Here is a 218,947-nt window from a genome sequence, read left to right on the forward strand (position 1 = left end):
CTGCCGCCGCAGGGTTTTGCGACGCCTTCGGGCACCGTCCCCTTCGCGCCCGACGTGTTTCGCGAGCGCCGCCGCCGGGTGATGGAGGCGTTGAAGGACGGCGTCGCCGTCGTCCATGGCGCGGGGCCGGTGGAAAGCGGCGCGGCGGTGGCGCCGCCCTTCGTGCAGGATGGCGATTTCGCCTGGCTGACCGGCATTGTCGACGAGCCGGGCGCAGTCTTGGTCATGGCGCCCGCCGAGCGCACGGTCAGGGAATGGCTGCTGCTGCCGTCCCGCGACGTGGAGTCGGAGCGGTGGGAGGTAGAGCGCCTGCCGCTGGGCACCGAACTGGAGCGGCGCACGGGCTTTTCGCGGGTGGCGCGCACCGGCGGCCTGGGGAGCCTGGTCACCACCCTGGCCGAGCGGTCCAAGACGCTGCATTTCCTGGGGCCGATCGTCAGCGCGTCCGCGCCCGTGCCCAAGGCGCTGGAGCTTTACGGCAAGGTGATGCAGCGGGTGCCGGGCGTATCGTTGAAGGACGACAGCGGCCTTCTGCCCTCGCTGCGCATCGTCAAGGAGGCGCGCGAACTGGAGTTGATGCGCAAGGCGATGGCGGCGACGGCGCGGGGCCATCTTGCGGCGATGAAGCAGGTGCGCCCCGGCATGACCGAAAGGCAGCTGAAGGCGATATTGGAGGATGGCTTCCGCGCCGGGGGCGGCGAGGGGCTGGCCTATGACAGCATCGTCGCCACCGGGCGCAACGCGGCGTCGCTGCACTATACGGGCGGCGGCGGGGTGATCGGGGAGAAGGATCTGATCCTGATCGACGCGGCGGCCTCCGTCGGGGGCTATGCCTGCGACGTGACGCGCACCTTTCCGGCCAGCGGCAGGTTCACCGACGAGCAGCGCGCATCCTATGAACTGGTGTTGGCTGCCCAAGCGGCGGCTGTCGCGAAGCTCAAGGCCGGGGTCTATTATGAGGATCTGGTCGAAGCGGCGAAGGACGTGTTCCGCAAGGCGGGGCGAGTGGACGACTTCACCCATGGGTTGGGGCATCTGGTCGGGCTCGACGTCCATGATGCGGGCGACATGTCGAAGCCGCTGCCGGCGGGCGCGGTGATCACGGTGGAGCCGGGGCTTTACGTCCAGTCCGCCAATTACGGCATCCGGATCGAGGATCTGTACCTGATCACGCCGACAGGATCGCAGCGGTTGAGCGAGGGCGTGCCGCGAACGGTGGAGGAGGTCGAGGCAGCGATGGGGCGTTAGGCTTGCCTTTGGAAAGCGCCGGGCTCCTGCGAAGGCAGGAGCCTATGCCGCGTGGACAGATTCGGAATGTCGGGAAATGGCCATAACCCGACCTTGTTGCATCCTAATCCCCTTTCCGCTAAAGGCGCCGCAAGCAATCGGGCGGTTCGCCGCCTGATACCCTGACAGATCCATGGCGCCCAAACAGGGACACCGGATGGACGCTGGCCGGCGAGGTTTCGCCCGCCGGCGATTTTGTCGTTTGGCGGGGTAGCGCAGTTTTCCGGGCCTTTTCGGTCCAAATGAGGTGATGATGTTCGATTCGCTCAGCGATCGTCTTGGTGGGGTATTCGACAAGCTGCGTGGGCGCGGTGCGCTGACGGAGGACGATGTCCGCGCCGCGATGCGCGAGGTGCGAATCGCGCTGCTGGAGGCCGATGTCGCGCTTCCCGTCGTCCGCCAGTTCGTGGAGCAGGCGACCGAGCGGGCCGTCGGCAGCGACGTGCTGCGCTCGGTCACGCCGGGGCAGATGGTCGTCAAGATCGTCTCCGACACGCTGACCGAGACGCTGGGCGCGGAAACCAGCGACCTGCTGATCGACGTGACCCCGCCCGCCGTCATCATGATGGTCGGCCTGCAGGGGTCGGGCAAGACCACCTCCACCGCGAAGATCGCCAGGCGGTTGAAGGAAAAAGAGCGCAAGAAGGTGCTGATGGCGTCGCTCGACGTCCAGCGCCCCGCCGCGCAGGAGCAGTTGGCGGTGCTGGGCACCCAGACCGATGTGGCGACGCTGCCCATCGTGCCGGGGCAGCAGCCGGTCGACATCGCCAGGCGGGCGTTGCAGGCGGCGAAGCTGCAGGGCTTCGACGTGGTGATGCTGGACACCGCCGGTCGCCTGCATGTCGACCAGGCGCTGATGGACGAGATGAAGGCGGTCGCCGAAGTCTCCAACCCGGCGGAAATCCTGCTGGTGGTCGACTCGCTGACCGGCCAGGACGCGGTGAATGTCGCGACCAGCTTTACGGCGCAGGTGCCGCTGACCGGCGTGGTGCTGACCCGCATGGACGGCGATGCCCGTGGCGGCGCGGCGCTGTCGATGCGGGCCGTCACCGGGCGTCCGATCAAGTTCGCGGGCACCGGCGAGAAGCTGGACGCCATCGAGCCTTTCCATCCGGCGCGGGTGGCGCAGCGCATATTGGGCATGGGCGATGTCGTCTCGCTGGTCGAGAAAGCGGCCGAGACCATCGACGCCGAGGAAGCGGACAAGCTGGCCAAGAAGATGGCCAAGGGTCAGTTCGACATGAACGACCTGCGCGCCCAGTTGAACCAGATGCGCCGCATGGGCGGGCTTGGCGCGCTGGCGGGCATGCTGCCGGGCCTCAAGAAGGCGCAGGCGGCGATGGCCAACAGCGGCGCCAACGACAAGACGCTGATCCATCTGGACGCGATGATCGGCTCCATGACCCCCAAGGAGCGGGAGAAGCCCGCCCTGATCAACGCCAAGCGCAAGATCCGCATCGCCAAGGGCAGCGGCACCACGGTGCAGGAAGTCAATCGCCTCCTGAAAATGCATCAGGAAATGGAAACGGCGATGAAGAAGATCCGCAAGATGGGCGGCCTCAAAGGGCTGGCCAAGATGTTCACCGGCGGCGGGCTGGACGGGATGCTCGGCGGGGGCGGCGCGCCGCCGCAGGGCCTGCCGGGGCTGGGGGGCAATATGCCGAACCTGCCGCCGGGCTTTCAGAATTTCCTCAAGAAATAAGCATTTTCAACAGATCAGAAGTACAGAAAGGTAAGGTCTTTATCCATGGCAACGTCCATTCGTCTTTCGCGCGGCGGTTCCAAGAAGCGTCCCTATTATCGCATCGTCGTGGCCGACAGCCGCGCCCCGCGTGACGGCAAGTTCATCGAGCGCATCGGCAGCTACAACCCTGTCCTGCCCAAGGGCGACGAGAAGCGCGTCGTTCTGGACGTCGAGCGGGCGAAGCACTGGGTCGCCGCGGGCGCGCAGCCGACCGACCGCGTGGCCCGCTTCCTGGACGCGGCGGGCGTGAAGGAGCGCGCCGCCCGCAACAACCCGAAGAAGGCAGAGCCGGGCCAGAAGGCCAAGGAACGCGCCGAAGACCGCGCCGCCAAGGCCGCGGAAGCCGCTGAGGCCGCCGAAGCCGCGAAGGCCGCCGCCGCCGAGGCCGCTGCCGCTCCGGCCGAAGAGCCGGCTGCTGAAGAAGCCGCTCCGGCCGAGGAAGCCGCCGCCGAGCAGGCCGAAGGCTGAACCCTTTGACCGACAAGCCCGTCACTCTCGCCGTCATCATCGGCGCGCATGGGGTGACGGGCGAGGTCCGCCTGAAGCTGTTTGGGGAGGGGGCGGAAACGCTCAAATCCTATGGCGGCTTCGATGCGGCGGGGCGCACATTGACGTTGAAGTCGGTGCGCCCCGGCCCCAATGGCGCGGTCGCGCGCTTTGCCGAGGTCGGCGATCGTTCCGCTGCGGAGGCGCTGCGGGGGACCGAGCTGACGGTGCCCCGGTCCGCCTTGCCTCCCCTGGGGGAGGGCGAATATTATCATGCCGACCTGATCGACCTGCCCTGCTTCTCCAGCGAGGGAGAGGGGCTGGGCCATGTCGTGGCGGTCGAGAATTTCGGCGCGGGCGACATCATCGAGGTGGAGCGGCCCAACGGCAAGCGCTTCATGGCGCCGATGCATGCGGTGACCATCGCGGATGGGCGGGCGGTCGTCGAGGCGGCCTTCGCCGTTTGATTTTTCGGTTGGCCTGCTCCTGCCTTCGCAGGAGCATGTTGCGTGTAGATGAGAGACCGTTGGAGGGCGAACCATGCCGAAAATCCTTGCCGCCCTCTACCTGCTCCTGATGGTCGCCGCTGGCTGGCGGCTGTTCGCCATGTCCTGGTCGCGCGCGCTCAAGATCGCGGCGGCCGCGGCGCTGGTCATTCCCATTCCCATGCTGTTCCTGCTGCCCGCGCTGATGCAGCCGGACCGCCCCTTCGCCGGCCTGCTGCGCGGCATCGGCATCGCGTTGATGCTGGGCGGCGCGGCGTCGATGCTGGGCGGCGTGGCGGGGGCGTGGCTCAAGGCGCGCAGGGCGTGAGCTTCCAGGCCCAGCTATTGACCCTCTATCCGGAGATGTTTCCGGGGCCTTTGGGCGTGTCGCTGGCCGGGCGGGCGCTGGCGGAGGGGAAATGGGCCTGCGATCCGATCCACATCCGCGACTTCGCCACGGACAGGCATCGCACGGTGGACGATACGCCTGCGGGCGGCGGCGCGGGCATGGTGCTGCGCGCCGACATATTGGCGCTTGCCATCGACCATGCGCTGGCAAAGCGCCCGGACCTGCCCGTCATCGCCATGACGCCGCGGGGCGCGCCGGTCACGCAGGGGCGGATTCGCGAACTCGCCGCCGGTCCGGGAGCGACCATCCTCTGCGGCCGGTTCGAGGGGTTCGACGAGCGGATTTTCGAGGCGCGGCCCGTCGAGCAGGTCAGCATGGGGGACATCATCCTTTCCGGCGGGGAAATGGGCGCGCTGATGCTGCTGGATGCTTGCATCCGCCTGCTTCCTGGGGTAATGGGCGCCGCTTCCAGTGGGGATGAGGAGAGCTTCGAAAGCGGCCTGCTCGAATATCCGCACTATACCCGGCCCGTTATATGGGAAGGGCGGATGATCCCTGAAGTGTTGCGATCGGGGGATCATGCGAAGATCGCCGCCTGGCGGAAACAAAGGGCGGAAGAGGACACACGGCTAAGGCGGCCGGACCTTTGGGAACGCCATATCGGCGTTCGGGACCAGTCGCCCTCTGGTGCGCAACGCGAGAAGTAGGACTTAGAAGTCATGAACCTGATCCAGCAGATCGAGGCCGAGAATATCGCGGCCCTGGCCAAGGACATCCCGGAATTCCGCCCCGGCGACACGCTGCGCGTCGGCGTGAAGGTCATCGAAGGCGACCGCAGCCGCGTCCAGAATTACGAAGGCGTCTGCATCGCCCGCTCGAACAAGGGCATGGGCAGCAACTTCACCGTGCGCAAGATCAGCTTCGGCGAGGGCGTGGAGCGCGTCTTCCCGCTTTATTCGCCGAACATCGATTCGATCACCGTCGTCCGCAAGGGCGTGGTGCGTCGCGCCAAGCTCTATTATCTGCGCGGCCGCACCGGCAAGCGCGCTCGCATCGCCGAGCGCCGCGACGTGCGCAGCGAGGATTGATCCTCCCGATAAGCTGTCCTTGACAGTTGTAAAAAAGAGACAGGCGGCGTCCGTGAGGGCGTCGCCTTTTTCTTTGTGTTTCAATGGTTTGAGCAAATTTTTTTGCTTTTTCCGGGCTACGGAAGCGTGCCTTTTCATATCGCTGCGGAAATTAAATTTCCGCCATGGCGGCTTTGCGTGACCGCTCCGTTTCAAAAGATTGCCCGTCATTCCGGATTTCGATCCAGTGGGGTTCGATAAGGATTGATTGCGCAACAGAGTCTTTGAAAAATATATGCAAAATAAAGATAAAGAAAAATAATCATGAATGGAGAGGCCTCTTCATAATAGAATTAAGGGGCTGTCATATGAAGAATTTTGGATTTTCTTCCTGCGCCGCGATTTCCGTGGCTTTGTTATATTCTTCACCTTCCTATGCACAGAATAGCGACCCGCAAGGAGCATCGGCTGCCGACGGCGCGGCGATCATCGTTACCGGCACCCGCCGGACCGACCGCACCGTGGCGGAATCCAGTACCCCCATCGACGTCTATTCCGGCCAGGAACTGCAGAAGCAGGGCACGGCCGACATGAACCAGGTGATCCAGAATCTGGTGCCCTCCTTCTCCGTCGCGCGCTATGCCATCGGCGACGGTTCGTCCTTCGTTCGCCCGCCCAATCTTCGCGGCCTTGCGCCCGACCAGACGCTGGTGCTGGTGAACGGCAAGCGCATGCACCGTTCCGCCCTGGTCCAGATCGGCGCCAACGCCCAGTCGGCGGGCGCGCATTCCGCCGACCTCGCGCAGGTGCCGGCGATTGCCGTGCGGGCGGTGGAAGTGCTGCGTGACGGCGCGTCGGCCCAATATGGTTCCGATGCGATCGCGGGCGTCATCAACATGACCCTGCGCGACGATGTGGGCCTGTCGGGCTATGCGCGCTACGGCCAATATTATCGCGGCGACGGCGAGGATTATCAGGTGGCGCTGAACGCCGGGCTGAAGCTGGGCGACAGCGGGGTCATCAATATCAGCGGCGAATATGTGAACGCCGGAAAGACCAGCCGCGGCGTGACCCGGCCGGGCGCGCTGGAGCTTTCGCAGGAGCAGCCCGGCCTGCCGGTGCCGGAACTGGCGCAGCGCTACGGCAATCCGGCCATGGAATCCTACCGCTTCTTCGTCAACGGCCATATCGACACGGGCACGGACAGCGAAATCTACTTCTTCGGCAATTATGGCCACAGCTTCCAGGAGGAAAGCTTCAACTACCGCCAGTCGGTCAATTCGACCAATTTCGGCAAGAACGGCATATTCAACGATTATTTCACCGATTTCGACAATACGCGGCCGGGCATCCAGACCGGAGCGGCGGGCGGCAATGTCTATGCGCCGAACGGTTACCAGGTCACGACGCGCGACTACACGCAGGTATCCACCTGCTCCGATCCGCTGGTGCAGAATTGGAGCTGCATCTATCCGGGCGGTTTCACCCCGATCTTCTTCGGCAAGATCGACGACATCTCCGGCGCGGTCGGTTACAAGGGCACGCTGGGCTTCGGGCTGAACTACGACCTGTCGGGCAGCTATGGCCAGTCCACGCTGAAATATACGATGAACGGGACGATGAACCCGTCGCTGGGCATCACGTCGCCGACGGAATTCTATCTGGGCAAGTTGCAGCAGCGCGAGACGCTGTTCAACGCGGACTTCAGCTATCCGTGGGAAGTCGGCTTCGCCAGCCCGATCACCATCGCGTTCGGCGCGCAATATTTCCGCGAATCCTATGAGCTGGGCCTGGGCGACCCGGCTTCCTACGCCATCGGGCCTTATACCGGCAATCTGGTGTTCCATCAGGACGGGACGCCGGTGCTGAACGCGGACGGCAGCCAGCTTTCGGTGGCACTGCCGGTGGGCGCGAATGGCTTTCCCGGCTATGGTCCCGCCATCGCCGGAGAAAGCAGCCGCAATTCCAAGGGCATCTATATCGATATCGAAGGCGACGTGACCGACCAATTGTCGTTCGGCATTGCCGGCCGTTACGAGCATCTGTCCGATTTCGGCAACTCGACCACGGGCAAATTCTCCGCCCGCTATGCGATCGTGCCGGACATCGTCGCGCTGCGCGGCACTGTGGCGACGGGGTTCCGCGCACCGACGCCGGGTCAGGTCAATACCAGCAGCATCGCCACCGGCTTCAACCCCGGCAATCCCAATGCGATCGAATCGATGACGCTGCCGGTCACCAGCCCGGTCGCGGCCTTCCTGGGCGCGAAGGAACTGAAGCCTGAGGAATCGGTCAGCTTCTCGGGCGGCGCGGTGTTCACGCCGGCGCCGGGCTTCACCCTGTCGGTCGACTATTACAACATCAAGGTGAAGGACCGTATCGGCACGTCGGGCACTTTCGAGATTTCCGACGCGCAGCGGCCCACATTGCGGGATCTGGGGCTGGCCAACTATGCCACGGTCAACGAGGTGCAGTTCCTGACCAACGCCTTCGACACCCGCACCCAGGGCATCGATGTCGTCGGCAGCTACCGCATGCCCATCGGCGGCATCGGGATATTGAATTCGACCCTGGCCTTCAACTGGAACAAGACGAAGGTCATCGACCGCGATCCGACCATCGTTTCGGACGTCCGCGTCGCCCAGTTGGAAAAGACGCTGCCCAAGACGCGTCTGATCCTGACCGAAAACTGGACCGCGGGGCCGCTGTCGATCCTGGGTCGCATGAACTGGTACGGCAAATATACGCAGACCGATGACGGCCCCGTGTCGCAGACCTTCGGCAGCGAGTTCGTTTTCGACGTGGAGGTCAGCTATGAAATCAACAAGAATGTCACGCTGACCGCGGGCGCGCAAAATATCTTCAGCAACTATCCCGACAAATTCTCCAACACCAAGGGCACTTTGGGCCCCGTCTATGCGTCGACCGGCGGTCGTTTCACCGGCGACATCTATCCTGACGTTTCGCCCTTCGGTTTCAACGGGGGCTTCTGGTATGGCAAGGTCGGCTTCAAATTCTGAAGCCGCTCGTCGCTGAACAAATGGCGGCCGGTCCCTCGCGGGATCGGCCGCAATCTTTGCAGGACCAACCCATGTCCCTGACATGCCGCATCGCCACCCCGGCCGACGAACCGGCCCTGCTGGAACTGATGACCCTGGCCATCGACCGCCTGCAATCCGGCTTCCTGACGCCGGAGCAGGTGAAGGCCAGTCATGGCTTCATGGGGCTGGACAGCCGGTTGATCGCGGACGGCACTTATTTCGTGATCGAGGATCGGGGGGAGATTGCCGGTTGCGGCGGGTGGAGCCGGCGCGCCACGGCCTATGGCGGCGACCATAGCGCGGGGCGGGACGACCGGCTGCTCGATCCGGCGACGGAGGCCGCCAGGGTGCGGGCCATGTACACCCATCCCGATCATGTGCGGAAGGGCGTGGGCATGATGATCCTCTCGCTCTGCGAAGCGGCGGCGCGGGCGGAGGGCTTTGCGGCGCTGGAGCTTTCCGCCACCATGGCGGGGGTGCCGCTCTATCGCAGCTTCGGTTTTTCGGATGTGCGGGCGTTTGAGGACAGCGGCGTGCCGCTGATCCTGATGCGCAAGCCTATTTCCGACTCGTGAACCACAAGCCGATCAGGCTGAGCGCCGCCGCCGCCGACATGTAGAGGCCGACCAGTTCCACGCCCTGCACCTGGATCAGCCAGGTCGCGACGATGGGCGCCATCGCGCCGCCGATGATCCCGCCCAGGTTGAAGGCGAAGGATGCGCCGGTATAGCGCAACTGCACCGGGAAGAGATGCGGCAGATAGGCGCCCAGCGGGCCGTAGACGAAGCCCATCAGGAGCAGGGCGAGGCTGAGGATCAGGAAGATCGGCAGCAACTGCCCGGTGCCCATGGCGGGGCCGAAGATGACGCCCATCGCCACCGTGCCGATGCAGCCCGCGACCAGCACGCGGGTGGGGCTGCTCCTGTCCGCCCACCAGCCGGCGATGACGATGCTGAGCGCCATGAACAGGATCGCGCCCAACTGGATGGCGAGGAAGGTCTCGCGGTCGATCTTGAGCGTCGTGGTGCCGTAGCCGAGCGCGAAGGCGGTCGCGATATAATAGACGGCGAAGCAGGCGGCGCAGGCGAAGGTGCCCGCGACCGCCGCGCCCAGATGGCTCTGCAGCAGCGTGGCGAGCGGCACGGCGGGCGGCGGCGCTTCGGCGCGGGCGGCGGCGAATTCCGGCGTTTCGGTGAGCTTCAGGCGAATCCACAGGCCCAGCAGCACCAGCACCGCGCTGCCCAGGAAGGGCAGGCGCCAGCCCCAGCCGAAGAAATCATCGTCGGTGAGGAAGGTGCCCAGGATCAGGAACAGCCCGTTGGCGGCGAGGAAGCCGACCGGGGCGCCCAGTTGCGGGAACATGCCGAAACGGGCGCGCCAACCCGGCGGGGCGTTCTCCACCGCCAGCAGCGCCGCGCCGCCCCATTCGCCGCCCAGCCCAAGGCCCTGGCCGAAGCGCAGCAGGCAGAGGATCAGCGGCGCCCACCAGCCGATGCTTTGATAGGTGGGCAGGAAGCCGATGGCGAGCGTCGACCCGCCCATCAGCATCAGCGACGTCACCAGCGTCGCCTTCCGCCCGATGCGGTCGCCATAATGGCCGAACACCGCCGCGCCGAGCGGCCGGGCGAAGAAGGCGAGGGCCAGGCTGCCATAGGCCGCCAGCAACTGCGCGGAGGGGGAGGAGGCGGGGAAGAAGAGCGGGCCGAAGACCAGGCTGGCGGCGGTGGCGTAGATATAGAAGTCGTAGAATTCGACCGCCGTGCCGATCAGGCTGGCCGCCAGCACCCGCTTGTGCCGCAGCATAGCGCCGATCCCGCCAATCTCCTCCGAAGTCGCTTCCGCCACCCGCACCGCCCCCGTCGCCATCATTTCGCTCTTTTCTGGTTCAGCAATTCATAGGCCATGACCGCGCAGGCCACCGCCGCGTTCAGGCTGTCCGCCTTGCCCAGCATCGGCATCTTCACCAGCAGGTCGCATTCCGCCTCATAGCTTTCGGGCAGGCCCTGCGCCTCATTGCCGACGAGCAGGAAGCTGGGGCTTTGGTAGCGCGGTTCCTGATAGTCGTGCGTGGCCTTCAGGCTGGTGCCGATCAGTTCGCCCGGTCCTTCGCGCAGCCAGTGCATGAATTCGCCCCAGCGCGCCTGGGTGATGGACTGGGTGAAAAGGGCGCCCATGCTGGCCCGCACGGATTCGACGGAGAAAGGGTCGACGCAATCGTCGATCAGGATCAGCCCGCCCGCGCCCACGGCGTCGCCAGTGCGCAATATGGTGCCCAGATTGCCGGGATCGCGCAGCGACTGGGCGACGATCCAGATGTCGGACTTGCCGCGGTCGAGCTTCGCCAGCGGGGTCAGCCGGTCGCGATAGACGCCGACCACGGCCTGCGGATTGTCCTTGCCGCTGATCTTCGCGAGGATGTCGGGCGTGGTTTCGATGACGTCGCCGCCCGCCGCCTCCATCGCCGCGATCAGCTCGGCGGCCAGGGGATGGGTGGAGCCGGCGTGGAACAGCATTTCCGGCAGCACGCCTTCCTCCCGCGCTTCGGTCAGGATGCGCAGCCCTTCGGCCAGGAAGAGGCCCTCCGCCTTGCGGAATTTCTTTTCGCGCAGGGAGCGGACGCGCTTCACCAGCGGGTTGGAAAATCCGGTGATCTCTCGCGCCACGATCCTGTCTCTAGCCCTTTTCGAAGGTTCGCCGAAACGGCCTCTCTATAGGGGGAGCGCGGAAAAGGGTAGGGGGCTTGGCCGTTCAGAAAACCGCCGCCACCAACTGCGCGAACGCGTCGGCGCGGTGGCTCATGCCATGTTTTTTTTCCGGGTCCATCTCGCCGAAGCTGATGTCGTGGCCATGCGGCTGGAAGATCGGATCATAGCCGAAACCCCGGTCCCCGCGCGGCGGCCAGATGATGGTGCCGTCGACGCGGCCCTCGAACGCCTCCACATGGCCGTCGGGCCAGGCGAGGGCAAGCGCGCAGATGAAATGCGCGCCGTGGCCCGCTTCCGGCCCCTTTGCCTGGATATTGTCCCAGACCAGCCGCATGGCGATGCCGAAATCCTTGGTCGGGCCGGCCCAGCGGGCGGAGAAGATGCCCGGATCGCCGTTCAGCGCCTCCACGCACAGGCCGCTGTCGTCGGCCAGCGCGGGAAGGCCGGAAAGGTCGGCCGCTTGCATCGCCTTCAACTCCGCATTGGCGATGAAGGTCGTGCCGGTCTCCTCCGGCTCGGGCAGGTCCAGCGCGGCTGCGGACACCGTCTCTATGCCATAGGGCGCCAGCAATTCGCCGATTTCCCGCACCTTGCCGGGATTGTGGCTGGCGATCACCAGTCGTCCCGGACCCAGCTTGCGGATCGCCTGTTCCTGCCCGAAATCGTCACTCATCCTGTCGTCCCATATCGTCGCCCGCGCTGAAACGAGCGGAAGGAAGGATTATCTCCCGGTCGCCTTGTCCTGCGCCGCGAAAATCTGCGCGCAGCCGATGCGGGCGAGGCGCAGCAGGCGCAGCAGTTCCTCCTCGTCATAGGTCGCGCCCTCGGCGGTCGCCTGCACCTCCGCGAACTTGCCGTCGCCCGTCAGGATCAGATTGGCGTCCGCCTCGGCATTGCTGTCCTCGGCATAGTCGAGGTCCAGCACCGGCGTGCCGTTATAGATGCCGCAGCTTATCGCCGCGACCTTCTGCACGATGGGGTCTTCGGCCAACGCGCCAGACGCCAGCAGCCCGTCGATGGCGATGCGCAGCGCCACCCAGCTTCCCGAAATGGCGGCCGTGCGGGTGCCGCCATCGGCCTGGATCACGTCGCAGTCGACGACGATCTGCCGCTCGCCCAGTTTCTGGAGGTCGACCACGGCGCGCAGCGAGCGGCCGATCAGGCGCTGGATTTCCTGGGTGCGGCCCGACTGCTTGCCCTTCGCGGCCTCCCGGCTGCCGCGGGTGTGGGTGGCGCGGGGCAGCATGCCATATTCCGCCGTGACCCAGCCCGATCCCTTGCCGCGCAGGAAGGGCGGCACCTTTTCCTCGATGGAGGCGGTGCACAGCACGCGCGTGTCGCCGAAGCTGACCAGGCAACTGCCCTCGGCATGGATGGTGAAGCCGGGTTCCATGGTGATGTCGCGCATCTGGTCGGGCGCGCGGCCGGAAGGACGCATAAATATTCTACTCCGAAGCGTTGTGTCGAGCGGGCTTAGCGTCGGGCGGCCCATCATGCCAGTGGCGATGCAGCCGAAAGATGCTAGAGAGCGGCTATGCGGACGAAAGCATTATCGATCTTGGCGGCCCTCGCCCTGTTGGGCGGCTGCGCCATGGAACAGGCGGAGCTGGAAAAGCCGACCCTGGCCGGCGACACGATCAGGTTTTCCGCCGGTCCCTGCTTCGGCGCGTGCCCCAGCTACAGCCTGCGCGTGACGCCGGACGGGTCCGGCCTGATCGAGCCGCAGCGCTTCACCGCCATTCCCGGCCCGACCCGCTTCACCGTGACGCCGGCGCAATATCGCCGCTTCCGCGCCGCGCTGGCGCAGTTCCGGCCCGCGCAGGGGACGGTCCGGCGAATCGGCCAGGGGGAAAATTGCGTCCGCTTCGCCACCGACATGCCCGGCTATGTGATCGAATGGACCCGCGGAGAGGCGCCGCCCACCCGGCTGGAGTTCCAGTCGGGCTGCATGGATGCGGGCTATGGCAAGCTGCGCGCCGCCATAGCGTCGATCCCCAGGATGCTCGATGTTGCCGCCATGGTGAAGCCGACGGCGGCGAAGGGCCGGTGACGGACGGGCTTGAGCCGCAACCGATGCTTGCCTAGATAAAGGCCATGGCGGTCACCCCGATCACCGAACTGAACGAACGCGCGCGTGACGTTTTCCGTCTGGTGGTCGAGAGCTATCTCGGCACCGGGCTGCCCGTGGGTTCGCGCACGATCAGCAAGATGGCGTCGCTCAGCCTGTCGCCCGCCTCCATCCGCAATGTGATGCAGGATCTGGAGGAACTGGGCCTGCTCGCCGCGCCGCATACCTCCGCCGGCCGGATGCCGACCGAAACGGGCCTGCGGCTGTTCGTCGACGGCATGATGCAGGCGGCGGAACCATCGGTCGAGGAACGGCGCGCGATCGAGGCCGGGATCAGCGAAGGCGGTCCGATCGAGGAGGCGCTGTCGGCCGCGACCGCCGCCCTGTCCGGGCTTTCGGCCTGCGCCGGGATCGTGATGGTGCCCAAGCGGGAGCCGGTGCTGCGGCAGTTCGGCTTCGTGCCGCTGAACGAGCGGCAGGCGCTGGCGGTGCTGGTGGGGCAGGACGGTTCCATCGAAAATCGCGTCGTCGACCTTCCCGTCGGCGTCACGCCGATGATGCTGAACGAGGCCGCCAACTTCATGTCGGCGCGCTTCGGCGGCATGACGCTGGCGCAGGCGGGCGACGCCCTGCGGCGCGAGGTGGAGGGAGACCGCAGCGCGCTTCAGGGCGCGGCGCGGGAATTGGTGGCGCGGGGCATCGCCCTCTGGTCGCAGGATGCCGACGACCGCCCGGTGTTGATCGTGCGCGGCCAGGCGCACCTGCTGGACGACGGCACCGCCGCCGACCTGGAGCGGGTGCGGCAATTGCTGGAACAGCTTGAAGGCAAGCAGGAGATTTCCCGGCTGCTGGAAAGCGCGCTGGCGGGCAGCGCGACCAAAATCTTCATCGGTTCGGAAAACAAGCTCTTTTCCCTGTCCGGTTCTTCGGTCATAGCCGCGCCTTACCGGAGCGGTGACGGCCGGGTGGTGGGCGTGGTCGGAGTAATCGGCCCGACGCGCTTGAACTATGCGCGGGTGATCCCCATGGTGGACTTCACCGCACAGACGCTGTCGAGATTGATGAGATGAGCGAAGACAAGCAGAATATCGAGAATACCGAGGTCGTGGACGAACTGCCCGAGGATACCGCGCCGGCAGGCGACGCGGCGGCGGAGCGGATCGCGAGCCTTGAAAACGAACTGGCCACCGCCAGGCAGGACGTGCTCTACGCCCATGCCGAAACGCAGAATGTGCGGCGGCGGCTGGAAAAGGAACTGGCCGACGCGCGCGCCTATGCCGCGACGGCCTTTGCCCGCGACATGCTGTCGGTGGCGGACAATCTGGGCCGCGCGCTCCAGGCGATCCCCGCCGACCTGCGCGAGGACGAGAAGTTCAAGGGCCTGGTCGCCGGGCTGGAAGCCACCGGGCGGGAACTGGAGGCTGTGTTCGGCCGCAACGGCATCGAGAAGCTGGTGTCGGTCGGCCAGCCGCTCGATCCCAACAAGCATCAGGCGATGATGGAAGTGCCCTCCGCCGATGCCGAGCCGGGGACGGTGCTGGTGGAGATGCAGGCGGGCTATACGATCAAGGATCGGTTGCTGCGTCCCGCGCTGGTGAGCGTGGCGAAGAAGCCCGACTGATCGGTCGCGCCTGGGGGTGGCCCGATGGTCGTCCTGAGTGGCGTGGACAATTCGGAACGTCGGGAAATTGGCTAATCCAGGACATTCCCCCTCCCGCAAGCGGGAGGGGTTAGGGGTGGGCGCGAGCGGAGCGAGCTTCCGGGTTAGCCGTTGAAAGCCGCCGCTGATGTCGCGCCAGCCCACCCCCTGGCCCCCTCCCGCCTGCGGGAGGGGGAATAACGGCTCCCCGCCCCAAAACAATCAGTTCGGCGAGTCTTGAATTTCTCCGCGCTGCCTGGACGCTCACGAGCCACTCGTTTCGCTTGAGCGCCAGCGCATCGAGCGGCAGGAGGACGCCGATGGCGAGCGCTTAAGGCAGGCGGCGGCGGATCATCCGGACCGCTTCGCCTTCGGGAGAGCGGCGGGCGGTTCCGTCCCGTCGGCCGCCCGCCTTTCAGGCCACTTGCCGTCCGAAGTCGGAGGATGCGGCGCGCAGGCTGGACAGCTTGCCCTCCACGCTCATGAAGCCGCGTTCCAACTGGTCGATTTCAGAAGCCACCACTTCGGTATCCTGGCGGATCGCGCTGATGGTCGAGGACATGGAGTCGGCGGCAAGGGCGGTTTCGTCGACCGCCGCGGTGATCATCGTCACCGTCTGCGCCTGCGCGTCCATGGCGTGGCGGATGCGTTCGGCGCTGGCCTGAACCTCTCCCACCGTGTCGCGGATGCGCTCGTTGGTCTCCACCGACTGGCGGGTCGAGGCCTGGATGTCGGCGATCTTGCCCGCGATTTCGTCCGTGGCGCGGGCGGTCTGGTTGGCCAGGCTCTTGACCTCCTGCGCCACCACCGCGAAGCCGCGCCCGGCATCGCCGGCGCGGGCAGCCTCGATCGTGGCGTTGAGCGCGAGCAGGTTGGTCTGCCCGGCAATGTCGCGGATCAGGCCCAGGATCGATTCGATCGATTTCGCATGGTCCGACAAGGTAGTGGACATGGCGACGGCATCGCCCGACTGGCGGGCGGCGCGCTGGGCGACGCCGGCGGCGCTCTCCACCTCCGTCCGGGCATCCTCTATGGCGCGGATCAGCCCGGCGGAGGTGCGGGCGGCTTCGCGCATGGCAAGGGCGGATTGTTCGGCGGCTGCGGCGACTTCCGACGCCTTGCCCAGCATGCCGCGGGTCGCGGCCGACGCGTCCTTCGCCTGCTCGCGCAGCGATTCGCCCAGTTGCGACGCGCCGTCAATCTCTCCCATGATCCGCTGTTCGAACATGGTGCCGAAGCGCTGGCGTTCGTTGCGCTGCGCCTCCGCCTCGTCGCCGGCGACGACATTGGCTATCAGCCCGGCATCGACCATGCTGACCTGCATCATGACATGCACCAGTTGACGGCGGCTCGCGTCATCCTCCGCGCGTTGCCAGATAAGGTCGACCAGCTTTTCATTGGCGATGGCGACCGGCATCAGCACCGCGCGCAGCGGAGAGCCGTGCTTGCGCGCATGGCGCACGCAGGAAATAGAGGAGAAAGCCCATTCCCCCGATTCGTAATAGCCCAGTTTCTGGCGCACATATTCATGCGCCTCCGTCTCGATCTTGGCGAGCGTGGCGGGGCTGAGCTTCTGCCGCAGCCCGGTCTGTTCGAGATAGGCGTCGAAGAAGGTGCGCGCCGCCATGCCGGCCTGATCGCCCAGCAGATCGCGAATCTGGCGCAGGCCGCGCGCCAACTCGCCATGAGGATCGACCTCGCTTATCATGGCGAGCAGGGCGTTCTTGGGCGTGGCGGCGGAATTCATGTGCGGCAAAACCCCCGAATTGGTCTGATTGTCCCGACGGGCTATAGGGCCATTTGGTTAATCACTTCTTAGGGCTGACCCATATTCCGCGCTGGAGGAACGGCCATGTCCCGCATGAAGCGGCGCAAGGCCGGCATTCACGTCCCTGAACGATGAAATTCATTATCGCTTGTGGAACGATCCGCGATCACGCGGTCAGGGCGGCTTGCCCTATCGACATATCGCTCCTAAGGGGACGGGACTCGAGGGACAACATCAGGGATGTAGGGAAGATATGGCGCGAACCACGAGCCGGCCGCTCTCGCCGCATTTGACGATCTGGAAATGGGGGCCAGCCATGGCCGTCTCCATCATGCACCGCGTGACCGGCAACGGTCTGGCGACGGCAGGGGCCTTGGGCCTGGTCTGGTGGCTGATGGCCGCCGCCATGGGGCCGGAGGCCTATGCGACCTTCGTCGCATGCGCGACATCGCCCATCGGCTATCTGGTGATGGCGGGGCTTAGCTGGTTCTTCTTCCAGCATCTCTGCTCCGGATTGCGCCATTTCGTGCTCGACATGGGCGCGGGCTATGAACTGAAGAGCAACAAGAGCTGGTCGCTGCTGACCTTCGCCCTGTCGACGCTCCTCACCATCGGCTTCTGGGCCGCCATCTGCACGGGGAAATTCTGATGGGAACCGGAACTGGAATCGGCCGCGTCCGCGGTCTTGGATCGGCCAGGCACGGCGCGCATCACTGGCTGGCGCAGCGCTATACCGCCATCGGCAACCTGCTGCTGGTGCTGTGGCTGCTGTTCAGCCTGATTGCCCTGCCGGGCCTCGATTATCAGAGCGTCGTGGGCTGGATCGCCAATCCGCTGGTGGCGGTGCCGCTGATGCTGATGATCGTCAGCATCTTCTGGCACCTGCGCCTGGGGATGCAGGTGATGCTGGAGGATTATGTCCATGACAAGGGGCTGGCCTTCCTCTCCATGCTGTTGCTGAACTTCTATGCCTTTGGCGGCGCGGCCGCGGGCGTCTTCGCGATCGCCAAGATCGCCTTCACGGGGATCGTCAAATAATGAGCGAAGCCTACAAGATCATCGACCACACCTATGACACGGTCGTCGTGGGCGCCGGCGGCTCCGGCCTGCGCGCCACCATGGGCAGCGCGGAGGCGGGCCTGAAGACCGCCTGCATCACCAAGCTGTTCCCGACCCGCAGCCACACCGTGGCGGCGCAGGGCGGCATCGCGGCTTCGCTGGGCAACAATTCGCCCGACCACTGGACCTGGCACATGTACGACACCGTCAAGGGGTCGGACTGGCTGGGCGACCAGGACGCGATCGAATATATGGTGCGCGAGGCGCCGGCCGCCGTGATCGAGCTGGAACATGCGGGCGTGCCGTTCAGCCGCAACGACAACGGCACCATCTACCAGCGTCCGTTCGGCGGCCACATGCAGAATATGGGCGCCGGCCCGCCGGTGCAGCGCACCTGCGCCGCCGCCGACCGCACCGGCCACGCCATGCTGCATGCCCTGTACCAGCAGAGCCTGAAATATGATGCGGACTTCTACATCGAATATTTCGCCATCGACCTCATCATGGAAGACGGCCCGAACGGCAAGGAATGCCGCGGCGTCATCGCCATCTGCATGGAGGATGGCTCGATCCACCGCTTCCGCAGCCATGCCGTGGTGCTGGCGACGGGCGGCTATGGCCGCGCCTATTTCTCCGCCACCTCGGCACATAGCTGCACCGGCGACGGCGGCGGCATGGTGCTGCGCGCCGGGCTGCCGCTCCAGGACCTGGAGTTCGTGCAGTTCCACCCGACCGGCATCTACGGCGCGGGCGTGCTCATCACCGAGGGCGCGCGCGGCGAGGGCGGTTATCTGACCAATTCCGAGGGCGAGCGCTTCATGGAGCGTTATGCCCCCTCGGCCAAGGACCTGGCGTCGCGCGACGTCGTGTCCCGCTCCATGGCGATGGAAATGCGCGAAGGGCGCGGCGTGGGTCCGAACAAGGACCATATCTACCTGCACCTCGACCATATCGATCCCAAGGTGCTGGCGGAGCGCCTGCCGGGCATCACCGAGAGCGGCAAGATCTTCGCGGGCGTCGACCTGACCCGCCAGCCGCTGCCGGTGACGCCGACCGTCCACTATAATATGGGCGGCATCCCCTGCAATTATCATGGGCAGGTGGTGACCAAGGTCGGCGACGATCCGGAAGTGGTGGTGCCGGGCCTCTATGCGGTCGGCGAAGCGGCCTGCGTGTCGGTCCATGGCGCGAACCGCCTGGGTTCCAACTCGCTGATCGACCTTGTCGTGTTCGGCCGCGCCACCGGCCTGCACCTTAAGGAAACGCTGAAGCCGAACGCCAGCCATCGTCCGCTGCCCAAGGATGCGGCCGACCTGGCGCTGGGTCGCCTGGATCACTATCGCAACGCCAAGGGCGGATCGCCGACGGCGAAGATCCGGCTGGAAATGCAGCACACCATGCAGAAGCATGCCGCCGTGTTCCGCGACAGCGCGTTGCTGGCCGAGGGCGTCACCAAGATGGCGCAGGTCAACCAGAGCCTGGCCGATGTCGGCGTGTCGGATCGCTCGCTGATCTGGAACACCGACCTCATCGAGACGCTGGAACTGGACAATCTGATGTCCCAGGCGGTCTGCACCATGGTCAGCGCGGAAAACCGCAAGGAAAGCCGCGGCGCCCACGCGCATGAGGACTTCCCGAACCGCGACGACAATGAGTGGATGAAGCACACCGTAAGCTGGTTCGACGGCTGGGGCGGAAAGGGCGGCAAGGTGACGCTCGATTACCGTCCGGTGCACGACTATACGCTCACGGACGAGGCGGAATATATCAAGCCCAAGGCGCGCGTTTACTAAGGCCGCTTGGACAATTCGGGATGGCGGGGAATGGCCAGTGGCGGTCATTACCCCACCGTCACCCCGGACTTGATCCGGGGTCCCGCTTTTCTTGTAAAGCAGCGCCTCGACCAAGGCAGCGGGACCCCGGGTCAAGCCCGGGGTGACGAATAGGGGAATGACGGCTCCCCCCCCACTCAGTCTGGCGAGGCTTGAATTTGTCCACGCTGTTTAAGGGCAGGTTTCGATCGCTTCGAAATCGCTCCGCGAAGCGCGGTCTGGCCGAAACGGGAGAGGGCGGGCTGCGAGGCTCGCCTTTTTTCTTGAGGGCGGTATCGCGTCAGGCGATTGGCCGCTCGCGGCGGGCATCTTCTACTGGGGACGGGCGCATCGCCGCCCATGCTTATCCCGTCGCATTCGGTTTGCGCCTCATGCCGCGTGGAATGCGCCGTGCCGCGCGACCGCGACGCGGTTGCGGCCGGAGCGTTTGGCTTCGTAGAGCGCCATGTCCGCCACCGCCAGCCAGCTTTCGCCGGTCGGCCAGTCGCCGCGCAGTTCCGCCACGCCGAAGCTGACCGTCACGCACAGCGGCGGCGGGCCGGGGATTTCGGCCGCGGCAATCGCCTCGCAGAAACGTTGCGCCGCGCTGGCGGCGTCTTCCTCGGCGGTTTCGGGCAGCAATATGCCGAATTCCTCGCCGCCCAGCCGCCCCAGCGAATCGCTGGGCCGTTGCAGGCTGGTGCAGAGCCGGGCGATGCCCCGGATCACCTGGTCGCCCGCCGGATGGCCATGGGTGTCGTTGATCCGCTTGAAATGATCGATGTCGAACAGCAGCAGGCTGACGGGCCGCTGATGCCGTTCGAACAGGGCGATGGCGCGGTTCATTTCGATGAGGAAGGCGCGGCGGGTCAGCGCGCCGGTCAGATGATCGCGTTCGGCGATGCGGCGCAGTTCCAACTGTTCGACCACCAGAGCGGCCAGATTCTTGAGGATGGCGATCTGGCCGGGGTCGAATTCCCGCGGTACGGTGTCGATGGCGCAGAGCGAGCCGATATTATAGCCGTCCGGCGTTTCCAGCGGGATGCCCGCATAGCTGCGGATATTGGGATCGCCCATGACGAGCGGATTGTCGCGGAAGCGGGCATCCTCCTGCGCGTCGGTGACGACCATCGGCGCCCGCTGGCGGATGGTGTGGTCGCAAAAGGCGATGTCGCGGGAGGTTTCGCCGGCATCCAGACCGGCCCGCGACTTGAACCATTGCCGTCCGGTGTCGACCAGCGAGATGGCGGAAATCGGCACGCCCAAAATGCTGCGGACCAGATCGGTGATGCGGTCGAAGGAGGGTTCCCTTGGCGTGTCCAGAACGTCGTAGCGTTCCAGCGCGGCCATGCGCGCCGGTTCGTCGGTCAGCTTGGGATCGAGCATTGCCAATGCACCTCAATGGCCGGCGCAGCCGATCCTGCGGCCCGCGACTCTCGTTGAACCTTTATCTCACGATAATGGCTTGGCGATGTTTAACAAAGACTTGGCGGGCACGACCCGCCTCATTCCTCGCCGAACTTGTCCTCGACCAGCGTCACCAGCTTGCCCAGCGAATCGGCCGCCTCCGGGCCGGTGGCGCTGATCGTGATGCTGTCGCCCATCGCCGCGCCCAGCATCATCAGCCCCATGATGGAGGTTCCGGTGACTTCGCTGCCGTCCTTGCGCACGGTGATCTGCGCGGGCAGGCCGCTGGCCAGGGTCACGAATTTCGCGCTGGCGCGGGCGTGCAGGCCCCGCCGGTTGCGGATCCTGACTTCCTGGCTGATTTCGCTCATGTGGTGCTGCCCAACAGTTCCGATGCGACGCTGATATATTTCTGGCCCGCCTCCCGCGCCGCCGCCACGGCCTGGCGCACGTCCATGACCTTGCGCGCGCTTTCCAGGCGGATCAGCATGGGCAGGTTGATGCCCGCGATCACCTCTATCTCGCCCGCCTTCAGCAGGGAGATGGCCAGGTTCGACGGGGTGCCGCCGAACAGGTCGGTCAGCAGGATCACGCCCGACCCGTCATTGACGCGCGCGACCGCGTCCGCAATGTCGGCGCGGCGCATCTCCATGTCGTCCTCCGGCCCGATGCAGATGGTCTCGATCTGCTGCTGCGGACCGACCACATGTTCCATCGCGACGACGAATTCCGTCGCCAGCGCCCCATGGGTGACGAGTACCAGTCCAATCATCTTGCTTACGTGGCCCACCTGTTCTTCATGGATTACGCTTTCGGGCCTCCCGGTGCGCGCTTCTCCAGGGCGTCCTGGGGCGCTGATTCCATATTGCGGTGCGAGACCGTGGGCGAAAAGCCCGCATCTTGCAAGTCTCTGGCGATGCGTTCGGCGACATGGACCGACCGATGGCGGCCCCCGGTGCAGCCGAACGCCACGGTAATGTAGCTTTTTCCGCCCTCCGCATAGCGGGGCAGCAGCAGCGTCAGCAATTGTTCGATCCGCTGGACGGCCTCTTCATAGGCGGGGTCCGCCATGACATAGGCGGCGACGTCGGGGTCGAGGCCGGTCTTGGGCCGCAGATCCTCCTCCCAATGCGGGTTGCGCAGGAAGCGCATGTCGAACACCAGGTCGGCGTTCAGCGGCACGCCCCGCGAATAGCCGAAGGACATGATCGTCAGCACAGGGTCCGACAGCCCATCGCGGGAGAAGCGGTTGCGGATTTCCTGCTGCAAGCCGTTGCTCGTCAGGCTGCTGGTGTCGATCACCTGATTGGCCCAGCGGCGCAGCGGTTCGGTCAGTTCGCGTTCGCGGGCGATGCCGTGGCGGGCGGGGCGGTCGGTCGCCAGCGGGTGGCGGCGGCGCGTCTCGGCGAAGCGGCGCTCCAGCTCGGCGCCGGAGCAGTCGAGGAACAGCGTCTCGACATCATGGCCGTGGCGGGAGCGCAGCGCCTTGATCCGCTGGACGATGGCGGCGGCGTCGAAGCCCCTGGTCCGCGCATCGATGCCCAGCGCCAGCGGACGGTCCGTCCCCTCCTCATGCCCCTCCGGCAGGGGGGTGTCGAGCAGCCGGTCGAGCAGCACCAGCGGCAAATTGTCGACCACTTCCCAGCCCATGTCCTCCAGCGTCTTGAGCGCGGTGGTCTTGCCCGCGCCCGACAGGCCGGAAACGAGCAGGATGGTCTTCGGCGTTTCGAAACTCACGATGGGCTCGCGCTCTTCAGGCCCATGTTCCTGACTGCGAGTTCCACCTTGATCGGGGCGGACGCCTCGAACGGGGCGAGGCGGACGACGGGGATGTCGACGCCCGCGATCGATCGTTGCGCGGTTTGCGGCGGCATGCGCTCCACCGCGTCGCTCAGGTCGACGGCCAGGGCGACGGGGGCATTGTCCGCATGGGGCATGTCGACCAGGCCCAGGCCGCGCACCTCCATCATCCCGGCGATCCGGTCGGGGGCGCGGGCGAACAGGCGGCCTTCGATTTCCAGCAGGCGGGTATAATCGTCGCTGACCAGCACCGCGCCCCGGTCGATCAGGCGCAGCGCCAGGTCGGACTTGCCCATGCCGCTGGGGCCGCAGAGCAGCACGGCCCGGCCGTCAATCGCCACGCTGGTCGCATGCAGGGTTTCGCAAGAGGGTGTCGACGCCATATCGCCTTATCGCTTTGACGTCATATTAGCCCGTCTTGGCGCTGGGGGAAATCGAATTAACCGAGGGGTTCTCATTATGGGGCGGTTGGTAATCCTCCCTGCGCGAAGCGGGGGGAGGGGGACCAGCCGCAGGCTGGTGGAGGGGAATGGGGCACGACCGACGTATTTCCCCTCCACCACGCTTCGCGCGGTCCCCCTCCCCATCTTTCGATGGGGAGGATTTGGAGAGGTTCGCTTTTTACCGCTGCCTTATTCCGAAACAATCCCCGGATCGCGTTCCACCGCCATGGGCAGGCGCATGATGAAGCAGGCGCCGCTTTGCGCGTCCTGGCGGTCGGCGATGCTGATCTTGCCCTGGTGCCCCTCGACGATGGAGCGGGCGATGGCGAGGCCCAGGCCGCTATGCTTGCCGAACGCCTCGCTTTCCGGGCGGACGCTGTGGAAGCGGCGGAAGACATGTTCGCGTTCGGATTGCGGGACGCCGGGGCCTTCGTCCTCCACGCTGACCAGCACCTCATTGTCCGCCACCGTCGCGACGATCTGGACCAGCCCGCCGTCGGGGGAGAAGGAGATCGCATTGTCGATGAGGTTGTCGAGCACGCGGACGATCCGCTGTTCCTCGCCCAGCACCACGGCAACGTTCCGGCGCGGGCGGGCGAAGGCCAGGCGGACGCCGCGGGGCACGCCGCGGGCTTCGCGGGCGACCACCATCCGCTCGATCAGCAGGCCCAGGTCGATAGGCTCGAACCGGGTGCGCGACAATTGGGCGTCGATGCGGGACGCTTCGGCAATGTCCGTGACCAGGCGGTCGAGCCGCCGCACGTCGTCCTGCGCGATGGCCATCAACTGGGCACGCAGTTCCGGCTTGTCCACCCGGTCCAGCGCGTCCAGCGCGGAACGCAGCGAGGCGATGGGGTTCTTGAGTTCATGGCTGACGTCGGCGGCGAAGGCGTCCGTCGCGTCGATCCGCTGGCGCAGCGCATGGCTCATGTCGGACAGGGCGCGGGCCAGCATGCCGATCTCGTCGCGCCGGTCGGGCAGGCGGGGCACGGTGACTTCGCGGGCGCGGCCCAGCCGCACGCGCACTGCGGCGCGGGCGAGGCGCTGGAGCGGCTGCACGATGGTTCGCGCCAGGAACAGCGAGAGCAGCACCGACGCCAGCACCGCCGCCGCCAGCACCATGCCCAGGCGGAAGCGTTCGGCCCGGACGATGCGGGTGATGTCGCGGGCATTTTCGGTCGCCAGCAGGCCGGTGCCGTCCTTCACGTTGACGGCGGCGGAGATCATGAAGGTGCGGTCGGGCGCATAGCGGTTCGCCGCCTGGGTCCGGCCGCTTTTCCGCGCCACCACCATTTCGGGCCAGGCCTGCGCCCGGTCGACCGCCGGCTCCTCGAAATTGGGCGGCCGGTCGGCGGAGACGATGCGGTCGATCACCTTGTCGAGGAAGCGGGCGACATGGCGCTGCCATCCCTCCTCGGCGGGCAGGCGCAGGCGATAGCGCGGGGCGTTCATGGCGAAGCTGTCGGCGATCAGCCGCCCCTCGGCATCATAGCGGCGGACGCGGTCGCCGGTCTGCCGGGCATAGGCGGCGATCAGCGCATCCTGCCGGTCCGCCGGCGCATTTTCCAGGCCAATGGCCAGCAGCTTCAATTCGCGGGCCGACTGTTGCAGCCGGTCGTCGACGATGCGGGTGCGGTAGCTGTCCAGGTAGAAGAAGCCGCCCGCCAGCAGCGCCAGCGCGAACACGTTGACCGCCAGGATGCGGGGGGTCAGGCTGATCCGGCCGGACCAGCTCCACCCCGCGCCCGCGTCATGCTTCTTCGGAGAAACGATAGCCGGCGCCATAGAGGGTGTCGATTGCGTTGAATTCGGGGTCGACTTCGCGGAACTTGCGGCGAAGGCGCTTGATGTGGCTGTCGATGGTGCGGTCGTCGACATAGACGTCGTCCTGATAGGCCGCGTCCATCAACTGGTTGCGGTTCTTGACCACGCCAGGGCGGGTGGCGAGCGTTTCCAGGATCAGGAATTCGGTGACGGTCAGCGTCACGTCCAGGCCCATCCATTTGACGCGGTGGCGGGCCGGGTCCATCTCCAGCCGTCCGCGCACTATGGGTTCGGCGACCGGCTCGTCGGGCGCGGCATCCGCCTTGCTGACCTCCGCCCGGCGCAGGATGGCCCGGATGCGCGCGATCAGCAGCCGCTGGGAAAAGGGCTTGCTGATATAATCGTCCGCCCCCATGGCCAGGCCCAGCGCCTCGTCCAGCTCATCGGCCTTGGACGTCAGGAAGATGACCGGCATATGGCTTTTTTCCCGCAGCCGCCGCAGCAGTTCCAGCCCATCCATGCGCGGCATCTTGATGTCGAACACGGCAAGGTCGGCGGGATTTTCGATCAGCGCCTTCAGCGCCGCCTCCGGGTCGGAATAGAGGCGCGTCAGAAACCCCTCCGTCTGCAATGCGATGGAGACGGAGGTCAGTATATTCTTGTCATCGTCCACCAGAGCGATGGTTGCGGTCATGCTGTGTCCCGAAAAATCGTCGGCAATGGGAATGCCCCTGCGTTAGACGAAGGCGGCTGCCCCCGCAAGGAAGGTCCGGCGGCGGGTTATGCGGTGTAGCCGTGGGAATTCGGGATAAACGCAGCAGTTGCGGAGTTTTCCGGGGTTTGACGCGCCTTATGCAAAGGCTTATGCCCGATGCGTCTGCAGCAGACGGTGCCAGCGGCCTGAAGATCGCGGCGTCGGGAGGCGGACCGGCCGTAAGCATATAATATGGCGGCCGGAGATAATGATATTCAGGAGTAAAGGCGTGCAGGCCAAATCCCCTTTCACCCTCGATCAGCAGGGTATTTCCACCAGCGCTGATCAATATTGGAATCTGGGCACCGCGCCGCTGGTCGAAGCCGCGCTTGCCAATGGCGAAGGCATTTTGGCCAAGGACGGCCCGCTGGTCGTCAAGACCGGCAAGCATACCGGCCGGTCGGCGAGCGACAAGTTCATCGTCCGGGACGCGGAAACCGAATCCACCGTCTGGTGGGGCAAGACCAACGTGCCCATGACGCCGGAGCATTTCGCGACGCTGAAGGCCGATTTCTTCGCCGCGCTGGGGCAGAAGGACAAGCTCTACATCGCCGACCTGTTCGGCGGATCGCAGCCCGAACATCGCGTCAACGTGCGCGTCATCAACGAATTCGCCTGGCACAACCTGTTCATCCGCACGCTGCTGGTCCGTCCGGGCGCGGAGGAGTTGGCCGGCTTCACCCCCGAATATACGATCATCGACCTGCCGACCTTCCAGGCCGATCCGGCCCGCCACGGCAGCCGCAGCGAAACCGTCATCGCGGTCAACTTCACCGAGAAGCTGATCCTGATCGGCGGCACGCGCTATGCCGGCGAAATGAAGAAATCCGTCTTCGGCATCCTCAACTATCTGCTGCCCACCCGCGGCGTGATGCCGATGCACTGTTCGGCCAATATCGGCCCCGATGGCGACACCGCCGTCTTCTTCGGCCTGTCGGGCACGGGCAAGACCACCCTGTCGGCCGACGCCAGCCGCACCCTGATCGGCGATGACGAGCATGGCTGGTCGGACACGGCGGTCTTCAATTTCGAGGGCGGCTGCTACGCCAAGATGATCAACCTGTCGGCCGAGGCCGAGCCTGAGATCTTCGCCACCACCAAGCGGTTCGGCACGGTGCTGGAAAATGTCGTGATCGACGAGGAAACCCGCGAGATCGACCTGGACGACAACAGCCTGGCCGAAAACAGCCGCGGTTCCTACCCCATCGACTTCATCCCGAATGCGTCGGAGAAGAATCTGGGGCCGGTGCCGAAGAACATCATCTTCCTGACCGCCGATGCCTATGGCGTTCTGCCGCCGATCGCGCGGCTGACGCCGGAACAGGCCATGTATCACTTCCTTTCGGGCTATACGGCGCGGGTCGCCGGGACCGAGATCGGCGTGACGGAGCCGACGGCCACCTTCTCGACCTGCTTCGGCGCGCCCTTCATGCCGCGCCATCCCTCCGTCTACGGCAATCTGCTGAAGGAACGGATCAACAAGGGCGGCGTGACCTGCTGGCTGGTCAACACCGGCTGGACCGGCGGCAAATATGGCGTCGGCAAGCGGATGCCGATCAAGGTGACCCGCGCCCTGCTGAACGCCGCGCTGGACGGCAGCCTCAACAATGCCGAATTCCGCGTCGATCCGAATTTCGGTTTCCAGGTGCCGGTCGCGGTGCCGGGCGTGGATTCGACCATCCTCGATCCGCGCGCGACCTGGGACGACAAGGCGGCCTATGACGAAACCGCCGGCAAGCTGGTCAAGCAGTTCGTCGACAATTTCGCCCAGTTCGAGGACCATGTCGACGCATCGGTGCGCGAGGCGGCCCTGACCGCCGCCTGACGCCAAGGCAATCCGCGAGGAAAGGGGGCCGGAGGAGCGATCCTCCGGCCTCTTTCGCTTCCTGTCGGCGGGGCGGGATGCTATCCTGCATCAAATCATTGGCGGGATATGTCCTATGTTTGACGATTTGCTGAGAAATCTGGGCGGCCTGGAAGCGGTCGCCGCGAAGATCGGCCTTCAGCCCGAACAGATGCAGGCGCTGATGAGCGAGATCGGCGGCAAGATCGCGGCGGGCGAGACCGACGTCGCCGCGCTGGCAACCACGGCGGCCGAACATGGCGTGTCGGCGGACAAGTTGCAGGAACTGTTCGCGCAGTTCGGCGGGCCTGAGGCCATATTGTCCAGGATCGGCGGCCTGTTCGACAGGGACGGCGACGGCAATCCGCTCAATGAACTGGGCGGGCTGGCGAAGGGATTGTTCGGCTGATCTCTGTCATCCCAGCGAAAGCTGGGATCTCAGGCAATAGGGCACGACCTGGCCCCACGAGATCCCAGCTCTCGCTGGGATGACCTGTTTGGCAGGAATAGCCGGGCATACCCCCGATGGGGTATGCTTTTGGATAGGGAAGCGGTTATGAACTTGCGCGGGGACGGGCGTGTCGGCGCTCCGGAGCAAGGGAAATCATCATGGTGGGGGTCATGCTGCGCGGCAGCGCCGTCATTGCGGCGATCTTGAGCGGCAATGCGCAGGGGCACAGCTCATTCGGGCCAAGCGAATGGATGCAGGACGGCGCCTGCATGCCCGCCTATCGGGCCTTGCATGCGTCCCGGCCGCGCAATCTGCCCTGCTGCGTTCCGGCGCGCCGGGCGGCGCCGCTCCCTTGCCCCCGGTCCTGATAGGGCGCGGATGATCGCCAGCTTTCGCGCCGACAAGTTTTTTTCGCCTTGCCTTGGAACGTCCCAGGGGGCATTCGCGCTGCATAGCTTATTGCGAAGCCCACGCAACTGACGCTCCTACCAGGCGACAGTCGCCCTGGATTTGGCAGGGGAAAAGGTTTTGAACGACGTGACGATCGAAAAGCCGGTGCTGGAACCGACCGGCGCGCTATCCGTGGAAACCGTGCTGTCGGTGCGGCATTGGAACGAACATCTTTTCAGCTTCCGCATCACGCGGCCGGCCAGCTTCCGCTTCCGGTCGGGCGAGTTCGTGATGATCGGGTTGCAGGGCGACAATGGCAAGCCGCTGCTGCGCGCCTATTCGGTCGCCAGCCCCGCCTGGGACGAGGAACTGGAGTTCCTGTCGATCAAGGTGCAGGACGGGCCGCTGACGTCGAAGCTGCAACTGATCCAGCCGGGCGACCAGATCTATCTGGGCCGCAAGCCCACCGGCACGCTGGTGACGGACGCGCTGCTGCCGGGCAAGCGGCTGTTCATGCTGTCGACCGGCACGGGGCTGGCGCCCTTCCTCAGCCTGGCGCGCGATCCGGATGTCTACGAGTTCTACGAGCAGGTCGTGGTGGTGCATTCGGTCCGCCGGGTGAGCGACCTCGCCTTCCAGGACGAATTGTCGGGCAAGCTGGCGGACGATCCGCTGGTGGCGGAACAGGCGGCTAGCCAGTTCCATTATGTGCCGACCGTGACCCGCGAGCCGTTCCGCAACAATGTCCGCATCGACAAGTTGGTCGAAAGCGGCGCGCTGTTCGAGGGCATTCCGGGCGAAGCGAGGTTCAACCCGGAAACCGACCGGATCATGATGTGCGGCAGCATGGAGATGATCAAGCAGTTCGGCGCCTATTTCGAGGAACAGGGCTTTGCCGAGGGTTCCAACGCCGCGCCGGGCGCCTATGTGATCGAGCGCGCCTTCGTAGGCTGATCGGCCGAGGGATCGAAGGGACAAGCGCCAACAGGTGACGCCGTCCTTGAAGACCATCAGGGCCAGGGTGGTGCGCTGACGGGGGCCGAACCGCCGGTGCAGCATTTGCCCGCAGTCGGTCCGGACGGCGGCATCGACGCTCCAGTCGCCGCAAAGGCGAGCGCGGCAAGACCGTGGCGCGCCCGCAAGTCTGGAGCAGGCAGCGGATTCCGGAGCAGCCGCGCCGTCGGATCGCAATCAGCGGGAGGGGGGGAGGAGCGATTTCAGCGCGCTTCGCAACCGATCCGGCCTGAAGGGCTTTACCAGGCGCGGCACATTCGCGAAGCGGGCGGGGATAGTCCAGTCGTCATAGCCGGTGGCGAAGGCGAAGGGGATGCGCTGCGCCGCCAGCGCGTCGGCGACAGGGAACGCCATGTCGCCGCACAGGTTGACGTCCAGCACGGCAAGGTCGATCCGCGTTCCCGACTCGATCAGCGACAGCGCGTCCGCGACGCGGGGCACCGGGCCAAGGATCACGGCATTGTCCTGCGTCAGCGCCTCGGCAAGGTCGGTGGCGATGAGATATTCATCCTCCGCGATCAATATGCGGCAATCCTGCAACGCAGCTTCCGTCATCTTCCACCGCCTTCATCCCGCAGCGGGACATGGCCCGGCAATCCCCTGCGCCGCAGCTTGTGCCTTCTTGCCCATGATCTTCCCTGTTGCGCCATCATGGTAACGCGCCCGCAGGGGAATCGGCCCTAAAATAAGTCGCTCGCCCTGAACTTTTTTCCGGACGGCTTCATTGCTCCCCTGGAGAAGCGAAGCCTGCCCGACAGGGACATCAATGTGGCCGCGGCATTGGCTAGGGTGTGTGGGGATTCAGTTCAGGGGGCGGCGAAAATAGTGGATTTCGAGAACCTCGAAACGAGGCAGGTGACTCGTTTCGACGCAGCGTACTTCAGTACGTGAGCACCGGAAGCGGAGAAAGCCGCTATTTGCAGCCCGCCATGGGCTGAATCCCCACACACCCTAGGCGAGTGGATGCCCGAATGGCCGTGCCGTCCATGGCGACAAGGCCGAAATCGACGAACCGCCGGACTCCGAAACGGTCAATCGTCGGTTTCCGCGACGCCGTTGCGATTGTCGTCCTCGCCGACGGAGCGGCCGCCCAGATGGCCGGTGCCGTGATAGCCGATCTCCGTCTGGCCGCCATGGCCCATGCGGCTGCCGAAGTCGTTTTTCGACTTCCTGCGTCCATGCGGATAGGGCGCGCCGGCGCTTTGCCCGCCCGGACTGGCGGCCGACATGTCAAGATCGCTGACGCCGTCGGGATGGGATCGCTTGCCGCCATCCTGCGGCTGCATGCTCCTGTCCTCGCCTTCGTCGTCATCGGCAGGCGCCATGTCCGCGCCGCCCGCCTCCACGAAGGCGGTGCCGGATATGTCCTCAACCTCCGCCCGCACGCCTTTGATGTGGCGGCGCCTCTGCGCCTTGCCGGCAGGCTCGTCGGCGGCGCGCTCGCCGCGCCAGCCCTGTTCGGGCGGGGCGGCATCGTCCTTTATGGGCGATCCTTGCCCTTGCAGAAATGCGTTGCGGTCGTTCATCGCGATTCTTCCCGAAAATATCTTCTCTCCGTCACCAACGTCCCGCGTCGCGGGGCGATCCGCATGGCGGGCTAAACTGGATCAGTTTCCGGCGGCCTTTCCCCTGTTCCGGCGGACGCCGATTCCGAGGGCGAGTTTTCGGAAGAACCCGGCGGGAATATCCTGGATCGGTTGGCTGTAAACTGAATTATCGCTCCATCGCGGATCGCGGAACGCTTGCCGCCGGCGCGGCTTAACTGCCCTTGTTCGATGTGGGAGCAGTAATGGCCAGGGCGAATAGAAGCATCGGGGCAAGGGTTCGACTGCTCGTCGGCGCGGCCATCGAGACGGCGGGGATCGCCGCGCTGTGCATCCTGGCCCATGCCTGGCTGACCGGCGCGTCGCTTCGCCCGGAGGCTGTCATGGCCGCGATGCTGGGCGCGGGCGCCATCGTCCTGATCGCAGGGAGCGTGATCGCCTGCGTCGTTCCCATCCTGCACGGCGATTTCAAGCAAGGTCAGCCGCGAATTCGCGGCAGTCGTTTTTCATCCGGCAATGGAGCCTGAGGAGATCATTCCATGTTCATGCATAACAAGCGGCTTCAATATACGGTGAGGGTTTCCGAGACCAATCCCGCGCTCGCCTCCCTGCTGCTGGAACAATTTGGCGGGCCGGACGGAGAACTGGCGGCGGCCATGCGCTATTTCACCCAGGGACTGGCCGAGGACGATCCGGGGCGTAAGGACATGCTGCTGGACATCGCGACCGAGGAACTCAGCCACCTGGAAGTCATCGGGTCGATCGTCGCCATGCTGAACAAGGGCGCGAAGTCGGCCCTGACCGAAGCGTCGATGGAGGAGGCGGAACTCTACATGTCGCTGAACGCAGGCGGGAACAGCCATACCCAGTCGATCCTCTATGGCGGCGGGCCGTCGCTCACCAACAGTTCGGGCGTTCCATGGACCGCCGCCTATGTCGACAGCCGCGGCGATCCCACCTGCGACCTGCGGTCCAACATCGCCGCCGAAAGCCGGGCCAAGATCATCTACGAACGGCTGATCAACATCACCGACGATCCGGGCGTCAAGGATGCGCTGGGCTTCCTGATGACGCGGGAGGTTTCGCACCAAAAGAGCTTCGAAAAGGCGCTCTATTCGATCAAGGACAATTTCCCCGCCGGCAAGCTGCCCGGCCTTGCCCCCTATGCCAGCCTCTATGTCAACGCGTCCCAGGGCGAAGGCGATGCGGTCGGCCCCTGGAACACGGGCGAGCAGTGGGAGCGGATCGACGATATTGAAGGCAGGTTGCCTCTCGATGGCGGCGACGGCCAGGCGTCGGTCGCGCTCCCCGAGCAGGAGATGCAGGATTTCGCGGCGATGACCGAACGCCTGAAGTCCGATCCCAACGCCAATCCGGTGACCGGCGCCGATCTGGGCGGCGGGCCGGGCGCGGGCAAGCTGAGCGACGAGGATCTGGGCGGGGCGAGCGACATGGAGGACGCCCGGTCGCAGGCCGCCGCGAAACGCCCCTTTCCGTCGGGCGAAGAATGAGATGGTAGGGGACGCCTTGCGACGGAGCGCGGGAGAGCAGGCCAGCCGTTGAGCATCGACCTGTCGCCGGTTCTGGCCGGCACGACGGCCAGCCTGCTCGCGGGCGCGGCGACCGGACTGGGCGGATTGCCCCTGCTGGGCATTGGCCGGTCGGCGCTGCGTTACCAGGGCGCGATGCTGGGGTTCGCGGCGGGCGTGATGCTCGCCGCGTCCTTCTTTTCGCTGATCGTGCCCGCTGTCGGCATATTGGATCGGCAGGGCGTCGGTTCCTGGCCCGCGGCAGGGACGGTTGCCGTCGCGGTGCTGGTAGGCGGGCTGCTGCTGCTGGCCCTCAGCCGTTTCTCCCTGGAGCGGTTCACCACTGCCGAGGGCTTGGACCGGATCGGCCATCGCATCTGGCTGCTGGTGGCGGCGATCACGCTCCACAACGCGCCGGAGGGGCTGGCGGTCGGCGTCAGCTTCGCGCGGGATGCAGGGGGAGAGGGCTATGCCACGGCGCTGGGCATCGGCATTCAGAACATACCCGAAGGCTTTGCCGTGGGGAGCGCGCTGGCGTTGCGCTACCCGCCGATATGGGCCTTTGCCGGGGCGCTGGCCTCAGGGTTGGTGGAGCCTGTCTTCGGGGCCTTGGGCGCGGCGCTGGTGCATCGCTACGCCATGCTGCTGCCCATCGCCCTGTGCCTGGCGGCAGGCGCGATGATCAGCGTCGTGATGGACCAGATCGCGCCGGAACTGGGCGAGGACGGGCAGTCGGCGCAGGCGAGCCTGCTGGTCGGCCTTGCGGTCATGACCTGCCTTGACATTGCGCTGGGTTGAAGGCGGTCGGCGCGGCGCCGGGCTCGCGGAGTGAAAAGCGCGGCCGCGCTAACATAGGGTTGCGACACCGGAGTCCTCCTTCGGCCCGCCGGGCGTTGTCGCAGCGACAGCCCTGTAGAAGGAGAACCCCATGCCTTGTTCCAGCATGCCGCGTCCCGCATCCACTGCCCTGATCCTGATTGCGGCCTCCGCCCTGCTTTGCGCTTGCAGCCCCGCCGCGCAGAATGAAAATGGCAGGGTGCCGGGCGGGACCAACCAGCAGGAGGCGATCAATGCCGCCGGCGACATGGGCGGCGCGAACGCGATGCCGGGCATCGGCGCTCCCGGCGCGGGCGGCAACGGGACGCAGCCATGAGCGGCGGCGGCGCGTTCCGGCCCGGCCTGCCCGCCTTCCTGGCCCTGCTGGTCCTTTCCGGCTGCAACCAGACCGACGGCGCGTCGGAGCAGGGGCCGGCCAATGGCAGCGCCACGGTGGCCAAGCATTATGAAGGGCCGAAGCCCGAAGGCGTTTCCCGCCCCGACGAGGCGGTCACCACCACCTTCTACATCCCGCAGGCGGCGATCGGCGACATGTATGAGATGGAGGCGGGCAAGATCGCCATGGTGCGCGCCCGCGCGCCCGAAGTGAAGGCATTTGCGCGGATGATGGTCGCCGACCACCAGCGAAGCAGCGATCGGCTCCGGCGCTTCGTCGCCGACAATCCGGTCAACATCGCCATTCCGCGGAATATCGATGCGCGTCGCCGGGCGATGCTGGGCCAGCTCAACGGCGCGGGGGACCGGGAATTCGACAGCGTCTATGTCGGCCAGCAGGCCGCGGCGCATCTGGAGGCGTTCAACCTGCAAAGCAGCTATGCCAGGCGGGGCGATTATCCGGCGCTCAGGAAGATGGCGGGAGAGATGGTTCCCGTGATTGCGGCGCACCGCAAGCAGGCGGAGGCGCTGGACGCCAGATTCGGTCCGACCGCCCGGTCGGTTCCGGCCGGGCAATGATGCGCGGATGCCATCGAAGGGTCGATCGGACCCACGGTCGAGCGCCTGCTCCAGCGTTATTGAGCGGCGCTATGCGGCGAGGCGGCTCAGCTTGAACCGGATTTCCATCGTCAGGCCGGCATCCTTCCACGACCGGATGAGGGTGCCGCCCGTGCCCTTGAGCGACGCCTGTTCCAGCGCCGTTCCGAAGCCTTCGCGATCCGGCGTCCGGTCCAGGCGGGGGCCGCCGCATTCCGCCCAATGGATGATCGCATCGTCATCCTGAACGCTGACGGTGACGTCCAGCCGTCCGTCCGGGGTCGAGAGCGCGCCATATTTGGCGGCATTGGTCGCCAATTCGTGCAGCAGCAGCGCGACCGAGGTGAACGCGCCGCCGCCGACGGGCAGGTCCGTGCCCTTCACGAATATGCGCTTGCGCTCATCCGCCAGTTCGTGGGGAGCGACGATGGCCTCCAGCAGCGAGAACAGGGTGGTGGAGCTTTCCGTCGTCCCTTCATTGTCCAAGTCGGGCAAGGTGAGCTGGTGCGCGGCGGCGAGGGCCATCAGCCGCGCCGTCAGGTCGCTTGTCAGTTCCCCGACATCATGCGCGCCGCGCGCGCTCAGCGCCACCAGCCCTGTGGCCAGGGCGAAAAGATTTTTGACGCGGTGACGCATCTCCTTGAGCAACAGCATCTGTTGCGCGGCGGCGCGTTTCTGGGCGGTGATGTCGCGGGCGATCTTGGAGGCGCCCAATATCTGCCCCGCCGCGTTGCGGACGGGGGACACGGTCAGGGATATTTCGATGAGCGTGCCGTCCTTGCGGCGGCGGACCGTCTCGAAATGATCGATCCGCTCGCCGGCGCGCAGGCGCGCGAGGATATGCTCCTCCTCATGCAGGCGGTCTTCGGGAATGACGATCGTCACCGGCTTGCCGATCGCTTCCTCGGCGGAATAGCCGAACAGGCGGGACGCGCCCCGGTTCCAGGTGGTGATGACCCCGTCCAGCGTCTTGCTGAGAATGGCGTCGTCGGAATTTTCCACAATGGCGGCCAGCCAGGCTCCGGCGTCGATTTCCGATGTCCTGTCCGACCTGCCTGCCTCAATCGCTATATCCGGTAGATCCGACAATCCTGCTTCCTTGCGTCCGCCCTGTCGGGCGCTAGAAGGCTGCATGGAAAGCCAGCCTCGATGGGCCGCTTATAATGGCCGTTCATTGCTGTGCACTTAACCAGATTAAGCATCCGGTCGTGGTCGCGCCGGCTTTTTCCCGGCCGTCAACGCACCTGTCGCTCCGGAACGGACGGGGCCTGGTGACAAGCCATGCCCTCCGGCTCCATGGTGGTGGGGGAGCCGAGCGAATGGGCAGGCGGATCGTCGGATTTGCGCGGATCGCCGGGGGACACCGGCAACATCTTCCCGGTCTTCCGGTCCAGTGCGCGGGCCACGATGATGTCCGCCACCGTCGCGCCCATGACGAAGGCGATCGGCGCCCAAAGCGGCCGGCGCCGGCTGGCGAGCGCGAGCGCCGCAAGGTCCAGCGCATCGCCGGCCACGCGGTTCCAGACCCGCGTGGAATGCGCCGGCGCTGCCAGGATGCCGGCGCCGGACAGCAGTTCGCGTGCGCCGAACAGCCTTATCGTGACGCGGGCGGCGGCATGGTCATGGCCCAGCCGCCTGGCGATGGCGCGCGGCCGGGCGACTTCCGCCAATCCCAGTCCTATGGAGAAAAGACCCAGCCCAAGGCTCCAATGCTTCGGTTCCATCTGCAACCAGCCTCCTGGGCAGGAGAACGGCGGGTCGCGAAGGCGGGTTCCCGATGGCGCCGGATGCCTTCTAATGCATGTTAGGGCGGATGTCCTATGTTCCGGCGCGCAATGGCGGAGTTCTGACGGAAAATATCATCGACCTGAATGAAAACTGATGAACTGGCGGAGGATGCGACAGTCGGCATCCGCTTCATCCAAGTGGAACACAGCCGCCTCATGGTTCGTTCTCGCGTCCTCAAGAAACGAATACAGGAGAGTATATGCGTGAGATCAGTCTTTCCATGCGTGCTTTCGCTGCCGCATCGGCCCTGTTCCTGGCGAGCACGCCCGCAATGGCCGGCGACGAGGAGCGCGCTCTTGCCGCGATTGCGCAGGCCCAGGGTAAAATCGACGCGGCGGGCAAGCTGAAGGCCGGCGACTTCGATCCGGCGGTGCTGGCGAAGGCGCAGGCGTCCCTGCGTCTGGCGCAGGAGCAGCTCAAGAGCGGCAAGGAGCAAGCCGCCATCCGGGCGGCGGTCGAGGCGCAGCAATTTGCCGATACCGCGATCGGCGAAAGCCGCCTGCGCGCCGAAGCCGATGCGCGGATGCAGGCGTCGACGGCCGCGGTCGCGCAGCAGGACGCCGCGGCGGCCAATGCGCGCGCCGAGGCCGCCGAGCGCGCCGCCGTTTCCGCGGCGGCAGACGCGCGTGCCGCCCGCGCCGCCGCGGCGGTGCCCGTGCCCGCTACCACCACGGTGACCACCGAAACCGTCAAGACCGCCCCCGTCACGGCGCGCAAGGCGGCCCCGGTCAAGCGCAAGGTGGTGCGGCGGACGACAAGCCCGGTCCGCGCTTCCGTGGTGGAGAAGACGACCACGACCGTCACCCAGCGCTGAACGGCCAATGGCGCACATGGCGGCTTTCCGAACGGGAGCCGCCATGTTTCGCGCATGACGACCGATCGGGTCGGAACAATCGCGGGCGGCGCGACTTATCAGGCTGACTTTACGCAGCGAGGCCGATCATGTTGTGGACCATCCTTGTCATCCTCCTCATCCTGTGGGCATTGGGCGCGTTCGTCATGCCGGTCGGCGGTGCGTTGATCCATCTGCTGCTGGTGCTGGCGTTGGTTGTGCTGATCTATCAGCTTGTGGCGGGCCGACGGGTTCCCTGATCGTTAAGTTCAGCACGTCCTGAGTAATGTCGGCATTTATCGCGGCAGTCGTTGCGGCGGGCGCATGAAGAGTTGATCCGGATCAGTATGTTTTTTCAGGAACGCACCCGCGATCCGGGATTTTTAGCCATGATGAATGAGAGGTTTTATCGTGGCGACATTATGGGAATATCACGGATCACAATTTTTGCAGCAGCGTTTTCAGGAGGAACTTTCCTACTGGAATCGCGAGCGGCTGTCGCCGGCATTTCCGTCGGACATGACGGCGGACAGGTTCGACCGTGACCGGCGCATGCTCCGGCTGGAGCATGGCTTCATCGAGGAACTGCGGGCCGAGGTCCGCGAGAAGGCGGCGCGGGCGCCGACCGATCCCGACGGGTTCATCGCCTGGTTCGAAGGGCTGAAGGAAAGCGGGCCGGGCCAGCACGATCCGCTTTTTCCGTGGCTGGCGCAGGAAGCGAGCCGGGACGAAATCCGGTGGTTCCTCTCGCAGGAGGCGGCCGGGGAAGCAGGGTTCGACGATCTGGTCGCGCTGACCCAGGTGAAGCTGCCGCCCCGCGCCAAGCTGGAACTGGCGCGCAATTATTGGGACGAGATGGGCCGGGGCAACGCCAAGGGCATGCATGGTCCGATGCTGAGCCAGTTGGTCGACATACTGGACCTCGACATCGGCATCGATAGCACCGCGTGGCAGAGCCTGGCCCTCGCCAATGCGATGACGGCTATGGCGACCTCGCGCTGCCACGCATGGCACAGCGTGGGCGCGCTGGGGGTGATCGAGCTGACCGCGCCGGGCCGCTCCGCGCATGTCGCCCAAGGCCTGCGCCGCATCGGGCTGAGCGGCGGCGAAAGGCGCTATTTCGATCTGCACGCCGTGCTGGACGTCAAGCATAGCCGCGACTGGAACGATGAGGCCATAGCGCCGCTGGTTGCCGAAGACCCCCGGCGGGCCACCGCCATGGCGGAAGGCGCGCTGATCCGCCTGCGATGCGGGCAGCGTTGCTTCGAGCATTATCGCGCCCATTTCGGGCTGGGATGAGGCGCGATGGCGGCGAACCCCAAAATCCTGCTGGTGGAGGATGATCCGGCGATAGCCGGCATCATCGCGGAGTTGCTGGAGGAGGCGGATTACGAAGTGGACGGTCCCCATGCCAGCCTGGCCGACGGCATGGCGGCGGTCGCTGCGGACTTCCCGGCGGGTGCGGTGCTCGACGTGCGGGTGGGGGATGGGGACGTCGGCCTGCTGGCCGACGATCTGGACCGATATGACATCCCTTATCTGTTCTGCACCGGAGCCTTCGCGCATCCCGCGCTGGATGCCCATCCCGGCGCGCCGCTGGTGCCCAAATGGGCCTTGTCCCGACAGTTGATCGATGCCCTGCGCCGGATCGTGCATTAGAAAGAGGATACCCCCATGAGCGCGCCAGATGGAAAGGGCGATACGGCCGAAACCCTGTCGCCGATCATTTCCGAAGATATTGAGAAGGCCGCCGCCGCATTGCTGAAAAACTGCTGTTCCGCGGAACTGACCCTGGCGACGGCGGAAAGCTGCACCGGCGGGTTGCTTGCGTCGCTGCTGACCGATGTGGAGGGCGCAAGCCATGCCTTCGAGCGCGGCTTCGTCGTCTATAGCGAGGATGCCAAATGCGAATTGCTCGGCATCCGCAGCGAGCGGATCGAGGCCTGCGGCGCGGTCAGCCGGGAGGTGGCGGTGGCGATGGCCGAAGGCGCCATCGAACGGTCCCATGCGGACATCGCCCTTGCCGTAACCGGCTATGCCGGCGCGGCGCCGCCGGGGGAGGAGGCGGGCCTGGTCCATTTCGCCTGCGGCAGGCGCGGTGGATCGACGGCGCATCGGGAGGAACATTTCGGCGATATAGGGCGAGGGCCGGTGCGGATCGGCGCGATCCGGGTCGCGCTGGAGATGATGAGGCAGGCCCTTGAGCAAGGTTGAGGATTTCGCGTCGATCCATAGCCACGGCCTGGTCCGCATCGCGGCGGCGACGCCCAGGGGCAGCGTCGGCGATGTGGGAGCCAATGCGCGGGAGATCCGCGCGCTGGCGCAGCAGGCGGCGGACGGCGCGGCCGACCTGGTCCTGTTTCCCGAACTGTGCCTCTCCTCCTATGCGATCGACGACCTGCACTTGCAGGAGGCGCTGCTCGACCGGGTGGAGCGGGAAGCGGCGGCGCTGATCGAGGGGAGCGCAGGCTGGCCGGTGCTGCTGGTCGGCGCGCCGCTTCGCCGCGGTGGGCGGCTCTACAATTGCGCGCTGGTCATCGCGGACGGGCGGCTGCTGGGCGTGGTGCCGAAAAGCTATCTGCCCAATTACCGGGAATATTATGAAAAGCGCTGGTTCGCGCCCGGCGCCGGTCTTTCCGGGCTGGAGATCGATGTCGGCCGCCATGTCGCGCCGTTCGGCACGGACCTGCTGTTCGCGGCCGACGGCTATCCCGACTTCATCTTCCATGTCGAGATCTGCGAGGATTTCTGGGCGCCGCTGCCGCCCTCCACCATGGGGGCGATGGCGGGTGCGCTGATCCTGTGCAATCTTTCGGCATCCAACATCACCATCGGCAAGGCGCGCGACCGGCATCTGCTCTCCGCCTCCCAATCGGTGCGCTGCCAGGCGGCCTATGCCTATTCGGCGGCGGGCGCGGGCGAGAGCACCACCGACATGGCCTGGGACGGGCAGGCCATGGTGCATGAACTGGGCGAACTGCTGGCGGAATCGGAGCGGTTCGGGGATGCGGCCGAGCTGCTTTACGCCGATGTCGATGTGCAACGCCTGCGGCTGGAGCGGATGCGCAACGGCACCTTCAACGACAGCGCCGTCGTTGCGGGCCATCCGGAAACCCGCTTCCGCACCGTCCGTTTTCCCTTTCGGCGCAGTGGCGGGGACGTGGGCCTGCATCGGTCGCTCACCCGCTTTCCCTTCGTCCCCGCCGATCCGGCGCAGCTTGCGGCGGATTGCTACGAGGCTTTCAATATCCAGGTCGAGGGGTTGGTCACGCGCTTTCGGGCCACGGCGGGCAAGCATTTCGTCATCGGCGTGTCGGGCGGGCTGGATTCCACCCACGCGCTGATCGTCGCCGCCAAGGCCTGCGACCGGCTGGGCCTGCCGCGCTCCGCCATATTGGGCTATACCATGCCGGGCTTCGCCACGGGCGAACTGACCAAGGGCAATGCCTGGGCGCTGATGAACGCGTTGGGCGTCGCGGGGGAGGAGATCGACATCCGTCCCGCCGCGCGCCAGATGCTGGGCGACATGGGCCATCCCTTCGCGCTGGGAGAGCCGGTCTATGACGTGACCTTCGAAAATGTGCAGGCGGGGCTGCGCACCGACTATCTGTTCCGGTTGGCCAATCGCCATGGCGGCTTCGTGGTGGGCACGGGCGACCTCAGCGAACTGGCGCTGGGCTGGTGCACCTATGGCGTGGGCGACCAGATGAGCCATTATGCGGTCAACAGCGCCATTCCCAAGACGCTGATCCAGTTCCTGATCCGCTGGTGCATCGCGACCGGCCAGTTCGACGCGGCGACCGCCCGGATATTGGACGCGATAGTGCATACCGAAATCTCGCCCGAACTGGTGCCGGCGGGGGAGGACGGCGCCTTGCAGAGCACGGAGGATCGGGTCGGCCCCTATGCGCTCAACGATTTCTTCCTGCATCACATCGCGCGCCTGGGCCTGCCGCCGTCGAAGGTCGCCTTTCTGGCATGGCACGCCTGGCGGGACGCCGGGAAGGGCGCGTGGCCGGCCGATTATCCGGAGAGCGCCAAATGCGCCTATGACCTGCCGACGATCCGCCATTGGCTGGAGAATTTCCTCCACCGCTTCTTCGCGATCAGCCAGTTCAAGCGGTCCGCGCTGCCCAATGGGCCGAAAGTCTCCTCCGGCGGCGCGCTGTCCCCCCGCGGCGACTGGCGGGCGCCGTCGGACGGGACTGCGACTGTCTGGATCGACGAATTGGCCCATGCCCTGGATGGCGATGAAAATAGAGCCTGATCCACGTCGAAGTCTTCACTCGGCGCGGTGACCACATGTTGGAACAATAGTCTGAACACGGATTTTATGATCGATGCCGATATTTCACATTCACCTGTTCAATGACGATAATGTGATCGACGAGGCCGGCCAGCAATTCGCCGACGTGGCGGAGGCGCGGGCCGAAGCCGTCCGCAGCGGGCGCGAAATCATCGCGGAACATGTCATTCACGGCCGGCCGATCGACCTGGATCATCACCTGGTCCTGCAGGACGATCAGGGCCGAAGGTTGGAAACGATATATTTCCGCGATGTCGTGACGTTCGATGGCTGACCTGCGAGGATTCCGCGGGGCGCCCCTGTCGCGCATCATCGCCTTGCGGCCCCTGCGTCCCATGATGTGGAGCATCGGCTGATGCCGCATCCAGCCTTGCAACTGTTCCTCAACCGCCTTCTGCTTCGCTCCGCGCTGGCGGAGGAGGAACGGCAGGCGATCCTGTCCATGCGCGTCCATCCGGCGCAGGTGTCGCCCAATGTCGACATCGTCCCTCCCGGCCGTCTGGTGACCTATTCCTGCCTGGTGGCGGAGGGGCTTGCAGGGCGGTTCGGGCAGTTGCCGAGCGGCCTGCGCCAGATCACGGCGATGTATATTCCCGGCGACATGTGCGACCTGCATTCCGCGATGCTGCCGCGGGTGGAATGGGCGTTGCAGGCCCTGTCGGCGCCGCTTGCCTATCTGAAGATCCCGCATGAGGAATTGCTGCGGGTATCGCGAACCTATCCCCGCGTGGCGGAGGCCTTTTGGCGCGACTGCGTGGTCGACGCCTCCATCATCGCGCAATGGGTGGTCAGCCTGGGCAGGCGGGACGCGACGGCGCGCACCGCGCATCTGCTGTGCGAAATGGCGTTGCGCCTGGAATGCGCGGGTCAGGGCTCTAGGGAGGCCTTCGAACTCAAGGCGACGCAGGCGCACATCGCCGACGCGCTGGGCATCACGCCGGTGCACATGAACCGCGTCGTCCGCGGGCTGAGGCTGCAGGGCGTCCTGTCCTGGACCGGGCGCACCATCCGCGTGCTGGACTGGGACGGCCTCGTCCGCATCGCGAGCTTCGACAGCGGTTATCTGGAAATCCCTCGGGAATAGCTCACAGCAGCCAGCTTGCCGCCAGCGACAGGGCGCAGAGGAAGGTGACGCCGGTCGTCGTCCAGCCCAGCAGGTTGGTCCAGCGGCCATTGGTGCGCGCGCCGACCACGGCCGGGCGGTTGGTGAGCAGCATCATGAGCAGCAGCAGCGGCGGCACGGAAAAGCCCTGGACGATGCCCGACCAGACCAGCGCCTTCATCGGGTTGAAGCCCAGGAAGTTCATCGCCACAGCCAGCACCGTCACCGCCGCGATGATGGCATAGAACAGCCTGTTGTCCTGCGGCGCGTCATGCAGGCTGCCCGCGCGGCCCAGCCCCTGCACCACGTCATAGGCCGCGCCCGTGGTCATCACCGGCACCGCCAGGAAACCCACCCCTACCACGCCGGCGGCGAAGAGGAATTTCGCGGCCTGACCGGCGATGGGCTCCAGCGCGGCGGCGGCGTCGGCGGCGGTCTCGATCTCCGTCCGTCCGGCGGCGTGGAGGGTGATGCCGGTCGCGAGCAGGATGAAATAGAGGATGAGGTTGGAAAAGATCATGCCGGTCAGCACGTCGCGGCTCGTCCGCTTCATCTCCGACGCGGTCGCGCCCTTGCGCTGCCAGGGCCGGCGGCGGCCCAGGGCGATCTGCTCCTCCACCTCCTGATTGGATTGCCAGGTGTAGATATAGGCGGAAAGCGAGGTGCCTATGCAGGCGACGATCAGCGACAGCGATTGCGCATCGATCCTGAGCGCGGGGATGAAGGTGGCGCGCAGCACCGCGACCGGATCGGGCCGGGCCATGACCGCCGCCGCCACATAGGCGAGGAGGATGAGCGCCAGCCAGCGGAACACGCGCCGGATGAGCATGTAGGAACCGAAATATTGCAGCGCGAAGATGATCGCCGCCGCGCCCACCACGATCAGCGGCACCGGGATGGGCACCAGCAGGTTGAGCGCCGCGCCGATGCCGCCCAGGTCCGCCGCCGCCTCTATGATGTTGCCGGCGAAGGCGAGCGTCACCAGCGGCAGCAGCAGCCAGCGCGGGAACTGATCGCGGATGCAGGCGAACAGGCCGTTGCCATAGACCTGCCCGATCTTCGCCGACAGATAGACGACGACATACATCATCGGCAGCAGGACCGGCGCGATCCACAGAAAGGCAAGGCCGTAGCGCGCCCCAGCGCTGGCGTAGGTGCCGATCGCGGAGGGATCGTCGTCGGCGGCGCCCGTCACGATGCCGGCGGCGAGCATCTTCATGACGCCCCGGCGCGGCCTGTCCATCGGCATGCCGGTTTTCAGCGGTTCACGGGAATGGGCAGTCAATTTCCACCTCGAACGGGCAAAGCCGTGGTTCAACACGGCAGGCACGGCAGGAGGTGCATGGCCGTTAATCCATGATAGCGGGCCGGTTTCCAATATGCGCCGATGCCGGATTTTCGATCACATGGGTTAGCGGATCGGCGGGGTGGCGCCGCCGGCCCGGAACGCGCTCCGCCGGAGGGGAATTGGGGCGGCATGGCGGATCAAATGGCAGATTGGGCGGCTGCGATGCGGGCGGGGGACCATGCCGCTGCCTGGGCGATTTCGGAACGGGAACTCCAGCGCCGCGACCCCGCCCGCCGGGACGATCAGGCGCTGCCCTATCATCAGCGCTGGGTATGGGACGGGCGGCCCTATGACGGCAGGCATTGCCTGGTGCGCTGCTATCATGGGTTGGGCGACAGCATCCAGTTCGCCCGCTTCCTGCCGATACTCGCGGCGCGCGCGGCGTCGCTGACGGTGGAGATGCAGCCGCGCCTGATCGACATCATCGCCGGACCGGGCGGCGTCGTCCGCTTTCTCCCCTTTCTGGACGCCCATCCGATGCCGCCGTCCGAATGCGACCTGGAGATCACCGAACTGGACTTCGCGCTTCGGCTGACCCCAGCCGATGCGCCGATGCCCTATCTCGCGCCGGAAAGGGGCGTGCTGCCGCATGGTTGCGTCGGGCTTTGCCATGGCGCTGGGTCGTGGGACGCGGCGCGTTCCATACCGCCGCACCTGCTGGCGCCGATCTGCGCCATGGCGCCCTGCATCAGCCTGATGCCCGAACCGACGACGCTGCCCGTGCTGAACCCGGACGGATGCCCCTTCGACATGAAGGCGACGGCGGCGCTGGTCGCCGCGACGGAGCTTGTCATAACCGTGGACACGATGATCGCGCATCTGGCCGGCGCCATGGGCAAGCCGACCTGGCTGCTGCTGAAGTCCGATCCCGACTGGCGCTGGCCGGTGGGCGCGCGCGGCACGCCCTGGTATCCGTCCATGCGCATTTATGCCCAGCAGAGCGCCGGGGACTGGGAAACGCCATTGGCCGAACTGGCGCGCGACCTTGCCGCCCATCCGGCGATCACAGCGGAAAGGTAGCTGAACATGGGAGACATGCCGACCCCGTCCGTGCCCGTGTCCTGGGGGGAGTTGCTGGACAAGATGACGATCCTGCAGATCAAGCAGGAGCGGATCGCCACGCCCGCGGCGCGGGACAATGTGGGCAGGGAATATCGGTTGCTGAGCGCCATTGGCGGGCAGGCCCTGCGGGATGGGGCCGTGGGCGGACTGGTCGAAAGCCTGAAGCGGGTGAACGAGGCGCTTTGGGAAATCGAGGACGCGATCCGGGGGGAGGAGGCGGCGGCGCGGTTCGGCGCGTCCTTCATCGACCTTGCCCGGTCGGTCTACCGGATGAACGACCGGCGCGCCGCGATCAAGCGGGAGATCAACCGCCTGCTGCAATCCGAACTGGTGGAGGAAAAAAGCTATGCCGCCTGCGCGGGGGATTGAGATGCGGCGGCTGGGCGTCCTGACATTCCACCGTTGTATCAACTACGGTTCCTATTGGCAGGCGCGCTGCCTGGTCGAGGGATTGCGCGGCATGGGCGTCGAGGCCGAATTGCTGGACCATGACTCGTCGCGCGTCACCCGGGCCGAGCTTCGCTGCGCGCTCAGCCCTACCCTGCCGCAGCGGACGCCGCGCAGCGATTTTCCGGCCTATGCGCGCAAGACCCGGAAATTTCGCGAGGCGTTCGGGCGATTGCCCCTGTCGCGCCGGTTTCCCATCGATCGGCCGGAAGAGATGGGGGATTATGACGCCGTCATCGTCGGCAGCGACGAGGTGTGGAACCTGCGTCATCCTTGGTATGGGGGCTGTCCGGCCTTTTACGGAACGGGGGTTCGCGGAACGCTGATCTCCTATGCGGCCAGTTTCGGCAACCAGAATGCGTCGGATGGACTGTCCGACCATTGGGCCAGCCAGATCGGCAACTTCGCCTCTATTTCCGTGCGCGACGAAAACAGTCGTCGGATGATCAGAACCGCGCTGGGGCATGATCCCGACGTCGTGCTGGACCCTTGCCTGCAATTTCCCGGACCGGCAGCGCGCAGGGGCGCGTCGGGCGAAGGCTATGTGGCGCTTTACGGTCATAATTTCCCGGAGTGGTTCTGTCTTTCCGTCCGCCACTGGGCAAGGGCGCGCGGGCTCCCGATCCGCAGCATAGGCTATCGCAACGACTGGGCGGACGAGCAATGGCTGGAGGCAGGGCCGCTGGAATTTGCCGAGCTGATGGCGGGCGCGGACGCGGTCGTCACCAATTTCTTCCACGGCTGCGTCTTCGCCCTGCTGAATGGGCGTCCTTTCGTCACGGCGCCCTCCGCCTACCGCATGAACAAGGTGCGCGACCTGATGCAGGGGCTGGGCGCGGAACGGCACATGATCCTGCCGGAGGATGATGACCGGACCGTCGCCCGCCGCCTCGACGAACTGCCCGCGCCGGCGGTGCGGCAGCGCATCGATCGATTGCGGGCGCGGTCGAGCGATTTCCTGCGCCGGGCGCTGGCGATGGCGTCATGAGCGCTGCCGCGGTCAGCCCCCGCGACATGGTTTCGTCGGGCCTCTGCATCGGCTGCGGCGGTTGCGTCGCGCAGGCCCGACCGGGACAGGCCCGGCTGGAATGGAACAAGGACGGGCATCTCAACCCGGTCGGCGACCGGGACTGGTATCGGCGGCCCAGCGAAGGCCTTTCGGCATGCTGCCCTTTCTCTCCGCGCGCCATGGATGAGGATGAGATCGCCCGGCGGCGCTTTCCGGCGGCAGCGGCGCAGGATGATCATATCGGCCGTTTCGATGCCGCCTATGTCGGCCATGCCGCCGAAGCAGGTTATCGCGAGAGGGGCAGTTCCGGCGGCATGGTAAGCTGGGTCGCGGGCGAACTGTTGCGGCGGGGGATGGTGGACGGCGTGGCGCATGTGACGCGGGCCGATCCCGCAACCGAGGGGCGTCTGTTCCGCTATCGCATAGCGCGCGATCTTCCCGCTTTATGGGAGGGAGCGCAGTCGCGCTACTATCCCGTCGACATGGCCGAAGTGCTGCGCGAGATCCGGGAGGTGCCGGGCCGCTATGCCATCGTCGGCATTCCCTGCTTCATCAAGGCGGTGCATCTCGCCTGCGCCGCCGATCCGTTGCTGCGGGCGCGCATTGTCTTCACCTTGGGCCTGGTGTGCGGGCATATGAAGAGCCGTCATATGGTGGCCAGCTTCGCCCGGCAGATGGGTCTGCGCCCGGCGTCGGTCCGGCAGATCGACTATCGGGTGAAGGACGCGGCGCGGCCGGCCAACTGGTACAGGGCGCGGCTTGCCGACCACGCCGGCGAGCAGCGGATGCAGGATTGGTGGCACCTGGTGGATGGGGACTGGGGGGCGGGATTCTTCCAGAACCGCGCCTGCGACTTTTGCGACGATGTGGTGGCGGAGACCGCCGACATCGCTTTTGGCGATGCCTGGGTGGAACCCTATTCCTCCGACGGGCGGGGCACCAATGTCGTGGTGGTGCGATCGTCCGCGCTGCATGCGATGCTGCGCGAAGGGATCGATGCGGGAAGGCTGGCCTTGCAGCCCGTCGCCGCCGGTTTCGTGCGGGAAACGCAGGCGGCGGGCTTCCGCCAGCGGCGGGAAGGGCTGGCCTATCGGCTTTGCTGGCGGAAGGCGGGCGTCCGGCCGCGCAAGCGCGTGCGGCCGGGCAGCGCGGGCCTGCCGTGGCGGCGCAGGATGATCTATCGGCTGCGCCACGCGATCAGCAGGGGCAGCGGCAGGGTGTTCCGGCTGGCCGAGGCTGTGGGCAGGCCCGGCCTGTTCCTGCTCTGGGCGCGGGCCATGCTGAAGCTCTACCACGGCCTTGCTTATTCGCGGGGATGGCTGGGGAGGGTGTTGGACCGTTTCGCGTGACCCTTGGCAGCAATGGTCAGCGGGCGCCCGTTGCGCCCTTACCCCTTGTCGCGTTCCACGAATTTGTTGAACCGGCTTTCCTTCCCGTCCTTCGTCTTGTCCTGATAGAGGAAGGCGAGCTTGTTCTCATCGAAGATGCGGAAGAATTCATCCCACTCGATTTCGTCCAGCGCGTCGTCCTCCTCGCGAAAGTCGATGCGCAGCAGGCCGCCGCCCTTTCCATTGTCCTCGGTCGCCTTGACGATTGTGGGGCGGCCGCCGCGATCCTCCACCCATTTGCGGATGGTGTCATGGTCGGTGGTCGTGTCCGATGCGCTCATGATGCATTCCTTTCCTTATCTTGTCGCGGCGGCATAGATGCCGTCCATGATGTCGGCCACATGCGCCAGTTCTTCGCATCCCGGATCGAAGCGGGGGGAGCGGGCCAGCTTTTCGGCCCATTCCCCCGCCATCCGGCCGCCCCATGGATCGCCGGGCTCGGACAGCGCCTCCCGCGCCGTGCCGCGGAACAGCTCTGCCCGGAAGTCGTAGAAGGAGCCGCCGATGTTGCGGAAGGCGGCGCCCGCCTTGTCGCCGTAGAAATCGGCGGCGATCACCGCATCCTGCCCCGCATGGAGGTTCCAGGAGCAGGCGATCCGGACCATGCGCCCGTCCGCCAGATGCAGCGTCGCCATGCCGAGATCCTCGACCTGCCGGCCGCGATCCTCCAGCGGGCGTCCTTTCGCGAAGAGGGCGGCCTCTATCCGCTCCACCTCAGGGAAGTCGAGCACCCAGAGCGCCAGGTCGATCAGATGCACGCCAAGGTCCATCATGCAGCCGCCGCCCGACAGTAAGGGATCGTGGAACCACGGCTTGTCCGGGCCATAGGCGTTGTGGAAGATGAGGTCGACGGCATGGACATGGCCCAGTTGGCCGGCGCGGACATGATCCCGCAGGGCGCGCATTCCTGCGGTGCCGCGATAGGACAGGTCGACGCCCAGCAGCCGGTCGGCGGCGCGGGCGGCATCGATCACTGCGCGGACCTCCGCCCCGGTGCGGCCCAGCGGCTTCTGGCAGAAGACCGGCACGCCCCGCTCCAGCGCACGGATCGACTGTTCTGAGTGGAGCGCGCTGGGGGTGGCGATGACGATGCCGTCGAGCGGCTGTTCCAGCAAGGCGTCGAGCGAGTCTAGCCGCACCGCGTCGGGAGCGAGCAGGGCTGCCTCCGCACCGTTGCCGGGCAGGGCGTCGGCAATGGCGGCGGCCTCTATCCCGCCGGTCGCCAGCATAGCCTCCATCCGGTTGCGGCCGATCCAGCCCACGCCCAGAAAGCCGATGCGCGGGCGGGTGAGGAGGGCGGGGGCAGGAGCGATGGCGGCACTCATGGGACGATGATCGCTTTTACGAAGCCGTCCGGCTTGTCCCGCGTGGCGTCCAGCGCCTCGCCCAGCCGGTCGAGCGGATAGCGGTGGGTGATGAGCGGCGCGGGATCGATGCGGCCGGAGGCGACGGCCGCGACCGCTTCCCTCATCCCCTCAACATAGGCCGCCGGATCGCGCTCATGCGCGTTGATGACGTCGATGCCGCGCCAGTTCCACAGCCACATGTTCACCTGGCGCGGCCCGTCCTGATGATAGCCCGCGACGATCAGCTTGCCGCGTTCGGCGGTGAGTTCGCCCGCCAGGTCGAGCGGCCATTGCTTGCCCACCGCCTCTATCGTCCGTTCGCAGAAGCGTCCTTCGGTGAGCGCGCCGACCCGATCGATGATCGCCTGATGATCGTCCATCGCGATCGTCTCCGCCGCGCCGTGATCGCGGGCGAGGTCGAGCGAGGAGGGGCGCCGCGAAATGGCGATGACGCGGGCTCCGGCCTCCGTCGCCAGCCGAGTGAGCAGCGCCCCCAGAAAGCCGATGCCGATGATCGCGACGGTATGGCCCAGCTGGATGTCGGCGCGGCGGAAGATGTTGAACGCGCACCCCAGGGGCTCGCCGGGGAAGGGCAGCCCGTCCAGTTCGGGCGGCAGCCGCACGATGGCGCTTTCGTCCGCGAGGTCATGGTCGGCATAGCTGGCATAGGAAAGCGCGGCCACGCGGTCCCCGACAGTTACCGAGGTCACGTCCTTCCCGATGGCATCGACAATGCCCCAGCCCTCATGGCCGAGCGCGCCCGGCTCCAGCGGGAAGCCTTGCCATTCCGGTCCCGCCCAGGGGGTGAGGTTGGAGGCGCAGACGCCGCATCCCTCCAGCCTTATGCGGACCTGGCCGGGGCCGGGCCGCGGCAGCGGAACCTGGTCGATCCGCACCGCGCCGGGGCCGGCGACAATCGCCGCGCGCATCGTCGCCGCCTTTTCGGCCGTTTCGGGCTCCGCCATCAGCAATGCGCTCATTCCGCCGCCAGCGCGATCGCGCCCTCCCCACGAATGAAGGCCTCCAGCGCTTCATGCGCCCGGTCATCTGTCATCTGCATCGGCGGATGCTTGCAGAAATAGGCGGCCGCGGGATGGATGGGACCGCCCAGACCGCGATCCAGCGCGATCTTGGCGCAACGGATCATGTCGATGGCGACGCCCGCCGAATTGGGGCTGTCCTCCACCGACAGGCGCAGTTCCAGGTTCATCGGCACGCCGCCGAAGAGTTGCCCTTCCATGCGCAGGAAACAAACCTTGTTGTCATTTTGCCAGGCGACATAATCGGACGGTCCGATATGGATATTCTCATCCTCCAGCCGGGTTTCCGCGACCGACTGCACGGCTTCGGTCTTGGAAATCTTCTTCGACTTCAGTCGCGAACGGTTCGACATGTTAAGGAAGTCGGTATTGCCGCCGGTGTTGAGCTGATAGGTGCGGTCCAGCTTCACGCCCCGCTTGGCGAACAGATCGGTGAGTACCCGATGGACGATGGTCGCGCCCAATTGCGCCTTGATGTCGTCCCCGATGATCGGCACGCCGGCCCGCTCGAACCGTTCCGCCCAATCCGGGTCGCTGGCGATGAAGACCGGGATGTTGTTGACGAAGGCGACGCCCGCTTCCAGCGCGCATTGCGCGTAGAATTCCGTCGCCTGCTGCGATCCCACGGGCAGATAGTTGAGCAGCACGTCCACCTTCGCCTCGCGCAGCCGCTTTACCACCTGCGCGCGGTCGGGCTCGGCGGCGTCGGCAGGCAGGAAGGTGCGCTCGTCGGGATGGTCGGCCATGTGGTCCGCGCAGCCGTCCAGCAGGCGGCCCATCTCCACCTTCACCCCGCTTGGGCGGATGTCGCCGCAGAAGGTCTGGGTGCAATTGGGCCTGGCGAAGATCGCTTCGGCGATGTCGCGGCCGACCTTTCGCCGGTCGATGTCCCAGGCGGCGGCCAACCGGATGTCGCAGGGGCGATAGCCGCCCAGTTCCCAATGCATCAGGCCGCTATGGTCGTTGCTTTCGGCGCGATAGTGCGACAGGCCCTGCACCAGCGAACTGGCGCAATTGCCGACGCCGACGATGCCGATGTTGATGGCTTGCATGATGCGTCTCCGTCAGGCGGTGCGGGCGACCGGCTGGGCGGCCGATGCCGGGGCGTAGCGGTCGATCATCCAGGCGCAGAAATCGGCGAAGGCCTGCGGATCGTGGACCGCGCTGCTGTGATGGGGGGCGATGCCCAGATGTTCGGGCGTGAAGCAGAAGGTGACGGTGACGTCGAAATCGCCGAGCGCCTCCATCTGCCGATCGAACCAGTCGACCGCATTGGGACGGAAGCTGTCGGCCCAGCTCAGGCCGGTGCGCAACTGCTTCACCCCCAGCCGCTTCATCCAGCCGACGGCATCGTCCAGGCGCGGATCATTGAAATGGAACCATTGCATCAGCCCCATCTCGCCAGCGACCCTGGCATAGTCGTCCAGCGCAGGCTTGGGCGTGCCGTCGGCGCGGATCAGGCCCATGTAGAAATGGCGGTAATAGCTCGATCCTTCCGCCTCGCGATGGCGCGTGGTCGCGCCCCATTCCTGCGGCAGGTCGTAGAGGCTGTACCAGTAGATGCGCGGCACCCGCCCGATCAGCAGTTCGGCGGTGCGGTTGAGGCCGAAGACCTGAACTTCCTCCGCGCCGAAGGAGCCAACGCCGACCTCCGTCACCCAAACCGGCTTGTCGGGCGCCACCGCCTCGATCTCCACGATCCTGGCCGGCCAGTCGTTGAGCGGCCAGAGGTTCCAGTCGAGCGGGAAGCCGTGCACCGCCACGACATCCACCGCGTCCAGCGCGCCATGGTCGCGCATCCGGTTCACCCAATGCGGATCGATGGGCGACATGCCGCCCAGCACGCGGGTCACGGCCGGATTGGCGTCGGCAATGGCGGCGCCCGCGCGGATCACCATGTCGGCATAGAGCGACCAGTCGGGGTCGACCTCCGGGTCCCAATGCGACTTGTTGTTGGGTTCGTTCCAGATCATCGCGGCTTCGATCATGCGCCGGGTTCCTCCTCTGGTCCTTTGGCTGGATAGACGGCCGGCTTGCCCATCAGCTCCCCGAAGGGGACCGGGACGGCGCGGCAGAGATAGACCTCCTCCTCCGGCTCGGCCTCTATGGTGAAGCCGGCGGCGCGCAGCAGCGCCTGCGCGCCGGCCTTGTTCGGCGCCCACCAGTTGGTCCAGTCATGCGCGAATTTCCGTTCGATGAAGTGCAGGCGCGGATAGGCCGGATTGTCGAAGAAGCCGGGCGGGCGGTTGGTGCCGGGGACGTGGAAAGAGTGATCCTCCGGCACCAGCAGCACGTCGGACGAACCCTGCTGCATGGTCTGGAACAGCAGCATGTCGCCCGCCACATGTTCGCGGATCAGGTCGAGCGCGAGCAGGGGGTGCCGCAGATGGTAGAGCACGCCCATGAAGATCACGAGGTCGAAGCGGCGGCCGAGCTTTCCGACATCATAGACGGACAGGTTGCGGAACTCGATACCGTCATGGCCCAGCGCTTCGGCGGCGAAACGGGCCTGGGCAAGATAGCGGTCGTCGGAATCGATGCCGAGGACTTCCGCCGCGCCGCGGCGTTTCATCTCGATCGAATAGAAGCCGGCGTTGCAGCCGATGTCGAGCACCGATTTTCCCGACAGGTCTTCGGGAATGGCGTCCGCAAAGCGCGCGAACTTGAAGGCGGGATAATCGCCCAGGAAATGGTCCGGCGCGGTTTCCATGCCGCCGATGCGAAGATTGTGGAACCATGGGCCCAATTCCTCGATCTGGCGGCGCAACGCGTCGGTCTTGCGGTCGGCTGCGAGATTCACTGTCTTCATGCGGGCACCTCGTTCAATCGGGTCACGCTGCCGCCGGCCGACCCCAGCAGGATCGTGCTGATCGAACCGGGATCGACTTCGAACCTCAGCAGATTGTCGAGGCTGAGGCCGAGATAATGCGCGATCGTCCCGCGGATGATGTCGCAATGGGTGACGCAGAGGATGGTGGCCCCCGTGTTTTCCCGCGCGACCGTTTCCAGATGCCGGACGGTCCGGGCGACTGCGCCGCCCATCGTCTCTCCGCCCGGCGTCGCGCTGGTGGAGCGGCTGCGGTTCCAGTCGCGCCAGCGCGGGTCTTGCTCCAGTTCCGGAAAGGATCGTCCGTTCCAGGAGCCGAAATCGACCTCGTCCAGATCGGGGGCGATGACGACCTCCAGCCCCAGGGCTTGGGCGATGATCGACGCGGTTTCCACCGTGCGCCGGCGCGGGCTGGCATGGATGGCGTCTATGGCGTGCAGGCCACGCCATGCCGCGACGCCGGCTGCCTGCACGCGGCCGCGCGCGGTGAGGGGCGACATGCCCGCCCGCCCACTCAGCAGCCGTCCATATTCGCCATGCATCCCATGCCGGATCAGGTGAAAGCAGGTAAGCGGCGGTTCGCGGGAGGAAGACAGCATCAACATAGATGCTGCTTAACAGGATCGGGAGAAGGAAAGTTCCATAGCCGTAATTCTCAAAAAGGTAAATGGAAACATCGTGAATAACCTGTATGTCATCTGTATAACATGGATTATTCTCATGGGTTTGTACTGAGTGGATATTAAAGGATTTACCGAAATATTACCGGAACCTGGCGGTAGAAGAAGATGTTGATGGTCCCGTTGCCACGGTTGCGGGAAATGGAACGTTCCCGCAGCCAATCCTTGGCAAATCATCATCAATGAGGGGAGCGGCCGTGGAAAAGATACTTGTCACGGGTGGCGCCGGCTTCATCGGCCGGACGGTTTGCCGGGAATTGCTGGCACGCGGCCATGCCGTTCGCGTGCTGGACAGCATGATCGAGCAGGTTCATGGAGACATCGAGCGGCCGGCCGATCTCGATCCGGAGGTTGAGCTGATCCGCGCCGATGTGCGCAACGGCCATGCGGTGGATCGCGCCTTGCAGGGCGTCGACGCCGTCATCCACCTCGCCGCGGAAGTCGGCGTGGGCCAGTCCATGTATGAAGTGGAGCGCTATACCTCGGTCAACGACGTCGGCACCGCCGTCCTCTTCGAACGGCTGATCGACCGTCCGGTGCGGCGCGTGGTGACGGCCTCCTCGATGAGCATCTATGGCGAGGGGTTGTATCGCGACGAGGACGGCCGGATCGTCCAGGACGCGGAGCGCGGGTCGATCCGCGACAATCAGAAGGTCTGGGACCCGGTCGACCGACAGGGCCGCCCGCTCACCCCCATCGCCACGCCGGAATGGAAGCAGCCCAATCTCGCCTCCATCTACGCGCTCAACAAATATGTGCAGGAACGCACGACCCATATCATGACCGCGCCCTATGGCATGGAGGGCGTCTGTCTGCGCCTGTTCAACGTCTATGGGCCGGGGCAGGCGCTTTCCAACCCCTATACCGGCGTGCTGGCGATCTTCGCGTCCCGCCTGCTGAACGGGCAGAAGCCGATGATCTTCGAGGATGGCGGGCAGCGCCGCGACTTCGTGCATGTCGGCGACGTGGCGCGTGCCTTTGCCGACGCGCTGGAACTGCCGCAGGCGGCGGGCGGCACCTTCAACATCGGTTCCGGGCAGGACCGTTCCGTCACGGAGGTGGCGCAGTCGCTTGCGCTGGCGATGGGCCGGAACGATGGGGAACCCGAAATTGTCGGCAAGGCGCGGACCGGCGACATCCGCCATTGCTTCTGCGACACCGGCAAGGCGGAAGAGGTGCTGGGCTTCAGGGCGCGGCAGGACTTCCAGCAGGGCCTTGCCGTGCTGGCCGAATGGGTGGCGCGGCAGACCGCCGACGACCGCGTCAACCAGGCGCGGGCGGAGCTGGAAGCGCGGGGGCTGGTCGCGTGAAGCGCGCCGACGGAAGGCCCGTGCTGGTCACGGGCGGGGCCGGTTTCATCGGCTGCAACATCGCCGACCGGCTGGCGGGGGAGGGCGAGCAGGTCGTCGTCTATGACTCGCTGGCCCGGCCCGGCGTCGAGCGCAACCTTGCCTGGCTGGAGCAGCGCCACGGCGCCGCGATCACGCCGGTCATCGCCGATGTGCGGGACGATGCGGCGGTGGACCGGGCGGTCGCCGGCGCGAAGGCGGTCTTCCACATGGCCGCGCAGGTCGCCGTCACCACCAGCTTCACCGATCCGCGCGCCGATTTCGAGGTGAACGCGCTCGGCACGCTCAACGTGCTGGAGGCTGCGCGCCGCCGCTCCACGCCGCCGCCCGTGATCTTCGCCTCCACCAACAAGGTCTATGGCGGGCTGGAGGACCTGGACTTCCCGTTGATCGACGGCGCCTATCAGCCTGCCTCGGAGCATCTGCGCGCCAACGGCATAGACGAGAGCCGCCCGCTCGATTTCCATACGCCCTATGGCTGCTCCAAGGGGGCGGCGGACCAATATGTGCTGGACTATGCCCGCAGTTTCGGCCTGCCCGCCGCAGTGCTGCGCATGAGCTGCATCTACGGCCAGCGGCAGATGGGGACGGAGGATCAGGGCTGGGTCGCGCATTTCCTGATCAGCGCCCTGGAAGGGCAGCCGATCACCCTTTATGGCGACGGTCATCAGGTGCGCGACATATTGGACGTGCAGGATGCGGTGGACGCCTATCTGGCGGTCTGGCGGCAGATCGGACGGGTGGGCGGCCGCGCCTTCAACCTGGGCGGCGGGCCGGACAATGCCGTCAGCCTGCGGCAGATCCTGGCCTTTATCGGCGTCCATCTGGGCAAGTCCATCGTGCCCGACTTCGCGCCCTGGCGGGCGGGCGACCAGCGCTATTTCGTCGCGGACACCGGCGCGGCGCGCACGGCGCTGAACCTGAAGGCGCGCAAGCCCTGGCGGCAGGGCGTGGCCGATCTGGCCCGCTGGCTGATGGAGGAGCGGGCGGAGAGCGCCGGGCCCAGGCTGATGACCGCGAGCGCGCTGTGAGGGGCGGCGGGCATCTGCTGCTGTCCGCCGACGCGGTGGGCGGCGTCTGGCAATATTCGACCGACCTCATCCGCGCGCTCCAGCCCCATGGCTATGAGGTGACGCTGGCCGTCATGGGGCCTGCGCTGAGCGAGGCGCAGCGGGCGGAGGCCGCGGCCATGGCCAATTGCCATCTGGTGGAAACCGGCCTTGAACTCGAATGGCTGGCGGCGGAAGCGGCGCCCATCGTGCAGGCCGAAGCGCGGCTGGCGGAAATGGCGGGCGACCTGCGCGCCGACGCGGTGCAACTGCATACGCCGGCGCTGGCCAGTGCCGGCCGTTATCCCTGCCCGGCGATCGCGCTGCTGCACAGTTGCGTCGCGACCTGGTGGGAAGCGGTGCGCGGCGGTCCCATGCCGGAGGATTTCAACTGGCGCGCGGCGCTGGTTGCGGGCGGCCTTCGGCAGGCGACCCGCGTCATCGCGCCCAGCATGGCTTTTGCGCAGGCGGCGCGCCGCCGCTATGGCGTGCTCCCCATGGCGGTCCATAATGGCCGGTCCTTTCCGGTGAAGCCGCAGGCGATGCAGGACCATGTGTTCACGGCCGGTCGCCTCTGGGACGAGGGCAAGAATGTCCGGGTGCTGGATGAGGCGGCGGCCCGCATCGCCGCGCCGTTCAAGGCCGCCGGGCCGCTTGAGGGGCCGCAGGGAGGGGCGATCGGTCTGCGTTCGCTGGTGCCGCTCGGTCCGCTCGACAGCATGGCGCTGGCCCGGCATCTGGCCAGCCGGCCGGTCTTCGCTTCGGCGGCGCTTTACGAACCCTTCGGCCTTGCGGTGCTGGAGGCGGCGCTGGCCGGTTGCGCGCTGGTGCTGTCCGATATTCCGACTTTCCGGGAGCTATGGGATGGCGCCGCCATCTTCGTCGATCCTCGCGACGCGCAGGGCTTCGCCTGGGCGATAGAGGCATTGCTGGGCGACAACGCCACCCGCATGGAAATGGGCCAGCGCGCCCAGACGCGGGCGGGCGCCTACACCCCCGCCGCCACGGCCGCGCACATGGCCGCCCATTATCGCGCCGTCCAGCGGAAGGTGGCCGCATGAAGATCCTCTATTTCACCCATTCGCTGCTGTCCTGCTGGAACCACGGCAATGCCCATTTCCTGCGGGGCGTGCTGCGCGAACTCGCCGTCATGGGCCATGAGGTGCTGGCGCTGGAGCCGGAGGGCAATTGGAGCCTCGCCAACCTGCTGTCCGACCATGGGGAGGAGGGTCTCGCCGCCTATCGTCAGGCCTATCCCGAACTCCGTGCCCAAGGCTATGGCATGAAGGACGATCTGGTCGCGCTGGTCGACGGCGCCGACCTCGTCATCGTCCATGAATGGAACGAGCCTTCGCTGGTCGGGGCGCTCGGCCTGATCCGGGCGGGGCGGAGCGATTTCACGCTGCTGTTCCACGACACCCATCATCGCGCCGTGTCCGATCCCGACGCGATCCGGGCGTTCGACCTGTCGGGCTATGACGGCGTGCTGGCGTTCGGCGAGGCCCTGTCGGAGGTCTATCGAAGCTGGGGTTGGGGCGAGCGCGTCTGGACCTGGCATGAAGCCGCCGACACAAGGCATTTCCGCCCCTTGCCCGGTGAGAAGAGCGGCCTCGTCTGGATCGGCAACTGGGGCGATGGGGAGCGTGCCGCCGAACTGGAGGATTACCTCTTCCGCCCGGCGCGGCAGGCGAAGCTTCCGCTCGACATCTATGGCGTGCGCTATCCTCAGGAGGCGCTGGCGACGCTGGAACGCTACGGCGTCGCCTATCATGGCTGGGCGCCCAATGCCGCCGCGCCGGCTATCTTCGCCCGCCACCTTGCCACCGTCCATGTGCCGCGCCGCTATTATACGCAGCTTCTGCCCGGCATTCCGACCATTCGTGTGTTCGAGGCGCTGGCCTGCGGCATTCCGCTGCTGTCGGCCCCTTGGGACGACAGCGAAGGACTGTTCCGGCCCGGCGAGGATTTCCTCTTCGCCCGGACCGGCGACGAGATGAAGGGCCATATGCGCGCCATCAGCGAGGATGCGGACCTTCGCGCCAGCCTCGTCCGCAACGGATTGGAGACGATCCGCAGCCGCCATAGCTGCGCCCATCGCGCGCGGCAGCTGATGGACATCATGACGTCGCTCGACGCGCAGCCGATCAGGAGCGTTGCATGAAGATCGCCTTTTACGGTTCCAGCCTGCTCTCCTCCTACTGGAACGGCGCCGCCACCTATTATCGCGGGATATTGGAGCAGCTTGCCCGGCATGGCCATCACATCACATTCTATGAACCGGATGCCTTCGACCGGCAGCAGCATCGTGACATCGACCCGCCCGACTGGGCGCGCGTGGTGGTCTATCCCGCGACGCCGGACGCGCTGAAGGGCGTGATGGACGAGGCCGCCGAGGCCGATGTCGTCGTGAAGGCCAGCGGCGTCGGCGTGTTCGACGACGAGCTGCTGGACGGCGTCATGCGCCGCGGCCGGCCCCATGCGCTGCGCATCTTCTGGGATGTGGACGCCGCCGCGACGCTGGACGAGATGCGCGCCGATCCGGACCATGCCGTGCGCCGCGCCTTGCCCGGACTCGACATGGTGCTGACCTATGGCGGCGGCGATCCGGTGGTGAACGCCTATCGCGGCTTCGGCGCGGTCGAGTGCGTTCCCGTCTACAATGCGCTCGATCCGCAGAGCCACCATCCCGTGCCGCCCGATCCGCGCTTCACCGCCGATCTCGCCTTCCTTGGCAACCGCCTGCCCGACCGGGAGGCGCGGGTGGAGGAATTCTTCCTGAAACCCGCCGCCTTGTTGCCCGGCCGGCAATTCCTGATCGGCGGCAATGGCTGGGACAGCAAGGCGATGCCCGGCAATGTCCGCCATCGCGGCCATGTCTACACCGCCGAGCACAACGCCTTCAATTGCAGCCCGCTGGCCGTGCTGAATGTCGCCCGCGACAGCATGGCGCATATCGGCTTTTCCCCCGCGACCCGCGTGTTCGAGGCGGCGGGAGCAGGGGCCTGCCTCATCACCGATGCGTGGGAGGGGATAGAGATGTTCCTGACCCCGGACGAGGAGGTGCTGGTCGCCCGCGACGGGCAGGATGTGGCGGATCATCTGGCGGCGCTGACGCCGGAGCGGGCGCGGGCGATCGGGCAGGCGGCGCTCGCCCGTGTCCGGGCCGAACACAGCTATGAACTGCGCGGGCGCCAGGTCGACGAAATCCTGCGCGACCGATCCGGGCGGCGCGCCGCCAGGCAGCATCAGATGGAGGGAGCATGAAACTCGTCGTCCTCGGACTCAGCCTGTCTTCATCCTGGGGCAATGGCCATGCGACGACCTTCCGCGCCCTGCTCTCCGCCTTTGCCGGGCGCGGGCATGAGATACTCTTCCTGGAGAGGGACGTCCCCTGGTATGCCGGCCAGCGCGACCTCATCGACCCCGCCTTCTGCCGGCTGGAATTCTACGACAGCGTGGAAGCGCTGGAAGATTGGCGGCATGAGATCGAGACGGCGGACGCGGTCATGGTCGGCTCCTATGTGCCCGACGGCATCGCGGTCGGCCATCATGTGCAGCGCACGGCGCGCGGGGTCACGGCCTTCTACGACATCGATACGCCCGTCACGCTGGCGGCGTTGCGGGAGGGGCGCTGCGACTATCTGTCGGCGGAACTGATCGCGGGCTATGACTGCTATTGCTCCTTCACCGGCGGCCCGACGCTCGACCTGCTGGAGTGGCATTATCGTTCCCCCATGGCGCGGGCGCTCTATTGCTCGGTGGATGCGTCGGCCTATCGGCCGATGGACGTGCCGAAGAAATGGGATCTCTCCTATCTCGGCACCTACAGCCCGGATCGCCAGCCCACCTTGGAGAAGCTGCTGATCGAACCGGCGCGGCTGCTGCCCGACAGGCGTTTCGTCGTCGCCGGGCCGCAATATCCCGACGACATCGACTGGCCCGCCAATGTGGAGCGGATCGAGCATCTCGCCCCGCGCGACCACGCCGCCTTCTATTCCGCCTCGCGCTACACGCTGAACGTCACGCGCGCCGACATGATCGAGGCGGGCTGGTCCCCCTCCGTCCGGCTGTTCGAGGCGGCGGCCTGCGGCACGCCGATCATCTCCGACGTCTGGCCGGGACTCAACGAACTGCTGGAGCCCAATCGCGAAATCATCTTCGCCTGGAATCCGGAGCAGGTGATCGTCGCCCTGCATGAGGATCGCGCCGATATGGGCGAGGCCGCCCGCCGCCGCATTCTGAACCAGCATATATCGCGCAACCGCGCCGCCGAGCTGGAAAACTGGCTGCAAGAGGCCGCCCGGATGCGCACGCGGGACATGGCGGCCGCCGAATGAAGAACGACAGGACAGAAAAGGACGGAGGGTCGATGAACGGAAAGCGTGAAACAGCCCTGGTGGCCGGAGGAGCCGGCTTCATCGGGTCGCATCTGTGCCGGACGCTGCTGGATCAAGGGCATGAGGTCATCTGCCTCGACAACCTCCAGACCTCGCGGGAGGTCAACCTGCGGATGCTGGAGGGGCATCGCGCCTTCACCTTCGTGCGCGGCGACATCGTCGATCCCCTGCCCGATGCGGTCACGCGCCGGCGCGACATCAGCCGCATCTACAATCTCGCCTGCGCGGCTTCGCCGCCGCAATATCAGGCCGATCCCGAACATACGATGCTGACCAGCGTGGTCGGAACCGATCGCCTGCTGCGGCTGGCGGAGCAGGTCGGCGCGCGCTTCCTGCTCACCTCCACCAGCGAGGTCTATGGCGATCCGGAGGCGCATCCCCAGCGGGAGGATTATCGCGGCTGGGTGAACTGTACCGGCCCCCGCGCCTGCTATGACGAGGGCAAGCGCGCGGCGGAGGCCATGGCCTTCGACTTCGCCCGGCTGGGCCGCGCCGATGTCCGGGTGGCGCGGATCTTCAACACCTATGGCCCGAACATGCATCCCGACGATGGCCGCGTGATCTCCAACCTCGTCTGCCAGGCGTTGTCGGGCGACGCCATCACCATCTATGGCGACGGATCGCAGACGCGCAGCTTCTGCTTCGTGTCGGACATGGTCGACGGGCTGATCCGATTGATGGAGGCGCCCTTGTCCGACATGGCGCCCGTCAATCTGGGCAATCCGGAGGAATACAGCATCCTGCAACTGCTGGACCAGGTGGTGGCGGCCACCGGCACGCGGTCGCAGGTCGTCTTCCAGCCGCTGCCGGTGGACGATCCGCGCCGGCGCAGGCCGGACATCCGCCGGGCGAGCCAGTTGCTTGGTTGGGAACCCCGCGTTCCCCTGAGCGAGGGGCTGGCGATCACCTGCGCCTTTTTTGAGAAGGAACTTTATGACCGCGCGCCGGGATTCGCATGCGCGTCCTTCGTCGAAGGGGCGGGCATCGCGGCGGAATGAAGCCGGGCGTCAGGCGCTGCCCTGGCGGCGCCAGGCGAGCGAGGCGACGATTTCCCTGGGGGCGATGGGCTTTTGCAGCCGCAGGGCATCGTTGAGATCGGACGGTATGACTTCCTCGTCATAGCCGGTCAGGAACAGGAACGGCACGCCCCGTTCCTTCAGCAGCCGGGCGAGGCGAAAGGAAGGGCCGTTCCCCAGATTGATGTCCAGCACGGCGGCGGAGGGCCTCCCCAGCCGGATCGCGTCCATGGCCTTCTCCTCGGTCGGGAAAGGGCCCAATATTCCAGCTCCCGCGTCGCGCAGCGCGTCCGCAGTGTCGAAGGCAAGATAATAGTCGTCCTCGACGATCAGCACCGTCTGGGCCGCGAGAGCGGTATCGTCCATCCGTTCGTCCTCAGTTGCCGCCGGCTTCGGCGGGGCTGGCCTGATGCGATTCGTCGGCGCCCGTCCCGGCGGTGTTGAAGAAACCGCCCGCCAGCAGGATGGCGAAGGCGATCACGACCAACGCCAGGCTGATGCTCAGGACATAGCGGGTGACATGGGTGGAAGCCCCGCTCCGCGCCTCCTGCCGCGAGACATGGGTGACGACGCGGCCGTCTTCCTCTTCCTTGTGCATCGCAATCTCTCCTTTCCTTGGGGAGAGAACAGGCACGCGGACAGGCTGGTTCCCGGCAAGGCGCGGTTCGTGCCGATCTTTTGCTCAGCGCCTGCGGTGAAGGAACTCCGCTATGGCATTGACATGATGGCCGACCCGCTCGACCGCTTGCTCCAGCCGGGCCCGCGACGTGCCGAAACGCTGCTGCCAGTAGCGCGCATCCCCCTCCCGATCCAGCGAGACATGCTTGAGGTCCGCTGGAGCGGCGGGGGCGGAGAGGGTGCGGACGTCGGTCATCGGCCCGCGTTCAAGAGATCGATATGATGTTTCACCACGGACACGATCTTCGCCGCCGCATCCTTGAGCGAACGATTGGAGCCATTGGCGGCATAATCCTGGTGCAGTTGCAGCGCCTGGGCGTGGGCCGCCTTCTGCTGCTGCCAGTAGAGGGTGTCGCGGGCAACGCCCCTTGCCTGCTTCAGCGCCGCGACCTTCGCCTGCTGGTCGGGCGTCAGGCCGGGGGGCGGCGCCTTGACGCCGGAGGCCGCCGCCGCGCTCTTAAGCATGGCGGCGCTCTTGCCGTGATCCCCGATCATCATGGTGGCGAAGCTCTTGACCCTGGCGTCGCTGGTCGTTTCCAGCACGATCTTGCTGGACGTCTGCTCGAACAGGTCGCCCGCGCCTGCCTTGCCCAGATAGGCGGCGGGCGTTTCCGCAGCGGCGGCAGGCGTGGCGAGCGCGATCAGCGGCATCAGAAAGAGCATTCTGGACATGGATCGTTCCTCCTGCCGATCCAGCGATTTCGCCGGCTTTGCGGTTCCGCGACCTGACGCCGGCACGATAACCTGGATTAGGCGGACGGTAATTTTAGACGAGCGCCGGGGGATGCTTCACGTTCATCGACTCTTATCCTCGTTCCATCCCAATTATTTCCATCAAGCAAACATAAGTGAATCCGGCATGAACCAGAACCGCTATGGTGGGGTCAGGTTCAATCGACATTGATCCAGGGGGGCTTAACAGGGAGTAGTCCATGTTAAGCCAGGTTGCCGAAGGCGAAAACCAGGTTCATTTCCGAATGCATCAGTTCCTGGCGCGGGAGAATGAGAAGCCCGACGCCATGCTGTATGTTCAGGAAGGGTGGGCGTGCCGTTACCGGCTGTTGTCGGACGGCCGCCGCCAGATCACCGCGCTGTACCTGCCGGGGGATTATTGCGACCCGCAATGGGCGCTGGGCGGCGTGTCGTCCCAGCCGGTGGTGGCGATCACCAATGTGAGGGCGCTGCGGTTGCCCTGCCGCATACCGTCGCACGCCGGTTTCGACGGGCGGCACGGCTTCTGGCAGGCGCTGTCCGGCACGATCGAGCGGCAGGCCAACTGGCTCGTCACCCTGGGGCGCAAGACGGCGCTGGAGCGGGTGGCGCACCTGCTGCTGGAACTGTTCGAACGCATGCGGCAGGCGGGCCTTGCCTATGGCCAGCAATGCGCCATGCCGCTGACGCAGATGGAAATCGCCGACATGACCGGGCTGACCCCGGTTCATGTGAACCGGACGCTGCAATCCATGCGCGCGCGCGGTCTGGTGGAACTGCAATCCAAATGGCTGCGGATACCGGAGCTTCCGGCCCTGCGCGAAGTCGCCGCCCTGACGGGTCACGACATGGCGGGATGATGGGAAAGCGCCGGCAGAGGCGGGTGCCGAAGAACAGGGACGACATCGGGGCAGGAAGGGATCGCCCGCCGCCATGCTGTGGAGGATGAGGCAGAATCGTCCTGCTTGGCCTTCGATGCCGCAAAACGGGAAGGACCGCCGATATGCATGAACCGGAACGGCCCAGCGACCGGCGCCTCGGGCGGGCGGCGATCTGGGTGGTGGGGATCGTCCTGCTGGTGATCGCCCTCGTCTTCATCGGGCGCAATTTCTGGCACCATGACGTGCTGAAGGAAGACCAGCAGACGGGCGAGAACCGCGCCGACGACCATGAGGGCCTGACGCCGAACGAAAAGCGGTGAAACCGGCCACACATCCTAGTCGCTGGGGTGGAGCAGCCTCTTGGTCATGGGCAGGCTGATGTGCACCTTGAACGCGTCGGGCGTCCAGTCGATGGTGCCCGAACCATCCAGTTCGAACGGGATCGTCTTCGTCAGCAGCTCCGTGCCGAAGCCGGAACGGCGGACCGCCGGGGGGGCATCACTGCTCTTTTCCTCCCACAGGATGCGCAGCATCGGCACGGCCTGTTCGCGATCGCTCCACCAGCGGACCCAGACCTGGCCCCCATCCGATCCCAGCGCGCCATATTTGATGGAATTATTGCCCAATTCGTGAAAGGCGAGAGCCAATGTCGTCGCGGCCGAGGTGCGCAGCCGGATGTCCGGCCCCTCCAGAAAAGCCTGTTCCCCGGCCCTGACGGCGAACGCCGCCAATTCGTCCATGACCAGATCGTGCAGTTCAAGGCCGTGCCGTTCCGCCAGGGCCAGATTGGATTCGATCCGGGCGATTGCGTCCAGCCGCCCCAGGAAATGGCTGGTGAGATGGTCGATGGAATCGCTGGTGGCGGCCGTCCGCCGAAAGATGGAGCGGACGGAAGCGATCAGGTTTCGCAGCCGATGCTGCACGTTGCGCAGCAGATATTGCCGCGCCGCTGCTTCCATGGCGTCGACATTGCTGAACTGGACGACGCAGATGCGATAGTCGGGCGTCGCCACCAGCACGGCGGCGAACAGCCGCGCCTCGCATTTTCCGTCGTCCCAGCTCAGTCGCGCCGCGGACTCGCCCGATGCCGGGACGACCAGCCGCCCGCCGATCAGCCGCTCCGGCCGGATGCCCAGCAGTTCCGTCAACGCCGCATTGGCGCGCAATATGGCGTCGTCCGGCCCGACCTGGACCTGGGGCAGGGGGCATGCATCGAAGAGGGCGAGAAAGTCGCTCCAGCCGTCGGTCGGGGATGGTGTCGTCACGATGTCTCTTGCGCCGCCGGATGCAGATAGTACGGGTCGAAGGCGCAGACGCGCTCCAGCGCTGCCAGGTCCGGCACGACGAGATGGCGCCGGTGCAATTCTATCAGCCGTTGACGACGCATTTCCTGCAATATCCTGTTGGTGTGCACCATCGTCAATCCCGTTGCGTCCGCCAATTCAAGCTGCGTGACGGGAAAGTGGAAGCCGCCGCCGCTGACGAGGCCGACCGTCAGCAGCCGGTGATAGAGTTCGCAGAACAGGTGGCTGAACCGCTCCAGCGCGGTGCGGCGGCCCAGATTGACGCACCATTCGCGCTGGATGGAGGCGGTGATCAGGGCGTTGATCCACATCGCCCTCGTGACTTCGGGATGGCTGAGCGCGATCTCCTCGAACTGGTTGCGACCGACTTCTGCCACCTTGATCGGCGTGAGCGCGGTGACGCCATGGTCGGCGCGATGCAGCAGGAAACAGAAGGGATCGCACAGGTCGCCGGGCAGCAGCAGGCTGACGATCTGGCGGCGGCCGTCCTCCAGCATCTTGTACCGGGCGGCCCATCCCTCCAGCAGGAGGAAGATGGAGGTCAGCCGGTCACCCTGGGCGAACAGGTCCGTGCCGGTGCGCAGCGGCGGGAGCGTGCGGCATGCCAGGGCGTTGATCATGTCCCGGTCGGGCCGGCCAAGTGGCCAGTGCGCCGCCAGGTTGAGGGTAGTGATGCTATCCTTCATCGCGGCATGCGGGATATCGAGCGATGACATGGCGCGTTTTCACCTATGTTGTTTTTCGTCGCTCATTCCCGTGCGACGGCTGGCGGGAGAGGAGAGATGAATGACGAAAGGGGCGGCCCCCGGCACGGTTCGCGTGCTGGTGGTGGAGGAGGATTATTTTCTCTCGAGCGATCTTGGCGCCTTGCTGGTCGAGGAGGGGTTTTCGGTGATGGGGCCGCATGGCAGCCTGTTCGGCGCGCTCAAGGCGATTGCGGCGCAACTGCCCGACATCGCCCTGTTCGACGTCAATCTTCGGGGGGAGATGAGCTATCCCCTGATCGACGAACTGACCGCGAGGTCCGTGCCGGTGATCATCGTGACCGGCTGTGACGAGCAGAGCCTGCCGACGAACTGCCAGCGATGCAGGCGCGTCGCCAAGCCCTATTGCCGCGGCGACATATTGGAGGCGATCGATGCGGTTCTGGCCGGGACCGGCCATCGGCTCTGACATCGGAGCTCTCCCATTCCTTGCGAACCGATCATGTGCCCGGCCGTTCCAACGCCCCGCCTGCGCGACGATGGCGGCGGATCGGCCGGCGCCCGGACGGTCGAGGGATAGGGCGGGCGGCATGGCAGGGCAACCAGCGGCAGGACGAGCCGTTCCCCAGCAATGCTGATCTGGGTTAATCGCCGCCTGCTTTCCCGGTGGACGGGCATCGGGCGCGTCACTGATCGGGACGGGCCTCAACCCCGGCCGCGAATCGAAAATTCCGACATCATCTGGATGAGCGCCTCCAGCCCCTCGTCCCCCTTTTCCAACGCGTCGTTCAGGGCGCGTTCGATGATGTCCGAAACGAATTGGGATGGGCCGGCATAGGCGAGGGACCAGGTGAGGAAATGACGATGCGGGGTTTCGCCCGATGCGATCGTGCGAATTTCGCCATGTCGCGGATCGCGCAATATGCTTGCCTTCAGTTCTTCGATGGCAGACGGCGCGCCCTCCAGATATTGGGCGAAGCGGTTGCCCGTGAACAGGAGCGCGCCGGTCACGTCCAGCGAACGATTGCGCGGGATGGAGATATCGACGATTTCTTGTATGTGTTTTTCAACGTGGGTTGCATCGAACTGGCTGGTGCTAATATAGGACCATCGAGTGAACATGCCGCAATGATGCCATTTGTCTGAGGAAAGTAAAGGCGGGGCTTGCGGTGGCGTGGAAAAGTCGGGTAAAAATGACCCGGCAAATATAGACATGCACGGTTAATGGAACTGTTCCGGCCGACACCGTAAAAATACTTATTGCCGCGATAATCGGCCTACAAGTTCAACCGTTTAAGGGATTCCACGAATCTGGGGGAACCTGTATGACCGAGCCGCTGGAAAAGGCGTCCGACGACAAGGACGCGATGATGGAGAAACGCCGGCATCCGCGGCAGACCGTCTTCAAGACGGCGCTGCTCTATCCGGTCGTCGAGGAAGCGAACCTGTCGGTCGAGAATGTGTCGCATGCGGGGCTGAGCGGGCGATGCGCCCTGTCGCTGGGCCTGCATCAGCAGGTTCATGTGAGTTTCGACGACGCCAGCTTCCGCACGGCGGAAGTGCGCTGGATCAACGGTTCCCAATGCGGTCTCCTGCTGGAGGAGACGTTGCCCTGGATTCCGGGCGAGGAACCCGACCCGAACGCCGCGCCCAACCGATATCAGCCGCGCAGCCAGCGTCTGGCGGTCAATTTCTCCGCGACCCTGGTGACATCGACGCCCGTGCTGATCGGGACGATCCGCAATCTTTCCGCAGAGGGAATGATGATCGAGGTGGGCGGGCTAAGCGAAGGCACGCGGCTGCTTGTGAAAACCCGTGGTCTGGATATACGAATGGGGCGGGTGCAATGGTCGAGCGGCGGAATGATTGGGGTCTTCTTCGAAACCCGCCGGGCGACGACGAACTGACAAAAAAAAGGATCGGAGGCGAAACCATCGGCGGTTTCGCGCGTTTGCGCGGAATTGGTGGTTTAGGCGAATGGCTATGAACCCAGGATGCCCAGTCTATATCGTGGACCACGACAGCCGGATGCGCCAGGATCTGGTGCGCATCCTGCGTCGCGAGGGATTCGCGCCCGTCCCCTTTTCCTGCGGTGCGGATTTCATCGAGGCGCTGGATTTCCTGGCTCCCGGCATCGCGTTGATGGAACTGCATCTGGCCGACATGGCCGGGGCGGCGCTTCAGCAGGAACTTTCCTCGCGGCGGGTGGACATTCCCCTGGTCGTCATGACCGCGTCCCGCCACATTCCCACGGCCGTCGACGTCATCAAGCGCGGCGCGGTCGACTGCCTGGAAAAGCCCTTTGCCGACGGCCTGCTGCTCAAGGTGCTCGCCAACGCCTGGCCCATGCTGGAGCGGAACATCGAGATCCAGCGGCGCCGGGAAACCGCAGCGGCCTATTTCGGCAGCCTCACCAAGAGGGAGCTGGATGTCGTGCGGGCGCTCAGCGCCAGCGGCAGCAACCGGGACGTGGCCGATGAGCTGCGGATCAGCGTCAGGACGGTGGAGATGCATCGCGCCAGCATCATGAAGAAGTTTGGCGTCAGGAAATTTTCGGAAATCATCCGGTTTCTGCCGGATGCAGGATTATCGTAATCGTACAGGTGCCCGGTTTTTCCATCTGCTTCAGTCAATGGATTGGCAATGATGACATGGGATGTTCGCCGCCCGTTATTCGGGCACGGCATTGTCAGGAGAAAATGGACCGATCTCAGACAGACATCTGACAGTGCAACAGCGCCTTCGTTCAAACCATGGTTAATGGTGGAAGAACCAGTAAGGGGCGGAAGTCATATCGCAGACGATCCGGAATTCTTCAAATCGCGGGAAGAATGCAGAAGGATCATCGGGCAATATCAGAAAGTCCAGAATGTCGCGAGTTTCGAGGAAGAGGAAGGCAGCATAGACTGCCTGTGCTGATCGCATCCGTTCCGTCGCCTTCATCGTCGATGCGCATCATCCGGGTGGATCGGCGATCCGCGCGACCATGCCGGAGGCGGGCGGGAACATCAGCTTCTCGACGCCCCCGGTCGACAGCAGCGGCCGCCATTTTTCCTGCGATGTCCACGCCGCCGCCCGGTTGCCGAGATTGAAGGCGCAGAGCAGCCGCTCATTCCCATGCGTCCGTTCGAACAGCAGCAATTCGTCCGCCCCCTCCAGGAATTGGATCGCCCCCGCCCGCAGAGCCGGCGATCCGTTGCGCAGCGCAAGCACCCGGCGCGTCCAGTGCAGCAGCGAATCCGGCCGCGCCTCCTGCACGTCGACGGCCAGGGCGCGATGCGATTCCCCGACCGGCAGCCAGGGCTTGACCTCCGAAAAGCCGAGATAGGGCGCGTCCGACCGCCAGGGCATCGGCGTCCGCGCGCCATCGCGGGACAGGGTCAGCGGCCAATTGGCGATGGCTTCTGGATCCTGGAGATCCTCGAACGCGATGTCGACCTGCGGCAGCCCCAGTTCCTCGCCATAATAAAGGAAGATGTTGCCGCGCAGGCAGGCCAGCAGCAGCATCTTCATCCGGCAATAGGCGTCCGGGTCGATCGCCCCGGCCCAGCGCGACACGGCGCGGGGCGCATCGTGATTTTCGAACGCCCAGCTTGGCCAGCCCGCATCGGTCCGGGCCGGCCATTTGGCGAGCGCGGTCCTGAGGAAATCGGCGGTCAGTTCGGGCGCATAGAGAAAGTCGAAGCCATAGGCCGTATTCAGCCTGCGATGGCCCTGGGTAAACGCCTTCATCTCGACATCGCTGTTTTCGCCGCCGACTTCGGCCACGGTGAAGCGGTCTTCATATTCATCGAAGACCTGCCGGACCTTTTCCAGGAAAAGGGGGATGTCGGGATGGCTCTGGCTGTATTTCCTGATCTGGAAGTCGAAGGGGCGGGTGCGGACCTTGCCGTCTTCGGGCGCGGGCGGGTTGTCGCGCAGCAGCGGGTCGTGCATCGAATGGTTGATCGCGTCGATGCGGAAGCCGTCCACGCCGCGGTCCAGCCAGAAGCGTATGATGTCGAACACGCTTTGCTGCACCTGCGGATGATGCAGGTGCAATTGCGGCTGTTCCCGCAGGAACTGGTGCATGTAATATTGGCCGCGCCGCGCGTCCCAGGTCCAGGCCGGGCCGCCGAAAACCGACTGCCAGTTGTTGGGCGGCGACCCGTCCGGCTTGGGGTCGGCCCAGACATACCAGTCCGCCTTGGCATTGTCGCGGCTGGAGCGGCTTTCGGCGAACCAGCCATGTTCATCGGACGTGTGCGCCCAGACCTGGTCGATGACGACGCGCAGGCCGAGTTCATGCGCCCTGGCCACCAGGGCGTCGAAATCCGCCAGTGTGCCGAAGATCGGGTCGACATCGCAATAATCCGACACGTCATAGCCGAAGTCGCGCATCGGGCTCCTGAAAAAGGGCGAAAGCCAGATCGCGTCCACCCCGAGCGACGCGACATAGGGCAGATGCGCGGTGATGCCGGGAAGGTCGCCTATCCCGTCGCCGTTGGAGTCGGCGAAGCTGCGCGGATAGATCTGGTAGATGGCGGCGCCGCGCCACCAGGGCAGGTTCGAATCCGTCATGGGGCAGGGACACTCCGCACATTGCTGGCATAGGATGTCCTTCTGACGGGATCGGGGGGCTTTTCATAGGGGCCTTGATCGCCGGGTCGGAAGAGGGAAAGCCCGACCCTTACCGCGAAGCAACCGCCTTGGGCTGGGGCAAGGGCGGTGCTCCCGTCCCCAGGGTCGCCAGATATTTGATCACCGCGGCCCGATCCTCCGGCTTGCGCAGTCCGGCGAAGCTCATCTTCGTCCCCGGCATGTCCCGCCCCGGCGAGGCGAGGAAGGCGAAGAGTCTTTCATAGCTCCAATCGCCCTCTTGCGCCCGCATGGCGGGGGAATAGGCGAAGCCCGCATGGCTGGCCATCGCTCTGCCGACCACGCCCCACAGATTCGGCCCGATCCCGTTGGGGCCGCCTTGGCCAAGGTCATGGCAGCTCATGCATTGCTGCGCCTTCCGCTTCCCCGCACCGGCGTCCGCACTGGCAAGCAGGGCGCCGAGGTCAGGGGGTGGAGCGACCGCGCCGCCGCCGCCGTCCGTCCCGGGCGCCGGCGCCTTGCCCCGCATGTCGCGATGATAGGCGATGACGCGGCTGCCTTCCCCCGGTTCGCTGAAGCTGGCGGGCCAATCGCGCTGGATGGCCGCCATGTCGACGCGCGGCGGCATGTCGTCCATCCTGTAGGCAAGCTGTCCCGGCCTTTCCCGCGTGTAGAGCCGGTCGCTGAACCACCCCGCGCCCAGCAGCGTCGCGGCCGCCCCGGCGACGCACAGCCCCACCGCCAATCCGCGCATCCGGCCCATGGCTCAGCCCCCTCCGCCCATGAAGATGGCGCGGGTCCAGAAGGCATAGTTCGCCTCTATGGTCATGATCCGCACCAGCACCAGCAGCACCAGCGGCGGCACCAGGATCGCGTAGATCAGCGACAGCCGCTCCCAGGCCAGATGCATGAAGATCGACAGGATCAGCCCCGCCTTGAGCAGCATGAAGAGGATGATCAGCGTCCAGCGGACGATGCCCTGCATATGGAGGTAGTCGACCATGTAGGACATGGCGCTCAGCAGGAAGAGGTATCCCCAGACCTTGAGGTAGAGCCCTATCGGATGATGCTGCCCCTCATGGGCGGCCGATGGATGTTCCATGATCCCCCTCCCGTCACCAGAGATAGAAAAAGGCGAAGATGAAGACCCAGACGAGGTCGACGAAATGCCAGTACAACCCGGCGATCTCGACCGCGCTGTAATCGCCGGTGCGGTCATAATGGCCGCGCGCGACCTTATAGGCGATGATCAGCAGCAGGATGACGCCGCAGGTCACATGAAGCCCGTGGAAGCCGGTGATCATGAAGAAGCTGGCGCCGAATTGCGGCGCGCCCATCGGGTTGCTCCAGGGGCGCACGCCTTCCTCGATCAGCTTGGTCCATTCGAAGGCCTGCATCGACACGAAGGTCGTCCCGAACAGCGCCGTCAGCAGCATCAGCGCCGCCGTCTTCCGTCGGTCGCGGCGGTATCCGAAATTGACGGCCATCGCCATGGTGCCGCTGGAACTGATCAGCACGAAGGTCATGATCGCGATCAGGATCAGTGGAATGCTCTGCCCGCCGATGGTGAGCGCGAACACCTCCGCCGTGTTGGGCCAGGGCAGCACGGCGGATGCGCGCACGGTCATGTAGCCGGTCAGGAAGCAGGAGAAGATGAAGGTGTCGCTGAGCAGGAATATCCACATCATCGCCTTGCCCCAATGGGTCTGGCGGAAGACTTCCTGGTCGGCGGACCAGTCGGCCGCGATCTCCCGCAAGGTGGGGGCGATGACTTCCCTATCCCTGATGCCTTGGGCCATGGCGCTAATCCTCAGGTCGACAGCAGCAAAGCGGCGAGAACCAGCCAGATCGCCAGCAGGAAATGCCAGTAGAGGGCGCACAGGGCGATATTGCGCATGTTCGCCCTCGCCAGCGCCCGCCCGGCGGCGACGAGGCCGCCGACGACGTGCAGGCCGTGAAGCGCCGTCAGCAGGTAGAAAAAGGCATTGGCCGGGTTGGAGGACAGGCCGTAACCCGCCGTCCGATAATGCCACCACAGCATGAGTTGCCCGGCGAGAAAGAGCAGGCTGAGGGCCGTTCCGGTCAATGCTGCGCGAACCTGCCGCCTCTGCCGCGCCACTTCCCAGGCGATGCTGCTGGCGATCAGAACCGCCGTGTTGATCCAGAGCAGCGGCGGATCGGGCATCGGCTGCCAGTCGTCGGCATGGCCCATCGCCTCATGCAGCCCCATGCGCATCAGATAGACCGCCACGAGCAGCGAGAACATCACCAGCGCCACGCCGAAATAGGCGACCATGCCGACCGCCGCCGCCGAGGGGCGTTCCCGCTCGACGGGATCGCCCGGCTCCCAGCTCTTTTCGGTGAGGCGCGTGATGATGCTCATCCGCCCAATTCCGTTCTGGGCTCCGTCTGGGGGATGAAGTCGCGTTCCGCCCCCGGCACGCTGTAGTCATAGGCCCAGCGATGGACCACCGGCAGATGCGTTCCCCAATTGCCATGGGCGGGCGGCGTGTCGGGGGTCAGCCATTCCAGGCTGGCCGCGCCCCAGGGATTGGGATCGGCGCGGGGGCCGCGGAACAGGCTCCAGATCATGTTGAAGAAGAACAGGCCCTGCGCCGCGAACACCACCAGCGCGGCGATGCTGATCCATTGATTGGCGAGGTGCACCGATTGCGGGATGAAGGCCGTATCGCCCAGCGCATAATATCGGCGCGGCACGCCCAATATGCCCAGATAATGCATCGGCAGGAAGATCGCGTAGACGCCAAGGAAGGTGATCCAGAAGTGGAGTTTCCCCAATGTCTCGTTCCACATCCGCCCGGTGATCTTGGGATACCAGTGATAGATGGCGCCGAAGATCACCAGCACCGGAGACACGCCCATGACCATATGGAAATGCGCGACGACGAAGAAGGTGTCGGACAGCGGCACGTCGACGCTGACATTGCCCAGGAACAGCCCCGACAGCCCGCCGTGGATGAAGGTGAAGATGAAGGCGATGGCGAACAGCATCGGCACGCGCATATGGATGTCGCCGCGCCACAGCGTCAGCAGCCAGTTATAGACCTTGATCGCGGTGGGAATGGCGATGATCAAGGTCGACGTCGCGAAGAAGAACCCGAAATAGGGGTTCATGCCGCTCACATACATATGATGCGCCCAGACCAGGAAGCTGAGCGCGCCGATGATGACGATCGCCCAGACCATCATGCGGTATCCGAAGATGTTGCGCCGGGCATGGACGCTGATCAGGTCCGACACGATGCCGAAGGCGGGCAGGGCGACAATATAGACTTCCGGATGGCCGAAGAACCAGAAGAGATGCTGGAACAGGAGGGGGCTTCCCCCCTGCGTGTCGGTGATCGCGCCCATGGACTGCATCGTCGGCATGAAGAAGCTGGTGCCGGCGAAATGGTCGAACAGCATCATGATCGCCGCGACGAACAGGGCCGGAAAGGCGAGCAGGCCCATCACCGACGCGGTGAAGATGCCCCAGACCGACAGCGGCATGCGCATCAGCGTCATGCCCCGCGTCCGCGCCTGGAGCACCGTCGTCACATAATTGAGGCCCCCCATGGTGAAGGCCGCGACGAAGATGGCGAGGCTGACCAGCATGGTCGCTATGCCCCATTGGTGGCCGGGCGTCCCTTCGGTGATCGCTTGCGGCGGGTAGAGCGTCCAGCCCGCTCCCGTAGGTCCGCCGGGCACGAAGAATCCGGCCACCAGCACGACCACCGACAGCAGGTAGAACCAGTAGCTCAGCATGTTGACGAAGGGGAACACCATGTCCCGCGCCCCGATCATCAGCGGGATCAGGTAATTGCCGAAACCGCCCAGCAGCAGCGCCGTCAGCAGGTAGACGACCATGATCATGCCGTGCATCGACACGAATTGCAGGTAATTGTCGGGCTGGATCGCCGGGAACACCCCCGGAAACCCCAGTTGCAGCCGCATCAGCGCCGACAGCACCAACGCCACCAGTCCGATGGCGATGGCGGTCACGCTATATTGGATGGCGATGACCTTGTGATCCTGGCTCCAGACATATTTCGTGATCCAGCCATGCGGATGATGCAGCGGGCGCAGGTCGTCGGCCAGGGTCGTAGCCATCAGCGAATGCTCCAGGAGGCAGGGACGATGCAGGCATTGGCCTTGATCAGCAGGATCGACATGGCGGCGGGGGGCGTCTCCGCCAATATCTGGCCGAAGCTGCTCTGCTGCGCCTGCCATTGCGCGAAGGCCTGGGGCGTTTCCACCACCACCTTGCCGCGCATCGCATGATGGCCGGTGCCGCACAGTTCGGCGCAGAGGATGTCGAACGTGCCCGTCTTCGTCGGGGTCAGCCAGAAATAAGTGACGATGCCGGGCACGAGGTCCATCTTGGCCCGGAATTCCGGCACGTAGAAATCGTGCAGCACGTCCTTGGACCGCAGCACGATCTTCACCGGCTTGCCGACCGGCAGGTGCAGGTCGCCGCTTTCGACCAATATGTCGTCGCGTCCGAACGGATCGAGCGGGTCCAGGCCGAGGGCATTGTCCGGCGTGATATATTTGACCCCCGCCGCGCCCAGCACGCCGTCCGGCCCCGGATAGCGGAACGACCATTGCCATTGCTGCCCCACCGCCTCGATGACGGTGGCCTCTTTCGGCACCGACACATATTTGCCCCAGGCGACGAGGCCCGGCGCCAGCATCCCCGCGATGCCGATGGCGGTCCAGAAGGTCAGCCGCTTTTCGAGCGTGCTGTTTTCCGGTTCATAATGCGCCCGGTGGCCGGGGCGGTGGCGATATTTGGCGAGTGCCCAGGCAAGAAAAAGGTTGAGCCCGACAAAGGCCGCCCCGCATATCCAGAGCGTCACGTCCAGCGCGGAATCGATCGATCCCCAATTGGATGCGATGGGCGTGCTCCACCAGGGACTGAACAGGTGAAAGGCGACCGAGCCGACCACGAGCATGGCGATGGCTACCGCAACCGGCACAAGCCCTCTCCCACATTGGCAGGCGCTCGCAGCCTTTCAATCCGGCATTTCGAGTCGCCTCGGTAACACCCGCTTCGGCAACTTACAGAAAAAAGGCTGATGGGGGAAGCGGTTGGGAAATGGATGGGTGCGGGCGTCGCTTGCGCCTTTTCCGGTTTGGGCCTTCACGCCCGATTGACAGCGTCCGCCATTGCGACGAAAAGAACAAATAGGGAACATATATGGCTGAGTCGGTGAAGACCCTCGCCGCCCTCAGGCGGCATATCGCATCGCTGGAGGGCGTTCCAGCCGCGCAGACCCATGCGCGGGTGGAAACCGGCCATGCGCCGCTCGACCATGCGCTGGACGGCGGTCTGGCGCGGGGCCGTGTGCATGAATTCTTCGCCGCGGCGGATGAAGCGGCGGCGGGGGCCGGCCTGGCCCTGATTTTAGCGCGGCTGGCGGCGGGGGAAGCGCCCCTGCTCTGGCTGCGCACGGCGGCGGCGGGCCGGGCCGGAGGCATGCCTTATGGTCCTGGACTGGCGGCATTTGGCATCGATCCCGCCCGGCTGCTGATCGGCGTGATGGCCGATGAGGCCATGCTGCTGCGGGCGGCGGTCGATGCGCTGCGCTGCCCCGCGCTGGGCGCGCTGCTGGCGGAATTGCGCGGTCCGGCGCCCTTGCTGGACCTGACCGCCAGCCGGCGGCTGGCGCTGGCGGCGGAGTCGTCCGGCGTCACGGCCTTCCTGTTGCGGGTAAGCGGCGATCCGGTGCCGAGCGCGGCGGACACGCGCTGGCGCGTGGCGGCGGCGCCATCGCCGCCCTTGCCGGGGAATGGGCCGGGCAGGAGCGCCTTCGACCTCAGCCTGCTGCGGCGGCGGGCGGGGCGGGATGGGCTTTGCTGGCGGCTGGCCTGGGACAATGGCCGGGGCATGTTTGAAGAAAGGGAAGGTGGGCGCGATGAACGCCATGGCCTTGGACAGGATGGCGGCGGACGGGACGGCGGAGGACGCGATGGGCAAGCGCCGCTATCTGGCGCTGTGGTTCCCGTTCCTGCCGATCGACCGGCTGCGCATCGCGCGGCCTGACCTCTGGGCGCAGGGCGAAGGACCGGCCGTCGTCGTCGAGCAGGTGCGCGGCGCGATGCGGCTGGCGACGCTCGACGCCGATGCCTTGGCCCTGGGCCTGACGCCCGGCATGACGCTGGCCGATGCGCGTGCGCGGGAGCCCGAACTGCGCGTGTTCGATGCCGATCCCCATGGCGACCAGGACTGGCTGGAGCGGCTCTGCGACGGTTGCGCCCGCTATACGCCGGTCGCTGCGCTGGATTCGCCCTTCGGCCTGATGCTCGACATTAGCGGCTGCGCGCATCTCTGGGGCGGGGAGGACATGCTGGCGCGAGAGGCGACGGAGCGGCTGGAGCGCCATGGCATGCGGGTGCGCCATGCCCTTGCCGGAACGGCGGAAGGCGCGCATGCGCTGTGCCGTTTTCCGGTCGGCGCTGCGGCGGACGAGGATGCGGCGCTGCGCCGCCTGCCGGTGGAGGCGTTGCGGCTGGAGGATGAAAGCGCGGTGGCGCTGCGCCGGGCGGGGTTGCGGACGGTGGGCGATCTGGCGGCGCGGCCGGCGGCGGTCCTGGCGTCGCGCTTCGGCGAGGAGGCGGTGGACGCGTTGAATAACCTGCTGGGGCTGGGGCGGCGGCCGCTCGCGCCCCGGCGGTCGCGCCCGGCGATCCGGATCGAGCGGCGCTTTGCCGAGCCGATGGGCAGCACCGCCTTTGCCCTCCGGACGCTGGAGGAGATGGCGGCCGAGGCGGGGGAGCGGCTCAGCGAACGCGGGCAGGGCGGGCGGCGGTTCGAGGCGCTGTTCTTCCGCAGCGACGGCCTCGCCTTTCCCTTGCGGGTGGAAACCAGCCTGCCGGTGCGGGACGCGCCCGCGATCATGCGGCTGGTGCAGGAACGGATCGATGCGCTGTCCGATCCGCTGGACCCCGGTTTCGGCTTCGACATGCTGCGCCTTGCCGTGCAGCGGGCGGAGCCGATGGCGCCGACGCAACTGGCGCTGGAAGGGGGAGAGGCGCGTCGCGAGGAAAGCGTCGCGGCCCTGGTCGACCGGCTGTCGATCCGGGCAGGCCGGGCGCGCATCCAGCGGCTTCACCCGAAGGACAGCCATGTCCCCGAACAGGCCCAGCTTGCCCTGCCCGCCGTGGAAAGCCGCGCCCCCATGAACTGGCCGCAGGAGGGGGAGGAGGGGGAGCCGCCCATGCGCCCGCTGCATCTGTTCGATCCGCCCCAGCCGATCGACGTGGTGGCCGAGGTGCCCGATGGTCCGCCGCATCGCTTCCGCTGGCGCAAGGCATTGCATGAAGTAACGCGCTATGAAGGCCCCGAACGCATCGCGCCCCCATGGTGGACGGCCAGGGACGGCGCTCTGGAGGGGGAAAGCGTGGGGCTGACCCGCGACTATTATCGGGTCGAGGATGCGCGGGGGCGGCGCTACTGGATATTCCGCAACGGGCTTTACGGCGCCGAAGCGGAACACCCCGGCTGGTACATCCATGGCCTGTTCGCATGAAGCGCCACGGCAAGGGCCCCGACCCGTCCAGGCCCAAATCCATCGACCGGCGCGAACTCAACGCGCTGGAGAAGGCGCGCCGGAAGCCCCGTGGCGAACCTTCGCCGACCGGATTGCCCAAGGCGCCGCCCTTTGCCGAACTGGTGGCGGCGACCAATTTCTCCTTCCTGCGCGGGGCATCCCATCCGCAGGACATGGTGGCGCGCGCCATCGCCCTGGGGCTTGAGGGGCTGGGCATAGCCGACCGCAACAGCGTCGCCGGGGTGGTCCGCGCCCATGTGGCGCGCAAGCGCTGGCCCGAACGGATGCGCGCCGCCTTGCTGGAGGCGCGCAAGGAAGCGGGACAGCCGCTGGAACTCAGCGAAGAGGAGGAGCGCGCCTGCCGGACCGACCTGCGGCTGGTCGTCGGCGCCAGGCTGGTCTTCGTGGACGGCACGCCGGACATCGTCGCCTATCCGGCGACCCGGCGGGGTTGGGGCGAGCTCACCAAATTGCTGACCCTCGGCAATCTCCGTTCGGTGAAGGGCGACTGCATCCTTCGCTATGAGGATCTGACCGCCTATCTGGACGATCTGCTGCTGATCGTGATGCCTGGCTCCACCGCCACCCAACAGACCGCGCATCGCAAGCCGGTGGACTATGAACATGACGACCGGCCGTCGCAGGAAGCGATCAGGCAGGGCCATCTCAGCCTCGTGCCGCCGCCGGCTCCGTCCGACCTGGAAGCTCTGCTGGTCCGATTGTCGCATCTTGCGCCGCGCCGGGTCTGGCTGGCGGCGGCATTGCGGCGGGATGGGCGGGATGCGCGGCGGCTGGCGCAGTTCAAGGGGCTTTCGGCGATAACGGGCGTGCCCTTGCTGGCGACCATGGACGCGCTCTATGCCAGCCCGGCGCAGCGTCCCCTTCAGGACGTGCTGGGCTGCATTCGCGAAGGCACCACCATCGCCAGGGCAGGACGCCTGCTGGAGGCGAATGCGGAAAGGCATGTCCATGACCCTGCCGAAATCGCCCATCTGTTCCGCGATTGCCCGGAAGCGGTGGCGGAAAGCGGAGATTTCCTGAGCCGGGTGCATTTCACGCTCGACCAGCTTTCCTATGAATATCCCCATGAACCCGTGCCGGAAGGATGGACGGCGCAGCAATGGCTGGAGGAACTGACCTGGTCCGCCGCCCATGTCCGCTATGGCGCGCGCCTTCCCCTGAAAGTGCGCCAGACGCTGCAAGAAGAATTCAGTCTCATCGCCAAGCGCAACTATGCCTATTATTTCCTGACCGTGCACGACATCGTCGCCTTTGCCCGGACGAAGGGAATCCTTTGCCAGGGGCGCGGATCGGCGGCGAACAGCATGGTCTGCTTCCTGCTGGGGGTGACGTCCATCGACCCGTTCAGGCATGACCTGCTCTTTTCCCGCTTCGTATCCGAAGATCGCAACGAACCGCCCGACATCGACGTCGATTTCGAACATGAGCGGCGCGAGGAGGTGATGCAATATATCTACGAACGCTATGGCCGCCATCGCGCCGGGATCGCCGCGACCGTCATCCATTACCGTTCGCGCAGCGCCGTGCGGGAAGTGGCGAAGGTGCTGGGTCTTGGCGAGGATGTGTCGGCCCGCCTCTCCAGCACGGTCTGGGGCAGCTATTCGAGCGACATGAACGACGTCCGGATCGTGGAGGCGGGCTTCGCGCTCGACAATCCGCAGATCGCGCAGTTGAAGGCGGTTGTCGACCAGTTGCTGTCAGAGCCCTTTCCGCGCCACCTTTCGCAGCATGTGGGGGGCTTCGTGCTGACGCAGAACCGGCTGGATGAGACGGTGCCGCTGCATCATGCGGCGATGGAGGATCGCAGCTTCATCGAATGGGACAAGGACGACATCGACGCCCTTGGCCTGATGAAGGTCGACGTGCTGGCGCTGGGGATGTTGAGCTGCATCCGCCGGGCGTTCGACCTGATGCGGGAACAGGGGCTGGGCGACCATCAGTTGACGGTCGATATGGAGGCGCAGGACGAAGCCGTCTACGACATGCTGTGCAAGGGCGACAGCATCGGCGTGTTCCAGGTGGAAAGCAGGGCGCAGATCAACATGCTGCCGCGCCTGAAACCCCGTTCGATCTATGACCTGACCGTGCAGGTGGCGATCGTTCGTCCTGGACCGATCGAGGGCAATATGGTCCATCCCTATCTGCGGCGACGATGCGGGGACGAGAAGGTCGAATATCCCCGGCCATCCCCGCATCATGGGCCGGCCGACGAACTGCAGAAATTGCTGGGCGAAACTTATGGCGTGCCGCTGTTCCAGGAACAGGCGATGAAGCTCGCCATCACGGCGGCAGGCTTCGAGCCGGCGGAGGCCGACGCCCTGCGCCGCGCCATGGCGACATTCCGCAATGTCGGCACGATCCATCATTTCCGCGAGAAGATGATCAGGGGCATGGTGGAGCGCGGCTATGAGGCGGAGTTCGCCGAACGATGCTTCAAGCAGATCGAGGGTTTCGGCAGCTACGGCTTTCCCGAAAGCCATGCATTGTCCTTCGCGCGGCTGGTCTATGTGTCGGCCTGGATCAAATGCCACCAGCCTGCCGTGTTCGCCTGCGCGCTCCTCAATTCGCAGCCCATGGGTTTCTATGCCCCGGCCCAGATCGTGCGCGATGCGCGGGAGCATGGCGTCACCGTGCATGATGTCGATGTGAATATGAGCGGGTGGGACAATGCGCTGGAACCGCTGCTGCGGTCGCGGGACGGCGGGCGGGGCGAGGGAGAGGGGCGAGCCCTGGCGTTGCGCCTGGGACTGCGGCAGGTGGAGGGTTTTCGCGAGGATTGGGCGAAGCGACTGGTCGCGGCGCGGAAGGAAGGGCTGTTTTCCACCATGGAGGATCTGGCGCGGCGGGCGGGATTGCCGGCGCGGGCCTTGCGATTGCTGGCGGATGCCGATGCCTGCCGCTCGCTGGGGAAGGACCGGCGGACCGCCCTGTGGGAAGCGCGGCGGACGCCTTCGGACGAATTGCCCCTGTTCGCCGCCGCCAAGGCCCGGGAATTGGGGGAGGAGCCGGATGCGATGCTGCCCGCCATGGCTTTGTCCGAGCATGTCGAGGCCGATTATCTGGTGACGCGCCTGTCGCTCAAGGGACATCCGATGCAATTCCTGCGCCCGGTCTTCGCGGCGGAAGGCGTGCTGAGCTGCGCCCAGATTTCGGCGGCGAGGAACGGGACGCTGGTGAAGACGGCGGGCGTGGTGCTGGTGCGGCAGCGGCCGGGCAAGGGCAATGCGGTCTTCATCACCATCGAGGATGAGACGGGGATCACCAATATCCTTTTGTGGGCGCGGTTGTTCGAAATGCAGCGGCGCCCGGTCATGGCGTCGCGGCTGATGCTGGTCGAAGGGGAAGTGCAGCGCAGCAAGGAAGGCGTCGTCCACCTGATGGCATCCCGCGTGCATGACAGGACGGCGGAATTGTCGCGGCTTTCGCAAACGGATGTGCAGGAACCTTCCCGCATGCGTCCTCGGCATGCCTCCGGGCATCCGCGCAATGTGCGGATATTGCCGCAATCGCGGGATTTTCATTGATGCGGGAGGAAGTTTGCGGCTGCCTTTTGAGGAGTTACTTACGGATGTGAATAATGGTTGGGGGATTTTTCAAATATATATGATAATATTCATGTAACATTTATAAATTCTCTCATATTATTTTTGGCATAGATACAAAATCTGCGAATTAAATTTCCATATACAATTATACCGAAGGATATATACTATAAAATATACCTAATTTATGTTAGGAAATCATGATTCATTAACCCGCATTATTTAAAATCCCGCCTGTGTTCTGGAGCGATGATCCGCGCAGAAAGGGAATGGGAATGTTCGGCAGAGCGGTGGGGCGATTGCTGCGGGACAGGACTGGGAATGTCCTGATGATGGCGGCTGCCTCCATGCCCCTATTAGTGGGCGCGGCGGGGCTGGCGACCGATACGGTGCAATGGACCCTCTGGAAACGGCAGATCCAGCGGCAGGCGGACAGCGCCGCGCTGGCGGGAGCTTATGCGGTGGCGCAGGGCTTCAACGCGTCCGACAGCGCGACAGCGGACATCAGCCGCATGGCGCTCGTCGCCCTGACGCAGACTCCGACGATCGAAAATGCGCCTACCAGCGGTCCATTCGCCGGCAATGCCCAGGCGGTGAGGGTGGTGCTGCAAACCTCCGCGGAACTGCCCTTTTCGAAGATATTGGGGGTGAAGGCGCCGGTTATTTATGGCGAGGCGACCGCTGCGGTAGTGGGCAGCGGCGATTATTGCGTCGTGTCGCTGGAAAAGACGAGTACGGTCGGCATCACGCTCCAGGGCAATGCCACGGTCAATCTGGGCTGCGGCATAGTTACCAATTCGCGGGCATCCAACGCGGTCTATGCAGGCGGCAGCAGCACGGTGGCGGCGACTCCGGTGGCGGCGGTGGGCGGCCTTACGTCCAGTTCCAACTATGTCTCGCCGACCACGCTGCTGCCCTACAGCATTCCGGTGCAGGATCCCTATGCTGGGCTACCTACTCCCAACGTTTCCGGCTGTTCGGCCAAGGTCAGCGTCAACCCACAACAAAGCGTAGTGAGTCCACCATTGCAACCTGGCTGCTACAAGGGCTTCGACATCAAGGGCACGCTAACCATGGCACCCGGCGTCTATTATGTCGACGGTGGCACTTTCGATGTGGGCTCGCAGGCGGTGATCAACGGTACCGATGTCACCATCATCCTGACCAGCAGCAACGCAGCCAGCAATCCCAGTTCCATCGCGACCGTCAGCATCAACGGGGGCGCGACGCTCAACCTGAAGGCGCCGACGGACACCGCCAACCCCTATCATGGCGTCCTGTTCTATCAGGACCGGCGCGCGCTGGATTCGGGAACCAACACGATCAACGGCAATGCGAGTTCGGTCTTGCAAGGCGCTTTCTATTTTCCGGGCCAGGCAATGTCGTTCAGCGGCACGTCGGGCATGACCACCGACTGCGTGAAGATGGTGGGCAAGCGCGTCACCTTCATCGGCAACAGCAATATCGTCAATCAATGCAAAGATACGGGAGTCGACAAATTCACGGCAACGCTGGTGAAGCTAGTGGGATGATGAAGCGGCTGCTCTCCGACCGATACGGCAACAGCACGGTCGAACTGGCGATCATCATGCCTGTCCTGGTGTTGCTGACCTGCATGGCGGGCGACGTCGCCATGGCGTTCAAGGCGAAGATCGGGCTCCAGCGCGCGGCGGAGCGCACGGCGCAATTGGCGGCCGCGGGCGGCTACACCAACGACACCACCGACACTTCGAAGGCCTATAATAATCTGGCCGCCGACGCGGCGGCCGCTGCCGGCGTTCCGACCGGCAACGTTACCGTCACGCCCACGCTGCTCTGCAATGCCACCGTGCAGACCGCCAGTCCCGAAGTTCCATGCCCCGACGGTCAGCAGACGAAGCGCTATGTCGCGATCGCCATTTCAGGCACCTATACGCCGATGTTCGCCAAGCTCATGCCCAACAGCCTGTGGTCGTCCCAGGGGATCGCACTCACCGGCTCGGCCTCGGTGAGGCTGCAATGATCCGGCTGGCGCGGGACCAGCGCGGCGCGGCGGCGATCGAATTCGTCCTCGCCGTGCCGCCGTTCATCATGCTGTTGATGGGCGCGCTGCAACTGGGCATCATCGCCTGCGCGCGCACCGGCCTGCAACACGCGGTGGACGAAGGCGCGCGCTATGCCAGCATCTTCCCCAGGCCCACCGACGAAGAGATCATCGCCAAGGTGAGGAGCCGTGAATTCGGCCTCGATCCCGCCTATACCAATGATCCGACGGTCGTCCAAGGCACGCAATATGGCGTTTCCTACAGGGAAATCACCATGACCTATTCGCGGCCATTGAACTTTATCGTCTACCAGACCCCGGCCATATCGATCAGCTATACCCGGCGAGCCTATTAGGCCGCAAACTCGTAAATGGCGCACCTCGAACGCGCCATTTACGAGTTTACGGCCTAACGCCTCAACTGGCCCCGGATACCGGACGGGCCGTCGCACCCTGCTTCTGCTTGCGGAGGGGGCTGTGCAGGGGAAGCCTTCCCGCTCCCCATCGCAGATCGTCCGCCATTCGCATGAAACTGCCGCGCTTCTTTTCCTCTTCCGCCTGCGACATGGCCATCGACCTTGGAACCGTGAACACGGTCATCTATGTGCGCGACCGGGGCATCGTCCTCAACGAGCCCTCCGTCATCGCGATCGAGACCCGGGACGGCATTCGCAAGGTCAAGGTGGTCGGCAACGAAGCCAAGCTGATGATGGGAAAGACGCCCGCCGGCATCCAGGCGATCCGGCCGTTGCGCGACGGCGTGATCGCGGACATCGACGTGGCCGAGCAGATGATCAAGCATTTCATCGACAAGGCGCTGAACGGCGCTAACCGCTTCGGCCGCCGCCATGAAGTGGTGATCTGCGTGCCGACAGGCTCCACCATGGTGGAACGGCGCGCCCTGCGCGACGCCGCCTCCAACGCGGGGGCCTATCGGGTCCAGCTTATAGAGGAGCCCATGGCCGCCGCGATCGGCGCAGGTCTGCCCGTCACGGAGCCGCGCGGGGCAATGGTGGTCGACATCGGCGGCGGGACGACGGAGGTCGCCGTCCTGTCCCTGCGCGGCATCGCCTACAGCAGTTCGGCGCGGGTCGGCGGCGACAGGCTGGATGACGCCATCGCTTCCCATATCCGTCGCACGCATAATCTGATGATCGGCGAAGCGACGTCGGAACGGGTGAAATGCGAAATAGGCGCCGCGACCTCGCCCGATGGCGAAGGCCGTCGCATGACAGTGAAGGGCCGGGATCTGGTGAACGGCCGCCCTGCCGAAATGTCGATCAGCGAGGCGGAGATCGTGGATGCGCTGTCCGAGCCTGTCGGCCAGATCAAGATGGCGGTGATGACCGCGCTGGAACAGACGGCGCCGGAACTGTCCGCGGACATCATCGAGGAGGGGATCACCCTGACGGGCGGCGGCGCGCTGCTCCGGCGGCTGGACGAAGCGTTGTCCGACGCGACGGGACTGCCCGTCACGGTCGCGGACAAGCCGCTGATCTGCGTGGCCATGGGTGCGGGCCGGGCGCTGGAAGACCGCGCTTATGACGGCGTGCTGACCATTTCCTGACAACCGCCTGCCGCTGGTGGGCGGGAGTTGGCGCGGATTCCCGCCACTCCTCCATTCGTCACCCCGGGCTTGACCCGGAGTCCCGCTGCCTTGGACGAAGCGCGCACTCAGAAAGAAAGCGGGACCCCGGGTCAAGCCCGGGGTGACGAAAATCAATGATGGGAAGTGGCCCACTCCTCCAGGCCGCCCGTGCTCAGCGATTCTACCCTTCCCGCCCATAGGCGACCACGGTTTCCACCTCCGCCTTGTCGCCCAGCACGACGCCGACGCGCTGGTGCAGTCCGGTTGCCTTGACCTCCATGATCCGCTGATAGCCGTTGCTGGCGGCGCCGCCGGCCTGCTCCACCAGGAAGGACATGGGGTTCGCCTCATACATCAGCCGCAGCCGCGCCTTGTCGGCATAGCGGTGATCGGCGGGATAGAGGAAGATGCCGCCCCGTTTCAGGATGCGATGCACGTCGGCCACCATCGAAGCGGTCCAGCGCATGTTGTAATCCTTGCCCAGCGGCCCCTCCGTGCCCTGGATGCGTTCCTCTATGTAGCGCGCGATGCCGGGCGACCATTGCCGCCGCCGGGCCATGTTGATGGCGAATTCGGCATTGCCCTGCGGCATTTCCATCGGCCCGTCGGTCATCCGCCACGATCCGATTTCGCGGTCCAGCGTGAATTCGTAGACGCCCGTCCCGATGGTCAACACCAGCAGCGTCTGCGGCCCGTAGATCGCATAGCCCGCCGCGACCTGCTGCGTGCCGGGCTGGAGGAAATCCTGCTCCGTCACCTCGCGGCCCGAACATTCCTCCGGCGCCTTGAGCACGGAGAAGATCGTGCCCACGCTCAGGTCGACATCGATATTGCTGGAACCGTCGATCGGATCGAACAGCAGCAGATATTCGCCCTTGGGATAGCGATTGGGGATGCGATGGATCGTCTCCATCTCCTCCGAAGCCATGGCGGCCAGGTGCCCGCCCCATTCATTGGCGTCCAGCAGCAGTTCGTTGGCGATGACGTCCAGCTTCTTCTGCACCTCCCCCTGCACATTCTCGCTGCCCAGGCTGCCCAGCACTTCGCCCAGCGCGCCCTTGGACACGCTGTGGCTGATCGTCTTGCAGGTGCGCGCGACGGTTTCGATCAGCAGGCGCAATTGCGGCGGGATGGCATTGGCCTGGCGCTGCTGCTCGATCAGGAAGCGGGTGAGGGTGACGGATTGCATAGGCGGTTTACTCGCTCAAGAGAATATGGCGCGCGGAACGCACGCCATGCGTGGGACCGCAAATGCCGTAGCGGCCGGAAAGCCATCGGAAAAGCGCCAATTCATAACGCCCCTGTGACGAAGGACGACCCGTTCGCGCTTCGGGACTGACCGCTATTCAATGGCAAAATGTCCATCCGTCCTAGACCCGCTTGGCGATGGCGCCCGCCGCCCATCCCATCCCGACCGCCAGCATCATCGCGACCAGGCCATAGGCGAAGGGCCATTGTTCGGCCGCGACGGCCATGAAGCGTTCGAACCCCGATTTGCGGACGGTGATGTCGCGCACGGCGGCGGCCACCACGCGGCCATCCTGCACGAGGAAGGTTTCCGCCGTATAATCGCCCACGATCACGCGCGCCGAAAGCGGCAGCCGGGCGCGATAGAGCACGCCGTCGGTGATTTCGACCGTTCCGGGCCGCTCGACATAGAGCCCGGCGCGTTCCCTGAGGTCGATCAACCCCTTCTGGAACCGATCCAGTTCCGCGCTGTCGTTGAGCGAGGAGGGCGAAAGCTGGAGCTTGTCCACGCCCATCTCGTAGATCGCGGCCGTCCGCTCATCGACCACCTTGTCGACCGGCCGGGACGATGCGATGGCGTAGAAGCTGGGGGCCGAGCGGAAGCGCGCGCTGTCGGCATTGACCCAGATGCCGGCAACCTTCCGCTTTTCGCGCATCGTGATCGACTGGTCCGGCCCCTTCAGCACGACCATGATGTCCGGCGGCTTGCTGGGCCGCCGCCCGTCGGGATAGACGATCGCGCCGAACAGCAGCAGGTCTGCGCCGGTGAAGCTATATTGTATTTCCACGTCCCGCTGGGACACGTCGGGCACCAGCATCGGTTCGTCCGCCGCGGTCAGCAGCAGCAGGGCCGGGGGCAGCGCCAGAAGCGCCCGCCGCCTCACCGGATCTCCACAGTATAGATTTCGTCGGGACGGAACCCCAGGCCCAGCGCCATCCGCGCCGCGACCAGCAGAACGATCGCGGCCAGCAGGATGCGCAGATATTCGGGCCGGATCGTCATGGAGATGCGCGTCCCCAACTGTGCCCCGGTGACGCTGCCGATCAGCAGCAGCAGCGCCAGCACCAGGTCGACCGCATGGGTCGTCATGGCGTGCATCATCGTCGTCGCCATGGTCACGAACAATATCTGGAACAGCGACGTGCCGACCACCGACTGGGTCGTCATGCCCAGCAGATAGAGCATCGCCGGGACCAGGATGAACCCGCCGCCCACGCCGAGCAGCATGGTGAGGATGCCTGTCGCCATGCCCAGCAGCAGCGGCGCCAGCGGAGAGATGTAGAGCCCCGACCGATAGAAGCGCCACCGCATCGGCATGGCGGCGACCAGCGGATGATGCCGCCTCTTGCGCGCCTGGATCTTCCTGCCGGTCTTGAGCGCGACCAGAGCCTGTATGGACTCCTTCGCCATCAGTAATCCGATGCCGCCCAGCATCAGCACGTAGAGAATGCCGATCACCGTGTCGATCTGCCCTATGACTTGCAACATGCGGAAGATCAGCACGCCCAGGCCCGCGCCCACCACGCCGCCGGCGATCAGCACGCCGCCCATGCGGAAGTCGACCGTGCCGCGCGCCATATGGGTGAAGACGCCGGACACGCTGGCGCCCGTCACCTGGCTGGCCGCCGAAGCCGCCGCGACGGTCGGCGGGATGCCGTAGAAGATCAGCAGAGGCGTCGTCAGAAATCCGCCGCCGACCCCGAACATGCCGGAAAGCAGGCCCACCACGCCGCCCAGGGCAATGATGACCAGCGCATTCACCGACAGGTTGGCGATGGGCAGATAGAGATCCATGCGGTTCCTGGGTTAAGCCCAATATGCGGAGAGATAAAGGCGCAGCCGCTTAAAAATCAGCCCCCAACGTGACGGCGAGGCCGGAAGGCGGCGCTGCCCGGCCTGCAACGCGTTCCCGCCATTCGATGCTCAACCTTGCCGCGGCGGGTTTAAGCGGCAGGCGCATTTGAAGCTCCGGGCCGATGTCCAGCCGCTCGACCTGCGGTTGCGCGCCGCCGGAGAGGCTGCTGCCGATCCGCACGGGCGAATGGCCGAGCGGCGACAGCAGCGACATCTTGCCGTCGACGAACAGGTCGCGAGAGCGGAAACCGACCATGCCGCCCTGCGCATAGGCTTCGGCTTCCAGAAAGCGAGCGAGCGGCGTCGGCCCGAAACCGCCCACGGCCAGCACGGCATTGGCGTTGCGCCCGCCCTTGCCCAGCGCGATCCGTCTCTCAGCCGCGAAGCTGATCGCAATGCTGCGTGCCGGCTGCCATGCCAAGCCCAACGCCGCTTCGGGAGAAGCCGGATCGTTGAGCGCGGCGCTGGCTCGCGCATAAGCGGTCGCCCGGCTCGACGCCTGCGGGGTCAGATCGAAATCAAGGCGGACGCCCGATTGCGATCCGCCGAGCCTGCCGCCCGTCACCGCATCGGCGCGGGTCGCGCTTCCGTCGCGCCAGAACAGCCAGGCGCTGCCATGCCAACGCGCAACGCCTGCCGATGGAGGGGAAGCAGGAGGCAGGGCAGGCGCAGGGTTGATCGGTGCAGCGGTTTCACCGGCCTTGCCCATCTCCCATGCCGTCGAGGCTTCCTCTTTGGCGGCCAGGGCGGGGGAGTTCGCCCCCATCTTCCTGCCCGGCCGCGATAATGCCATGAAGCGCCTGGGCCGCGCGAGGGGCGCGGCGCCCGGCCCTGGGCGCGGCGTATCCCGCCAAAGCGGCAGGCCAAATCTTCTCGCCTTTACCGCTCCATTTTTCGAATAGGCGGCAGGATGGAAAGTCTCCTCATCGATCATTCCTGTCGCCGCATCGGGAAGGTCGCCCTCCGAACCGGCCAGGCGGATCGCGATCCAGCCCGTCATGACCAGGACGAAGAAGCGGAACGGGCGCCCCGTGGCGGCCTCGTTCATGCCGGAGAATCCAGGTCGGGAAAGCGGTGCTGCGTCTTGTCCCAGGTCAGCGGCCTGCCGACCAGCGACCGAAGATACAGGAACACCGCGCGACGGGCGGCCATCATCGCAATGATGTTCGCGATCAGCGTGCGCGGTATCGCCCCCAGCCCGAAGGCCCAGCCATAGGCGAGGCCCGCGAAAATCGCGCGCATCGCCATGCGCCAGATCATGAAGCCGAAGTTGATCCACAACAGCGCTTCGACCGTGGGCGTGGGATTGGGCACTGGAAAGGCGGTGAACAGGCTTCCGACCAACAGCACGCCCCAGAGCAGCAGCGCCAGATAGGCGGTGAACAGGATGAAGGCGGAAAGGGCGGCCGTGCGGTCCCGCATGCGCATCCACCATTCGGCGGGGCCGCCGTGCCAGCCCATGCGGTCCCACCCGGCAAGCGAAATGCCCACCATCCAGCGCGCCTTCTGTCTGACGGCGCCCTTCAGATTGTCGGGGAAATATTCCTTTGTCGCGACAAGTTGGCCGTCCCTGTCGCGCATGCGGACGAATATGCCGCGCCCGCCCATATTGCCGATGCGCAGCCCGACCTCATAATCCTCGGTCAGCGATTCCGGATCGAACGGTCCGCCGGTGGCGGGATTCACGAGCCGCTCCAATATCTGCCGCTCGAACGCGCAGGCGACCCCGGCCGAGGGCATGGACGCGCCCATGGCTTCGCGCACGGTCAGGAACTTGCCATGACTCTCTGAGAATTCGTCGCAGTAATGATTGGCTATGGCCCTCGACCACCAACCGCCATGGCCGCGCAGCGGCAGGACCGGGAGCTGGACGAGCTGGAATCGGTCCGTCATCAGATCGAACAGCAGGATCTCGTCGCGGTGGACGACATCTTCCGCATCGTGCAGCGCGATCGCCTTGAAGCGGACCCCCGTGCGTTCCTCCTCCCGCAGCATGGCGCGCCAGGCTACGTTCAGGCAATCGGCCTTCGTCGTCGGTCCGTCCCGTTCGTTGATGCACAGGATCAGCCGATCGTTCCCCGCGGCCAGGGGCGCGAGGATGTCCAACGTCGCCCGGTCATTGGGATAGACGCCGACGAAGATCCGATAATCCTGATCGCCCCACTGGCCCAGCGCATTGTCCAGCATCGGGCCGATCACATCGGCCTCCTGCCAGGCGGGTATGAAGATGGCGATGCGGCCTGGCCGCGGCGAAACCGGAAGGGTCGCGGTCGTCATTCGTCGGTGGCGCGAATAGATAATCAACTTGCGCCACAGCCTTCGACACAGGAAGACCATGTCTATGATGAAATCATCGATTCCGCCGATCGCCAGTCCCACCACCGCGAACAGCAGGATTTCATGATGAACCCTCGCCAGAACAGCGAAGATCGCTTCCCCCACGGAATGTAACTCCCTATCTCCGCTGATCACCATATGGCAGCAAAGATTTGATTCTCAAATATTAATTCATTGCCATATCGAAACTATATTGAGTCCCGACGTCGCAGGAGCAAGCATGATCAACCGTCCATCCTCGGCATTGCGCGATTTCCTGAGGAGCGAAGCGGGCAGCGGCGTCCTGCTGATGGCGGCCGCTTCCATGGCCATGCTGTTCGCCAATCTGCCCGGCGCGGCGGGGCACTTCCATCACGCCTTCGTCCATGCCGGGATCGGGCCGGAACTGAAGCCCGGCCTGGGCCGCATGACCGTCCACCTGTGGGTCAATGACGGGCTGATGGCGATCTTCTTCCTGCTGGTGGGGCTGGAGATCAAGCGCGAACTGGTCGACGGAGGCCTTTCGACATGGGAACGCAGGCGGTTGCCGTTCATCGCGGCGGCGGCGGGCATGGTCGTGCCGGCCTGCGTCTATCTCGCCATCGCCGGGGGGCAATCCGCCCTCTCGAACGGCTGGGCCATTCCGGCGGCCACCGACATCGCCTTTGCGATCGGCGTGGTGGCGCTGCTGGGGCGGCGGGTGCCGGCCTCGCTCAAACTGATGCTGACGGCCATCGCCATCGTCGACGACATGGGGGCTGTCGCGATCATCGCGCTGGTTTACACCCAGGGCATCGACCTGGCCGCCCTGGGCGGCGCGGCGGCGATGCTCCTGTTGATGTGGGGGCTCAACCGCTTGCGGATTCAGGCGCTCTCACCCTATCTCCTGATCTTCGCGGTCCTGTGGTATTTCACCCTGCTTTCGGGCGTGCATGCGACCGTGTCCGGCGTGCTGACGGCGATGTTCATCCCGATCAAGCCCACGCCCGGCGCGCCGGACGCCGTCGACAGCCCGCTGCATCGGCTGGAGCATGCGGTGCATCCCTGGAGCGCTTATCTGATCGTGCCGCTTTTCGGCTTCGTCAATGCGGGCGTGCCGGTGGATCGCACGGTGATCGGCATGCTGTTTACGCCATTGCCGCTGGGCGTGGCGCTTGGCCTGTTCTTCGGCAAGCAGATCGGCATCTTCGGCGGAATCTGGCTGGCGGACCGTTGGGGGATCGCGGAAAGGCCCGGCGGCGCAAGCTGGGCGCAGGTCTATGGCATGGCGCTTCTTTGCGGCATCGGTTTTACGATGAGCCTCTTCATCGGCGCTCTCGCCTTCCCCCATTCCCCGACGCTTGTCGAGCAGGCGAAGATCGGCATTCTCGCCGGCTCGCTGCTTTCGGCCATCATGGGCTATCTCGTCCTGCGCGGCGCCAGGCGACCCTGAGGATCGGGATTATCCGCCAGGCCGCTCCTTCCATGCGCCGGATGGAATCGCATGGCCATTGGCCCGATGCTATCGTGCGCCTGCCGTAGAGCGACTCGCACAAGATGCGAACCCCAACCAATCTCTTTCAGCGATCAGGTAGGAGGGTGAATATGAATGGGGAGATGGATGTCAACTATCTGCTTCACAGGCAGCAGGTTGCAATGATCCGCGCGCAGATGAGCCGGTCGGCAAAGGGCCGGGAAGCCTATGAAGGCCTTGCGCGCGGCTATACGGATCGGATCGACGCCTATCGCCGCCGGAATGAAAGGCTGGTCGATCTGGCGCATTAAAGCCGCGCGCTCTGGCGGAGCCGGCCAGCGATCATCTTCGTTCGATCAGCCGCTCTATCGATTGGCGGTGCGTTTCATTGTCGCCGCATTCCTTTTCCAGAACCGACTTGATCTGCTCCAGTTCCGCTTCGGTCAGATGCTCGATGCCGATGAATTCATTGCGCGCCGTCGACATGGCGCGGATCAATTCGTCCATTTTCGCCTGGATGGCGGAGCTGTCGCGATTTTGCGCATTCTGGATCAGGAAGACCATCAGGAAAGTGACGATCGTCGTGCCGGTGTTGATGATAAGCTGCCAGGTGTCGGAATAATGGAAGATCGGGCCAGTCACGATCCAGCCCAGGATCACCAGCACGGCCAGGATGAAGGCCGCAGGCTGGCCCGACCAACTCGCGATCCGGTGGGCAAAGGCCGTGAAAATCCTGTCCATCTCTCTTTTTCTCCTTTGGCCGCGGCAAGCATTTAGCCTCTGTTCAGACCATGCTTGCCATGAAGCGGGGATGACAGCCATCCCCCTCCGTTCGCTGGCCTGCGGGCTCGGCGCTTCCCTCCTTCTCATGTCCTGCGCGACCGTGTCGCCCGAATCGCGTCTTCGCGCGGGGCTGATCGATGCGGGCATATCACCCCGCATGGCGGCCTGCATGGCCGAAAGGATGGTCGACCGGCTGAGCCTGCCGCAACTCCGCAGGCTCCAGTCGCTGGCCTCGCTCCGCAAGTCTCACATGGCGGACATGACCGTCGATCGGTTCCTCTTCAAGGTCCGCGCGCTGGAGGATCCGGAGATATTTGCCGTGACCAGCAAGGCGGCGATCATCTGCGCCATCGATCGCTGATTCCGCAATAAGGCCGGGGATCGCTTCGCAAGGTTTTGCAATTTTGCAAAGTTGATTTGCGAAATTCGCTGGCATTGCCCCTTTGCCTGTGCTTAGCCGCTGATCACAAGAGTTTCAGCGGAAAGGACGGGCGAGCCCCATGAACATCCACGAATATCAGGCGAAGGAGCTGCTGGCGAAATATGGCGCGCCGATCGCCGCCGGCTATGCAGCCTTCTCCGTCGAGGAAGCCGTCGAGGCTGCCAAGAAGCTGCCTGGGCCGCTCTATGTCGTGAAGTCGCAGATCCACGCCGGCGGCCGCGGCAAGGGCAAGTTCAAGGAACTCGGTCCCGATGCGAAGGGGGGCGTCCGCCTGGCCTTCAACCTGGACGAGGTGAAGGCCCACGCCGCCGACATGCTGGGCAACACGCTGGTCACCATCCAGACCGGCGAAGCGGGCAAGCAGGTCAACCGCCTCTACGTCACCGACGGCGCCGACATCGCCAAGGAATTCTACCTGGCTCTGCTGGTCGACCGCGCCACCGGCCGCGTGGCCTTCGTCGTGTCGACCGAGGGCGGCATGGACATCGAGGAAGTCGCCCACTCGACCCCTGAGAAGATCCATACCTTCGCCGTCGATCCGGCCACCGGCTTCATGCCGCACCATGGCCGCGCCGTCGCCGCCGCGCTGGAACTGACCGGCGATCAGGCGAAGCAGGCCGCCAAGGTCGCATCCTCGCTCTATGAAGCCTTCCTGGCGACCGACGCCTCGCAGATCGAAATCAACCCGCTGGCCGTCACCCAGCAGGGCAACCTGCTCGTCCTCGACGCCAAGGTCGGCTTCGACGGCAACGCGCTGTTCCGTCACAAGGACATCGTCGAGCTGCGCGACCTGACCGAGGAAGACGCGGCTGAGGTCGAGGCTTCGGAATATGACCTCGCCTACATCAAGCTGGACGGCAATATCGGCTGCATGGTGAACGGCGCCGGCCTGGCCATGGCGACCATGGACATCATCAAGCTGAACGGCGAATTCCCCGCCAACTTCCTGGACGTCGGCGGCGGCGCTTCCAAGGAGAAGGTGACCGCAGCCTTCAAGATCATCCTAAAGGATCCGGCGGTGAAGGGCATTCTCGTCAATATCTTCGGCGGCATCATGAAGTGCGACATCATTGCCGACGGCATCGTCGCCGCCGCCAAGGACGTGAACCTGTCGGTTCCGCTGGTCGTCCGCCTGGAAGGCACGAACGTCCAGCAGGGCAAGGACATTCTCGCGGCTTCGGGCCTGGCCATCGTCCCGGCGGACGATCTGGGCGACGCGGCCAGGAAGATCGTGGCGGAAGTGAGGAAGGCGGCCTGACGCAGCTTTACGCCTGAACAAGACACCAAAAGGGGTGCGGGTGGTCCGGGAACGGGCCGCCCGCGCCCTCGTTCGCATTTGCTGGCGCATCTGCGGGCATGGCGTGAATGAAGGAAGGATGTTGAGATGAAGATCCTTGTGCCCGTGAAGCGGGTGATTGATTACAATGTGAAGCCTCGGGTGAAGGCGGATGGAACGGGCGTCGACCTGGCGAACGTCAAGATGAGCATGAACCCGTTTGACGAGATCGCGGTCGAGGAAGCCATCCGCCTGAAGGAAAAGGGCGTGGCGACCGAGGTGGTCGCCGTGTCGATCGGCGTCGCCAAGGCGCAGGAGACGCTGCGCACGGCTCTGGCCATGGGAGCGGACCGGGCGATCCTGATCCAGACCGATGACGAGGTGGAACCGCTGGGCGTCGCCAAGCTGCTCGCCAAGGTGCAGGAAGAGGAAGGCGCCGGCCTCATCATCCTGGGCAAGCAGGCGATCGACGACGACAGCAACCAGACCGGCCAGATGCTCGCCGCGCTGCTGAACCTGCCGCAGGGCACCTTCGCCAGCAAGGTGGAGGTCGAGGGCGACAAGGTCAGCGTGACCCGCGAAGTGGACGGCGGCCTGGAGACGGTGAAGCTCAACACGCCCGCCATCATCACCACCGACCTGCGCCTGAACGAGCCGCGCTATGCTTCGCTGCCCAACATCATGAAGGCGAAGTCGAAGCCGCTGGCGACCAAGGCGCCCGCCGATTACGGCGTGGACATTTCGCCGAGGCTGGAGACGCTTTCCGTGGCCGAACCGGCCAAGCGTTCGGCCGGCGTGAAGGTGGCTGACGTCGATGAACTGGTCGCGAAGCTCAAGGCTCTGGGAGTTGCCGCATGAAGACGCTTGTCTGGGTTGAACATGAGGGCGGCGCCGTCAAGGACGCGACCCTTTCCGCCGTCACCGCCGCATCGAAGCTGGGTGAAGTGCATCTGCTGGTCGCCGGTCAGGACGTCGGCGGCGTTGCCGCCGAAGCCGCCAGGATCGCTGGCGTGGGCAAGGTCCATGTCGCGGACGACGCCGCTTTCGGTCATGCGCTGGCCGAGAATGTCGCGCCGCTGGTCGTCGAACTGATGGGCAGCCATGACGCTTTCGTCGCGCCGGCCACCAGCAACGGCAAGAATATCGCGCCGCGTGTCGCCGCGCTGCTCGACGTGATGCAGATCAGCGACATTTTGTCGGTCGAGAGCGAAGACACGTTCACCCGGCCCATCTATGCCGGCAACGCCATCGCGACCGTCAAGTCGAAGGACGCCAAGAAGGTCATCACCGTTCGCGGCACGGCTTTCGAGAAGGCGGCCAAGGAAGGCGGCAACGGGGCGGTGGAAGCGGTGGCTTCGACCGGGGACAAGGGGCTGTCGTCCTTCGTCGGGGCGGAGATCGCCAAGCTGGAGCGGCCGGAGCTGACTTCTGCCAAGGTGATCGTGTCGGGCGGTCGCGCGCTGAAGGACGGCGAGACGTTCGAGGCAACCATCTTCCCGCTGGCGGACAAGCTGGGCGCGGCGGTCGGTGCGAGCCGCGCCGCGGTCGACGCGGGTTATGTGCCGAACGACTATCAGGTCGGGCAGACCGGCAAGATCGTGGCGCCGGAAGTCTATATCGCCGTGGGCATTTCCGGGGCGATCCAGCATCTGGCGGGGATGAAGGACAGCAAGACCATCATCGCCATCAACAAGGATGAGGATGCGCCGATCTTCCAGGTGGCGGACATCGGGCTGGTCGGCGACCTGTTCAAGGTCGTGCCGGAGCTGGTCGAGAAGCTGTAAGCCTGAACAGGGTTCGGAAAGGAGGGCGCGGGCCTTTGGGTCCGCGCCCTTTTTTCGTGCTATTCGCAGCGGACGTCATTCTTGTCGATGGCGCGGCCGGCGAGGGCGCCGCCGGCGCCGCCGATGATGGTGCCCAGCGTCTTGGAGCCGCCCGGCGCGATGATGTTGCCCAATACGCCGCCCGCTATGGCGCCGACTATCGTGCCGGTGGTGCCGTCGTCGCGCTTGCAATAGTAGCGGCCGTCATTGTCGCGGTAGATATAGTCATTCTCGCCAATGGGACGGCCGCCGGGGCGTTGGCCGTAGCCGGGGCGGTCATAGCCGTAGCGGCTGCCGTCGCCATCCGAAACGCAGGCCGTCAACGGCATCGCAAGCAGCGCCGCTGCCAATAGGGGGGTGCGCATGTTTTTCTCTCCTCATCTTGTCCCTGCCACGGGGACAACCCCTGGGAGAGGGGGAAGTTGCGCGAAATAGTCTGCCCGCCGCGGCGCCAAAAGGGGGGAAAGGCAGCCGGGCGGGCAGTGATGCCAGCGGGGAGAGGGTGTTCACCGCTGGAAAGGGATGGGGTCGGCCGTCAGGGCGTCAGGGGCGCGGCGCCGGTGGTGCTGGCGGCGGGCGTGGCGAGATTGGGGCTGGTCGCCGTCGTGTCGCTGTCGCGGCGCTGGTCGAGGTCCGACTTCGCCTGGTTGTAGCGGGCGACGAGATCGTCCTTGAATTCCGTCAGCTTGCCTTCGTCATAGAGTTTCTTGCCGACATAGCCTGCGATCGCGCCGAAGATCAGGGTGCGGATCATGGGGTTGGCTCCTTGTTTCGTAGGGAATTTGCAAGGATAACATTGGCGGCGCGGATCGGTTCCGGCGGTGCGGCAGGGCGAGCGGGGCCGGCGATGCGAGGAGCCGGGCGGCGTTGTTCAGCCCGCGGCGGCAACGCGGCGGGCGCGGCTTTCGTCGACATATTCCTGTCGTCGGGCCATGACCAGAAAGGCGGCTTCGGAGCGCAGGCAGCGCTGGCGGACATTGTCCAGGGTGGCGGCGTCGGCTTCGTTTCGGGCCTGGCGGGCGAGGGCGCGGAAATCGGGGTTGGCCATGGGACGCTCCTTTCAAGAATGGCGGGCGCCGCGTGGGCGGCGCCCGGCCTGTCAGCGGCGCATCATTGCGCGTGCTGGATATTCACCGCCGCCATCTTGCCGCGCTTGTCCTGCTCCAGATCATAGGAGACGCGGTCCTTTTCGCGCAGGGTGGCGAGACCGCCGCGCTCCACGGCAGAGATGTGGACGAAGGCGTCCGGGCTGCCGTCATCGGGAGCGATGAAGCCATAGCCCTTGTCGGCGTTGAAGAATTTGACGGTTCCGATGATGCTCATGGGGTATTTCCTTCTTTACGTGGGCGCGTCCCGTGTGGACGGGCCTTGCGCTAGAGGGGCAGGGAAAGAAGGAAGTTTGGTGCCGCAAAGCGCCGAAAGACCGTCGATTTGCGACTATAGCCTTCCCCATATAGGGGCATGGGGGCGGAATAGCAAATCGGCGGGTGCGATCATCCTGCTCCCGCCAGCGCGGCGAAGCCGAAAAAGGCGTCGCGGGCGCGGGCGGCGGCATGTTCATAGGGGCGGCGCTGCGCCTCCACGCGCAGGGCCAGCGCCTGTTCCTCCGCCGTCGTCAGGTCGCGCTCATAGGCGTCGATGTCGTAGAGGGGGTCGCTTTCGTCGCCGTCGAAGCCGGGCGGCGCGGGATAGTCGGTGCGCCAGCCCTCCCTTTCCTCATCCCACCAGATGCCGCGCAGCCGGGCGGCGGCTTCCTCCGGCGGGAAGCTGGCGCGGTCGACCGGCGGAGCGGCGGGAATGGGCCGAAGTTCACACCGTCCATCGAGGGGATAGAGCGGGGCCTTGCCGCCCTCGCCCAGCGCCAGGCGCGCGGCGACGAACAGCGCGGCGGACGCGCCGGGCGACAAGGCTGTGGCGGCCTGTTCGATGGCGGGCGTTTCTTCGGGGGAGGCGGAGTCGGGCAGGGCGGCGTGGTCCGCATCGCCGGCCATGGGCTGGGGCGGGGGCGGGGCGTCGGGGCGGTCGGGCTGCGCCTGATCCTCCGGACAGAGCATGTCGAGATAGGCGGCGAAATCCTGCGCCACCACGCGGGCGAGGGCGGCGTCGCTGCCCTGCGGCGGGCTGTCGGCCATGCGGTCGAGGCGGGAGAGCATCGACATGGCGAGGCGGTTGTCGTGGCGGTGGCGGGTGATTTCGCCTGCGTCCATGTCCTTGCGGATCACCTCCTCATGGCCGGTGAGGGCGCGGGCGAGCAGATCGTCGGCGAGGCGGGCGCGGGCGATGAGGATGGCGGCGTCCCAGCCCAGGCGAAAGGCCGCGCCGTCGCGGCGGATGCGCAGGGCATAGGCCGAGCGCGGGCTGATGTGGGCGGCTTCGCAGGCGGAGAGAATGATGCCGGTGGCGGCGAGGGTTTCAAGGAAGGCGCGTTGGCGAGCGGGGCTCCAGCCGTCGGCGCGGATCTGCTGCGCGGGGGTGGGGAGGGGAGGGAATTGGCAGGTCATGGCAAGGCCCTTTTCCGTGAGGTGCTTTGCCGGGAGGATATGTCAGGGGAGGGTGTGTAGGACAGAACAAAATGGGAACAGGTGCGCTAAGACAGTGACCTTGTCATGCCTGCTTCTTTCGATCGATGATCTTTTTCATCATCGCCATGACCTCCTCATGAGGAATGCCGGGCTTATCGGACGCAAGCGAATTCTCCACCTTTGCGCGAAACCATGCATCATAGGCCTCAGCCTCCTCAGTCGTAGCGAACTCGGATATGATGGGGTCGAGTTTGGGCATCGGTGGAGAATATCAGTTCTGGAGGCTGGCGCCAGTCAGCGAAAAGCGGGATTGGTCTGATCTGGATGAGTTGTTGTGTTTACCTGTGTAAAGCGAATTGGAGTGGAGCTACCAGTTGCTGCTTGCGCCCTTAATGGTTTTGAGAAGGACTTTTTTGCTGGCGGTGCGACGGGTGTCGCTGTTGCGGGGCATGTCATCGTCGGTGATGCCGAGCGAGTTCGGTATGGCGGTGGGCAATTTGCGACCGAATTGTTCGAGAGTAACGAGCCAGCGTTTGAGGTCTTCGCCTTCATTAAGATGCGCCTATTTAGTGAACTGCTCCCAAAGTTGAACCGATCGCTTCGCGCTCGATGCGATTTATCGCAGTTGTTTCATCGCCTCGGTAAATTGGCAGAGCAGCTAAACGATTTGCCGCTCGCCGACGTAAATCATGGCCAATCACGTTCTCGCGTTCGAGTAATGCGATGACCTGCACCGCTTCCTTTACTTCATAGAGCGCTTGCATTTGCAGAAATATAGCATCGTTAACTCTTTGGGCAGACGTGCCAAAAAAGAGCGCCACAGGCGGTCGATTGTTTGCACGGATAACCATGTCCGGAATGGTGTCGGAAAGATGACGTCCAACAGGTTTGTCTAAATCGATGGTGGCCTTGCCTTCGAGCCTATCCAAGATTTGATTAACCGCATCTTCTTTGAAGGTGCTTACAACCTTATCTTTCGTCAGCAGCAAGAAATCATTTATACGTAACATAAATGATAGAAAGCGCATTGCTGCTTTAGGCAATTCACTTTGATTAAGGCTGGCTGTGTGCAGCAGCATTTCGTCCTCATCGAACTCAACGTCGTGACTTTCGAGTAGTGACTGAAATGCATTTGATCGGGTGTCTGTAGAAAGTTCGACTCCAGAAGCTTCCAAGAAGGGTATGGTGGTGCCATCGTCCTCGATTCTATAGATATCTGGACGTGTTGGATCACGCACGAGATAGAATGCGACCGAATCCCCATCATCGCGGCGAAAAGTCGTAGTTACAGCATAGCCGACCGGCACATCGGTCAGTTTCAAATCACCGCAAAACGCCTGGCAAAGCGCCTCTTTCAACTTAACAGATCCTTCGTTTCGATCCTAAAGAATCGCATGATTTCGGACCAAAGCCAAGGCTTCAAACCACCAAAGCCTTCGCGGCTAAATGCAGTCCTCCGGTGTCGAGCTCGAGCGGATGGCAATCGTTTCACCCATGGGCCGTGCACTAATGTTCCAGGCGGCGCGCTATCTATATCGTTCTTGTCTCCGCATAAAGTGTGCAAGTGCCAACCCGTTTGATGATCGATATGATATTCATAGCTACATAGCACAATGGTATCGCGACCGCTCCGCAAGCCTAAATGAACGTGAGCTTTGCTTTTGCCTTCGCACAGCAAAAGGCGGAGGACGAACTGTCGCCCAGCGTGCTCAAATTCTGCGAAGCGCCATTCCCAAGCCGCTCCGAAAGACCAAGCCTTCTTGCCCGCTTTCGATAGCGGAAATTTTGCTTTTGGAGTCTTTCCGCTACCCCAGTCAGAAACTGACAGGTTGTGCTTCTCCCCACGGATAACATCCTGAACGCGCATTTGGTAGAAATGCGAAAGCTGGAAGTGGCCGTCAAGCAGTTTCGCAAGCGTTCTGAAATACTTCTTTATTAATAAATGCGCAATTCCAACGTAGTTAGAACTACTCCGCCGCCACAGCCTCCATACCCAACAGCGGCGCGAGATAGCGCCCGGTAAAGCTCCGGGCGTTCTTCGCGACCTTTTCCGGGGTGCCTTCGGCCACCACTTCGCCGCCCTTGACGCCACCCTCCGGGCCCATGTCGATGATCCAGTCGGCGGTCTTGATGACGTCCAGATTATGTTCGATCACGACCACGCTGTTGCCCTGTTCGACGAGGGCGTGGAGGACTTCGAGCAGTTTGCGGACGTCCTCGAAATGGAGGCCGGTGGTGGGTTCGTCCAAGATATAGAGCGTGTTGCCGGTGGCTCGACGCGACAATTCCTTGGCGAGTTTGACGCGTTGGGCTTCGCCGCCGGACAGGGTGGTCGCCTGCTGGCCGACCTTGATATAGCCCAGGCCCACTTCGGCCAGCATCGCCATCTTGTCGCGGATGGGGGGGACGGCCTTGAAGAATTCCACCGCATCCTCGACCGTCATGTCGAGGACGTCGGCGATGGACTTGCCCTTGAACTTCACTTCCAGCGTCTCGCGATTGTAGCGGGCGCCGTGGCAGACGTCGCAGGTGACGTAGACGTCGGGGAGGAAGTGCATCTCTATCTTGAGCACGCCGTCGCCCTGGCAGGCTTCGCAGCGGCCGCCCTTGACGTTGAACGAAAAGCGGCCGGGCTTGTAGCCGCGCGCCTGCGCTTCGGGGAGGCCGGCGAACCAGTCGCGGATGTTGGTGAAGGCGCCCGTATAGGTCGCCGGGTTGGAGCGGGGGGTGCGGCCGATGGGCGACTGGTCGATGTCGATCACCTTGTCGCAATGTTCGAGGCCCGTCACCTTGTCGTGCGGTCCGGCGACGATGCGGGCGCCGTTGAGGGCGCGGGCGGACGCCGCATAGAGGGTGTCGATGGTGAAGCTGGACTTGCCCGAACCCGACACGCCGGTGATGCAGGTGAAGGTGCCGAGCGGGATGCTGGCGGTGACATTTTGCAGGTTGTTGGCGCGGGCGTTGTGGACGGTGAGTTTCTTGCCCGATCCCTTGCGGCGGCGGGGCGGGACTTCGATGCGGCGGGCGCCGTTCAGATAGTCGGCGGTCAGGCTGTCCTTGTGCGCGAGCAGTTCGTTGAGGGTGCCCTGCGCGACGATCTGGCCGCCGTGGACGCCCGCGCCCGGCCCCATGTCGACGATATAGTCGGCGGTGCGGATCGCATCTTCGTCATGTTCCACGACGATGACGGTGTTGCCGAGGTCGCGCAGGCGTTTCAAGGTGATGAGCAGGCGGTCATTGTCGCGCTGGTGCAGGCCGATGGAGGGTTCGTCGAGGACGTAGAGGACGCCCGACAGGCCGCTGCCGATCTGGCTGGCGAGGCGGATGCGCTGGGACTCGCCGCCGGACAGGGTGCCGCTGGTGCGGTCCAGGTTCAGATAGTCGAGGCCGACATTGTTGAGGAAGCCGAGGCGCTCCACGATTTCCTTGAGGATGGCGCGGGCGATCTGGTTCTGCTGATCGTTGAGGCGGCTGGGGAGGGTGGAGAAGAAACCGAGCGCGTCCACCACCGAGCGGCGGGTGGACATGGAGATGTCTTCGCCCGCGATCTTCACCGCCAGCGCTTCGGGCTTGAGGCGGGCGCCGTGGCAGGTCTCGCACGGCATGGCGGTCTGGTATTTGCTGAGTTCCTCCCGCATCCAGGCGGATTCGGTCTGGAGGAGGCGGCGGTTGAGGTTGCCGATGACGCCTTCGAAGGGCTTTTTGACCTCATAGCTTTTCTTGCCGTCGACGAAGCGCAGGGTGACGGGCTTGCCGGCGGTGCCGTGGAGGATGATCAGCTTCACCTCCCCCGGCAGGTCGGCCCAGGGGGTGTCGAGGGAGAAGCCGAACTCCCTGGCGAGGGAGCCGAGAACCTGCATGTAATAGGGGCTGGGCGGGTTGGACTTGGCCCAGGGGACGACGGCGCCCTTCTTGAGGCTGAGGGCTTCGTTGGGGACGACGAGTTCGGGGTCGAACTCCTGCCGTTCGCCCAGGCCGTCGCAGGCGGGGCAGGCGCCCTGCGGGGCGTTGAAGGAGAAGAGGCGCGGTTCGATCTCCGCTATGGTGAAGCCGCTGACGGGGCAGGCGAACTTCTCGCTGAAGACGATGCGGTTTTCGGGGATGCCGGCGTTCTTCATGCCCTTTTTGGTGGAGGTGAGGTCGGCGGCATCGACAGGCTCAGGGCGAACGGAGGTGGGGGTGGGCCCCAGCGCCTCCGCCACGCTGGTGTCGGCGAGGTCGACATAGGCGAGGCCGTCGGCGAGTTTCAGCGCCTGTTCGAAGCTGTCGGCGAGGCGGGTGGCCATGTCTTCGCTGACGGCCAGGCGGTCGACCACCACTTCGATGTCATGCTTGTATTTCTTGTCGAGGGCAGGGGCGTCCTCGATCGCGTAGAGTTCGCCGTCGATGCGGACGCGGGTGAAGCCGGCCTTCTGCCACTCCGCCAGTTCCTTGCGATATTCGCCCTTGCGGCCGCGGACCACCGGGGCGAGGAGATAGAAGCGCGTTCCTTCGGGCAGCTGCATGACGCGGTCGACCATCTGGCTGACCGTCTGGGCGCTGATGGGGAGGCCGGTGGCGGGGCTGTAGGGGATGCCGACGCGCGCCCAGAGGAGGCGCATATAGTCGTAGATCTCCGTCACCGTGGCGACCGTGGAGCGCGGGTTGCGGCTGGTCGTCTTCTGCTCGATGGAGATGGCGGGGGAGAGGCCGTCGATATGCTCTACGTCCGGCTTCTGCATCATCTCCAGGAACTGGCGCGCATAGGCGGAGAGGGATTCGACATAGCGGCGCTGACCCTCGGCATAGATGGTGTCGAAGGCGAGGGAGGACTTGCCGGAGCCGGAAAGGCCGGTGATGACGATCAGGCTGTCGCGGGGAAGGTCGACGTCGACGCCCTTGAGATTATGCTCGCGTGCGCCGCGGACGCTTATGGTGGTCAGCATTCGGTAGACCTCTGCCGAGAAATTTGCGTGAGACTCATGGGGGCGTGTTGTTCCAGATTTGTTCTTGGGAGGCAAGGGCCGGTCCGGCGCAAGATAGGGACTGTGCGGCGAAAGGAAAAGGCGGCGGCTTTGCTCCCGCGCCGGGCTGGGTTAAAGGGCGGGGATGAGCGGGATTTCGGTTCGGATGCGGTGCGGGGCGCTGGCCGCCTTAGTGGCGCTGGCGGGGTGCGGCGGGGGCGTCGAATATCGGCCGGTGAGCGACGTGCCGGTGCGGGTGGGCAAGCCCTATAGCGTCAGGGGCGTGACCTATGTGCCCGCCGCCGATCCCGGCTATGACTATCTGGGCTATGCGAGCTGGTATGGCGGGGAGAGCGGCAACCGGACCGCCAATGGCGAGCGGTTCCGGCCCAAGGCGGTGACGGCGGCGCATGTGACGCTGCCGCTGCCGAGCTATGTCGAGGTGACGGCGCTGGAGACGGGGCGGACGATCCTGGTGCGGGTGAACGACCGCGGCCCCTTTGCCGGGCGGGGGCGGATCATCGACCTGTCGCGCGGGGCGGCGGAGCAACTGGGGATCAGGGCTGTTGGCCATGCGCCCGTGAGGGTGCGGGTGGTGGAGCCGCCGGAGAGGGACCGCAGGAAGCTGCGCGAGGGGCGGCAGGCGCCGGAGCGGCCGGTGGTGGACGCCCGGACGCTCGCCAATTTGCGGGCGCAGTTGGCCGGGCAGGGGCGCTGATGTCGTTCGTGGATGCCGGTCGTCGGTTCGTCGTCCGGGGATGCTGCCGGGCGCGGCGGGTCGGCGGATCATCGAATGGAGAAAACGGTCCCTTCGCAGCGGCGCTATGATGCAGGGCGAGACGGCGATCACCGAATCCGGTTCGGCGGTTCGCTGACGACAGTTTGAAAAGAGATCCCGGAGAGCCCGACAGCTTCCTGGATGCACCCCCGGCCATTCCCTTGCGCCGGGGGTGCTTTTTTATGTGCGCTGCTTATGGGATGTCTGCAATTTTACGTTAGGGAACGCTTGTTTTCTTGACGTAAAATTGTCGTTCGTCCGGGCTGGACCGCATTTGGTCGACGGGGGCGTCGTTGGCCGAGCGGGAGGGGCGCCGGTCGAACGTGTGAAGCCATGTCTTTGGGCCAGGAGTAAAGCTGAGGCTGCGAAGACGGAGGTGATTTGCCGCTCATATCTTCGCTGAGGTCCGCCGCGAGCGGACAGAAGATAGTTGAGGAGACTTTGTCATGATCGCCGCGAAAATGATCGCTGTCGCCGCTTTGCTGGGCGTTGCCGGTACGGCTTCGGCTGTGGAATTCGAATCGAACGGCAGGACTACCGAGGTTCGCTATAACGATCTCGATCTGGCGAGCGCGAAGGGGCAGAATGTCCTGAAGGGGCGCATCTGGCGGGCCGCGTGGAGGGTGTGCGAGCGTGGCGCGACCTCTGCCGAGATCAGGAAATGCCAGACGGTTGCCGCCGACCATGTGCGCGGCGCGGTGGAACTGGCGATCGCCAAGGCCGGGAGTGGCGAGCGCTTTGCCGACAGGGGCAAGGATGAGGTCCGCCTGGGGAATTGAGGTTTTAGGCCTGGGTGCGTTTTGAAGGAAGGCCCGGCGGTTGCCGGGCCTTTTTGTTTTGGGAGCGGAGTGTGATGGGGTGACGTTGCGCATTCCCCCCCCCCACCACCGCCTTTGGCGGCGGTCCCCCTCCCCATCCTCGATGGGGAGGATTTACAGGTGTCAGCGGCCCGCCAGGGCGCGGGCGTTGGCGAGGTAGGTGCGGCCGATGCGGATTTCCGTGTCGTCGGCCAGGCAGGCGGACCAGACGCCGCTGCCGTCGTGGCGCAGCCGGGCGATATGGTCGCGGCGGACGATGTGGGAACGGTGCAGGCGGACGAATTGCTGCGGGTCCAGCCGGTTTTCCAGCGAGCTGATCGTCTGGTGCAGCAGATAGCTGTTGGCCCCGACATGCAGCCGCATATAGTCCCGCTCCGCCTCTATCCGGTCGATCTGGGCGGCGCCGATGCGGATCAGTTCGGAGCGGTGGGGCACCCAGAATTCCTGCGCCCATTCCGGCTCCTCCTCCGCGCTGGTGGCGGGGGAGGGGGCGGCTCGGTTGCCCAGCGCCTGTTCGACCCGGTCGATGGCGCGGGACAGCCGTTCATGGGCGACCGGCTTTAGCAGATAGTCCACGGCGGCGAGGTCGAAGGCCTCCACCGCGAAGCCCTCGAACGCGGTGACGAAGATCACCGCCGGGCATATGCCCATGCGCGAGGTCGCCCGCGCCACGCCTATGCCGTCCAGCAGGGGCATGGCGATGTCGAGCATCACCAGGTCCGGCTCCAGCCCCTCGATCAGGCGCAGCGCCGCTTCTCCGTCGCTGGCGGTGCCGACCAGAGCGATGCGCGGTTCGCGGGCGCAGAGCATTTGCAGGCGTTCCACGGCCAGGGGTTCATCGTCGACGATCAGCGTTCGGATGGTCATGGGTTCAACCTTTCACGGATCGCGCCAGGATGTGCGGAGATTTCGTTCGGGGCGAGGCGAAAATGGTGGATTTTGAGAACCTCGAAACGAGGCGCGTGACTCGTTTCGACGCAGCGTACTTCAGTACGTGAGCACCGGAAGCGCAAAAAGCCGCCATTTGCAGCCCGTCCCGGACGAAATCTCCGCACACCCTAGCTCCTGCGGATGATGGGGAGGGTGAGACCCACCGCGAAGCCGCCGCCGGGGCGCGGGCCGTAGTCCAGGCGGCCCTGTTCGCCGAAGCGGGCGGTCAGGCGGTCGCGCACATTGGCGAGGCCGATGCCGCTGCCCGCGTCGGCTTCGCGGGGCGGCTTGTCGCCATTGTCGGTGACGCTGATGTGGAGCATGCCTTCCTCCTCCCGCGCTTCGATGGCGATGGTGACCGGGCTGGAGGTGCGCGACACGCCGTATTTGATCGCGTTTTCGACCAGCGGTTGCAGGATCAGGCCGGGGACGCAGGCATTGAGCAGCCGGTCGGGAATCCGGATGCTGGTCGACAGGCGATCCGGGAAGCGGACCGCCTCGATGTCCAGATAGAGTTTCTGGAGATGCACCTCCTCCTCCAGCGAGACATCCTCCAGCGGGTCGCCGGTAAGGCTGGTGCGGTAGAAGTTGGAGAGGGAGAGGATCATCTGTTCCGCCTCGTCGCGCCGGTCCTTCATGACCAGGGAGGAGAGCGAGTTCAGCGTGTTGAACAGGAAATGCGGGTTCACCTGGTAGCGCAGCGAGCGCAGTTCGGCCTGCTGGGCGGCGCGTTCCAGCCGGTCGGCGCGGCGTTCCACCCGATGCGCCTCGCTGGCGTAGGAAAGGGCGAGGTAGAGGCCCGCCCAGGCGGCGAGGAAGAAATAGCGGCTGATCGCGTCCTCCACGATCTGCATCAGGGCGAAACCCTGTTCGCTGGCATATTTCTGATAATCGGAATCGGGAAAGAGCGAGGCCGGGTCGTAGATGTTGAAGACATAGAAATTGGCCGCCGCCGTCGCCAGCGCGAAGGGCGCGGCGAGGGTGAAGGCGGCGATGATGCGCGTCGCGAGCGGCTGGCGGTCGAAGCGGCGCAGGCAGAGATAGAGAACCCAGGTGACGACGATGCCGATCACCGTCACCACGGCGCGGCGGGCGGCCATGGTCCCCTGCGCCTCGAACCCCATGACGGAGGCGCGCAGCGTCACCAGCACCGCGTAGAAGAACCAGAAACCCAGTATCGAATAGAGTGCGACCGTCGGCGGCACGCCCGGCTCGCCGTCCTCGTTTTTCATGCTCATGGGCGGAAGTCTAGGCCAAGGCGGGGGCGCTGTCGCCCCTGGACGGCGAAGCTGGTCGAAGGGTTCCATGCGTTGGTCGATAGGGGGAGCGGGCGGAACCCGCCCCCGCCGCCGTCCGTTTCATGCCGCGAGGCGCTGATGCGTTCAAAAGGAGAGCATGATGAACGACAAGACCGATATTCGGCCCAACAGCCGCGAGGAAGCGGGCGACAAGCGGTCCACCGACGCGCAGGACCATGCCGTGACGACCGAGGAGAAGCTGGACGAGGGATTGATGGACAGCATGGATGCGTCCGACCCGCCGTCCGCGACCGCGCCGGGCGACAATGGCGATCCGGTTCCGTCATCCGGTTTCCCGGAAGGCGAACAGGGATCGGGAGGCAAGGGCCATCCCGAAGGCAAGGGCGGAAAGGACGGGCGATAGACGCTGGGGGAAATCGTGATATGATCGGTTGGAGGGCAGCCGTGACGTTGCCCTCCGCAGGTGAGAGGAGCCACTTCATATGCCGACTTCCGCCACTCCCGCGATCGAGCGCATCGCCCGCGTGCTGGCGGGGCGCCAGCTCAGCCTGAACGGCGAGGGCAGCGATCCGCATGCGGCGAGCGCAGTCGACGCCAGTTGGCAGGACCATGTCGACGATGCCTATGCGATCCTGCACACGCTGCGCGAACCCGATGCGCAAATGGCGCAGGCGGGCGACGTGGCGGTGTGGCGCAGCATGATCGGCGCGGTGCTGGAGCGGCGCGCGGATTAGGGGATTGGGCCGGGGTGGCCCCGCCATTGAGCGACCGTGCTCCTGCGAAGGCAGGAGCCGGGTCCGGGCGGTGCGATGGTCCATAGAGGGCGGAACTGGGCTCCTGCCTTCGCAGGAGCACGGTGCGCTTTGGACCCGACGCTCTCTGCCGGCGCGCTGTCCCTCCGTTGGGCGCATTCATGAAAATTACATGTTGCGCCGCACAAAGAAAAATGATTCCCTATGCTTGTCGGCAGAACCGGCGCTTAAGCTTGCAGTAACCATAGGGGGCGCATGTTCTGCTTACGACTTGAAGTCGGAGGGCAAAGACATGGGCACGAGTGCAAGACCTGCGGACGGGGCGATCACCCTGGCGGAATTGCGAGAATTCGCCAGTTTCCCGGCCGCTACGCAGCGTTACATCCGAAGATCGCTGGACATCGGACTCCATCGGCGCGACGCCATGAAGCTGTGGTCGCGCGACATGGTGGAGGAAGCCAGCATCCGGGCGCAGGCGCGGGTCTACGGGCGGCTGGACGAGATCAAGGCGCGGGTGCCCGACGACAGCGGCCTGGACCAGATGGAGCCGTTCATGGCGCCGCTGGTGACGGTGTCCGCCTTCGACCTGGGGCAGGACCGGCTGTGCAGCTTCTCGGCCTATCGCTTCCTCTATGAGCGGCTGTTGGGGGCGGGATCGCGGCCGTGGCTGCCGGGCGCCTTCTGCGCGGCGGCCAGCCTGCCGCATCTGCACCCCGAAAAGCGCCGGGCGCTGCTCCAGTCGATCAGCGAGGCGGCGGCGACGGCGGTCGGATGGTCGAACCGGGAGCCGACCTTCTATCCCGAATGGGTCGAGAAGGTGGACCTGAGCAAGGCGAACTGAACGGGCGATCCGGGTCCGTCCGGGGGGACGGGCGCGGGAAACGCGGCGATGACGGCGCGGCGGGCGAGGCCCGGCGCGCCGTTGCCTTTTCCTGTCCGGAAGACCCGCCATCCCATTGATCCAGATCTGGATTATCATCATCGACTTGCCGGCGGAACTATGCCCTATTGCCGCCCGCAGGCGCGAGCCTGCGTGCGACCCAACTGAAGCCCCGCCCTTCTTCGCAAGAGGCGGGGCTCCTTTGCCTTTGGCGAGGAAGGACGGGCGCGGTTGGCGGAACGCAAGCCCCAGAATCGCAAGCCCCAGAATCGCAAGCCCCAGAATCGCAAGCCCTTGAATCGCTGGTCGGAGTTCCTAGATCGGGGTTCGTCACTCTTCCCCTTGGAGTGACGCCTCCCTGAACCTTGGCCCCGCCGTGGAGCTTGCTCCGGCGGGGTTTCTTTTTCGGCCGGGTCGATGCCGTTCCGCCTTCCTTGCCGATAGCGATTGACAGGCATAAATGTGTAGATACACATATAAGGGCGAATCGGCATGATGGAACCGACCAGGTTCGGTCGCGCCGCTTCGGTGGAAGGCGGCTGGAGCATCGCGCGGGAAAGGCGGGAACCGATCCGCTTGGAACGATGCGACACCAAAAGCTCCGGCCCGAAGCCCTCGCAATCGTCGCGGCGGGGCGGATCTGTTTTCGACGCTTGTCGGGGACAGGCCTTTCCAATCTCAAGCAGAGCCCATCGGTCGAATGGGCCTTCCCGGGAGGGGGATTGATGATGATGAAATGGAAGGCTGTGCTTTGTCTTGCCGGCGCGGCGGTGGTCGTGCCGGTTGCCGCTCATGGTCAGTCGCCGTCCGGACCCGTCGGGGAGGCGCCGGCATCGGCGGAACCGGCCGCCAGCCCGGCGGACATCGTCGTGACGGCGCAGAAGCGCGCCCAGAGCCTCAGCACCGTGCCGATGTCGGTGACGGCGCTGACCGGGGAGCAGCTTGCGGCGCGTGGGATCAACGATGTCCAGGATCTGGCGAAGGTCACGCCCGGCCTCAATTTCGTGCAGAGCGGCAGCGGCGTGCCGGTCTATTCGCTGCGCGGCGTGGGCTTCTACGACACGGCGGTGGGCGCGCGCCCGACCGTCAGCGTCTATGTCGACGAGGCGCCCTTGCCCTTTTCCGTGATGACGACCGGCGCCGCCTTCGACCTGGAGCGGGTCGAGGTGCTCAAGGGGCCGCAGGGAACCCTGTTCGGCCAGAACGCCACGGGCGGCGCGATCAACTATATCGCCGCGAAGCCCAGGGATGAGCTGGGCGCGGGCGTGACGGCGAGTTTTGCGCGCTTCAACACGCTGGACGCGCAGGGCTATGTCACCGGCCCGCTTGCGCCGGGCCTCAACGCCCGCCTGGCGGTTCGCGGGGTGCGCGGGGACGGCTGGCAGCAAAGCTATACCCGCAACGACAGCCTGGGCCGCCAGCGCATGCTCCAGGGCCGGTTCCTTCTGGACTGGCAGGCGTCCGACCGCCTCAGGCTCTCGCTCAACCTCAACGGTTTCATCGACGATGGCGACACCCAGGCCGGACAGTTGCTGACGGTCATTCCGCTGTTCGCGCCCTTTGCCGCCACGATACCGCTCGTCACCAACTATCCCCGGTCGCCTGAGACGCCCCGCGCCGCCGACTGGAACGCCGATACGCCGTTCCGCAAGGACAACAGCTTCTACCAGGCGGTGCTGCGCGGGGATTACGAACTGACCGACGACATCACGCTGGTCTCGCTCAATTCCTATTCCCGCATGCGCATGCACCAGCGGATCGACCTGGACGGCACGTCGCTGTCGAACGGCGACCAGACCGTGCGCGGCCGCATCTCGTCCTTTTCGACCGAGGAGCGGCTGACCGGCAATTTCGGGCCAGCGACCGTCATCCTGGGCCTGAACTACGCCTATGACAGGACGCGGGAAGACGCGTTCTGGTCCATGCCCTATTCGACCCAGAACAGCTATTTCACCCCGCTGACCAACGACGTCGCCGCCGCGCCCTATGGCTATCAGGACTTCAACACCTATGCGGCGTTCGGCAATGTCGACTATGACATCGGCCGCCTGGTCACGCTGCACGCCGGCGCCCGCTATACCAAGGCGGACCTCCGCTATGAAGGCTGTTCGCGGCCGGGCAACCAGCATTCGGCCGATGCCTCGACCCGCCTGTTCAACGGCGTGCTCGCCATGGTGGGACGGCCGCTGATCCCGCCCATTCCGCTGAACGGCTGCTCCGCGCTCGACAACAACCTGGCCTATGCGGAGCATATCGGCGGAACCTTCAACGAGGACAGCCTGTCCTGGCGGGTGGGCGTCGACGTGAAGCCGGCCGAGCGCGTCCTGCTCTATGCGAATGCCAGCCGGGGCTACAAGGCGGGCAGCGTGCCTGTCCTTTCGGGCACCAGCGTCGACCAGTATCTGCCGGTCAAGCAGGAGAGCGTCCTGGCGCTGGAGGCGGGGTTCAAGGCGTCGCTTTTCGGCCGGCTGGTCGACGTGACCGGCGCGGCCTTCAACTATGACTATTCGGACAAGCAGCTTCAGGGGCGCATCAATACCCTTGCGGGCGCCCTGCTCGCGCTCGTCAATGTTCCCAAGTCGCGAATTCGCGGTTTCGAGGGGCAGGTGACGGTCTATCCGACCAGCGGCCTGTCGCTGACCGCCGCGGCGACTTACCTGGACTCCAAGGTCACGTCCGACTTCATCAACTATACCATCATCGGCACGCGCAAGAACTTCATCGGCAATGATTTTCCCTATACGCCCAAGTGGCAGGTCAATCTGGACGGCAATTACAGGTTTCCGGTTTCCGACCGGCTGGATGCGACGCTGGGCGCCAATTACAGCTATCGCACCAGCACCAATGCGGGCTTCGGCAATGAACCGCTGCTCTACATGAAGGATTATGGCGTGCTCGACCTGCGCGCCGGCTTCGGCAGCAGTGACGGCAGGTGGCAGGTCAGCGCTTTCGGGCGCAACGTGACCAACAGCTATTACTGGACCAACGTCGCCAAGCTGTTCGACGTGGTCCGCAGGCTGGCCGGGCAGCCCGCGACCTACGGCATCCAGATGAACTGGCGGCTCTAGCCGCGAACGACCGTCCGCAGCTTATGGGGTCTCCACCGGGCCTTGAACGCCAGGCTTCGCGCCGCTTTTCCGACCAGGACATGCAGGCGGGAGCCGTGCACCGCCTGCCACGCATGCTGGGCGACCTCCTCCACGGGAGTGAGCTTCGCCCCGGATTTCAGCACGCGGTCCCGCTTGCTGTCTTCGCTGGAACCGGGCGTGCCGGCCAGCATGGGCGTGTCGACGAAGCTGGGAAAGAGGCAGCGGACCTTGATGCCCGAAGGCCCCCATTCCACGTCCAGCGCCTCGGAAAGGCCGCGAATGCCGTATTTCGTCGCCGAATAGACCGCCAGGCCGGCCGATCCGTAAAGCGCCGACGCGCTCGCCATGTTGAGCAGGCAGCTTCCCGCCGTGGCGGCGAGATAGGGGTGGGCGGCATGCGCGCCGTACATCATCCCGCGCAGGTTGATGTCGATCAGCGCGTCGATTTCATGTTTCGCGGCATGCTGGAACGGCCCGCCCAGTCCGATGCCGGCATTGTTGAACATGACGTCCAGTCGGCCGCCGCTGAACTTCGCGAATTCGGCCAGGCTGCGGTCCCATTTATCCCTGTCGCGCACATCGAGGAGATGGAGCGAAGTATGCCCTTGGGGCAATTGGGCCGCCGTTTCCACCATGCCGGCTTCGTCGATGTCGGCAATGCCCACCAGCCAGTCTTCCGCCGCGAAGCGCAGCGCCACCGCCCTGCCGATCCCCGATCCGCCCCCGGTGATGAAGATCGCCCTGGGTTCATGCATCCAATCTCTCCCCGCCTGTCCGGCGATCATGTTCGTTGACCGGCCGGAGCTTGGCGGAATTGGTTTAATTTTACAACCATTACGTCTGAATGTCGGCCATCGGCGCCGCGCCGCATATCGCCCGTCAGGGGATTCCCCGCTATGCGTGTCCTTGGGAGATTCGAGGTGACGGTGACGGGCAGTTCGGGGAAATGCGGGATGCGCGCTACCGGGAAGGGAAAACCGGGCCGTGGCGGCTGAAGACGGCGGGGGGCAGGCCTATTTCCTGCCGATGGACGACGGGCGGTTCATGCCCACGCCGCATGCCGGGGGCGCGTGGAACGTCGCCGAACAGCATGTGGCGCCCGCCATCGGCCTGCTGGTCCATGCGGTGGAGGCCGATCATGCCGCGCGGCGCGCCGACCGATTGCAGGTGGCGCGCCTGTCCTGCGACATATGGGGCACCATGCCGATCGAGCCGGTCGGCATCGACGTCGCGGTGCTGCGGCCCGGCCGGACCATCGAACTGGTGGAGGCCCGGATCAGCCATGGCGGCCGTCCCGCCATCGTCCTGCGCGCCTGGCTGGCCCAGGCCTATGACAGCGGCGGCATGGCGGCGGTCAATTTTCCTTCCCTGCCGCCGCCCCAGGCCGTGCCCGCATGCGACCTGTCCCTCCTCTGGCCGGGCGGCTTCATCGCCAGCGTGGAGGTGAGGCGGGAAGGGCAATGGCCGGGCCGCGCCCGGTGCTGGGCGCGTTCGCCGCTGGCGCTGCTGGAAGGGCGGCAGGTGTCGGCGGCGGCGCGGTTCATGGGCCTGGCCGACATCGCCAACGGGCTGGCGCCGCTTGCCTCCCCGCAGGAGGCGGCCTTCCCCAATCTGGACCTGACCGCCCATTTCCTGCGGTCGCCGGTGGGCGAATGGATCGGTTTCGACACCAGCGTTTCCGCCGGGCCGACGGGCATCGGCCTGACGCACAGCATCCTGCACGATGAAGGCGGGGCGTTCGGCACGCTCTGCCAATCCCTGACCATACGCCCGAAGGACTGAACCGCGCCGGTTGCCCAGCGTCACCGCCGGGCGGCGTGATCCGTCCGGCCGGGCGTTGCGTCCTCCAGTTCCATCGCGCCCTCCAGTTCCACCGCACGTTGCAGGCGGCGGCGCACCTTGACCGCCGCCAGGTCGTTGGACAGCAGCATGGGTTTCAGGTCGAAGAAATCCTCGCCCCCCATCTCTCGCTGGGCGGCGGCGATGATCGGGCCGTCCTCCGTCTCGAAGGCGGCGTGCATGGCCGCCGTCTTGAACGCGTTATAGTCGCCATCCTCTTCCGCATGGTTGCGGCGGGTGGCGAAGAAATAATGGGTCTCATTCTCGTCGCCCGGCGTGCAACTGTGCAGGTCATATTGGCTGATGCCCTGTTCGAAGGGCGCGTCGTCCTGCGCCGCCGCGATCGACAACTGGATATTGGCGGGCGCCGTCCAGGTGACGCGGATGCTGTGGCGGGCCGCCTCCTCCGGCCGGGGCAGGAAGGGGGCGAAGATGCCGATGGGCGGGGTCTGGCTGTAGTCCCAACTGGCGGAGACGCTGTTCTCCGTCTCCTCCACCTGCGGGATCAGCGGCGACAATTGCCCCCGCGTCGTGATGATTTCGCCATGGACATAGTCGACATGGCTGAGGTCCATGACATTGTCCAGGATCAGGCGGTAATCGACCGGCAGCTTCATATAGGTGTGGCCGACGCCGTTGGCATGGCCCCTGTCCAGCGGCGAGAAGTCGGGAAGCAGGGCGGGATCGGCCGCCTCCTCCGCCATCCAGATCCAGATGAATCCGTGGCGTTCGATCAGCGGAAAGCCGCGCACGACCTGCCCCCTGGGCAATTGGCCGCGACCGTGCGGGTTGTGGACGCAATGGCCGCCGGCGTCGAACCGCAGCCCGTGATAGGGGCAGGCGATGGCGTCGCCCACCCGGCTGCCCATGGAAAGCGGGGCGAAGCGGTGCGGGCAGCGGTCCTGAAGGGCGACCGCCTCGCCCTGCGCGTCGCGGAAGATGAGGACCGACATGCCCAATATCCGGCGGTGGAACAGCTGCGTCGCGTCGACTTCGCTGGAGAGGGCGGCGACGTACCAGGCGCGTTTCAGATACAGGCTGCTTGCCGACATGATCATCCTTTTCCCATGGTCGCCGCACCCGTGGCGGCGGATGCGGGGCGACCAGCAAGCGGCGTGCCAGATCGCGCCGCGCGGTCCTGCCGATGCGGCCGAGGCCGGCCGAAATGCCGGTCCCGCGCCGGGAAAGGGGGCGGGAAGGAAAGGGCGCCCATCGCCCCTGCGGCGGGCGGGCATGATCGGGCTGTTGAAAATCATCCGACATTGCCCCTATGACTGTCGAATATTAAACAGGAGAGGACATGGCGCGGGCAGGCGGATCGGCATCCGGCAAGTCGGGACTGGGCACGGCATTTCACGATGGCGGGGTCGCGCCGGTGGGCGAGAGCGACCTTGCCGATCTGCGCGACAGCTTCCACTTCGACCCGGCGCGGGCGGAAATCCGCCTGGGCAAGCGGCGGATGCTGCTGGTCGACGACATCGTGCTTGGCCAGTTGCGGCGGGAATTGGTGCGCGCTCTTGGCTATGAAAGCGCGCGCATGCTGATGTCGCGCATCGGCTATGGCACCGGCGTCGCGGATGCGCAGCTCGCGCAGGAATTGCGGCATAGCGGCACCCTGGAGGACATCTATCGCGCCGGGCCGCAATTCCATGCGCTGAAAGGGGCCGTGCAGGTCGAGGAACTGGCGTTCGAGGCGGATTTCGAGGCCGGGCGCTTCCATGGCGAATATGTCTGGCACAATTCGGCGGAATGCGCGTCCCATGTGCAGGAAATGGGCATCGGCGCGCATCCGGCGGGATGGCAGCAGGCGGGATATGCTTCGGGCTATGCCTCCACCTTCTTCGGCCGGCCGATGGTGTTCCGCGAACTGGAATGCATCGCGATGGGGCATGACCGCTGTTATCTGGTCGGGCGGCCGGCGGACGAGTGGCCGGACGCCGACAACGAACTGCGCTGGTTCCGCGCCGACACCTACAGCCGCCGCCCGCCGCCGCCGGACAGCGCGGCGCCGGTCGACGCCGACCTGCATATCGGCGCCCGCGCCATCGTGGGCGCGTCGTCCGGCTTCAACACGGTGCTGCACCTGGTGGACAAGGTCGCGCCGACCATGGCGCCGGTGCTGTTCCTGGGCGAAAGCGGCGTCGGCAAGGAAGTGTTCGCGCGCGAGCTGCACAAGCGCAGCCGGCGGGCCGACAGGCCGATCGTCGCGGTCAACTGCGCCGCCATTCCAGAGACATTGCTGGAGGCCGAACTGTTCGGCGTGGAGAAGGGCGCCTTCACCGGCGCGATCGCCACGCGCCCCGGCCGATTCGAGCGGGCGGCGGGCGGCACGCTGTTCCTGGACGAGATCGGCACGCTGTCCCTCGCCGCGCAGGGCAAGCTGCTGCGCGTGTTGCAGGACGGCGATTATGAGCGGGTGGGCGGGACGAGGACGCTGACCGCCGACGTCCGCCTGATCGCCGCCACCAATGCCGACCTGCGCGCCGAGATGGAGGCAGGCCGATTTCGCGCCGACCTGTTCCACCGGCTGAGTCCCTTTCCCGTCTACATCCCGCCGTTGAGGGAGCGGCGGGCGGACATTCCGGTGCTCGCCAATCATTTCCTCGCCCGTCTCTGCCAGCGGCACGGGCGCGGCCTGCTGCGCCTGGAGGCGGAGGTCGTCCGCGCCTTCCACGACTATGGCTGGCCGGGCAATATCCGCGAGATGGAGAATCTGGTGGAGCGCGGCGTCATCCTGGCCGGGGAGGGGGAGGCGATCGGCCTGCACCATCTGACGCTGGGCGTGGGCAACCGGACCGAAGGCTTCGTGCCCGACCCGTTCCGCGATTTCGTCGCGCGCCGGTTTCGCGGGGGCGGCGGGGGCGCGGAGGCGGATGTCGGCGCGATGCTGCTCGACAGCGGGCTCAGCCGGCAGGAGATCGCCGACCGGCTGATCGCGGCCGCGCTGGAACGCAGCGGGGGCAATGCCAGCGCCGCCGCCGCAGCGCTGGGCATGACGCGCGCGCAGGTGCAATATTGGAAGGGGCGGCGGGGCGGATGAAGGCCCGCTTCCGCTATCGAAGGCCGCGGTCGGCCGGCGGCCCCGTCACCGTCTTCACCGCCTGGCGGAAACCTTCGATCAGCGGCGATTCGTCGCCGGAACGGCAGATCATGCACAGGTCGAACGCGGCCGGACCGTCATCTTCGGCCAGCGGCACATAGACCACGTCCGGCAATTGCAGCGTGCGCGCCGATTCCACCGCCGCCGCCAGTCCCACGCCGCTCGACACGAAGGCGACGGCCGTCACCACGTCGTCGACCGTCTGCACGACATTGGGTTCGATGTTGAGATCGTGAAAGGCGCGCAGCAGGAAATTGCTGAACCCGCCCGACTGGCTGGCGCGGGGGTAGAAGATCATCGGTTCCCCCGCCAGGTCCGACAGGGCGATGGATGCGCGGCCCGCCAGCCGGTGATGGCGCGGCATGGCGATGATCATCGGTTCATGCACCACGCTTTCCCATTGCAGTCCGGGATATTCGAGGAAGAATCGGTTGAAGCCGATGGCGATCCGCCGTTCCTGCAACGCCTTAACCTGCGTGTCGCGGTCCATATTGTGCAGGACCACCTCGACATTGGGATAGCGCTTTCGAAATTCGAGCACGATGCGCGGCACGATGTCGAGCACGGCGGACCCGAACACCCCCACGTCCAGCCGGCCGAGCGCGCCCTGGCCGATCAGTTGCGTCGTGGCGCAGGCCTGTTCCACCAGGTTCAGGATGTTCACCGCCTCCGTATAGAGGGCCTGCCCGGCGGCGGTGGGTTCGACGCCATGCCGCTTGCGCACCAGCAGGGACACGCCCAGCACTTCCTCCAGATACTGGATCTGGCGGGTCAGCGGCGGCTGGGACAGATGGAGTTCCTGGGATGCGCCCCGGATGCTGCCGTGGCGCACGGTCTCCACGAAATAGCGCAGGTGGCGGATGTCGATGCGGTTCGCGAACATGTCTTGCGCCTTTCCGATGCCCGGTCGAGATATGCCTTGCAGGTATCTCAAAGAGCATAAAACAGTATTATTGGGTAAGGCTATCCTTCGTTAGAAGGTCTGGCAACGACATGGAGAGGACAGTTGGCGCATTTCCGGCATTTCATCGGCGGAACCTTCACGCAGGGAACGTCCGGCAGGACTTTCCCCAAATATCGGCCGAGCGACGGAGCGCTGATCGGCCATGTGCATGAGGGCGGCCGCGCCGAAATCGACCTGGCGGTGCAGGCGGCGCGGGCGGCGCAGAAAGGCCCGTGGGCAGGGCTGACGGTGGATGATCGGTCCGACCTGATGCGGGCCGTCGCGGACGGGATCACCCGGCGCTTCGACGATTTCGTGGCGGCGGAAATGGCCGATACCGGCCAGCCCCGGTCGATGATGGAGCATGCCTTCATCCCGCGCGGCGCGGCCAATTTCCGGATTTTCGCCGATGTCGTGAAGAATGTCGCGACCGAGAGCTTCCAGACGCCGACCCCGGACGGGCGGGGCGCGCTCAACTATGCGATCCGCAAGCCCAAGGGCGTGATCGGCGTCATCTGCCCGTGGAACGCGCCGCTGCTGCTGATGACGTGGAAGGTCGCGCCGGCGCTCGCCTGCGGCAACAGCGTGATCGTGAAGCCGTCGGAGGAGACGCCGGGCACCGCGACCCTGCTGGGCGAGGTGATGAACGATGCGGGCGTGCCCGCGGGCGTCTATAATGTCGTCCATGGCTTCGGCCCGGACAGCGCTGGCGGATACCTGACCCAGCATCCGGGCGTCGACGCGATCACCTTCACCGGCGAGACGCGCACCGGCACCGCCATCATGCAGGCGGCGGCGCACGGCCTGCGCGACGTGTCCTTTGAATTGGGCGGCAAGAACAGCGCTATCGTCTTTGCCGACGCCGACCTCGACGTGACGCTGGAGGCGCTGGGCCGATCCGTCTTCCTCAATTGCGGGCAGGTGTGCCTGGGCACCGAGCGGGTGCTGGTCGAGCGGCCGCTGTTCGAGGCGCTGGTCGCGGGTCTCAAGGAAAGGGCGGAGGCGCTCAAGCCCGGCGCGACGCTGGGTCCGCTCATCTCCGCCGAGCATCGCGAGAAGGTGCTGTCCTATTATGCGAAGGCCGTGGCGGAGGGGGCGAGGGTCGTGACCGGCGGCGGCGTGCCGACCATGCCCGACGAGCTTTCGGGCGGCCATTGGGTGCAGCCGACGATCTGGACCGGCCTGGCGGACGAGGCGTCGGTCTGGAACGAGGAGATTTTCGGTCCCTGCTGCCATATTCGCCCCTTCGACAGCGAGGAGGAGGCCATCGCCGTCGCCAATGCGACCGACTATGGCCTTTCCGCCGCCATCTTCACGCAGGACCTGTCGCGCGCGCACCGCGTCGCGGCGGAGGTCGACGTGGGCATCACCTGGGTCAACAGCTGGTTCCTGCGCGACCTGCGCACGCCCTTCGGCGGCACCGGGCATAGCGGCATCGGCCGGGAAGGCGGGGTCCACAGCCTCGAATTCTACACCGAGCTGCGCAACATCTGCGTGAAGCTGTGACCATGCTGGACGCGGCCACCATCGCCCGGCATGGCGACGAGCTTTACGAGGCGCTGGTCGCCGGCGCGACCGTCCCCAATCTGCGGGACCGGGTGCCGGGCATCACCATCGTCGACGCCTATCACATCCAGGCCCGCATGGTCGGGCGGCGCGTCGCCGCGGGCGAGACGGTGGTCGGCAAGAAGATCGGCGTCACGTCCAGGGCCGTGCAGAACGCCATCGGCGTGTTCGAGCCGGACTTCGGCATATTGACCAGCGCCATGGCCTATGACGATGGCGCGACCGTCCCCATCGAAGCGCTGATCCAGCCCAAGGCGGAGGCCGAGATCGCCTTCGTCCTGAAACGCGACCTGAAAGGGCCCGGCGTCACGGCGGCGGACGTGCTGGCGGCGACGGACCATGTCCGCGCCTGTTTCGAGATCGTCGACAGCCGCATCACGAACTGGGACATCCGCATCCAGGACACTGTGGCCGACAACGCGTCCTGCGGCGTCTATGCGCTGGGCCGCGAGAAGATCGATCCGCGCGACGTGGATCTGGCGCTGGCCGGCATGTGGGCGGAGCGCAATGGCGAGCAGGTGGCCGTGGGCGTGGGCGCGGCCGTGCAGGGATCGCCCGCCAATGCGGTCGCCTGGCTCGCCAATACGCTGGGCCGGCTCGACATGCCCTTCCTGGCCGGGGAGGTGATCCTGTCCGGCGCGCTGGGACCGATGTTCCCGGTGGGCGAGGGCGACCATATCGCCATGCGCATCGGCGGGATCGGCGATTGTTCCCTGACCTTCGGCCGGAGGACCGCCGATGCTTGACGCAGCAGCCATCGCCGAACTGGCGGACCGGGTGGACGGCGCCCAGTCGAACCGCCGCACCATCGCGAAGCTGACCGACGATTATCCGGGCATGACCGTCGATGACGGCTATGCCGTGCAGGACGAATGCCTGCGCCGCTGGCAGGCGCGGGGCCGGGCGCTGATCGGCTACAAGGCCGGTCTCACCTCGCGGGCCAAGATGATCCAGATGGGCGTCGACGTGCCGAGCTTCGGCCTGCTGATGCGCGACACATGCGATGCGGAGGGCGGCGCGGTGCCGACCGCCGGGCTGATCCATCCGCGCGTCGAGGGAGAGATCGCCTATGTCATGGCCCGCGACCTGTCCGGCCCGGACGTTTCCATCGATCAGGTCCATGCCGCGACGGACTTCATCCAGCCCGCCATCGAGATACTCGACAGCCGGTTCGAAAAGTTCAGGTTCGACCTGCCGAGCGTCGTCGCGGACAATGGCTCCAGCGCGCGCTTCGTCATGGGCGGGCGGATGCGGCGGCCCGGCGACGTCGACCCCGCGACCATCGGCATCGTGCTGGAAATCAACGGCGAGGCGGCGGCGCTGGCCTGTTCGGGCGCGGTGCTGGGCCATCCCGCCCGCGCCGTGCAGATGCTGGTCGCCTGGCTGCATGAGCGGGGGCGGATATTGCCCGCCGGATCGGTGGTGCTGACCGGCGCCGCGACGGAGGCGATGCCGATCGCCAAAGGCGACATCGTCTGCGCCCGCTTTCAAGAGATGGGCAGCATCAATGTGAGGATCGACTGATGCCGATTATATCCGTGGTCATTGGCGAAGGCCGTTCGATGGAAAGGAAACGCGCCTTCATCCGCGCCCTTACCCAGGCGACGGTCGAAACCATGGACGTGCGTCCCGACCAGGTGCGCGTGATCCTGAACGAAACCCCCTTGGACCATTATGCCGTCGCCGGCGTGACGTTCGGCGAAAAGGCGCAGCAGGGACAAAGTCGATGACCAAAGTGAAATGCGCCATCATCGGGCCGGGCAATATCGGCACCGACCTGCTCTACAAGCTGCTGCGTTCCGACAGGCTGGAGCCGGTCTGGATGGTGGGCGTCGATCCGACGTCCGAGGGGCTGGCGCGGGCGCGGGAGCTGGGGCTGAAGACCACCGACGCGGGCGTCGATGGCCTGGTGCCGCATGTCGCCAGGGACGGCGTGAAGATCGCGTTCGACGCGACGTCGGCCTATGTCCATGCCGAAAACAGCCGCAAGCTGAACGAGCTGGGCGTGCTGATGATCGACCTGACGCCGGCGGCCATCGGTCCGCTTTGCGTGCCGGCGGTCAACCTGGCGCGGCAGGCGCGCGACGGCGCGGTCAACGTCAACATGGTGACCTGCGCGGGTCAGGCGACGATCCCGATGGTGAACGCGGTCAGCCGCGTCCAGCCGGTCGACTATGCCGAGATCATAGCGACCGTGGCGTCCAGGTCGATCGGCCCCGGCACGCGCAAGAATATCGACGAGTTCACCCGCACCACCTCCGCCGCGATCGAGAAGGTCGGCGGCGCGGCGAAGGGCAAGGCGATCGTCGTCGTCAATCCCGCCGAACCGCCGCTGATGATGCGCGACACCGTCTATTGCGAGACCGCCGACGAGCCGGACCGCGAGGCGATCAGCGCATCCGTGCACGAGATGATCGCGCAGGTGCAGCGCTATGTGCCGGGCTATCGGCTGAAGAACGGCCCGACCTTCGAGGGGCGCAAGGTCTCCATCTTCCTGGAGGTCGAGGGGCTGGGCGACTTCCTGCCCCGATATGCGGGCAATCTGGACATCATGACCGCCGCCGCGGCGCGCACGGGCGAGATGTTCGCGCAGGAGATGATGGAGAGCGTGCAATGACGACGACGGCGCAGATCAAGGGCCGGAAGGTCAAGCTGCATGACATGTGCCTGCGCGACGGCATGCATTCGATGCGGCACCAGATCAGCCTGGACCAGATGATCGCCATTTCGACCGGGCTGGACGAGGCGGGCGTGCCCCTGTTGCAGGTGACGCATGGCGATGGGCTGGGCGGTTCGTCGCTCAACTATGGGCGCGGCGCGCACAGCGACCGCGACTATATCACCGCCGTCGCGTCCCGCATGAAGAACGCCACCGTGTCGGTGCTGCATGTGCCGGGCATCGGCACGCTGGACGAACTGCGCATGGCGGCGGATTGCGGCGCGGGCTGCGTCCATGTCGCGTCCCACTGCACGGAGGCGGACGTGACCGAACAGCATATCGGCCTTGGCCGGAAGCTGGGGCTCGACACCGTGGGCTTCCTGATGATGGCGCACATGACATCGGTCGAAACGCTGGTCGAACAGGCGCTGCTGATGGAAGGCTATGGCGCGACGACCGTCTATTGCGTCGACAGCGCCGGCTACATGCTGCCCGAAGAGGTGACGGCGCGGATCGGCGCGTTGAGGGGCGCGTTGCAGGCGGAAACGGAGATCGGGTTCCACGGCCATCACAATCTGGGCCTTGGGATCGCCAATTCGCTGGCCGCCGTGGCGGCGGGCGCCAGCCGGATCGACGGGTCCGCCGCCGGTTTCGGCGCAGGCGCCGGCAACACCCCGCTGGAGGTCTTCGCCGCCGTGTGCGAGCGGATGGGGGTGGAGACGGGCGTCGACACCTTCCGCCTGATGGACGTCGCGGAGGAGCGGGTGCTGCCGATGATGGCCAAGCCCCCGCGCGCCGACCGGGACAGCCTGACGCTGGGCTATGCCGGGGTCTATTCCACCTTCCTCTACGCGGCCAAGGATTGCGAGCGCAAATATGGCCTGCCCGCCCGCGACCTGCTGGTCGAACTGGGCCGCCTGAAGATGATCGGCGGGCAGGAGGACATGATAGAGGATACCGCCCTCACCATGGCGAAGGAGCGCGGGCTGATTTCGGCCTGACGCCGGTTTTCAGATCGGAGTGAAGAACATGTCCGTTCCGGGCAGGAATTTTGGCGCCCATTGCGTGGTCGTCGGCGCGAGCGGCGCATTGGGCAGGGCGATCGTCGCCGGGCTGTTGGCGCGCAAGATGCATGTCGTCGCGGTGGCGCGGTCGCGCGAGCCGCTGGAGGCGCTGGTCGATCGCCATGGCGCGGGCGTGGTGATGCCGGTCGTGGCCGACTTCGCGTCCGACGATGCGGTCGATGCGCTTCGGGCGCGGCTGGACCGGCCGGTCGCCATGGTCGTCCATGCGCCGGGCGTGCCGGTGGCGGGCGGCATTCGCGCCGCGCCCACCGACGCGCTGGTGGAGGCCTGCAACATCAAGGTCGGCGGCTTCGTCCGACTGGTGCGCGCGGTGGAGGACCGACTGCACCGCCACAGCCGCCTGGTTGCGATCGGCGGCCATTACGGGTTCGAGCCGACGGCCTATGCCGCCACCGCCGGGGTCGCCAATGCGGCGCTCGCCAATGTCGTGCGGCAGATGAGCTGGGCCTATGGCGGAGAGGGGGTCACCGCCCATCTGGTCGCCCCCGGCCCCGCCGATACCGATCGGCTGCACAAGGTCGCGGCGGCGCGGGCGTCTGAAAATGGCGGCTCGGTCGCGGACGAGCTGGACGCGATGCGCGGCGAATCCGCCATTGGCGCGCTCACCACGCCGGGCCAGGTCGCCTGGGCCGTGGCGATGCTGCTCGATGCGGAGGCGGACGCCATGGCGGGCGCGGCGATGATGCTGGACGCGGGCCGCAGGCGCGGCCTGTCCTGAAGGAAGGAGAAGCGGCATGCCCATCGTGCAATTCCACCTGGTGGCGGACCAATATCCGGACGAGGCGGTGGCCGCGCTGCTGGAGGCGGCCTCGCTTTTCTATGTGCAGGCGCTTTATCCCACGGTCTCGCCGCTGCCCCTGGAGCGGGTGCGCGCCTTCGCGACGAACGTGCCGGCGCATCGCTGGGCGACGGGCGGCCGGCTGGTCAGCGACGGAGGGACGGCCGCGCCCTGGTTCACCTGCATCGCGCTGGAAGGCCGCCCGACCGGCCAGTTGCAGGCCCTGGCGGCGGGATTCACCGACCTTGTCGAGCGCCATCTGGGCTGCGAACGGTCGCTGATACGCGGCACGGTGATGCAGGTCGCGCCCGCGCTGTGGAGCATCGGCGGCGTTCCCGCCAGCGAGGCGCGCGCGTCCGAAGCGTCGCTGCGCGCCGGATGACGGATGGCGGGCGCAAGGTGATATGCGTGGAGTATCACAGGCAAGCGGAAAGGGTATTTGTCGGTAATTCACCCCATGATTATGATCGGTGAAAAGAACAGAATGACGGCAGGAGAGAGATCGGATGGACGATCGCGATGTGGAAGGCCTGACGCAAGCGGCGTCGTTTCAGATAGAGATTGCGGGCGCGCGCTTTCCCTGCCGCGCCGACCAGAGCCTGCTGGCGGCGATGATCGCGTCCGGGCGCAAGGCGCTGGCCGTGGGATGCCGCGGCGGCGGCTGCGGCGTCTGCCGCATCCGGATACAGGCGGGCCGCTGTTCCACCGGGCATATGAACCGCGCCCTGGTGAGCGCCGCCGATGAGCAGGCGGGCATCGTCCTGGCGTGCCGCGCCTATCCGTCGAGCGACATCCGCGCCGTGCCGCTGCCGCGCGCGTCCCTTGACGTCGCGCCGGTCGGCCGCGCCGCATGAGCGCGATCGCGGACATCGGCGCGCCCGCGGCGCAGGCGGTGGAGCGGATGCTGTCGGCCGCCCGCGCCCGCGCGGAGGCGATCGGCGTTCGCGTGCATGTCGCGGTGGTGGATGGGGCGGGCAATCTTGCGGGCTATCTGCGGATGCCGGGATCGTTCCTTAGTTCAGGCGAACTGGCGATCGACAAGGCCTATACCGCTGCCAGCTTCGCGATGACGACGCGCGATTTCGGCGCGCTGCTGGAGCAGGCGCCGCGCCCGGTGCGCGACGGGTTGCTGCGCCGGCCGCGCCTGACGGAGGTTCCGGGCGGCTGCCCCGCCGAATTGCAGGGCCGCCCGGTCGGGGCGGTCGGCGTGTCCGGCGGCAGCGAGGTTGAAGACGAGGACATCGCCGCAGCCGCCCTGGCGGCCATGCTGCGCGAGGATATTTCTGGGAGAGAATGAATGGCGATTCGTGGATTGCTCCGGGTCGGCGAGGTGTGCGTCAGGGTGTTCGACATCGACGAAGCCCGCCGCCACTATGGCGAGCGGATGGGCCTCATCGAAACCTATCAGGGCGACCCCGACAAGCTCTATTACAAGGTCGCGGACGAGCATGACTGGTATTCGCTGGTCCTGAAAAAGGCCGATGCGCCGGGCGTCGAATATTTCGCCTTCCGCACCTATGAGGATGCGGAGATCGACCATTTCGCCGCGGCGCTGACCGATTACGGGCTTGCCGTCGAACATGTCGAGGCGGGCGTCTATCCCAAGAGCGGCCGGCGCATCCGCTTCACCCTGCCGTCGGGCCATGTCATGCACATCTATGCCGACAAGGAGAAGATCGGCAACGGCATGCCGACCCGCAACCCCGGCACCATTCCCGACGAAGGCTATATTCGCGGCTTCCGCTGCGTGCGGCTGGACCATGTGCTGCTGGGCGGTCCCGACATTGTCAAGAACAGGGACATCTTCACCGGGATATTCGGCTTCACCGTCAGCGAGGAACTGGTCACGCAGGAGGACGAGACCCGGCTCGCCGTCTTCCTGTCCTGCTCCAACAAGCCGCATGACATCGCCTTCATCCTGCAACCGGAGGGCAGCCGGTTCCACCATGTCTCCTTCCTGCTGGATTCGGTGAACGACCTGTTCCACGCGGGCGACCTGATCGGCAAATATGAGATCCCGGTCGACGTGTCGGTGAACCGCCATGGGGTGACGCGCGGCGCGACCATCTATTTCTTCGATCCGTCGGGCAACCGCAATGAAGTCTTCACCGGCGGCTATGTCCATTATCCCGACACGCCGACGCTGACCTGGGACACCAGCCAGTTGGGCAAGGCCACATTCTCGCAGGACAATATGCCGCGCGACAGCTTTCTGAACGTTCTGACCTGACGGTCGTCGACACGACAGGCCGCGAAAAGGCGGCCGAGATATAAGGGACAAGGGGAGTTTAATCATGAAGTCTGGAATTTCGAACGGCGCGTCCGCGCTGGCGGTGGCGCTCGTCCTTTCGACATCGGTCGCGATGGCGCAGGACGCCGCCGCGCCGCAGGAAAATGTCGGCCTCCAGGACATCGTCGTCACCGCGCAGAAGCGGTCCGAAAGCGCGCAGCAGGTGCCGATCGCCATTTCCGCCGTCACGTCCGAAGCGCTCCAGTCCAAGGGGCTGACCGACATCGCCAGCATTTCCGGGCAGGCGCCCAACGTCACCCTGAAAAGCTCCGGCGCGTTCGGCGGGTCCAGCTCGACCCTCTTCACCTATATCCGCGGCATCGGCCAGAATGATTTTGGCTTCAACCTGGAACCGGGCGTGGGCGTCTATGTCGACAATGTCTACCTCGCCCGCAACATCGGCGCGAATGTCGACCTGCTGGACCTTCAGCGCGTCGAAGTGCTCAAAGGACCGCAGGGCACGCTGTTCGGCCGCAACACCATCGGCGGCGCGCTCAACATCGTCACGTCCGATCCGGGCGACGAATGGAGGGTGAAGGGCGAGGTCACGACCGGCCGCTACGACCGCATCGACGTGCGCGGCGCGCTGGAAGCGCCGCTGGCGCCGGGCGTGCTGCACATGGGCCTCGCCTTCTCCACCAAGCATCGCGACGGCTGGCAGAAACGCATTCCCTATGAAGGCGATACCGGCAACAACCCGATCTGGCTGCTGGCGACCGGCGGCGCGTCGGGCGGCCCCGCCAACGGCAATACGGACGGCGCGATCCTCTTCCCGACGACGGCGAAGGACAGGCCGGGCCGGTCGGGCAACATGAACCAGACCGCCGTGCGCCTGAAATTCCTGTTCACGCCCAATGACAGGCTCACCATGCGGCTGATCGGCGACTATCTGAACGTGGATGAGCAAGCGACGCCCTTCTCGCTGCTGGCGGTCAACCAGAATGCCTATGTCGCGCTCTACAACACCTGCATCTCGGGCAATCCGGCCTTCTACGCGCCGGTCGCCGCGCTGGCGGGCGTGCCCGCCGCCGGCGTGACCGACCTGTGCCAGGGCGCGCGCGGCAATGCCGGGTCGCCGGCCGGCATCCAGCCTTCGCTGGAAAGCCAGGCGGGGCAGAACCTGCCCTATGACAACCGCTATGTGATCCGCAACGCGGACGGCAGCATCAATCCCGATCTCAGCTACGCCAGCGGCGCCAATTACAACAAGATCGACAATTACGGCATCAACGGCCAGATCGATTACGACCTGACCGACGCGCTGACGATCAAGTCGATCACCGCCTATCGCCGGTTGAAGTCCAAATTCGGCGCCGACATCGGCGGGGCGCCCTTCTCCGCGCTGGCGCCCACCTTCGCGGATTGGGAAAACCAGCTTTCGCAGGAAGTGCAACTGGTCGGCAATATCTGGGAAAATCGCTGGAAATTCGTGCTGGGCGGCTATTATTTCCACGAATATGGCCGTCATGCGGACCGGGTGCCCTTCATCGGCGGCATGATCCAGATCGTGTCGAACGACCGTTACGACACAAAATCCTACGCTGCCTTCATGCACAACAATATCGATGTCATCCCCGACAGGCTGGGGCTGACGCTCGGCATCCGCTATACCCGCGACGACAAGCGCTTCACGGGCACGCAGCGGGACGAAAACGCCTTCGGCCTGCGCCTGACGCAGGCGCCGCCCGCGCTCGTCCTGCCCGATCCCAACGACATCTACCGCGTCTATCCGCTGGGCGAAAACAGCATGTCGTTCGAAAACGTCTCCTACCGGATCGGCGCGGAATATCATATCAACCGGCGGGTGATGGCCTATGCCTCCTACGCCACGGGGTACAAGGGCGGCGGCTGGACCACGCGCCTGACGCTGCCCAATTTCACCGTCGTCAACGGCGTGCCGGTCAAGCTGCCCGCGCCGACATTTGGCCCCGAAAAGGCCTATACGACCGAAATCGGCATCAAGTCCGAACTGTTCGACCGCCGCGTCCGGCTGAACGTCGCGGCGTTCAACACGGAATATAACAGCATCCAGCTCACCTTCCAGAACGGATCGTCCCCGGTCACCGCCAATGGCGGGGACGGGCGCATCCGGGGCGTGGAGGCCGAACTGAATCTGGCCCCGGCGCGCAACTGGACGCTGGACGCCAGCCTTGGCTATCTGGACGCGGAATATCAGAGCATCCTGCCCGGCGTGCCGCTGACGGGGAAGGAGAAGTTCGTGAACACGCCCAAATGGCAGGCGCAGGCGGGCACCGCCTACACCTTCGAGGCGGGCGGCATCGGCAGCTTCACGCCGCGGGTCGACTGGACCTATGCCAGCAAGACCTACAATGACGAGGCGAATACGCCCTTGCTGGCCACGCCGGCAGGCAGCTTCTTCAACGGTTCCGTCACCTGGCGCGCGCCCGGCGAACGCTACGAGCTTCAGGCCGGGGTCACCAACATCGCCGACCGGCGCGCCGTCGTGTCGGGCTACACCAATGCGGAGGCGATCTATTCCGGCGTGTTCAGCCGCCCGCGCGAATGGTTCCTGACCCTGCGCGTGCGCAACTGAGGACAAGGGGGTTCCCGCAGCGGTTCGGGCTGCGGGATACGGGGCGCAAGGGACGGTTCCCGCGCGCCGGCCTGCCATGACCGTCCGGATCGGCTGCCCAGGCAGGCCGGTCCGGGCGGTCCTTTTTTCCTGGGGGGAGGAAGGCGGGCGCGGTTTCGACAAAATTGTCGACGACGGACCGCAATTGACGAAATTGTCGATGCGGCTTGCGCGAAAACCCTGGATTTTCGGGGAAAGTCGAACTGGCATGGCCCTTGCTAAACCACAAGGACAAGGCAACAGCCGGGAGAGGAAGATGGCGGAACAGCCGCAATCCGACATATTGGACGCGAAGTTCGTGCGCGTCCGCAACCGCCGCGAAAACGGGCTGGTCGAATTCGACTTCGCCATCGGCGCGCCGGAAATCTTCGTGGAACTGCTGATGCCGACCGCGGCGTTCGAGGAATTCTGCGCCGTCAACCGCGTGATCGACGTAACCGGCCAGCCGCTGGAGCAGGACGATTTCGACGTCCGGCTGGCGCGGGTGATCGCCGGCGAAGCCCGATAGGCAAGAGAGGAGAGACCGACCCCATGCAGATGGACCTGCGCACCGTCACCATCGCGCCGCAGCGGCAGACCTATGGCCATGTCGCGCGCCATATCGGCGGCGACAAGCCGGCGTCCCGCTATCAGGAGGGCACGATCGGCCTCCAGACCACGGGCAACCAGCATTATCGCCCGCTCTGGGACCCGGCCCACGACTATTTCGACGAGAGCCGCACGAAGCTGAAGATGGCGGACTGGTACGCCTTCCGCGATCCGCGCCAATATTATTACGGCAGCTACGTCCTGGCCCGCGCCAGGCAGCAGGAGGCGGCAGAGGCCGCCTTCGACTTCGTCGAGACGCGGGGGCTGGCCGACGCTTTGCCCGACGACATCCGCGCCCTGGCGCTCGACCTGATCCTGCCGCTGCGCCATGTCGCCTGGGGCGCGTCGATGAACAATGATTTCATCGCCGCCTATGGCTATGGCACGGGCATCACCCAGCCGGCGCTCTATTATGCGATGGACCAGCTGGGCATCGCGCAGTTCGACACGCGCCTTGGCCTGCTGCTCGCCGAACCCGAAGCGTTGGACGCGGCGAAGGAGGCGTGGCTGCGCGACGTGCGCTGGCAGTCGCTGCGTCGCCTGGTCGAGGATATGTTCGTCGAGCAGGACTGGTTCGAACTGTTCGTGGCGCAGGATTTCGTGCTCGACGGCCTGCTCTATCCCCTGGTCTTCCAGACGATCGTCGACGGCGACCTGGCGCAGCGCGGCGGCGCGGCGGTGGCGATGATGACCCAGTTCCAGAACGAATGGGCGGCAGAGACGCGCAAATGGGTCGACGCGCAGATCAAGGCCGCCTGCGCCGACGATGCGGGCAATGCCGCGTTGATCGGCTGGTGGATCGCCAAATGGACGCCGCGGGCCGCCGCCGCGCTCTGCCCGCTGGCCGAAATGGGGCTGGGCGACCGATCCGCCGCCGTCATGGACGAACTGTGCGCCGCGCTCGACGCCCGCGCCGCCAAGGCGGGGGTCCGCGCATGAGCAGCACCGTCTTCCTCGCGCTCCAGGCCAATGACGACACCCGCCATGTCATCGACGCGATCATGGCGGACAATCCCGCCGCCAGCCTGGACCCGCAGCCGGCGATGGTGCGCATCACCGCGCCGGGCACGCTGGTCGTGCGCCGCGAAACGATCGAGGAGCTGATCGGCCGCGATTTCGACCTTCAGGAACTGCACGTCAACATGATCTCCCTGTCGGGCCGCGTGGACGAGACCGACGACATATTCACTCTGAGCTGGGACCGCTGAGCCATGGACATGCCCGTCACGAAGAAGAAGAAACTCGGCCTCAAGGAACGCTATGCGCTGATGACGCGGGGCCTGGGCTGGGAGCCGAGCTATCAGCCGATCGACGACATCTTCCCGATGGACCAGTTCGAGGGGATCAAAATCCACGACTGGGACGCGTGGGAAGACCCGTTCCGCCTGACCATGGACGCCTATTGGAAATATCAGGCGGAAAAGGAGCGGAAGCTCTACGCCATCGTCGACGCCTTCGCACAGAGCAACGGCCATCTCACCCTGTCCGATGCGCGCTACATCAATACGGTCAAGCTGTTCGTCAACGGCTTCGCCCCGCTGGAATATATGTCGCACCGGGGGTTCGCCCATATCGGGCGGCAATTCCGGGGCGTCGGCCCCAGGGTCGCCTGCATGATGCAGTCGCTGGACGAGATGCGCCATTCGCAGACGCAGATCCACGCCATCAGCAATTATAACCGCTATTATAGCGGCATGGCGGAGTTCCGCCATCATCACGACTATCTGCCCTATCTTCAGGTGCCCAAGAGCTTCTTCGAGGATGCGGCGACCGGCGGTCCGTTCGAATTCATCGTCGCCATCGGCTTCGCCTTCGAATATGTGCTGACCAACCTCGTCTTCGTGCCGTTCATTTCGGGCGCGGCCTATAATGGCGACATGGGCGCGATGACCTTCGGCTTTTCCGCCCAGTCGGACGAGGCGCGGCACATGACCCTGGGGCTGGAGGTCATCAAGTTCGTGCTGGAGCAGGACCCGGCCAATGTCCCGATCGTCCAGAAATGGCTGAACAAATGGACCTGGCGCGGCGTGCGGCTGCTGACGTTGGTCGCGATGATGCAGGATTACATGCTGCCCAAGCGGGTGATGAGCTGGGCGGAGGCTTGGGAAATCTATTTCGAGGAGAATTGCGGCGCGCTGTTCCGCGATCTCGCCCGCTACGGCATCGTCATGCCGCCCTGCGTCGAGCAGATCAGGCTGGAGCGCGACCACCTGTCCCATATCGCCTGGTGCCATTTCTACCAGGCGCGCGGCACCAGCGACTTCCATGTCTGGCTGCCGTCGAAGGAGGACATGGACTGGCTGTCCGCCAAATATCCGGACACGTTCGACCGCTATTACCGTCCGCGCTATGAATATTGGGCGAAGTGCGAAGCGGAAGGAAAGCCGTTCGAGGCGACGGCCGTGCCGATGCAATGCCAGGTCTGCCAGATTCCGATGATGTTCACCGAGCCGGGCGACCCGCTGACGCTGTGCCAGCGCCATGCCGAATACAAGGGCGAGCAATATCATTTCTGCTCCGACCATTGCCGCGACATTTTCGAGGACGAGCCGGAAAAATTCATCCAGTCGAAGATCGCCGGGCACGAGGTCTTCAAGGGCAACGCCTTCCGCCCCGGCGCGGACCCGACGGCCGAGGGCTTCAATCCCGCCGCCGAGGCGCTCGCCTTCTTCCGCATCGAGCATGGGCGGGACAACGGCCTGCACAACGGGTCCAGGGACGAAGCGAATTTCGCCATGTGGCGCGGCCTTGCAAAGGCGAACTGACAGCCGGCCACACCGCCTTCACGGAAGGGATAATATTCCAGGAGAGACATCATGGCCGTCAAAGCCATCGACACCTATGAATTCGAACCGGCCGACAAGGCCGAAAATTTCCACGGCGCCTGCGTCATCTATGCCGGCTGGGACGGGCATCTGCTCTTTTCCAGCCCCTATGCCTGGCCGTTGCCGCCGGACCTGCCCTTCGCGCACTTCATCGCCGGACCCATGGCGGAGATTTTCGGCCAGCACCCCGACTGGGCGGGGATCGACTGGAACAGCGCCGTCTGGACCCGCAACGGCGAAGCCTTCGTCCCCGACATGCAGGCCGGCATCGCCGCCAACGGCCTCAGGCACAAGGATGCGTTGCGATTCCGCACGCCGGGCCTGGATGGCCTGAACGGAGCCGGCATCTGATGAGCTATACCCTGACCATCGAGACCACCGGCGACGAGGTGGAAGTGGCGGAGGGGCAAACCATCCTCGACGCCTGCCTGCGCGCAGGCATCTGGTTGCCGCATGCCTGTTGTCATGGCCTGTGCGCGACCTGCAAGATCCAGGTGACGGACGGCGAAATCGACCATGGGGAGGCTTCCAGCTTCGCGCTGATGGATTTCGAGCGCGACGAGGGCAAGGCGCTGGCCTGCTGCGCGCGCCTTGAAAGCGACGCCAGCATAGAGGCGGATATAGAGGAAGACCCCGACGCGCTGGGAATCCCGGTCGAGGATTTCGAGGGCGTCGTCACCCGCATCGATCCGCTGACCCCGACCATCAGGGGCGTCCATGTCGCGCTGGACCGGCCGATCCGCTTCCAGGCGGGGCAATATGTGAACCTGACGGTGGGGGAGGAGGGTGTTCTGACCCGCGCCTTCTCCCTTGCCAGCGATCCCCATGCGCCCGACGCTGTCGAACTCAATATCCGCATCGTGCCCGGCGGCGTCGGCACGACATGGATACATGAGCATCTGAAGGAGGGCGACCGGGTGAAGCTGTCCGGCCCCTATGGCCGCTTCTTCGTGCGCCATTCGGCGAAGGCGCCCCTGCTCTTCCTGGCCGGCGGTTCGGGCCTGTCCTCGCCCCGGTCGATGATCCTCGACCTGATCGCCCGCAACGAGACGCTGCCGATCACGCTGGTCTATGGCGCGCGCAGCCGGGAGGAGCTTTATTATCATGAGGAGTTCGAGGCGCTGGCGGCGGCCCATGCCAATTTCCGCTATATCCCCGCGCTTTCGGACGAGCCGGCGGACAGCGGCTGGACGGGTTTTCGCGGCTATGTCCACGAAGCCGCACGGGCGGCGTTCGACAATGATTTCCGCGGGCACAAGGCCTATCTTTGCGGTCCGCCGGTGATGATCGAGGCCTGCCTTGCCGCGCTGATGCAGGGGCGCCTGTTCGAAAAGGACATCTACACCGAAAAATTCTTCTCCGCCGCCGACGCGCAGCAGGTTCGAAGTCCGCTTTTCAGGCGCATCTGACCGGATATTGCGCTAGGATCGGGCTGAAAGCGGCGAAACGGCCGGACCGGCGAGGGGAGAAGGGCGAAGATGGCGAGCAAGGCGCTCGACGACCGATCGGGCCGGATCGACCTGTGGTCGAAATTGCGGTTCGACCCCGGCACCGGGACCGTCTGGCTGGACGAACAGCGGATGCTGCTGCTGCACGCCGGGTCGCTGGGCGCGCTGCGGGCGGAAATGGTGCGCACGCTGGGCGAAGGCCGGGCCGGCGCGCTGCTGATGCGCATGGGCTATCAATCCGGCATGCAGGACGCGGAGATCGCCCGCAAGATGGTGGGCGACCGCGATTATGAGGAGGTCTTCCTGCTGGGCCCCCGGCTTCACAAGCTGGAGGGGCTGGTGCAGGTGGAGACCATCCAGTGCGAGCTGGACCTGGACGCCGGGCGCTTCCACGGCGAGTTCCGCTGGACCGAAAGCTGGGAGGCGGAAAGCCAGATCGCCCATTTCGGCATCGGCGAACATGCCACCTGCTGGAACCAGTTGGGCTATGCCTCCGGCTATGTCAGCGCCTTCATGGGCCGGCCGGTCATCTTCCGCGAGACGATGTGCAAGGCGAAGGGCGACCCGCATTGCACCATCGTGGGCGAGATCGCGTCCGACCTGCCGGCGGACGACCCCTATCTGAAGGCCATGCGCCCGGAGGACATAGCCGGGCAGTTGCGCGCCATGGCGGAGGAGATCGGGGAGCTGCGCGCATCCCTGCGGCGGGAAAAGCAGACCGGATCGTTGATCGGCCAGTCGCCCGCTTTCTTGAAGTCGGTGAACCTGCTGCGCCGCGCCGCCGACAGCAACATCACCGTCCTGCTGACCGGCGAGACGGGCGTCGGCAAGGAAGTGTTCGCCCATTGGCTGCACGACAACGGGCCGCGCCGCGACAGGCCCTTCGTCGCGATCAATTGCGGCGCCATCCCCCATGACCTGATCGAAAGCGAGCTGTTCGGCGTCGAGCCGGGCGCCTATACCGGCGCGCAGCGGCAGCGGCTGGGCCGGTTCGAGCGGGCGGACGGCGGCACGCTGTTCCTGGACGAGGTGGGCGACCTGCCTTTGCCCGCGCAGGTCAAGCTGCTGCGCGTGCTCCAGACCGGGGAGGTGGAGCGGCTGGGCGGCGACAGGCCGGTGCATGTCGACGTCCGCATCGTCGCGGCGACCAATGTGGACCTGACATCGGCGGTGGCGGCCAGGACGTTCCGCGCCGACCTCTTCTACCGGCTCAACCCCTTTCCCGTCGCCATCCCGCCGCTGCGCGAGCGGGCGGCCGACATTCCGCTGTTCGTCGAGGCGCTGGTGGAGCGGCTCGCCCGGCGGCACGGCAAGCCGGTGCGTGGCGTGTCGGACCAGGCGATGCGCGCGCTGATCGCCTATCGTTGGCCGGGCAATGTGCGCGAGCTGGAAAATGTGCTGGAGCGCGGCGTGCTGCTGGCCGAACCGGGCGGGCGGATCGACGTCGACACCCTGTCGATCATGCTGGAGCCGGACAGCCGCGAACAGGCGCATGTGCGGCCGGACGGCAGGCTGGCGGTCACCGGCGCGCCGCTGATACCCGACATCGAACGGGCGCCGCTGCTGCTGGCGGATTATGAGGCCGCGCTGGTGGGGGAGGCGCTGCGCCGCGCCGGGGGCAATGTCGCGGATGCGGCGCGCATGCTCGGCATGTCCCGGCGGCAGCTGGACTATCGATTGAAGCAGGGCGGGGGCTGAACGCCGCGAACGCGCTTCATTCCCTGGGGCGGTCGGCGAACTTGCCCAGCATGTCCTCGCTATAGCTATGCTCCGGATAGGGCAGCATCTGCGCCAGCCAGCCGGCATGGGCGGCCTTGAGTTCGGCGACCTTGCCGGGCATGGCCTCCTTGCGGTCGGCGCGTTCGCGCTCGTCCTGCGACAGGTCGAACAGATAGTCCCGCCCGTAGGACCGCAGATATTTCCACTGGCCGCTGCGCACCGCGATCTGGTCGCCGGCGCGGTGGCGCCAGAACAGCGTGCGGTCGGTCCTGCTGTCGACGTCGCGCAGGAAGGGCATGAGGTCGATGCCGTCCAGCCCCTCCACCCGGCCGGGGTCGCCGCCCGCCGCCGACAGCAGCGTGGGCAGGGCGTCCATCGACATGGTGACCTGCGCGCTGTCCCGCCCCTTGGGCAGATGGGCGGGCCAACTGACGATCAGGGGCACGCGGATGCCGCCCTCCAGCAATTCGCCCTTCATCCCGGTCAGCGGCCAACTGTCGGAAAAGCGCTCTCCGCCATTGTCGCTGGTGAAGATGACGATCGTGTCCTCCTCCAGCCCCAACGCCGCCAGTTCGGCCAGCACGCGGCCGACATTGGCGTCCATGCCCTCCATCATCGCGGCATAGGCGCGGACATTGCCGCCGTCCATCTGGCGGGGATCGGCGGCGGCGCTGCCCTGGGCGGCGTCGCCCGGACCCTGCCAGGGCCAATGGGGGGCGGTGAAGTGCAGGCTGATGAAGAAGGGGCGGTCCTGCCGCGCCGCCTGCTGCATCCGATCGATCGCCTTCGCGCCGAGCAGGTCCGTCAGGTAGCCGGGGCGCTGGATTTCCGTCCGGTTCTCGAACAGCTTGCCCATCTCATGCCCGTTGATGGTGGTCGCATGGGCGAAATAGTCGGTGCCGCCCGACGCTATGCCGAAGAAATAGTCATAGCCGTGATCGAGCGGGCTGGAGGCCGGCAGTTCCCCGACATGCCATTTCCCGACCAGCGAGGTCGCGTAGCCAAGATCGCGCAGCAGGCCAGGCAGGGTCCGGGTGCCGCGGGGCAGGGACAGTTCGTCGCCGTTGAAGGCGATCGGCTCCTCCAGCCCGATGCGGAACCGCCCCTGGTAACGGCCGGTCAGCAGGGCGATGCGGGTGGGCGAGCAGACGCAGCTATTGGCATAGGCGTTGCCGAACTTCACGCCGCGCGCGGCGATGGCGTCGATCGCCGGGGTCCGGATGTCGCGGCTGCCATAGCAGCCCAGGTCGGCATGGCCCATGTCGTCTGCCATGATGTAGAGGATGTTGGGCCGGCGCGGGCCGGATCGCCCGCCGCGGGCGACGGCGGGGGCCGCCACCGCTGAACCGAGGGCGGCGAGCGCCGTCCGGCGCGTCATCGCGCCGGTCATGCATGTCTTCATGTCGTCAAACCTCCTGTCCGGTCACCAGCGGGTCGAGAGCGTCACGCCATAGAGGACCGTTCCTTCGTTGGGCACGCAGGTGTTGGTGTTGCTGAGGCCGTCGAACGGCTCCTTGCGCAGGCAGGTCTTTTCCGAGGTCAGATTGTCCGCGTAGAAGGAAATCTGGTGCCGCCGGTCCCGCCCGAAATCGAAGCCGATGGAGGCGTCGACGAAGAAGCTGGGATCGATATAGCCGCTGCGCGCCTTGGTCAGTTCATTATATTGCGTGCCGACATAGCGGCCGCTGATCCGGCCGGTCAGGCGATTGTCGCCCAGTTCCACGGTCTGGCTGGCGGCGCCGTTGAACGACCAGCGCGGCGATTGCTGGAGCGGCGCGCCCTTGAGCGCGGTCTGCGGGGTGAGCGCGCCGACGTCGATCACCTCGGTGTCGAGGAAGGCGCCGGCCAGGTCCAGTTCGAAGCCGCCGCCGGGCGCGATCTTCGCCTCCGCCTCGACGCCGGTCAGCCGCGCCTTGGGCAGGTTGATGAAGGCCGGGCCGAGCACCGGCACCTGGCCGAAGGTCTGAAGATCCTTCCAGTCGTAGCGGAACGCCGCGACGTTGATCTGCACCCGCCGGTCGAACAGGCGCGACTTGAGGCCGAGTTCATAGGCGTCGAGCGTTTCCGGGCGGACCGGCGTGTTGCCGGTGCCGTTGAACACGCCCTGGGCGCGGATGTCGAAGGAACCCGATTTGAAGCCGCGCGAATAGCTGAGATAGGCCATGACGTCGGTCGCCAGTTCGTAATGGGCGGAGATCTTGCCCGCCAGCTTGCTGACGTCCTGCTTCAAGGGGGTGAGCGGGCCGCGGCAGCCGACCACGCCCGCCGCGCAGGGCAGCGTGAAATTGGCGGCGAGGCCGGTCAGGAAGTCGCGCGAGAAGAAGAAGTCGGCGGGCAGGCGGGCCGCGCCGGGCAGGCCGGTCACGCTGTCGAGGGCGGTGATGACGTCGCGCAGGCCCTGCCGCCGGTCATTGGTCCAGCGCAGGCCGGCGCTGACGTCCAGCCGGTCGGTCAGCGCATAGTCGATCTGGCCGTAGAAGGAGGCGATCTCCGCCTTCTGGTCGATGGCGACCATCGGCACCACCGCCAGCGTCGGCGGCCCGGCGAAATTGTTGCGCACGATGGTGGCCAGGCTGTCCTTTTCATGGGACCAATAGGCCCCCGCGATCCATTTCAACGGCCCGGCCGTGTCCGACGCCAGCCGCACCTCCTGCGAATAGACGTCGTAGACCGCGTCCTGGAACACCTGGAACTGGGCATAGGGCAGGCCGCCGCCTTCCTCCGCATAGAGAATCTTGGTGCGGTCGAAGGCGGAGATGGCGGTCAGGGAGAAGCCGCCGAAATCATGGCGCAGGCGCAGCGATCCGCCCTCGAAATCGACATCGGCCAGGTTGCTGCCCGCGTCATAGGCGTCGCGCCAGCGCGACAGCGAGGGATTGAAGGTCAGGCCGCCCTTGCCGGTCGACACGCAATTGTTGACGCGTTCGAACTGCTCCACGCCCAGATCGTTGGCGGGGCAGGGGGTGACGCCGTCGGGCAGGAAGCGGCCGACCGCCTTGCGCGGCAGGCGCGATCCGCGATTATAGCCGACATGGCCCGACAGCAGCAGTTCGGTGTCCTCATCGGGTTGCCAGCCGATGCCGAAGCGGCCGGAATAGCGCTTGGTCGATCCGATCTTCGCCCCGGTCGAAACGTCGCGGAACACGCCGTCGCGGGTCTGCACCTGCCCCGCGACGCGGATGGCGAGCGTGTCGGTCAGCGGCAGGCCGATCGCCCCCTCCACATCGACGCGGTCGAAGCGCCCGGCGTTGATGCGGGCATAGCCGTTGAAGCCCTCCCCAGCGTCCGGCCGGCGCGACACATAGTTGATTGCGCCGCCGGTGGTGTTGCGGCCGAACAGGGTGTTCTGCGGCCCGCGCAATATCTCCACCCGTTCCAGGTCGAACAGGCCGAAGGTGCTGGAGAAGGGCGTCACCAGCGACACCTCGTCCAGATACTGGCCCACCGCCTGCTGCGCGGTAAGGTGGAAATTCTGGGTGCCGACGCCGCGAATGGAAATGCCGGCATTGACGGCCGAGCTTTGCTTGAAGCTGAGGTTAGGGAATTGCCGGACCAGGTCGGTCGGATCGGCGATGCGCCGTTCGGCCAGCGCCTCCCCGCCCAGGGCGTTGATCGCGATCGGTATGTCCTGGACGTTTTCGGCGCGCTTCTGCGCGGTGACGACGATGTCCTGGATGCCGCCCGATCCCGCATCGTCCTGCGCGGCGGCCATCGCCGGCAGGCAGAGGCCGGCGAGCAGCGCCAGCTTCGGCACGCGGTGCGCCAGACGTCGTTTCCCGTTCATATTCTCCCCTCCATGGTCTGGCCGATCGTCCGTCGGCCCGGCTTGTCCCATGCACTGTCGCCACAAGGGGGCGGGAGGACAATGGGGCTCGACCTTGTCCGGTGACAAGGTACAGCCTATACCCTGATGCGGCGCCCGCAGAAGCGCGGCAGCAGCAGGGGGAGAGGTCGGCCATGTTCCGTTTCACGCCGCGCCAGTTGGAAATCTTCCTGGCGGTCGGCCGGGCGCAATCCTTCCGCCAGGCGTCGGAAAACCTGCGCATATCGCAAGCCGCGGTCAGCGAGCAGATGCGGGCGTTGGAACAGCAGGTCGGCGCCACCCTGTTCCACCGCAGGGCGGGGCGCAGCATGAGCCTGACGCCCGAAGGCGAACGGTTCCGGGAAGGAGTCATGGCCTTCGCCCAGAAGGGGCATGAACTGGGACGGCTTTTCCGGGGAGCGGCCCCGCAGAAGGTGCGCATCTTCATCGGCACCTTCCTGCTCAACGAATATGTGCGCCCGGCGCTGCCCCGATTCCTGATGGAGAATAGCGACATCGCGCTCGACTTCGTGCACAACGAGTCGGGCGCGGACGTCGACGACCAGGTGGCGCGGGGCATGCTGGACTGCGCGATATTCTCCCGCCCGCAATCCGATCCGCCGGGCGCGTTCGAACCGATCTTCGCTGAGCCGGCCTTCGTGTTCGCGACGCGCGAGCTGCGCGACCGGGCGCAGGCGCAGGGATTGCAGTCGCTGCCCTTCATCAGTTGGAACATTCCGCCGCTGCGAAGCTGCGACCAACTGCGCATGCTGGCCTCGGTCGGCATCATGCAGCCGACGCTGCACAGCGAGGTGCAGCATCATGAGGTCGCGGTGGAACTGGCCACGCAGGGCGCGGGCGCGGTCATCATGCTGCATTCCACGGTGCAGCGGCTGGATTGCGGGCACCGGCTGGTGCCCATCGTCAAGGTCGGCACCTGGGAAAGGCGGCTGTTCCTGTCCCAGTCGCTCGACCAGGGCACGCGCGACCGCCTGGCATTGTTCTTCCGCGAGATAGTCGGAAACGGGGAGCCGCGCCGAGGGGGAGGCCGGCCGGGAAGCGCCTGACCGGCGGGGCCGCCACGGCCGGATGTCGATACAGCCCTAGGGCAGCTTCCTGACGGCGCCGAGATAGTCCCTCTTGCCCAGGGGCACTCCGCTCGCCCGCAGGATGTCATAGGCCGTGGCGGCATGGGGCGGTTTCGATTTGAAGTGCGACACCCGTTGTGATGCGTAGCATTTCATCCGGGGTGGGGCGAGCCCCACCCCGGATGGCCAAATTTATCCGGCTTTGAGGAGGGCGATTTGCTCCCCCAGAACCTCATGCGGGGTGCGATAGCCCAGGCACTTGCGCGGTGTGCTGTTGAGGCGATCGGCAACGGCCTGGATTTCCCTGTCTGAGAGCAGTGCCAGGTCGGTGTCGGAGGGTAGGAAGCGCCGTATCCGCCCGTTGCAATTTTCCACGCCGCCTTTTTGCCAGGGCGCTGAGGGAAGACAGAAATAGCTGGTGATGCCGAGCCTGTTCCGCAGGGTCGCAAAGGCAGCAAATTCCGTGCCTCGATCGAAGGTGATGCTGCGCCGGAGGGGAGGCGGCATGTCGCGTAAATGCCGATCGATGCCGGCCATGACACCGGCAGAATGCCGGCTCGGATTACGCGTCAGGAAGGTGAAGCGGCTACAGCGCTCAACCAGCGAGGTGAGGTTCGCTTTGCCATATTCTCTCCTGAAGATCAGGAGATCGCCTTCCCAGTGGCCGAAACTGCTGCGATCCGCGATTTCCTGCGGCCGCGCGCCGATCGTATTTGCCACGGGTATATGGAGACCGCGCGGCTTTCGGCCATAACGTTGCCGGCGCGAACGGCGGGCAACTGGCAGATGGCGCCAAAGCTTATGGTGCCGTCCCTCAGCGCCGTAGACATACTGGTAAATGGTTTCGTGGCACACCGCCTCCCGCTGACCGCGATGACGCCGAAGATAACCTGCAATCTGTTCTGGCGACCAGGCCGCCAACAAGCGATCAGCAATGTAGGCGGCGAGTTCCGGCTGGCGAGCAATCTTGCCTCCGCGCACGCGACGATTGCTGGCCATGGTCTGCGCTGCAGTCGGGAAATATCCTCGGAACAGCGGTTCTTCATCAAAATGCCGGTTGCGCTTGATCTCTCGATAAATCGTCGAAGGATGTCGTCGCAGCGCATCTGCAACTTGCTTCACTGTGCGTCCGGTTCCGATCAGTCGATAAATATCGCGTCGCTCATCCAGACCCAGATGCTGATAGCCTTCCATATCGTGCCTTCCTGGAAAGGGGATCAAACCCCTATAAAACCAAGGATTTCGCACTTCGAGATAGAATCCACCTGGAAATAGAAGTTGGGCTGGGAAAAGCTCAGCAGGAAATCCTTGCCCAGCAGGTTCCAGCGCAACTTGTCGCCGATGGTGAAGGTCATCTGCCTTTCGCTGAGGCCCTCCACATCGGCAATCTCTAGCGCCCGGAGCGCGTCGACGGTTTCGGCCATCCGGGCGGCCAATCCTTCGAAACTGTCGGGGGGCATCGTTTCGTCGGGCGAGAAATTTCCGCTCTGGACGCCGCGGATCGCCCCGATCGAATGCACGGCGCAGCTTTTCACCTGATAGGCGAAGTCCAGCATGTCGGGCGCGAGTTTCGCCTGAAGCAAATGTTCGTGGGGAAGGGCGTGCTGATCGCAATAAGTCTTCGCCTTCGCCAGCAGCCGCGAGACCGATTCCAGGATCTGGAGGCAGCCGGGCACGAAGGCGTCATACAGCGTCATCATGGATATTGAACCTCCGGCTGGACAGTGGAAGGATCAGCAATGACCGATCCTGTCTGGGCCGTAAACATTTTCCGAATGGCCGGGCGATTCCGCCGGACTGTCACAGCCTAACGCCGCCGGTAGCGAAAGTACCAGACTTCATGGCCGAGCTTGCGGGCCTTGGCTTCGTAGCGGGTTTCCGGCCAGCCGCCGGGGCGGTTCTGGAAATCCTGGGGGGTGCTGGCCAGCCATTCGAAATCGGGATGGCCGTTCATCACCATCAGCGCCCACCGCAGATAGACCGGGTGATCCGTGCCGAAGCGAAATTCGCCGCCCGGCTTGAGCTTGCGCGCGATCATCGCGACCGGGCCGGGGTTCATCATGCGGCGCTTGGCATGGCGCGCCTTGGGCCAGGGATCGGGGTGGAGCAGGTAGACGAAGCTGAGCGCGCCGTCGGGGATGCGGGCGAGCACCGACAGCGCGTCGCCCATGTGGAGCCGGACATTGCCTAGCGCCTGGTCGCGGACATGGCCGAGCGCGGTGACGACGCCGTTCAGGAAGGGTTCGCAGCCGATGAAGCCATGGTCGGGCAACAGGTCGGCGCGATAGGCGAGATGCTCCCCGCCGCCGAAGCCGATCTCGAAATGCAGGGGGCGGTCGTAGCCGAACAGGCCGGCGGCGGTGACCTCTCCCTCTTGCGGGACGGAGAGGACGGGGAGCAGGGCGTCGACCAGCTCCTGCTGCCCCTTGCGGAGCTTGTGCCCGGACTGGCGGCCGTAGAGGCGGTTGAGCGTGGTGGGATCGCCGGATTTATGCGCTGTCATGCGCGGGCGGATAGAGCATTTTCGAGGCGAGTGAAATCACCTGCCGGATCGAAAAATGAGGGACGGGCGAGAAGGGGCGCGGCGTCGTGGGGGCGCCTCCTGTCCCCGGTGTTGAGGAGATGGCGCCGGGGACAGGAGGCTGAGGCCCGGCGCCGTGGGCGGGCGCCGGGCTTGTTCCATTGGGGGGCGATGGGTGAGGGCCGATGCGGACCCGTCAGGTCACTTGCCTTTGGCGAAGCGGCCCTTGGCGTCCTTGCATGGCCCGGCCAGCGCGGGGCTGCGCCGCCGACCGGGAGGGCAAGGGCGACAAAGGCGAAAGGTCATAACGGCCCGGTCATCGCATTCCCCTTTGGAAAGAGGGTTGCCGGACCCGACAGGGGTGCGGGTCCGACGGCCTGCTTATGGGCGTTTCGCGGGCGGCGCGCCAATGAACTTTTGGTCATGTTGCCGCCATGCGCGGGCCTGTCAGGCGGCGGGCAGTCGTTCGGCCATGCCGCTGTTCTGCTGCATCATGGCCGCGGCGCGTTCCGTGGCGAAGCGGGTGTCGTCGGCCAGTTTCTTGACCTCGCCCGCGACCACCGCGAAGCCGCGACCGGCCTCCCCGGCGCGGGCGGCCTCTATCCGGGCGTTGAGGGCGAGCATGTTGGTCTGGGCGGCGATGCCCCGGATGGTCGACACGATGTCGGCCAACTGGTTCATCGTCCTTTCCAGCGCGTTCTTCTGCCGCTCCAGGTCGCGCTGGAGGCGGTGGCTGTCGGCCAGGCGGTGGCGCGCCTCCCGCTCCTGCCGGACCTGGCGGGTGATGTCGGTGGCGATCTTCACGACCTTGCGCGGGGTGCCGTCGGCTTCGAAGACGGGATTGTAGGTGGCCTGCAACCAGATTTCGCGGCCGTCGCGGTCGCGGCGCTCATAGGCGCCCGCGTCGAACGCGCCGGAACCGAGTTTCTGCCAGAAATCGGCATAATCCTGCGATTGGGCATGGTCGGGCGCGCAGAATATCCGGTGGTGCTTGCCGGCGATCTCTTCCAGGCGATAGCCCATCAGGCCCAGGAAATTGGCGTTGGCGGTCAGGATCGTGCCGTCCAGCGCGAATTCGATCACCGCCTGGCTGCGGTTGAGGGCGGCCCATGCGGCTTCGGCGCCGTTGGTGCCGTAAGAAAGGGAAGAGGCCAAACCATGTCTCCTTGATCCGCGCTACGCTAAACGAGCCATGGTTAAGGAACGGTGAGGATGAAGGAAAAGGGGTCGCCGAATGACCGGCAACCCCTTGATATACCTTTATTTTCCAACCCAGGCCAGGGTGCGTGGGGATTCAGCCCATGGCGGGCTGCAAATAGCGGCTTTCTGCGCTTCCGGTGCTCACGTACTGAAGTACGCTGCGCGCCAGTTCTCGAAATCCACTATTTTCGCCGCGCCCTGAACTGAATCCCCACACACCCTAAAGCGCGGCCCTGAGTTTCTCCACCAGATCGGTGCGTTCCCAGGGGAAGAAGTCCCCTTCCGGCTTGCGGCCGAAATGGCCGTAGGCGGCGGAGGGCTGGTAGATCGGCTTGTTGAGGCCGAGATGGGTGCGGATGCCGCGCGGGGTGAGGCCGCCCAGTTCCTTAATGCCCTTGATCGCCTGCTCGATCCGGTCGTCGCCTACCGTGCCGGTGCCGTGGGTGTCGACATAGAGGGAGAGCGGCTCGGAAACGCCGATGGCGTAGGCGAGCTGGATGGTGCAGCGCTTCGCGAGACCGGCGGCGACGATGTTCTTCGCGAGATAGCGGGTGATGTAGGCGGCCGAGCGGTCGACCTTGGTCGGATCCTTGCCGCTGAACGCGCCGCCGCCATGGGGCGACGCGCCGCCATAGGTGTCGACGATGATCTTGCGGCCGGTGAGGCCCGCGTCGCCGTCCGGGCCGCCGATTTCGAAGCTGCCGGTCGGGTTGATGTGGTAGACGGTCTCGTCGCTGAGCAGGTTGGCGGGCATGACTTCCGCGACCACGCCCTTCACGTAATTTTTGAGTTCGGCTTCCTTCGCGCCCTCGTCATAGCCCGGCGCGTGCTGGGTCGAGACGACGATGGCGGTGGCGGCGGCGGGCTTGCCGTTTTCGAAGCGCAGCGTGACCTGGCTCTTGGCGTCCGGCTCCAGGAAGGGGGCGCGGCCGCTGTGGCGGTCGGCGGCCATCTTCGCCAGGATCTTGTGGCTGTAGTCCAGCGTGGCGGGCATGAGGTCGGGGGTTTCGTCGCAGGCGAAGCCGAACATGATGCCTTGATCGCCCGCGCCTTCATCCTTGTTGCCCGCCGCGTCGACGCCCTGCGCGATGTGGGCGGACTGGCCGTGGAGGTTGTTTTCGAAGCGGAAGCTTTCCCAATGGAAGCCGTCCTGTTCGTAGCCGATGCGCTTCACCGTTTCGCGGACGGTGCGTTCGATCTCTTCCTGCGCGCCGGGGGCCCAGGCGCCGTCCTCATAGACGCCCTTGCAGCGGATTTCGCCGGCGAGGACGACAAGCTGGGTCGTGGTCAGCGTTTCGCAGGCGATGCGTGCTTCGGGGTCTTTCGACAGGAACAGGTCGACGATGGCGTCGGAAATCTGGTCCGCGACCTTGTCGGGATGGCCTTCGGAAACCGATTCCGAGGTGAAGAGATAGTTGTTGCGCATGGGACTCCCGTTAGCAGGCTGTTCGAGCAAGCGACATAAAGAAAAGTTTATGTGGCTATTAGCGGGTCGATCTGCGGGTGGCAATGGCCAGCAGGACGAGCGCGGCCATGAAGGCGAAGGACGCCCAATTGCCGAGGCGGGAGAAGAGCGTTGGCGGCAGGGGGGAGGGGAGCGCGCTGTCGAGGAAACCGGCGCGGTGGTGGGCGATGCGGCCGAGGATCTGGCCGCGCGCGTCGATCACCGCCGAGACTCCGGTGGGGGTGGAGCGGATGATGGGAATCCCTTCCTCCAGGGCGCGGAGGCGGGCTTGGGCGAGATGCTGGACCGGGCCCCAACTGCCGAACCAGGCGTCGTTGGAGGGGTTGAAGAGGAAGTCGGGACGGTTGGCCCTGTCCACCACCTGGCCGGAGAAGATGATCTCATAGCAGATCTGCACGCCCATCTTGAGCGGGGGGCGGCCGAGCGTTGCGGGCAGGGTCAGGCTTTGCGGGCCGGGGCCGGGCCAGAAATCGACGGCGCCGGGGACCAGGCGGGACAGGCCGAGCGGCTGGAGGATGTTCCGCATCGGCAGATATTCGCCATAGGGGACGAGGTGGGACTTGTCGTAGCGGCCGCGCAATCGGGCCTTCGCGTCCACGATGAACAGGCTGTTGTTCGCGCCGGAAAGGGCGTTTTCCGTGATGCCGTCCTTTTCGACCTGCTGGAAATAGACCTTCGTCGCGCCGGTCATGAGGAGGTCGCCCGGGCCGAGAAGGGCCGCGAGGCGGGCGCGCCAGTCGGGTTCCAGGTCGAGATAGGCGGGGATGGCGGCTTCGGGCCAGAAGATCAGGCGCGGGGCGGGGCGGGGGGTGCCGGAAAGGGTGGCGAGGGTCTGGAAATGGGCCTGTTCCAGTTCGGGGGAATATTTCTCGTCCTGGCCGATATTGGGTTGGACCACGCGGATTCTGGGCGCGCCTGCCGGGGTGGGCGGGGCGGGGGAGAGGGTGCCCCACAGGGCCAGGGCGATGAGGGGGGCGGCGAGGGCGGCGGCTGGGCGGAACTGGCGGCGGAGGATGAGGAGGATCGCGCCGGATGCGAGGATGGCGAGCGCGCCGAGGCCGTAGGTGCCGATCAGGGTGGATGCGATCGCCATGCCGGTGGGGAGGAGGGTGACGCCCAGCGGGTTCCATGCGAAGCCGGTGAAGAGGGTGGCGCGGAGATATTCGGAGGTGAGCCAGGTGGCGGCGAAGAGGAGGGTGAGGGGGAGTGCGCCGTGCTCCTGCGCAGGCAGGAGTCCAGTTCTGACGGTGGGACTGGGTTCCTGCCTTCGCAGGAACACGGTGTTTTGCGGGCGCCAGCGTGCGGTTTTCAGCCACCAGGCGGCCAGCGTGGCCAGGCCGGGATAGACGGCCAGGTAGAGGGACAGGAGGATCACCGCGCCATAGCCGAACCAGTGGGGCATCGCGTCCTGGAAGGTGAAGGCGTGGGCGATCCAGTTGAGGCCCAGGGTGAAATGGCCGACGCCGAACAGCCAGCCGCGCAGGAAAGCGCCGCGGCGGTCGGGCGCGCGTTCGATCAGGAGAATGAGGAGCGCGAAGCAGGCCAAGGTGACCGGCCAGAGTCTCAGCGGCTCGAAGCCCGTTGCCGCGAGGAAACCGGCGAGCAGGGCGGCAAGATTCGGGAAGCGGGACAATATGTCCTTCATGCCGTCGCCGGTCAGCGGAGCGTGGCGAGGGTGGCGTTGCTGCACTTGTCGCTCTTGTCCCCGCCGCCCGACAGGGCCGAGGCCGCGATGAAGCCGCCGACCAGCAGCACCAGGAAGGCGGCGGAGAGCAGGCCGAGATATTTCTCTATGAACGCCTTGATCGGGCGGCCGAACTTCCAGAACAGGAAGCCGACCAGCATGAACTGGAAGGCGCGGCTGAGGATGCTGGCCCAGAGGAAGGTGAACAGCGACAGGCCGATGAAGCCCGCCGTGATCGTGATCAGCTTGAACGGGATCGGCGTCGCGCCCTTGATAAGGATGATCTCCGCCCCGTAATCGCGCAGATAGCAGGCGGCGACGGGGAATTTCGCGGCGAGGCCGAGGGCGTGCAATATCTGCTGGCCGACCGTTTCATAGAGGAAATGGCCGATGGCGTAGCCGAACAGCCCGCCCAGGACAGAGGCGATGGTGCAGATCAGCCCGAAGCGGATCGCGCGTTCCGGGCGGGCGAGGCACATCAGGCCCAGCAGCGGGTGCGGCGGGATGGGGAAGAAGCTGCTTTCCATAAAGCTAATGGCGAAGAGCCAGCGTTCGGCGTGGGCGTGGGCGGCTTTCGCCAGCGTCCATTGGTAGAGCTTTGTGAGCATTGGATCGAGGCCCTAGCCGAACTGCCTTCAGGCCGCCAGCGATTTTGCCGGGACGATCGTCTGCTGCGGCGGGTGGAGGGGATGGAGGGGGCAGGTCCGATGAAGAGGCGGGGCGCAAGTCCATGGGCGGGCGCGTGGGGAAGCGACAGGGCCTTGATCGGTGCGGGGTCGCGGCGCTAGCTTCGTCCTGTAGGAGACGCATATGCTTGGCATGGGAGAGGGCGCCTGCCCCTTTGAGTTCAATACCGATCCGGCGACGTTCAAGGTTGGGGATCAGGTCAGCTACCGGGTGACGGGCAGCCTGGAGGGCATGCCCTTTGCCGGCGTGCTGCTGGAGGTGCATGAGGACCATGTGGTGCTGACGTCCGACCCCGACGACAAGGCGAGCCGGATGCGGGCGACCCGGGAAAGCCGTCCTGTCGTCCGGGAGGAGGACGTCTGTTGACGCCACGGCGTTGACGGCGCGGCGGCGTCTGGGCATGACCCCTTATGAGTCCGGCCCGGCGCATCCGAGTGAATTTGACCTTATCCCTTCCCTCCCAATGGCGCGAGCGCGGCGGCGGATTGCTGCTGGCGCTGCTGTTCAACGGGTTGCTGCTGCTGGCGTTGCTGACGCTGGCGCCGGAGCCGGTGATCCGGCTGCCGGACCTGCGCAATCCGGTGACGTTCGAGATGGCGCCCGCGCCCAAGGCGGAGAAGGCGCAGAGCAAGGCGGAAAAGAGCGAGAAGAAGAAGCAGGAGAAATCGGCGCAGCGGCAGGTGCAGCAGCCGGTGGTCAAGCGCGACCATCCCGTGGTGAAGCCGACCGAGCAGCAGCCCTCGCCGCTGCCCTTCCTGGTGCTGGACAGCCAGCAGATGGCGTCCGCCGACATCGGCAGGATGGCGAAGAAGGGCGCGGCCGACGGCGCGACGGGGCAGGGCAACAGCGCGGCGGTGGCGGGGCCGGGCGAGGGGCCGGGCGGCGTGCAGTTGTTCGATGCGGAATGGTACAGGCGGCCGAGCCATGCGGAACTGGCGGGCTATCTGCCCGCCAATGCGCCCGGCAGCGGCTGGGGCCTGGTGGCGTGCAAGACGGTGGATCATTATCATGTCGAGAACTGCCAGGCGCTGGGGGAATCGCCGATGGGGTCCGGCTTTGCCAAGGCGGTTCGGCTGGCGGCCTGGCAATTTCTGGTGCTGCCGCCGCGGGTCAACGGCAAGGTGATGGTCGGCAGCTGGGTTAGGATCAGGATCGACTATACGCGCAGCGTGGCCGGGGCGGACGATGTGGGGCGGTGAACCGGAGGGGGTATTTTAACCCATATGGAACATTTTTGTTGACATCGTCACGCTGTTCTGGCACATAGGTCGACATTGGGAAAATGTGAGTCGCCGATGAGGCGGTGAAGGGCTGGTCCTTGGCGGGGTCGGCCTTTTTGCTTTGCATGCGGGGGATTGGCTGTGGCGGACGGAGAGCGGAAGAGGAGCCGGTTCGGCGGGCGGGCCGACGCGCCCGATCGGGTGCTGGCGCTGGAGAATGGGCCGCAGGGCGCGCTGGGCGTCGCGCCGCAGATGCGGGCGGTGCGCAAGAATGGCTGGACGCCGGCGCTGCGGCAGAAGTTCCTGGAGACGCTGGCGCGGACCTGCAACGTCAGCGAGGCGGCGCGGGTCGTCGGGCGGAATTTGTCGACCGTCTATTATCTGAAGCGGCGCGATCCGGCCTTTGCGCGGGCGTGGAAGCAGGCGCTGAGCATCGGGCATGAGGAGTTGCGGGCGCTGATGCTGCGGCAGGCGCTGTTCGGCACGGAGGATGAGGAGATCGTGCTGGACGGCGACGGGGCGGTCAAGAGCCGGAAGATCAAGCGGGGGCATCCGCATATGATCCAGGCGCTGCTGTTCCGAGCGCATGAGAAGGAGGTGGAGGAGATGCAGCGGCTGGAGAGCGTGGAGCGGCCGGACGGCGAGGATGCGGTGGAGCGGTTGCGGGCGGCGCTGGATGAGGTGCGGAAGCGAAGTGGGGGGTAGGGGATTTTGGGTGGAGAGCGGACGTACCCCTATTCGTCACCCCTCTCCCTATTCGTCACCCCGGACTTGATCCGGGGTCCCGCTGCCTTGGACGAGGCGCAGCACTCAGAAGGAAAGCGGGACCCCGGATCAAGTCCGGGGTGACGGAAAACTGATGGCCGCAAATGGCCATTTCAGGTCATCTCGTCAGGGGGCGTAGCGGAGGTGGATCAGGGGATAGGGGCGGCCCTGGCCGTCCTGGTCGGAGCGGCCGGTGCGGGCGAAGCGCATGGCTTCGTAGAAGCCGATCGCCTGCGCATTCTGTTCGTTGACGTCGGTGGTGAGCGTGGGGTGGAGCGACAGGGCGTGGTCGACCAGTTGGCGGCCGACGCCCTTGCCGCGCCATGCGGGGTCGATGAACAGCGCCTCCATATGCGCGCCGTCGATCAGCATGAAGCCGATGGCTTGATCGTCAGGGTCGGTGGCGAGCCAGGCGGGCGCCTGGGGGAGGAAGGCGGCGACCTCCGCCTCTATCGCGGTGCGGTCTGCCGGCGTCAGGAAATCATGGGTCGCGTCGACGGCCTTGCGCCAGATGTCGAGCATGCGGGCGCCGTCGGCGGCGCGGGCGGGGCGGATCGAACTCATGGCGGGCATATAGGGGCGTGGGCCGGATCGGCCAAATCGGCGTCCTTGGAAAATCGATGAATGGAGGCGGGCGCATGGCTCTTTCGGATTTCGAGCGGCTGGCGCATCTGCCGGAGGCGGCGCGCGAGCGGGTGCTGGCTGGGCTGGGCGCGGCGGCGGCGGATGCTTTGGCGCATGACTGGCGCTGGCTGGCGCGGCCGGAGCAACTGGCGCCCGAAGGGGACTGGCGCATCTGGCTGATGCTGGCGGGGCGCGGGTTCGGCAAGACGCGGGCCGGGGCGGAGTGGGTGCGCTCGGTCGCGGAGAGCGATCCCAAGGCGCGGATCGCGCTGGTCGGCGCGACGCTGGGCGAGGCGCGGGCCGTGATGGTGGAGGGAGCGTCGGGCATATTGGCCGTCGCGCCCTGGTGGAACCGGCCGGTCTTCGCGCCGGCGCTGCGCAAGCTGGTCTGGCCCAATGGCGCGGTCGCGACTCTTTATGGCGCGGCGGAGGCGGAGAGCCTGCGCGGGCCGCAGTTCAGCCATGGCTGGGCCGACGAGATCGCCAAATGGGCGGGCGGGCAGGCGGCGTGGGACAATCTGATGATGGGGATGCGGCTGGGTGGCGCGCCGCGCGTGCTGGCGACGACGACGCCCCGGCCCGTCCCCCTTGTGCGGGGGCTGGTGGCGCGGGCCGGCGGCGACGTGGTCGTGACGCGGGGGCGGACGGCGGACAATGTCGCGCATCTGGCGGACGGTTTTCTGGCGGCGATGGAGCGGAGCTATGGCGGCACGCGGCTGGGGCGGCAGGAATTGGACGGCGAGCTGATCGAGGAGGTCGAGGGCGCATTGTGGAGCCGCGATCTGCTGGAGCGGTGCCGGGTGGCGCATGTGCGCGGCGGGCTGACGCGGGTGGTGGTGGCGGTCGATCCGCCTGCTTCGGCGCATGGGGATGCCTGCGGGATTGTCGTGGTCGGCCTGGGGGAGGATCGGCGGGCCTATGTGATCGCCGATGCGACCGTGGAGGGCGCGACGCCGGAGGGCTGGGCGCGGGCGGCAAGCGGCGCGGCGCTGGTGCATGGCGCGGACCGGGTGGTGGCGGAGGCCAATAATGGCGGGGCCATGGTCGAGAGCGTGCTGCGGGCGGCGGAGGCCGCGCTGCCGGTGCGGCTGGTGCATGCGAGCCGGGGCAAGGTGGCGCGGGCGGAGCCGGTGGCGGCTTTATATGAGGCCGGGCGGGTCGTGCATCGTGGGGGCTTTGCGGAACTGGAGGATCAGTTGTGCGGGTTGATGCTGGGGGGCGGCTATGTGGGGCCGGGGCGGTCGCCGGATCGCGCGGATGCGCTGGTTTGGGGGTTGACGGAGTTGATGCTGGGGAAGCGGGGCGAGGCGCGGGTCAGGGGGTTTTAGGGGGTTTTGGGGGAGATGGACCGTGTGAAGCGTGGTGGAGGGGAAGGGGCGCGACCTGCGAATTTCCCCTCCACCACCGCCTTCGGCGGCGGTCCCCCTCCCCACGCTGCGCGTAGGGAGGAATTGGAGAGGGCTCGGCCTCCTGACGTTGCGAATTATTGCGGGGGTGGAATGAGGGAACAAGGGTTCGGGGTTCTGCGTAGTCTGTCCGTGTGATTTTTGAGGAGATTGGGTCATGAAATGGGCCGGATGGATGATGGCTGCGGGTGGGTTGGCTTTGGTGAGTGGGCCGGTGATGGCGGCTTCGCTGAACGGCAAGGAGCGGGCGCGGGTGGCGCGGGCCGCGCCGCGGGATCGGGACGATGTGCGTTATTGTCTGCTCCAGGCGAAGAAGGGGCGGGACAAGGGGACGGTGATCGGGGCCGCTGGCGGCGCTGGCGTCGGCGCCCTGGCCGGGGGGAGTTTGGGCGAGTCCCTGCTGGCTGGCGCGGCGGGGGCTGTGGCCGGGCGCGTGATCGGGAAGAGCGAGGGAACGAATTCGGCCTGCGATCGGGTTCTGGCGCGCAATCCCTAGGGTTTTGGAAGGGGGCTGCCCCCCCTCCAAGTTTCGGTAGGCGGCTGAGCGCCGCCAACCTTCACTATCCTCCCCCCGTTCCGGAGGGAGGATTTTTTGTGGGTGGGGTTTCATGAAATTTTTCGGGGTGAAGGCGGCGCGGGAGAGTGCGCGGCCGGTGTTGGCGCGGGCCTGGGGTTCGGGCGGGGTGGCGCTGGGCGAGTGGCCCGCCAGCTATGAGGCGCAGGTGCGGGCCGGGGTGGTCGGCAATCCGGTGGCGCAGCGGGCTTTGCGGCTGGTGGCGGAGGGGGCAGGCGGGACGGCTCTGGTCGTCGGCGGTGTTGGCGAAGATGATCGGCGGCGGGTGAAGGCGCTGGTGACGCGCTGTTCTTCGGGGCAGTCGCTGGTGGAGACGCTGGCGAGCCATTTGCTGCTGCACGGCAATGCCTATGTGCAGGTGATGACCGGCGCGGATGGCGGGCCGGTGGAGCTATATGCGCTGCGGCCGGAGCGGGTGAGCGTCGAGGCGGATGCGCGGGGGTGGCCGGCGGCTTACCTCTATCGCGTGGGGGAGAGCGTGACGCGGCTGTCGCCGGAGGATGGCGCCGGGCGGACGGGGATCGTCCATCTGAAGGCGCTGCATCCTTTGGACGATCATTATGGGCTGGGTTGCGTGGGTGCGGCCGCGGGGGCCGTGGCGATCCACAATGCGGCGACGGTTTGGAACAAGGCGCTGCTGGACAATGCGGCGCGGCCTTCGGGGGCGATGGTCTATGATCCCGGCGACGGGTCGGTGATGGCGCCGGACCAGTATGAGCGGGTCAAGCGCGAGATGGAGATCGCCTTTTCCGGCGCGGCCAATGCCGGGCGGCCGATGCTGCTGGAGGGCGGGCTGGACTGGAAGGCGATGAGCCTGACGCCCGCCGAGATGGATTTCGTGGGGCTGAAGGCGGCGGCGGCGCGGGAGATTGCTTTGGCTTTCGGGGTGCCGCCGATGCTGATGGGGCTGCCGGGGGACAATGCCTATGCCAATTATCGCGAGGCCAATCGGGCGCTTTGGCGGCAGACGATCCTGCCGTTGATGGCGAAGATTTGCGGCGGGCTGGCGCAGGGGTTGCAGGGGTGGTGGCCGGAATTGCGCCTGGATGCGGATCTGGATGCGGTGCCTGCCTTGTTCGAGGAGCGGAGCGCGATCTGGGAGCGGGTCGGGGCGGCGGACTTCCTGTCGGCGGAGGAGAAGCGGGCGGTTTTGGGGATTGGGTGAGGGCGGTTCTGGTTCTGCGGTTTCTCGACTTCGCTCGAAACGAACGGGGGGCGTTGGGTCGAAGTGAATGGAGGTCCGGTCGCTCGAAACGAACGGAGGTCGGCGTTGCGGGAGGGTGTGATGAAATATGATGGGGAGATGCTGGCGCGGTTGGTCGCGCAGGCCGAGGCGCAGCCGGTGGGGATGGATATGGTCATGATCCGGGCGCTGATCGAGGAGGCGAGCGAATTGGGCGCGGGGCGGGCGTTGGAGCGGCTGGGGCTGGCGGATCGCGGGGCGCAGGACGACGTGCGGGAGTTGCGCGAGCTGCTGGGCGCGTGGCGGGACGCGAAGAAGGCGGCGCGGGGGGCTGTGGTGGCGTGGGTCGCGCGGGTGGTCATGGCTTTGCTGCTGCTGGGGATGGCGGTGAAGCTGGGGCTGGCGGGGCTGGTGCATGAGTGACGTGCGCTTCGCCGGATATGCGGCGGTGTTCGACCGGGTCGACCGGGGCGGCGACGTGGTGCGGGCGGGGGCCTTTGCCGGGGTGGCGGCGGGGGTGCCCTTGCTGTGGCAGCATCGGCCGGGGGAGGTGATCGGGACGGTCGAGAAGGTCGAGGAGGATGCGCGGGGGCTGCGCGTGATCGGACGGGTTTCGGGGCGGACGGCTGCCGGGCGGGAGGCTGGAAGGGCCTTGCGCGAGAAGGCCGTGGATGGGCTTTCCTTTGGCTATCGGGTGCGGGAGGCGCGGGGGGTTTCGCCGCGGGAGTTGCTGGACCTGGAGGTGGTGGAGGTGAGCGTCGTGACGCATCCGATGCAGGATCTGGCGCGGGTGATTGCGGTGGAATAGGGGGCTTACCCCTCATCCAACTTCGCCTAGGCGGCTTTGCCGCCAAGGCTTCGTATCCTTCTCCCACAAGGGGAGAAGGAGGTGTTCGGGCGGTCCGGTGGGCCGCCCTTTTTCGTGGGAGTGGTGGATGACGGATCAGTTGGAAGCGAGCTTTGACATGGTGGCGCAGGGGGAGCGTCTTGCCGGGCTGGAGAATGAGGTCGCGGCGTTGAGGGGCGCGCTGCTGGTTCAGCAAAGGCCCGCGCTGGACGGGGTGAAGGGCGGGGCGGTCGATCCGCGCCGGGCGGCCTTTGTCGAGCGCTATGTGCGGCAGGGGCTGGAGGCTGGAGTGGAGCTCAAGAGCTTTTCCGGGGCTTCGGGCGCGGCGGGCGGCTATGCGGTGCCGCGGGAGATCGATCAGATCATCGATGCGACGCTGAAGGCCATTTCGCCCATTCGCGCCATCGCCAATGTCGTGCGCACGGGGACGGCGGGGTATCGCAAGCTGGTGACGTCAGGCGGCATCGTGTCGGGCTGGGCCAGCGAGACGGGGGCGCGGACGGAGACGGCGACGCCTGTCTTCAACGAGATCGTGCCGCCATCGGGCGAGCTTTACGCCAATCCGGCGGCGTCGCAGGCGATGCTGGACGATGCGCAGTTCGATGTCGAAGGCTGGCTGGCGGGGGAGATCGCCCGCGAGTTCGCGGCGGCCGAGGGGGCGGCCTTCGTCAACGGCAACGGCACGAACAAGCCCAAGGGCTTCCTGACCTATGCGGCCACCAATGAGGCGGATGGGGTGCGGGCCTTCGGGTCGCTGCAATATGTGGCTTCGGGGGCTTCGGGGGCCTTTGCCGCTTCGGGGCAGGACAGGCTGATCGACCTGGTGCAGGCGTTGCGCGCGCCCTATCGCCAGGGGGCTTGCTTCGTGATGAATTCGGCCACGCTGGCGGTCATCCGCAAGATGAAGACCAGCGACGGGGCGTTCATCTGGCAGCCTTCCCTTGCAGCGGGACAGCCGGCGACCCTGCTGGGCTATCCGGTGGTCGAGGCGGAGGACATGCCGGACATCGCCGCGGGTTCGCTGTCGATCGCGTTCGGCAATTTCCAGGCGGGCTATGTGATCTCCGAACGCAGCGAGACGAGCATCCTGCGCGATCCGTTCAGCAACAAGCCGTTCGTGCATTTCTACGCGGTGAAGCGGATCGGCGGGGCCGTGGCGAATTCGGAGGCGATCAAGCTGATGAAGTTCGCGGCTTCCTGATCACCCCTCATCCAACTTCGCCTAGGCGGCGTTGCCGCCAAGGCTTCGTATCCTTCTCCCACAAGGGGAGAAGGAAAGACTGGGGGCGTCCTGTGGGCGTCCCCTTTTTTCCGGGGAGGGGCCATGTTGGCGGATCTCAAGGCCTGGTTGCGGATCGGGTCGGATGATGAGGATGGCGTGCTGGAGCGGCTGCTGGGGAGCGCTTCGGGGCTTTGCGAGCAGTTTATCGGGCAGTGGCTGGTGGTGCGGGATGCTTCCGAGACCATCGTGGCCGACGGAAGCTGGCAGAGGCTGGCGGCGCGGCCGGTCGTGGCGATATTGGGCGTGGAGGTGGAGGGCATCGCCTTGGCGCCGGGGGCCTATGCGGTCGATATCGATGCTTCCGGCGATGGCTGGGTGCGGGCGCGGCTGGTGGATGGGCCGGGCAAGGTGACGGTGCGCTATCGCGCGGGGCTGGCGGCGGATGTCGAGGGGCTGCCCGAGGCGATCCGGCAGGGGATCGTGCGGCTGGCGGCGGAGCATTTCACGGCGCGGGACGGGGAGGTGGCGACGCCGCCCGCGGTGGTGAGCGCCCTGTGGCGGCCCTGGCGGCGGATGCGGCTGGCGTGAGGGCGCGGCTGGGCGCGCTGGTCGAGGCGCGGATGGCGGCGCGGCGGCGGCGGATTGCCGCGGCGGCTTTGGCGGCCGGGGTTGAGGAGGCGCGGGTCGAGGGGGATGCCGTGCGCCTGTCCGGGGCTGGGCTGAGGCGGCGGTGGATGGGCGATCTGGGGTTGCGGGAAGCGGGGAGAGGGCGATGAGCGCGGAGGTGGCCGTGCGTGGCGCGCTGGTGGCGGCGCTGCGCGGGGATGCGGCATTGATGGCGGGGCTGAACGGGCTGTTCGACGGCGCGCCGGGGCGGGCCAGCGCGCCTTATGGCGTGGTGGGGGACTGCATGGCGCTGGATTGGGGCGCGAAGGATCTGGACGGGCGGGAGCTGGTGGTGACGGTCAGCCTGTTCGATGCGGGGGAAGCGCCTGCGCGGCTGGCGGGATTGTTGGCGCGGGTGGATGCTGTTTTGCGCGGGCTTGGGCTTGCGGGGGGCTGGCGGGTCGTCGGGGCGCGGCTGGTTCGCTCGCGGGTGGCGCGGACTGGGGCGCGGGACGGGTGGCAGGCTTTGGTGGATTATCGGGTGCGGGTGGTGGGGGTGTGAGGGCCGCGGTTTTACAGCGCTGAGGGTGTTTCTTCCGGATAGGGCGGAAGCTCGCTGCGCTCGCACCCCTAGGCTGTATCGACATTCAGAAGCTGGCGAGCCGAAAATGGTGGTTTTCCGTGACCCGGAGCGGAGCGTACTCAAAGTAGGTGAGCACCGGAAGCACGGGATTGAAGCGAGGCACGTGACTCGCTTCAACCATTTGCAGGCCGCCAGAGCTGAATGTCGATACGGCCTAGCCCTTCCCTTGAAAGGGAGGGGAATGTTGGGGGTCAGGACTTCGAATAGTCTTCATATTCTCCGATGATCTTGTCGCGATATTCGCTGATCTGGTCGTCGGCGTCCGATTGGGCGTCCTTTTCCGACATGCCGCTCGACCTGTCGTCCGCGACGATGGCGGTGCGGAAGGCGGCTTCCTTCGCGCCGCATTCCGTCTTCAGCACGGCCTGGAAATCGCCGAGCGACAGTTTCTTGTCGATGGCGGGCTGGATCTGTTTCGACAGGCATTCCGAATAGGCCTTGCGGCCATTGCCGACGGCGTCGCCGCTTTGCGGGGCGGCGGCCAGCAACAGCATCAGGGGGATGGTCACGAACATATTGGCCTCTCTCCAAATCCCGATTCTTGCACGGTTTATCTTAGAGGAGAATGCGCCATGGGCGTGGAAAAAGGAAGCGCGTTTCTGTTGAAAATAGGCGATGGCGGGGCGCCGGCGGCCTATGCGACCGTGGCCGGGATGCGGACCACGCAACTGCCCGTCAATGGCGAGGCGGTGAACGTCACGCACAAGGGGTCGGGCGGCTGGCGCGAATTGCTGTCGGGTGCGGGGGTGCGATCCGTCAGCGTGTCGGCGGCGGGCATATTCACCGGATCGGCGGCGGAGGTGCGGCTGCGCAACCATGCGCTAGCCGGGACCGTCGAGGATTATGAGCTGAGCTTCGAAAGCGGCGAGAAGATGCGGGGCCGCTTCCTGGTGACGCGGCTGGACTATGCCGGGGATTATAATGGGGAGCGCAACTATGCGCTGAGCCTGGAAAGTTCCGGGCCGGTGGTGTCGCTGTGAGCGGGGGCGATGGTGCCCCAGCTAACAGTGCTCGAGGCGAGGCCGCGCTGGAACTGGGTGGGGAGCGCTTTGTGCTGCGGCCCAGTTTCGCGGCTTTGGTGGCGGCTGAGGAGGAATTGGGACCGTTGTTCGCGCTGGTGGAGCGCGCCGCCGACGGGAAGCTGTCGCTTGGCGAGATGGCCGGGCTGTTCTGGCATTGCCTGGCGGAGCCGCCCGCGGGGCTGACGCGGGAGGCGCTGGGCGAGGCGATCGTGGCGGCGGGGCTGGCGAAGCTGACGCCGGTTCTGCGGGGGATATTGGGACAGATATTGGGGGGACGATGAGCTTTTTCAAAGCGGCGGCGCGGCTGGCGGGGGTCGCGGGGTGGCTGCTGGGATGGCGGCCGGAGGAATTCTGGCGGGCTACCCCGGCGGAGTTGGAGAGCGTGTTGCGGGCGGCTCGCGGCGAAGAGGACGAGGCGCGCGCCGGGATGGATCGGGGGGAGTTGGAGAGGTTGCGGGCTGGGATGCCGGATTGAGGTTGGGGGTGACTGCGCTTCTCGACCTTGGCCTGTCCTGAGCGCCTGCCGCAGGCGGGCAGTCGAAGGGATCGAAACGAACGGGGGTGATGGAAGGGGCGGGAATTCAGTTCCAGCGTTTGGACTGGGCTCCTGCCTTCGCAGCGCACTTTGTTCTTCAGCGTGATTTTTTGGGGGTCGGGATGGACGAGGAGATCGACGATCTGGTCGTGCGGGTGCGGGCGGATAGGCAGGCTTTTGCGCGGGATGTGGAAGCCATGCGGGGAACGCTGGAGGGGCCTTTGGCGAGCGGTGCGGAGCGGGCCGGGCGGCGGATCGAGCAGGGATTGCTGCGGGCCGTGCGGACCGGCCAGTTCGGGTTCGAGGAATTGAAGGCCGTGGCGCTGCGCGTGCTGGACGACATTGCGGCCAATGCCTTGCGGGCCGGGATAGGCAGCATCGGCGGAGACGGCGGGTTGATCGGCTTGGCGGCTTCGGCGCTGGGATTGCCGGGGCGGGCGACCGGCGGGCCGGTGGCGCCGGGGCGGGCCTATGTCGTCGGGGAGCGGGGGCCGGAGGTCTTCGTGCCTACGACGAGCGGGCAGGTCGTTCCCAATGGCGCGGGCGTCCGGGACGTGCGGCTTTCCATCGCGGTGCAGGGGCAAGGCGCGGACAGCGCCCGGTTGCTGGCGCGCAGCGCGCGGCAGGTGGCGCGCGCGGTGAGGGGGGCGATCAGCGGATGAGCGGGCTTGGATATTGGCTGGCCGATGCGCGGCGGGGGCAGGAAACGCGGTTCATGAAGCGCTTTGCGCCGACGCATTGGACCGTCAATTTTCCCCGGCCGATGATGGCGAGCGTCGTCACCGCCGCGCCGGATGCGTTGCGGGTGGATGCCGTCTTCTATGGGTCGGGGGATCTGGCGGGGCTGATCTGGGAGGCGGAGGACAAGTGGAGCCATGCCCTGCTGGCCTATGAGACGGATCGGGATTTTCGTGATTGCGTGCTGCGCTTTCGCTGGCGGAGCGGCGGGCTGCGGCGGCTGGACGAGACGCATGGGCCGACGCTGACCATTGAGGGGAGGGACGCGGCCGGAAATGCGCGGGCCTGGTATGTGCGCTTGTGGAACTATGCGAGCGGCGGGCCGGAAGATGCTGTGATCGCATTGGATTTTTCCGCGATCAGGAGCGGATTCCTGCTGGCCGAGGGCGAAGACGTCTGGGCGGGCGACGTGGACAGGATGTTCATCTCGCTCGCCGCGCCGGGCTATGATGCGGGGAGCGCCGCCTTCGCCGCGGCGGTTGAGGGATGGTGCGAGCTTTCGGAGATAAGCTGCGACGGCGCAGGGTCGGTGCTGCGCGTGGGCGATGTGGTGCTGCCCGAACATGGGCTGTCGATGGCGACCGGCTATGACGACTGCTTCAACCAGACGCCGGAGCGGATCGTCGCGTCGATCCATGCGCTGGGCTATCGCGGGGACATCAATCATTATGTCGGGATGAGCCATTATTTCCGGCTCGAACCGCTGGGCGGCGGATTTTACATCAGCCTGGCGGGCGGGGTGCTGAACGCGCCCTGCGCCGCCTGGCATGCGGACTTCGCACAGCGGGCCAAGGCGCTGGGGCTGGGGGTGATCTGGTCGCTTTCCTATGAATTGTTCGACGCGCATTGCTGGAACGACTGGAAGCAGCGGGCGGAGGATGGTTCTCCCGCGCTGACGGGCTGGTCGCCGCCTTCGAGCCTGCTTTCCCCCGCGCATGACGGGGCGATGAGCTATTTGCGGCTGGTGGCAGGGGCCTTTGTTTCCATTGGCTTGACGGCTGGATTGGAGATCAGGTTTCAGGTGGGCGAGCCATGGTGGTGGGTGATGCCCGCCGACGGGCGCATCTGCCTGTATGACGATGCGGCGCGGGCGGCGTTCGGCGCGGCGCTGGTGTCCATCCCGGACGTGCGGGGGACGCTGAGCGCCGGGCAGAAGGCGCTGCTGGACCGGGCGGGCGAAGTGCTGGCGGCATCGACGGCGGCGCTCTGCGCCTGGGTGAAGGGGGTGGCGCCGGGGGCGGTGACGCATCTGCTCGCCTATCTGCCGACCGTGCTCGATCCGCTGGCGCCGGAGGCCAAGCGGGCGAACATGCCGGTGGGATGGGCGTCGCCGGCCTTCGATGTGTTGCAACTGGAAGATTATGACTGGGTGACGCAGGGGCGCGAGCGGCTGACGGCGCGGGGCGTGGAGCTGGCGGTGGAGCGGCTCGGCTATCCGGTCGAGGCGCAGCATTATCTTTCGGGTTTCGTGCTGCGCGGGGAGGATGCCGCGCAATGGCGCGAGATCGCGGCGGCGGCCGATGCGGCGATGCGGCGGGGGACGGCGGCGACCTTCATTTGGGCGCTGCCCCAGGTGGCGCGGGATGGCTTCACCTGCTTCAGATCATATGGGGAGGAAGATGTGCAAGCCTTTGACGATGTGTCCTTTCCCTTGAGCGTTGGGCGGGAGGCGAGCGTTTCGCCGGCTTTCTCCACGCAGGTCGTGGAGAGCGTCTCGGGGCATGAGCGGCGGAGCAGCGATTGGGCGGATGCGCGCCTGTCCTTCGATGCCGGGCCGGGCGTGCGGTCGGAAGCGGACATGGCGGCGCTGATCGCCTTCTTCCGGGCGCGGCGCGGGGCGGCGCGGGGATTCCGCTTCAGCGATCCCTATGACGACCGCAGTTGCGCCATGGGGGAGGCGCCGGGGCCTTTGGACCAGCGTCTGGGGTTGGGCGACGGCGTTCGGGCGGAGTTTCCGTTGCAGCGCTTCTACGGCGCTGGCGAGGAGGCGCAGGCACGGCGGATCACTCGGCCGGTGGCGGGGACCATCCGGGTCGCCGTGGATGGCGTGGAGATGGCGGGCGGCTGGAGCCATGCCGGGCTGGGCGTGATCGCCTTCGATGTCGCGCCCGCCGAAGGGGCGGTGCTGACGGCCGGTTTCCGCTTCGACGTGCCGGTGCGCTTTGCCGAGGACCGGCTGGACATCAACCGGGCGACCTTCGCGGCGGGCGAGGCGCCGTCGGTGCCGTTGGTGGAGATCAGGGAATGAGCGGGCTGGAGGCGTTGGAGAAGCCGCTGGCGACGCTGGCCTTTTGCTGGCGGATCGAGCGGCGGGACGGGGTGACGATCGGGCTGACGAGCCATGATCGCGATCTGGAGATCGGCCATCTGCTCTATCGCGCGGCGCCGGGGATGACGCCTTCCGCCGTGCGCAGCGGCATCGGGGTGGAGGGCGCGGACAGCGATGTCGAAGGCGCGCTGGTGGCGGATGCGATCAGCGAGGCGGACCTGATGGCGGGGCGCTGGGACGGGGCCGGGCTGGAGTTGCGGCTGACCGAGTGGGAGGCGCCGGGCGATCTGTGGCTGCTGCTGGCGCGGGGGGAGATCGGGGCCGTGACGCGCAAGGCGGGGGCTTTTTCAGCAGAGCTGGTGGGCGCGATGGCGGCGCTGAAGGCTTCTGTCGCGCCGTCCACTTCGCCGGACTGCCGTGCTGCGCTGGGGGACAGGCAGTGCCGGGTCGACCTGGCCGGTCGGCGGCGCGTGGTGGCCGTCGGCGCGGTGGAGGATGCGGTGGTGAGCGTGGCCGGGCTGGAGCCGGGGGCCTACGCCTTCGGGACGCTGCGCTGGCTGACCGGGGCCAATGGCGGGATAGTGCAGGGGGTGATCGACAATGGCGCCGAGGATGTCGCCCTGGCCGATCCGCCGCCCTTTGCGGTGGAGGCGGGCGCGCTGGCGCTGCTGACCGAGGGGTGCGACCGGCGGTTGGCGACGTGCGTCGGCCGGTTCGGCAATGCAGTGAATTTTCGGGGGGAGCCCTATCTGCCGGGGACGGATTTGCTGACGCGCTATCCGGGGGCGGCGTGAGCGGGGTCGTGGCGGCGGCCCGCGCCTTGGTGGGCGTGCGGTTCCGCCTGCACGGGCGGCTGCCCGAGCGGGGGCTGGATTGCGTCGGGCTGGCGGCGCTGGTGCTGGGGCGGGCGGCGCCGGAGGGATATGGGCTGCGGTCCGGGGATGAGGGCCGGGCGGCGGACTGGCTGCGCGCGGCGGGGCTGCGGCGGGTCGATGCGGCGCGCGAGGGCGATCTGGCGCTGGTGCGGCCGGGGCCGTTGCAACTGCACCTGATGATCGTCGTGCCGGGCGGGCATGTCCATGCCCATGCGGGCGTGGGGCGCGTCGTGGAGATGCCGGGGCCTTCGCCCTGGCCGGTGCTGGGTTACTGGCGGGCGGAATAGGAGAATCTATGGCGACGATCGTGTTGACCGCCCTTGGCACGGCCATTGGCGGGCCGTTGGGGGGCGCCATCGGCGGGCTGATCGGCAATGCTTTCGACCATGCGGTGCTGTTCAGGCCCAAGGGGGTGGAGGGGCGGCGGCTGAACGAGGTTCAGGTCCAGACGTCGACCTATGGATCGCAGCTGCCCAGGCTGTTCGGGACGCTGCGGGTGGCGGGAACCGTGATCTGGGCGACGGACCTCAAGGAGACGAGGCACAGGAGCGGCGGGGGCAAGGGGCGGCCCAGCGTCACCAGCTACAGCTATTCGGCGAGCTTTGCCGTGGCGCTGTCGGCGCGCGCCGTGCGGTCGGTGCGGCGCATCTGGGCGGACGGCAACCTGCTGCGCGGGGCGGCGGGGGACTTCAAGACGGAGCTGGGAGCCTTTCGGCTGCATTCGGGCGGCGAGGACCAGGCGGTCGATCCGCTGATCGCGGCAGCGGAGGGCGTGGGGGCGACGCCGGCGCATCGGGGGATTGCCTATGCGGTGTTCGAGGATCTGTCGCTCGCGGACTATGGCAATCGCATCCCGTCGCTGACCTTCGAGGTGGAGGCGGACGAGGGGCCGGTCGCGATTGCCGGTCTGGCGGCGGAGTTGAGCGGAGGGATATTGACCGGCGACGGGCTGGGCGCGGTCGCCGGCATGGCGGCGGGCGGCGCGGATGTGGGCGATGCGCTGGCGCCGCTGGCGGAGGCGTTCGGCCTGGCCCTTGTGGCCGAAGAGGCGGGATTGCGCCTGCGGGCGGGGGACGCGGAGGGGGCGACGGCGATCGCCGCCGGGGCGCTGTGCCGGTCGGTCAACGGGCGGGCGCTGAACGGGTGCGAGCATTCGGGCGGCTCGGCGGACAGCGTGCCGGCGGCCTTGTCGGTCCGCTATCACGATCCGGCGCGCGACTATCAGACGGGCGTGCAGCGCATCGGCCGGCCGGGTCCGGGACGGCTGGAGCAGGGCATCGACCTGCCGATGGCGCTGTCCGGCGAGGAGGCGCGGTCGCTGGCGGCGCGGAAGCTGGGAATGGCATGGGCCGGGCGGTCGACGATGACGCTGCGCTGCGGCTGGGATGCGCTGCGCCATGCGCCGGGCGATGTCGTCGCGGTGGAAGGCGTGCCGGGCCGGTGGCGGATCGAGGAGCGCGAATGGGAGGCGATGGCCGTGCGCCTGGCCTTGAGGCGCGTGCCGGGGGCCGGCGCCGCGATCCCGCTGGGGGCGTCGTCCGGCGCGATGGTGCGGCAGGCGGACAGGCCGCATGGCCCGACCATGCTGATGCTGGCGGACCTGCCCATGATCAGGGAAGGGGTGGCGGCGGCGCCCCTGATCGTCGCGGCGGCGAGCGGCGGCGAAGGGTGGCGCGGCGCGGCGCTGTTCGTGATCGGCGCGACGGGGGAGGCTTCTCCCGCCGGGCGGACGGCGGGCCGCGCCGTGATGGGATGGGCCGACAACGCCTTGCCCGCCGGGAGCGTGACGATGGTCGACCACATCAATGCTCTCCACGTGACCCTGCTGTCGGCGGACATGGAATTGGCGGGGGCGGACGAGGCGGCGCTGGGCCTGGGGCGCAATCTGTGCCTGGTCGGGCAGGAACTGGTCCAGTTCAGCCATGCCGCGCAGACCGGCGAGGCCAGTTTCCGGCTGGAAGGCCTGCGGCGCGGATTGTTCGGAACCGAATGGGCGATGGCGTCCCATGAAGTGGGTGAGGCTTTCCTGCTGCTGGAGGAGGACCGGCTGGTCGAGCTTGCCCCTTATGGAAGCGGGGCGGAGATTGGCGGCGGCCTTCATGTCTCGGCGGTCGGGGTGGGCGACAGCGCGCCGGCCGATGCGCTGTTGACGATAAGGGGGGAGGCGGTGGTGCCGCCTTCTCCCGTGCATGTCACGGCGCGGGGGGATGGGACCGGCGGCTGGATCGTCGGCTGGACGCGGCGCGGCAGAGGCGGATGGCGCTGGACCAGCGGGACCGATGTGCCCCTGGGCGAGGATCGGGAGAGCTATGAACTGCGCGTGTCGGCAGGGCCGACGGAACTGCGCAGAATCGTCACCGACCGATCGCCCTGGACCTATGATGCCGCGGCGGTGGTGGAGGATATGGGTCATCCGGGCGAACTGGCGGTCGAGATCCGGCAGGTCGGCACCTATGCGCTGGGCCGCGCCGCGCGCATCGTTTTGGCGGGCTGATGCCGGCCCTTTGAAGAAAAGGACAATCGAATCATGACGATGGACTCGACGCTTCGCTGGGCCTTGCCCCAGCTCTTTGCCGGGCAGGCGCAGAAGGAGCTGTTTCATAACGAGGCGCTGGCGCGGATCGACATGCTGCTGCACGGCGCGGTGGAAAGCGCCGACCAGGACGAGCCGCCCGCATCGCCGGCGGTCGGCGCATGCTGGATCGTGGCCGCCGGGGCGGGCGGCGCCTGGGAAGGGCAGGATGGGGCGCTGGCCTGCTGGACGGAAGGGGGGTGGCGTTTCGCCGCGCCGCGCGAGGGCCTTTCGCTGTGGGTCGCGGACAGGGGGCATGCGATGCGTCATGACGGGGCGCATTGGGAGGATTGCGCCGTGCGGGCGGACGGGTTCTATGTCGGCGGGGAACGGGTCGTGGGCGCGGCGGCGGCGGCCATCGCCGATCCCGCGGGCGGCGCGACCGTCGACATGGAGGCGCGTTCGGCCCTTGCCGCAATTCTGGGCGCGTTGCGAACACATGGCCTGATCGCGACCTGAGCCGGCTGTGGCTTTTGATGGGGCGGCCCCTTGCCGAAATTGCCGTTGCGAATGAGGGACCAAGGGCAGGACGGCGGCGTAACTGCGTTATTTTTGCAACAGTTTTGCCAATTGTGGACTTGCCATGAAACTTTCTAGCCGATACAGGGTTTCAGCAGTCCTTCGTGACACTTTTGAAAGGGGAATTCAGATGCGGAAGCTTGCCCTCGCGGCTGTGCTTGCGACCAGCGCCCTGGCCACCCCGGCCTTGGCGCGTGACAATAGCTGGTATGTCGGCATCGACTCCGGCGTTGTTCTCGTCGAAGATCAGGACATCACTTTCACCCCCGGCAACGCTGGCGCCGCCAGCAACACGGTCGGCGTGGACTACCACAAGGGCTTCGACGGCGATGCCGTGATCGGTTACGACTTCGGCGGTTTCCGCCTGGAAGCGGAAGCCGGTTACAAGCGCGCTGAAGTCGACCTGGACAAGAGCGGTTTCGGCGGCGCGGCTTCGGCCCTGTCGTTCATGCTGAACGGCTTGCTGGACTTCGGTCCCGATGACGGCCTGCAGGGCTTCGTCGGCGGCGGCGTCGGCGTGTCGCGCGGCAAGCTGGCCAACGACCTGGTCAACGATTCCGACACCGGCTTCGCCTGGCAGGCGATCGCTGGCGTCCGCTATCCGCTGACCACCAACGTGGACGTCTCGCTGAAGTATCGCTTCTTCAACCAGGACGACATCAAGCTGGTTCCGGCCTACACGACCATCGGCGGCCCCGCCGGTTCGTCGGTCGACACCAAGCTGCGCACCCACAGCCTGCTGCTGGGCCTGACCTACAACTTCGGTGGCGAACCGGCTGCTCCGCCGCCGCCCCCGCCGCCTCCGCCGCCCCCGCCGCCTCCGCCCCCGCCGCCTCCGCCGCCGGTGGCCGAGTGCAGCCCTGGGCCGTACATCGTCTTCTTCGAATGGGACAAGTCGGACATCACGCCTGACGCCGCCACCATTCTGGACAATGCGGTTTCGGCCTACAGCAACTGCGGCAGCGCCCAGGTCATGCTGGCGGGCTATGCGGACCGTTCGGGTTCGGCCTCCTACAACGTCGGCCTGTCCCAGCGTCGCGCCGATGCCGTCAAGGCCTATATCTCGTCGAAGGGCATCCCCGACGGCGTGATCACGACCCAGGCGTTCGGTGAATCGAACCCCCGCGTCGAAACCGCCGACGGCGTTCGCGAACTGCAGAACCGTCGCGTGGAAATCACCTACGGTCCGGGTTCGGGTCAGTAAGATTTTCCATCCTTCGGGATGGAAGAGGATCGAGGGGCTGGTCGCAAGACCGGCCCCTTTTTCCATGCGGTTTGTCCGCGGAGGAGAGGTCGGGAAGCCAGCCGTGATTGGCTTCGCATGAAATGGCCGGTGTTCCGTTCGGGCTGGGCCATGCCGCTCCGAATGCCGGGTGTGAATGCAAGCCGGCGGGATTGGGCTGCTGTCGAGCCGCGTGTCTTGTTCGAGCGCCTGGCGGGAGTTGGTCCTGGCTTTGGCCCGGCGGGAGCGATCGGAACGAAAAGCTGTGACATTTCGGACCGCCTAGGCAACAAAAGACCGTCATGCCGCGTTCGCCTGGCAGCATTCCTCTGGGAGTTGGATCATCATGAAAATTGCCGCAATTATTCTGGCATTGCCCATGGCCGCCATGGCGTCGGGTTGCGCGACCGGATCGTCGGCGACGGCGCCGGTCGGCGATGCCGCCGCGCCTGTCGCCCATGCGAAGCTGCTGGCCGGAGACGGATCGTCACGAGGAGAGGCGACCGTGACCCAGGCCGCCGATGGCCTTCACGTGCTGGTGCGCGGCCAGGGACTGACGCCGGGCATGCATGCCGTGCATGTCCATACCGCCGGAAGCTGCGCGCCGCCCGACTTCGCCAGCGCGGGCGGGCATTGGAATCCGACCGGACACAAGCATGGCAAGGATAATCCGGCGGGCATGCATATGGGCGACATGCCCAACATGATCGCGGGCGCCGACGGTGCGGGCGAGATGGAATATGTCATTCCGGGCGGGACAGTCAGTTCGGGAACGACTCCCTTGCTGGACGGCGATGGCGCGGCGGTCGTCATCCATGCGCAGGCCGATGACAACAAGACCGATCCGGCGGGCAATGCCGGTGGGCGCGTGGCGTGCGGCGTCTTGTCTGCGGGATAGCTTTCGCGGGCGATGGATCGGTTTCGGTCTGTCGGAAAGGGCGCTTCTCTTCTTCAGGAAAGAAGGGGGCTTCGACAGGCTCAGCCTGAACGGGGATAGGGGTGGTTCTGCACGCCGTAGCGTTCGATCATGTGGTAGGTCGAACCTGTCTGGCCTGGCTGGCTTTCATACAGGGCGAATTCGTCGACCGTGAAGGGCGCGCTTGCGAGGGCGGCGTGGAGGGCCATGAACGGTTCCATCGGACCGGCTGTCCGGCCGAAGCGCGCCAGGGTGATGTGGGGCAAATAGCTTCGATTGTCGGGAGGAAGGCCGATGCGGACGCAGGCGCGGTCGACCTTTCGATGAAGTTGCGCGAGGGGGTCGCGGGGCTGCACGCCCGCCCAGAGCGTGTGAACCTGGCCCTTGCGGTCGAAGCAGCCGACGCCGGACAGGGCGATTTCGAACGGCGAAAAGCGGATATGGCCCAGCGCGTCGGCCAGGTCGTCGGCCTGCGGGCGGTCGACTTCGCCCACGAAGCGCAGGGTGAGATGCAGTTGGTCGTCATCCTGCCAGCGCGCCCCGGCGATGCCGTGCATCAGGCCGAGCAATCGGGCGCGGATGGCGGGCGGGGGGCGGATGGCGACGAAAAGACGGTGCATGCTCCTGTCATAGCGGCTTCGGCGCGATGAGTCAGGCTGCTGTCCGCGCTTGAATATGGCGCGGGATAAGCCGATAATAGGGAAACCGGCTGCTATCCCGCCGGTGAAGGAGATTTTCTCATGGCCAATTGGTCCGATCCGCGTTCCGACATTGCGGGTTTTGGCGGCGCGACCGTCGCGCGCGGGGAGGCGTATGACGCTGGCCTGCGCAGCTATATGCTGTCGGTCTACAATTATATGGCGAGCGGCGTGCTGCTGACCGGCGTGGTCGCGATGCTGTTCGCGTCGAGCGGCCTTGCCTATCAGATATTGGCCGGGCCGGGCATATTGAAATATGTCATCATGTTCGCGCCGCTGCTGTTCGTGATGACCATGAGCTTCGGCATCAACCGGCTGTCGACCTTTGCGATGCAGGCGATGTTCTGGGCCTATGCGGCGGTGATGGGGCTGTCGCTCTCCTCCATCCTGCTGGTCTATACCGGCACGTCGGTGGCGCAGACCTTCTTCGCGACGGCGGCGGCTTTCGCGGGGCTGAGCCTGTGGGGCTATACGACGAAGCGCGACCTTTCGGGCTTCGGCACCTTCCTGATCATGGGCGTGGTCGGCTTGCTGGTGGCGAGCCTCATCAACCTGTTCCTGCGGTCGAGCGCGATGAACCTGGTGATCAGCTTTATCGGCGTGTTGCTGTTCGCGGGCCTGACCGCCTATGACACGCAGAAGATCAAGAGCATCTATGCCCATGTCGCGGGGACCGACATGATGGGCAAGTCGGTGGTGATGGGGGCGCTGAACCTCTATCTCGACTTCATCAACATGTTCCTGTTCCTGTTGCGCTTCATGGGTAGTCAGCGGGACTGAGGGCGCCATTGCAAGATTGGGGAAAGGCCCGGTGGAGAGGTTCGCCGGGCCTTTTTGTATTGGAGGACAGCATATGGGGCGTAACGGACTGGCGGAGGAAAAGAGGCGCTACCTGCACAATTCCCCTCCACCAGCCTTCGGCTGTCGAAGAGAGTCACGTGCCTCTCTTCGACCCTCCCCATCGAAAGATGGGGAGGATTTTTAAGGTTTTTGCATCTGGGCGATGAGGGCGTTGTCCATCTCCTTCTGCCGTTTATAGGCCGGGCGTTCGCGCAGGCGGGCGACATAGGCTTCGAAGACGGGGCGGCTGGGGATCGTGCCGAAGGCCAGGCCCCAGTCGATCTGCGAACCGACATAGACGTCGGCGGCGGTGAACTGGTCGCCGCAAATCCAGCCGGGGCCTGAGACGGCATGTTCCAGCGTGTCGACCATGGTGTCGAACGTGCCGTAGCCCGCCGTTCGTTCCCGGCCTTCGGGAACGACGAAGCCGAGCGCCTTGTTGGTGACGGCCGCTTCCACCGGGCCGGCGGCGAAAAACAGCCAGCGATAATAGTCGGCGCGCCTGTCCGTCGGCGGCGCGAGGTTCGCGGCGGGAAAGGCGTCTGCCAGATAGGCGCAGATCGCCGCGCATTCCGTGATCGTCCTGCCGTCATGGACGATGGCGGGAACCTTGCCCATCGGATTGATCGCCAGATAATCGGCGGATTTCATGCCGCCTTCGCCATAATCCAGCACGACCATCTCATAGGGTTGGCCGACCTCCTCCAGCATCCAGCGGGCGATCTGTCCCCGCGACATCGGGTTGGTGTAGAGGGTGATGGTTTCAGCCATGGCATGCTCTCCTGCGATCGGCGGGCGTCGTTCGGGATCGGGCGAGGCTGTTCCATGGACCGGCCATGGCGGAGCGGCGGCGCGGATCAGGGAAGCGGCCCGATAGTCCCGTCCGGTTCATTACCATCGCTCAAGAAAAAGGGCGACCCGTCGGGCCGCCCTTTTTTCCTTCATTCTTCGACCTTTTACTTGGCCGATTCCGCAGGCTTCGACCGGCCGCGCTTCTTGCCCTTCTTGGGGGCGGCGGGGGTGATTTCGAAGGCCAGCGCGTCGTCCTTCAGCCGGACATGGACTTCGCCGCCATGGACCAGCTTGCCGAACAGCAGTTCCTCGGCCAGCGGCTGCTTGATCTTCTCCTGCATCAGGCGGCCCATCGGGCGCGCGCCGTACAGCTTGTCATAGCCGCGCTTGGTGAGCCACGCCTTCGCCTCGTCGTCCAGGGTGATGTGGACGTCGCGGTCGGCCAGTTGCAGTTCGAGCTGGAGCACGAACTTGTCGATCACCCGCGCCACGATTTCCGGCGGCAGATAGCCGAAGGGAACGATGGCGTCGAGGCGGTTGCGGAATTCGGGGGTAAAGAGCTTCTTCACCGCGTCTTCCTGCGCATCCTCGCGGGTGAGTTCGCCAAAGCCGATGCTTTCCTTCGCCATGTCCGACGCGCCGGCATTGGTGGTCATGATGAGGATGGTGTTGCGGAAATCCACCGTCTTGCCGTGATGATCGGTCAGCCGGCCATTGTCCATCACCTGGAGCAGGATGTTGAACAGGTCCGGATGCGCCTTCTCGATCTCGTCCAGCAACAGGACGCTGTGCGGATTCTGGTCCACCGCATCGGTCAGCAGGCCGCCCTGGTCATAGCCGACATAGCCCGGAGGGGCGCCGATCAGGCGGCTGACCGAATGGCGTTCCATATATTCCGACATGTCGAACCGCTGGAGCGGAATGCCGAGCAGATGGGCGAGTTGCCGGGCAACCTCCGTCTTGCCGACGCCGGTGGGGCCGGAGAAGAGATAGTTGCCGATCGGCTTGTCCGGATCGCGCAGGCCCGCTCGCGACAGCTTGATCGCGGAGGACAGCACCTCGATCGCCCGGTTCTGGCCGAAGACGACGCGCTTGAGGTCCGTGTCGAGCGTTTCCAGCACCGATTTGTCGTCGGCCGAGACGGTCTTGGGAGGAATGCGGGCCATGGTCGCGATGACCTGCTCGATCTCCCTGGGGGTGATGGTCTTCTTGCGCTTCGACGGCACCACCAGCATCTGCATCGCGCCGACCTCGTCGATCACGTCGATCGCCTTGTCCGGCAGCTTGCGGTCGTTGATGTAGCGCGCCGACAGTTCCACCGCCGCCTTGATCGCGTCGGGGGTGTATTTGACGTGGTGATGCTCCTCGAACGCGCTGCGCAGCCCGGCCAGGATCTTGATCGTGTCCTCGACCGTGGGTTCGTTGACGTCGATCTTCTGGAACCGGCGCAGCAGGGCGCGGTCCTTCTCGAAATGGTTGCGGAACTCCTTGTAGGTGGTGGAGCCGATGCAGCGGATCGTGCCGCCCGACAGGGCGGGCTTCAGCAGGTTGGACGCATCCATCGCGCCGCCGCTGGTCGCGCCCGCGCCGATGACGGTGTGGATCTCATCGATGAAGAGGACCGCGTGCGGCATCTTCTCCAGTTCTGTGACGACCGCCTTCAGCCGTTCCTCGAAATCGCCGCGATAGCGGGTTCCGGCAAGCAGCGCGCCCATGTCGAGCGAGTAGATCACCGCTTCCTTGAGGACGTCGGGAACCTCCCCCTCCACGATCTTGCGCGCCAGGCCTTCCGCGATGGCGGTCTTGCCCACGCCCGGATCGCCCACATAGAGCGGGTTGTTCTTCGACCGGCGGCAGAGGATCTGGATCGTCCGGTCGACTTCGGAAGCGCGGCCGATCAGCGGGTCAACCTTGCCCCGCGCCGCCTTCTCATTGAGGTTGACGGTGAACTGCTCCAAGGCGCTGTCCTTCTTGCCCTTGCTGTCCTGCGTCTTCTTTTCCTCTTCGGCGGCGCCCTTCGTCTCGCGCTGCTGCTCAGGAACGGCGGTGCCCTTGCCGACGCCGTGGCTGATGTAGCTGACGGCGTCCAGGCGGCTCATGTCCTGCTGCTGGAGGAAATAGACGGCGTAGCTCTCCCTCTCGGAGAAAAGCGCGACGAGCACATTGGCTCCCGTCACTTCGTCTTTTCCGGAGGACTGGACATGCAGGATGGCGCGCTGGACCACCCGCTGGAAGCCGCTGGTGGGGGAGGGATCGCTGGCCCCTTCCACCTTCAGGCTGTCGAGTTCGGTGTCTAGATATTGCGTCACCGCGTCGGACAGTTCGCCAAGCTCCACGCCGCAGGCCTGCATCACCTTCGACGCATGTTCATCGTCGATCAGCGCGAGCAGCAGATGCTCCAGCGTCGCATATTCGTGACGGCGCTCCGACGCGTGGGTCAGCGCGTTATGCAGGGTGGTCTCAAGGGCGGGTGCGAAAGATGGCATGTTCTTTATACTCCTGACCCCCAATGAGGGGTTGTCTTGAACCATATGTCGGCATTGCTCGACGCCGGATCAAGATGGACATCCTGACCGCCGGAATTGCCAGACTGCCCATGCCCGGAGAGACCCTTGTCGGAGTCGCGGAGGGCGGGGCGCGGGTTCATCGCTTGAATAACGCCTCGGCGCTTGCCTTGTGGTTAACGGCGTTATCAATCCTGGATCGGGTGCGAGCGATTTCGCCCTCCAGCGCTTCGATGCGCGCTTCGAGATCGGAAAGGGACAATGGGCCCAGATCCTGTCGGAGCAGTTGGGCCAGCGGATCATCGGCCTTTCGGGGCAGATCGTCATCCATGTCCATGACTTGCAATGTTGACCCTGCGGGCCAGTCTGTCAATAAGGCCTTCATTCCGCCCGTCGATTGTGGTGCGGTGCAACATCTGCCGCGAGGGCCGTAATGGCGAATGAAGGCGCAAGGCCGAACGAAATGCCGACTGAAATGACGGCGATCGGCATAGCGGCTCCGGGTGGGCCGGAGGTTCTGGTGCCGCAGCGGCGGCCGGTTCCCGCGCCTGGCCCCGACGAGGTGCTGATCAAGGTGGCGGCCGCCGGGATCAACCGGCCCGACGTGATGCAGCGGCTGGGAAAATATCCGCCGCCGCCCGGCGCGCCGGACATTCCGGGGCTGGAGGTTTCGGGCACCATCGTCGCCGCGGGCGGCAGCGCCGAGTTGCTGATCGGCCGGCGCGTCTGCGCGCTTCTGCCTGGCGGGGGCTATGCCGAATATGCGGTGGCGCCCGCAGGCCAGTGCCTGCCGGTGCCGGACGATTATGACCTGGTCGAGGCGGCCGCCCTGCCGGAAACGCTGTTCACCGTGTGGAGCAACCTGTTCGAGCGGGCCTATGTGGTGGAGGGCGACACCGTGCTGGTCCATGGCGGCACCAGCGGCATCGGCACCATGGCGATCTCGCTCTGCAAGCTGTTCGACATCACCGTCATCGTGACCTGCGGCAGCGACGCGAAGTGCGAGCAGGCGAAGGCCTGGGGCGCGGACCATGCGATCAACTATCGCAGCCAGGATTTCGTCGAGGAAGTGAAGCGCATCACCGGCGGGCAGGGCGTGCAGGCGGTGCTGGACATGGTGGGCGGGGATTACCTGCCGCGCAACATCCAGTGCCTGGCGGAGGACGGGCGCCATGTGTCCATCGCGACGACGGGCGGACCCAAGGCGGAGGTTTTCATTCCCGCGATCATGAGAAGGCGGCTGACGCTGACCGGATCGACGCTGCGGCCGCGATCCGTGGCGTTCAAGAGCCTGGTGGCGGACGAGCTGATGCGGGTGGTATGGGCCTTTATCGAGCAGGGAAGGCTGCGCCCGGCGATGGACATGCGCTTTCCGCTGGCGGAGGCGGCGAAGGCGCATGCGCGGATGGATTCGGGCGATCATTTCGGGAAGATCGTATTGACGGTTTGAGGGGGGAGGCGGGCCTATCCTGTTCCTCCCCATCGAGATGGGGAGGTCTGCGACTGGCCACAACCGTCGCATTTCCGTCACATTCGCTGCGAAATTGTAACATAGAGCCGCTAGGGATTCGCGCCTGAGGGAAACAGCTCAGGGGTCGCATCATGAACGCCGTCACGCGCCTGCCTTTCCTGGCGGAGTTGGACGATGGCGCCGACGACAGGTTCGCCATTCCGGAAAGGGAAGGAACGCGTCGCCGCTATCGCACGATCTGGATTTCGGACATTCACCTGGGCACGCGCGGCTGCAACGCGGGGATGCTGATCGATTTCCTCGACAGCGTCGACAGCGACACCATGTACCTGGTGGGCGACATCATCGACGGCTGGCGTTTGAAGCGCCGCTTCTACTGGCCCGCCGCGCACAATGACGTCATCTGGCGCTTGATGAAGCGGGCCAGGCGCGGCGCCCGCGTCGTCTATATCCCCGGCAATCATGACGAGATGTTCCGCCAGTTCACCGGCCTCAGCTTCGGCGGCGTCGAGATAAGGCGCAAGGCGATCCATGAGACCGCCGACGGCCGCAAGCTGCTGGTGCTGCATGGCGATGAGTTCGACGCGATCATGCTGGCGCACCGCTGGCTCGCCTTCGTCGGCGACGCGGCCTATGCCATGCTGATGCGCGTCAATGTCGTGGTGAACGCGGCGCGCCGGCGCATGGGCCTGCCCTATTGGTCGCTCAGCAAGATGGCCAAGCACAAGGTCAAGAACGCCGTGGAGTTCATCTCCCGCTTCGAGGAGGTGGTGGCGCATGAGGCCGGATCGCGGGGCGTGGACGGCGTGGTCTGCGGCCATATCCACAATGCCGAAATCCGCGAGATCGCAGGCGTCCACTATTATAATGACGGCGACTGGGTGGAGGGATGCACCGCGCTGGTCGAGCATTTCGACGGACGGATGGAGGTGCTGCACTGGGCCGATGAAATAGCGCGGCGCGCAGCAGGCGAACCCTCCCGGATCGCGGCCTGACAGGAGCGCCCGCCATGCGCATCATCATCGTCACCGACGCCTGGAGCCCGCAGGTGAACGGCGTCGTCCGCACGCTCCAGACCATGCAGGCGGAACTGGAGAGGATGGGGCATGAGGTGAAGCTGATCTCGCCCGACCTGTTCGGCTCCATCCCTTGCCCGACCTATCCGGAAATACGGCTGGCCTTCGCCCGTTCGGGCGTGGTGGGGCGGATGATCGCGGCTTTCCGTCCCGATGCGATCCATCTGGCGACCGAAGGGCCGCTCTGCCTGGCGGCGCGGCGCTGGTGCCTGCGCGGCGGCATCCGCTTCACCACCGCCTATCACACCCATTTTCCGGACTATGTGGCGCAGCGCACCGGCCTGCCCGCCGCATGGTTCTGGCGTTATATCCGCTGGTTCCACGGCCCGGCCGAAGCGGTGCTGGCGTCGACGCCGTCGGTACGGCGGCAATTGCGCGCTCATGGGCTGGCGCAGGTCCGCCCATGGGGCAGGGGAGTGGACCTGGCCGCCTTCACGCCGCAGGCGACGCCGCCCGCCTTCTTCGCCGGGCTGCCGCGCCCGATCCAGCTCTATGTCGGCCGCGTCGCGGTGGAGAAGAATCTGGAGGCTTTCCTGGCCAGCGGCCATCCCGGCGCCAAGCTGGTGGTGGGCGACGGTCCGGCCCGCGCCATGCTGGAAAATGCCTATCCGCAGGCGCATTTCCTGGGACCGATGTTCGGAACCGAACTGGCCGGGGCCTATGCGGGCGCGGACGTCTTCGTCTTTCCCAGCCGCACCGACACGTTCGGGCTGGTGATGATAGAGGCGCTGGCCTGCGGCACGCCGGTCGCGGCCTATCCGGTCACGGGGCCGGTGGACATCGTCACCCCGGAAAGCGGCGCATTGTCCGACCGGCTGGAGGACGCCATCGCCGCCGCGCTCCTCTGCGACCGCGGCGCCTGCGCCACCCATGGCCGGAGCTTCAGTTGGGAACGCAGCGCGCGGGAATTTCTTGCCGGCCTGCACAATATCGATCCCCAGGCGCTCGACAGCGCGGCCTGACGCTTTTCCTTGCCGGGCGGGGCGGGATGCACTATCTCAGGTCGGGCGTGGCCGCCCTGCTTGGGCGGCCCTTGTCGTTTCATGCCGGAGAATTCCCGTGTCCCAGCCTCTCATGCCCCATGCGACCGCCAGTTGGCTGGTCGACAACACCGCGCTGAGCTTCGACCAGATCGCGGAGTTTTGCGGGCTGCATATCCTGGAAGTCCAGGCCATCGCCGACGATACCGCAGGCACCAAATATACCGGCCGCGACCCGGTGCGCGCCCATGAGATCACGATGGAGGAAATCCACAAGGGCGAGGCCAATCCGGATTACCGCTTGAAGATGCTGAAGGGCCCGGAGCCGGTCCGCCGCACCAAGGGGCCGCGCTACACCCCCGTCAGCAAGCGCCAGGACAAGCCGGACGGCATCGCCTGGATCCTGCGCAACCATCCGGAGATTTCGGACGGCGCCATCGGCAAGCTGATCGGCACCACCCGCACCACCATCGCCGCGATCCGCGACCGCACCCACTGGAACATCTCCAACATCGTGCCCAAGGATCCGGTGACGCTGGGCCTCTGCTCGCAGCGGGAACTGGACGCGCTGGTGACGAAGGCGGCGAAGAAGGCGGGCATTGAAGCCCCTACCGATTCGCGCCTGGACGGCGACCGCGAGGCGCTGATCAACGAATTGCGCCGCGAGCGCGAGGACGCCACGCGCCGCGCGGAAGAGGCGCTCAAGAGCGAATCCGACCTGATTTCGGGCGCCGCGAAGATCCTCGACCCGTTCAGCGACAACAAGGGTCACCTGTGATGCCGTAACGTCAATCCGCTCCACGCGGACGGACGAGATAAAGCACCGCAGCAAGGGCCGCGCCTCGGCATGAGGCGCGGCCCTTGCTGCGGTGCTTTACGCTTGCGTAAAGGGAAAGCGTGACTTAGACTTCCATGCATGGAGAGCAACGAAAACATCTGGAAAACCCGCTATAATCATCCCTTTCCGTGGGAACAGACATTCCCGCCGCTATCGATGGTGGACATGGTGGCGAACAGCGCCACGGCCCACCCGCAGGCGGTGATGATCGACTTCATGGGCCGCAAGACGACCTATGGCGAAATGTGGCGCACCATCCGGCGGGTTGCTAGGGGCTTGCAGGATATGGGCGTCCGGAAGGGCGATCGGGTCGGCCTCTACCTTCCCAACGTGCCCCATTATGTCGCGGCCTATTATGGCGCGATGATGGCCGGGGCCATTGTGGTCAACTATTCCCCTCTCTACACCGCCGCCGAGCTGGAGCATCAGGTCGAGGATAGCGGCACGAAGATCCTCTTCACCCTGTCGGCCAGCGCGCTGCTGCCCACGGCGCTGGAGGTGCTGAACAACAGCAGCCTGGAGCGGCTGGTCGTCGGCAGCGTTGCGGAAGTGCTGCCGCCCGCCAAGTCGGTGCTGTTCCGCCTGTTCAAGCGGAAGGAGACCTCCACGGTCCCGCACGATCCGCGCATCGTCCATTATGCCGATCTGCTGCGCCATGGCGAGGATCCCGCGCCCGTGGCCATCGAACCGGAGCAGGACATCGCCCTGCTGCAATATACCGGCGGCACCACCGGCATGCCCAAGGGCGCGATGCTGACCCACCAGAACCTGACAGCCAATGCGCGGCAGGTGCGCCTGATCGATCCTCATCTCGAAGCGCCCGACCGCATATTGGCGGTGCTGCCCTTCTTCCATGTCTTCGCCAATACCTGCGTCCTCAATCGCACGGTGCTGAACGGCGGGGAGATGGTGATGCTGCCGCGTTTCGACGGCACGCAGGTGCTGGCGGCGATCCAGCGGACCAGGGCGACCTCGCTGCCCGGCGTGCCGACCATGTACCAGGCGCTGCTGGATCATCCGGCGACGCCGAATATCGACTTTTCCTCGCTGCGCCTGTGCATTTCCGGCGGCGCGCCCCTGCCGCTGGAGGTCAAGCAGCGGTTCGAGGCGATGACCGGGGCCACGCTGGTGGAGGGATATGGCCTCACCGAAAGCAGCCCGGTCCTCTGTTGCAACCCCTTTGAGGGCCTCAACAAGCCCGGCACCGTCGGACAGCCGGTTTCCGGCACGCGGGTCAAGCTGGTCGACCGAGAAGACCCGACCCGCCCGTCCCCCGAAGGCGAACCGGGCGAGCTGGTCTTTGACGGGCCGCAGATCATGAAGGGCTATTGGCAGCGCCCGGACGCCGACAAGGAGGTGTTCGTCGACGGCTGGCTGCGGACCGGCGATGTCGGGGTGATCGACGCGGACGGCTATGTGAAGATCGTCGACCGGCTGAAGGACATGATCGCTGTAGGAGGCTTCAAGGTCTTCCCCAGCGAGGTCGAGAAAGTCCTCTACCACCATCCGGCGGTCAAGGAAGCGCTGGTGATCGGCATTCCCGACCATTATCGCGGCGAATGTCCCAAGGCCTTCGTGACCTTGCAGGACGGGTCGGACATCGATGGCGCGGCGCTCAAGGACTGGTTGAACCCGCAACTGGGCAAGCATGAGAAGGTGTGCGAGGTGGAGGTGCGCCTGAACCTGCCCACGACGCTGGTCGGCAAGCTGTCGCGCAAGGAACTGGTGGCCGAGGAGCGCGCCAAGGCGGAGGCGGCGGCGCGGCAGACTGGAACCGCGGGCTGATCCTTCCTATCTGTACGGCCAATGCAGGATAAGGACGCGCATATGGCCGAAGAGATCGCAACCCTGGCTGGCGGCTGCTTCTGGTGCACGGAGGCGGTGTACCAGAATCTGAAAGGGGTGAAGGCCGTGGAAAGCGGCTATATCGGCGGCATGCTACCCGACCCGACCTATGAGCAGGTCTGTTCCGGTGCGACCGGCCATGCGGAGGCGATCCGCATCACCTATGATCCGGCGGTGATCGGCTATGGCGACCTGCTGGACATTTTCTTCGCGACCCATGATCCGACTACGCTCAACCGCCAGGGCAATGACGTCGGCACCCAATATCGCTCGGCCATCTTCCCCCATTCGCCCGAACACGCGGCGGAAGCGAGGGCGGGGATCGAGCGGGCGCAGGCGGATTGGGCGAACCCCATCGTCACCGCAATCGAGCCGGACGCGCCCTGGTATCCGGCGGAGGATTATCACCAGAAATATTGGGAGCGGGTGGGGGACAGGAACCCTTATTGCATGGCGGTGATCCCGCCCAAGCTCGCCAAATTGCGCAAGGGCTTTGCCGAGCGGATCGAAGCCTCCTAACGGTTCGTCGCCTGAGGCTTGTCCTGCCCGACTGCATCCCTAAGCTCGCGGAAATGACAAGCCGGGGAAGAGATATGAACAAGATCGCATGGATGGCCGCGCCGGCTTTGCTGCTGTTCCTGCCGGGCTGCATTGCCCGGACGGCGGCGAACATCGTGACGGCGCCGGTGCGCGCAGGCAGCCAGGTGGTGGACTGGAGCACCACCAGCCAGGAAGAGGCCGACCGCAATTACGGCCGCAAGATGCGCAAGCAGGAAGCGCGCGAGGCCCGCGAGCGGAAGAAGGAGGAAGAACGCCGCCGCCGCGAATGCCGCGATGCGGGGTATGATAATTGCGGGTAATCCTGCCGTGAAAACTGCCGTGTTCCTGCGAAGGCAGGAACCTAGTGCCACCGTCTGAACTGGGTTCCTGCCTTCGCAGGAACACGGCTTCAGGCCGCCGCCCGTCGCAGCCGATCGTTGATCGCCACGCCTATCCCTTCGTTCGGTATCGGCGCCACGGCGATCCGTTCCGCCGCGCTGGCGTCCCCCATGTGCAGCGCCGCGAACAGATGCGCCGCAGCTTCCCGCAGGTCGGCATCGGGGCTGAGATTCACATGGCAGGGCATCAGCCCGAAGCCGATCAGATATTCGTTCTTCTCCGCCTTCAGCGCGTTCAGCCGCACCGGCTTGGACGGCGCATAATGGCTTTCCAACTGGCCCGGCGCCTCGATCTTCGTATTGTCGGCGCCCGTCACCACCGGCAGCATGCCTGCCTCCTCCAGCATCGCCGCCGTGACCGGGCCGGGGCGCAGCAGGCGGATGCAGTCGGTTTCCGGGGCGACGATGGTCGATTCCAGCCCTTCGCTGGTCGGTCCTTCGTCCAGGATCATGCGGATCTTGCCATTGAGGCTCGCCATCACATGTTCGGCGCGCGTCGGGCTGATCGATCCGCTGCGATTGGCCGACGGCGCGGCGAGGGGACGCCCGCTTTCCCGGATCAGCGCCCGCATCGCCGGATGCGCGGGCAGGCGCAGCGCCACGGTCGGCAACCCCGCCATCACCAGCGGCGATAATCCGCTGTCGGCGCGAGCGGGCAGGACCAGCGTCAGCGCTCCGGGCCAGAAGCGTTCCGCCAGCCTGTCCGCCACCGGCGAAAACTCCGCCAGACGCCCGGCCATCTCCTGGTCCGCGACATGCACGATCAAGGGATTGAAGCTGGGCCGCCCCTTGGCGGCGTAGATCGCGGCCACGGCGTTGGAATCCGTGGCGTCCGCCGCCAGGCCATAGACCGTCTCCGTCGGCACGGCGACCGGCTCGCCCGCACGGATCAGCAGCGCCGCCTCGCGCAGCGCCTCGCTGCCGTAGCGGCTTATTCGGGTGGAGAAGACTGGATTTGGGATGGTCACGGCCCCAGCGGTATAAGCCCCGAATTCGAGCAGTAAAAGGCCATTGCTACAGAAGAATGACATGGGCGTCGCGCTTGCCCGTCAAGCGGAGGAGGGCTAAGCGAGGGCGCCATGAACGATGCCCTGCTGACCCGCATTGCCGAAGCGCTGGAACGGATCGCGCCGCCGCCCGCTTCTGCCGCCGATCTGGCCGCCGCGCCTGCCTATATATGGAACGGCGCGACGATCCGGGCGGCGGAGGGCTTTGCGCCGGTGGATTATGCCCTGCTGACCGGCATCGACGCGCAGAAGCAGGCGCTGCTGGAAAACAGCCGCCGCCATGCCGCCGGTCATGCCGCGCATGACGTGCTGCTCTGGGGCGCAAGGGGGACGGGCAAGTCGGCGGTCGTCGCCGCCGTGGTCGGCAAGCTCCAGGCCGAGGGGCAGGACATCGCCCTGCTGCAATGCGCGATCGACGAACTGGCCAGCCTGCCGCGGCTTTTCACTTTGTTGCGGGACACGCGGCGGCCCTTCATCCTGTTCCTCGACGATCTGGGCTTCGATGAGAATGGCGTTGGCGACGCCCGTTCGCTTCGGTCGCTGTTGCAGGGCGGCACGGCGGCGCGCCCGGCCAATGTCCGCCTCTATGTGACGTCCAACCGCCGCCATATCGTGCCGCGCCACCTGTCGGAGCAGGACGACCCGGTCAATCCGCGTGACGTGGTGGACGACAAGATGGCGCTGTCCGACCGTTTCGGGCTGAGCCTGGGGTTCCACGCCATCGACCAGGACGCCTATGTCGCCATCGTCGGCGGCTATGCGGCCAGCCTTGGCCTCAGCTTCGAGCCGCTGGAGGCGATCCAGTGGGCGACCCAGCGCGGCAGCCGGTCCGGGCGCGTGGCCTGGCAATATGTGGTGGAGCTGGCGGGACGGAACGGCCTCAATATCTAGGCTGTTTGAGATCGACGCTTACGTGCTCCTGCGAAGGCAGGAGCCCAGATCGACGGTGGAACTAGGCTCCTGCCTTCGTAGGAGCACGCGCCGTTTTATTAACAGGCACCGTTTTATCAGCGCGCGCCGTTCAATCGCTCGTTCCCCGTCACCTCACTTCGCTGCCGTCACCCGCCAGACGACTCCGCCGACATCGTCGCTCACCAGCAACGCGCCCTTCGCATCGGCGGTGACGTCCACCGGCCGGCCGCGCGCCTCGCCCTGGGGACTGAGGAAACCCGTCAGCACGTCGATCGGCTTGGCCTTGCCGGTCTCGCCATTGTCGCCGAAGGGCACGAACACCACCTTGTATCCCGACCGGGGTTTCCGGTTCCAACTGCCGTGCAGCCCGACGAAAGCGCCGTTGGCGTAAGGCCCGCCCAGCGTCACCTTGTCGGCGAAGCTCAGCCCCAGCGGCGCGACATGATTGCCCAGCGCATAGTCCGGCCGCTTGGTATATTCGCGGACTTCCGGCCGTTGCGGCTGGACCCGGCGATCCTCGTAACCGCCCCAATAATTCCACGGCCAGCCATAGAAGGCGCCGAATTCCACCCGCGTCAGATAATCGGGCACCAGATCGCTGCCCAGCATGTCGCGCTCGTTCACCACGCCCCACAGCGCGCCGCTCTTAGGTTCAAAGGCCAGTCCCACCGGATTGCGCAGGCCCGAAGCGTAGATGCGATAGGCGCCGGTCTGCGGATTGACCTCCAGCACGGCGGCGCGATTATCCTCCGTCGCCAGGTCGTTTTCGCCGATATTGCTGTTGGAACCGATACCCACATAGAGCAGCCCCTGCGGGCTGGCGGCCAGGCTGCGCGTCCAGTGCATGTTGGGCGCCTGCGCGGGCAGGTTCAGGATCTTGCGCCCCTTGGCGGCGATCTTCGTCTCGCCCTCCTTGTACGGAAAGGCCATCAGCGCATCGGTATTGGCGACGTAGAGCGTGTCCCCGACCAGCGCCATGCCATAGGGCGAATTCAGCCCGGTCAGGAAAGCCGTCCTGGTTTCCGCCCGGCCGTCGCCATCGGCGTCGCGCAGCAGGGTGATGCGGTTGGCGGACGGCACGCCGGCCCCCGCCTTGTTCATCAGATAGTTCATCACCCGGTTGACGATGCCGCTTGTGGGCCGCGCCGGGCTGTTGGTTTCCGCCACCAGCACGTCGCCATTGGGCAGGCGCAGCAGCGAGCGGGGATGGTCCAGCCCGTCCGCGAAGCGATCGACGCTGAGGCCCTTCGCGGGAACGGGCTTTTCCCCACCCTTCCACGGCACGGCCTCCGCGACGTTCATCGTCGGGATCATCTCGCTGCGGGGGCTGGTGAAAACCGGCTCCTTGCCCACATCGGCGCCGGCGGGAAGCCGCGCCGCGTCGCCCCGCGCGAAGTAGAAGAAAAGGCCGACGAGAATGGCCAGCGTGAGGATGGTGAGCGCGATCAGGTGCTTCTTCATGGCGTATCGTTTATGCTGGCCCATGGATGGTGGCAAGGCGCGCAAGTGCCCGATGCGGAGCTATTTTCCCCGGTCCCAGAGCCACAGCAGCACCGCGATCGCGATGCCCAGCGCCGTGCCCGCCAACAGGCCGGCGCTCGGCTGGCCCATCAGGCCGCCGACGATGGTGCCGCCCAGGATGGTGAGCGCCAAAATGGCGCCTGCGCCGATCGGTTCTTTTCTGCCCTTGGTCATTTCGCGGTCCTTGCCACGGGCGGGGATGCATGGCCAGCGCTTTCCCGCCTGCGCCTTTTCAGGACAGCCTGTCCCACGCTGGGATGGCTGTGCCACGGCGGGACTTGGCTAATGGATCGTTCACCCTCGCAGGCCGCCCTCCGCCGTCGATGGGTGCGGCTGGCATGGGGATTGAACCGCGATCCCCACCGTCAGGGTGGGGACTTTGGGGGGCCAGGTCATGAACATGCCATATCTTTCGAATCGAAAGAGCTATGAGGACGCGGCGGAGCTGATGTCGCTGTTCGGCGACAATGCGGGCTATGAAGCGGCGGCGCGGGCCGACCGCAGCCGGGATCTGGGCAACCATATCCGTTTCTGCCACTGGCGGCAGATCGAGCGGCTGATCGTATTGCTGACCCATGAAGGGGCGATGGGCACGATCCATTGATCGGCGCTTCCGCCCCTTCGCCATGCCGAAGACCGGCGCGGCGAAGGGGCCGGATGCCGCCTTCAGAGCCGCAGGCCGGCGGTTTCCGGTAATCCCGCCAAGATGTTGAGGTTCTGCACGGCGGCCCCGGCCGCGCCCTTGCCCAGATTGTCGAGCGCCGCCACCAGCCGCGCCTGGCCGGTCGCCTCATTGCCGAAGACGAACAGCGCCAGCCGGTCGGTCGCGCCGACATGCTCCAGCCGGACCTGCGTCATCGCCGCGCTGTCCTCCAACGCTTCCACGCCGACGATGGGCGATCCCGCATAGGCGGCGGCCAACGCCCCATGCACATCCGCCGCCGAAGGCGCGCCGGGCAGGGCGCGCAACTGCAACGGCACCTCCACGATCATGCCGCGATAGGCATTGGCCACGGCGGGGGCGAAGAGGGGCGGGTGCCGCAAGCCGGAATAGCGCTGCATTTCCGGCACATGCTTGTGCGCCAGCCCCAGCCCATAGGGCCGGAACGCGCTCGGCGCGCCGCCGGCGCCCTCATATTCCGCGATCATCGACTTGCCGCCGCCCGAATAGCCGGATGCGCCGGATACCGTCACCGGCCAGTCGACGGGCAGCAGTCCGGCGAGCACCAGCGGCCGCACCAGCGCCAGGAACCCCGTCGGCCAGCAGCCCGGATTGGCGACGAAGCGCGAATTCGCCAGCCTTTCCCGATGCCCCGGCTCCAGTTCGGCAAAGCCGTAGGCCCAGCCATCGGCCACCCGGTGCGCCGTCGACGCGTCGATCACCCGCGTCCGGCCATTGTCGATCAGCGCCACCGCTTCGCGCGCAGCATCGTCGGGCAGGCAGAGGATGACGATGTCCGCCGCGTTCAGCGCGTCCCTGCGCGCCGACGCATCCTTGCGCCTGTCCGCGTCTAGCGCGATGATCGACAGTTCCGGTCGGCCCGCCAGCCGCTCGTTGATTTCCAAACCCGTCGTGCCGACGCCGCCGTCGATGAATATCCTTTGTGTCATGCGCCAATTCTCCGCCGCGCCGTCACGGGTTCCGCATGATCCGCCGCCAGCCGTCCGACGACGTCGGCCAGCGGCTCGATCACCACGCTCATCCAATGGGCGTTGGCATGTATCATGTTATGCTCGTCGGTCATGATGCCGACATGGCCGGGAAAGAAGACGAAGTCCCCTCGTCGGAGCGGCGCGCCGGGCGCGATGGGGGAACCGATCCCCTCGCGCTGAAGATCGGTGTCGCGGGGCGCCTTGATCCCGCACTGGCCGAGCGCCACCTGCACCAGGCCGGAGCAGTCGACGCCGCGATGCCCGCGCCCGCCCCAGACATAGGGCTGGCCCAGATAACGCTCCGCCACCGCGACCCAGTCGCTTTCCAGCGCGTCGATCGCCGCAGCATGGCGCTTGTGCACATAGCCTTCGGCGCAGGCGTGGAAATCCCCCTGCGCCTCGGCCGCGAACTGCGCGCCGCGCGGCCAGTAATCGGCAATGGGGGACTTGATGTCGGCGGCGCTGAACAGCGGGGCGGTGCCGGCGATCACGCGGCTGTTCGACACTTCCCGCACGTCCAGCGCATCGCGCCGGACATAGCCGACATAGCCGTCATGCCCGCAAAAGCCCCAGGCCCAGTCGGCCGTCACGTCCAGCGCGTAGAAGCTCTCCCCGCGCAGCAATTCGCTCACCGCCCGCGCCTTGGGCGTGTCGGACGCCAACAGGGGCGCGCCGGCGGCGACGCAGGTCAGTTCGACGGCGCGGGCATAATGGGCGGAAAACAGCACGCCGGCCAGCGCCAGGTCGGCCAGGTCGCCGCGCGCCGCATGGACCCGCGTGTCCAGCTTGACCGACCGGCCGTCCAGCTTGAATCGGATGCGTTCAGGCGGTGCGTTCCGCAGAGGAGAAGTTGAGGCGTTCATCGCGGCCGGTTCCTGCGATGAAATGGTGAAAGGCGTCAAGAAATTCCGCCCCTTTTGGGGTGCGGGTGATGAAAATATTGCGCCGGTCGGTGGAGTCCCGCTCCCGCCGCAGATAGCCAAGCGCCGATAATTTGTTGAGTGCGCGGGTGATGACCGGCTTGGAGACGTTCAGCGCTTCCGCGAGTCCCCGCACCGTATGCGGCCCCGCGCCGATATAGACGGTCAGCATCAGCGCCATCTGCCGGTTGGTGAGGTCGGGCCTGCCGGACCGCACATAATCGACCAATGTGCGCATCCATTGGCCGAGCGGCTTCAAGCCGGGACGGTTCAGCTCTGCGGCTTCATTCTGGGCGGAGTGGGCATCCATAACCTCGTAACGCACGATAGCCAATCCGGTTGCGTAACGGCCTCGACAATCGCTTTCTTTTTACTTTTTGCGGCCGTAGCGCGCTTGCAGCATATGGAAGGCGGCGCGCAATCCCAGCGCCTCGCCCCCCTTCGGGCGTCCAGGCCGCGAAGCGGGGCGCCAGGCGAAGGTGTCGAGATGCACCCAGGGCACGGCGTCGGGCACGAAGCGCTTGAGGAACAGGGCGGCGGTGATCGCCCCGGCAAAGCCGCCTTCGCCCGCATTGTTGATGTCCGCCACGTCGGACTTGAGCATTTCGGCATAGCCGTCCCACAGGGGCAGGCGCCAGGTCGGATCGTCCACCGCCGTCCCGGCCGCATCCATCTCCGCGGCGAGCGCCTCGTCATTGGCGAACAGGGCCGGGAGGTCCGGTCCCACCGCCACCCGCGCCGCCCCGGTGAGCGTCGCATAGTCGATGATGAGGTCCGGCTTGTCCTCTCCCGCCAGCGCCAGCGCGTCGCCCAGCACCAGCCGCCCCTCCGCATCGGTATTGCCGATCTCGACCGTCAGCCCCTTGCGCGAGCGCAATATGTCGCCGGGTCGGAAGGCATTGCCGGACACCGCATTTTCCGCCGCCGGGATCAGCGGGTGCAGCCTGACCGGCAGGCGGGCGCCCATGACGAGCTGCGCCAGCGCCAGGGCATGGGCCGCGCCGCCCATGTCCTTCTTCATCAGCCGCATGGCGGAGGACGGCTTGATGTCGAGGCCCCCGCTGTCGAAGCAAATGCCCTTGCCGACGACCGCGACCTTCGGGTGCCCGGGATCGCCCCAGCGCAATTCGATGAGGCGCGGCGCGAAGCGCTTGTCCGCCGCCTTGCCCACGGCATGGATCATCGGGAAGCCATGTTCCAGCGCGTCGCCCTTCGTCACCTTGCAGTCGGCCTCGAAGCGTTCCGCCACCTTGCGGGTCGCGGCTTCCAGTTCGGCCGGGCCCATGTCGGCCGCAGGCGTGTTGACGAGGTCGCGCACCAGCGCCACCGCTTCGGCCAGGCGCGCGGCGGCGTCGATCTGCGCCACTTCCGCGGTCAGTAGCACGCGCGCGCCCGATCCATTTTCTTCCCTGCGATAGCGGTCGAAGCGATATTGCGCCGTCAGCCATCCCAACATCGCTGCCCCCGCCGCGCCCTCGGCCAGCCGATAGGCGCCTTCGGGCAAGGCCTCGGCCAGCCTGGCAAGGCACCATGGTCCCAGCTTCGCGGCGGAAGCGACGCCGGCCACCACCGACCAGTCCGCCGCCTCCTCGCCGGGCAGGATGGCGAATTCATGCGCCTTGCCCCTGAATTTCTGGGCGGCCGCCAGGGCGCGTACCCGCTCCGGCTGGCTTCCCAGCCAGCTTTCCAGTCCTTGCGCATCCACGATCCGGATCGAACGGGCGGGTTGATTGTTGTCGGCTTTCAGCAGGTCGGAAAAATCGTTCATGCAATGTGTTTTGGAGAAAGGCGGCGGGTAAGAAAAGCGCAATCTTTCGTCGTCCGAGCGCCTCTTTCGACCGCGCCGTCATTTGCGTCGGACGGCGTGCGGGCATAGATTGAACGGAGTTAAAAGAAGGAGAGACAAGATGATGCACAGCGACGACGGCCGCCTTCAGGCCCTGCGCGCCCGCGCCTATGCGCTGGCGGAAAGCGGGCGTTTCGACGGAGCGCATGCGGTGGAGCAGGCATTGATCGCGGAAGGCTGGCCCAATGCCGGCGCGGCGCTCCAGAGCAGCTATGCGCGCAAGGCGATCAGCGAACGGTGCATGGCGGCAGCCAAGGCCCATTGATGCACGGGATCGAGGGGAGGGGATTGGCGGGACTGCCCCTGGCGGCGGTCCTGCTGCTTTGCGCCTGTTCGCCTTCGAAGGGCGCGAAGAATGGGGACGAGGCGGCTCTGCCGGGCAATGACGTCGCGGCCAGCAATTTCGCGAACCGCATGTCCGGCCAGCCGGAGCCGCCGTCGCCCGCCCAACCGTTCGAGCAGAAGGAGAAGACCGATCTGCTCGAATTCGCCTATGCCTATCCCGCGCAGGCCGCGCAGATACCCGTCCTGGCGGAGAGGTTCGGCAATGCGCTGAAGGTGGGGAAAGCGGATGCGCTGAAAATGGCGCGCGAAGACCGGAAGGCCGCCAGGGAGGCCGGCTATCCCTTCCGGGCGCATTCGCTCGAAACCCGCTGGACCGTGGCCGCCGACACGCCGCGCTTCCTGGCGCTTCGATCGGAAAGCTACGTCTATACCGGCGGAGCGCATGGCATGACGGGCTATGAGGCGTTGCTGTGGGACAAGGCGCGCAAGCGGGAGACGGCGGTCACGGCGTTGATGACCTCGCCCGCCGCCTTCGCGGCCGCCATCCGGGACCGCTTCTGCGACGCGTTGGACAAGGCCCGCGCCGAAAAGCGCGGCGCTCCGGTGAAGCGCAGCGATGACGACGACTTCACCAAATGCATCGATCCGATGCAGCAGGTGCTGGTGCCGACATCGAAGGACGGCAAGCTGGTCGACGGCGTGACCGTCGTCATCGGTCCCTACAGCGCCGGTCCCTATGCCGAGGGCAGCTATGAGATCGCGCTGCCGGTGGACGCGGCCATGCGCAAGGCGATCAAGACGGAATATCAGGACGCCTTTGCGGCGGCGGAATGACGCTGCCTCCCCCAATGCGCCGTGCCCCTGCGAAGGCAGGAGTCCAGCTATGACGTCGGAACTGGGTTCCTGCCCTCGCAGGAACATGGTGCCCTAAACCGACGGCACTCCGTAAAGGTCATGCTCGTCCGCATCCTCGATCAGCACGTTCAGGATGCTGCCCGGCGCCAGCCCTTCTCCTACATCGCGCAGGAAGACATTGCCGTCGATCTCCGGCGCGTCGGCCTGGCTGCGCGCCGTGGCGCCGATGGAGCCGTCCTCGTCCGCTTCGCCCACCTCGTCGATGATGACGGGCAGCACGCGGCCCACCTTCGCCTGCAAGCGGGCAGCGGAGATGGCGGCGGTCCTTTCCATGATCCGCTGGTATCGTTCTTCCTTGACCTCCTCCGGCACCGCGCCGGGCAGGTCATTGGCCGCCGCGCCCTCGACCGGCTCGAAGCGGAAGGCGCCCACGCGGTCGAGTTGCGCCTCGTCCAGCCATTGGAGAAGATAGTCGAAATCCGCCTCCGTCTCGCCGGGGAAGCCGACCACGAAGGAGGAACGGATCGCGATGTCAGGGCAGATGTCCCGCCATTTGCGGATGCGGTCCAGCACCTTCGCTTCGTTCGCCGGGCGCCTCATGGCCTTGAGGATCGAAGGCGCGGCATGCTGGAACGGGATGTCGAGATAGGGCGTCAGCAGCCCATCGGCCATCAGCGGGATCACATGATCCACATGGGGATAGGGATAGACATAGTGCAGCCGGACCCATGGCGGCGTGCCCTCTGCGGTGCGAAGCTGCCCCAGCTCGCGCGCCAGGTCGGTCATGTGCGCGCGAACCTCGCGCCCCTTCCACTGGCGCGCCTCATGCCGGGTGTCGACCCCGTAAGCGGAGGTGTCCTGGCTGATGATCAGCAGTTCCTTCGTTCCGGCATGCACCAGCTTTTCCGCCTCGCGCAGCACGGCGTCGATGCGCCGGCTGGCCAGGTCGCCGCGCAGCGAGGGGATGATGCAGAAGGAGCAGCGATGGTTGCACCCTTCCGAAATCTTGAGATAGCTGTAGTGGCGCGGCGTCAGTTTCAGCCCGCCCTCCGGCACCAGGTCGACGAAGGCGTTGGGTATGGGCGGCGAGGCTTCATGCACCGCGTTCACCACCGCCTCATATTGATGCGCGCCGGTCACGGCCAGCACCTGCGGGAATTTTGCGCGGATCAGTTCCGCCTCATTGCCCATGCAGCCGGTGACGATGACGCGGCCATTCTCCGCGATCGCCTCGCCAATGGCTTCCAGCGATTCCTCCTTGGCCGAATCCAGGAATCCGCAGGTATTGACCAGCACGACGTCGGCGCCGGCATAGTCTGCGGACATCTGATAGCCGTCGGAACGCAGCTTGGTCAGGATGCGCTCGCTGTCGACCAGCGCCTTGGGACAGCCCAGCGACACCATGCCGACCTTCGGCGCTTCGGGAATTTTGGTTGCCATGATCGGCGCGCACATAGGGATTTTTGCGCCCAATGTCACGGGGCCACGCAAAAGCCCTCGGAATCAGGCCGGCGCGCGGGCTTGCCCGGCCGCATCGCCCCGGACGATCTCTATGATGAGATCGCCGGTCTGGAGCTTCGCCGCTTCCTCCTCCCAGAAACCGATGGCGCGTTCCTGACGATGGATGCGCACGCCCAGCCCCGTCCGGATGTCGGACAGCGGCCGCCCGATTTCCTCCGGCAGCACGAAGCGTTCGTTCAGTTTCACCTGACCGCCCGAAGCGGCAAGGTCCGACATGTAATCCGCGATATGCTGGCCGCTGGTGCTGCCCGCCAGCAGCAGCCCGGCGAAGCTGACCGGATTGATCACCGTGGTCGCGCCGGCCTGCCGCGCGGGCAGTTCGTTGTCCTCGTTGCGCACGACGATGCTGATGGGCAGGCGTGGGGCCAGGTGCCGCGCCGTCAGCGTGATCAGGATGGAGGTGTCGTCCCGCCCGGCCGACACGATCATCGTCCGCGCCCGGTGGATCGCCACATCGTTCAACGTCCGGTCCCGCGTCGAATCGCCGCATAATATGTTGCAGCCCAGCGCTTCGGCCTCCGCCAGCGCCTTTTCGACCGGATCGACCACCACGATCTCCCGCGGGTCGACGCCCCGCGCCAGCAATTCCCGCACCGCCTCGGCCCCGCTGGTGCCAAAGCCGGTGACGACGATGTGATTGTGCAGATCGGCCTGAATGCGAGCCATGCGCCACCTGTAGAGGATGTTGCGGAAGAAGAGATTATAGGCCGTGCCCAGGAAGATCAGCCAGACGAACAGGCGGATCGGCGTCACCAGCAAAGCCTCGAACAGCCGGGCTTCCGGGCTGACCGGCACGATGTCGCCATAGCCGACCGTCGTCACCGTGACCGTGGTGAAGTAGAGTACGTCGATGAAGCTGATCCGGTTGTCCAGATTGTCCTTCAATCCATCCCGGCCGACCCAGTGGATCAGCAGCACCAGCCCGATCAGGCCGAAGACCAGTGCCACCCGCCAGCCGAGATCGGCCCAGATCGGCAGCGAAGACCGCCGCCGCAGGAACCCCGCCGCGCTGGACGGCGGCCGGACGGGCATGATCCTCATCGGGCCTTTTCTTCGATGATGTCGAGCGGAAGCGTCGCGGGAACAGCAAGGGCAGGAAAGCGAAGAAGGACCATCCACGACATCGCCACGTCTTTAGCCCCCTGGTCCCGCCATGGCTAGATCGCGTTCGGATCGACGGGCAAGCCGCATGTCCCTGCGCAGGAACACGCCGTCAGCCCATCTGTCCTCCGAAGGCCTGCGCCGTCGCCGCCATCGCGCTGTCCTGCGTCAGGTCGTAGTGCAGGGGCGTCACCGTCACATAGCCTTCGGCAATGGCGGCCAGGTCGCTCCCCTCCGGCACGGCGTCGCTCTTGCCGAGGCCGAACCAGTAATAATCATAGCCGCGCGGATCGGTGCCGTGGATGATCTTGGTCCGGTCCACATCGTGAAAGCCCTGCCGCACCACGCGGATGCCCTTCACGGCTTCGGCATCGACCGCCGGAAAGTTCACGTTGAACAGCCTCCGGGGGCTGGCCGGCATGGCGATGAGCGGGCGCAACACCCGCTCGCCCCAGGCCCGCGCCGCAGCGAAGGGCACGGCGTCGCCCATCCCCTCCCGCGCATAGACCTGGCTGAGCGCGATCGACCTGATGCCGGAGATCGCGCCCTCCATCGCGGCGGACACCGTGCCGGAATAGGTCACGTCCTCCGCCAGGTTGGCGCCGCGATTGACGCCCGACAGCACCAGGTCGGGCTTCGCATCCTTCATCAGATGGCCGACCGCCATCATCACCGCGTCGGTGGGCGTGCCGGTCACGCTATAATGTTTCTCGCCATGCTGGCGGACGCGCAAGGGGCGCGTCAGCGTCAGGCTGTGGCCGGCGCCGGACTGCTCCTCGCTGGGCGCGACGATCCAGATGTCGTCGGACAGCGTGCGCGCAATCTCCTCCAGCACGGTCAGGCCCGGAGCATGAACTCCATCGTCATTGGTGAGCAGGATGCGCATGTCCTTGAAATCCGTTCGCTTCGAGCGAAGTCGAGAAGCTCATTCACCCCGTTTCTCGACTTCGCTCGAAACGAACGGGGCAGGCGAATTACGAATGCCGCAATCGCGTCAGGCCGCCCATATAGGGGGCCAGCACCTCCGGCACGATCACGCTGCCGTCCTCCTGCTGGTAATTTTCCAGCACCGCCACCAGCGTCCGCCCCACGGCCAGCCCCGACCCGTTCAGCGTATGGAGGAAGCGGGTCTGCTTCTCCCCCTCCGGCTTGTAGCGGGCGTTCATCCGCCGCGCCTGGAAATCGCCGCAGTTGGAGACGGAACTGATCTCGCGATAGGTCTGCTGGCTGGGCAGCCACACCTCCAGATCCCAGGTCTTGCGCGCCCCGAAACCCATGTCGCCGGTGCAGAGCAGCATCTTGCGATAGGGCAGGCCCAGCGCCTGCAACACGCCCTCGGCCGCGGCGCACATGCGCTCATGTTCGGCCTCCGATTCCTCCGGCTTGCAGATCGCGACCAGTTCGACCTTCTCGAACTGATGCTGACGGATGAAGCCGCGCGTGTCGCGCCCGGCCGAACCCGCCTCCGACCGGAAACAGGGCGTCAGCGCGGTCAGCCGGAGCGGCAGGCTCTCTGTCGGCACGATCTGCTCGCGCACGAGGTTGGTAAGGGAAACCTCCGCCGTCGGGATCAACCAGCGCCCGTCGGTGGTCCTGAACAGATCCTCCGCGAATTTCGGCAACTGTCCGGTGCCGAACAGCGCCTCGTCCTTCACCAGCAGCGGCGGATTGACCTCCTCATAGCCATTCTCGCGCGACTGGCGGTCCAGCATGAACTGCGCCAGCGCCCGGTGCAGCCGCGCCATCTGTCCGCGCAGCGCAGTGAAGCGCGCGCCGGAAAGCGCCGCGCCGCCCTCGAAATCCAGCCCCAGCGCCGGACCGAAATCGGCATGGTCCTGCGGCGTGAAGGGGAAGCTGCGCGGTTCGCCCCACCGCGCCACCTCGACATTCTGGGTCTCGTCTTCCCCCGGCGGCACGTCGTCCGCCGGCAGGTTGGGGATCGCCGCCAGCCGCGCCGCCAGCGCCTCGCCGATTTCCCGATCCTCCGCCTCCAGAGCGGGCAGTTTTTCCTTGAGCGCGGCGACTTCAGCCTTCAACGCCTCTGCCGTCGCCATGTCCTTCTGCGCCATGGCCTGGCCGATGGCCTTGCTCGCCTCATTGCGGCGCGCCTGGCCCTGTTGCAATGCGGTCTTGATTGCGCGGCTCCGCTCGTCGAGCGCCAGCAGTTCCGCGCTCAGCGGTTCCAGGCCGCGTCGCGCCAGTCCAGCGTCGAAAGCGGCGGGATTTTCGCGAAGGAAACGAATGTCGTGCATGGGTCAGCCCTATGCCGTTCTGCGACCAGCCGCGCAACCCTGCTCACCGCCGTCCGTTGGTCATGGACTCAGGCGTTGAAGAGAGAGGAACCGGACGATGCAGATAGACCATGGCGCGATGGTGCTGGTGGCCGACGGGCGCAAGATGCTGTTCTTTCGCAACAAGGGCAGCCCGGACTTCCCGAACCTGGAAACGGAAGAGGTGAAGCAGCAGGACAATCCCCCCGACCGGGAACAGGCATCCGACGGCACGGGCCGCGGACCCAATTCGGTCGCCAGCCATCGCGGCTCCGTCGAGCAGACCAATTTCCACGATCTGGAGGAATCGCGCTTTGCCGCCGAGGCGGCAGAATTGCTCAAGCGCCGGGCGCTCGCCAATGATTTCGAGAAGCTGATCGTCGTCGCGCCGCCCACCGCTCTGGGCGAGATGCGCAAACATTATCACAAGGAGGTGCAGAACCGGCTGGTGGGCGAGATCGCCAAGGATCTGTCGAACCATCCCGTGCCGGAAATCGAGCGGATCATCGCGACGAGCTGAAACCCGATCCGGCCGGCGCTCCCCCCGGATCGCCGGCCGGATCGCCCCGCGGTTAACCCTGGGCGCCCGCCTTGGCGCGGGCGAACCGCTTGCGCGCCAGCAGGGCCGCAGCGCCCGCCCCGAACAGCAGCACCATCGGCGGCGCCGGCACATCGGTCGGCGGCGGCGGATGATGATGGTCGCCGCCCGACGAACTGGAGGATGAGGAGGTCGAAGAGGAGGTGGAGGACGACGTCGAGCTGCTGGTCGACGAACTGGTCGAAGAGGAACTGGACGTCGAGCTGGATGTCGAGGAACTGCTGGTCACATTGCCGCTGGAGGTGGAGACGTTGCCCGACGAAGTCGACACATTTCCCGACGAGGTCGACACGTTGCCGGACGACGTCGACACATTGCCCGAAGAGGTGGAGACCCCGCCCGTGGACGTCGACACGCCGCCCGTCGATGTCGAGACGCCGCCGGTCGAGGTGGAAACGCCGCCGGTGGTCGAGCTGGTCGAACTGGTGATGCCGCCGGTCGAGCTGCTGGTGGAGGAGATCACCACCGATCCGCCCGAACCGCCGCCGCTGCCGCCGAAGAAGCCGCCGAAGAACCCGCCGCCGCCAAAGCCGGGACCGCCCGCCAGCACGACCGGCGCGCCGCCGCCACCGCCGCCGGACATGACCGGCATTTCCGCCGCCGCGACGGGCGCGGGCAGGGGGATGGGCGCGGCCTGGGTGGTCACCGTCACCGTCTGCGGCGCGCAGGACACCGTCTTCACCACGCGCTGCACCTTGCGAACGGCATAATGCTTGCGCGGCGCCGCCTTGACGCTTTTCGTGCTCTGGACCCCTGCCGGACGCGCGCTTTCGGCGACGTGAACCGCGCCGCCGCCGATGATCGCGCCGCCGGCGGCGCAAGCGCATAATTTAGCCAATGCCATCCGTACCGACATAGGTTCCACTCTTGTTTGTCTTCGGCCCGGCGCTCTCGTCACTGCGTCGCGCAATAACGGAAGCGGGGTCGTTCCCTGTTGCCAACAACGCAAAACAAAACGTTAACTTCAATGGCGTTAACTCTGAATATCGGGGTCAAGTCGAGGAAAAAACTAATAAAATATGAGCATATATGGTTAACGTCCCATTGTGAGACGACGGCCGGCCGCTTGGTCGATACGCCCCGTCTATTTTCTTTTATCATCGCCTAGTGCTTGGGAATCGCGAACTTTCCGGGGATAAAACGCGCCGCGATGCGCGGTCGGCGCGCCGCAAGACCGATTGCCCGCTTGTCTCAGGCCGTGGCGCTGGCTATTAGGCGCCGTCAACCACAAGTCACGGATACCCCGGCACTTTCAGCATCGGGGATCCCGCGAGTCGGAGAGCCAGATGGCATCGGTCCTGAATTCCGATAAAGACGGCCAAAATCCGCCGAAATCGGCTGTAATACTCCCACCCGACTATCGTCCTTCCGCAGACGAAGAGTTCATGAACCCGCTCCAGTTGGAATATTTCCGGCAGCGCCTGTGGGACTGGAAGAAGCAGATACTGGCCGAAGCGGAAGGGACATTGGCCGTCCTGCAGAACGAACCGCTCCGGGAGCCCGACCTCAACGACCGCGCATCCAGCGAGACCGACTGGTCGATCGAACTGCGCACCCGCGACCGCCAGCGCAAGCTCATCTCCAAGATCGACGCCGCGCTACGCCGCATCGACGAGGGCGAATATGGCTATTGCGAAGTGACCGGCGAACCGATCTCGCTGGGCCGCCTGGAGGCCCGGCCGATCGCGACCATGACGGTCGAGGCGCAGGAACGGCACGAGCGGCAGGAAAAGGTCTCTCGCGACGATTAACCTTTTGTCCATGCCGCCATGGCAGGGTCGCCGGGAATTCCAGTGATCTTGCAGGGCGTTGTCGATGGATAGCAATCAGGATGATGGTGGCCGCGGCCCGGCGCGTTCCGGCCCGCGCGACAGCCTTTTCCTGCTCACCAATCTGAGTTCGGCGGACGGCGCTCCGCTCGGCCGCGCGCGGGTCCGCAATCTTTCCGCGACCGGCCTGATGGCCGATTGCGAGCGCGCCATACCAACCGGCCTGCGCATCCGTTTCGACCTGCGCGGCATCGGGCAGGTCAACGGTTCCGTCATCTGGTCGCGCGAAGACCGGATCGGCATCGCCTTTGACGAGCAGATCGATCCGCAACTGGCCCGTCGGCCGGTCTCCAGGCCGGAAGGGCAACGCACGGTGCCCGATTATCTGCGCCAGCGACGGTTCATTCGCTGAGCGGTTTTATGTGACTTTGGCAAGAATTGGCCCGTGACTCCGGACCCTTCGACAAGCTCAGGACAGGCTTGATCCGGGGTTCCGCTGCCTTGGGCTGGGTGCTGTTTACAAGAAAAGCGGGACCCCGGGTCAAGCCCGGGGTGACGAATAGGGGGCACGTCCGCCTTCCCCAAAATCCGTACCAAAGCAGTTCGGCCCGACCTTCGAAAAAAAAAGCCCCGCAGGCCGTCTGGCCCCGGAGCCTTTCAATCATCCCTCACCTTTGGAAAAGGGCAGGATCGGCGGCAAGGGACCGCCGATCCATGCCTTTCGCACAGGCGTCACCGCTGTCAGTGTTGCGCCTCCATTTCCTCCTTCAGCCGCAGCTTCTGCTTCTTGAGCGATGCCACCAGGATCGCGTCGGGCATGGGACGACTCGTCTCCGCCTTGATTCGCGCCTCAAGCCCGGCATGCTTGGCTGAAAGAGCTGAAATGTGGCTGTTTTCCATGACATTCTCCTTACGAGGGCAATGGATGAACGAGTAGATCACGATTCGCCGGCCGAGTCTTCGGGCGATTCGCGCTTTGCGACGGGCCGCCTTGAAATTTGCGATGGTTCGTGCCGGCCTGCCGGGCTATCAAGGGGCGATGGGACGGCAATCGGTGCGAAAGTAGGTGTAGGGTGAGCCGCGAAGACATCATGCGTCGGCTGGAATTGCTGCGAATCGAGCATCGCGACCTGGACAGCGCCATTGGCGCCCTGGTCGACTCCGGTTCGGGCGACCAGATGCAGGTCGCGCGCCTCAAGAAGCGGAAATTGCGCCTGCGCGACGAAATGGCGCTGCTGGAGGACCAGCTCGTCCCCGACATCATCGCCTGAATGGCGGGGCGGATTATGGCCGATGCGATCCCGACTGATCCTCAATGAGACAATTCGGGGTTAACGGGGCCGCATCGGGACTGACAAGGCGTCCGCTCTATGGCACATATCCGCCATGAAACTCGCCGCTTCTCTTGACCAGGGCCTGCATCGCCGCCTGGTCGACGGTCTCTATGTCGAAGCCATGGTCATGGCGGACGAAGCGCGCGCCTATTTCGACCTTCGCGACGGGGGCGACGCGGATGTCGACGATCCGGTCCGTCGCGTCGCCTTCGCCTGCGAATCGCTCAAGGTGACGACCCGCCTCATGCACATCATCGCCTGGTTGCTCAGCCAGCGGGCCTGGCAGCGCGGGGAACTCAGCGATGCCGAGATGCTGGACGAGAAATATCGCCTCGGCCACGCCGCGACCACCGATCCCTCGGTGGTCGGCGGCTTCCCCTTCGCCGCCCGCGCCCTGATAGACGGCAGCCAGGATCTTTACGAACGCGTCGCCCGCCTTCAGGATCGCATGGCGCGCCCGCGTGCGCAGGCCGAACCCAATCCCGCCCGCGCCCTGATGGATCGCCTCAACGCCGCCTTCTGATGCGCCGTAATGGGCCAGTCGCGGCCTTTGAGCGCCCAGGCGACGTTCGTTTCCTGTCCTCGCCCACGCTCCAGCCGGAATCGCCGCACAGCCTGTCCCGCCGTGATCTTGGGGGCTGGCCATCTGCCCGATATCTGGTCTAGATCAGCGATATGAACATCGGTTTGCGGACCTGCCGCCGCATTTCAGGCCTGCCGCAAGCTGCTCTGCTCGTGCCGCTGCTTCTGCTCGCGCCCGCCGCTCATGCGCAGGCGGAGCCGCAGCCGGGCGCGCGGCCGGTTCCCGATCAGCCCGATCCCGACCTAGCCCCCATGCCGGACATCGGCGTCGACTGGCCCGACATGGGGCAGCCCGACATCGTCACGCCGATGGTCGAACTGCCGCCCCAGCCCTCCGATGCGCCGCAGCAGGCGGTCGCCACCGAAGCCATGGAGGAACCGGCCGAGGAGACCCCCACCTATACCCAGACGGGCGCGGACACGGGTGAGGAACGCCGCTACACCGTCGCGCTGGATGGCGTGGAGGAGATTGCCGACGCCCGGTTCACAAGCCGCTTCAACGAATTGTCGGTGCTGCGCCAGGGGGAGGGGAAGCCTGCCAACCTTGCCCAGATCAACCGCCGGATCAAGGAGGATAGCGACCTGCTCGACCGCCTGTTGCGCGCCAAGGGCTATTATGCGGCGCGCATCCGCGGCGCGGCGGCGCCGCCGCCGGCGGGCAGCGACAGGCTGGCGGTCACCTTCCGGATCGTGCCGGGCGCTCGCTATCTGCTGTCGTCCGTCGAACTGAAGGGCCTGGAAAGCACTGGCGAGCGCGAGGCGAAATTGCGCGCCGCCTTTCCCTCCGGGCCAGGCGATCCGGTCGACGCCGACGCCATCCTGGCCGGGCAGCAATCCCTGGCCGTCGCGCTGCTCGAAAACGGATTTCCCTTCGGCAAGGTCGAGGAACCGGAAGTCCGCATCGATCATGAGGAACGCAAGGGCGATCTGGACATCGTCGTCAATCCGGGCGCCTACCGCACCTTCGGCAGGATCGTCATGGCCAATGACGCGCTGTTCAGCGCCCGCCATGTCCAGCGCATCGCCCGCTTCCGCCCCGGCGACACCTATATGGCGTCGGACGTCGAGGATCTGCGGCAGGCGCTGGTGGCCACCGGACTCGTTTCTTCCTTGACCATGACGCCCAGGGACGCCGGGGACGGCGAGCATGTCGACCTGGCCATAGACGCCCGTCCGGCGCCGCTGCGCACCATCGCCGGGGAACTGGGTTACGGCACGGGGGAGGGTTATCGCGCGGAGGTGAGCTGGACGCACCGCAACTTCTTCCCGCCCGAAGGCGCGGTGACCCTGCGCGGCGTGATCGGCACGCAGGAGCAGACGGCATCCTTCACCTATCGCCGCAACAATTTCCGCCGCCGCGACAATGTGCTGACGGGCCTGCTTTCCGTCAGCAACATCAAGCGCGATGCCTATGACGCGCGCACCATCACCCTGTCGGGCGCGTTGGAGCGGCAGACCAACATATTGTTCCAGAAGAAATGGGTCTGGCGCATCGGCGGCGAACTGATCGCGTCGGACGAAGCGGATGCGTTCAGCAACGGCAACCGCCGCACCTTCCTGATCGGCGCCATCCCCTTGAGCCTCACCTATGACGGCAGCGACGACCTGCTGAATCCCAGTCGGGGTTTTCGCCTGGGCGGCCGCGTCAGTCCCGAACTGTCCTTCCAGAACAGCACCTTCGGCTATGCCCGCGTGCAGCTCGACGGCAGCGTCTACCGGCCGATGAACGACCGCATCGTGCTCGCCGCCCGCGCCCGTTTTGGTACGATCCTGGGGTCCACGGTGGACCGGATCGCGCCATCGCGGCGCTTCTATGCTGGCGGCGGCGCGTCGGTGCGCGGCTATGGCTATCAGGCGATCGGCCCACGCTACGGCCCCGGCGACGATCCGGTCGGCGGCAAGAGCCTGGCGGAATTCTCGCTGGAATCGCGCATCCGATTCGGCGATTTCGGCGTCGTGCCCTTTGTCGATGCCGGCAATATCTCGACCAGCTTCCTGCCGCGCTTTCGCGACCTGCGCATCGGCGCGGGGCTGGGGGTGCGCTATTACAGCAGCTTCGGCCCGATCCGCATCGATGTCGGCACGCCGCTCAATCCGCAGTCGGACGATCCCAAGGTCGCGGTCTATGTCTCGCTGGGGCAGGCCTTCTGATGGCCGTGGAGACGCCCGCGCCGCGCCGCCGCCGCGCCTGGGACGGCCGCTGGCAGCGCTGGGTTGCGGGCGTGATCGCGATGCTGCTGCTGATCGTCGCGGGCACGCTGGCCTGGCTCGACACCGCGCCCGGCCATCGCTTCCTCGTCGCCCGCATCGCGAAGATCAGTCCGCCTTCGGGCCTGCGCATCCATGTCGACCGGATCGACGGCAGCATCTACCGAAAGGCGGTCCTTCACGGCCTGACCCTGTCCGATCCCAAGGGCGCGTTCCTGGACGCGCCGCGGGTGGAACTGGACTGGTGGCCCTTCGCCTGGCTTTCCAACCGGCTCGACATCGACCGGCTCGTCATTCCGCGGGCGACCCTGCACAAGCTGCCCAGGCTCAACCCCAGCGAGCGCGAGGGGCCGATCCTGCCCGGCTTCGACATCCGGTTGATGCAATTTTCGGTCGGCCGCCTCACCATCGACCGGCGCGTCACCGGGAAAATCCAACAGGCGACGCTTTCCGGCGACGCGGATATTCGCGGCGGCCGCGCCATTATCGACCTGTCCGCCCGCGTGCTGAATGGGGAGGACGCGCTCAACATCGCGCTCGACAGCCGACCCGACGACGACAGGTTCGACCTGGACGTCACGGTCAATGCGCCCAGGGGCGGCGTGCTGGCGATCATGGCCGGGCTCAGGCAGGATGCCAATCTGCGCATCCAGGGGCGGGGAAGCTGGACCCGCTGGGACGGGCGCCTCGCCGCCACGCTGGACAGCGAGCCGGCCGTTGACCTGAAGCTGGCGGCCCGCAGCGGCGCCTATGCCGCGACCGGCACCATCGAGGGGCGCGCCATGGCCGGGCAAGGCCTTGTCCAGCGCCTCTCCGCGCCGCGCCTGGCCATGCAGGCGAGCGGATCGATGGTCGACCGGGTGATCGACGGCAAGCTCTCGCTCCGTTCCGCCGCCATCGATCTCGACGCGGACGGCGCCATCGACCTGCGCAACAATGCGTTCGACAATCTGCTGGTCGATGTGAAGCTGGCGCGCCCGCAGGCTTTGCTCAAATCGATGGGCGGCCGGGACGTCGCGGCGCGAGTCCGGCTGGACGGCCCGCTCTCCGGTTTCGGCTATGAATATCTGCTCACCGCCAGGCAACTCGCCTTCGGCAAGACGGTGATCCACGATGTCCGCGCCGACGGCAAGGGGCGCCGGGCGAAAGGCGGCCCTGCGCTGATCCCCGTCCATCTGCGCGCCCGGCGCCTGGACGGCCAAGGTCCGCTGGTCGAGGGCATCATCCGCAATTTCGACCTGGACGGCGTGTTGCAGCTCAGGAACCAGCAGATCGTCAGCAATCCGATGACGGTGCGGTCCGACAAGCTGCGCGGCAGGCTGCTTTTCCTCGCGGACCTGAAATCCGGCCGCTACGACATCGGCCTGGACGGCCAGATCAGCGGCCTGGCCATTCGCGGCCTGGGCATCGTCGACCTGACGTCGAAGCTGCGCGCCGTGCCCGGCGCGGGGGGCGCCTTCACCCTGAGCGGCAATGCGATGGCGCGGATGCGGCGGCTGGACAACGGCTTCCTGCGTTCGCTGGGCGGCGGCCTGCCGGTGTTGCGCAGCGGCCTGTCCCTTGGACCGGACGGGCAGCTTCGGTTCACTGACCTCCGCCTCCAGGCGCCGCTGCTGACGCTCTTGGCCAAGGGCTATCGTCGGCACGACGGCACGTTCCATTTCGAAGGCAACGGCCAGCACGGAAGCTATGGTCCGCTGCGCCTGACGCTGGACGGCAGGATCGACCGCCCTACCGTCGATGTCGTGCTGCAAAGTCCGTTGAAGGCGCTGGGCGTCACCGACCTGCACGCCCATCTGGTTCCCGATGCGGCAGGCTATGGTTTCACGGCTGAGGGGGGATCGGCCCTCGGTCCCTTCACCGGAAACGGCGTGATCCTGCTGCCGCCGGGGGGGCAGGCCATCGTCCGCATCGCCCGCGTCACCGCATCGGGCGTCAGCGCCAGCGGCGACCTGCGCCCGGTGACCGGCGGCCTGGACGGCGTGCTGAACGTCGGCGGCCCGGTGACCGGCACCGTCGCCTTCGCCCCGGTAAACGGCGTGCAGCAGTTGAAGCTCGCCCTCGCCGCCACCGACGCCAGTTTCGACGGCCCGACCAGCATCGCGGTGCGCCGGGGCAAGCTGGACGCGACGATCCTGCTCGACCCTTCCGGCACGACGATCGGCGCCACGGCGCAGGCGCGGGGCCTGCGCGTCGGCGCGATCCAGATCGGGCGCCTTGCCGCCACTGCCGATCTGGTTGACGGCAGCGGCAAGGTGACGGCCAGCCTTTCCGGCCAGCGCGGCCGCCTCTTCGACCTCAGCGGCGAGGCGCAGGTCACGCCCGGTCGCATCCAGCTTCAGGCCGGCGGCACTGTCGACAAGCGGCCGATCAAGCTCAATCGCCCCGCCATATTCACCCGCACGCAGGACGGCTGGCGGCTCGATCCCGCATCGGTCGGCTTTGCGGGCGGCTCGCTCCAGCTCGGCGGGGAACTCAGCGGCCAGACCACCAGCATGGAGGCGCGGCTGCAAAGGCTGCCGCTTTCGCTGCTGGACGTCGCCTATGACGATCTGGGCCTGGGCGGCACGGCGACCGGCTCGCTCAGCTATGTCCACACTCGCGGCGGCATGCCCACCGGCAGGGCGGACCTGCGCGTGCGCGGCCTGTCCCGATCCGGCCTGTCCCTCAGCTCCCGCCCGGTCGATGCGGGCGTGAACGCGGTCCTGACCCATGACCGGCTGGCCACCCGCATGATCTTCGTCGCGGACGGCCAGACCATCGGTCGCGCACAGGCATTGCTCACTCCTTTGGGCGTCGAAGGCAGCCTGGTGGATCGGCTCAACCGCGCGCCCCTGTTCGCGCAGCTTCGCTACAACGGCACCGCCGACACGCTCTGGCGCCTGACGGGCGTGGAGATCGTCGACATATCCGGCCCGGTCGGCGTCACCGCCGATGCGCGGGGCACGCTGGGCAATCCCGTCATCACCGGATCGCTGGCGACCGGCAATGCCGCGATCAACAGCCCCGTCACCGGCATGCGCCTGCACGGCGTCAGGGCGCGGGGCCGCTTTTCCGGCGCGCAACTGGTCATGACGGATTTCGCCGCTACCGCGCAAAATGGCGGCAGCGTCACCGGCACCGGCAGCTTCACCTTTATGGGGCTTGCGGGCGTCGGCATGGACCTGCGCCTCCAGGCGGAAAATGCCGCGCTCCTCGAACGGGACGACATCGCCGCCACCGTCACCGGCCCGATCACCATCGGGTCCACCGGCAAGGGCGGCACCATTGGGGGCGACCTGATCCTCAACCGCAGCCGCTTCACCATGGGGCGCGCCGCCGCCGTGGCGCAGATCCCTGAACTGCGCGTCATAGAGATCAACCGTCGCGGCGATGAGATGGAGCGGCCCCGCACCAGCATTCCGTGGGATCTCGCGATCAAGGCGCGCGCCCGCAACCGCCTGACCGTCACGGGCCTTGGCCTGGAGAGCGAATGGCGCGCCAATCTGGACATTGGCGGCACCGTCGCCAGCCCGGCCATCGCCGGCACCGCCGATCTTGTCCGCGGCACCTATGATTTTGCCGGCCGCCGCTTCGACCTCAAGGAAGGCAAGATCCAGTTCGACGGCCGCACCCCCGTCAACCCGACGCTCGACATCGATGCGGAGGCCAATGTCAGCGACCTCACCGCCACCATCCATGTCGGCGGCACCGGCCTCAAGCCCGCGATCAACTTTACGAGCGTGCCCGCCTTGCCGCAGGATGAACTGCTGTCCCGCATCCTCTTCGGCACGTCGATCACCAACCTGTCCGCGCCCGAAGCGCTGCAACTCGCCTCGGCCGTGGGTTCGCTTCAGGGGCAGGGCGGCCTCGACCCGATCAACGCCGTGCGCAAGGCGGCGGGGCTGGACCGGCTGCGCATCATCGCCGCCGATCCGACGCAGGGGCAGGGCACCTCCATCGCGGCGGGCAAATATCTGACCCGCAAGACCTATGTGGAACTGATCACCGACGGTCAGGGCTATTCCGCGACCCGCATCGAATATCAGGTCACGCGCTGGCTCTCGCTGCTCGGCGCCATATCCACCCTTGGCCGCGAAAGCGCCAATGTCCGCGTCTCCAAGGATTATTGACCATGCCCAGATCCCGCATCGACGCAGCCGCCGCGATCAGCGTCATGGACTTGTTCACCATCGGCATCGGGCCGTCCAGTTCGCACACGGTCGGGCCGATGCGCGCCGCGCTGATGTTCATGGATTCGCTGCCCGCCTTACCGGCCCGCGTGCAATGCGAACTCTACGGGTCGCTCGCCCTCACCGGAAAGGGGCACGCGACCGACACGGCCATATTGCTCGGCCTTTCCGGATACCGTCCCGAAAGCGTCGATCCCGACGCCATTGCCGACATCCTTGCCGCCATCCGGGGCGAGCGGCGCATCCGCGCCGGCAGCGCGGCGGGCCGCTTCGTCCCCTTCGACGAAACCGCCGACCTCCTCTTCCGCACGGGAGAGTTTCTGGAGGCGCACAGCAACGGCATGCGCTTTTCCGCCTGGGTCGACGGGCAGGAGGAGCCGCTGGTCCGCGACTATTATTCGGTCGGCGGCGGCGCTGTCCTGCCGGGCGCGGAGGCGATCGCCGCCGACGCGCAGCTCGGCCATAATGTCGTCCAGCCCTATCCCTTCTCCTCCGGCGCGGAAATGCTGGCGCTGGGGGAGAGCACCGGCCTCAGCATCGCCACGCTGGTGCTGCGCAACGAAGGGGCCTGGCGCGCGCCTCAGGAAACCGAGGCTTTCCTGGACAGCGTGATCGACGCGATGAGCGCCTCCATCGATCGCGGCATCAAGGGGGAGGGGCTGCTGCCCGGCGGCCTCAAGGTCCGCCGCCGCGCCCGCGCCATCCATAACCGGCTGCTCCTGCAGCAAAATGCCCTCGGCCCGGCGCAGATCTTCGAATGGGTCAGCCTCTTCGCGCTGGCGGTGAATGAGGAAAATGCCGCCGGCGGCCGCGTCGTCACCGCGCCGACCAACGGGGCGGCGGGCGTCATCCCCGCCGTGCTGCATTATTATCGCCGCTTCGTCCCCGGCGCGGACCGGGATGGGGAGCGCCGCTTCCTGCTGACCGCCGCCGCCATGGGTTTCCTCTACAAGAAGCGTGCCTCCATCTCCGCCGCCGAAATGGGTTGCCAGGGGGAGGTGGGCGTCGCCTGTTCCATGGCAGCGGCTGGCCTCGCCGCGGTGCTGGGCGGCACCAACCAACAGGTGGAAAATGCCGCGGAGATCGGCATGGAGCATAATCTGGGCCTCACCTGCGACCCCATTGGGGGGCTGGTGCAGATCCCCTGCATAGAGCGCAACACCATGGGCGCGGTGAAGGCGATCAACGCGGCCTATCTCGCGCTGCAGGGCGACGGCCGCCATATCGTCAGCCTGGACGCGGTCATAGAAACGATGCGCCAGACCGGCGAGGACATGGCCAGCCGCTACAAGGAAACAAGCCTCGGCGGCCTAGCCGTCAATGTCGTCGAATGCTGATCGACTCGTCGCCCGCACGCCTCGCAAAGCCGATGAACCGAGCCGCTTCTGTGGCATAAATGACACGAATTCAGTCGTTTATCTCCGGTTCATGCAACCTCGTGGGACTTCCGCGACTTCATCGTCTCCCCGGCTGAAAGGGGATGAGAAGATAAAGTGGAGTACCCGAATATGCACAAGATCCTGGCCGCAACCCTCCTGACCGGCGCAGCGGTCTCAAGCCCCGCTCTGGCGCAGGACGTCAATCCCACCTTCACCGGCCCTCGCGTCGAGGCGATTCTGGGCTATGACCATACGGGCGCCGGCAGCAGCGTAGACAATGACAATGACCGGGACGACCAGTCGATCGATGGCCTGCTCTACGGCGTGGGCGCTGGTTATGACGTGAACCTTGGCAGCGCGGTCGTCGGCGTCGAGGGCGAATTTACCGACTCCACCGCGAAAAGCGGTCGATCCGATCCCACCGACCAGTTCGGCTTCGGCCGCGTCAAGCAGGGCCGCGACCTCTATGTCGGCGCGCGGGCGGGCATCCTGGCCAGCCCGAACACGCTGGTCTATGTGAAGGGCGGCTACACCAACACGAAGCTGGATGTGCTGGCCGGCAACACCAATGTGGAAACCGACACCAATTTCAAGCTGGACGGCTGGCGCATCGGCGCGGGCGTGGAGCGGGCCATCAACGCCAACACCTTCGCCAAGCTCGAATATCGCTATTCCAAATATGAGGATGCGCATATCGATTTCGCCGACGGCACCACGACCGACGAATTCGGCATCGACACCGACCGGCACCAGATCGTCGCAAGCCTGGGTTGGCGCTTCTGATGGACGTTGGGATAGGGGAAAGGCGGTGTCTTATCCCCTCTCCCAATTCCGCCTACGGAAGGCGGACAATGCGGAATGGTGGGAAATGGCCAGTTGCGGTCATTACCCCCACCGTCACCCCGGACTTGATCCGGGGTCCCGCTTTTCTTGTAAAGCAGCGCCTCGACTAAGGCAGCGGGACCCCGGGTCAAGCCCGGGGTGACGAAAGGGGGAGCGTCCGCTTCCCACCCAAATCGACCAGCCGGCAAGCACAGAATTTGCCCACGCTGCCTGGCTTCACTCCGTTCAACAAGCTTCGCCTACAGCGTCGCCTCGATCTCCCGCGCCGCCAGGTCGGGATTGTCCGCCAGGCTGATCGGCCGGCCGACAACCAGGATGGAAGCGCCCCGGTCCAGCGCCTCGCGCGGCGTCACCGCGCGCTTCTGGTCGCCCATCGCGCCGCCCGCCGGCCGCACGCCCGGCACCACGAAGAAGCCGTCCGGCCAGGCCTTCTTCGCCAGCGCGACCTCTTCGCCGGAACAGACGATCCCGTCCAGCCCGGCGCTGCGCGCCAGGTCGGCCAACCGCGCCACCTGATCCTCCGCCTTGCCGCCAACGCCGATGTCCAGCAGGTCGCCATCGTCCAGGCTGGTCAGCACCGTCACGGCGACCACCCTGGTCTTGATCCCGGCGGCCGCTTTCGCATCCTCCAGCATGGCGCGCCCGCCGGCGGCATGGACGGTCAGGATCGCGGGTTCCAACATATGCAGCGCCTGCACCGCCTTGGCGACCGTGTTGGGAATGTCGTGCAGCTTCAGGTCGAGGAAGATGGGCAGGTCGAATTTCATCATCTCATGCACGCCGTGATGGCCATGGGCGCAGAAGAATTCGAGGCCCAGTTTCAGCCCGCCCACATGATGGCGCACCTGCTGTGCAAGGTCCTGGGCCTTGCGCAGGTCGGGCGTATCGATGGCGACGTAGATGGGGCTGGTCATGCTGGTCCTGTGGTGGAAAGGGTAGGGGCCGCTGCCGGACTGTCGGCGGCGGCGGGGAATGAAGGGGCGGAAGAGGGAGCGGCGGTTGCCGCGACCAGGGCGCGTTCGGTGCTCTCCAGCTTGCGCTTCATCCGCCAGCGCGTGGCCCGCGCCATGATCCAGAAGGGCAGCGCGCCCAGCAAATAGGCGCCGATCAGCAGGACCGGCAGCTTCGTTTCCATGACCAGGTCGCCCCAGAGGTTCACTTCCACGCGCGTGTAATTGGCGACGCAGAATAGCGCGAGGGCGACGGCGACGACGACCCAGAAGGCAGTCCGCAGAAATTGCATCAACGCTCCTATAGCTGCTGAACGGGCAGCTTAGGCGATTTTGTCGCGCTGCGGAAGCGCCTCGTCGGCAGGAGTGAAGGCGATGCGCAGGGAAAGCGTCTTTTCCGCGCCGGGTTCCATGCTTTCCATGCCCTCCGGACGATTGACGGCATCGGGCATGTGGCTGACCGGCTCCAGGCAGAAATCGCGGGAAAGGGGCGGCCGATAGACGTGGAACCATGACGCGCCCGATGCGCTCAGCTCGATCCGCGTCCCGTCGCCCCGCCGGATGATGGCGCTGCCGTTCCAGCCGCCATAGACATTGTCGATCAGCCCGTCGCCCCGCACCGGCGCGCCCGCCGACCAGTCGCCCAGCGCATCCGCCGCAACTTCCCGCACGGGCAGCAGGTCGGCCGCGGCAAGCCACAGCCGGTCGGCCTGGAACTGGAGCGAGCTGTCTTCGTCCGCCTGGAAATAGGGGTGAAATCCCAGGCCCGCCGGCATGGCTTCATCGCCGATGTTGCGCAGCGTCAGCCTCATTTCGATGGTATCGTCGAACAGCGTGAAATGCTGCTGCGCCTCATAGGCCCAGGGCCAGCCGCCATCGCCGTCATATCGATGGGTCAGGTGCGCGCTGTCCTGCGCGACGGCCTCGACATGCCATGCGGATGTCCAGCCGATGCCGTGGATGCTGTGCGGATGATCCCCGAAATTGAGCGGCAGCCGCACGTCGCGACCGGCGAAGCGGAAGCGGCCATGGGCGATGCGGTTCGCATAGGGCACCAGCGGAAAGCTGGCCATCTGCAACGGATCTGCGCTGCTTGCAGGAGCGGTGCGCAATATCTCCGTCCCCGCGAAGCGCAGCGCCGCCAGCGATCCGCCGACGGCAGGGGCGAGCGCGGCTTCCACCGCGCCCGCCTTCAAGGCGATGAGGCCGTTCAGCCGACCATGTCCTCAAGCTCTCGGCCCTTCGTCTCATGCACCAGGGCGCGGACGAAGAAGAAGGAGACGGCCGCGAAGAAGGCATAGCCGGTATAGGTGATCGCCAGGCCTGGCGACACCGCCAGTGCCGGGAAGCTGACGGAGATCAGCGCATTGGCGATCCACTGCGCGAAGCCGGAGACCGCAAGGCCCGATCCCCGGATCTGGTTGGGGAACATCTCGCCCAGCATGACCCACATGATCGGGCCCCAGCTCATGTTGAAGAAGATCACGTAGAGATTGGCGGCGACCAGCGCGATCACGCCGTTATTGCCGGGCAGCGACACCGCGCCGCCGGGCGCCGTGACCGCTGTCGAAAAGGCATAGGCGACGGTCGCCAGCGTCACCGCCATGCCCGCCGATCCCATCAGCAGCAACGGCTTGCGCCCCACCCTGTCGACCAGCGCGATGGTGGCAAGGCAGGCGCCGATGGACAGCACGCCCGACAGGATGTTGGTCTGGAGCGCATAATCCTCCGAAAAGCCGACCGCTTCCCAGAGCGTCGCGCCATAATAGAAGACGACGTTGATGCCGACGAGCTGCTGGAACACGGCCAGGCCGATGCCGGTCCAGACGATGGGGCGGATCTTGCCGCTGGCCTTGTCGATCAGGTCGCCGAGCTTGGGCCGGTGATGATCGGCGGCCAGGCTGTTGCGGATTTCCACCACCTTGCGCGATGCGGTCTCCGCGCCGAACAGGCGGGTGAGCACGGCATGGGCGCGCTCCTCCTGCCCGCGCGCCACCAGATAGCGGGGGCTTTCCGGGATGACGAGCAGCGCCAGGAAGTAGATCGCGGCCGGAATCGCCTGAAGCCAGAACATCCAGCGCCAGGCCGGAAAGCCCAGCCACAGCTCCGCCGTCGATCCGCCGGCATAGCGCGCCAGCACGAAATTGGCGACGAACGCGCCGGTCAGGCCGGATATGATCATCACCTGCTGCACGCTGGACAGCCGGCCGCGCACCGCCGCCGGAGTGACTTCGGAAATATAGACCGGGGAGATCACGCTCGCCGCGCCCACGCCCAGGCCGCCGATGATGCGCGCGACGATGAAGATGGCGGACGATCCCGCCGCTCCCGCCAATATCGCGCTGGCGAGGAACAGCACGGCCGACAGCATCATCACCCCGCGCCGTCCGATCAGGTCGGCCATGCGCCCGGCCAGGAACGCGCCGATGGAGGAGCCAACCAAAATGGCGCCGACATTGACGCCGATGCCCAGCTTGCCCAGGTCGAAGGCGCTTTCCAGCCCCTTCTGCGTGCCGTTGATGACGCCGCTGTCATAACCGAACATGAAACCGCCGATGGTCGCCACGGCGACGATGGCGGCGATGAAGGCCATATTGACCTTCTCGGCACTCCCTTCGGTCATTCCTGCTCCTCCGATTTTATTCTAAATGGCTGCAATATAGGATGTTTGCCCGCGCACGCCGGGATCGAAAGCGAAAAGATCGCCGGCGCAGGGCTGCGCGACAAGCTGGTCGCTCGTCAAGCCCTTGCGCGCCGTGGTGGCATAGGCGACCGACAGGTCTGGCCCGCCAAAGGCGATCTTGGTGATGTTGGCGACGGGAAAGCGGACCTCCGTCATCAGCCTGCCCGCGGGATCGTAGCGCCGCGCGGCCCAGCCGGCGAACAGCCCGGTCCAAAGGCAACCTTCCGCATCGACGGTCGGCCCGTCGGGATAGCCTGCGCCGTCCTCTATCTCCACGAACAGCGCCGTATCGTGAAGCGTGCCGTCGGCGGCGATCCGCGTCCGCCAGATCCGCTTGCCGAGCGTGTCGGTGTGATAGAGCAGCGTGCCGTCGGGCGAAAGGGCAGGACCGTTGGTGATGGCAATGGGGGGCAGGCCGCTTTCGGTCAGCCGGTCCTGGTGCAGCCGGTAGAAACGCCCGCTATCGGCCGCCTCCCCATCGTCCATCGACCCGAACCACAGGGCGCCTGCCGGATCGACGGTGGCGTCGTTCAGCCGGTTGCCGGGCCGGTCGGCCTCCGGCGCATGCAGCAAGGCGAAGCTGGCGGCATCCGGATCGAAACGGTGCACGCCGGACTGCAGGCCCACCGCGAACAGCCCGTCCCGCGTCGGCACTATCCAGCCGACCTGGGCCGGCGCATCCCAACTGCGCGCCACGCCTAGATGGGGATCGAAGCGATAGATGCGCTTCTGCTTGATGTCGACGAACCACAGCGCGGCATCGCGCGCCACCCAGACGGGGCCTTCGCCCAGGGTTGCGCCGACGCTCAGCACGCTTTCCGGAACGGGCGCCATGGCGTCAGCGCCAGCCCGCGTCGATGAAATAATCATGCCCGGTGCACATGCGCGCATCGTCGGACGCCAGGAACATGGCCAGCGCCGCCACGTCCGCCGGCATGATCCGCCCGTTCAGGCATTGCGCGGCGACGATCTCCGCCTCGCCCTCCGGCGTGTACCATTTCATCTGGCGCGGCGTCTTCACATTGCCGGGGATGATGGTGTTGACGCGGATATTGTCGCGGCCCAGGTCGCGGGCCAGGCTGCGCGTCAGGCCCTCTATCCCGGCCTTGGCGGTCTGGTACAGCACCAGGTCGGGCAGGGCGAGGTGCCAACTGATCGATCCGAAGTTCAGGATCACGCCCCCGCCGGCGCGCTTCATCGCCGGGACCACGGCCTGCGCCGCGAAGAACAGGTGGCGCAGGTTCACCGCCATCCGCTCGTCCCAATAAGCGGGCGTGACTTCCTCGATGCCGTGACGGTCGTCATTGGCCGCATTGTTGATCAATATGTCGACGCCGCCAAGCTGTTCCTCCACCGTGGCGATCATCGCCTGCACGGCTTCGATGTCCCGAAGGTCGCAGGGGTGGAAGATCGGCGGGAAATCCGCGCCCTTCAGCCGCTCCGCGACCGCCTCGCTCTCCTCTTGCGCGATGTCGCAAAAGGCGACCCTGGCGCCTTGCGCGGCAAAGGCTTCGACCAGGCCTTCGCCGATCCCGCTGCCGCCGCCGCTGATGAAGACGCGCTTGCCCTTCAGGCTCGGATAGACGGCGCTGTTCATGCGAGCAGACCCCGCTTGGCGAGGTTCGCCATCAGCGCCGAAAGCCCGAAACTCCAGGGTTCGGCATCCTTCGACGTCACCACCCGGTTCACCAGCCTCCCCAGGCGCGGGGTGGAGATGGCGACGCTGTCGCCCACCTTGTGGGTAAAGCCATGCCCCGGCTCGTCGCGATCCTGCACCGGCGCGAACAGCGTGCCCAGGAACAGGGCGAACCCGTCGGGATATTGATGTTCCGACAGTGTCTGGCGCGCCAGTTCCAGCGGATCGCGGCTGATCTGGTTCATGCTGCTGGTGCCCTCCAGCCTGTATCCTTCCGGCCCGTCGATGGTCAGTTCCACCACGGCATCGCGCACGTCGTCGATGGTGAAATCATTGTCGAACAGCCGGACCAGCGGCCCCAGCGAGCAGGAGGCGTTATTGTCCTTCGCCTTGCCCAGCAGCAGCGCGGAACGCCCTTCGAAATCGCGCAGATTGACGTCATTGCCCAGCGTCGCGCCGATGGCCTGTCCGTTCGCGCCGACGATCAGCACGATCTCCGGCTCCGGATTGTTCCAGTTCGAATCGGAACGGATGCCGATTTCCGCGCCGGCGCCTACCGTGGACAGCACGGGCGCCTTGGTGAACACCTCGGCGTCGGGGCCGATGGCGACCTCCAGATATTGCGACCAGAGACCATCTTCGATCAGCGCCTGCTTGAGCGCCGCGGCTTCGGTCGAACCCGGCACTACCGCCCGGATGGACCCGCCGACCCTCTCCTCCAGTCGCGACCGGATGTCCGCCGCCGCGCCTGCGTCGCCGCGCGCCCGCTCCTCGATCACGCGCTCGATGGCGGACAAGGCGAAGGTCACGCCGCAGGCCTTGACGCATTGCAGGTCGACCGGGCTCAGCAGCGGCAGGTCCAGCGCGTCCAGCGCGCCGAGCGCCGCGCCGTCGGCCGCTTTGGCCGTGGGCAGCATCTCCACCAGTTGCGCGGCGGTGGGCGCAACGCGGCTCATGTCGTAGGCGATGCCGCCCTCCACCAATATGGGACTGGGGCCTTCCGCCGTTTCCACGCGGCCCATGAACAGGCCGGACCGCCAGTCGGCGGGAAGGCAATCGAGCAAAGTGGAGACCCCCGGCATCATCGACTCCTAAGAACATACGTTATTGATAGCGCTACCAACACGACTGGCGACGGAAGTCAAGGGTGCTGCGACGGTAAAGCGGGAACTGCCCCTTCATCCGCGCATTTCCTCCTGGAAAAGGAGGCTGCACGCTCATGGCCGCTCGCGCATATTGGCAGGGGCAGATTCGTCTGGCGCTGGTATCCATTCCGGTGGAAATCTATGCCGCCACCAAGTCAGGCGCGCAGATCGCCTTTCACCAGATCCACCAGCCCAGCGGGAAGCGCGTCCGTTATGAAAAGACCGTCCCCGGCATCGGTCCGGTCGATCCTGAGGACATCGTCAAGGGCTATGAACTGTCCAAGGGCGACTATGTGCTGCTCCAGCCCGACGAGATCGAGGCGGTGAAGCTGGAAAGCAAGAAGACGCTCGAACTCACCCAGTTCGTCGACGCCAGCGAGATCGATGTCCTTTATTATGAGCGACCCTATTATGTCGTGCCCGCCGACGATCTGGCGGAGGAGGCCTTTATCGTCCTGCGGGAGGCGCTGAGGCGGACGAGGAAGGTCGGCCTGGGCCAACTCGCCATGCGGGGCCGGGAATATGTCGTGTCGCTGAAGCCCTGCGGCCGGGGCATGGTGCTGGAAACGCTGCGCTACGCCGATGAGGTGAACCGCGCCCAAAGCTATTTCCGGGACATAGAGGATGCGAAGCCCGATGCGGAACTGCTCGACCTGGCGGAGACGCTGATCGAGAAGAAGACCGCGCCCTTCAAGCCCGACAGCTTCCACGACCGCTATGTGGATGCGCTGGAGCGCTTGATCGAAAAGAAGAAGAAGTCGAAGGGCCGCCGGATCATCGAGGAGGAAGAGGAGGGCACGGTCGCGCGCGGCAGCAATGTGATCGACCTGATGGCGGCGCTCAAGAAATCGGTCGGCTCCGGCACGGCTGCATCCGGCTCGAAACCGGCCGCGAAGAAAGCACCCGCCAAGACGCCCGCCAAGCCGGCCAGTCGAAAACGGGCCTGACCCATGGCCGATGCCGATCCGCTCAGCGCCTATAACCGCAAGCGCGATTTCAGCCGGACTCGCGAACCGGCGGGCAGGCGCGGCCGCAGGCAGGGCAATGGCTTCATCGTGCAGAAGCATGACGCGACCCGCCTGCATTACGATTTCCGCCTGGAAATGGACGGCGTGCTTAAGAGCTGGGCGGTGACGCGAGGGCCCAGCATCGATCCCGCGGACAAGCGGCTGGCCGTCCGAACCGAGGATCACCCGCTGTCCTATGCGACGTTCGAGGGGACGATCCCCAAGGGCGAATATGGCGGTGGCACGGTCATGCTCTGGGACGAGGGCACCTGGGAGCCGGTCCCCGGCAAGAGCGCGAGCGACCTTGAGAAAGGGCATCTCCACTTCATCCTGCACGGCGAGCGGATGCGCGGCGAATGGCTGCTGATCCGGCTGAAGCCGCGAGGTCGGGAAAAGAGGGAAAACTGGCTGCTGCGCAAGATCGAGGATGCCCATGCCGGCAGCGCTGACGATCTTATCGCCCGCAATCTGACAAGCATCAGGAGCGGCCGCACCATGGCGGAAATCGCGGCGGGCGCGCCGGCCATTTCGCTGAAGGGGAAGAAGGGAAAGGCCTTCGACGCGGCGATGGCGCAGGCCGACCGGGCCGTCCCGGCGAAGAGGCGCGCCAGGGCGGGATCGGACCGCCCGCCGCCCTTCCAGCCGCCGCAACTGGCGACCCTGGTCGACGCCGTGCCCACGGGCAATGGCTGGATGCACGAGATCAAATATGACGGCTATCGCTGCCTGGTTTCGGCATCGGGCGGGAAGGTCAGGATTTTCACGCGGTCCGGCCTCGACTGGACGGATCGCTTCGCGCCCCTCCCCGCCGAAATCGCGGCGATGAACCTGCCCGGCGCCCTGATCGATGGGGAGGTCGTCGCGCTCGGCAGCGATGGAAATCCGGATTTCTCCACGCTCCAGCAGCTGTTGAAGGGGGAGGGGAAGGCGGCGCTGCACCTGTTCGCCTTCGACCTGCTCCAACTGGACGGGCAGGATCTGACCGCCATGCCCAATATCGGCCGGAAGGAAAAGCTGGCCGCCCTGTTGGGCGAAGGTGCCGCGCATGTCCATGTCGGGGACCATGTCGTCGGGGCGGGGGAAAGGCTGTTCCAGGCCATGTGCGGCGCGGGGCAGGAGGGGATCATTTCAAAGCGCGCCGACGCCCCCTATCGCGGCGCGCGCACGAAGAATTGGCTGAAGGTCAAATGCACCCGCCGCCAGGAATTCGTCATCGTCGGCTGGACCCTGAGCGGCGCCAGCGGGCGCTCCATCCGCAACCTGCTGCTCGGCCAGCGGGAGGGGGAGGGGCTGGTCTATGCGGGAAAGGTCGGCACGGGCTTCAACGCGGCCAACAGCGCCGGGCTGGTCGCGGCGCTCGGCAAGCGGGGGCGCAAGACCGCCGCGCTCAGCGTGCCGCGCAGCGAAAGCCGGGGCGCCCAATGGGTTCGCCCCGATCTGGTCGCGGAAATCGCCTTTGCCGAATTCACGGCGGAAAATATCGTCCGCCATGCCAGCTTCCTGGGCCTGCGCGAGGACAAGGCGGCCAGGGAGGTGCGACGCGAGGAAGCCATGCCGACGCCTGAAGCCCAAAGTTCGATCCAGATCAGCAATCCCGACCGCCTGATCTTCCCGGAGGCGAAGATCACCAAGGGCGAGCTTGCCGAATATTACGCCCGCATGGGCGCGGCGATGCTGCCCTGGATAGCCCGTCGGCCGATCAGCCTGGTCCGCTGTCCGCAGGGCCGCGCGAAGAAATGCTTTTTCCAGAAGCATGACAGCGGCAGTTTCGGCGACCATGTCAAACATGTCCCGATCCGCGAGAAGGAGGGGAATGAGGAGGATTATCTTTATATAGAGGATAGCGATGGCCTGTTGGCCTGCGTCCAGATGGGGGCGATCGAATTTCACGGCTGGGGTTCGGGCGTCGCGGATGTCGAGCGGCCGGATCGCATGATCTTCGACCTCGATCCGGACGAAGGGCTGGACTTCGAGGATGTGAAGAAGGCGGCGCGGGACATCCGCCGGGCGCTGGAGGATATGGGCCTTGCCAGCTTCGCCATGCTGTCGGGCGGCAAGGGCATCCACGTCGTCGTGCCGCTGACGCCGCAGGCGCAATGGCCGGAGGTCAAGGATTTCGCTGACCGCTTCGCCCGTGCCCTCGCCGCCCAGGAACCGGATCGCTTCACCGCGACGATGAGCAAGGCGAAGCGCAAGGGCCGCATCTTCATCGACTGGCTGCGCAACCAGCGCGGCGCCACGGCGGTGCTGCCCTATGTGGTGCGCGCCCGCGAGCTTGCGTCCGTCGCCGCCCCCGTCACCTGGGAAGAGTTGGACGGGATCGAGAGCGCGGCGCACTTCACGGTGAAGGACGCCGCCCTCCTGCTCGACCGCGCCTCCTCGCGAGACTTGCGCGGCTGGGGGGAAGCGCACCAGCCGCTGCCCGCTCATTAGGGCCGATCGCTGGCCAGGCAGCGTGGACAAATTCAAGACTCGCCGGACTGAGTGATTTGAGTGGAGAGCGGACGTTCTTAATCCTCCCCATCGATAGATGGGGAGGGGGACCGGCCGAAGGCTGGTGGAGGGGAAAATGCGCAGGTCGCGCCATTTCCCCTCCACCCCTCGCTTCGCGAGCGGTCCCCCTCCCCACGCTGCGCGCAGGGAGGATTTAGTGGCTGCTATTGGCCATTTCCCGACATTTTCGAATTTGTCCACGCAGTCCAGGAAATCGCGGAAGGCAAGGAAAAACGGAGCGGCGGTCCGGTTCGGTCAGGTCGAAAGCCCCTCCAGCGGATTTTCGCCACATCCGCCTTTTCTGCGCGGACGCTTTGTTGCATATCGGGAATCACCATGACGAAGCCGACCGAAGAAGCGCCCGAACGCGGTGCCGCAACCCCCGTCTCCACCAACGAGACGTCCGACATGGCCTCCGCGGCCCGCAAATCGGCGGGCAAGGCCGTCTGGATGGGAACGGCCGTCGGCATCGGATCTGCCGCCATCGTCGCGGCCTTGCTCTACGCAAACAAGAAACGGGGCTGACGCTCCCGAAAGGCGAAAAAAGAGGCGGCATGGCCTTCGCTCCATGCCGCCCCATGATGCGACCCTTCCAGGGTTCTTTCTCCGCTCGGGCGGAGAATTCCTAAGCCGCGCCGCCGCTCAGATAGGCGATCAGTTCCGGCTTGCTGACCGTTGCGCTCTTGTCGGCATCTGCGGTGACGAATGCGCCATCGGCCCAGGCGGTCACCTCCGCGGGCGCGAGGGATTTGCCCGTCGCCTTCAGTTCCTGGTCCTTTAACGCCACCATCCAGCGCGAAAATTCCGCCTTGTCGAGTTGGCCGTCATGATTCTGGTCATAGGCCGGAAATTCGGTGTCGACGATGGACGCGACCGCATCCCCTGAGGTGGCGGGCTGGGCCTGGTTCCCCTGCGGCGAGGCGGGAGCGGACTCCTGCGGGGCGGCCGCCCCCGCCTGCGCCAGGGCGGGCGTCGCTGTCAAAAGGGCGCTCGTCAGAAGAAATGCGCGGATCATCATCTGCTCCAAGGAACCGATCGGGCGAACTTTCACGGCGATAATAGCCAAATAAAACATGCCGTTCCTGACTTTTTGTTCATCCCTCTCCACTCATCTTCCGATTCGGTTCAGCTTGGCGACCGATGCTGCGATTAATGGGACGAAGCACGGAAAAGCGGCGGGTTTTTCCGGCGATTTGCCCCGCAAAGGCGGTGCTGCTAGGCGGCGCAGCGACATTCAACTCATGCACGCAGGATTCGCCCGATGGTCCCCCGTTACGCCCGCCCGCAAATGACCGCCCTCTGGGAGCCGGAAGCCCGCTTCAGGATATGGTTCGAGATCGAGGCGCATGCGACCGAAAAGCTGGGCGAACTGGGCGTGGTGCCGCCATCCGCCGCCAAGGCGCTGTGGGACTGGTGGGCGACCGAGCCCGCCATCGACGTGCCCGCCATCGACGCCATCGAGGCGGTGACCAAGCATGACGTCATCGCCTTCCTGACCTGGGTAGCCGAACAGGTGGGCGACGAAGCCCGCTTCATGCACCAGGGCATGACGTCCAGCGACGTGCTGGACACCTGCCTTGCCGTGCAGTTGAGCCGCGCCGCCGACCTGTTGATCGACGACCTCGACAAGCTGCTGGAGGTCATCAAGCGCCGCGCCTATGAGCATAAGCTGACCCCGACCATCGGCCGCAGCCACGGCATCCATGCCGAGCCTGTGACGTTCGGCCTGAAAATGGCGGAGGCCTATGCGGAGTTCAGCCGTTGCAAGGCGCGCCTGATCGCCGCCCGCGCCGAAGTCGCGACCTGCGCCATTTCCGGCGCGGTCGGCACCTTCGCCAATATCGACCCCCGCGTCGAGGAGCATGTCGCCGAAAAGCTGGGCCTCGCCGTCGAGCCGGTGTCGACCCAGGTCATCCCGCGAGACCGGCATGCGATGTTCTTCGCCACCCTGGGCGTCATTGCCTCGTCCATCGAGCGGCTGGCCGTCGAGGTCCGCCACCTCCAGCGCACCGAGGTGCTGGAGGCGGAGGAATATTTCTCGCCCGGCCAGAAGGGTAGTTCCGCCATGCCGCACAAGCGCAACCCGGTGCTGACCGAGAACCTGACCGGCCTTGCCCGCATGGTGCGCAGCTATGCGCTGCCGGCGATGGAGAATGTGGCGCTCTGGCACGAGCGCGACATCAGCCATTCGTCGGTGGAGCGCTATATCGGCCCCGACGCCACCATCACGCTTGACTTCGCGCTGGGGCGCCTGACGGGGGTCATCGACAAGCTGCTCGTCTACCCTGAGCGGATGATGAAGAATCTCGACAAGATGGGCGGCCTGGTCCATTCGCAGCGGGTGCTGCTGGCGCTGACCCAGGCGGGCGTCTCGCGAGAGGACAGCTACCGCTATGTCCAGCGCAACGCGATGAAGGTCTGGGAATCGGACGGCCAGCTATCGCTGATGGAATTGCTCAAGGCCGATCCGGACGTCGCGGCGGCGCTCACGGCCGAGCAGATCGACGAGAAGTTCAACCTCGATTATCACTTCCGCCAGGTCGACACGATATTCCGCCGGGTGTTCGGGGAATAGGACCAGGCCGGCTAAGCCAAGCCCAACGCCGCTTCCCTGTGCTCCTGCGAAGGCAGGAGCACAGTCCCG

General features: G+C 66.0%; 234 protein-coding genes (1 of these 234 only partly in view). 140 read left to right on the top strand and 94 right to left on the bottom strand.

What is annotated here, in order from left to right; all coding sequences use genetic code 11:
• From Sj15T_RS01125 to Sj15T_RS01165, 9 genes are all read left to right on the top strand, one after another.
• Positions 1–1,248, top strand: partial view of an aminopeptidase P family protein gene (locus Sj15T_RS01125; RefSeq protein ID WP_013039516.1) — the 3' portion only. 75 nt of this gene lie to the left of the window's left edge; only the last 1,248 of its 1,323 coding nucleotides appear in the window; its start codon lies beyond the left edge, outside the window; it ends in the stop codon at positions 1,246–1,248.
• A 289-nt stretch (positions 1,249–1,537) separates the two neighbouring features.
• Positions 1,538–2,989, top strand: coding sequence for a signal recognition particle protein (gene ffh / locus Sj15T_RS01130; protein ID WP_013039518.1), 1,452 nt, complete (start codon positions 1,538–1,540; stop codon positions 2,987–2,989).
• A 45-nt stretch (positions 2,990–3,034) separates the two neighbouring features.
• Positions 3,035–3,499 carry a 30S ribosomal protein S16 gene (gene rpsP / locus Sj15T_RS01135; protein WP_013039519.1) on the top strand — a complete coding sequence of 155 codons (465 nt, stop codon included), beginning with the start codon at positions 3,035–3,037 and terminating at the stop codon, positions 3,497–3,499.
• A 5-nt stretch (positions 3,500–3,504) separates the two neighbouring features.
• Positions 3,505–3,984: a ribosome maturation factor RimM gene (rimM, locus tag Sj15T_RS01140; RefSeq protein ID WP_007687140.1), complete on the top strand. Its 480-nt coding sequence runs from the start codon at positions 3,505–3,507 to the stop codon at positions 3,982–3,984.
• Positions 3,985–4,057: 73 nt separating this feature from the next.
• Complete coding sequence (locus Sj15T_RS01145; protein ID WP_013039520.1) at positions 4,058–4,330, top strand: hypothetical protein; 273 nt, start codon at positions 4,058–4,060, stop codon at positions 4,328–4,330.
• Positions 4,327–5,058, top strand: coding sequence for a tRNA (guanosine(37)-N1)-methyltransferase TrmD (gene trmD, locus Sj15T_RS01150; protein WP_013039521.1), 732 nt, complete (start codon positions 4,327–4,329; stop codon positions 5,056–5,058). The genes Sj15T_RS01145 and trmD overlap by 4 nt, the downstream gene beginning before the upstream one ends.
• A 12-nt stretch (positions 5,059–5,070) precedes the next feature.
• Positions 5,071–5,439, top strand: coding sequence for a 50S ribosomal protein L19 (gene rplS / locus Sj15T_RS01155; RefSeq protein ID WP_007687146.1), 369 nt, complete (start codon positions 5,071–5,073; stop codon positions 5,437–5,439).
• A gap of 347 nt (positions 5,440–5,786) precedes the next feature.
• Positions 5,787–8,438 carry a TonB-dependent receptor gene (locus Sj15T_RS01160; RefSeq protein ID WP_013039522.1) on the top strand — a complete coding sequence of 884 codons (2,652 nt, stop codon included), beginning with the start codon at positions 5,787–5,789 and terminating at the stop codon, positions 8,436–8,438.
• A 71-nt stretch (positions 8,439–8,509) separates the two neighbouring features.
• A complete protein-coding gene (locus tag Sj15T_RS01165) occupies positions 8,510–9,034 on the top strand; it encodes a GNAT family N-acetyltransferase (RefSeq protein WP_013039523.1) in 525 nt (174 codons plus the stop codon).
• Here Sj15T_RS01165 and Sj15T_RS01170 read toward each other — a convergent pair.
• The 4 genes from Sj15T_RS01170 to rph form a co-directional block, all read right to left on the bottom strand.
• Positions 9,018–10,325, bottom strand: a complete 1,308-nt coding sequence (locus tag Sj15T_RS01170) for an MFS transporter (protein ID WP_041386289.1) — start codon at positions 10,323–10,325, stop codon at positions 9,018–9,020. The two genes, Sj15T_RS01165 and Sj15T_RS01170, sit on opposite strands and share 17 nt — an antisense overlap.
• Complete coding sequence (locus Sj15T_RS01175; RefSeq protein WP_013039525.1) at positions 10,325–11,122, bottom strand: RNA methyltransferase; 798 nt, start codon at positions 11,120–11,122, stop codon at positions 10,325–10,327. Before Sj15T_RS01175 ends, Sj15T_RS01170 begins: the two co-directional genes overlap by 1 nt.
• 85 nt (positions 11,123–11,207) lie before the next feature.
• Complete coding sequence (rdgB, locus tag Sj15T_RS01180) at positions 11,208–11,837, bottom strand: RdgB/HAM1 family non-canonical purine NTP pyrophosphatase (protein WP_007687157.1); 630 nt, start codon at positions 11,835–11,837, stop codon at positions 11,208–11,210.
• Positions 11,838–11,885: 48 nt separating this feature from the next.
• The gene (gene rph, locus Sj15T_RS01185; RefSeq protein ID WP_007687158.1) at positions 11,886–12,602 is read right to left on the bottom strand and encodes a ribonuclease PH; all 717 of its coding nucleotides are present in this window, start codon (positions 12,600–12,602) and stop codon (positions 11,886–11,888) included.
• 96 nt (positions 12,603–12,698) lie between these two features.
• Here rph and Sj15T_RS01190 point away from each other — a divergent pair, with 96 nt between their 5' ends.
• The 3 genes from Sj15T_RS01190 to grpE are packed head-to-tail and all read left to right on the top strand — an operon-like array spanning position 12,699 to position 14,853.
• Entirely contained in the window at positions 12,699–13,214 is a 516-nt protein-coding gene (locus Sj15T_RS01190) for a DUF6438 domain-containing protein (RefSeq protein WP_007687160.1), read from the top strand.
• A 44-nt stretch (positions 13,215–13,258) separates the two neighbouring features.
• Entirely contained in the window at positions 13,259–14,302 is a 1,044-nt protein-coding gene (gene hrcA, locus Sj15T_RS01195; RefSeq protein WP_007687163.1) for a heat-inducible transcriptional repressor HrcA, read from the top strand.
• On the top strand, positions 14,299–14,853 hold the full coding sequence (gene grpE, locus Sj15T_RS01200; protein ID WP_007687165.1) for a nucleotide exchange factor GrpE: 555 nt from the start codon (positions 14,299–14,301) through the stop codon (positions 14,851–14,853). The genes hrcA and grpE overlap by 4 nt, the downstream gene beginning before the upstream one ends.
• 433 nt (positions 14,854–15,286) lie before the next feature.
• Here grpE and Sj15T_RS01205 read toward each other — a convergent pair whose 3' ends face one another.
• Entirely contained in the window at positions 15,287–16,618 is a 1,332-nt protein-coding gene (locus tag Sj15T_RS01205; RefSeq protein WP_013039527.1) for a methyl-accepting chemotaxis protein, read from the bottom strand.
• Positions 16,619–16,892: 274 nt separating this feature from the next.
• Between Sj15T_RS01205 and sdhC the strand changes: the two genes are divergently transcribed.
• From sdhC to sdhA, 3 genes are read left to right on the top strand one after another with little or no spacing between them, the layout of a single operon-like run.
• Positions 16,893–17,288 carry a succinate dehydrogenase, cytochrome b556 subunit gene (sdhC, locus tag Sj15T_RS01210; protein WP_041385759.1) on the top strand — a complete coding sequence of 132 codons (396 nt, stop codon included), beginning with the start codon at positions 16,893–16,895 and terminating at the stop codon, positions 17,286–17,288.
• Positions 17,288–17,677, top strand: coding sequence for a succinate dehydrogenase, hydrophobic membrane anchor protein (gene sdhD / locus Sj15T_RS01215; protein ID WP_007687171.1), 390 nt, complete (start codon positions 17,288–17,290; stop codon positions 17,675–17,677). Before sdhC ends, sdhD begins: the two co-directional genes overlap by 1 nt.
• On the top strand, positions 17,677–19,491 hold the full coding sequence (sdhA, locus tag Sj15T_RS01220; RefSeq protein WP_013039529.1) for a succinate dehydrogenase flavoprotein subunit: 1,815 nt from the start codon (positions 17,677–17,679) through the stop codon (positions 19,489–19,491). Before sdhD ends, sdhA begins: the two co-directional genes overlap by 1 nt.
• A gap of 408 nt (positions 19,492–19,899) precedes the next feature.
• Here the strand turns inward: sdhA and Sj15T_RS01225 are convergent, their stop codons facing one another.
• The 7 genes from Sj15T_RS01225 to Sj15T_RS01255 all read right to left on the bottom strand — a co-directional run bounded on the left by Sj15T_RS01225 (position 19,900) and on the right by Sj15T_RS01255 (position 25,617).
• The gene (locus tag Sj15T_RS01225; RefSeq protein WP_013039530.1) at positions 19,900–20,895 is read right to left on the bottom strand and encodes a sensor domain-containing diguanylate cyclase; all 996 of its coding nucleotides are present in this window, start codon (positions 20,893–20,895) and stop codon (positions 19,900–19,902) included.
• 119 nt (positions 20,896–21,014) lie between these two features.
• Positions 21,015–21,287 carry an HPr family phosphocarrier protein gene (locus Sj15T_RS01230; protein ID WP_013039531.1) on the bottom strand — a complete coding sequence of 91 codons (273 nt, stop codon included), beginning with the start codon at positions 21,285–21,287 and terminating at the stop codon, positions 21,015–21,017.
• Positions 21,284–21,688, bottom strand: coding sequence for a PTS sugar transporter subunit IIA (locus Sj15T_RS01235; RefSeq protein ID WP_007687176.1), 405 nt, complete (start codon positions 21,686–21,688; stop codon positions 21,284–21,286). The genes Sj15T_RS01230 and Sj15T_RS01235 overlap by 4 nt, the downstream gene beginning before the upstream one ends.
• A gap of 32 nt (positions 21,689–21,720) precedes the next feature.
• On the bottom strand, positions 21,721–22,653 hold the full coding sequence (rapZ, locus tag Sj15T_RS01240; protein ID WP_013039532.1) for an RNase adapter RapZ: 933 nt from the start codon (positions 22,651–22,653) through the stop codon (positions 21,721–21,723).
• A complete protein-coding gene (locus Sj15T_RS01245; protein ID WP_013039533.1) occupies positions 22,650–23,099 on the bottom strand; it encodes an HPr kinase/phosphatase C-terminal domain-containing protein in 450 nt (149 codons plus the stop codon). The genes rapZ and Sj15T_RS01245 overlap by 4 nt, the downstream gene beginning before the upstream one ends.
• 249 nt (positions 23,100–23,348) lie before the next feature.
• Positions 23,349–24,944 carry a stimulus-sensing domain-containing protein gene (locus Sj15T_RS01250; protein WP_007687179.1) on the bottom strand — a complete coding sequence of 532 codons (1,596 nt, stop codon included), beginning with the start codon at positions 24,942–24,944 and terminating at the stop codon, positions 23,349–23,351.
• Entirely contained in the window at positions 24,910–25,617 is a 708-nt protein-coding gene (locus Sj15T_RS01255) for a response regulator transcription factor (RefSeq protein WP_013039534.1), read from the bottom strand. The genes Sj15T_RS01250 and Sj15T_RS01255 overlap by 35 nt, the downstream gene beginning before the upstream one ends.
• Positions 25,618–25,906: 289 nt before the next feature.
• On the opposite strand from Sj15T_RS01255, the gene Sj15T_RS01260 reads away from it, so the two are divergent.
• The 4 genes from Sj15T_RS01260 to Sj15T_RS01275 all read left to right on the top strand — a co-directional run bounded on the left by Sj15T_RS01260 (position 25,907) and on the right by Sj15T_RS01275 (position 29,315).
• Entirely contained in the window at positions 25,907–27,502 is a 1,596-nt protein-coding gene (locus Sj15T_RS01260) for a phosphoenolpyruvate carboxykinase (protein WP_041385762.1), read from the top strand.
• Positions 27,503–27,617: 115 nt separating this feature from the next.
• Positions 27,618–27,929: a hypothetical protein gene (locus tag Sj15T_RS01265; protein ID WP_007687182.1), complete on the top strand. Its 312-nt coding sequence runs from the start codon at positions 27,618–27,620 to the stop codon at positions 27,927–27,929.
• 200 nt (positions 27,930–28,129) lie between these two features.
• A complete protein-coding gene (locus Sj15T_RS01270) occupies positions 28,130–28,339 on the top strand; it encodes a hypothetical protein (RefSeq protein WP_007687183.1) in 210 nt (69 codons plus the stop codon).
• Positions 28,340–28,499: 160 nt separating this feature from the next.
• Positions 28,500–29,315, top strand: a complete 816-nt coding sequence (locus Sj15T_RS01275) for a ferredoxin--NADP reductase (protein ID WP_020818375.1) — start codon at positions 28,500–28,502, stop codon at positions 29,313–29,315.
• A gap of 237 nt (positions 29,316–29,552) precedes the next feature.
• On the opposite strand, the gene Sj15T_RS01280 is transcribed toward Sj15T_RS01275, so the two are convergent.
• Together Sj15T_RS01280 and Sj15T_RS01285 are read right to left on the bottom strand one after the other, a co-directional pair.
• On the bottom strand, positions 29,553–29,930 hold the full coding sequence (locus Sj15T_RS01280) for a response regulator (RefSeq protein WP_013039538.1): 378 nt from the start codon (positions 29,928–29,930) through the stop codon (positions 29,553–29,555).
• Positions 29,931–30,406: 476 nt separating this feature from the next.
• Positions 30,407–30,901 carry a hypothetical protein gene (locus Sj15T_RS01285; RefSeq protein WP_013039539.1) on the bottom strand — a complete coding sequence of 165 codons (495 nt, stop codon included), beginning with the start codon at positions 30,899–30,901 and terminating at the stop codon, positions 30,407–30,409.
• Between the two features lie 263 nt (positions 30,902–31,164).
• Here Sj15T_RS01285 and Sj15T_RS01290 point away from each other — a divergent pair, with 263 nt between their 5' ends.
• The 5 genes from Sj15T_RS01290 to Sj15T_RS01310 all read left to right on the top strand — a co-directional run bounded on the left by Sj15T_RS01290 (position 31,165) and on the right by Sj15T_RS01310 (position 34,239).
• A complete protein-coding gene (locus Sj15T_RS01290; protein WP_007687191.1) occupies positions 31,165–31,446 on the top strand; it encodes a hypothetical protein in 282 nt (93 codons plus the stop codon).
• Positions 31,447–31,458: 12 nt separating this feature from the next.
• Positions 31,459–32,430, top strand: a complete 972-nt coding sequence (locus Sj15T_RS01295) for a manganese catalase family protein (RefSeq protein WP_013039540.1) — start codon at positions 31,459–31,461, stop codon at positions 32,428–32,430.
• Between the two features lie 48 nt (positions 32,431–32,478).
• A complete protein-coding gene (locus Sj15T_RS01300) occupies positions 32,479–33,246 on the top strand; it encodes a ZIP family metal transporter (protein WP_007687195.1) in 768 nt (255 codons plus the stop codon).
• Between the two features lie 130 nt (positions 33,247–33,376).
• Positions 33,377–33,601, top strand: coding sequence for a hypothetical protein (locus Sj15T_RS01305; protein ID WP_013039541.1), 225 nt, complete (start codon positions 33,377–33,379; stop codon positions 33,599–33,601).
• Positions 33,598–34,239 carry a DUF4142 domain-containing protein gene (locus Sj15T_RS01310; RefSeq protein ID WP_013039542.1) on the top strand — a complete coding sequence of 214 codons (642 nt, stop codon included), beginning with the start codon at positions 33,598–33,600 and terminating at the stop codon, positions 34,237–34,239. Before Sj15T_RS01305 ends, Sj15T_RS01310 begins: the two co-directional genes overlap by 4 nt.
• Positions 34,240–34,308: 69 nt before the next feature.
• Here the strand turns inward: Sj15T_RS01310 and Sj15T_RS01315 are convergent, their stop codons facing one another.
• Entirely contained in the window at positions 34,309–35,346 is a 1,038-nt protein-coding gene (locus Sj15T_RS01315) for a PAS domain S-box protein (protein ID WP_013039543.1), read from the bottom strand.
• Between the two features lie 146 nt (positions 35,347–35,492).
• Positions 35,493–35,981 (bottom strand): hypothetical protein, encoded by a 489-nt coding sequence (locus Sj15T_RS01320; RefSeq protein ID WP_013039544.1) that lies wholly within the window; start codon positions 35,979–35,981, stop codon positions 35,493–35,495.
• 263 nt (positions 35,982–36,244) lie between these two features.
• Between Sj15T_RS01320 and Sj15T_RS01325 the strand changes: the two genes are divergently transcribed.
• From Sj15T_RS01325 to Sj15T_RS01360, 8 genes are all read left to right on the top strand, one after another.
• Positions 36,245–36,859, top strand: a complete 615-nt coding sequence (locus Sj15T_RS01325; protein WP_013039545.1) for a hypothetical protein — start codon at positions 36,245–36,247, stop codon at positions 36,857–36,859.
• Positions 36,860–36,987: 128 nt separating this feature from the next.
• Complete coding sequence (locus tag Sj15T_RS01330) at positions 36,988–37,137, top strand: lmo0937 family membrane protein (protein ID WP_007687214.1); 150 nt, start codon at positions 36,988–36,990, stop codon at positions 37,135–37,137.
• 151 nt (positions 37,138–37,288) lie between these two features.
• Positions 37,289–38,176: an iron-containing redox enzyme family protein gene (locus Sj15T_RS01335; protein WP_013039546.1), complete on the top strand. Its 888-nt coding sequence runs from the start codon at positions 37,289–37,291 to the stop codon at positions 38,174–38,176.
• Between the two features lie 6 nt (positions 38,177–38,182).
• The gene (locus Sj15T_RS01340; RefSeq protein ID WP_013039547.1) at positions 38,183–38,536 is read left to right on the top strand and encodes a response regulator; all 354 of its coding nucleotides are present in this window, start codon (positions 38,183–38,185) and stop codon (positions 38,534–38,536) included.
• A gap of 15 nt (positions 38,537–38,551) precedes the next feature.
• Positions 38,552–39,091 (top strand): CinA family protein, encoded by a 540-nt coding sequence (locus Sj15T_RS01345; protein WP_013039548.1) that lies wholly within the window; start codon positions 38,552–38,554, stop codon positions 39,089–39,091.
• Positions 39,078–41,144, top strand: coding sequence for an NAD(+) synthase (locus Sj15T_RS01350; protein ID WP_013039549.1), 2,067 nt, complete (start codon positions 39,078–39,080; stop codon positions 41,142–41,144). Before Sj15T_RS01345 ends, Sj15T_RS01350 begins: the two co-directional genes overlap by 14 nt.
• Positions 41,145–41,217: 73 nt before the next feature.
• Positions 41,218–41,457 (top strand): hypothetical protein, encoded by a 240-nt coding sequence (locus Sj15T_RS01355; RefSeq protein WP_013039550.1) that lies wholly within the window; start codon positions 41,218–41,220, stop codon positions 41,455–41,457.
• 81 nt (positions 41,458–41,538) lie between these two features.
• Positions 41,539–42,267 (top strand): Crp/Fnr family transcriptional regulator, encoded by a 729-nt coding sequence (locus Sj15T_RS01360; RefSeq protein ID WP_007687227.1) that lies wholly within the window; start codon positions 41,539–41,541, stop codon positions 42,265–42,267.
• Between the two features lies 1 nt (position 42,268).
• On the opposite strand, the gene Sj15T_RS01365 is transcribed toward Sj15T_RS01360, so the two are convergent.
• Positions 42,269–43,570 (bottom strand): divalent metal cation transporter, encoded by a 1,302-nt coding sequence (locus Sj15T_RS01365; protein WP_253720689.1) that lies wholly within the window; start codon positions 43,568–43,570, stop codon positions 42,269–42,271.
• Between the two features lie 204 nt (positions 43,571–43,774).
• Between Sj15T_RS01365 and Sj15T_RS01370 the strand changes: the two genes are divergently transcribed.
• The 4 genes from Sj15T_RS01370 to Sj15T_RS01385 are packed head-to-tail and all read left to right on the top strand — an operon-like array spanning position 43,775 to position 47,500.
• Complete coding sequence (locus Sj15T_RS01370; RefSeq protein ID WP_253720690.1) at positions 43,775–44,653, top strand: hypothetical protein; 879 nt, start codon at positions 43,775–43,777, stop codon at positions 44,651–44,653.
• A gap of 15 nt (positions 44,654–44,668) precedes the next feature.
• On the top strand, positions 44,669–45,064 hold the full coding sequence (locus Sj15T_RS01375; protein ID WP_007687231.1) for a DUF6165 family protein: 396 nt from the start codon (positions 44,669–44,671) through the stop codon (positions 45,062–45,064).
• Complete coding sequence (locus Sj15T_RS01380) at positions 45,042–46,130, top strand: polysaccharide pyruvyl transferase family protein (protein ID WP_013039554.1); 1,089 nt, start codon at positions 45,042–45,044, stop codon at positions 46,128–46,130. The genes Sj15T_RS01375 and Sj15T_RS01380 overlap by 23 nt, the downstream gene beginning before the upstream one ends.
• Positions 46,127–47,500, top strand: a complete 1,374-nt coding sequence (locus Sj15T_RS01385) for a Coenzyme F420 hydrogenase/dehydrogenase, beta subunit C-terminal domain (protein WP_013039555.1) — start codon at positions 46,127–46,129, stop codon at positions 47,498–47,500. Before Sj15T_RS01380 ends, Sj15T_RS01385 begins: the two co-directional genes overlap by 4 nt.
• 38 nt (positions 47,501–47,538) lie before the next feature.
• Here the strand turns inward: Sj15T_RS01385 and Sj15T_RS01390 are convergent, their stop codons facing one another.
• Genes Sj15T_RS01390 through Sj15T_RS01420 form a run of 7 tightly spaced genes read right to left on the bottom strand, consistent with a single transcriptional unit; the run spans position 47,539 to position 53,357 of the window.
• Entirely contained in the window at positions 47,539–47,820 is a 282-nt protein-coding gene (locus Sj15T_RS01390) for a hypothetical protein (protein ID WP_007687246.1), read from the bottom strand.
• Positions 47,821–47,835: 15 nt separating this feature from the next.
• The gene (locus Sj15T_RS01395; RefSeq protein ID WP_013039556.1) at positions 47,836–48,864 is read right to left on the bottom strand and encodes a Gfo/Idh/MocA family oxidoreductase; all 1,029 of its coding nucleotides are present in this window, start codon (positions 48,862–48,864) and stop codon (positions 47,836–47,838) included.
• Positions 48,861–49,865, bottom strand: coding sequence for a zinc-binding dehydrogenase (locus Sj15T_RS01400; protein WP_013039557.1), 1,005 nt, complete (start codon positions 49,863–49,865; stop codon positions 48,861–48,863). Before Sj15T_RS01400 ends, Sj15T_RS01395 begins: the two co-directional genes overlap by 4 nt.
• On the bottom strand, positions 49,862–50,977 hold the full coding sequence (locus Sj15T_RS01405) for an inositol-3-phosphate synthase (RefSeq protein ID WP_013039558.1): 1,116 nt from the start codon (positions 50,975–50,977) through the stop codon (positions 49,862–49,864). The genes Sj15T_RS01400 and Sj15T_RS01405 overlap by 4 nt, the downstream gene beginning before the upstream one ends.
• Before the next feature lie 12 nt (positions 50,978–50,989).
• A complete protein-coding gene (locus tag Sj15T_RS01410; RefSeq protein ID WP_013039559.1) occupies positions 50,990–51,913 on the bottom strand; it encodes a beta-xylosidase in 924 nt (307 codons plus the stop codon).
• Positions 51,910–52,734 carry a TIGR04290 family methyltransferase gene (locus Sj15T_RS01415; protein WP_013039560.1) on the bottom strand — a complete coding sequence of 275 codons (825 nt, stop codon included), beginning with the start codon at positions 52,732–52,734 and terminating at the stop codon, positions 51,910–51,912. Before Sj15T_RS01415 ends, Sj15T_RS01410 begins: the two co-directional genes overlap by 4 nt.
• Positions 52,731–53,357, bottom strand: coding sequence for a histidine phosphatase family protein (locus Sj15T_RS01420; protein ID WP_013039561.1), 627 nt, complete (start codon positions 53,355–53,357; stop codon positions 52,731–52,733). Before Sj15T_RS01420 ends, Sj15T_RS01415 begins: the two co-directional genes overlap by 4 nt.
• Before the next feature lie 272 nt (positions 53,358–53,629).
• On the opposite strand from Sj15T_RS01420, the gene Sj15T_RS01425 reads away from it, so the two are divergent.
• From Sj15T_RS01425 to Sj15T_RS01455, 7 genes are read left to right on the top strand one after another with little or no spacing between them, the layout of a single operon-like run.
• Positions 53,630–54,742, top strand: coding sequence for an SDR family NAD(P)-dependent oxidoreductase (locus tag Sj15T_RS01425; RefSeq protein WP_041385768.1), 1,113 nt, complete (start codon positions 53,630–53,632; stop codon positions 54,740–54,742).
• Positions 54,739–55,812 (top strand): SDR family NAD(P)-dependent oxidoreductase, encoded by a 1,074-nt coding sequence (locus tag Sj15T_RS01430; RefSeq protein ID WP_013039563.1) that lies wholly within the window; start codon positions 54,739–54,741, stop codon positions 55,810–55,812. The genes Sj15T_RS01425 and Sj15T_RS01430 overlap by 4 nt, the downstream gene beginning before the upstream one ends.
• On the top strand, positions 55,809–56,891 hold the full coding sequence (locus tag Sj15T_RS01435; protein ID WP_013039564.1) for a glycosyltransferase family 4 protein: 1,083 nt from the start codon (positions 55,809–55,811) through the stop codon (positions 56,889–56,891). Before Sj15T_RS01430 ends, Sj15T_RS01435 begins: the two co-directional genes overlap by 4 nt.
• Positions 56,888–57,991 (top strand): glycosyltransferase, encoded by a 1,104-nt coding sequence (locus Sj15T_RS01440; protein WP_013039565.1) that lies wholly within the window; start codon positions 56,888–56,890, stop codon positions 57,989–57,991. Before Sj15T_RS01435 ends, Sj15T_RS01440 begins: the two co-directional genes overlap by 4 nt.
• A complete protein-coding gene (locus tag Sj15T_RS01445) occupies positions 57,988–59,094 on the top strand; it encodes a glycosyltransferase (protein ID WP_013039566.1) in 1,107 nt (368 codons plus the stop codon). Before Sj15T_RS01440 ends, Sj15T_RS01445 begins: the two co-directional genes overlap by 4 nt.
• A complete protein-coding gene (locus tag Sj15T_RS01450; protein ID WP_013039567.1) occupies positions 59,091–60,167 on the top strand; it encodes a glycosyltransferase in 1,077 nt (358 codons plus the stop codon). Before Sj15T_RS01445 ends, Sj15T_RS01450 begins: the two co-directional genes overlap by 4 nt.
• A 32-nt stretch (positions 60,168–60,199) precedes the next feature.
• A complete protein-coding gene (locus Sj15T_RS01455; protein WP_025771675.1) occupies positions 60,200–61,225 on the top strand; it encodes an NAD-dependent epimerase/dehydratase family protein in 1,026 nt (341 codons plus the stop codon).
• Positions 61,226–61,234: 9 nt separating this feature from the next.
• Here the strand turns inward: Sj15T_RS01455 and Sj15T_RS01460 are convergent, their stop codons facing one another.
• The 4 genes from Sj15T_RS01460 to Sj15T_RS01475 all read right to left on the bottom strand — a co-directional run bounded on the left by Sj15T_RS01460 (position 61,235) and on the right by Sj15T_RS01475 (position 62,593).
• A complete protein-coding gene (locus tag Sj15T_RS01460; protein ID WP_013039568.1) occupies positions 61,235–61,609 on the bottom strand; it encodes a response regulator in 375 nt (124 codons plus the stop codon).
• 10 nt (positions 61,610–61,619) lie between these two features.
• Positions 61,620–61,841 (bottom strand): hypothetical protein, encoded by a 222-nt coding sequence (locus Sj15T_RS01465; protein WP_013039569.1) that lies wholly within the window; start codon positions 61,839–61,841, stop codon positions 61,620–61,622.
• An 84-nt stretch (positions 61,842–61,925) separates the two neighbouring features.
• Positions 61,926–62,117: a DUF3606 domain-containing protein gene (locus Sj15T_RS01470; protein ID WP_007684652.1), complete on the bottom strand. Its 192-nt coding sequence runs from the start codon at positions 62,115–62,117 to the stop codon at positions 61,926–61,928.
• A complete protein-coding gene (locus Sj15T_RS01475; RefSeq protein ID WP_013039570.1) occupies positions 62,114–62,593 on the bottom strand; it encodes a DUF4142 domain-containing protein in 480 nt (159 codons plus the stop codon). The genes Sj15T_RS01470 and Sj15T_RS01475 overlap by 4 nt, the downstream gene beginning before the upstream one ends.
• A 260-nt stretch (positions 62,594–62,853) precedes the next feature.
• On the opposite strand from Sj15T_RS01475, the gene Sj15T_RS01480 reads away from it, so the two are divergent.
• Together Sj15T_RS01480 and Sj15T_RS01485 are read left to right on the top strand one after the other, a co-directional pair.
• Positions 62,854–63,492 carry a Crp/Fnr family transcriptional regulator gene (locus Sj15T_RS01480; RefSeq protein ID WP_013039571.1) on the top strand — a complete coding sequence of 213 codons (639 nt, stop codon included), beginning with the start codon at positions 62,854–62,856 and terminating at the stop codon, positions 63,490–63,492.
• Between the two features lie 143 nt (positions 63,493–63,635).
• Positions 63,636–63,833, top strand: coding sequence for a hypothetical protein (locus Sj15T_RS01485; RefSeq protein ID WP_013039572.1), 198 nt, complete (start codon positions 63,636–63,638; stop codon positions 63,831–63,833).
• A 15-nt stretch (positions 63,834–63,848) separates the two neighbouring features.
• On the opposite strand, the gene Sj15T_RS01490 is transcribed toward Sj15T_RS01485, so the two are convergent.
• Together Sj15T_RS01490 and Sj15T_RS01495 are read right to left on the bottom strand one after the other, a co-directional pair.
• Positions 63,849–64,778: an HWE histidine kinase domain-containing protein gene (locus Sj15T_RS01490; RefSeq protein WP_013039573.1), complete on the bottom strand. Its 930-nt coding sequence runs from the start codon at positions 64,776–64,778 to the stop codon at positions 63,849–63,851.
• The gene (locus Sj15T_RS01495; RefSeq protein WP_013039574.1) at positions 64,775–65,533 is read right to left on the bottom strand and encodes a Crp/Fnr family transcriptional regulator; all 759 of its coding nucleotides are present in this window, start codon (positions 65,531–65,533) and stop codon (positions 64,775–64,777) included. Before Sj15T_RS01495 ends, Sj15T_RS01490 begins: the two co-directional genes overlap by 4 nt.
• A 70-nt stretch (positions 65,534–65,603) precedes the next feature.
• Here Sj15T_RS01495 and Sj15T_RS01500 point away from each other — a divergent pair, with 70 nt between their 5' ends.
• Positions 65,604–65,990 carry a response regulator gene (locus Sj15T_RS01500; protein WP_013039575.1) on the top strand — a complete coding sequence of 129 codons (387 nt, stop codon included), beginning with the start codon at positions 65,604–65,606 and terminating at the stop codon, positions 65,988–65,990.
• Between the two features lie 236 nt (positions 65,991–66,226).
• Here the strand turns inward: Sj15T_RS01500 and Sj15T_RS01505 are convergent, their stop codons facing one another.
• The gene (locus Sj15T_RS01505; RefSeq protein WP_253720691.1) at positions 66,227–66,736 is read right to left on the bottom strand and encodes a BLUF domain-containing protein; all 510 of its coding nucleotides are present in this window, start codon (positions 66,734–66,736) and stop codon (positions 66,227–66,229) included.
• Between the two features lie 110 nt (positions 66,737–66,846).
• On the opposite strand from Sj15T_RS01505, the gene Sj15T_RS01510 reads away from it, so the two are divergent.
• From Sj15T_RS01510 to Sj15T_RS01520, 3 genes are all read left to right on the top strand, one after another.
• A complete protein-coding gene (locus Sj15T_RS01510) occupies positions 66,847–67,428 on the top strand; it encodes a PilZ domain-containing protein (protein WP_013039577.1) in 582 nt (193 codons plus the stop codon).
• Between the two features lie 76 nt (positions 67,429–67,504).
• A complete protein-coding gene (locus Sj15T_RS01515) occupies positions 67,505–68,116 on the top strand; it encodes a response regulator (protein ID WP_013039578.1) in 612 nt (203 codons plus the stop codon).
• 48 nt (positions 68,117–68,164) lie between these two features.
• Entirely contained in the window at positions 68,165–68,440 is a 276-nt protein-coding gene (locus tag Sj15T_RS01520) for a hypothetical protein (RefSeq protein WP_174550390.1), read from the top strand.
• Between the two features lie 36 nt (positions 68,441–68,476).
• Here Sj15T_RS01520 and Sj15T_RS01525 read toward each other — a convergent pair whose 3' ends face one another.
• From Sj15T_RS01525 to Sj15T_RS01555, 7 genes are all read right to left on the bottom strand, one after another.
• Entirely contained in the window at positions 68,477–70,081 is a 1,605-nt protein-coding gene (locus Sj15T_RS01525) for an alpha-amylase family glycosyl hydrolase (protein WP_013039580.1), read from the bottom strand.
• 109 nt (positions 70,082–70,190) lie between these two features.
• The gene (locus Sj15T_RS01530) at positions 70,191–70,862 is read right to left on the bottom strand and encodes a cytochrome c family protein (RefSeq protein ID WP_013039581.1); all 672 of its coding nucleotides are present in this window, start codon (positions 70,860–70,862) and stop codon (positions 70,191–70,193) included.
• A gap of 3 nt (positions 70,863–70,865) precedes the next feature.
• Complete coding sequence (locus tag Sj15T_RS01535; RefSeq protein WP_013039582.1) at positions 70,866–71,201, bottom strand: cytochrome C oxidase subunit IV family protein; 336 nt, start codon at positions 71,199–71,201, stop codon at positions 70,866–70,868.
• A gap of 13 nt (positions 71,202–71,214) precedes the next feature.
• A complete protein-coding gene (locus Sj15T_RS01540; protein WP_013039583.1) occupies positions 71,215–71,898 on the bottom strand; it encodes a heme-copper oxidase subunit III family protein in 684 nt (227 codons plus the stop codon).
• A gap of 11 nt (positions 71,899–71,909) precedes the next feature.
• Complete coding sequence (locus Sj15T_RS01545) at positions 71,910–72,482, bottom strand: cytochrome c oxidase subunit 3 (RefSeq protein ID WP_013039584.1); 573 nt, start codon at positions 72,480–72,482, stop codon at positions 71,910–71,912.
• Positions 72,479–74,209, bottom strand: coding sequence for a cbb3-type cytochrome c oxidase subunit I (locus Sj15T_RS01550; protein ID WP_013039585.1), 1,731 nt, complete (start codon positions 74,207–74,209; stop codon positions 72,479–72,481). The genes Sj15T_RS01545 and Sj15T_RS01550 overlap by 4 nt, the downstream gene beginning before the upstream one ends.
• On the bottom strand, positions 74,209–75,078 hold the full coding sequence (locus Sj15T_RS01555) for a cytochrome c oxidase subunit II (protein ID WP_013039586.1): 870 nt from the start codon (positions 75,076–75,078) through the stop codon (positions 74,209–74,211). Before Sj15T_RS01555 ends, Sj15T_RS01550 begins: the two co-directional genes overlap by 1 nt.
• Before the next feature lie 221 nt (positions 75,079–75,299).
• On the opposite strand from Sj15T_RS01555, the gene Sj15T_RS01560 reads away from it, so the two are divergent.
• The 7 genes from Sj15T_RS01560 (at position 75,300) to Sj15T_RS01590 (ending at position 84,805) form a co-directional block, all read left to right on the top strand.
• Positions 75,300–76,145, top strand: a complete 846-nt coding sequence (locus Sj15T_RS01560; protein WP_013039587.1) for a hypothetical protein — start codon at positions 75,300–75,302, stop codon at positions 76,143–76,145.
• A complete protein-coding gene (locus tag Sj15T_RS01565) occupies positions 76,042–77,631 on the top strand; it encodes a DNA polymerase Y family protein (RefSeq protein ID WP_041385774.1) in 1,590 nt (529 codons plus the stop codon). The genes Sj15T_RS01560 and Sj15T_RS01565 overlap by 104 nt, the downstream gene beginning before the upstream one ends.
• The gene (locus Sj15T_RS01570) at positions 77,628–81,197 is read left to right on the top strand and encodes an error-prone DNA polymerase (protein WP_013039589.1); all 3,570 of its coding nucleotides are present in this window, start codon (positions 77,628–77,630) and stop codon (positions 81,195–81,197) included. Before Sj15T_RS01565 ends, Sj15T_RS01570 begins: the two co-directional genes overlap by 4 nt.
• A 293-nt stretch (positions 81,198–81,490) precedes the next feature.
• Entirely contained in the window at positions 81,491–82,747 is a 1,257-nt protein-coding gene (locus tag Sj15T_RS01575) for a pilus assembly protein TadG-related protein (RefSeq protein WP_013039590.1), read from the top strand.
• On the top strand, positions 82,744–83,217 hold the full coding sequence (locus Sj15T_RS01580; protein WP_007684687.1) for a TadE/TadG family type IV pilus assembly protein: 474 nt from the start codon (positions 82,744–82,746) through the stop codon (positions 83,215–83,217). The genes Sj15T_RS01575 and Sj15T_RS01580 overlap by 4 nt, the downstream gene beginning before the upstream one ends.
• Complete coding sequence (locus Sj15T_RS01585) at positions 83,214–83,594, top strand: TadE family protein (protein ID WP_013039591.1); 381 nt, start codon at positions 83,214–83,216, stop codon at positions 83,592–83,594. Before Sj15T_RS01580 ends, Sj15T_RS01585 begins: the two co-directional genes overlap by 4 nt.
• Before the next feature lie 170 nt (positions 83,595–83,764).
• Positions 83,765–84,805, top strand: coding sequence for a rod shape-determining protein (locus Sj15T_RS01590; RefSeq protein ID WP_007684691.1), 1,041 nt, complete (start codon positions 83,765–83,767; stop codon positions 84,803–84,805).
• Between the two features lie 202 nt (positions 84,806–85,007).
• Here the strand turns inward: Sj15T_RS01590 and Sj15T_RS01595 are convergent, their stop codons facing one another.
• The 5 genes from Sj15T_RS01595 to Sj15T_RS01615 form a co-directional block, all read right to left on the bottom strand.
• A complete protein-coding gene (locus Sj15T_RS01595; protein WP_007684693.1) occupies positions 85,008–86,015 on the bottom strand; it encodes a class 1 fructose-bisphosphatase in 1,008 nt (335 codons plus the stop codon).
• Positions 86,016–86,196: 181 nt separating this feature from the next.
• A complete protein-coding gene (locus Sj15T_RS01600) occupies positions 86,197–86,958 on the bottom strand; it encodes a TIGR02186 family protein (protein WP_013039593.1) in 762 nt (253 codons plus the stop codon).
• Complete coding sequence (locus tag Sj15T_RS01605) at positions 86,955–87,869, bottom strand: sulfite exporter TauE/SafE family protein (RefSeq protein ID WP_013039594.1); 915 nt, start codon at positions 87,867–87,869, stop codon at positions 86,955–86,957. Before Sj15T_RS01605 ends, Sj15T_RS01600 begins: the two co-directional genes overlap by 4 nt.
• Positions 87,870–87,918: 49 nt before the next feature.
• Entirely contained in the window at positions 87,919–88,977 is a 1,059-nt protein-coding gene (locus tag Sj15T_RS01610) for a hypothetical protein (RefSeq protein WP_013039595.1), read from the bottom strand.
• Positions 88,974–90,371 (bottom strand): glycosyl transferase family protein, encoded by a 1,398-nt coding sequence (locus Sj15T_RS01615; RefSeq protein WP_013039596.1) that lies wholly within the window; start codon positions 90,369–90,371, stop codon positions 88,974–88,976. The genes Sj15T_RS01610 and Sj15T_RS01615 overlap by 4 nt, the downstream gene beginning before the upstream one ends.
• 115 nt (positions 90,372–90,486) lie before the next feature.
• On the opposite strand from Sj15T_RS01615, the gene nhaA reads away from it, so the two are divergent.
• Both nhaA and Sj15T_RS01625 read left to right on the top strand, forming a co-directional pair.
• Complete coding sequence (gene nhaA / locus Sj15T_RS01620; protein ID WP_013039597.1) at positions 90,487–91,677, top strand: Na+/H+ antiporter NhaA; 1,191 nt, start codon at positions 90,487–90,489, stop codon at positions 91,675–91,677.
• Between the two features lie 152 nt (positions 91,678–91,829).
• Complete coding sequence (locus Sj15T_RS01625) at positions 91,830–92,009, top strand: hypothetical protein (RefSeq protein WP_007684706.1); 180 nt, start codon at positions 91,830–91,832, stop codon at positions 92,007–92,009.
• 31 nt (positions 92,010–92,040) lie between these two features.
• Here the strand turns inward: Sj15T_RS01625 and Sj15T_RS01630 are convergent, their stop codons facing one another.
• Positions 92,041–92,439, bottom strand: a complete 399-nt coding sequence (locus Sj15T_RS01630) for a low affinity iron permease family protein (RefSeq protein ID WP_007684708.1) — start codon at positions 92,437–92,439, stop codon at positions 92,041–92,043.
• Positions 92,440–92,509: 70 nt separating this feature from the next.
• On the opposite strand from Sj15T_RS01630, the gene Sj15T_RS01635 reads away from it, so the two are divergent.
• From Sj15T_RS01635 to Sj15T_RS01650, 4 genes are all read left to right on the top strand, one after another.
• A complete protein-coding gene (locus tag Sj15T_RS01635; protein ID WP_020818432.1) occupies positions 92,510–92,842 on the top strand; it encodes a hypothetical protein in 333 nt (110 codons plus the stop codon).
• A gap of 139 nt (positions 92,843–92,981) precedes the next feature.
• On the top strand, positions 92,982–94,181 hold the full coding sequence (gene sucC / locus Sj15T_RS01640) for an ADP-forming succinate--CoA ligase subunit beta (RefSeq protein ID WP_007684713.1): 1,200 nt from the start codon (positions 92,982–92,984) through the stop codon (positions 94,179–94,181).
• 126 nt (positions 94,182–94,307) lie between these two features.
• The gene (locus Sj15T_RS01645; RefSeq protein WP_013039599.1) at positions 94,308–95,057 is read left to right on the top strand and encodes an electron transfer flavoprotein subunit beta/FixA family protein; all 750 of its coding nucleotides are present in this window, start codon (positions 94,308–94,310) and stop codon (positions 95,055–95,057) included.
• Entirely contained in the window at positions 95,054–95,983 is a 930-nt protein-coding gene (locus Sj15T_RS01650) for an FAD-binding protein (protein WP_013039600.1), read from the top strand. Before Sj15T_RS01645 ends, Sj15T_RS01650 begins: the two co-directional genes overlap by 4 nt.
• A gap of 59 nt (positions 95,984–96,042) precedes the next feature.
• Here Sj15T_RS01650 and Sj15T_RS01655 read toward each other — a convergent pair whose 3' ends face one another.
• The 8 genes from Sj15T_RS01655 to uvrA all read right to left on the bottom strand — a co-directional run bounded on the left by Sj15T_RS01655 (position 96,043) and on the right by uvrA (position 103,469).
• Positions 96,043–96,387 carry a glycine zipper 2TM domain-containing protein gene (locus tag Sj15T_RS01655; RefSeq protein WP_007684717.1) on the bottom strand — a complete coding sequence of 115 codons (345 nt, stop codon included), beginning with the start codon at positions 96,385–96,387 and terminating at the stop codon, positions 96,043–96,045.
• A gap of 170 nt (positions 96,388–96,557) precedes the next feature.
• On the bottom strand, positions 96,558–96,776 hold the full coding sequence (locus Sj15T_RS01660) for a hypothetical protein (protein WP_013039601.1): 219 nt from the start codon (positions 96,774–96,776) through the stop codon (positions 96,558–96,560).
• A 117-nt stretch (positions 96,777–96,893) separates the two neighbouring features.
• The gene (locus Sj15T_RS01665; RefSeq protein ID WP_007684721.1) at positions 96,894–97,070 is read right to left on the bottom strand and encodes a hypothetical protein; all 177 of its coding nucleotides are present in this window, start codon (positions 97,068–97,070) and stop codon (positions 96,894–96,896) included.
• 62 nt (positions 97,071–97,132) lie between these two features.
• Positions 97,133–97,345 carry a cold-shock protein gene (locus tag Sj15T_RS01670; RefSeq protein WP_007684722.1) on the bottom strand — a complete coding sequence of 71 codons (213 nt, stop codon included), beginning with the start codon at positions 97,343–97,345 and terminating at the stop codon, positions 97,133–97,135.
• 170 nt (positions 97,346–97,515) lie between these two features.
• The gene (locus tag Sj15T_RS01675; protein ID WP_013039602.1) at positions 97,516–98,523 is read right to left on the bottom strand and encodes a hypothetical protein; all 1,008 of its coding nucleotides are present in this window, start codon (positions 98,521–98,523) and stop codon (positions 97,516–97,518) included.
• Positions 98,524–98,626: 103 nt separating this feature from the next.
• A complete protein-coding gene (locus Sj15T_RS01680) occupies positions 98,627–98,803 on the bottom strand; it encodes a hypothetical protein (protein WP_013039603.1) in 177 nt (58 codons plus the stop codon).
• Positions 98,804–99,110: 307 nt separating this feature from the next.
• The gene (locus tag Sj15T_RS01685; protein WP_013039604.1) at positions 99,111–99,902 is read right to left on the bottom strand and encodes a DUF1828 domain-containing protein; all 792 of its coding nucleotides are present in this window, start codon (positions 99,900–99,902) and stop codon (positions 99,111–99,113) included.
• Positions 99,903–100,511: 609 nt separating this feature from the next.
• The gene (gene uvrA / locus Sj15T_RS01690; RefSeq protein ID WP_013039606.1) at positions 100,512–103,469 is read right to left on the bottom strand and encodes an excinuclease ABC subunit UvrA; all 2,958 of its coding nucleotides are present in this window, start codon (positions 103,467–103,469) and stop codon (positions 100,512–100,514) included.
• 163 nt (positions 103,470–103,632) lie between these two features.
• On the opposite strand from uvrA, the gene Sj15T_RS01695 reads away from it, so the two are divergent.
• A complete protein-coding gene (locus Sj15T_RS01695; RefSeq protein WP_013039607.1) occupies positions 103,633–104,205 on the top strand; it encodes a septal ring lytic transglycosylase RlpA family protein in 573 nt (190 codons plus the stop codon).
• Between the two features lie 506 nt (positions 104,206–104,711).
• Positions 104,712–105,044, top strand: a complete 333-nt coding sequence (locus Sj15T_RS01700) for a UrcA family protein (protein ID WP_013039609.1) — start codon at positions 104,712–104,714, stop codon at positions 105,042–105,044.
• A gap of 162 nt (positions 105,045–105,206) precedes the next feature.
• Here the strand turns inward: Sj15T_RS01700 and Sj15T_RS01705 are convergent, their stop codons facing one another.
• Both Sj15T_RS01705 and Sj15T_RS01710 read right to left on the bottom strand, forming a co-directional pair.
• Entirely contained in the window at positions 105,207–105,950 is a 744-nt protein-coding gene (locus Sj15T_RS01705) for a LytTR family DNA-binding domain-containing protein (protein WP_013039610.1), read from the bottom strand.
• A gap of 191 nt (positions 105,951–106,141) precedes the next feature.
• The gene (locus Sj15T_RS01710) at positions 106,142–107,251 is read right to left on the bottom strand and encodes a histidine kinase (protein ID WP_041385776.1); all 1,110 of its coding nucleotides are present in this window, start codon (positions 107,249–107,251) and stop codon (positions 106,142–106,144) included.
• Between the two features lie 160 nt (positions 107,252–107,411).
• On the opposite strand from Sj15T_RS01710, the gene Sj15T_RS01715 reads away from it, so the two are divergent.
• The 4 genes from Sj15T_RS01715 (at position 107,412) to Sj15T_RS01730 (ending at position 111,972) form a co-directional block, all read left to right on the top strand.
• Positions 107,412–107,675, top strand: coding sequence for a hypothetical protein (locus tag Sj15T_RS01715; RefSeq protein ID WP_253720692.1), 264 nt, complete (start codon positions 107,412–107,414; stop codon positions 107,673–107,675).
• A gap of 79 nt (positions 107,676–107,754) precedes the next feature.
• Positions 107,755–108,006 (top strand): hypothetical protein, encoded by a 252-nt coding sequence (locus Sj15T_RS01720; protein WP_007684754.1) that lies wholly within the window; start codon positions 107,755–107,757, stop codon positions 108,004–108,006.
• 310 nt (positions 108,007–108,316) lie between these two features.
• The gene (locus tag Sj15T_RS01725; RefSeq protein WP_007684757.1) at positions 108,317–108,865 is read left to right on the top strand and encodes a hypothetical protein; all 549 of its coding nucleotides are present in this window, start codon (positions 108,317–108,319) and stop codon (positions 108,863–108,865) included.
• A 764-nt stretch (positions 108,866–109,629) separates the two neighbouring features.
• On the top strand, positions 109,630–111,972 hold the full coding sequence (locus tag Sj15T_RS01730) for a TonB-dependent receptor (protein ID WP_041385778.1): 2,343 nt from the start codon (positions 109,630–109,632) through the stop codon (positions 111,970–111,972).
• On the opposite strand, the gene Sj15T_RS01735 is transcribed toward Sj15T_RS01730, so the two are convergent.
• Positions 111,969–112,748, bottom strand: a complete 780-nt coding sequence (locus Sj15T_RS01735; protein ID WP_007684761.1) for an SDR family oxidoreductase — start codon at positions 112,746–112,748, stop codon at positions 111,969–111,971. The two genes, Sj15T_RS01730 and Sj15T_RS01735, sit on opposite strands and share 4 nt — an antisense overlap.
• A 229-nt stretch (positions 112,749–112,977) precedes the next feature.
• On the opposite strand from Sj15T_RS01735, the gene Sj15T_RS01740 reads away from it, so the two are divergent.
• Positions 112,978–113,775: a thioesterase family protein gene (locus Sj15T_RS01740; protein ID WP_013039615.1), complete on the top strand. Its 798-nt coding sequence runs from the start codon at positions 112,978–112,980 to the stop codon at positions 113,773–113,775.
• A 20-nt stretch (positions 113,776–113,795) separates the two neighbouring features.
• On the opposite strand, the gene Sj15T_RS01745 is transcribed toward Sj15T_RS01740, so the two are convergent.
• Positions 113,796–115,088, bottom strand: coding sequence for an aromatic ring-hydroxylating dioxygenase subunit alpha (locus Sj15T_RS01745; RefSeq protein ID WP_013039616.1), 1,293 nt, complete (start codon positions 115,086–115,088; stop codon positions 113,796–113,798).
• Between the two features lie 44 nt (positions 115,089–115,132).
• On the opposite strand from Sj15T_RS01745, the gene Sj15T_RS01750 reads away from it, so the two are divergent.
• A complete protein-coding gene (locus Sj15T_RS01750) occupies positions 115,133–116,872 on the top strand; it encodes a sigma-54-dependent Fis family transcriptional regulator (protein WP_013039617.1) in 1,740 nt (579 codons plus the stop codon).
• A 13-nt stretch (positions 116,873–116,885) separates the two neighbouring features.
• Here Sj15T_RS01750 and Sj15T_RS01755 read toward each other — a convergent pair whose 3' ends face one another.
• Positions 116,886–117,815, bottom strand: a complete 930-nt coding sequence (locus Sj15T_RS01755) for a LysR family transcriptional regulator (protein WP_013039618.1) — start codon at positions 117,813–117,815, stop codon at positions 116,886–116,888.
• Between the two features lie 123 nt (positions 117,816–117,938).
• Here Sj15T_RS01755 and Sj15T_RS01760 point away from each other — a divergent pair, with 123 nt between their 5' ends.
• The 19 genes from Sj15T_RS01760 (at position 117,939) to Sj15T_RS01850 (ending at position 135,405) form a co-directional block, all read left to right on the top strand.
• The gene (locus Sj15T_RS01760) at positions 117,939–119,381 is read left to right on the top strand and encodes a 2-hydroxymuconic semialdehyde dehydrogenase (protein WP_013039619.1); all 1,443 of its coding nucleotides are present in this window, start codon (positions 117,939–117,941) and stop codon (positions 119,379–119,381) included.
• 2 nt (positions 119,382–119,383) lie between these two features.
• Positions 119,384–120,187, top strand: coding sequence for a fumarylacetoacetate hydrolase family protein (locus tag Sj15T_RS01765; RefSeq protein ID WP_007684772.1), 804 nt, complete (start codon positions 119,384–119,386; stop codon positions 120,185–120,187).
• Positions 120,180–120,965, top strand: a complete 786-nt coding sequence (locus tag Sj15T_RS01770) for a fumarylacetoacetate hydrolase family protein (RefSeq protein ID WP_013039621.1) — start codon at positions 120,180–120,182, stop codon at positions 120,963–120,965. The genes Sj15T_RS01765 and Sj15T_RS01770 overlap by 8 nt, the downstream gene beginning before the upstream one ends.
• Complete coding sequence (locus Sj15T_RS01775) at positions 120,965–121,171, top strand: tautomerase family protein (RefSeq protein WP_007684774.1); 207 nt, start codon at positions 120,965–120,967, stop codon at positions 121,169–121,171. Before Sj15T_RS01770 ends, Sj15T_RS01775 begins: the two co-directional genes overlap by 1 nt.
• Positions 121,168–122,058, top strand: coding sequence for an acetaldehyde dehydrogenase (acetylating) (locus Sj15T_RS01780; protein WP_013039622.1), 891 nt, complete (start codon positions 121,168–121,170; stop codon positions 122,056–122,058). Before Sj15T_RS01775 ends, Sj15T_RS01780 begins: the two co-directional genes overlap by 4 nt.
• Positions 122,055–123,101 (top strand): 4-hydroxy-2-oxovalerate aldolase, encoded by a 1,047-nt coding sequence (gene dmpG / locus Sj15T_RS01785; RefSeq protein ID WP_013039623.1) that lies wholly within the window; start codon positions 122,055–122,057, stop codon positions 123,099–123,101. Before Sj15T_RS01780 ends, dmpG begins: the two co-directional genes overlap by 4 nt.
• Positions 123,102–123,129: 28 nt before the next feature.
• Entirely contained in the window at positions 123,130–123,903 is a 774-nt protein-coding gene (locus tag Sj15T_RS01790) for an SDR family oxidoreductase (RefSeq protein ID WP_013039624.1), read from the top strand.
• 16 nt (positions 123,904–123,919) lie between these two features.
• Entirely contained in the window at positions 123,920–124,345 is a 426-nt protein-coding gene (locus tag Sj15T_RS01795; protein WP_013039625.1) for a tautomerase family protein, read from the top strand.
• 124 nt (positions 124,346–124,469) lie between these two features.
• Entirely contained in the window at positions 124,470–124,817 is a 348-nt protein-coding gene (locus Sj15T_RS01800) for a 2Fe-2S iron-sulfur cluster-binding protein (protein ID WP_013039626.1), read from the top strand.
• On the top strand, positions 124,814–125,260 hold the full coding sequence (locus tag Sj15T_RS01805) for a heme-binding protein (RefSeq protein ID WP_007684785.1): 447 nt from the start codon (positions 124,814–124,816) through the stop codon (positions 125,258–125,260). Before Sj15T_RS01800 ends, Sj15T_RS01805 begins: the two co-directional genes overlap by 4 nt.
• Positions 125,261–126,193, top strand: a complete 933-nt coding sequence (locus Sj15T_RS01810) for a catechol 2,3-dioxygenase (protein ID WP_013039627.1) — start codon at positions 125,261–125,263, stop codon at positions 126,191–126,193.
• Positions 126,194–126,257: 64 nt separating this feature from the next.
• Positions 126,258–128,807 (top strand): TonB-dependent receptor, encoded by a 2,550-nt coding sequence (locus Sj15T_RS01815; RefSeq protein WP_013039628.1) that lies wholly within the window; start codon positions 126,258–126,260, stop codon positions 128,805–128,807.
• Positions 128,808–129,102: 295 nt separating this feature from the next.
• Entirely contained in the window at positions 129,103–129,354 is a 252-nt protein-coding gene (locus Sj15T_RS01820; protein ID WP_007684793.1) for a phenol hydroxylase subunit, read from the top strand.
• A 23-nt stretch (positions 129,355–129,377) separates the two neighbouring features.
• Complete coding sequence (locus Sj15T_RS01825; RefSeq protein ID WP_007684794.1) at positions 129,378–130,373, top strand: phenol hydroxylase; 996 nt, start codon at positions 129,378–129,380, stop codon at positions 130,371–130,373.
• Positions 130,370–130,642, top strand: coding sequence for an MmoB/DmpM family protein (locus Sj15T_RS01830; RefSeq protein ID WP_007684796.1), 273 nt, complete (start codon positions 130,370–130,372; stop codon positions 130,640–130,642). The genes Sj15T_RS01825 and Sj15T_RS01830 overlap by 4 nt, the downstream gene beginning before the upstream one ends.
• A 3-nt stretch (positions 130,643–130,645) precedes the next feature.
• A complete protein-coding gene (locus Sj15T_RS01835) occupies positions 130,646–132,199 on the top strand; it encodes a YHS domain-containing protein (protein ID WP_013039630.1) in 1,554 nt (517 codons plus the stop codon).
• A gap of 51 nt (positions 132,200–132,250) precedes the next feature.
• Positions 132,251–132,610, top strand: a complete 360-nt coding sequence (locus Sj15T_RS01840; protein WP_007684802.1) for a phenol hydroxylase subunit P4 — start codon at positions 132,251–132,253, stop codon at positions 132,608–132,610.
• Positions 132,610–133,668: a phenol 2-monooxygenase domain-containing protein gene (locus Sj15T_RS01845; protein ID WP_013039631.1), complete on the top strand. Its 1,059-nt coding sequence runs from the start codon at positions 132,610–132,612 to the stop codon at positions 133,666–133,668. The genes Sj15T_RS01840 and Sj15T_RS01845 overlap by 1 nt, the downstream gene beginning before the upstream one ends.
• 69 nt (positions 133,669–133,737) lie before the next feature.
• Complete coding sequence (locus Sj15T_RS01850; protein WP_013039632.1) at positions 133,738–135,405, top strand: sigma-54-dependent Fis family transcriptional regulator; 1,668 nt, start codon at positions 133,738–133,740, stop codon at positions 135,403–135,405.
• A gap of 16 nt (positions 135,406–135,421) precedes the next feature.
• Here Sj15T_RS01850 and Sj15T_RS01855 read toward each other — a convergent pair whose 3' ends face one another.
• Together Sj15T_RS01855 and Sj15T_RS01860 are read right to left on the bottom strand one after the other, a co-directional pair.
• The gene (locus Sj15T_RS01855; protein WP_013039633.1) at positions 135,422–136,828 is read right to left on the bottom strand and encodes a sulfatase-like hydrolase/transferase; all 1,407 of its coding nucleotides are present in this window, start codon (positions 136,826–136,828) and stop codon (positions 135,422–135,424) included.
• 21 nt (positions 136,829–136,849) lie between these two features.
• Positions 136,850–139,210, bottom strand: a complete 2,361-nt coding sequence (locus Sj15T_RS01860) for a TonB-dependent receptor (protein WP_013039634.1) — start codon at positions 139,208–139,210, stop codon at positions 136,850–136,852.
• A gap of 173 nt (positions 139,211–139,383) precedes the next feature.
• On the opposite strand from Sj15T_RS01860, the gene Sj15T_RS01865 reads away from it, so the two are divergent.
• A complete protein-coding gene (locus Sj15T_RS01865) occupies positions 139,384–140,295 on the top strand; it encodes a LysR family transcriptional regulator (RefSeq protein WP_013039636.1) in 912 nt (303 codons plus the stop codon).
• A 36-nt stretch (positions 140,296–140,331) separates the two neighbouring features.
• On the opposite strand, the gene Sj15T_RS01870 is transcribed toward Sj15T_RS01865, so the two are convergent.
• The 5 genes from Sj15T_RS01870 to Sj15T_RS01890 all read right to left on the bottom strand — a co-directional run bounded on the left by Sj15T_RS01870 (position 140,332) and on the right by Sj15T_RS01890 (position 143,992).
• Positions 140,332–140,472 carry a DUF1993 family protein gene (locus tag Sj15T_RS01870; protein ID WP_253720693.1) on the bottom strand — a complete coding sequence of 47 codons (141 nt, stop codon included), beginning with the start codon at positions 140,470–140,472 and terminating at the stop codon, positions 140,332–140,334.
• 36 nt (positions 140,473–140,508) lie between these two features.
• A complete protein-coding gene (locus tag Sj15T_RS01875) occupies positions 140,509–141,510 on the bottom strand; it encodes an IS30 family transposase (RefSeq protein WP_013039050.1) in 1,002 nt (333 codons plus the stop codon).
• A 23-nt stretch (positions 141,511–141,533) separates the two neighbouring features.
• Positions 141,534–142,016 (bottom strand): DUF1993 family protein, encoded by a 483-nt coding sequence (locus tag Sj15T_RS01880; protein WP_013039638.1) that lies wholly within the window; start codon positions 142,014–142,016, stop codon positions 141,534–141,536.
• Between the two features lie 107 nt (positions 142,017–142,123).
• Positions 142,124–142,819, bottom strand: a complete 696-nt coding sequence (locus tag Sj15T_RS01885) for a tRNA (guanine(46)-N(7))-methyltransferase TrmB (protein WP_013039639.1) — start codon at positions 142,817–142,819, stop codon at positions 142,124–142,126.
• 465 nt (positions 142,820–143,284) lie between these two features.
• Positions 143,285–143,992, bottom strand: a complete 708-nt coding sequence (locus Sj15T_RS01890; protein WP_013039640.1) for a methyl-accepting chemotaxis protein — start codon at positions 143,990–143,992, stop codon at positions 143,285–143,287.
• A gap of 79 nt (positions 143,993–144,071) precedes the next feature.
• Between Sj15T_RS01890 and Sj15T_RS01895 the strand changes: the two genes are divergently transcribed.
• Positions 144,072–144,239, top strand: coding sequence for a hypothetical protein (locus tag Sj15T_RS01895; protein ID WP_154651058.1), 168 nt, complete (start codon positions 144,072–144,074; stop codon positions 144,237–144,239).
• An 18-nt stretch (positions 144,240–144,257) separates the two neighbouring features.
• On the opposite strand, the gene metK is transcribed toward Sj15T_RS01895, so the two are convergent.
• From metK to Sj15T_RS01910, 3 genes are read right to left on the bottom strand one after another with little or no spacing between them, the layout of a single operon-like run.
• Entirely contained in the window at positions 144,258–145,463 is a 1,206-nt protein-coding gene (metK, locus tag Sj15T_RS01900) for a methionine adenosyltransferase (protein WP_007684819.1), read from the bottom strand.
• Between the two features lie 58 nt (positions 145,464–145,521).
• Entirely contained in the window at positions 145,522–147,147 is a 1,626-nt protein-coding gene (gene lnt, locus Sj15T_RS01905) for an apolipoprotein N-acyltransferase (RefSeq protein ID WP_041385783.1), read from the bottom strand.
• Positions 147,148–147,158: 11 nt separating this feature from the next.
• Positions 147,159–147,794, bottom strand: coding sequence for a YqaA family protein (locus tag Sj15T_RS01910; protein ID WP_013039642.1), 636 nt, complete (start codon positions 147,792–147,794; stop codon positions 147,159–147,161).
• Positions 147,795–147,996: 202 nt separating this feature from the next.
• On the opposite strand from Sj15T_RS01910, the gene Sj15T_RS01915 reads away from it, so the two are divergent.
• The 3 genes from Sj15T_RS01915 (at position 147,997) to Sj15T_RS01925 (ending at position 149,798) form a co-directional block, all read left to right on the top strand.
• Positions 147,997–148,239 carry a hypothetical protein gene (locus Sj15T_RS01915; protein WP_007684113.1) on the top strand — a complete coding sequence of 81 codons (243 nt, stop codon included), beginning with the start codon at positions 147,997–147,999 and terminating at the stop codon, positions 148,237–148,239.
• Positions 148,240–148,283: 44 nt separating this feature from the next.
• Positions 148,284–149,072 carry a hypothetical protein gene (locus Sj15T_RS01920; RefSeq protein WP_193377927.1) on the top strand — a complete coding sequence of 263 codons (789 nt, stop codon included), beginning with the start codon at positions 148,284–148,286 and terminating at the stop codon, positions 149,070–149,072.
• A gap of 162 nt (positions 149,073–149,234) precedes the next feature.
• Entirely contained in the window at positions 149,235–149,798 is a 564-nt protein-coding gene (locus Sj15T_RS01925; protein ID WP_013039644.1) for a hypothetical protein, read from the top strand.
• A gap of 186 nt (positions 149,799–149,984) precedes the next feature.
• Here Sj15T_RS01925 and Sj15T_RS01930 read toward each other — a convergent pair whose 3' ends face one another.
• Positions 149,985–150,431, bottom strand: coding sequence for an acetyltransferase (locus tag Sj15T_RS01930; protein ID WP_013039645.1), 447 nt, complete (start codon positions 150,429–150,431; stop codon positions 149,985–149,987).
• A 65-nt stretch (positions 150,432–150,496) separates the two neighbouring features.
• Here Sj15T_RS01930 and Sj15T_RS01935 point away from each other — a divergent pair, with 65 nt between their 5' ends.
• The 9 genes from Sj15T_RS01935 to Sj15T_RS01975 all read left to right on the top strand — a co-directional run bounded on the left by Sj15T_RS01935 (position 150,497) and on the right by Sj15T_RS01975 (position 156,882).
• Positions 150,497–151,810 (top strand): terminase family protein, encoded by a 1,314-nt coding sequence (locus tag Sj15T_RS01935; protein WP_013039646.1) that lies wholly within the window; start codon positions 150,497–150,499, stop codon positions 151,808–151,810.
• A 235-nt stretch (positions 151,811–152,045) separates the two neighbouring features.
• Positions 152,046–152,384 (top strand): hypothetical protein, encoded by a 339-nt coding sequence (locus tag Sj15T_RS01940; RefSeq protein ID WP_013039647.1) that lies wholly within the window; start codon positions 152,046–152,048, stop codon positions 152,382–152,384.
• A 112-nt stretch (positions 152,385–152,496) separates the two neighbouring features.
• Positions 152,497–153,627 carry a phage portal protein gene (locus tag Sj15T_RS01945; protein WP_013039648.1) on the top strand — a complete coding sequence of 377 codons (1,131 nt, stop codon included), beginning with the start codon at positions 152,497–152,499 and terminating at the stop codon, positions 153,625–153,627.
• A 120-nt stretch (positions 153,628–153,747) separates the two neighbouring features.
• Positions 153,748–154,068, top strand: a complete 321-nt coding sequence (locus Sj15T_RS01950) for a DUF6127 family protein (RefSeq protein WP_013039649.1) — start codon at positions 153,748–153,750, stop codon at positions 154,066–154,068.
• The gene (locus Sj15T_RS01955) at positions 154,061–154,453 is read left to right on the top strand and encodes an HK97 family phage prohead protease (protein WP_007684096.1); all 393 of its coding nucleotides are present in this window, start codon (positions 154,061–154,063) and stop codon (positions 154,451–154,453) included. Before Sj15T_RS01950 ends, Sj15T_RS01955 begins: the two co-directional genes overlap by 8 nt.
• Positions 154,454–154,580: 127 nt before the next feature.
• The gene (locus tag Sj15T_RS01960) at positions 154,581–155,693 is read left to right on the top strand and encodes a phage major capsid protein (RefSeq protein WP_013039650.1); all 1,113 of its coding nucleotides are present in this window, start codon (positions 154,581–154,583) and stop codon (positions 155,691–155,693) included.
• 123 nt (positions 155,694–155,816) lie between these two features.
• A complete protein-coding gene (locus Sj15T_RS01965) occupies positions 155,817–156,302 on the top strand; it encodes a phage head-tail connector protein (RefSeq protein WP_013039651.1) in 486 nt (161 codons plus the stop codon).
• Positions 156,269–156,490: a hypothetical protein gene (locus tag Sj15T_RS01970; RefSeq protein WP_013039652.1), complete on the top strand. Its 222-nt coding sequence runs from the start codon at positions 156,269–156,271 to the stop codon at positions 156,488–156,490. Before Sj15T_RS01965 ends, Sj15T_RS01970 begins: the two co-directional genes overlap by 34 nt.
• Entirely contained in the window at positions 156,487–156,882 is a 396-nt protein-coding gene (locus tag Sj15T_RS01975; RefSeq protein WP_013039653.1) for a DUF3168 domain-containing protein, read from the top strand. Before Sj15T_RS01970 ends, Sj15T_RS01975 begins: the two co-directional genes overlap by 4 nt.
• A 272-nt stretch (positions 156,883–157,154) precedes the next feature.
• On the opposite strand, the gene Sj15T_RS01980 is transcribed toward Sj15T_RS01975, so the two are convergent.
• On the bottom strand, positions 157,155–157,478 hold the full coding sequence (locus Sj15T_RS01980) for a hypothetical protein (protein WP_007684089.1): 324 nt from the start codon (positions 157,476–157,478) through the stop codon (positions 157,155–157,157).
• Between the two features lie 57 nt (positions 157,479–157,535).
• Between Sj15T_RS01980 and Sj15T_RS01985 the strand changes: the two genes are divergently transcribed.
• The 11 genes from Sj15T_RS01985 to Sj15T_RS02035 all read left to right on the top strand — a co-directional run bounded on the left by Sj15T_RS01985 (position 157,536) and on the right by Sj15T_RS02035 (position 167,613).
• Positions 157,536–157,943: a phage tail protein gene (locus tag Sj15T_RS01985; protein ID WP_013039654.1), complete on the top strand. Its 408-nt coding sequence runs from the start codon at positions 157,536–157,538 to the stop codon at positions 157,941–157,943.
• Positions 157,940–158,266: a gene transfer agent family protein gene (locus Sj15T_RS01990; RefSeq protein WP_253720695.1), complete on the top strand. Its 327-nt coding sequence runs from the start codon at positions 157,940–157,942 to the stop codon at positions 158,264–158,266. The genes Sj15T_RS01985 and Sj15T_RS01990 overlap by 4 nt, the downstream gene beginning before the upstream one ends.
• Positions 158,263–158,460, top strand: a complete 198-nt coding sequence (locus Sj15T_RS01995; protein WP_007684086.1) for a phage tail assembly chaperone — start codon at positions 158,263–158,265, stop codon at positions 158,458–158,460. Before Sj15T_RS01990 ends, Sj15T_RS01995 begins: the two co-directional genes overlap by 4 nt.
• A gap of 182 nt (positions 158,461–158,642) precedes the next feature.
• The gene (locus Sj15T_RS02000; protein WP_041385789.1) at positions 158,643–159,182 is read left to right on the top strand and encodes a hypothetical protein; all 540 of its coding nucleotides are present in this window, start codon (positions 158,643–158,645) and stop codon (positions 159,180–159,182) included.
• Positions 159,179–161,506, top strand: a complete 2,328-nt coding sequence (locus tag Sj15T_RS02005; protein ID WP_013039656.1) for a DUF2460 domain-containing protein — start codon at positions 159,179–159,181, stop codon at positions 161,504–161,506. The genes Sj15T_RS02000 and Sj15T_RS02005 overlap by 4 nt, the downstream gene beginning before the upstream one ends.
• Positions 161,503–162,321 carry a DUF2163 domain-containing protein gene (locus Sj15T_RS02010; protein ID WP_013039657.1) on the top strand — a complete coding sequence of 273 codons (819 nt, stop codon included), beginning with the start codon at positions 161,503–161,505 and terminating at the stop codon, positions 162,319–162,321. The genes Sj15T_RS02005 and Sj15T_RS02010 overlap by 4 nt, the downstream gene beginning before the upstream one ends.
• An 8-nt stretch (positions 162,322–162,329) precedes the next feature.
• Positions 162,330–162,689 (top strand): hypothetical protein, encoded by a 360-nt coding sequence (locus tag Sj15T_RS02015; protein WP_013039658.1) that lies wholly within the window; start codon positions 162,330–162,332, stop codon positions 162,687–162,689.
• 8 nt (positions 162,690–162,697) lie between these two features.
• Entirely contained in the window at positions 162,698–164,896 is a 2,199-nt protein-coding gene (locus Sj15T_RS02020; RefSeq protein WP_013039659.1) for a phage tail protein, read from the top strand.
• A 33-nt stretch (positions 164,897–164,929) separates the two neighbouring features.
• Positions 164,930–165,433, top strand: coding sequence for a DUF2793 domain-containing protein (locus Sj15T_RS02025; protein WP_007684077.1), 504 nt, complete (start codon positions 164,930–164,932; stop codon positions 165,431–165,433).
• 190 nt (positions 165,434–165,623) lie between these two features.
• Positions 165,624–166,697 (top strand): OmpA family protein, encoded by a 1,074-nt coding sequence (locus Sj15T_RS02030; protein WP_338756186.1) that lies wholly within the window; start codon positions 165,624–165,626, stop codon positions 166,695–166,697.
• Between the two features lie 364 nt (positions 166,698–167,061).
• On the top strand, positions 167,062–167,613 hold the full coding sequence (locus tag Sj15T_RS02035; protein WP_013039662.1) for a superoxide dismutase family protein: 552 nt from the start codon (positions 167,062–167,064) through the stop codon (positions 167,611–167,613).
• Positions 167,614–167,693: 80 nt separating this feature from the next.
• Here Sj15T_RS02035 and thpR read toward each other — a convergent pair whose 3' ends face one another.
• Positions 167,694–168,251 carry an RNA 2',3'-cyclic phosphodiesterase gene (thpR, locus tag Sj15T_RS02040; RefSeq protein WP_013039663.1) on the bottom strand — a complete coding sequence of 186 codons (558 nt, stop codon included), beginning with the start codon at positions 168,249–168,251 and terminating at the stop codon, positions 167,694–167,696.
• 120 nt (positions 168,252–168,371) lie between these two features.
• Between thpR and Sj15T_RS02045 the strand changes: the two genes are divergently transcribed.
• Entirely contained in the window at positions 168,372–169,109 is a 738-nt protein-coding gene (locus Sj15T_RS02045; protein ID WP_013039664.1) for a Bax inhibitor-1/YccA family protein, read from the top strand.
• 201 nt (positions 169,110–169,310) lie between these two features.
• Here the strand turns inward: Sj15T_RS02045 and Sj15T_RS02050 are convergent, their stop codons facing one another.
• From Sj15T_RS02050 to Sj15T_RS02060, 3 genes are all read right to left on the bottom strand, one after another.
• Positions 169,311–169,940, bottom strand: coding sequence for a glutathione S-transferase (locus tag Sj15T_RS02050; protein WP_013039665.1), 630 nt, complete (start codon positions 169,938–169,940; stop codon positions 169,311–169,313).
• 185 nt (positions 169,941–170,125) lie between these two features.
• The gene (gene clpA / locus Sj15T_RS02055) at positions 170,126–172,447 is read right to left on the bottom strand and encodes an ATP-dependent Clp protease ATP-binding subunit ClpA (RefSeq protein ID WP_007684066.1); all 2,322 of its coding nucleotides are present in this window, start codon (positions 172,445–172,447) and stop codon (positions 170,126–170,128) included.
• A gap of 157 nt (positions 172,448–172,604) precedes the next feature.
• A complete protein-coding gene (locus Sj15T_RS02060; RefSeq protein WP_041385791.1) occupies positions 172,605–172,802 on the bottom strand; it encodes a DUF1192 domain-containing protein in 198 nt (65 codons plus the stop codon).
• 126 nt (positions 172,803–172,928) lie between these two features.
• Between Sj15T_RS02060 and Sj15T_RS02065 the strand changes: the two genes are divergently transcribed.
• The 7 genes from Sj15T_RS02065 to Sj15T_RS02095 all read left to right on the top strand — a co-directional run bounded on the left by Sj15T_RS02065 (position 172,929) and on the right by Sj15T_RS02095 (position 179,535).
• Entirely contained in the window at positions 172,929–173,915 is a 987-nt protein-coding gene (locus Sj15T_RS02065) for an NAD(P)H-quinone oxidoreductase (protein ID WP_041386296.1), read from the top strand.
• 152 nt (positions 173,916–174,067) lie between these two features.
• A complete protein-coding gene (locus Sj15T_RS02070) occupies positions 174,068–174,931 on the top strand; it encodes a UDP-2,3-diacylglucosamine diphosphatase (protein ID WP_013039668.1) in 864 nt (287 codons plus the stop codon).
• Between the two features lie 14 nt (positions 174,932–174,945).
• A complete protein-coding gene (locus tag Sj15T_RS02075) occupies positions 174,946–175,974 on the top strand; it encodes a glycosyltransferase family 1 protein (protein WP_013039669.1) in 1,029 nt (342 codons plus the stop codon).
• A 112-nt stretch (positions 175,975–176,086) separates the two neighbouring features.
• On the top strand, positions 176,087–176,770 hold the full coding sequence (locus Sj15T_RS02080) for a DUF1013 domain-containing protein (RefSeq protein ID WP_007684054.1): 684 nt from the start codon (positions 176,087–176,089) through the stop codon (positions 176,768–176,770).
• A 138-nt stretch (positions 176,771–176,908) separates the two neighbouring features.
• Positions 176,909–178,615 carry a long-chain fatty acid--CoA ligase gene (locus tag Sj15T_RS02085; protein ID WP_013039670.1) on the top strand — a complete coding sequence of 569 codons (1,707 nt, stop codon included), beginning with the start codon at positions 176,909–176,911 and terminating at the stop codon, positions 178,613–178,615.
• Between the two features lie 42 nt (positions 178,616–178,657).
• Positions 178,658–179,194 carry a peptide-methionine (S)-S-oxide reductase MsrA gene (gene msrA, locus Sj15T_RS02090; protein WP_041386298.1) on the top strand — a complete coding sequence of 179 codons (537 nt, stop codon included), beginning with the start codon at positions 178,658–178,660 and terminating at the stop codon, positions 179,192–179,194.
• Positions 179,195–179,268: 74 nt separating this feature from the next.
• Positions 179,269–179,535, top strand: coding sequence for a hypothetical protein (locus tag Sj15T_RS02095; protein WP_007684048.1), 267 nt, complete (start codon positions 179,269–179,271; stop codon positions 179,533–179,535).
• Positions 179,536–179,624: 89 nt separating this feature from the next.
• On the opposite strand, the gene Sj15T_RS02100 is transcribed toward Sj15T_RS02095, so the two are convergent.
• Positions 179,625–180,581 (bottom strand): L-threonylcarbamoyladenylate synthase, encoded by a 957-nt coding sequence (locus Sj15T_RS02100; protein WP_013039672.1) that lies wholly within the window; start codon positions 180,579–180,581, stop codon positions 179,625–179,627.
• 111 nt (positions 180,582–180,692) lie between these two features.
• Here Sj15T_RS02100 and Sj15T_RS02105 point away from each other — a divergent pair, with 111 nt between their 5' ends.
• The gene (locus Sj15T_RS02105; RefSeq protein ID WP_013039673.1) at positions 180,693–181,511 is read left to right on the top strand and encodes an ATP-binding protein; all 819 of its coding nucleotides are present in this window, start codon (positions 180,693–180,695) and stop codon (positions 181,509–181,511) included.
• A 153-nt stretch (positions 181,512–181,664) separates the two neighbouring features.
• On the opposite strand, the gene Sj15T_RS02110 is transcribed toward Sj15T_RS02105, so the two are convergent.
• Positions 181,665–182,993 (bottom strand): sorbosone dehydrogenase family protein, encoded by a 1,329-nt coding sequence (locus tag Sj15T_RS02110; protein WP_013039674.1) that lies wholly within the window; start codon positions 182,991–182,993, stop codon positions 181,665–181,667.
• Positions 182,994–183,053: 60 nt separating this feature from the next.
• Positions 183,054–183,227, bottom strand: a complete 174-nt coding sequence (locus Sj15T_RS02115) for a hypothetical protein (protein ID WP_007684040.1) — start codon at positions 183,225–183,227, stop codon at positions 183,054–183,056.
• 226 nt (positions 183,228–183,453) lie between these two features.
• Here Sj15T_RS02115 and Sj15T_RS02120 point away from each other — a divergent pair, with 226 nt between their 5' ends.
• Complete coding sequence (locus Sj15T_RS02120) at positions 183,454–183,657, top strand: hypothetical protein (RefSeq protein ID WP_013039676.1); 204 nt, start codon at positions 183,454–183,456, stop codon at positions 183,655–183,657.
• A gap of 62 nt (positions 183,658–183,719) precedes the next feature.
• Here Sj15T_RS02120 and argC read toward each other — a convergent pair whose 3' ends face one another.
• The 4 genes from argC to Sj15T_RS02140 are packed head-to-tail and all read right to left on the bottom strand — an operon-like array spanning position 183,720 to position 187,394.
• Positions 183,720–184,664, bottom strand: a complete 945-nt coding sequence (argC, locus tag Sj15T_RS02125; RefSeq protein WP_013039677.1) for an N-acetyl-gamma-glutamyl-phosphate reductase — start codon at positions 184,662–184,664, stop codon at positions 183,720–183,722.
• Positions 184,661–185,569 carry an NlpC/P60 family protein gene (locus tag Sj15T_RS02130; protein ID WP_013039678.1) on the bottom strand — a complete coding sequence of 303 codons (909 nt, stop codon included), beginning with the start codon at positions 185,567–185,569 and terminating at the stop codon, positions 184,661–184,663. The genes argC and Sj15T_RS02130 overlap by 4 nt, the downstream gene beginning before the upstream one ends.
• Complete coding sequence (locus Sj15T_RS02135; protein WP_021223951.1) at positions 185,529–185,936, bottom strand: MarR family transcriptional regulator; 408 nt, start codon at positions 185,934–185,936, stop codon at positions 185,529–185,531. The genes Sj15T_RS02130 and Sj15T_RS02135 overlap by 41 nt, the downstream gene beginning before the upstream one ends.
• Before the next feature lie 60 nt (positions 185,937–185,996).
• The gene (locus Sj15T_RS02140; RefSeq protein ID WP_338756188.1) at positions 185,997–187,394 is read right to left on the bottom strand and encodes a leucyl aminopeptidase family protein; all 1,398 of its coding nucleotides are present in this window, start codon (positions 187,392–187,394) and stop codon (positions 185,997–185,999) included.
• Positions 187,395–187,533: 139 nt separating this feature from the next.
• On the opposite strand from Sj15T_RS02140, the gene Sj15T_RS02145 reads away from it, so the two are divergent.
• Together Sj15T_RS02145 and Sj15T_RS02150 are read left to right on the top strand one after the other, a co-directional pair.
• Positions 187,534–187,737 (top strand): hypothetical protein, encoded by a 204-nt coding sequence (locus tag Sj15T_RS02145; RefSeq protein WP_007684028.1) that lies wholly within the window; start codon positions 187,534–187,536, stop codon positions 187,735–187,737.
• The gene (locus Sj15T_RS02150) at positions 187,737–188,591 is read left to right on the top strand and encodes a DUF4163 domain-containing protein (protein WP_013039679.1); all 855 of its coding nucleotides are present in this window, start codon (positions 187,737–187,739) and stop codon (positions 188,589–188,591) included. Before Sj15T_RS02145 ends, Sj15T_RS02150 begins: the two co-directional genes overlap by 1 nt.
• Before the next feature lie 93 nt (positions 188,592–188,684).
• Here Sj15T_RS02150 and rimO read toward each other — a convergent pair whose 3' ends face one another.
• From rimO to serS, 4 genes are all read right to left on the bottom strand, one after another.
• The gene (rimO, locus tag Sj15T_RS02155) at positions 188,685–190,067 is read right to left on the bottom strand and encodes a 30S ribosomal protein S12 methylthiotransferase RimO (RefSeq protein ID WP_193377928.1); all 1,383 of its coding nucleotides are present in this window, start codon (positions 190,065–190,067) and stop codon (positions 188,685–188,687) included.
• Positions 190,068–190,115: 48 nt separating this feature from the next.
• Complete coding sequence (locus tag Sj15T_RS02160; protein WP_174550406.1) at positions 190,116–191,165, bottom strand: NAD-binding protein; 1,050 nt, start codon at positions 191,163–191,165, stop codon at positions 190,116–190,118.
• A gap of 181 nt (positions 191,166–191,346) precedes the next feature.
• The gene (gene surE, locus Sj15T_RS02165) at positions 191,347–192,120 is read right to left on the bottom strand and encodes a 5'/3'-nucleotidase SurE (RefSeq protein ID WP_013039681.1); all 774 of its coding nucleotides are present in this window, start codon (positions 192,118–192,120) and stop codon (positions 191,347–191,349) included.
• 88 nt (positions 192,121–192,208) lie between these two features.
• A complete protein-coding gene (gene serS / locus Sj15T_RS02170) occupies positions 192,209–193,486 on the bottom strand; it encodes a serine--tRNA ligase (protein ID WP_013039682.1) in 1,278 nt (425 codons plus the stop codon).
• A 97-nt stretch (positions 193,487–193,583) separates the two neighbouring features.
• On the opposite strand from serS, the gene Sj15T_RS02175 reads away from it, so the two are divergent.
• Positions 193,584–194,024 carry a host attachment family protein gene (locus Sj15T_RS02175; protein ID WP_007684014.1) on the top strand — a complete coding sequence of 147 codons (441 nt, stop codon included), beginning with the start codon at positions 193,584–193,586 and terminating at the stop codon, positions 194,022–194,024.
• A gap of 52 nt (positions 194,025–194,076) precedes the next feature.
• Here Sj15T_RS02175 and Sj15T_RS02180 read toward each other — a convergent pair whose 3' ends face one another.
• Entirely contained in the window at positions 194,077–194,175 is a 99-nt protein-coding gene (locus Sj15T_RS02180) for a PEP-CTERM sorting domain-containing protein (RefSeq protein WP_148225541.1), read from the bottom strand.
• Positions 194,176–194,245: 70 nt separating this feature from the next.
• Between Sj15T_RS02180 and Sj15T_RS02185 the strand changes: the two genes are divergently transcribed.
• The 3 genes from Sj15T_RS02185 (at position 194,246) to Sj15T_RS02195 (ending at position 196,283) form a co-directional block, all read left to right on the top strand.
• A complete protein-coding gene (locus tag Sj15T_RS02185) occupies positions 194,246–194,812 on the top strand; it encodes a hypothetical protein (RefSeq protein ID WP_013039683.1) in 567 nt (188 codons plus the stop codon).
• Positions 194,813–195,388: 576 nt separating this feature from the next.
• Positions 195,389–195,853, top strand: a complete 465-nt coding sequence (dksA, locus tag Sj15T_RS02190) for an RNA polymerase-binding protein DksA (protein WP_013039684.1) — start codon at positions 195,389–195,391, stop codon at positions 195,851–195,853.
• Positions 195,854–195,917: 64 nt separating this feature from the next.
• Positions 195,918–196,283 (top strand): PilZ domain-containing protein, encoded by a 366-nt coding sequence (locus tag Sj15T_RS02195; RefSeq protein WP_007684010.1) that lies wholly within the window; start codon positions 195,918–195,920, stop codon positions 196,281–196,283.
• 329 nt (positions 196,284–196,612) lie between these two features.
• On the opposite strand, the gene Sj15T_RS02200 is transcribed toward Sj15T_RS02195, so the two are convergent.
• On the bottom strand, positions 196,613–196,771 hold the full coding sequence (locus Sj15T_RS02200; RefSeq protein WP_007684009.1) for a YdcH family protein: 159 nt from the start codon (positions 196,769–196,771) through the stop codon (positions 196,613–196,615).
• 191 nt (positions 196,772–196,962) lie between these two features.
• Here Sj15T_RS02200 and Sj15T_RS02205 point away from each other — a divergent pair, with 191 nt between their 5' ends.
• The 6 genes from Sj15T_RS02205 to Sj15T_RS02230 all read left to right on the top strand — a co-directional run bounded on the left by Sj15T_RS02205 (position 196,963) and on the right by Sj15T_RS02230 (position 206,329).
• Positions 196,963–197,142 (top strand): DUF465 domain-containing protein, encoded by a 180-nt coding sequence (locus Sj15T_RS02205; RefSeq protein ID WP_013039685.1) that lies wholly within the window; start codon positions 196,963–196,965, stop codon positions 197,140–197,142.
• A 115-nt stretch (positions 197,143–197,257) separates the two neighbouring features.
• Complete coding sequence (locus Sj15T_RS02210) at positions 197,258–197,728, top strand: DUF1465 family protein (protein ID WP_013039686.1); 471 nt, start codon at positions 197,258–197,260, stop codon at positions 197,726–197,728.
• A gap of 152 nt (positions 197,729–197,880) precedes the next feature.
• Positions 197,881–199,938 carry a BamA/TamA family outer membrane protein gene (locus Sj15T_RS02215; RefSeq protein WP_013039687.1) on the top strand — a complete coding sequence of 686 codons (2,058 nt, stop codon included), beginning with the start codon at positions 197,881–197,883 and terminating at the stop codon, positions 199,936–199,938.
• Positions 199,938–204,107, top strand: coding sequence for a translocation/assembly module TamB domain-containing protein (locus Sj15T_RS02220; RefSeq protein WP_013039688.1), 4,170 nt, complete (start codon positions 199,938–199,940; stop codon positions 204,105–204,107). Before Sj15T_RS02215 ends, Sj15T_RS02220 begins: the two co-directional genes overlap by 1 nt.
• Before the next feature lie 2 nt (positions 204,108–204,109).
• The gene (locus tag Sj15T_RS02225; protein ID WP_013039689.1) at positions 204,110–205,504 is read left to right on the top strand and encodes an L-serine ammonia-lyase; all 1,395 of its coding nucleotides are present in this window, start codon (positions 204,110–204,112) and stop codon (positions 205,502–205,504) included.
• A 171-nt stretch (positions 205,505–205,675) separates the two neighbouring features.
• Positions 205,676–206,329 carry a porin family protein gene (locus Sj15T_RS02230; protein WP_007683483.1) on the top strand — a complete coding sequence of 218 codons (654 nt, stop codon included), beginning with the start codon at positions 205,676–205,678 and terminating at the stop codon, positions 206,327–206,329.
• Positions 206,330–206,628: 299 nt separating this feature from the next.
• Here Sj15T_RS02230 and pyrF read toward each other — a convergent pair whose 3' ends face one another.
• Genes pyrF through Sj15T_RS02265 form a run of 7 tightly spaced genes read right to left on the bottom strand, consistent with a single transcriptional unit; the run spans position 206,629 to position 212,740 of the window.
• Positions 206,629–207,303: an orotidine-5'-phosphate decarboxylase gene (pyrF, locus tag Sj15T_RS02235; RefSeq protein WP_013039690.1), complete on the bottom strand. Its 675-nt coding sequence runs from the start codon at positions 207,301–207,303 to the stop codon at positions 206,629–206,631.
• Positions 207,300–207,632 (bottom strand): lipopolysaccharide assembly protein LapA domain-containing protein, encoded by a 333-nt coding sequence (locus tag Sj15T_RS02240; protein ID WP_013039691.1) that lies wholly within the window; start codon positions 207,630–207,632, stop codon positions 207,300–207,302. Before Sj15T_RS02240 ends, pyrF begins: the two co-directional genes overlap by 4 nt.
• Positions 207,633–207,662: 30 nt before the next feature.
• Positions 207,663–208,535, bottom strand: coding sequence for an aldose 1-epimerase (locus tag Sj15T_RS02245; RefSeq protein ID WP_013039692.1), 873 nt, complete (start codon positions 208,533–208,535; stop codon positions 207,663–207,665).
• A 14-nt stretch (positions 208,536–208,549) separates the two neighbouring features.
• Complete coding sequence (locus Sj15T_RS02250) at positions 208,550–209,962, bottom strand: sugar porter family MFS transporter (RefSeq protein ID WP_007683490.1); 1,413 nt, start codon at positions 209,960–209,962, stop codon at positions 208,550–208,552.
• 21 nt (positions 209,963–209,983) lie between these two features.
• Positions 209,984–210,856 (bottom strand): SMP-30/gluconolactonase/LRE family protein, encoded by an 873-nt coding sequence (locus Sj15T_RS02255; RefSeq protein ID WP_013039693.1) that lies wholly within the window; start codon positions 210,854–210,856, stop codon positions 209,984–209,986.
• Positions 210,857–210,860: 4 nt separating this feature from the next.
• A complete protein-coding gene (locus Sj15T_RS02260; protein ID WP_013039694.1) occupies positions 210,861–211,619 on the bottom strand; it encodes an SDR family oxidoreductase in 759 nt (252 codons plus the stop codon).
• The gene (locus Sj15T_RS02265; RefSeq protein ID WP_041386300.1) at positions 211,616–212,740 is read right to left on the bottom strand and encodes a fumarylacetoacetate hydrolase family protein; all 1,125 of its coding nucleotides are present in this window, start codon (positions 212,738–212,740) and stop codon (positions 211,616–211,618) included. The genes Sj15T_RS02260 and Sj15T_RS02265 overlap by 4 nt, the downstream gene beginning before the upstream one ends.
• 137 nt (positions 212,741–212,877) lie before the next feature.
• Between Sj15T_RS02265 and Sj15T_RS02270 the strand changes: the two genes are divergently transcribed.
• The 3 genes from Sj15T_RS02270 (at position 212,878) to Sj15T_RS02280 (ending at position 216,828) form a co-directional block, all read left to right on the top strand.
• Positions 212,878–213,750, top strand: a complete 873-nt coding sequence (locus Sj15T_RS02270) for a Ku protein (RefSeq protein ID WP_013039696.1) — start codon at positions 212,878–212,880, stop codon at positions 213,748–213,750.
• Between the two features lie 3 nt (positions 213,751–213,753).
• Positions 213,754–216,243, top strand: a complete 2,490-nt coding sequence (gene ligD, locus Sj15T_RS02275) for a DNA ligase D (RefSeq protein WP_013039697.1) — start codon at positions 213,754–213,756, stop codon at positions 216,241–216,243.
• Between the two features lie 396 nt (positions 216,244–216,639).
• The gene (locus Sj15T_RS02280; protein WP_013039699.1) at positions 216,640–216,828 is read left to right on the top strand and encodes a hypothetical protein; all 189 of its coding nucleotides are present in this window, start codon (positions 216,640–216,642) and stop codon (positions 216,826–216,828) included.
• Positions 216,829–216,928: 100 nt separating this feature from the next.
• Here Sj15T_RS02280 and Sj15T_RS02285 read toward each other — a convergent pair whose 3' ends face one another.
• Entirely contained in the window at positions 216,929–217,318 is a 390-nt protein-coding gene (locus Sj15T_RS02285; RefSeq protein ID WP_041386302.1) for an EF-hand domain-containing protein, read from the bottom strand.
• Positions 217,319–217,564: 246 nt separating this feature from the next.
• Between Sj15T_RS02285 and purB the strand changes: the two genes are divergently transcribed.
• Positions 217,565–218,878, top strand: coding sequence for an adenylosuccinate lyase (gene purB / locus Sj15T_RS02290; RefSeq protein ID WP_013039701.1), 1,314 nt, complete (start codon positions 217,565–217,567; stop codon positions 218,876–218,878).
• The last annotated feature ends 69 nt before the right edge of the window (positions 218,879–218,947 follow it).

The organism is Sphingobium sp. TA15, assembly GCF_037101235.1.
Lineage (GTDB): Bacteria > Pseudomonadota > Alphaproteobacteria > Sphingomonadales > Sphingomonadaceae > Sphingobium > Sphingobium indicum.

Bases quoted from the DNA above. Each gene is read 5' to 3' on its own strand.
- ffh (WP_013039518.1), top strand. From the start codon at position 1,538: ATGATGTTCGATTCGCTCAGCGATCGTCTTGGTGGGGTATTCGACAAG.
- rpsP (WP_013039519.1), top strand. From the start codon at position 3,035: ATGGCAACGTCCATTCGTCTTTCGCGCGGCGGTTCCAAGAAGCGTCCC.
- Sj15T_RS01145 (WP_013039520.1), top strand. From the start codon at position 4,058: ATGCCGAAAATCCTTGCCGCCCTCTACCTGCTCCTGATGGTCGCCGCT.
- rplS (WP_007687146.1), top strand. From the start codon at position 5,071: ATGAACCTGATCCAGCAGATCGAGGCCGAGAATATCGCGGCCCTGGCC.
- Sj15T_RS01160 (WP_013039522.1), top strand. From the start codon at position 5,787: ATGAAGAATTTTGGATTTTCTTCCTGCGCCGCGATTTCCGTGGCTTTG.
- Sj15T_RS01165 (WP_013039523.1), top strand. From the start codon at position 8,510: ATGTCCCTGACATGCCGCATCGCCACCCCGGCCGACGAACCGGCCCTG.
- Sj15T_RS01170 (WP_041386289.1), bottom strand. From the start codon at position 10,325: ATGGCGACGGGGGCGGTGCGGGTGGCGGAAGCGACTTCGGAGGAGATT.
- rdgB (WP_007687157.1), bottom strand. From the start codon at position 11,837: ATGAGTGACGATTTCGGGCAGGAACAGGCGATCCGCAAGCTGGGTCCG.
- rph (WP_007687158.1), bottom strand. From the start codon at position 12,602: ATGCGTCCTTCCGGCCGCGCGCCCGACCAGATGCGCGACATCACCATG.
- Sj15T_RS01190 (WP_007687160.1), top strand. From the start codon at position 12,699: ATGCGGACGAAAGCATTATCGATCTTGGCGGCCCTCGCCCTGTTGGGC.
- hrcA (WP_007687163.1), top strand. From the start codon at position 13,259: ATGGCGGTCACCCCGATCACCGAACTGAACGAACGCGCGCGTGACGTT.
- grpE (WP_007687165.1), top strand. From the start codon at position 14,299: ATGAGCGAAGACAAGCAGAATATCGAGAATACCGAGGTCGTGGACGAA.
- Sj15T_RS01205 (WP_013039527.1), bottom strand. From the start codon at position 16,618: ATGAATTCCGCCGCCACGCCCAAGAACGCCCTGCTCGCCATGATAAGC.
- sdhC (WP_041385759.1), top strand. From the start codon at position 16,893: ATGGCGCGAACCACGAGCCGGCCGCTCTCGCCGCATTTGACGATCTGG.
- sdhD (WP_007687171.1), top strand. From the start codon at position 17,288: ATGGGAACCGGAACTGGAATCGGCCGCGTCCGCGGTCTTGGATCGGCC.
- sdhA (WP_013039529.1), top strand. From the start codon at position 17,677: ATGAGCGAAGCCTACAAGATCATCGACCACACCTATGACACGGTCGTC.
- Sj15T_RS01225 (WP_013039530.1), bottom strand. From the start codon at position 20,895: ATGCTCGATCCCAAGCTGACCGACGAACCGGCGCGCATGGCCGCGCTG.
- Sj15T_RS01230 (WP_013039531.1), bottom strand. From the start codon at position 21,287: ATGAGCGAAATCAGCCAGGAAGTCAGGATCCGCAACCGGCGGGGCCTG.
- Sj15T_RS01235 (WP_007687176.1), bottom strand. From the start codon at position 21,688: ATGATTGGACTGGTACTCGTCACCCATGGGGCGCTGGCGACGGAATTC.
- Sj15T_RS01245 (WP_013039533.1), bottom strand. From the start codon at position 23,099: ATGGCGTCGACACCCTCTTGCGAAACCCTGCATGCGACCAGCGTGGCG.
- Sj15T_RS01250 (WP_007687179.1), bottom strand. From the start codon at position 24,944: ATGGCGCCGGCTATCGTTTCTCCGAAGAAGCATGACGCGGGCGCGGGG.
- Sj15T_RS01255 (WP_013039534.1), bottom strand. From the start codon at position 25,617: ATGACCGCAACCATCGCTCTGGTGGACGATGACAAGAATATACTGACC.
- Sj15T_RS01265 (WP_007687182.1), top strand. From the start codon at position 27,618: ATGTTTGACGATTTGCTGAGAAATCTGGGCGGCCTGGAAGCGGTCGCC.
- Sj15T_RS01270 (WP_007687183.1), top strand. From the start codon at position 28,130: ATGGTGGGGGTCATGCTGCGCGGCAGCGCCGTCATTGCGGCGATCTTG.
- Sj15T_RS01280 (WP_013039538.1), bottom strand. From the start codon at position 29,930: ATGACGGAAGCTGCGTTGCAGGATTGCCGCATATTGATCGCGGAGGAT.
- Sj15T_RS01285 (WP_013039539.1), bottom strand. From the start codon at position 30,901: ATGAACGACCGCAACGCATTTCTGCAAGGGCAAGGATCGCCCATAAAG.
- Sj15T_RS01290 (WP_007687191.1), top strand. From the start codon at position 31,165: ATGGCCAGGGCGAATAGAAGCATCGGGGCAAGGGTTCGACTGCTCGTC.
- Sj15T_RS01295 (WP_013039540.1), top strand. From the start codon at position 31,459: ATGTTCATGCATAACAAGCGGCTTCAATATACGGTGAGGGTTTCCGAG.
- Sj15T_RS01305 (WP_013039541.1), top strand. From the start codon at position 33,377: ATGCCTTGTTCCAGCATGCCGCGTCCCGCATCCACTGCCCTGATCCTG.
- Sj15T_RS01310 (WP_013039542.1), top strand. From the start codon at position 33,598: ATGAGCGGCGGCGGCGCGTTCCGGCCCGGCCTGCCCGCCTTCCTGGCC.
- Sj15T_RS01320 (WP_013039544.1), bottom strand. From the start codon at position 35,981: ATGGAACCGAAGCATTGGAGCCTTGGGCTGGGTCTTTTCTCCATAGGA.
- Sj15T_RS01325 (WP_013039545.1), top strand. From the start codon at position 36,245: ATGCGTGAGATCAGTCTTTCCATGCGTGCTTTCGCTGCCGCATCGGCC.
- Sj15T_RS01330 (WP_007687214.1), top strand. From the start codon at position 36,988: ATGTTGTGGACCATCCTTGTCATCCTCCTCATCCTGTGGGCATTGGGC.
- Sj15T_RS01340 (WP_013039547.1), top strand. From the start codon at position 38,183: ATGGCGGCGAACCCCAAAATCCTGCTGGTGGAGGATGATCCGGCGATA.
- Sj15T_RS01345 (WP_013039548.1), top strand. From the start codon at position 38,552: ATGAGCGCGCCAGATGGAAAGGGCGATACGGCCGAAACCCTGTCGCCG.
- Sj15T_RS01355 (WP_013039550.1), top strand. From the start codon at position 41,218: ATGCCGATATTTCACATTCACCTGTTCAATGACGATAATGTGATCGAC.
- Sj15T_RS01360 (WP_007687227.1), top strand. From the start codon at position 41,539: ATGCCGCATCCAGCCTTGCAACTGTTCCTCAACCGCCTTCTGCTTCGC.
- Sj15T_RS01370 (WP_253720690.1), top strand. From the start codon at position 43,775: ATGGCAGATTGGGCGGCTGCGATGCGGGCGGGGGACCATGCCGCTGCC.
- Sj15T_RS01375 (WP_007687231.1), top strand. From the start codon at position 44,669: ATGCCGACCCCGTCCGTGCCCGTGTCCTGGGGGGAGTTGCTGGACAAG.
- Sj15T_RS01380 (WP_013039554.1), top strand. From the start codon at position 45,042: ATGCCGCCTGCGCGGGGGATTGAGATGCGGCGGCTGGGCGTCCTGACA.
- Sj15T_RS01385 (WP_013039555.1), top strand. From the start codon at position 46,127: ATGAGCGCTGCCGCGGTCAGCCCCCGCGACATGGTTTCGTCGGGCCTC.
- Sj15T_RS01390 (WP_007687246.1), bottom strand. From the start codon at position 47,820: ATGAGCGCATCGGACACGACCACCGACCATGACACCATCCGCAAATGG.
- Sj15T_RS01395 (WP_013039556.1), bottom strand. From the start codon at position 48,864: ATGAGTGCCGCCATCGCTCCTGCCCCCGCCCTCCTCACCCGCCCGCGC.
- Sj15T_RS01400 (WP_013039557.1), bottom strand. From the start codon at position 49,865: ATGAGCGCATTGCTGATGGCGGAGCCCGAAACGGCCGAAAAGGCGGCG.
- Sj15T_RS01405 (WP_013039558.1), bottom strand. From the start codon at position 50,977: ATGCAAGCCATCAACATCGGCATCGTCGGCGTCGGCAATTGCGCCAGT.
- Sj15T_RS01410 (WP_013039559.1), bottom strand. From the start codon at position 51,913: ATGATCGAAGCCGCGATGATCTGGAACGAACCCAACAACAAGTCGCAT.
- Sj15T_RS01415 (WP_013039560.1), bottom strand. From the start codon at position 52,734: ATGAAGACAGTGAATCTCGCAGCCGACCGCAAGACCGACGCGTTGCGC.
- Sj15T_RS01420 (WP_013039561.1), bottom strand. From the start codon at position 53,357: ATGTTGATGCTGTCTTCCTCCCGCGAACCGCCGCTTACCTGCTTTCAC.
- Sj15T_RS01440 (WP_013039565.1), top strand. From the start codon at position 56,888: ATGAAGATCCTCTATTTCACCCATTCGCTGCTGTCCTGCTGGAACCAC.
- Sj15T_RS01445 (WP_013039566.1), top strand. From the start codon at position 57,988: ATGAAGATCGCCTTTTACGGTTCCAGCCTGCTCTCCTCCTACTGGAAC.
- Sj15T_RS01450 (WP_013039567.1), top strand. From the start codon at position 59,091: ATGAAACTCGTCGTCCTCGGACTCAGCCTGTCTTCATCCTGGGGCAAT.
- Sj15T_RS01455 (WP_025771675.1), top strand. From the start codon at position 60,200: ATGAACGGAAAGCGTGAAACAGCCCTGGTGGCCGGAGGAGCCGGCTTC.
- Sj15T_RS01460 (WP_013039568.1), bottom strand. From the start codon at position 61,609: ATGGACGATACCGCTCTCGCGGCCCAGACGGTGCTGATCGTCGAGGAC.
- Sj15T_RS01465 (WP_013039569.1), bottom strand. From the start codon at position 61,841: ATGCACAAGGAAGAGGAAGACGGCCGCGTCGTCACCCATGTCTCGCGG.
- Sj15T_RS01470 (WP_007684652.1), bottom strand. From the start codon at position 62,117: ATGACCGACGTCCGCACCCTCTCCGCCCCCGCCGCTCCAGCGGACCTC.
- Sj15T_RS01475 (WP_013039570.1), bottom strand. From the start codon at position 62,593: ATGTCCAGAATGCTCTTTCTGATGCCGCTGATCGCGCTCGCCACGCCT.
- Sj15T_RS01480 (WP_013039571.1), top strand. From the start codon at position 62,854: ATGTTAAGCCAGGTTGCCGAAGGCGAAAACCAGGTTCATTTCCGAATG.
- Sj15T_RS01485 (WP_013039572.1), top strand. From the start codon at position 63,636: ATGCATGAACCGGAACGGCCCAGCGACCGGCGCCTCGGGCGGGCGGCG.
- Sj15T_RS01495 (WP_013039574.1), bottom strand. From the start codon at position 65,533: ATGTCATCGCTCGATATCCCGCATGCCGCGATGAAGGATAGCATCACT.
- Sj15T_RS01500 (WP_013039575.1), top strand. From the start codon at position 65,604: ATGACGAAAGGGGCGGCCCCCGGCACGGTTCGCGTGCTGGTGGTGGAG.
- Sj15T_RS01505 (WP_253720691.1), bottom strand. From the start codon at position 66,736: ATGTCTATATTTGCCGGGTCATTTTTACCCGACTTTTCCACGCCACCG.
- Sj15T_RS01510 (WP_013039577.1), top strand. From the start codon at position 66,847: ATGACCGAGCCGCTGGAAAAGGCGTCCGACGACAAGGACGCGATGATG.
- Sj15T_RS01515 (WP_013039578.1), top strand. From the start codon at position 67,505: ATGAACCCAGGATGCCCAGTCTATATCGTGGACCACGACAGCCGGATG.
- Sj15T_RS01520 (WP_174550390.1), top strand. From the start codon at position 68,165: ATGATGACATGGGATGTTCGCCGCCCGTTATTCGGGCACGGCATTGTC.
- Sj15T_RS01525 (WP_013039580.1), bottom strand. From the start codon at position 70,081: ATGACGGATTCGAACCTGCCCTGGTGGCGCGGCGCCGCCATCTACCAG.
- Sj15T_RS01530 (WP_013039581.1), bottom strand. From the start codon at position 70,862: ATGGGCCGGATGCGCGGATTGGCGGTGGGGCTGTGCGTCGCCGGGGCG.
- Sj15T_RS01535 (WP_013039582.1), bottom strand. From the start codon at position 71,201: ATGGAACATCCATCGGCCGCCCATGAGGGGCAGCATCATCCGATAGGG.
- Sj15T_RS01540 (WP_013039583.1), bottom strand. From the start codon at position 71,898: ATGGCCCAAGGCATCAGGGATAGGGAAGTCATCGCCCCCACCTTGCGG.
- Sj15T_RS01545 (WP_013039584.1), bottom strand. From the start codon at position 72,482: ATGAGCATCATCACGCGCCTCACCGAAAAGAGCTGGGAGCCGGGCGAT.
- Sj15T_RS01550 (WP_013039585.1), bottom strand. From the start codon at position 74,209: ATGGCTACGACCCTGGCCGACGACCTGCGCCCGCTGCATCATCCGCAT.
- Sj15T_RS01560 (WP_013039587.1), top strand. From the start codon at position 75,300: ATGGCTGAGTCGGTGAAGACCCTCGCCGCCCTCAGGCGGCATATCGCA.
- Sj15T_RS01565 (WP_041385774.1), top strand. From the start codon at position 76,042: ATGGCGGCGGACGGGACGGCGGAGGACGCGATGGGCAAGCGCCGCTAT.
- Sj15T_RS01570 (WP_013039589.1), top strand. From the start codon at position 77,628: ATGAAGCGCCACGGCAAGGGCCCCGACCCGTCCAGGCCCAAATCCATC.
- Sj15T_RS01575 (WP_013039590.1), top strand. From the start codon at position 81,491: ATGTTCGGCAGAGCGGTGGGGCGATTGCTGCGGGACAGGACTGGGAAT.
- Sj15T_RS01580 (WP_007684687.1), top strand. From the start codon at position 82,744: ATGATGAAGCGGCTGCTCTCCGACCGATACGGCAACAGCACGGTCGAA.
- Sj15T_RS01585 (WP_013039591.1), top strand. From the start codon at position 83,214: ATGATCCGGCTGGCGCGGGACCAGCGCGGCGCGGCGGCGATCGAATTC.
- Sj15T_RS01590 (WP_007684691.1), top strand. From the start codon at position 83,765: ATGAAACTGCCGCGCTTCTTTTCCTCTTCCGCCTGCGACATGGCCATC.
- Sj15T_RS01595 (WP_007684693.1), bottom strand. From the start codon at position 86,015: ATGCAATCCGTCACCCTCACCCGCTTCCTGATCGAGCAGCAGCGCCAG.
- Sj15T_RS01605 (WP_013039594.1), bottom strand. From the start codon at position 87,869: ATGGATCTCTATCTGCCCATCGCCAACCTGTCGGTGAATGCGCTGGTC.
- Sj15T_RS01610 (WP_013039595.1), bottom strand. From the start codon at position 88,977: ATGAACGAGGCCGCCACGGGGCGCCCGTTCCGCTTCTTCGTCCTGGTC.
- nhaA (WP_013039597.1), top strand. From the start codon at position 90,487: ATGATCAACCGTCCATCCTCGGCATTGCGCGATTTCCTGAGGAGCGAA.
- Sj15T_RS01625 (WP_007684706.1), top strand. From the start codon at position 91,830: ATGAATGGGGAGATGGATGTCAACTATCTGCTTCACAGGCAGCAGGTT.
- Sj15T_RS01630 (WP_007684708.1), bottom strand. From the start codon at position 92,439: ATGGACAGGATTTTCACGGCCTTTGCCCACCGGATCGCGAGTTGGTCG.
- Sj15T_RS01635 (WP_020818432.1), top strand. From the start codon at position 92,510: ATGACAGCCATCCCCCTCCGTTCGCTGGCCTGCGGGCTCGGCGCTTCC.
- sucC (WP_007684713.1), top strand. From the start codon at position 92,982: ATGAACATCCACGAATATCAGGCGAAGGAGCTGCTGGCGAAATATGGC.
- Sj15T_RS01645 (WP_013039599.1), top strand. From the start codon at position 94,308: ATGAAGATCCTTGTGCCCGTGAAGCGGGTGATTGATTACAATGTGAAG.
- Sj15T_RS01650 (WP_013039600.1), top strand. From the start codon at position 95,054: ATGAAGACGCTTGTCTGGGTTGAACATGAGGGCGGCGCCGTCAAGGAC.
- Sj15T_RS01655 (WP_007684717.1), bottom strand. From the start codon at position 96,387: ATGCGCACCCCCCTATTGGCAGCGGCGCTGCTTGCGATGCCGTTGACG.
- Sj15T_RS01660 (WP_013039601.1), bottom strand. From the start codon at position 96,776: ATGATCCGCACCCTGATCTTCGGCGCGATCGCAGGCTATGTCGGCAAG.
- Sj15T_RS01665 (WP_007684721.1), bottom strand. From the start codon at position 97,070: ATGGCCAACCCCGATTTCCGCGCCCTCGCCCGCCAGGCCCGAAACGAA.
- Sj15T_RS01670 (WP_007684722.1), bottom strand. From the start codon at position 97,345: ATGAGCATCATCGGAACCGTCAAATTCTTCAACGCCGACAAGGGCTAT.
- Sj15T_RS01675 (WP_013039602.1), bottom strand. From the start codon at position 98,523: ATGACCTGCCAATTCCCTCCCCTCCCCACCCCCGCGCAGCAGATCCGC.
- Sj15T_RS01680 (WP_013039603.1), bottom strand. From the start codon at position 98,803: ATGCCCAAACTCGACCCCATCATATCCGAGTTCGCTACGACTGAGGAG.
- uvrA (WP_013039606.1), bottom strand. From the start codon at position 103,469: ATGCTGACCACCATAAGCGTCCGCGGCGCACGCGAGCATAATCTCAAG.
- Sj15T_RS01695 (WP_013039607.1), top strand. From the start codon at position 103,633: ATGAGCGGGATTTCGGTTCGGATGCGGTGCGGGGCGCTGGCCGCCTTA.
- Sj15T_RS01700 (WP_013039609.1), top strand. From the start codon at position 104,712: ATGATCGCCGCGAAAATGATCGCTGTCGCCGCTTTGCTGGGCGTTGCC.
- Sj15T_RS01705 (WP_013039610.1), bottom strand. From the start codon at position 105,950: ATGACCATCCGAACGCTGATCGTCGACGATGAACCCCTGGCCGTGGAA.
- Sj15T_RS01710 (WP_041385776.1), bottom strand. From the start codon at position 107,251: ATGAGCATGAAAAACGAGGACGGCGAGCCGGGCGTGCCGCCGACGGTC.
- Sj15T_RS01715 (WP_253720692.1), top strand. From the start codon at position 107,412: ATGAACGACAAGACCGATATTCGGCCCAACAGCCGCGAGGAAGCGGGC.
- Sj15T_RS01720 (WP_007684754.1), top strand. From the start codon at position 107,755: ATGCCGACTTCCGCCACTCCCGCGATCGAGCGCATCGCCCGCGTGCTG.
- Sj15T_RS01725 (WP_007684757.1), top strand. From the start codon at position 108,317: ATGGGCACGAGTGCAAGACCTGCGGACGGGGCGATCACCCTGGCGGAA.
- Sj15T_RS01730 (WP_041385778.1), top strand. From the start codon at position 109,630: ATGATGATGAAATGGAAGGCTGTGCTTTGTCTTGCCGGCGCGGCGGTG.
- Sj15T_RS01735 (WP_007684761.1), bottom strand. From the start codon at position 112,748: ATGCATGAACCCAGGGCGATCTTCATCACCGGGGGCGGATCGGGGATC.
- Sj15T_RS01745 (WP_013039616.1), bottom strand. From the start codon at position 115,088: ATGATTTTCAACAGCCCGATCATGCCCGCCCGCCGCAGGGGCGATGGG.
- Sj15T_RS01750 (WP_013039617.1), top strand. From the start codon at position 115,133: ATGGCGCGGGCAGGCGGATCGGCATCCGGCAAGTCGGGACTGGGCACG.
- Sj15T_RS01755 (WP_013039618.1), bottom strand. From the start codon at position 117,815: ATGTTCGCGAACCGCATCGACATCCGCCACCTGCGCTATTTCGTGGAG.
- Sj15T_RS01765 (WP_007684772.1), top strand. From the start codon at position 119,384: ATGCTGGACGCGGCCACCATCGCCCGGCATGGCGACGAGCTTTACGAG.
- Sj15T_RS01770 (WP_013039621.1), top strand. From the start codon at position 120,180: ATGCTTGACGCAGCAGCCATCGCCGAACTGGCGGACCGGGTGGACGGC.
- Sj15T_RS01775 (WP_007684774.1), top strand. From the start codon at position 120,965: ATGCCGATTATATCCGTGGTCATTGGCGAAGGCCGTTCGATGGAAAGG.
- Sj15T_RS01780 (WP_013039622.1), top strand. From the start codon at position 121,168: ATGACCAAAGTGAAATGCGCCATCATCGGGCCGGGCAATATCGGCACC.
- dmpG (WP_013039623.1), top strand. From the start codon at position 122,055: ATGACGACGACGGCGCAGATCAAGGGCCGGAAGGTCAAGCTGCATGAC.
- Sj15T_RS01790 (WP_013039624.1), top strand. From the start codon at position 123,130: ATGTCCGTTCCGGGCAGGAATTTTGGCGCCCATTGCGTGGTCGTCGGC.
- Sj15T_RS01795 (WP_013039625.1), top strand. From the start codon at position 123,920: ATGCCCATCGTGCAATTCCACCTGGTGGCGGACCAATATCCGGACGAG.
- Sj15T_RS01800 (WP_013039626.1), top strand. From the start codon at position 124,470: ATGGACGATCGCGATGTGGAAGGCCTGACGCAAGCGGCGTCGTTTCAG.
- Sj15T_RS01805 (WP_007684785.1), top strand. From the start codon at position 124,814: ATGAGCGCGATCGCGGACATCGGCGCGCCCGCGGCGCAGGCGGTGGAG.
- Sj15T_RS01810 (WP_013039627.1), top strand. From the start codon at position 125,261: ATGGCGATTCGTGGATTGCTCCGGGTCGGCGAGGTGTGCGTCAGGGTG.
- Sj15T_RS01815 (WP_013039628.1), top strand. From the start codon at position 126,258: ATGAAGTCTGGAATTTCGAACGGCGCGTCCGCGCTGGCGGTGGCGCTC.
- Sj15T_RS01820 (WP_007684793.1), top strand. From the start codon at position 129,103: ATGGCGGAACAGCCGCAATCCGACATATTGGACGCGAAGTTCGTGCGC.
- Sj15T_RS01825 (WP_007684794.1), top strand. From the start codon at position 129,378: ATGCAGATGGACCTGCGCACCGTCACCATCGCGCCGCAGCGGCAGACC.
- Sj15T_RS01830 (WP_007684796.1), top strand. From the start codon at position 130,370: ATGAGCAGCACCGTCTTCCTCGCGCTCCAGGCCAATGACGACACCCGC.
- Sj15T_RS01835 (WP_013039630.1), top strand. From the start codon at position 130,646: ATGGACATGCCCGTCACGAAGAAGAAGAAACTCGGCCTCAAGGAACGC.
- Sj15T_RS01840 (WP_007684802.1), top strand. From the start codon at position 132,251: ATGGCCGTCAAAGCCATCGACACCTATGAATTCGAACCGGCCGACAAG.
- Sj15T_RS01845 (WP_013039631.1), top strand. From the start codon at position 132,610: ATGAGCTATACCCTGACCATCGAGACCACCGGCGACGAGGTGGAAGTG.
- Sj15T_RS01850 (WP_013039632.1), top strand. From the start codon at position 133,738: ATGGCGAGCAAGGCGCTCGACGACCGATCGGGCCGGATCGACCTGTGG.
- Sj15T_RS01855 (WP_013039633.1), bottom strand. From the start codon at position 136,828: ATGAAGACATGCATGACCGGCGCGATGACGCGCCGGACGGCGCTCGCC.
- Sj15T_RS01860 (WP_013039634.1), bottom strand. From the start codon at position 139,210: ATGAACGGGAAACGACGTCTGGCGCACCGCGTGCCGAAGCTGGCGCTG.
- Sj15T_RS01865 (WP_013039636.1), top strand. From the start codon at position 139,384: ATGTTCCGTTTCACGCCGCGCCAGTTGGAAATCTTCCTGGCGGTCGGC.
- Sj15T_RS01870 (WP_253720693.1), bottom strand. From the start codon at position 140,472: ATGAAATGCTACGCATCACAACGGGTGTCGCACTTCAAATCGAAACCG.
- Sj15T_RS01875 (WP_013039050.1), bottom strand. From the start codon at position 141,510: ATGGAAGGCTATCAGCATCTGGGTCTGGATGAGCGACGCGATATTTAT.
- Sj15T_RS01880 (WP_013039638.1), bottom strand. From the start codon at position 142,016: ATGATGACGCTGTATGACGCCTTCGTGCCCGGCTGCCTCCAGATCCTG.
- Sj15T_RS01885 (WP_013039639.1), bottom strand. From the start codon at position 142,819: ATGACAGCGCATAAATCCGGCGATCCCACCACGCTCAACCGCCTCTAC.
- Sj15T_RS01895 (WP_154651058.1), top strand. From the start codon at position 144,072: ATGACCGGCAACCCCTTGATATACCTTTATTTTCCAACCCAGGCCAGG.
- metK (WP_007684819.1), bottom strand. From the start codon at position 145,463: ATGCGCAACAACTATCTCTTCACCTCGGAATCGGTTTCCGAAGGCCAT.
- lnt (WP_041385783.1), bottom strand. From the start codon at position 147,147: ATGAAGGACATATTGTCCCGCTTCCCGAATCTTGCCGCCCTGCTCGCC.
- Sj15T_RS01910 (WP_013039642.1), bottom strand. From the start codon at position 147,794: ATGCTCACAAAGCTCTACCAATGGACGCTGGCGAAAGCCGCCCACGCC.
- Sj15T_RS01915 (WP_007684113.1), top strand. From the start codon at position 147,997: ATGCTTGGCATGGGAGAGGGCGCCTGCCCCTTTGAGTTCAATACCGAT.
- Sj15T_RS01920 (WP_193377927.1), top strand. From the start codon at position 148,284: ATGAGTCCGGCCCGGCGCATCCGAGTGAATTTGACCTTATCCCTTCCC.
- Sj15T_RS01930 (WP_013039645.1), bottom strand. From the start codon at position 150,431: ATGCCCGCCATGAGTTCGATCCGCCCCGCCCGCGCCGCCGACGGCGCC.
- Sj15T_RS01935 (WP_013039646.1), top strand. From the start codon at position 150,497: ATGGCTCTTTCGGATTTCGAGCGGCTGGCGCATCTGCCGGAGGCGGCG.
- Sj15T_RS01940 (WP_013039647.1), top strand. From the start codon at position 152,046: ATGAAATGGGCCGGATGGATGATGGCTGCGGGTGGGTTGGCTTTGGTG.
- Sj15T_RS01945 (WP_013039648.1), top strand. From the start codon at position 152,497: ATGAAATTTTTCGGGGTGAAGGCGGCGCGGGAGAGTGCGCGGCCGGTG.
- Sj15T_RS01950 (WP_013039649.1), top strand. From the start codon at position 153,748: ATGAAATATGATGGGGAGATGCTGGCGCGGTTGGTCGCGCAGGCCGAG.
- Sj15T_RS01955 (WP_007684096.1), top strand. From the start codon at position 154,061: ATGAGTGACGTGCGCTTCGCCGGATATGCGGCGGTGTTCGACCGGGTC.
- Sj15T_RS01960 (WP_013039650.1), top strand. From the start codon at position 154,581: ATGACGGATCAGTTGGAAGCGAGCTTTGACATGGTGGCGCAGGGGGAG.
- Sj15T_RS01965 (WP_013039651.1), top strand. From the start codon at position 155,817: ATGTTGGCGGATCTCAAGGCCTGGTTGCGGATCGGGTCGGATGATGAG.
- Sj15T_RS01975 (WP_013039653.1), top strand. From the start codon at position 156,487: ATGAGCGCGGAGGTGGCCGTGCGTGGCGCGCTGGTGGCGGCGCTGCGC.
- Sj15T_RS01980 (WP_007684089.1), bottom strand. From the start codon at position 157,478: ATGTTCGTGACCATCCCCCTGATGCTGTTGCTGGCCGCCGCCCCGCAA.
- Sj15T_RS01985 (WP_013039654.1), top strand. From the start codon at position 157,536: ATGGGCGTGGAAAAAGGAAGCGCGTTTCTGTTGAAAATAGGCGATGGC.
- Sj15T_RS01995 (WP_007684086.1), top strand. From the start codon at position 158,263: ATGAGCTTTTTCAAAGCGGCGGCGCGGCTGGCGGGGGTCGCGGGGTGG.
- Sj15T_RS02000 (WP_041385789.1), top strand. From the start codon at position 158,643: ATGGACGAGGAGATCGACGATCTGGTCGTGCGGGTGCGGGCGGATAGG.
- Sj15T_RS02005 (WP_013039656.1), top strand. From the start codon at position 159,179: ATGAGCGGGCTTGGATATTGGCTGGCCGATGCGCGGCGGGGGCAGGAA.
- Sj15T_RS02010 (WP_013039657.1), top strand. From the start codon at position 161,503: ATGAGCGGGCTGGAGGCGTTGGAGAAGCCGCTGGCGACGCTGGCCTTT.
- Sj15T_RS02020 (WP_013039659.1), top strand. From the start codon at position 162,698: ATGGCGACGATCGTGTTGACCGCCCTTGGCACGGCCATTGGCGGGCCG.
- Sj15T_RS02025 (WP_007684077.1), top strand. From the start codon at position 164,930: ATGACGATGGACTCGACGCTTCGCTGGGCCTTGCCCCAGCTCTTTGCC.
- Sj15T_RS02030 (WP_338756186.1), top strand. From the start codon at position 165,624: ATGCGGAAGCTTGCCCTCGCGGCTGTGCTTGCGACCAGCGCCCTGGCC.
- Sj15T_RS02035 (WP_013039662.1), top strand. From the start codon at position 167,062: ATGAAAATTGCCGCAATTATTCTGGCATTGCCCATGGCCGCCATGGCG.
- thpR (WP_013039663.1), bottom strand. From the start codon at position 168,251: ATGCACCGTCTTTTCGTCGCCATCCGCCCCCCGCCCGCCATCCGCGCC.
- Sj15T_RS02045 (WP_013039664.1), top strand. From the start codon at position 168,372: ATGGCCAATTGGTCCGATCCGCGTTCCGACATTGCGGGTTTTGGCGGC.
- Sj15T_RS02050 (WP_013039665.1), bottom strand. From the start codon at position 169,940: ATGGCTGAAACCATCACCCTCTACACCAACCCGATGTCGCGGGGACAG.
- clpA (WP_007684066.1), bottom strand. From the start codon at position 172,447: ATGCCATCTTTCGCACCCGCCCTTGAGACCACCCTGCATAACGCGCTG.
- Sj15T_RS02060 (WP_041385791.1), bottom strand. From the start codon at position 172,802: ATGGACATGGATGACGATCTGCCCCGAAAGGCCGATGATCCGCTGGCC.
- Sj15T_RS02065 (WP_041386296.1), top strand. From the start codon at position 172,929: ATGCCGACTGAAATGACGGCGATCGGCATAGCGGCTCCGGGTGGGCCG.
- Sj15T_RS02070 (WP_013039668.1), top strand. From the start codon at position 174,068: ATGAACGCCGTCACGCGCCTGCCTTTCCTGGCGGAGTTGGACGATGGC.
- Sj15T_RS02075 (WP_013039669.1), top strand. From the start codon at position 174,946: ATGCGCATCATCATCGTCACCGACGCCTGGAGCCCGCAGGTGAACGGC.
- Sj15T_RS02080 (WP_007684054.1), top strand. From the start codon at position 176,087: ATGCCCCATGCGACCGCCAGTTGGCTGGTCGACAACACCGCGCTGAGC.
- Sj15T_RS02085 (WP_013039670.1), top strand. From the start codon at position 176,909: ATGGAGAGCAACGAAAACATCTGGAAAACCCGCTATAATCATCCCTTT.
- msrA (WP_041386298.1), top strand. From the start codon at position 178,658: ATGGCCGAAGAGATCGCAACCCTGGCTGGCGGCTGCTTCTGGTGCACG.
- Sj15T_RS02095 (WP_007684048.1), top strand. From the start codon at position 179,269: ATGAACAAGATCGCATGGATGGCCGCGCCGGCTTTGCTGCTGTTCCTG.
- Sj15T_RS02105 (WP_013039673.1), top strand. From the start codon at position 180,693: ATGAACGATGCCCTGCTGACCCGCATTGCCGAAGCGCTGGAACGGATC.
- Sj15T_RS02110 (WP_013039674.1), bottom strand. From the start codon at position 182,993: ATGAAGAAGCACCTGATCGCGCTCACCATCCTCACGCTGGCCATTCTC.
- Sj15T_RS02115 (WP_007684040.1), bottom strand. From the start codon at position 183,227: ATGACCAAGGGCAGAAAAGAACCGATCGGCGCAGGCGCCATTTTGGCG.
- Sj15T_RS02120 (WP_013039676.1), top strand. From the start codon at position 183,454: ATGCCATATCTTTCGAATCGAAAGAGCTATGAGGACGCGGCGGAGCTG.
- argC (WP_013039677.1), bottom strand. From the start codon at position 184,664: ATGACACAAAGGATATTCATCGACGGCGGCGTCGGCACGACGGGTTTG.
- Sj15T_RS02130 (WP_013039678.1), bottom strand. From the start codon at position 185,569: ATGAACGCCTCAACTTCTCCTCTGCGGAACGCACCGCCTGAACGCATC.
- Sj15T_RS02135 (WP_021223951.1), bottom strand. From the start codon at position 185,936: ATGGATGCCCACTCCGCCCAGAATGAAGCCGCAGAGCTGAACCGTCCC.
- Sj15T_RS02140 (WP_338756188.1), bottom strand. From the start codon at position 187,394: ATGAACGATTTTTCCGACCTGCTGAAAGCCGACAACAATCAACCCGCC.
- Sj15T_RS02145 (WP_007684028.1), top strand. From the start codon at position 187,534: ATGATGCACAGCGACGACGGCCGCCTTCAGGCCCTGCGCGCCCGCGCC.
- Sj15T_RS02150 (WP_013039679.1), top strand. From the start codon at position 187,737: ATGCACGGGATCGAGGGGAGGGGATTGGCGGGACTGCCCCTGGCGGCG.
- rimO (WP_193377928.1), bottom strand. From the start codon at position 190,067: ATGTGCGCGCCGATCATGGCAACCAAAATTCCCGAAGCGCCGAAGGTC.
- Sj15T_RS02160 (WP_174550406.1), bottom strand. From the start codon at position 191,165: ATGCCCGTCCGGCCGCCGTCCAGCGCGGCGGGGTTCCTGCGGCGGCGG.
- surE (WP_013039681.1), bottom strand. From the start codon at position 192,120: ATGCGCATCCTGCTCACCAATGACGATGGAGTTCATGCTCCGGGCCTG.
- serS (WP_013039682.1), bottom strand. From the start codon at position 193,486: ATGCACGACATTCGTTTCCTTCGCGAAAATCCCGCCGCTTTCGACGCT.
- Sj15T_RS02175 (WP_007684014.1), top strand. From the start codon at position 193,584: ATGCAGATAGACCATGGCGCGATGGTGCTGGTGGCCGACGGGCGCAAG.
- dksA (WP_013039684.1), top strand. From the start codon at position 195,389: ATGGCATCGGTCCTGAATTCCGATAAAGACGGCCAAAATCCGCCGAAA.
- Sj15T_RS02195 (WP_007684010.1), top strand. From the start codon at position 195,918: ATGGATAGCAATCAGGATGATGGTGGCCGCGGCCCGGCGCGTTCCGGC.
- Sj15T_RS02200 (WP_007684009.1), bottom strand. From the start codon at position 196,771: ATGGAAAACAGCCACATTTCAGCTCTTTCAGCCAAGCATGCCGGGCTT.
- Sj15T_RS02205 (WP_013039685.1), top strand. From the start codon at position 196,963: ATGCGTCGGCTGGAATTGCTGCGAATCGAGCATCGCGACCTGGACAGC.
- Sj15T_RS02210 (WP_013039686.1), top strand. From the start codon at position 197,258: ATGAAACTCGCCGCTTCTCTTGACCAGGGCCTGCATCGCCGCCTGGTC.
- Sj15T_RS02215 (WP_013039687.1), top strand. From the start codon at position 197,881: ATGAACATCGGTTTGCGGACCTGCCGCCGCATTTCAGGCCTGCCGCAA.
- Sj15T_RS02220 (WP_013039688.1), top strand. From the start codon at position 199,938: ATGGCCGTGGAGACGCCCGCGCCGCGCCGCCGCCGCGCCTGGGACGGC.
- Sj15T_RS02225 (WP_013039689.1), top strand. From the start codon at position 204,110: ATGCCCAGATCCCGCATCGACGCAGCCGCCGCGATCAGCGTCATGGAC.
- Sj15T_RS02230 (WP_007683483.1), top strand. From the start codon at position 205,676: ATGCACAAGATCCTGGCCGCAACCCTCCTGACCGGCGCAGCGGTCTCA.
- pyrF (WP_013039690.1), bottom strand. From the start codon at position 207,303: ATGACCAGCCCCATCTACGTCGCCATCGATACGCCCGACCTGCGCAAG.
- Sj15T_RS02240 (WP_013039691.1), bottom strand. From the start codon at position 207,632: ATGCAATTTCTGCGGACTGCCTTCTGGGTCGTCGTCGCCGTCGCCCTC.
- Sj15T_RS02250 (WP_007683490.1), bottom strand. From the start codon at position 209,962: ATGACCGAAGGGAGTGCCGAGAAGGTCAATATGGCCTTCATCGCCGCC.
- Sj15T_RS02255 (WP_013039693.1), bottom strand. From the start codon at position 210,856: ATGGCGCCCGTTCCGGAAAGCGTGCTGAGCGTCGGCGCAACCCTGGGC.
- Sj15T_RS02260 (WP_013039694.1), bottom strand. From the start codon at position 211,619: ATGAACAGCGCCGTCTATCCGAGCCTGAAGGGCAAGCGCGTCTTCATC.
- Sj15T_RS02265 (WP_041386300.1), bottom strand. From the start codon at position 212,740: ATGCCGGGGGTCTCCACTTTGCTCGATTGCCTTCCCGCCGACTGGCGG.
- Sj15T_RS02270 (WP_013039696.1), top strand. From the start codon at position 212,878: ATGGCCGCTCGCGCATATTGGCAGGGGCAGATTCGTCTGGCGCTGGTA.
- ligD (WP_013039697.1), top strand. From the start codon at position 213,754: ATGGCCGATGCCGATCCGCTCAGCGCCTATAACCGCAAGCGCGATTTC.
- Sj15T_RS02280 (WP_013039699.1), top strand. From the start codon at position 216,640: ATGACGAAGCCGACCGAAGAAGCGCCCGAACGCGGTGCCGCAACCCCC.
- Sj15T_RS02285 (WP_041386302.1), bottom strand. From the start codon at position 217,318: ATGATCCGCGCATTTCTTCTGACGAGCGCCCTTTTGACAGCGACGCCC.
- purB (WP_013039701.1), top strand. From the start codon at position 217,565: ATGGTCCCCCGTTACGCCCGCCCGCAAATGACCGCCCTCTGGGAGCCG.